General features: G+C 61.3%; 178 protein-coding genes, 3 tRNA genes and 2 pseudogenes (1 of these 183 running past the window's edge). 90 read left to right on the forward strand and 93 right to left on the reverse strand.

Annotated features, from left to right (window positions below):
• The first annotated feature begins 156 nt into the window (after positions 1 to 156).
• Positions 157 to 1,587 (forward strand): RCC1 domain-containing protein, encoded by a 1,431-nt coding sequence (locus tag ACVWYF_RS06195; RefSeq protein ID WP_457065711.1) that lies wholly within the window; start codon positions 157 to 159, stop codon positions 1,585 to 1,587.
• Positions 1,588 to 1,611: 24 nt separating this feature from the next.
• Here ACVWYF_RS06195 and ACVWYF_RS06200 read toward each other — a convergent pair whose 3' ends face one another.
• Positions 1,612 to 2,232, reverse strand: a complete 621-nt coding sequence (locus tag ACVWYF_RS06200; RefSeq protein ID WP_457065713.1) for a YceI family protein — start codon at positions 2,230 to 2,232, stop codon at positions 1,612 to 1,614.
• A gap of 123 nt (positions 2,233 to 2,355) precedes the next feature.
• The gene (locus ACVWYF_RS06205; RefSeq protein WP_457065715.1) at positions 2,356 to 3,315 is read right to left on the reverse strand and encodes a ribonucleoside-diphosphate reductase small subunit; all 960 of its coding nucleotides are present in this window, start codon (positions 3,313 to 3,315) and stop codon (positions 2,356 to 2,358) included.
• A 508-nt stretch (positions 3,316 to 3,823) separates the two neighbouring features.
• Between ACVWYF_RS06205 and rplU the strand changes: the two genes are divergently transcribed.
• On the forward strand, positions 3,824 to 4,129 hold the full coding sequence (gene rplU, locus ACVWYF_RS06210; protein ID WP_457065717.1) for a 50S ribosomal protein L21: 306 nt from the start codon (positions 3,824 to 3,826) through the stop codon (positions 4,127 to 4,129).
• A gap of 105 nt (positions 4,130 to 4,234) precedes the next feature.
• Positions 4,235 to 4,510, forward strand: coding sequence for a 50S ribosomal protein L27 (gene rpmA / locus ACVWYF_RS06215; protein ID WP_168671389.1), 276 nt, complete (start codon positions 4,235 to 4,237; stop codon positions 4,508 to 4,510).
• An 84-nt stretch (positions 4,511 to 4,594) separates the two neighbouring features.
• Here the strand turns inward: rpmA and ACVWYF_RS06220 are convergent, their stop codons facing one another.
• The 6 genes from ACVWYF_RS06220 to hemW form a co-directional block, all read right to left on the reverse strand.
• Positions 4,595 to 5,233: a hypothetical protein gene (locus ACVWYF_RS06220; protein WP_457065720.1), complete on the reverse strand. Its 639-nt coding sequence runs from the start codon at positions 5,231 to 5,233 to the stop codon at positions 4,595 to 4,597.
• A gap of 201 nt (positions 5,234 to 5,434) precedes the next feature.
• A complete protein-coding gene (locus ACVWYF_RS06225; protein ID WP_457065722.1) occupies positions 5,435 to 6,073 on the reverse strand; it encodes a hypothetical protein in 639 nt (212 codons plus the stop codon).
• 79 nt (positions 6,074 to 6,152) lie between these two features.
• Entirely contained in the window at positions 6,153 to 6,932 is a 780-nt protein-coding gene (locus ACVWYF_RS06230; protein ID WP_457065724.1) for a cyclase family protein, read from the reverse strand.
• A gap of 110 nt (positions 6,933 to 7,042) precedes the next feature.
• Positions 7,043 to 7,717, reverse strand: a complete 675-nt coding sequence (locus ACVWYF_RS06235; RefSeq protein ID WP_457065726.1) for an alpha/beta hydrolase — start codon at positions 7,715 to 7,717, stop codon at positions 7,043 to 7,045.
• Between the two features lie 9 nt (positions 7,718 to 7,726).
• A complete protein-coding gene (locus tag ACVWYF_RS06240; RefSeq protein WP_457065728.1) occupies positions 7,727 to 8,158 on the reverse strand; it encodes a hypothetical protein in 432 nt (143 codons plus the stop codon).
• On the reverse strand, positions 8,155 to 9,303 hold the full coding sequence (hemW, locus tag ACVWYF_RS06245) for a radical SAM family heme chaperone HemW (protein ID WP_457065730.1): 1,149 nt from the start codon (positions 9,301 to 9,303) through the stop codon (positions 8,155 to 8,157). Before hemW ends, ACVWYF_RS06240 begins: the two co-directional genes overlap by 4 nt.
• A gap of 175 nt (positions 9,304 to 9,478) precedes the next feature.
• On the opposite strand from hemW, the gene ACVWYF_RS06250 reads away from it, so the two are divergent.
• Together ACVWYF_RS06250 and ACVWYF_RS06255 are read left to right on the forward strand one after the other, a co-directional pair.
• A complete protein-coding gene (locus tag ACVWYF_RS06250) occupies positions 9,479 to 11,338 on the forward strand; it encodes a BamA/TamA family outer membrane protein (protein ID WP_457065732.1) in 1,860 nt (619 codons plus the stop codon).
• 259 nt (positions 11,339 to 11,597) lie between these two features.
• Entirely contained in the window at positions 11,598 to 11,984 is a 387-nt protein-coding gene (locus ACVWYF_RS06255; protein WP_457065734.1) for an Hsp20/alpha crystallin family protein, read from the forward strand.
• 199 nt (positions 11,985 to 12,183) lie between these two features.
• Here the strand turns inward: ACVWYF_RS06255 and ACVWYF_RS06260 are convergent, their stop codons facing one another.
• Together ACVWYF_RS06260 and ACVWYF_RS06265 are read right to left on the reverse strand one after the other, a co-directional pair.
• Positions 12,184 to 12,507 (reverse strand): hypothetical protein, encoded by a 324-nt coding sequence (locus ACVWYF_RS06260; RefSeq protein WP_457065736.1) that lies wholly within the window; start codon positions 12,505 to 12,507, stop codon positions 12,184 to 12,186.
• Between the two features lie 4 nt (positions 12,508 to 12,511).
• Positions 12,512 to 12,787 carry a VF530 family protein gene (locus ACVWYF_RS06265; RefSeq protein ID WP_168671398.1) on the reverse strand — a complete coding sequence of 92 codons (276 nt, stop codon included), beginning with the start codon at positions 12,785 to 12,787 and terminating at the stop codon, positions 12,512 to 12,514.
• 97 nt (positions 12,788 to 12,884) lie between these two features.
• On the opposite strand from ACVWYF_RS06265, the gene ACVWYF_RS06270 reads away from it, so the two are divergent.
• The gene (locus ACVWYF_RS06270) at positions 12,885 to 13,733 is read left to right on the forward strand and encodes a glycoside hydrolase family 25 protein (RefSeq protein ID WP_457065740.1); all 849 of its coding nucleotides are present in this window, start codon (positions 12,885 to 12,887) and stop codon (positions 13,731 to 13,733) included.
• Between the two features lie 83 nt (positions 13,734 to 13,816).
• Here ACVWYF_RS06270 and ACVWYF_RS06275 read toward each other — a convergent pair whose 3' ends face one another.
• Positions 13,817 to 14,038, reverse strand: a complete 222-nt coding sequence (locus ACVWYF_RS06275) for a hypothetical protein (protein WP_457065743.1) — start codon at positions 14,036 to 14,038, stop codon at positions 13,817 to 13,819.
• A gap of 109 nt (positions 14,039 to 14,147) precedes the next feature.
• Between ACVWYF_RS06275 and ACVWYF_RS06280 the strand changes: the two genes are divergently transcribed.
• The 3 genes from ACVWYF_RS06280 to ACVWYF_RS06290 all read left to right on the forward strand — a co-directional run bounded on the left by ACVWYF_RS06280 (position 14,148) and on the right by ACVWYF_RS06290 (position 16,649).
• A complete protein-coding gene (locus ACVWYF_RS06280; RefSeq protein ID WP_457065746.1) occupies positions 14,148 to 14,546 on the forward strand; it encodes a septal ring lytic transglycosylase RlpA family protein in 399 nt (132 codons plus the stop codon).
• A gap of 45 nt (positions 14,547 to 14,591) precedes the next feature.
• Complete coding sequence (locus ACVWYF_RS06285; protein ID WP_457065748.1) at positions 14,592 to 14,789, forward strand: hypothetical protein; 198 nt, start codon at positions 14,592 to 14,594, stop codon at positions 14,787 to 14,789.
• Between the two features lie 318 nt (positions 14,790 to 15,107).
• On the forward strand, positions 15,108 to 16,649 hold the full coding sequence (locus tag ACVWYF_RS06290) for an alpha/beta hydrolase family protein (protein ID WP_457065750.1): 1,542 nt from the start codon (positions 15,108 to 15,110) through the stop codon (positions 16,647 to 16,649).
• Between the two features lie 13 nt (positions 16,650 to 16,662).
• Here the strand turns inward: ACVWYF_RS06290 and ACVWYF_RS06295 are convergent, their stop codons facing one another.
• The 3 genes from ACVWYF_RS06295 to glgP form a co-directional block, all read right to left on the reverse strand.
• Entirely contained in the window at positions 16,663 to 17,040 is a 378-nt protein-coding gene (locus ACVWYF_RS06295; protein WP_457065752.1) for a hypothetical protein, read from the reverse strand.
• A 171-nt stretch (positions 17,041 to 17,211) separates the two neighbouring features.
• Positions 17,212 to 17,874 carry an SOS response-associated peptidase gene (locus ACVWYF_RS06300; RefSeq protein WP_457065754.1) on the reverse strand — a complete coding sequence of 221 codons (663 nt, stop codon included), beginning with the start codon at positions 17,872 to 17,874 and terminating at the stop codon, positions 17,212 to 17,214.
• Positions 17,875 to 18,034: 160 nt separating this feature from the next.
• On the reverse strand, positions 18,035 to 19,684 hold the full coding sequence (gene glgP / locus ACVWYF_RS06305) for an alpha-glucan family phosphorylase (protein WP_457065756.1): 1,650 nt from the start codon (positions 19,682 to 19,684) through the stop codon (positions 18,035 to 18,037).
• 524 nt (positions 19,685 to 20,208) lie between these two features.
• Here glgP and ACVWYF_RS06310 point away from each other — a divergent pair.
• From ACVWYF_RS06310 to ACVWYF_RS06330, 5 genes are all read left to right on the forward strand, one after another.
• The gene (locus ACVWYF_RS06310) at positions 20,209 to 21,654 is read left to right on the forward strand and encodes a hydrolase (protein ID WP_457065759.1); all 1,446 of its coding nucleotides are present in this window, start codon (positions 20,209 to 20,211) and stop codon (positions 21,652 to 21,654) included.
• 172 nt (positions 21,655 to 21,826) lie between these two features.
• Positions 21,827 to 23,713 (forward strand): alpha-amylase family glycosyl hydrolase, encoded by a 1,887-nt coding sequence (locus ACVWYF_RS06315; protein ID WP_457065762.1) that lies wholly within the window; start codon positions 21,827 to 21,829, stop codon positions 23,711 to 23,713.
• A gap of 74 nt (positions 23,714 to 23,787) precedes the next feature.
• Positions 23,788 to 24,495, forward strand: coding sequence for an SDR family oxidoreductase (locus ACVWYF_RS06320; protein ID WP_457065764.1), 708 nt, complete (start codon positions 23,788 to 23,790; stop codon positions 24,493 to 24,495).
• 118 nt (positions 24,496 to 24,613) lie between these two features.
• The gene (locus tag ACVWYF_RS06325; RefSeq protein WP_457065766.1) at positions 24,614 to 26,437 is read left to right on the forward strand and encodes an alpha-amylase family protein; all 1,824 of its coding nucleotides are present in this window, start codon (positions 24,614 to 24,616) and stop codon (positions 26,435 to 26,437) included.
• A 93-nt stretch (positions 26,438 to 26,530) separates the two neighbouring features.
• Complete coding sequence (locus ACVWYF_RS06330) at positions 26,531 to 27,949, forward strand: MFS transporter (RefSeq protein ID WP_457065768.1); 1,419 nt, start codon at positions 26,531 to 26,533, stop codon at positions 27,947 to 27,949.
• 76 nt (positions 27,950 to 28,025) lie between these two features.
• Here the strand turns inward: ACVWYF_RS06330 and ACVWYF_RS06335 are convergent, their stop codons facing one another.
• The 6 genes from ACVWYF_RS06335 to thrA form a co-directional block, all read right to left on the reverse strand.
• Entirely contained in the window at positions 28,026 to 29,330 is a 1,305-nt protein-coding gene (locus tag ACVWYF_RS06335; protein ID WP_457065770.1) for a protoporphyrinogen/coproporphyrinogen oxidase, read from the reverse strand.
• 90 nt (positions 29,331 to 29,420) lie between these two features.
• Positions 29,421 to 29,954 carry a DUF3833 family protein gene (locus tag ACVWYF_RS06340; RefSeq protein WP_457065772.1) on the reverse strand — a complete coding sequence of 178 codons (534 nt, stop codon included), beginning with the start codon at positions 29,952 to 29,954 and terminating at the stop codon, positions 29,421 to 29,423.
• An 87-nt stretch (positions 29,955 to 30,041) separates the two neighbouring features.
• Positions 30,042 to 30,743 (reverse strand): c-type heme family protein, encoded by a 702-nt coding sequence (locus ACVWYF_RS06345; RefSeq protein ID WP_457065774.1) that lies wholly within the window; start codon positions 30,741 to 30,743, stop codon positions 30,042 to 30,044.
• A 61-nt stretch (positions 30,744 to 30,804) separates the two neighbouring features.
• Entirely contained in the window at positions 30,805 to 32,100 is a 1,296-nt protein-coding gene (thrC, locus tag ACVWYF_RS06350; RefSeq protein ID WP_457065776.1) for a threonine synthase, read from the reverse strand.
• A gap of 137 nt (positions 32,101 to 32,237) precedes the next feature.
• Positions 32,238 to 33,170, reverse strand: a complete 933-nt coding sequence (locus ACVWYF_RS06355; protein ID WP_457065778.1) for a homoserine kinase — start codon at positions 33,168 to 33,170, stop codon at positions 32,238 to 32,240.
• Positions 33,171 to 33,252: 82 nt separating this feature from the next.
• Positions 33,253 to 35,694, reverse strand: a complete 2,442-nt coding sequence (thrA, locus tag ACVWYF_RS06360) for a bifunctional aspartate kinase/homoserine dehydrogenase I (protein WP_457065780.1) — start codon at positions 35,692 to 35,694, stop codon at positions 33,253 to 33,255.
• Positions 35,695 to 36,043: 349 nt separating this feature from the next.
• Between thrA and prfA the strand changes: the two genes are divergently transcribed.
• Together prfA and ACVWYF_RS06370 are read left to right on the forward strand one after the other, a co-directional pair.
• The gene (prfA, locus tag ACVWYF_RS06365) at positions 36,044 to 37,117 is read left to right on the forward strand and encodes a peptide chain release factor 1 (protein ID WP_457065782.1); all 1,074 of its coding nucleotides are present in this window, start codon (positions 36,044 to 36,046) and stop codon (positions 37,115 to 37,117) included.
• A 239-nt stretch (positions 37,118 to 37,356) separates the two neighbouring features.
• The gene (locus ACVWYF_RS06370) at positions 37,357 to 38,919 is read left to right on the forward strand and encodes a hypothetical protein (RefSeq protein WP_457065784.1); all 1,563 of its coding nucleotides are present in this window, start codon (positions 37,357 to 37,359) and stop codon (positions 38,917 to 38,919) included.
• A gap of 11 nt (positions 38,920 to 38,930) precedes the next feature.
• On the opposite strand, the gene ACVWYF_RS06375 is transcribed toward ACVWYF_RS06370, so the two are convergent.
• Both ACVWYF_RS06375 and gpmI read right to left on the reverse strand, forming a co-directional pair.
• Positions 38,931 to 39,512 carry a hypothetical protein gene (locus ACVWYF_RS06375; protein WP_457065786.1) on the reverse strand — a complete coding sequence of 194 codons (582 nt, stop codon included), beginning with the start codon at positions 39,510 to 39,512 and terminating at the stop codon, positions 38,931 to 38,933.
• Positions 39,505 to 41,049 (reverse strand): 2,3-bisphosphoglycerate-independent phosphoglycerate mutase, encoded by a 1,545-nt coding sequence (gene gpmI, locus ACVWYF_RS06380; RefSeq protein ID WP_457065788.1) that lies wholly within the window; start codon positions 41,047 to 41,049, stop codon positions 39,505 to 39,507. Before gpmI ends, ACVWYF_RS06375 begins: the two co-directional genes overlap by 8 nt.
• Positions 41,050 to 41,220: 171 nt before the next feature.
• Here gpmI and ACVWYF_RS06385 point away from each other — a divergent pair, with 171 nt between their 5' ends.
• The 5 genes from ACVWYF_RS06385 (at position 41,221) to ACVWYF_RS06405 (ending at position 44,670) form a co-directional block, all read left to right on the forward strand.
• Entirely contained in the window at positions 41,221 to 41,625 is a 405-nt protein-coding gene (locus ACVWYF_RS06385) for a DUF4783 domain-containing protein (RefSeq protein ID WP_457065790.1), read from the forward strand.
• A gap of 85 nt (positions 41,626 to 41,710) precedes the next feature.
• Positions 41,711 to 42,583 (forward strand): carboxylating nicotinate-nucleotide diphosphorylase, encoded by an 873-nt coding sequence (gene nadC / locus ACVWYF_RS06390; protein WP_457065792.1) that lies wholly within the window; start codon positions 41,711 to 41,713, stop codon positions 42,581 to 42,583.
• A 126-nt stretch (positions 42,584 to 42,709) separates the two neighbouring features.
• Entirely contained in the window at positions 42,710 to 43,342 is a 633-nt protein-coding gene (locus ACVWYF_RS06395; protein ID WP_457065794.1) for a hypothetical protein, read from the forward strand.
• A 27-nt stretch (positions 43,343 to 43,369) separates the two neighbouring features.
• Positions 43,370 to 43,735: a hypothetical protein gene (locus tag ACVWYF_RS06400; RefSeq protein ID WP_457065796.1), complete on the forward strand. Its 366-nt coding sequence runs from the start codon at positions 43,370 to 43,372 to the stop codon at positions 43,733 to 43,735.
• 185 nt (positions 43,736 to 43,920) lie between these two features.
• The gene (locus ACVWYF_RS06405; protein WP_457065798.1) at positions 43,921 to 44,670 is read left to right on the forward strand and encodes a ZIP family metal transporter; all 750 of its coding nucleotides are present in this window, start codon (positions 43,921 to 43,923) and stop codon (positions 44,668 to 44,670) included.
• 616 nt (positions 44,671 to 45,286) lie between these two features.
• On the opposite strand, the gene ACVWYF_RS06410 is transcribed toward ACVWYF_RS06405, so the two are convergent.
• Positions 45,287 to 45,616: a hypothetical protein gene (locus tag ACVWYF_RS06410; protein ID WP_457065800.1), complete on the reverse strand. Its 330-nt coding sequence runs from the start codon at positions 45,614 to 45,616 to the stop codon at positions 45,287 to 45,289.
• 18 nt (positions 45,617 to 45,634) lie between these two features.
• Positions 45,635 to 46,558 carry a DnaJ C-terminal domain-containing protein gene (locus tag ACVWYF_RS06415; RefSeq protein WP_457065802.1) on the reverse strand — a complete coding sequence of 308 codons (924 nt, stop codon included), beginning with the start codon at positions 46,556 to 46,558 and terminating at the stop codon, positions 45,635 to 45,637.
• Between the two features lie 479 nt (positions 46,559 to 47,037).
• Between ACVWYF_RS06415 and ACVWYF_RS06420 the strand changes: the two genes are divergently transcribed.
• A complete protein-coding gene (locus ACVWYF_RS06420) occupies positions 47,038 to 47,451 on the forward strand; it encodes a DUF6799 domain-containing protein (protein WP_457065803.1) in 414 nt (137 codons plus the stop codon).
• 114 nt (positions 47,452 to 47,565) lie between these two features.
• A complete protein-coding gene (locus ACVWYF_RS06425; RefSeq protein ID WP_457065805.1) occupies positions 47,566 to 48,918 on the forward strand; it encodes a lysophospholipid acyltransferase family protein in 1,353 nt (450 codons plus the stop codon).
• 10 nt (positions 48,919 to 48,928) lie between these two features.
• Here the strand turns inward: ACVWYF_RS06425 and chrA are convergent, their stop codons facing one another.
• Entirely contained in the window at positions 48,929 to 50,239 is a 1,311-nt protein-coding gene (gene chrA / locus ACVWYF_RS06430) for a chromate efflux transporter (RefSeq protein ID WP_457065807.1), read from the reverse strand.
• Positions 50,240 to 50,400: 161 nt separating this feature from the next.
• Positions 50,401 to 51,375, reverse strand: a complete 975-nt coding sequence (locus ACVWYF_RS06435) for an isopenicillin N synthase family dioxygenase (RefSeq protein WP_457065809.1) — start codon at positions 51,373 to 51,375, stop codon at positions 50,401 to 50,403.
• A 153-nt stretch (positions 51,376 to 51,528) separates the two neighbouring features.
• Here ACVWYF_RS06435 and ACVWYF_RS06440 point away from each other — a divergent pair, with 153 nt between their 5' ends.
• The 3 genes from ACVWYF_RS06440 to ACVWYF_RS06450 all read left to right on the forward strand — a co-directional run bounded on the left by ACVWYF_RS06440 (position 51,529) and on the right by ACVWYF_RS06450 (position 54,841).
• On the forward strand, positions 51,529 to 52,377 hold the full coding sequence (locus ACVWYF_RS06440) for a hypothetical protein (protein ID WP_457065811.1): 849 nt from the start codon (positions 51,529 to 51,531) through the stop codon (positions 52,375 to 52,377).
• 112 nt (positions 52,378 to 52,489) lie between these two features.
• Complete coding sequence (locus ACVWYF_RS06445) at positions 52,490 to 53,770, forward strand: AAA family ATPase (protein ID WP_457065813.1); 1,281 nt, start codon at positions 52,490 to 52,492, stop codon at positions 53,768 to 53,770.
• Between the two features lie 30 nt (positions 53,771 to 53,800).
• Positions 53,801 to 54,841, forward strand: a complete 1,041-nt coding sequence (locus tag ACVWYF_RS06450; protein ID WP_457065815.1) for a 5-methylcytosine restriction system specificity protein McrC — start codon at positions 53,801 to 53,803, stop codon at positions 54,839 to 54,841.
• A 103-nt stretch (positions 54,842 to 54,944) separates the two neighbouring features.
• Here the strand turns inward: ACVWYF_RS06450 and ACVWYF_RS06455 are convergent, their stop codons facing one another.
• The gene (locus ACVWYF_RS06455; protein ID WP_457065817.1) at positions 54,945 to 55,172 is read right to left on the reverse strand and encodes a hypothetical protein; all 228 of its coding nucleotides are present in this window, start codon (positions 55,170 to 55,172) and stop codon (positions 54,945 to 54,947) included.
• Positions 55,173 to 55,308: 136 nt separating this feature from the next.
• On the opposite strand from ACVWYF_RS06455, the gene ACVWYF_RS06460 reads away from it, so the two are divergent.
• The 3 genes and pseudogenes from ACVWYF_RS06460 to ACVWYF_RS06470 all read left to right on the forward strand — a co-directional run.
• Complete coding sequence (locus tag ACVWYF_RS06460) at positions 55,309 to 55,917, forward strand: RNA polymerase sigma factor (RefSeq protein ID WP_457065819.1); 609 nt, start codon at positions 55,309 to 55,311, stop codon at positions 55,915 to 55,917.
• A 77-nt stretch (positions 55,918 to 55,994) separates the two neighbouring features.
• Positions 55,995 to 57,152 (forward strand): trypsin-like peptidase domain-containing protein, encoded by a 1,158-nt coding sequence (locus ACVWYF_RS06465; RefSeq protein ID WP_457065821.1) that lies wholly within the window; start codon positions 55,995 to 55,997, stop codon positions 57,150 to 57,152.
• Positions 57,153 to 57,605: 453 nt separating this feature from the next.
• Positions 57,606 to 57,767: pseudogene (locus ACVWYF_RS06470) on the forward strand (YkvA family protein); the annotation flags it as partial.
• Positions 57,768 to 58,136: 369 nt separating this feature from the next.
• Here ACVWYF_RS06470 and ACVWYF_RS06475 read toward each other — a convergent pair.
• The 5 genes from ACVWYF_RS06475 to ACVWYF_RS06495 all read right to left on the reverse strand — a co-directional run bounded on the left by ACVWYF_RS06475 (position 58,137) and on the right by ACVWYF_RS06495 (position 65,706).
• On the reverse strand, positions 58,137 to 58,406 hold the full coding sequence (locus ACVWYF_RS06475; RefSeq protein WP_457065823.1) for an acyl carrier protein: 270 nt from the start codon (positions 58,404 to 58,406) through the stop codon (positions 58,137 to 58,139).
• A 138-nt stretch (positions 58,407 to 58,544) separates the two neighbouring features.
• Entirely contained in the window at positions 58,545 to 61,985 is a 3,441-nt protein-coding gene (locus ACVWYF_RS06480) for an efflux RND transporter permease subunit (protein ID WP_457065825.1), read from the reverse strand.
• A gap of 136 nt (positions 61,986 to 62,121) precedes the next feature.
• A complete protein-coding gene (locus tag ACVWYF_RS06485) occupies positions 62,122 to 63,258 on the reverse strand; it encodes an efflux RND transporter periplasmic adaptor subunit (protein WP_457065827.1) in 1,137 nt (378 codons plus the stop codon).
• 129 nt (positions 63,259 to 63,387) lie between these two features.
• Entirely contained in the window at positions 63,388 to 65,052 is a 1,665-nt protein-coding gene (locus tag ACVWYF_RS06490; protein WP_457065829.1) for a TolC family protein, read from the reverse strand.
• Between the two features lie 39 nt (positions 65,053 to 65,091).
• Positions 65,092 to 65,706: a TetR/AcrR family transcriptional regulator gene (locus tag ACVWYF_RS06495; RefSeq protein ID WP_457065831.1), complete on the reverse strand. Its 615-nt coding sequence runs from the start codon at positions 65,704 to 65,706 to the stop codon at positions 65,092 to 65,094.
• A gap of 327 nt (positions 65,707 to 66,033) precedes the next feature.
• On the opposite strand from ACVWYF_RS06495, the gene ispF reads away from it, so the two are divergent.
• The 6 genes from ispF to ACVWYF_RS06525 all read left to right on the forward strand — a co-directional run bounded on the left by ispF (position 66,034) and on the right by ACVWYF_RS06525 (position 81,727).
• A complete protein-coding gene (gene ispF / locus ACVWYF_RS06500) occupies positions 66,034 to 66,513 on the forward strand; it encodes a 2-C-methyl-D-erythritol 2,4-cyclodiphosphate synthase (RefSeq protein ID WP_457065833.1) in 480 nt (159 codons plus the stop codon).
• 48 nt (positions 66,514 to 66,561) lie between these two features.
• A complete protein-coding gene (locus ACVWYF_RS06505; RefSeq protein ID WP_457065835.1) occupies positions 66,562 to 68,229 on the forward strand; it encodes a M28 family peptidase in 1,668 nt (555 codons plus the stop codon).
• A gap of 169 nt (positions 68,230 to 68,398) precedes the next feature.
• On the forward strand, positions 68,399 to 70,075 hold the full coding sequence (locus tag ACVWYF_RS06510) for a M28 family peptidase (protein ID WP_457065837.1): 1,677 nt from the start codon (positions 68,399 to 68,401) through the stop codon (positions 70,073 to 70,075).
• Positions 70,076 to 70,081: 6 nt separating this feature from the next.
• Positions 70,082 to 71,470, forward strand: coding sequence for a LutB/LldF family L-lactate oxidation iron-sulfur protein (locus tag ACVWYF_RS06515; RefSeq protein WP_457065839.1), 1,389 nt, complete (start codon positions 70,082 to 70,084; stop codon positions 71,468 to 71,470).
• 57 nt (positions 71,471 to 71,527) lie between these two features.
• Positions 71,528 to 72,583, forward strand: coding sequence for a hypothetical protein (locus tag ACVWYF_RS06520; RefSeq protein WP_457065841.1), 1,056 nt, complete (start codon positions 71,528 to 71,530; stop codon positions 72,581 to 72,583).
• A gap of 303 nt (positions 72,584 to 72,886) precedes the next feature.
• A complete protein-coding gene (locus ACVWYF_RS06525) occupies positions 72,887 to 81,727 on the forward strand; it encodes an Ig-like domain-containing protein (protein WP_457065843.1) in 8,841 nt (2,946 codons plus the stop codon).
• A gap of 73 nt (positions 81,728 to 81,800) precedes the next feature.
• On the opposite strand, the gene sdaAA is transcribed toward ACVWYF_RS06525, so the two are convergent.
• The 3 genes from sdaAA to ACVWYF_RS06540 all read right to left on the reverse strand — a co-directional run bounded on the left by sdaAA (position 81,801) and on the right by ACVWYF_RS06540 (position 83,913).
• A complete protein-coding gene (gene sdaAA / locus ACVWYF_RS06530; protein ID WP_457065845.1) occupies positions 81,801 to 82,706 on the reverse strand; it encodes an L-serine ammonia-lyase, iron-sulfur-dependent, subunit alpha in 906 nt (301 codons plus the stop codon).
• A 101-nt stretch (positions 82,707 to 82,807) separates the two neighbouring features.
• The gene (gene msrB, locus ACVWYF_RS06535; protein WP_457065847.1) at positions 82,808 to 83,272 is read right to left on the reverse strand and encodes a peptide-methionine (R)-S-oxide reductase MsrB; all 465 of its coding nucleotides are present in this window, start codon (positions 83,270 to 83,272) and stop codon (positions 82,808 to 82,810) included.
• A gap of 101 nt (positions 83,273 to 83,373) precedes the next feature.
• Positions 83,374 to 83,913, reverse strand: coding sequence for an RBBP9/YdeN family alpha/beta hydrolase (locus ACVWYF_RS06540; protein ID WP_457065849.1), 540 nt, complete (start codon positions 83,911 to 83,913; stop codon positions 83,374 to 83,376).
• A 37-nt stretch (positions 83,914 to 83,950) separates the two neighbouring features.
• On the opposite strand from ACVWYF_RS06540, the gene ACVWYF_RS06545 reads away from it, so the two are divergent.
• Positions 83,951 to 85,477 (forward strand): NAD(P)H-hydrate dehydratase, encoded by a 1,527-nt coding sequence (locus ACVWYF_RS06545; protein WP_457065851.1) that lies wholly within the window; start codon positions 83,951 to 83,953, stop codon positions 85,475 to 85,477.
• Between the two features lie 69 nt (positions 85,478 to 85,546).
• Here ACVWYF_RS06545 and ACVWYF_RS06550 read toward each other — a convergent pair whose 3' ends face one another.
• The 3 genes from ACVWYF_RS06550 to pafA form a co-directional block, all read right to left on the reverse strand.
• Positions 85,547 to 86,398, reverse strand: coding sequence for a hypothetical protein (locus tag ACVWYF_RS06550; RefSeq protein WP_457065853.1), 852 nt, complete (start codon positions 86,396 to 86,398; stop codon positions 85,547 to 85,549).
• Positions 86,399 to 86,536: 138 nt separating this feature from the next.
• Positions 86,537 to 87,088, reverse strand: coding sequence for an inorganic diphosphatase (locus ACVWYF_RS06555; protein WP_457065855.1), 552 nt, complete (start codon positions 87,086 to 87,088; stop codon positions 86,537 to 86,539).
• A gap of 189 nt (positions 87,089 to 87,277) precedes the next feature.
• Positions 87,278 to 88,984, reverse strand: coding sequence for an alkaline phosphatase PafA (gene pafA, locus ACVWYF_RS06560; protein ID WP_457065857.1), 1,707 nt, complete (start codon positions 88,982 to 88,984; stop codon positions 87,278 to 87,280).
• A gap of 69 nt (positions 88,985 to 89,053) precedes the next feature.
• On the opposite strand from pafA, the gene ACVWYF_RS06565 reads away from it, so the two are divergent.
• The gene (locus ACVWYF_RS06565; protein WP_457065859.1) at positions 89,054 to 89,746 is read left to right on the forward strand and encodes an HAD family hydrolase; all 693 of its coding nucleotides are present in this window, start codon (positions 89,054 to 89,056) and stop codon (positions 89,744 to 89,746) included.
• 64 nt (positions 89,747 to 89,810) lie between these two features.
• Here ACVWYF_RS06565 and ACVWYF_RS06570 read toward each other — a convergent pair whose 3' ends face one another.
• From ACVWYF_RS06570 to ACVWYF_RS06610, 9 genes are all read right to left on the reverse strand, one after another.
• On the reverse strand, positions 89,811 to 90,164 hold the full coding sequence (locus ACVWYF_RS06570) for a T9SS type A sorting domain-containing protein (RefSeq protein ID WP_457065861.1): 354 nt from the start codon (positions 90,162 to 90,164) through the stop codon (positions 89,811 to 89,813).
• Between the two features lie 243 nt (positions 90,165 to 90,407).
• Positions 90,408 to 91,292, reverse strand: coding sequence for an ATP synthase F1 subunit gamma (gene atpG, locus ACVWYF_RS06575; RefSeq protein WP_457065863.1), 885 nt, complete (start codon positions 91,290 to 91,292; stop codon positions 90,408 to 90,410).
• Between the two features lie 90 nt (positions 91,293 to 91,382).
• Positions 91,383 to 92,966, reverse strand: a complete 1,584-nt coding sequence (gene atpA / locus ACVWYF_RS06580) for a F0F1 ATP synthase subunit alpha (protein WP_457065865.1) — start codon at positions 92,964 to 92,966, stop codon at positions 91,383 to 91,385.
• An 84-nt stretch (positions 92,967 to 93,050) separates the two neighbouring features.
• A complete protein-coding gene (atpH, locus tag ACVWYF_RS06585; RefSeq protein ID WP_457065866.1) occupies positions 93,051 to 93,611 on the reverse strand; it encodes an ATP synthase F1 subunit delta in 561 nt (186 codons plus the stop codon).
• A gap of 96 nt (positions 93,612 to 93,707) precedes the next feature.
• Positions 93,708 to 94,208, reverse strand: coding sequence for a F0F1 ATP synthase subunit B (gene atpF / locus ACVWYF_RS06590; protein WP_457065868.1), 501 nt, complete (start codon positions 94,206 to 94,208; stop codon positions 93,708 to 93,710).
• A gap of 134 nt (positions 94,209 to 94,342) precedes the next feature.
• Positions 94,343 to 94,618, reverse strand: a complete 276-nt coding sequence (gene atpE, locus ACVWYF_RS06595) for an ATP synthase F0 subunit C (protein WP_168671467.1) — start codon at positions 94,616 to 94,618, stop codon at positions 94,343 to 94,345.
• Between the two features lie 124 nt (positions 94,619 to 94,742).
• Positions 94,743 to 95,807 (reverse strand): F0F1 ATP synthase subunit A, encoded by a 1,065-nt coding sequence (atpB, locus tag ACVWYF_RS06600; protein ID WP_457065870.1) that lies wholly within the window; start codon positions 95,805 to 95,807, stop codon positions 94,743 to 94,745.
• Positions 95,808 to 95,846: 39 nt separating this feature from the next.
• Positions 95,847 to 96,251, reverse strand: a complete 405-nt coding sequence (locus ACVWYF_RS06605) for a hypothetical protein (protein WP_457065872.1) — start codon at positions 96,249 to 96,251, stop codon at positions 95,847 to 95,849.
• Between the two features lie 28 nt (positions 96,252 to 96,279).
• The gene (locus tag ACVWYF_RS06610; protein WP_457065874.1) at positions 96,280 to 96,513 is read right to left on the reverse strand and encodes an AtpZ/AtpI family protein; all 234 of its coding nucleotides are present in this window, start codon (positions 96,511 to 96,513) and stop codon (positions 96,280 to 96,282) included.
• 172 nt (positions 96,514 to 96,685) lie between these two features.
• Between ACVWYF_RS06610 and porW the strand changes: the two genes are divergently transcribed.
• The 3 genes from porW to uvrC all read left to right on the forward strand — a co-directional run bounded on the left by porW (position 96,686) and on the right by uvrC (position 104,502).
• Positions 96,686 to 100,090, forward strand: a complete 3,405-nt coding sequence (gene porW, locus ACVWYF_RS06615; RefSeq protein WP_457065876.1) for a type IX secretion system periplasmic lipoprotein PorW/SprE — start codon at positions 96,686 to 96,688, stop codon at positions 100,088 to 100,090.
• Positions 100,091 to 100,175: 85 nt separating this feature from the next.
• Positions 100,176 to 102,515, forward strand: coding sequence for a penicillin-binding protein 1A (locus tag ACVWYF_RS06620; RefSeq protein WP_457065878.1), 2,340 nt, complete (start codon positions 100,176 to 100,178; stop codon positions 102,513 to 102,515).
• Between the two features lie 142 nt (positions 102,516 to 102,657).
• Positions 102,658 to 104,502, forward strand: coding sequence for an excinuclease ABC subunit UvrC (gene uvrC, locus ACVWYF_RS06625; protein WP_457065880.1), 1,845 nt, complete (start codon positions 102,658 to 102,660; stop codon positions 104,500 to 104,502).
• Between the two features lie 109 nt (positions 104,503 to 104,611).
• Here the strand turns inward: uvrC and porN are convergent, their stop codons facing one another.
• The 10 genes from porN to lipB form a co-directional block, all read right to left on the reverse strand.
• A complete protein-coding gene (porN, locus tag ACVWYF_RS06630) occupies positions 104,612 to 105,583 on the reverse strand; it encodes a type IX secretion system ring subunit PorN/GldN (protein ID WP_457065882.1) in 972 nt (323 codons plus the stop codon).
• A 58-nt stretch (positions 105,584 to 105,641) separates the two neighbouring features.
• On the reverse strand, positions 105,642 to 107,243 hold the full coding sequence (porM, locus tag ACVWYF_RS06635; protein ID WP_457065884.1) for a type IX secretion system motor protein PorM/GldM: 1,602 nt from the start codon (positions 107,241 to 107,243) through the stop codon (positions 105,642 to 105,644).
• A 52-nt stretch (positions 107,244 to 107,295) separates the two neighbouring features.
• On the reverse strand, positions 107,296 to 108,102 hold the full coding sequence (gene porL / locus ACVWYF_RS06640; RefSeq protein ID WP_457065886.1) for a type IX secretion system motor protein PorL/GldL: 807 nt from the start codon (positions 108,100 to 108,102) through the stop codon (positions 107,296 to 107,298).
• Between the two features lie 83 nt (positions 108,103 to 108,185).
• Positions 108,186 to 109,205, reverse strand: a complete 1,020-nt coding sequence (porK, locus tag ACVWYF_RS06645; RefSeq protein ID WP_457065888.1) for a T9SS ring complex lipoprotein PorK/GldK — start codon at positions 109,203 to 109,205, stop codon at positions 108,186 to 108,188.
• Positions 109,206 to 109,453: 248 nt separating this feature from the next.
• Positions 109,454 to 110,515, reverse strand: coding sequence for a PorP/SprF family type IX secretion system membrane protein (locus ACVWYF_RS06650; RefSeq protein ID WP_457065890.1), 1,062 nt, complete (start codon positions 110,513 to 110,515; stop codon positions 109,454 to 109,456).
• Between the two features lie 131 nt (positions 110,516 to 110,646).
• Positions 110,647 to 111,456, reverse strand: a complete 810-nt coding sequence (locus tag ACVWYF_RS06655; protein ID WP_457065892.1) for a uroporphyrinogen-III synthase — start codon at positions 111,454 to 111,456, stop codon at positions 110,647 to 110,649.
• 75 nt (positions 111,457 to 111,531) lie between these two features.
• Positions 111,532 to 112,701 carry a DUF4271 domain-containing protein gene (locus ACVWYF_RS06660; RefSeq protein ID WP_457065894.1) on the reverse strand — a complete coding sequence of 390 codons (1,170 nt, stop codon included), beginning with the start codon at positions 112,699 to 112,701 and terminating at the stop codon, positions 111,532 to 111,534.
• 37 nt (positions 112,702 to 112,738) lie between these two features.
• Entirely contained in the window at positions 112,739 to 113,821 is a 1,083-nt protein-coding gene (locus ACVWYF_RS06665; protein WP_457065896.1) for an MraY family glycosyltransferase, read from the reverse strand.
• Positions 113,822 to 113,877: 56 nt separating this feature from the next.
• Entirely contained in the window at positions 113,878 to 114,297 is a 420-nt protein-coding gene (locus ACVWYF_RS06670) for a hypothetical protein (protein ID WP_457065898.1), read from the reverse strand.
• A gap of 76 nt (positions 114,298 to 114,373) precedes the next feature.
• Positions 114,374 to 115,171, reverse strand: coding sequence for a lipoyl(octanoyl) transferase LipB (gene lipB / locus ACVWYF_RS06675; RefSeq protein WP_457065900.1), 798 nt, complete (start codon positions 115,169 to 115,171; stop codon positions 114,374 to 114,376).
• 162 nt (positions 115,172 to 115,333) lie between these two features.
• Here lipB and ACVWYF_RS06680 point away from each other — a divergent pair, with 162 nt between their 5' ends.
• Positions 115,334 to 115,693 carry a YraN family protein gene (locus tag ACVWYF_RS06680; protein WP_457065902.1) on the forward strand — a complete coding sequence of 120 codons (360 nt, stop codon included), beginning with the start codon at positions 115,334 to 115,336 and terminating at the stop codon, positions 115,691 to 115,693.
• Positions 115,694 to 115,710: 17 nt separating this feature from the next.
• On the opposite strand, the gene ACVWYF_RS06685 is transcribed toward ACVWYF_RS06680, so the two are convergent.
• Positions 115,711 to 116,769 (reverse strand): toxin-antitoxin system YwqK family antitoxin, encoded by a 1,059-nt coding sequence (locus ACVWYF_RS06685; protein ID WP_457065904.1) that lies wholly within the window; start codon positions 116,767 to 116,769, stop codon positions 115,711 to 115,713.
• 199 nt (positions 116,770 to 116,968) lie between these two features.
• On the opposite strand from ACVWYF_RS06685, the gene ACVWYF_RS06690 reads away from it, so the two are divergent.
• Both ACVWYF_RS06690 and ACVWYF_RS06695 read left to right on the forward strand, forming a co-directional pair.
• The gene (locus ACVWYF_RS06690; protein WP_457065906.1) at positions 116,969 to 120,997 is read left to right on the forward strand and encodes a DUF7948 domain-containing protein; all 4,029 of its coding nucleotides are present in this window, start codon (positions 116,969 to 116,971) and stop codon (positions 120,995 to 120,997) included.
• 105 nt (positions 120,998 to 121,102) lie between these two features.
• Entirely contained in the window at positions 121,103 to 124,432 is a 3,330-nt protein-coding gene (locus ACVWYF_RS06695) for a DUF7948 domain-containing protein (RefSeq protein WP_457065908.1), read from the forward strand.
• 8 nt (positions 124,433 to 124,440) lie between these two features.
• Here the strand turns inward: ACVWYF_RS06695 and ACVWYF_RS06700 are convergent, their stop codons facing one another.
• The 5 genes from ACVWYF_RS06700 to ACVWYF_RS06720 all read right to left on the reverse strand — a co-directional run bounded on the left by ACVWYF_RS06700 (position 124,441) and on the right by ACVWYF_RS06720 (position 135,566).
• Positions 124,441 to 125,709 (reverse strand): lipopolysaccharide biosynthesis protein, encoded by a 1,269-nt coding sequence (locus tag ACVWYF_RS06700; protein ID WP_457065910.1) that lies wholly within the window; start codon positions 125,707 to 125,709, stop codon positions 124,441 to 124,443.
• A gap of 73 nt (positions 125,710 to 125,782) precedes the next feature.
• Positions 125,783 to 126,997, reverse strand: coding sequence for a glycosyltransferase (locus ACVWYF_RS06705; protein ID WP_457065912.1), 1,215 nt, complete (start codon positions 126,995 to 126,997; stop codon positions 125,783 to 125,785).
• A 155-nt stretch (positions 126,998 to 127,152) separates the two neighbouring features.
• Positions 127,153 to 130,581, reverse strand: coding sequence for an outer membrane beta-barrel protein (locus ACVWYF_RS06710; protein ID WP_457065914.1), 3,429 nt, complete (start codon positions 130,579 to 130,581; stop codon positions 127,153 to 127,155).
• 250 nt (positions 130,582 to 130,831) lie between these two features.
• Entirely contained in the window at positions 130,832 to 132,571 is a 1,740-nt protein-coding gene (locus ACVWYF_RS06715; RefSeq protein WP_457065915.1) for a T9SS type A sorting domain-containing protein, read from the reverse strand.
• Positions 132,572 to 132,713: 142 nt separating this feature from the next.
• Positions 132,714 to 135,566, reverse strand: coding sequence for a TonB-dependent receptor domain-containing protein (locus ACVWYF_RS06720; protein WP_457065917.1), 2,853 nt, complete (start codon positions 135,564 to 135,566; stop codon positions 132,714 to 132,716).
• 261 nt (positions 135,567 to 135,827) lie between these two features.
• Between ACVWYF_RS06720 and ACVWYF_RS06725 the strand changes: the two genes are divergently transcribed.
• Positions 135,828 to 136,727, forward strand: coding sequence for a YicC/YloC family endoribonuclease (locus ACVWYF_RS06725; RefSeq protein WP_457065919.1), 900 nt, complete (start codon positions 135,828 to 135,830; stop codon positions 136,725 to 136,727).
• Positions 136,728 to 137,083: 356 nt separating this feature from the next.
• Positions 137,084 to 137,620 (forward strand): hypothetical protein, encoded by a 537-nt coding sequence (locus ACVWYF_RS06730; RefSeq protein WP_457065921.1) that lies wholly within the window; start codon positions 137,084 to 137,086, stop codon positions 137,618 to 137,620.
• 54 nt (positions 137,621 to 137,674) lie between these two features.
• On the opposite strand, the gene ACVWYF_RS06735 is transcribed toward ACVWYF_RS06730, so the two are convergent.
• The 9 genes from ACVWYF_RS06735 to ACVWYF_RS06775 all read right to left on the reverse strand — a co-directional run bounded on the left by ACVWYF_RS06735 (position 137,675) and on the right by ACVWYF_RS06775 (position 155,673).
• The gene (locus ACVWYF_RS06735) at positions 137,675 to 139,498 is read right to left on the reverse strand and encodes a VanZ family protein (protein WP_457065923.1); all 1,824 of its coding nucleotides are present in this window, start codon (positions 139,496 to 139,498) and stop codon (positions 137,675 to 137,677) included.
• 32 nt (positions 139,499 to 139,530) lie between these two features.
• A complete protein-coding gene (gcvH, locus tag ACVWYF_RS06740) occupies positions 139,531 to 139,911 on the reverse strand; it encodes a glycine cleavage system protein GcvH (RefSeq protein WP_457065925.1) in 381 nt (126 codons plus the stop codon).
• A gap of 165 nt (positions 139,912 to 140,076) precedes the next feature.
• Positions 140,077 to 147,576 carry a T9SS outer membrane translocon Sov/SprA gene (gene sov, locus ACVWYF_RS06745; RefSeq protein WP_457065927.1) on the reverse strand — a complete coding sequence of 2,500 codons (7,500 nt, stop codon included), beginning with the start codon at positions 147,574 to 147,576 and terminating at the stop codon, positions 140,077 to 140,079.
• A gap of 161 nt (positions 147,577 to 147,737) precedes the next feature.
• Positions 147,738 to 148,343, reverse strand: a complete 606-nt coding sequence (gene ruvA, locus ACVWYF_RS06750; RefSeq protein ID WP_457065929.1) for a Holliday junction branch migration protein RuvA — start codon at positions 148,341 to 148,343, stop codon at positions 147,738 to 147,740.
• Positions 148,344 to 148,538: 195 nt separating this feature from the next.
• Positions 148,539 to 150,809 (reverse strand): NADP-dependent malic enzyme, encoded by a 2,271-nt coding sequence (locus tag ACVWYF_RS06755; RefSeq protein ID WP_457066509.1) that lies wholly within the window; start codon positions 150,807 to 150,809, stop codon positions 148,539 to 148,541.
• Between the two features lie 119 nt (positions 150,810 to 150,928).
• A complete protein-coding gene (locus ACVWYF_RS06760) occupies positions 150,929 to 152,953 on the reverse strand; it encodes a LysM peptidoglycan-binding domain-containing protein (protein ID WP_457065931.1) in 2,025 nt (674 codons plus the stop codon).
• A gap of 319 nt (positions 152,954 to 153,272) precedes the next feature.
• Positions 153,273 to 154,703 carry an Asp-tRNA(Asn)/Glu-tRNA(Gln) amidotransferase subunit GatA gene (gatA, locus tag ACVWYF_RS06765; protein WP_457065933.1) on the reverse strand — a complete coding sequence of 477 codons (1,431 nt, stop codon included), beginning with the start codon at positions 154,701 to 154,703 and terminating at the stop codon, positions 153,273 to 153,275.
• A 34-nt stretch (positions 154,704 to 154,737) separates the two neighbouring features.
• On the reverse strand, positions 154,738 to 155,220 hold the full coding sequence (locus tag ACVWYF_RS06770; RefSeq protein WP_457065935.1) for a Sec-independent protein translocase subunit TatA/TatB: 483 nt from the start codon (positions 155,218 to 155,220) through the stop codon (positions 154,738 to 154,740).
• 48 nt (positions 155,221 to 155,268) lie between these two features.
• Positions 155,269 to 155,673, reverse strand: coding sequence for a Sec-independent protein translocase subunit TatA/TatB (locus ACVWYF_RS06775; protein ID WP_457065937.1), 405 nt, complete (start codon positions 155,671 to 155,673; stop codon positions 155,269 to 155,271).
• A 269-nt stretch (positions 155,674 to 155,942) separates the two neighbouring features.
• Here ACVWYF_RS06775 and ACVWYF_RS06780 point away from each other — a divergent pair, with 269 nt between their 5' ends.
• Positions 155,943 to 156,887, forward strand: a complete 945-nt coding sequence (locus tag ACVWYF_RS06780) for a LytTR family transcriptional regulator DNA-binding domain-containing protein (RefSeq protein WP_457065939.1) — start codon at positions 155,943 to 155,945, stop codon at positions 156,885 to 156,887.
• Positions 156,888 to 157,169: 282 nt separating this feature from the next.
• On the opposite strand, the gene ACVWYF_RS06785 is transcribed toward ACVWYF_RS06780, so the two are convergent.
• The 7 genes from ACVWYF_RS06785 to ACVWYF_RS06815 form a co-directional block, all read right to left on the reverse strand.
• Complete coding sequence (locus tag ACVWYF_RS06785; protein WP_457065941.1) at positions 157,170 to 158,699, reverse strand: murein hydrolase activator EnvC family protein; 1,530 nt, start codon at positions 158,697 to 158,699, stop codon at positions 157,170 to 157,172.
• Between the two features lie 169 nt (positions 158,700 to 158,868).
• Positions 158,869 to 159,657, reverse strand: a complete 789-nt coding sequence (locus ACVWYF_RS06790) for a DUF4292 domain-containing protein (protein WP_457065943.1) — start codon at positions 159,655 to 159,657, stop codon at positions 158,869 to 158,871.
• A complete protein-coding gene (locus ACVWYF_RS06795; protein WP_457065945.1) occupies positions 159,650 to 161,470 on the reverse strand; it encodes a tetratricopeptide repeat protein in 1,821 nt (606 codons plus the stop codon). Before ACVWYF_RS06795 ends, ACVWYF_RS06790 begins: the two co-directional genes overlap by 8 nt.
• A 113-nt stretch (positions 161,471 to 161,583) precedes the next feature.
• Positions 161,584 to 162,594, reverse strand: coding sequence for a sugar phosphate nucleotidyltransferase (locus ACVWYF_RS06800; RefSeq protein ID WP_457065947.1), 1,011 nt, complete (start codon positions 162,592 to 162,594; stop codon positions 161,584 to 161,586).
• Between the two features lie 147 nt (positions 162,595 to 162,741).
• A complete protein-coding gene (dut, locus tag ACVWYF_RS06805) occupies positions 162,742 to 163,179 on the reverse strand; it encodes a dUTP diphosphatase (RefSeq protein WP_457065949.1) in 438 nt (145 codons plus the stop codon).
• 57 nt (positions 163,180 to 163,236) lie between these two features.
• Positions 163,237 to 164,748: a lipopolysaccharide biosynthesis protein gene (locus ACVWYF_RS06810; RefSeq protein ID WP_457065951.1), complete on the reverse strand. Its 1,512-nt coding sequence runs from the start codon at positions 164,746 to 164,748 to the stop codon at positions 163,237 to 163,239.
• 95 nt (positions 164,749 to 164,843) lie between these two features.
• Positions 164,844 to 165,635, reverse strand: a complete 792-nt coding sequence (locus tag ACVWYF_RS06815) for an enoyl-CoA hydratase/isomerase family protein (RefSeq protein ID WP_457065953.1) — start codon at positions 165,633 to 165,635, stop codon at positions 164,844 to 164,846.
• A gap of 239 nt (positions 165,636 to 165,874) precedes the next feature.
• On the opposite strand from ACVWYF_RS06815, the gene mscL reads away from it, so the two are divergent.
• Positions 165,875 to 166,249: a large conductance mechanosensitive channel protein MscL gene (gene mscL, locus ACVWYF_RS06820; RefSeq protein ID WP_457065955.1), complete on the forward strand. Its 375-nt coding sequence runs from the start codon at positions 165,875 to 165,877 to the stop codon at positions 166,247 to 166,249.
• A gap of 239 nt (positions 166,250 to 166,488) precedes the next feature.
• Positions 166,489 to 166,938, forward strand: a complete 450-nt coding sequence (locus tag ACVWYF_RS06825; RefSeq protein ID WP_457065957.1) for a hypothetical protein — start codon at positions 166,489 to 166,491, stop codon at positions 166,936 to 166,938.
• 197 nt (positions 166,939 to 167,135) lie between these two features.
• Here the strand turns inward: ACVWYF_RS06825 and infB are convergent, their stop codons facing one another.
• From infB to ACVWYF_RS06840, 3 genes and pseudogenes are all read right to left on the reverse strand, one after another.
• Positions 167,136 to 170,255 (reverse strand): translation initiation factor IF-2, encoded by a 3,120-nt coding sequence (gene infB / locus ACVWYF_RS06830; RefSeq protein ID WP_457065959.1) that lies wholly within the window; start codon positions 170,253 to 170,255, stop codon positions 167,136 to 167,138.
• A 346-nt stretch (positions 170,256 to 170,601) separates the two neighbouring features.
• A pseudogene (nusA, locus tag ACVWYF_RS06835) lies at positions 170,602 to 171,834 on the reverse strand (transcription termination factor NusA); the annotation flags it as partial.
• Positions 171,835 to 171,850: 16 nt separating this feature from the next.
• Positions 171,851 to 172,321, reverse strand: coding sequence for a ribosome maturation factor RimP (locus tag ACVWYF_RS06840; RefSeq protein WP_457065961.1), 471 nt, complete (start codon positions 172,319 to 172,321; stop codon positions 171,851 to 171,853).
• A 350-nt stretch (positions 172,322 to 172,671) separates the two neighbouring features.
• On the opposite strand from ACVWYF_RS06840, the gene ACVWYF_RS06845 reads away from it, so the two are divergent.
• The 3 genes from ACVWYF_RS06845 to ACVWYF_RS06855 all read left to right on the forward strand — a co-directional run bounded on the left by ACVWYF_RS06845 (position 172,672) and on the right by ACVWYF_RS06855 (position 174,964).
• Positions 172,672 to 173,226, forward strand: a complete 555-nt coding sequence (locus tag ACVWYF_RS06845) for a DUF2911 domain-containing protein (RefSeq protein WP_457065963.1) — start codon at positions 172,672 to 172,674, stop codon at positions 173,224 to 173,226.
• Positions 173,227 to 173,311: 85 nt separating this feature from the next.
• On the forward strand, positions 173,312 to 174,349 hold the full coding sequence (gene selD, locus ACVWYF_RS06850; protein WP_457065965.1) for a selenide, water dikinase SelD: 1,038 nt from the start codon (positions 173,312 to 173,314) through the stop codon (positions 174,347 to 174,349).
• A gap of 21 nt (positions 174,350 to 174,370) precedes the next feature.
• Positions 174,371 to 174,964, forward strand: coding sequence for a hypothetical protein (locus tag ACVWYF_RS06855; RefSeq protein WP_457065967.1), 594 nt, complete (start codon positions 174,371 to 174,373; stop codon positions 174,962 to 174,964).
• Positions 174,965 to 175,036: 72 nt separating this feature from the next.
• On the opposite strand, the gene ACVWYF_RS06860 is transcribed toward ACVWYF_RS06855, so the two are convergent.
• Positions 175,037 to 176,446: a hypothetical protein gene (locus ACVWYF_RS06860; protein WP_457065969.1), complete on the reverse strand. Its 1,410-nt coding sequence runs from the start codon at positions 176,444 to 176,446 to the stop codon at positions 175,037 to 175,039.
• A gap of 212 nt (positions 176,447 to 176,658) precedes the next feature.
• Here ACVWYF_RS06860 and ACVWYF_RS06865 point away from each other — a divergent pair, with 212 nt between their 5' ends.
• The 18 genes from ACVWYF_RS06865 to ACVWYF_RS06950 all read left to right on the forward strand — a co-directional run bounded on the left by ACVWYF_RS06865 (position 176,659) and on the right by ACVWYF_RS06950 (position 196,855).
• Positions 176,659 to 177,075 (forward strand): ribosome-binding factor A, encoded by a 417-nt coding sequence (locus ACVWYF_RS06865; RefSeq protein ID WP_457065971.1) that lies wholly within the window; start codon positions 176,659 to 176,661, stop codon positions 177,073 to 177,075.
• A gap of 95 nt (positions 177,076 to 177,170) precedes the next feature.
• The gene (locus tag ACVWYF_RS06870; RefSeq protein ID WP_457065973.1) at positions 177,171 to 177,980 is read left to right on the forward strand and encodes a class I SAM-dependent methyltransferase; all 810 of its coding nucleotides are present in this window, start codon (positions 177,171 to 177,173) and stop codon (positions 177,978 to 177,980) included.
• 169 nt (positions 177,981 to 178,149) lie between these two features.
• A complete protein-coding gene (locus tag ACVWYF_RS06875) occupies positions 178,150 to 179,382 on the forward strand; it encodes an ABC transporter permease (protein WP_457065975.1) in 1,233 nt (410 codons plus the stop codon).
• Positions 179,383 to 179,511: 129 nt separating this feature from the next.
• Positions 179,512 to 182,490, forward strand: coding sequence for an SNF2-related protein (locus tag ACVWYF_RS06880; protein WP_457065977.1), 2,979 nt, complete (start codon positions 179,512 to 179,514; stop codon positions 182,488 to 182,490).
• Between the two features lie 294 nt (positions 182,491 to 182,784).
• Positions 182,785 to 183,204, forward strand: a complete 420-nt coding sequence (locus ACVWYF_RS06885) for a CsgE family curli-type amyloid fiber assembly protein (protein WP_457065979.1) — start codon at positions 182,785 to 182,787, stop codon at positions 183,202 to 183,204.
• A 22-nt stretch (positions 183,205 to 183,226) separates the two neighbouring features.
• Positions 183,227 to 183,652: a curli production assembly/transport component CsgF gene (locus tag ACVWYF_RS06890; RefSeq protein ID WP_457065981.1), complete on the forward strand. Its 426-nt coding sequence runs from the start codon at positions 183,227 to 183,229 to the stop codon at positions 183,650 to 183,652.
• Between the two features lie 53 nt (positions 183,653 to 183,705).
• Complete coding sequence (locus tag ACVWYF_RS06895; RefSeq protein WP_457065983.1) at positions 183,706 to 185,124, forward strand: CsgG/HfaB family protein; 1,419 nt, start codon at positions 183,706 to 183,708, stop codon at positions 185,122 to 185,124.
• Positions 185,125 to 185,283: 159 nt separating this feature from the next.
• A complete protein-coding gene (locus ACVWYF_RS06900) occupies positions 185,284 to 186,366 on the forward strand; it encodes a hypothetical protein (protein WP_457065985.1) in 1,083 nt (360 codons plus the stop codon).
• 146 nt (positions 186,367 to 186,512) lie between these two features.
• Positions 186,513 to 187,541 carry a hypothetical protein gene (locus ACVWYF_RS06905; protein ID WP_457065987.1) on the forward strand — a complete coding sequence of 343 codons (1,029 nt, stop codon included), beginning with the start codon at positions 186,513 to 186,515 and terminating at the stop codon, positions 187,539 to 187,541.
• Between the two features lie 136 nt (positions 187,542 to 187,677).
• Positions 187,678 to 188,310 (forward strand): hypothetical protein, encoded by a 633-nt coding sequence (locus ACVWYF_RS06910; protein WP_457065989.1) that lies wholly within the window; start codon positions 187,678 to 187,680, stop codon positions 188,308 to 188,310.
• A 69-nt stretch (positions 188,311 to 188,379) separates the two neighbouring features.
• On the forward strand, positions 188,380 to 188,742 hold the full coding sequence (csgH, locus tag ACVWYF_RS06915; RefSeq protein WP_457065991.1) for a curli-like amyloid fiber formation chaperone CsgH: 363 nt from the start codon (positions 188,380 to 188,382) through the stop codon (positions 188,740 to 188,742).
• Positions 188,743 to 188,781: 39 nt separating this feature from the next.
• Positions 188,782 to 190,308 carry a carboxypeptidase-like regulatory domain-containing protein gene (locus ACVWYF_RS06920; RefSeq protein WP_457065993.1) on the forward strand — a complete coding sequence of 509 codons (1,527 nt, stop codon included), beginning with the start codon at positions 188,782 to 188,784 and terminating at the stop codon, positions 190,306 to 190,308.
• A gap of 40 nt (positions 190,309 to 190,348) precedes the next feature.
• On the forward strand, positions 190,349 to 190,789 hold the full coding sequence (locus ACVWYF_RS06925; protein WP_457065995.1) for an SRPBCC family protein: 441 nt from the start codon (positions 190,349 to 190,351) through the stop codon (positions 190,787 to 190,789).
• A 41-nt stretch (positions 190,790 to 190,830) separates the two neighbouring features.
• The gene (locus ACVWYF_RS06930; protein ID WP_457066511.1) at positions 190,831 to 192,027 is read left to right on the forward strand and encodes a class I SAM-dependent rRNA methyltransferase; all 1,197 of its coding nucleotides are present in this window, start codon (positions 190,831 to 190,833) and stop codon (positions 192,025 to 192,027) included.
• A gap of 121 nt (positions 192,028 to 192,148) precedes the next feature.
• Positions 192,149 to 193,654, forward strand: coding sequence for a 1-hydroxycarotenoid 3,4-desaturase CrtD (gene crtD, locus ACVWYF_RS06935; protein ID WP_457065997.1), 1,506 nt, complete (start codon positions 192,149 to 192,151; stop codon positions 193,652 to 193,654).
• Positions 193,655 to 193,723: 69 nt separating this feature from the next.
• Positions 193,724 to 194,401: a carotenoid biosynthesis protein gene (locus tag ACVWYF_RS06940; protein ID WP_457065999.1), complete on the forward strand. Its 678-nt coding sequence runs from the start codon at positions 193,724 to 193,726 to the stop codon at positions 194,399 to 194,401.
• A gap of 77 nt (positions 194,402 to 194,478) precedes the next feature.
• Complete coding sequence (locus ACVWYF_RS06945) at positions 194,479 to 195,093, forward strand: TetR/AcrR family transcriptional regulator (protein WP_457066001.1); 615 nt, start codon at positions 194,479 to 194,481, stop codon at positions 195,091 to 195,093.
• A 40-nt stretch (positions 195,094 to 195,133) separates the two neighbouring features.
• Entirely contained in the window at positions 195,134 to 196,855 is a 1,722-nt protein-coding gene (locus ACVWYF_RS06950) for a M28 family metallopeptidase (RefSeq protein WP_457066003.1), read from the forward strand.
• 150 nt (positions 196,856 to 197,005) lie between these two features.
• Here ACVWYF_RS06950 and ACVWYF_RS06955 read toward each other — a convergent pair whose 3' ends face one another.
• The gene (locus tag ACVWYF_RS06955; RefSeq protein WP_457066005.1) at positions 197,006 to 197,434 is read right to left on the reverse strand and encodes a hypothetical protein; all 429 of its coding nucleotides are present in this window, start codon (positions 197,432 to 197,434) and stop codon (positions 197,006 to 197,008) included.
• Between the two features lie 159 nt (positions 197,435 to 197,593).
• Between ACVWYF_RS06955 and ACVWYF_RS06960 the strand changes: the two genes are divergently transcribed.
• The 4 genes from ACVWYF_RS06960 (at position 197,594) to ACVWYF_RS06975 (ending at position 200,854) form a co-directional block, all read left to right on the forward strand.
• On the forward strand, positions 197,594 to 199,228 hold the full coding sequence (locus tag ACVWYF_RS06960) for an NADP-dependent glyceraldehyde-3-phosphate dehydrogenase (protein WP_457066007.1): 1,635 nt from the start codon (positions 197,594 to 197,596) through the stop codon (positions 199,226 to 199,228).
• Between the two features lie 601 nt (positions 199,229 to 199,829).
• Positions 199,830 to 199,964: a hypothetical protein gene (locus tag ACVWYF_RS06965; protein ID WP_457066009.1), complete on the forward strand. Its 135-nt coding sequence runs from the start codon at positions 199,830 to 199,832 to the stop codon at positions 199,962 to 199,964.
• A complete protein-coding gene (locus ACVWYF_RS06970; RefSeq protein WP_457066011.1) occupies positions 199,961 to 200,608 on the forward strand; it encodes an IS3 family transposase in 648 nt (215 codons plus the stop codon). Before ACVWYF_RS06965 ends, ACVWYF_RS06970 begins: the two co-directional genes overlap by 4 nt.
• Positions 200,609 to 200,635: 27 nt before the next feature.
• Positions 200,636 to 200,854 (forward strand): integrase core domain-containing protein, encoded by a 219-nt coding sequence (locus ACVWYF_RS06975; protein ID WP_457066513.1) that lies wholly within the window; start codon positions 200,636 to 200,638, stop codon positions 200,852 to 200,854.
• Positions 200,855 to 201,109: 255 nt separating this feature from the next.
• On the opposite strand, the gene ACVWYF_RS06980 is transcribed toward ACVWYF_RS06975, so the two are convergent.
• A tRNA-Phe gene (locus ACVWYF_RS06980) sits at positions 201,110 to 201,182 on the reverse strand.
• A gap of 172 nt (positions 201,183 to 201,354) precedes the next feature.
• Between ACVWYF_RS06980 and ACVWYF_RS06985 the strand changes: the two genes are divergently transcribed.
• The 5 genes from ACVWYF_RS06985 to ACVWYF_RS07005 all read left to right on the forward strand — a co-directional run bounded on the left by ACVWYF_RS06985 (position 201,355) and on the right by ACVWYF_RS07005 (position 207,766).
• Positions 201,355 to 202,758, forward strand: a complete 1,404-nt coding sequence (locus ACVWYF_RS06985) for a 4Fe-4S dicluster domain-containing protein (protein WP_457066013.1) — start codon at positions 201,355 to 201,357, stop codon at positions 202,756 to 202,758.
• A 212-nt stretch (positions 202,759 to 202,970) separates the two neighbouring features.
• On the forward strand, positions 202,971 to 203,822 hold the full coding sequence (locus tag ACVWYF_RS06990; RefSeq protein WP_457066515.1) for a (Fe-S)-binding protein: 852 nt from the start codon (positions 202,971 to 202,973) through the stop codon (positions 203,820 to 203,822).
• Between the two features lie 147 nt (positions 203,823 to 203,969).
• A complete protein-coding gene (locus tag ACVWYF_RS06995) occupies positions 203,970 to 204,482 on the forward strand; it encodes a hypothetical protein (protein ID WP_457066015.1) in 513 nt (170 codons plus the stop codon).
• Positions 204,483 to 204,588: 106 nt separating this feature from the next.
• On the forward strand, positions 204,589 to 206,511 hold the full coding sequence (locus ACVWYF_RS07000) for an OmpA family protein (RefSeq protein WP_457066017.1): 1,923 nt from the start codon (positions 204,589 to 204,591) through the stop codon (positions 206,509 to 206,511).
• Between the two features lie 256 nt (positions 206,512 to 206,767).
• Positions 206,768 to 207,766 (forward strand): DUF4476 domain-containing protein, encoded by a 999-nt coding sequence (locus tag ACVWYF_RS07005; protein ID WP_457066019.1) that lies wholly within the window; start codon positions 206,768 to 206,770, stop codon positions 207,764 to 207,766.
• 76 nt (positions 207,767 to 207,842) lie between these two features.
• On the opposite strand, the gene ACVWYF_RS07010 is transcribed toward ACVWYF_RS07005, so the two are convergent.
• Entirely contained in the window at positions 207,843 to 208,316 is a 474-nt protein-coding gene (locus ACVWYF_RS07010) for a DUF4293 family protein (protein WP_457066021.1), read from the reverse strand.
• 90 nt (positions 208,317 to 208,406) lie between these two features.
• Here ACVWYF_RS07010 and ACVWYF_RS07015 point away from each other — a divergent pair, with 90 nt between their 5' ends.
• The gene (locus tag ACVWYF_RS07015; RefSeq protein ID WP_457066023.1) at positions 208,407 to 209,612 is read left to right on the forward strand and encodes a thiolase family protein; all 1,206 of its coding nucleotides are present in this window, start codon (positions 208,407 to 208,409) and stop codon (positions 209,610 to 209,612) included.
• Between the two features lie 105 nt (positions 209,613 to 209,717).
• On the opposite strand, the gene ACVWYF_RS07020 is transcribed toward ACVWYF_RS07015, so the two are convergent.
• Entirely contained in the window at positions 209,718 to 210,407 is a 690-nt protein-coding gene (locus tag ACVWYF_RS07020; RefSeq protein WP_457066025.1) for a hypothetical protein, read from the reverse strand.
• Positions 210,408 to 210,664: 257 nt separating this feature from the next.
• Between ACVWYF_RS07020 and ACVWYF_RS07025 the strand changes: the two genes are divergently transcribed.
• The 6 genes from ACVWYF_RS07025 (at position 210,665) to ACVWYF_RS07050 (ending at position 222,378) form a co-directional block, all read left to right on the forward strand.
• A complete protein-coding gene (locus ACVWYF_RS07025; protein WP_457066027.1) occupies positions 210,665 to 212,080 on the forward strand; it encodes a T9SS type A sorting domain-containing protein in 1,416 nt (471 codons plus the stop codon).
• Positions 212,081 to 212,162: 82 nt separating this feature from the next.
• On the forward strand, positions 212,163 to 213,587 hold the full coding sequence (locus ACVWYF_RS07030) for a T9SS type A sorting domain-containing protein (RefSeq protein WP_457066029.1): 1,425 nt from the start codon (positions 212,163 to 212,165) through the stop codon (positions 213,585 to 213,587).
• Positions 213,588 to 213,669: 82 nt separating this feature from the next.
• Complete coding sequence (locus tag ACVWYF_RS07035; RefSeq protein WP_457066031.1) at positions 213,670 to 215,112, forward strand: T9SS type A sorting domain-containing protein; 1,443 nt, start codon at positions 213,670 to 213,672, stop codon at positions 215,110 to 215,112.
• Positions 215,113 to 215,207: 95 nt separating this feature from the next.
• The gene (truA, locus tag ACVWYF_RS07040; protein WP_457066033.1) at positions 215,208 to 215,960 is read left to right on the forward strand and encodes a tRNA pseudouridine(38-40) synthase TruA; all 753 of its coding nucleotides are present in this window, start codon (positions 215,208 to 215,210) and stop codon (positions 215,958 to 215,960) included.
• A 97-nt stretch (positions 215,961 to 216,057) separates the two neighbouring features.
• Entirely contained in the window at positions 216,058 to 220,500 is a 4,443-nt protein-coding gene (locus ACVWYF_RS07045; RefSeq protein WP_457066035.1) for a DUF7948 domain-containing protein, read from the forward strand.
• A gap of 87 nt (positions 220,501 to 220,587) precedes the next feature.
• On the forward strand, positions 220,588 to 222,378 hold the full coding sequence (locus tag ACVWYF_RS07050) for an ABC transporter ATP-binding protein (protein ID WP_457066037.1): 1,791 nt from the start codon (positions 220,588 to 220,590) through the stop codon (positions 222,376 to 222,378).
• A gap of 9 nt (positions 222,379 to 222,387) precedes the next feature.
• Here the strand turns inward: ACVWYF_RS07050 and ACVWYF_RS07055 are convergent, their stop codons facing one another.
• Complete coding sequence (locus ACVWYF_RS07055; RefSeq protein WP_457066039.1) at positions 222,388 to 222,687, reverse strand: hypothetical protein; 300 nt, start codon at positions 222,685 to 222,687, stop codon at positions 222,388 to 222,390.
• A 507-nt stretch (positions 222,688 to 223,194) separates the two neighbouring features.
• Between ACVWYF_RS07055 and ACVWYF_RS07060 the strand changes: the two genes are divergently transcribed.
• Positions 223,195 to 223,713 (forward strand): hypothetical protein, encoded by a 519-nt coding sequence (locus ACVWYF_RS07060; protein ID WP_457066041.1) that lies wholly within the window; start codon positions 223,195 to 223,197, stop codon positions 223,711 to 223,713.
• An 81-nt stretch (positions 223,714 to 223,794) separates the two neighbouring features.
• On the opposite strand, the gene ACVWYF_RS07065 is transcribed toward ACVWYF_RS07060, so the two are convergent.
• The 3 genes from ACVWYF_RS07065 to ACVWYF_RS07075 all read right to left on the reverse strand — a co-directional run bounded on the left by ACVWYF_RS07065 (position 223,795) and on the right by ACVWYF_RS07075 (position 224,846).
• Entirely contained in the window at positions 223,795 to 224,457 is a 663-nt protein-coding gene (locus ACVWYF_RS07065) for a hypothetical protein (protein ID WP_457066043.1), read from the reverse strand.
• Positions 224,458 to 224,592: 135 nt separating this feature from the next.
• A tRNA-Pro gene (locus tag ACVWYF_RS07070) sits at positions 224,593 to 224,666 on the reverse strand.
• Between the two features lie 106 nt (positions 224,667 to 224,772).
• Positions 224,773 to 224,846, reverse strand: a tRNA-Pro gene (locus ACVWYF_RS07075).
• Between the two features lie 177 nt (positions 224,847 to 225,023).
• Here ACVWYF_RS07075 and ACVWYF_RS07080 point away from each other — a divergent pair.
• Positions 225,024 to 225,494 carry a T9SS type A sorting domain-containing protein gene (locus ACVWYF_RS07080; RefSeq protein WP_457066045.1) on the forward strand — a complete coding sequence of 157 codons (471 nt, stop codon included), beginning with the start codon at positions 225,024 to 225,026 and terminating at the stop codon, positions 225,492 to 225,494.
• 79 nt (positions 225,495 to 225,573) lie between these two features.
• Here the strand turns inward: ACVWYF_RS07080 and ACVWYF_RS07085 are convergent, their stop codons facing one another.
• On the reverse strand, positions 225,574 to 225,966 hold the full coding sequence (locus ACVWYF_RS07085; protein ID WP_457066047.1) for a VOC family protein: 393 nt from the start codon (positions 225,964 to 225,966) through the stop codon (positions 225,574 to 225,576).
• An 87-nt stretch (positions 225,967 to 226,053) separates the two neighbouring features.
• Complete coding sequence (locus ACVWYF_RS07090; protein ID WP_457066049.1) at positions 226,054 to 227,838, reverse strand: ABC transporter ATP-binding protein; 1,785 nt, start codon at positions 227,836 to 227,838, stop codon at positions 226,054 to 226,056.
• 277 nt (positions 227,839 to 228,115) lie between these two features.
• Between ACVWYF_RS07090 and ACVWYF_RS07095 the strand changes: the two genes are divergently transcribed.
• The 3 genes from ACVWYF_RS07095 to ACVWYF_RS07105 all read left to right on the forward strand — a co-directional run.
• The gene (locus tag ACVWYF_RS07095; RefSeq protein ID WP_457066051.1) at positions 228,116 to 229,207 is read left to right on the forward strand and encodes a Glu/Leu/Phe/Val dehydrogenase dimerization domain-containing protein; all 1,092 of its coding nucleotides are present in this window, start codon (positions 228,116 to 228,118) and stop codon (positions 229,205 to 229,207) included.
• Between the two features lie 124 nt (positions 229,208 to 229,331).
• Positions 229,332 to 230,528, forward strand: coding sequence for a transcription antitermination factor NusB (nusB, locus tag ACVWYF_RS07100; RefSeq protein WP_457066053.1), 1,197 nt, complete (start codon positions 229,332 to 229,334; stop codon positions 230,526 to 230,528).
• A 141-nt stretch (positions 230,529 to 230,669) separates the two neighbouring features.
• Positions 230,670 to 230,686 carry the 5' portion of a YtxH domain-containing protein gene (locus ACVWYF_RS07105; protein WP_457066055.1) on the forward strand. 295 nt of this gene lie beyond the right edge of the window, so the window shows 17 of its 312 coding nt (coding positions 1–17); its start codon is at positions 230,670 to 230,672; its stop codon lies beyond the right edge, outside the window.

Consider the following 230,686-nt stretch of genomic DNA (forward strand, 5'->3'; position numbering starts at 1 on the left):
ACCGCTTCTGTTTGCGAAGGGCAAGGAAAAAAAGCGGAAGTTTTCCACACACCGCCTGGAATAGCCCCCCGGCCACTTTTTCAACCCAATGCCAATGGCAATAGGCAACTATCCTACCTTTGAACGGAAACCACTGTACTTCTTTCCCTTACTGTTTTGGTTAAAAATTACCCGCTTACCTGTCTACTATTGCTCGGCAGCATATTGCCCCTGGCAGCCCAGGCACCATTCACCCCCCGGATTGCCGCGGGTTACAGCCACAGCCTCGGTATTGCCCCGTCGGGCACGGTGGCGGCCCACGGCGAAAACCGCAGCGGTGAGCTGGGCGATGGCACCACTACCACTCGCCTCAACCCCGTGTACTTAACCCCGCCCGCTGGCCAGACCTGGACGCAGGTACTTGCGAGCGACTTTCGGTCGACGGCTCTGACCGCAGCCGGCGAGATGTACACCTGGGGTTCCAACGGCTACGGGCAATTCGGCGACGGCACCACCACCGACCGGAAAACACCAACCCGCATTGCCCCTCCCACCGGCACCACCTGGTCGGGAGCCGCCGCCGGCTTCGGCCATACCGTAGCCCTGTGTGCCAATGGTAGCCTCTACACCTGGGGCGACAATTACTACGGCCAGTTAGGCATCGGCAGCATCGCACTCACGCTGTCCCGCCAGCGCATTCCATCCCCGGCCGGGCTACTCTGGACACAGGCAGCCGCAGGATATAAATTCTCACTGGCCCTCTGTTCCGATGGCGCGCTTTACACCTGGGGAAACAATCAGGATGGCCAGCTGGGCGATGGCACCACCACCAACCGCACCACCCCCGTGCGAGTAGTGCCCCCTACCGGCCAAACGTGGACGCAGGTAGCCGGCGGGTTCTGGTCGGCCGCCGCCCTCTGCTCCGATGGCTCGCTCTACACTTGGGGCAACAATTACGGCGGGCAGCTTGGCAATGGCACCGTCACGGGCCAGCTGACCCCCGTTCGCGTGGGGCCGCCTGCCGGCCTGCGCTGGGTGCAGGTATCGGTGGGCTACAAGCACATGTTAGCCATTTGCTCCGATGGGTCGCTCTACTCCTGGGGCGACAATTACTACGGACAATTGGGGAATAGCACAAATACCGGGCAACGCACTCCGGTCCGCGTGGCCCCGCCCACGGGCAAGCAGTGGGTTCAGGTAGCCGCTGGCGCGTACCATTCCGTGGCGCTGGCTTCCGATGGCCAGGTGTACACTTCCGGTTATAATTTCAGCGGTGAGCTTGGCAACGGCACCACGCGCAGCCAGAACTACTTCACCCGCGCTTACCCAACGCTCGCTGCCAGGACGGCAGCGCTTGCTCCGATAGCAGCGGCTACGCCCAATCCATTCACGGAGGAGCTTGCGCTTGACCTGGGCCCCCATACTGCTGGCTCCGTTGCCGTTGCCCTATACACCCCCCTGGGTCAGTGCGTCAGAAAAGAAACTTACGCCGTGACTGCGGCAACCGGAAGCTTGAAAATTCACGGACTGGCATCTCTGCCAACGGGCGTGTACCTGCTCCAAATCAGCACCGCCGGACAAAAGCAAACCATCAAGTTGGTGCATTAGCCGTTTCGCTCAAAACCCCCTTACCTAGTTACTGGCCGTACCTGCCGCCCCCGGCTGGCACGTCAGTATCACGCCGATATCAATGGACTTGGCGATGTTATTACGCACCAGCGCCGGTATTTTAATCTTGTAGTCGGCCGGAGCCACGCTGAATTTAGCGGTCACCACCAGGTCGTTGCCGCGTAGTTGTAGGGTGCCCGGCACCCGCACTTTCCGCTTCACATTATGAATGGTGAGCAGGCCCTGCACGTACACCGGTTGTGGGCCGCTACGGAGCGCCGCCTCATCGGGCCGGGTCACCAGCGTGCCCGTGAAGCGTGCCCGGGGGTACTTCTCGCTTTCCGCGTAGTTCTCGTTGAAATGCTCCTGCATCAGCGAGTTCTTGAACTGGAAATCTTTCATCAGCATCGAAAACGCCAGCTGGCCGTTGCTCAAATCGAAGATGGCCGCCACCCGCGAGTTCAGCGCCTCGATGTCCTCCACCGGGGCCGTGGAGAAGAATGTCGTCTGGCCACTGGCCGTGGTGTAGCGCTGGAGCATGGCGGCGGTAGCCACTGCTGCCACGGGAGCGGCTGGGGCGGGCGTTTGGGCATGGACACCGGGTACAACCACGCCCAGCAGGAATCCAAGTAGCAAGTATTTCATACGATGAGAGGAATGAGGACGAAACCCAGAAGGCCTCGCGTGGCACGCGGGGCCTTCTGGTCAGCCACTCGCCGGATTGCTCCGGCAGGTTGCTTGTCTCTCTCTTTTTGTTCTTGCCAAGGCCTAGAAATCCTCGTCCAGCGAGAATACGTTGTCGTTGCGCTCGCTCATCACGCCGGCTTTCTGGTACTCGGCCACGCGCTTCTCGAAGAAGTTCGTTTTACCCTGCACCGAAATCATTTCCATGAAATCGAAGGGGTTGGTAGCGTTGTAAATCTTGGCGCAGCCCAGCGACACCAGCAGGCGGTCGGCCACAAACTCAATGTATTGCGCCATCGTCTTGGCGTTCATTCCAATGAGGCTCACGGGCAGCGCATCGGTCACGAACTCTTGTTCGATGCGCACCGCGTCGGCGATGATGCTTTGCACCCGCGCTTCGGGCAGCTTGTTTTGCAGGTAGCTGTAGAGCAGGCAGGCAAAGTCGCAGTGCAGGCCCTCATCGCGCGAAATCAGCTCGTTCGAGAACGTGAGGCCGGGCATCAGGCCGCGCTTTTTCAGCCAGAAGATGGAGCAGAACGAGCCCGAGAAGAAGATGCCTTCCACCGCCGCGAAGGCAATGAGGCGCTCGGCGAAGTTCTCCGAGTTAATCCACTTCAGGGCCCACTCGCCTTTTTTCTGCACGGCGGGCACCGTTTCGAGGGCGTTGAAGAGGTAGTCCTTCTCCTTGGGGTCTTTGATGTAGGTGTCAATCAGCAGCGAATAGGTTTCGCTGTGAATGTTTTCCATCATAATCTGAAAACCGTAGAAGCAGCGCGCCTCGGGCATCTGCACTTCCTGCATGAAGTTAACGGCCAGGTTCTCGTTCACGATGCCATCGGAGGCCGCGAAGAAGGCCAGCACGTGCTTGATGAAGTGACGCTCGTTGTCGTTCAGGTTGTTCCAGTCCTTCTGGTCCTGGCTCAGGTCGATTTCTTCGGCCGTCCAGAACGAGGCCTGCGACTTCTTGTAAAACTGCCACACCTCATCGTTCTGGATGGGAAATAGCACGAAGCGGTTGGGGTTTTCGGCGAGGAGCGGTTCCATAATATCTCGGGGCTTGATGGCGGTTTTCGACGTGGAAGACGGCAGGCTAACCCCCACGTTCGGGCAGATGTTTGGTCCAGGTGTCAGAAACGTGGCTGGCCTTCCAACACCAAATATAGGCCCGCCGGACAGGCCGATTGCCCACCCGATTAGCTTTTTTATTCGCTCTTTTTTAGTTAAGCCCGCCTTTTTTTTAAGCCAGTTGTCAAGGTTTTTGCCGAATTTATTAGTTAAGCCGAGCACCAACACACCCCTCAAAATCAGTCCTTTTAGCCGCACTTATCCACATTAATCCTGTGGATAAACCGACTTGTCCCCAAACGAGCTATTTTTCGGCCCGATTCATGACAAAGTTTAACAGGGGCTTAATCTGCGCTTCATCCACGGCAGAGCACTTTGGGAGTAGCAGCGGCCGGCCAGCCAATGACGATTAACAACTTAGGGTTTGGATTTCCCAAACCGAAGTCGTACTTTTGCCTTCCCATTTCAGAAAAACCCGCGAAAGCTGATGTACGCAATTGTTAACATAGCTGGCCAGCAGACCAAGGTTGAGGCCAACAAATTCGTTTACGCTCACAAACTGGCCGGCAACGTTGGCGACGTCGTAACGCTGGGCAACGCCCTGCTGACCGATGACAACGGCACCCTGACCATCGGCGCGCCCGAGCTGAGCCTCGCCGTAACCGGCACCATCATCGCCCACGTAAAAGGCGACAAGGTGCTGGTTTTCAAGAAGAAGCGCCGCAAAGGCTACCAGAAAATGAACGGCCACCGCCAGTCGTTCACCAAAGTAATGATTAACAGCATCGGTTAAGGGCCGTTATGAGTTAAAAGTTATGAGTTAGGAGTTGGCAAATTGCCCACTTTGGCTCTGACCGAAACTCATAATTCATAACTTTTAACTCATAACTATAACAACATGGCTCACAAGAAAGGTGTCGGCTCGTCCAACAACGGCCGCGAATCGCATTCCAAACGTCTCGGCGTAAAAATCTTCGGTGGCCAAGCCCTCGTTGCCGGCAACATCATCGTGCGTCAGCGCGGTACTGCTCACCATCCCGGTGCCAATGTTGGCATGGGCAAAGACCACACGCTGTTTGCGTTGGTTGATGGCGAGGTTCAGTTCCGCAAGGGCCGCAAGGACCGTTCGTTCGTGACGGTTATTCCCCGCGAAGTAGTTTCGGTTCCGGCTTAATTGCCAGTCGACTGTAAGTTAAAAGGGCTGCTTCTATCGGGCAGCCCTTTTGGCGTTGAAGTGGCTCTGGTGACGGGCTTAAGGCTAGCGGGCTTTGGCAGCGTGACGCTGGTTGGCGAGGTAAACCCGCAGATTTATCTGCGCAGCGACGTCCCAGGGTGGGCGGGTGCCGGCCTCGGCCGAGTAAGCCGGGGGGGCTTCGATGCCGAGGCCGGCGTTAAGGTCGTAGAGCAGGCGGTGGCCGGGGCCGCGATGCTGCGTGCCGCACAGCGCAAACAGGGCGGGCGTGACGCGGCCTACATTCAGGCCCCGGCCCCGCCGCCCGCGCCGGCTGCTGATTTGGTCCAGCTCGGTACTGGCTTCCAGGGCCACGTAGTTGCCCCAGGGCTCGGCGCTGGCCTGGGCCGTACTGGATTGGTTGAAGTAGTAGCGGGCACCCAAGCCTAGGCTGGTACCGGGCGTGGGCAGTAGCGAGGAGCTGCGCCGGCCACGCGGGGCGCGGCCCGCCGACACATCAGCTTCGGCCTGCGCATAGGCACTAAACCGGGGCCTCAGGCGGTATTCGAGGCCAAATGAAAGGGGCAGCAGGAGCTGCCAGCTGCGGGCGTCGGGCAGGTAGAAGAGGTGGGTGAGGCGCAGGCCGCTTTTCAGCAACAATTTAGGGCTGGCGGCGGCAACTGGTGGGGCAGGAATAACGGCTGTTTGGGCCAGCGCTGGGGCCATTGGTACCGGTAACAACGCCGCAATTACCCCCAAAGCACGCAACCAACGAGTAAACAAGAGCATTGTGGCGAATTATGCAAAGCGGTTGAAAACCCAAATCCGACGGAGGCAAGCCATCTACTAACTCACAGCCCGCAAGCAATATCGGGCTTATATCAGCCATTGCAAGCGGGGCTGGCTGAGCGCTGGCCTGTATCCGGCCTACCGCCCGAAATACACGCTAAGGTTGAGTTGCGTAGTGATGTTGAGGTCGCTGTTGTTGGGCGAGTAGCCGAGATTGGAATCGTGGCGGTATGGCCCCAGGCCAATGCCTGCGTTAAAATCGAACAGGAAGTTACGGCCTATCCGGCGCTGCATCCCCCAAACGGCGTTGAGGCTGGAGGCCGCATCGTTGCGGAGCCCGTAGCGCTGCCGTAGCTCGGTGTGGGCCTCCAGGGCCAGGTAGTTGCCCACGAAAGCACCATGCGGTCGGTTGTGGCGCTCGCGGCCGGTCTGGTTGTAGTAATAGCGCTCCCCAACGCCCAGCCCACCCGCCGGGATAAAGAAGTCGCGGTCGCCGAGGTAAGCATTGTTCTTGAAAAGCCGAAAGTCGGCATCGACCTGGCCATAGAGCGTGAATTTGGAGCTAATGGCGTACTCGGCCCCCACCGATAGGGGCAGGCGCGCCGCCAGACCGTAGTAGCCCGTGTAGCGGATGGCACGGCCGGCATTCAGGCCCACTTTCAGCAGCAGCCTATCGGGTGCGGTTTCGGTGGGAGCGGAAGAGGCCGACTGGCCCTGGCTATACGTGGTGCCGGCCAGTAGCAGCAGGCCGGGGAGCAGGGAGCGAATGAGGAGCATACTAGGCAAACAGATGAAGTGGAAATTCATATGCTTAGATTCGATGCCAGCTCATTCGGTTGCATCAAGCCTCAGTGAATCAGGTCCCCGCTGGCAGGCAGAGGCAGTAGAGGACGGGCTTGCTGGGGCTGGCATCGAGCTCCAGGCTGGTGATTTGGATGTTGAGCAGGTAGAGGCCGTCTTCGATTTCATCGGGCACGAAGATTAGTTCGGTGATGGTGGCTTCGCGGCGCGGCTGGGCGGGGTATTGCCAGAAAGCGTGGTGGGCCAGGAGCAGGCCGGCATCCTCCTCACGGTCGACGCTGGGTAGGTCGAGCAACAGGTGCTGGATGCGGTATTCGGCCAGCCATTCGGCCAGCGCGGGCTCAATGTAGGTGGGGTTAGTGCCGGAGTAGTGGCGCTGGCGCTTGGTCGCGTCGTTGGGCAGCGTGCGCAACACGAGGGCTTCAGGCAGGGCGCGGTCGGGCGGGGCCATGAGGGCGGCCTGCACATCGGCCAGCACTACGACCAAGTCGCCGTTGGGCTGGGGCACAGGGGCCACGCTCACCAGCCGGGCCACGAACAGGAAACGGCGCAGGCACCGGTTGAGCGTGATGGCCGGGTCGGGCGAAATGTGGCCGTAGCACTCGGTATGGGTGCCGTTGCCGTGGGGCGTGACGTGGACGCGCTGGTAGTTGGTGCTGCCCCCCAGCGCCACACTGCCCACGAAGCTGCCCACCCGAATGGTATCGAACTGCACGGGCTCGGCCCAGAAGCAATTCACCTGGTCGTCGCCGGGAGCCAGGGGCAGGGAAATATCGAGGGGCGCGGCGGGGTCATAAGTGTAGGTGCGGCCGGCGAAAGGATAGGTAGGGAGCAAGGCAGTTAGCAGTTAGCAAAAGGGATGTCATGCTGAGCGCAGTCGAAGCATATCTACCGCAATAGTAATTCAATCGATTCAACGAAGCAGTAGAGATGCTTCGGCTGCGCTCAGCATGATGGGCGGGTGGCGTCTTTACTAGCTAAATCGTTCAGAATCTGGCTAATTTCAGTGGCGCGGCTGATGATGATGAGGTGGCCGCCGCGTAGGATGTATTGGCTGTGCGCGGTTCCGGCGGGCAGCAGCCGGTCCTCGGTACCGTGGATGCGGATGGCCACGGGTAATAATCGGCCCGGCCACTGCAGGAGCCGCGCAATGGCCCAGCGCGTGAAGCCGGGGTCGGTGTCGTGCAGAATCTGGCGGAGCAGCTGATAATCGCGGCCGTTCTTCACCCCAAAAAACCACCTAGCTACGTGCGGCAGCCGGGGCAACAACTGCGCCGGCACCAAATGATACAAACCCGTAGTCCGAGCCATCCTGCCAATCCAAGGCAGCTCCGATGGGTGCGCGAAGCTGGAAATGAGCACTACCCGCGCCAAAGGGCGTAGCTGCGCAACTTCCAGCGCCAAAACGCCGCCGAAGGAAACGCCCACCAGCCAGCAGGCTTGCTCCGGTGGAATTATCGCCGCGAGGCGAGCGGCGTAGTGCGGCAAGCTTTCGGCTGAGCTTTGCGGCGAGAGCCAGCGCAACACATGCACCTCCCCCCGCAAACGAAGGAACTGAAATACCCGCTCATCGGCTCCCAACCCGGGAATGAGGTAGAAGACGGACGGCGAAGCAGCCATCTCTCCGCCCTACATATCGAGCCGCACAAACACGCCTTCGAGATAGAAGATGTTGTGGGGCTGGGGGTCGTCGGGGTCGTCATCGTCCAACTCGCCGTCCTCGGTGGCGGGGTAGGTGACGGATAGTTTCAGGGCCACGCTGGGCAGGGGCACGGGCGGGCGGTCGTCGGCATTGTATTCGAGGAGCGCGGGCCAGTCGGCAGCGGCCAGGGCATCAGCTACTTCTTCCTGAATGGCTTCGGCACGGGTATGGGCCAGGCTAAGGAGGGTATCGAGGGCCTTGAAAGGCAGCGCGAGGTGGAAAAAATGGGCATCGTTATCGAAAAACGTGGTGGCCCACAGGGTCACGTCGTCGGTGTTATCGAAGACGATGGCCACGACGTGAATCTGCTCCACGAAAAAGTCGGCGTCGTCGGCAATGCTCTCACTCAGTAATTTCATTCGGCTACGGCAGGGGTTTGGAACAGCTCCAGCGTGATGTGGTCGGCCAGCAGCTTGCCCGCGTCGGTCAAGGTAAGGACTTCATTTTGGATAGTGGCCCAGCCGTTGGCTTGCAGCTCGGTGAGGTAGGCGGCGCGGGTGGCCGCCAGGTCGAGGCCGTGGTGGGTGCGCAGGTGGGCCAGGTCGCAGCCCCGAGCGGTGCGCAGGGTGGTGAGCAGGTACTCGTTGGCCCGGTCGGTGGCGGTGAGCTGGTCGAGGGTCACGGGCACCTCGCCGCGCTCCAGCACGGCAGCCACGTACTGCGGATTGTTGGCAAGGGTGAACTGGCGGTTCACACCGTCGTAGCTGTGGGCGCTGGGGCCGAGGCCCAGGTAGGGCACCCCGCGCCAGTAGTTGCCGTTGTGGCGGCTCTCGCGGCCGGGCTGGCAGAAGTTGCTTATTTCGTACTGCTCGTAGCCGTGGGCGCACATGGCGGCCAGCAGCAGCTCAAACTGCGTGGCCACGAACTCATCGGGCGCGGGCTTAAAGGTGCCTTTTTGCAGGCGATGCCCGAAAGCCGTGCCCGGCTCGATGGTGAGGGCGTAGGCCGATACGTGCGGTACGCCCAGCGCAAACGCATTGGCCAAATCGGCTTCCCAAATGTGGTGGCCGGGCGCGGGTACGCCATAAATCAGGTCAATGGAAATATTTTCGAAGCTCGCATCCTGCGCCCGGCGCACGGCCGTGGTCGATTCTTCGGCGGTGTGGGCGCGGTTCATCATGCGCAGGTGCGGCTCGTAGAAACTTTGCAGGCCGATGCTGAGACGGTTGATGCCGGCGGCTTTCAGCTCTTGTAGCTTGGCGGCGCTCAGGTCGTCGGGGTTGGCTTCGAGGGTGATTTCGGCCTGCGGCGAAACCGCGAAATGGCGGTGAATGGTGGCGAAAATCTGGTCTAATTCATCAGCGGTGAGCAGCGAGGGGGTGCCGCCACCGAAGTAGATGGTTTCGAGTACAGTTTCAGTCGGTAGATAGTCGCGCCGCAACTTAATTTCCTGCACAATGGCCTCTACCAGCCGGCTTTTCAGACCCAGCGAGGTGCTGAAATGGAAGTCGCAGTAGTGGCAGGCTTGCTTGCAGAAGGGAATGTGGAGGTAAAGGCCGGCCATGTTCTCAGTTAACAGTGAGCAGCTAACAATATGCAGTTAACAAACGGCCCTGTTTCGCGTGTAGAATTGCCTACACAGACCGCAAAGGTACCGCCTGACCGCACGACAGGGCGCGGCCTTCGCAGGAGAGCTACTTTCGGGAAATTAAACGCCGGCTTTCGCGTTGTGCCTCCGAATGACTAGGTTTCTGCTGTGCTTGTGGGGAATGCTGCTGCTCGGCTGGCTAGCCGGCCCGGCCGCCCGCGCCCAAACGCCCGGCCTCGACCCCAACGTGCCCAACCAGCCCGGCCTGGCCACCCCTACCCTGCCGCCCCGCGCCACGCCGGCTTCGGCGGCGGCCACGCGCCGGGTGCTGGCCCACCCGCGCCTGCTGGTGCTGGAAGCCGAAGCTGCCGACCGGCTGGTGCTGCGCCGCTACAAGGTGCGCGCCAGCGTGCCCGATTCCCTCAGCGCGCTGCGGGCGGTGCGCGAGCTGGTGCTGGGCTTGCAAGGCGACGCCTACCTCACGGCCTCGGCCGATGAGCTGCATTGGAGCCGCGACACCGTGCGGGTGCGCCTGTACGTGGGCGAGCAGTTCCGCTGGGCCTACCTGCGCAACGGCAACCTCGGCGACGGCCTGCTGACCCGCGCCGGCTACCGCGAAAAGTTTTTCCGGGGCACGCCCTTCGTGCCCGAAGACTGGGTGAAGCTCCAGGAGCGCATCCTGACTGAAGCCGAAAACCAAGGCTTCCCCTTTGCCTCGGTCGGCCTCGATTCCATTCACCTCAGTGGGCACGACATTGCGGGCCGCGTGGTGCTGAAGCGGGGCCGCGTGGTGGTGTTCGACTCGCTGCAGATTGTGGGCAACAGCAAGACCAAAAAGCGCTTCCTGACCAAATATCTCCAGATTTTTCCGGGCCAGCCCTTCAGCCAGCAGCGCGTGGCCGCCGCCGCCCAGCTGCTGCGCCAGCTGCCCTACTTGAAGCTACGGGCCGAGCCCGAAGTGCGCTTCGCCCTGGGCCGGGCGCGGGTGTACCTGCTGCTCGATGACCGGCCGAGCAACCAATTCGACGCCATCGTGGGCATTTTGCCGAACGCCAACGCTAACCAGACCGGCGTGCAGTTCACCGGCGACGTCACCATCAACCTGCGCAACATCAAGGGCGGCGGCAAGCAGCTGGGCCTGCAATTCCGCAAAACCGACGCCATCTCGCAACTGCTCGATGCCCAGTACGTGCATCCCAACTTCTTCGGCACGCCGCTGGAAGTGGCCGGCACCTTCAACCTCTACAAGCAAACCAGCGCCTTCCTCACGCTCCGGCCGCGCCTGCAAGTGACCTACCCCACGGCACGGGCCGGCCGCATCAGCTTTTTCACGGAGCAGCGCAATTCGTTTTTGCTTGACACGCTGCTGCGGCAAAAAACCGTACTGCCCGATACTATTGACTCTCAGTACAATTCCTACGGTATCGGCTACGCCTGGAACAGTCTCGACGACTTATTCTTCCCGCACCGCGGCTACCTCGTGAACGCCCAGGGTGCGGTTGGCACCAAAAAAATTGTCAAAAATGGCGAGCTGAAGCCCGAGCTCTACGATGGCATTCCACTCAACTCCACGCAATATTCCTTCGGGCTGCGCGCCGAGCGCTACTTCCCGGTAAAGCGGGCGGGTGTGCTGCTGCTGCGCCTGCGCGGCGAGGGCCTGCTCAATTCGCGCCTGTTTGTCAATGACTTGTTTCGCCTTGGAGGATTGAATTCGCTGCGCGGATTCAACGAAAACCAGTTCTACACCAGCTCTTATGCTGTGGCCACGGCCGAGTTCCGACAGTTCATCGGGCCGGATTCCTACGCGTTTCTGTTCACCGACCAGGCCTACCTGCGCCACGACATTCCCAACGACCGGTTCAGCGACCAGCCCACCGGCGTGGGCGCAGGCCTGAGCTTTCGCACGGCGGCGGGCTTGTTTCAGTTCGTGTACTCGGTGGGGCGGGCCAATAGCCAGGCGTTTGAGTTGAAATCCTCCAAAATTCACTTTGGGTTGACCAGCCGGTTTTAACTGTAGTGTGGACTCTGCGAGTCCGCACATTAGCGAACCGAGCAGGCGCGAACTCGCAATTCTTACGTTGCGCACCGCCATATCGTCTGCCTTTTTCGGGAACTAAAAAGACTTCCCGCCACTGTGGCGGAAATCGGAGAATATGACCGATAAATTCGTGTCAACTCAGCTGATTTCCAGCGTATACAAGCCCTGATTCAGATTGGTACATCATTTGTAATTACCCATCCGAAGCCGCCCCTATTTGCGACTCCCTCCCATGAAACTTATCAGCTCGAAATTCATCCATAGCATTGCCCCTCAGCTCGACCTGCTCAACACCATCGGTGGTGGAGTGGCCCAGCCGCAGCTTCGCGTCGACCAGCACCCCAAAGGTGTGATTGTGCGCGTAGCAATGCCCACCGTAGCCGCTGACAGCTTTCGCGTTGTGCTCAACCAGCAGAAGCTGACCGTCTTTGGCGAGTACCGTCACAAGCCCGATGACCAATTGGCCGCCCCCCTCTTCGTCCAGACGCTGGACCTGCCCGCCAACCTCGACGTGGCCCGTATAGATGCCATCCACGAGGGCCAGGAGTTGCGCGTACGCATCCCCTTCCTGAGCCCTAACGACCAGCAGCGCGAAATCGACATCAAGCGTAACGAGTAGAGCCAACTGTTAACGAGAACCGGCGGCCATCCAATTGGCCGCCGGCTCCGCAGCCGCTCCTTGCCACCGCTTTTTATAACGCCGGGACTGACCGGCACCGCAGTCCACTGATATCGCCGGGACCGACCGGCCACTTTCCGAGTCTTCTGGGTTTCACTCTTGAGCCACCGCCCGCAGCGGTGGTTTTGTTTTTTCGGGCCTACCCGAAGAGTGGAATTATCAGCACGAAGCTCATGACCACGGCTACGTAAAACCAGCCCATCATCTGGCCCCGGTAGCGGCGCGGCAGGCGGTTGCTGAGCACCAGCATGGCCGCAATAACCAGCGTGAGGTGCGCCACAAAAAACACCATCGTCTTCACCCAGTTGCTCACAATCGTGTTTTCGGGCTGGTTCTGATTCGCTTCGCCCAGCCCCGAGGTAAGGTATTGCAGGCCATAGAAGGCCACGGTTTCGAAGGCGATGAATAGCCCCAGTCCCGCCAGCAGCGCTGGCCCGGACGATTTTTCGGAGACGTCGGCCATGGCGTTACGGGCGGGGACGGCCCTGCACTTCCGCGCTGCGGGCTTTGATGTACAGCTCCTCAACCTTGGTGCGCGCCCAGGGCGTGCGGCGCAAAAATGTAAGACTGGATTTGATGCTGGGGTTGTCGGCGAAGCAGTTCATGCGCAGGCGCTCATCGAGCTCGGGCCAGCCGTAGGCGGCCACGAGGTACTCCAGAATCTGCGCCAGCTTCACGCCGTGCAACTCGCTGATGAGGTGGCCGGTTTCGTCGCGGGCATCGGCGGCGCGCAGGAAAGACATAGGCGAATTTAGTAAGCTGAAAGCGCAAAGTTCGTGAAAAGCCGGGGCTTGGCGCACGATGGTGCCCGGCGCAGCGTTATTTTTGGAGCCGTCGCCTATGCCTCCATTGTCCAGCACTGCTTCTGTTGCCCAGCCCGTCCGGCCCGCCGCGCCCCGGCGGCCGTGGCGGCGCGGCCTGCTGGCGGCAACCCTACTGGCCCTGCTGCTAGGCGGCACCTACTACCTGCGCCATCAGGTGCAGCTGAACCGGTATGCCCGCCGGGCCTGGGCCACGTTCACTAAAAACGGCCTCACCGGCCGCGAAAAAACCCCGCTGCTGGCCGGCTATTCCGTGCATGGCATCGACGTGTCATCGTATCAGGGCCGCATCGACTGGCCCGAGGTGGCCCGCAACCGGGTACGGTTCGCCTTCATCAAGGCCAGCGAGGGGGCCACGCTGCGCGACCCGCGCTTCGTGCGCAACTGGCGCGAGGCCCGCGCCGCCGGCGTGCTCTGCGGGGCCTACCACTACTTCCTGCCCAACCGCGACGGCCAGGCGCAAGCCGACCTATTCGCCAAAACGGTGCCCCTCGCCCCCGGCGACCTGCCGCCGGTGCTCGACGTAGAAGCCGCCAATTTTCACGACGTGGCCGTACTGCGCCGCGAGGTGTCCCGCTGGCTGCGCCTCATCGAGGCGCACTACGGCGTGCGGCCCATCCTCTACTCCAACCACAGCTTCTACCAGCGCCACCTCGCCGGGCATTTCGACGACTATCCGCTTTGGCTGGCGCACTACGAAGTGGAGCGTCCCGCCCTGCCCCGCAGCAAGTGGATAATCTGGCAGCATTCCGACGAAGCCTACGTGCCCGGCATTCGCGGCGTGGTCGATTTCAACGTTTTTCAGGGCAATTTCGAGTCTTTACAGGCGTTGCGCATTCCCGCCACCAAGCCTAAGCCAGCCCGCTAAAGGCCCAAACAAAACCGTCCGACCCAACGGCTTCCGCAGAAGCAGCCAGGCCAGACGGCCGTAGTTCGCCATAGGCCGAGGACTTACATTTTCTCCTTGGTTTCCATTTTGGCGTCCTTCTTCATCATCTTGCCGTCCTTCTTCATCATCTTGTCGCCTTTCATCATTTTGCCGTCGTGCTTCATCATCTTGCCTTCGGTCTTTTCTTCTTTTTTCATCATCTTGCCGTCGCCCTGCTGCGCGTGAGCAGCCATGAACGTGAACGAGAGCGCGAGGGCCGAAGCCACTTTCAGGAAATTTTTCATCGTTGTGTTGGGAAAAATGGGGTTGTGAGAGATTTACGGCCGAAAGATTATCACCGAAAATAAAGGTTGGATGAAGTTGACTAAACAAGCTAAAATTCTGCACCACGGATTGTTATCCCTGCTTTTTTTGCTGGTTCTGGGGCTGGCTTCCTGCGGCAGTAGCCACAGCGTAAGCAAAGGCACAAAGGGAGCCCGGGGAAGCGTTCAATCGGGCCTGGGTTCCTATTACGCCGACAAGTTCAATGGCCGGCCCACCGCCAGCGGCAGCACTTACCGCCCCGGCCAGATGACGGCCGCCCACAACACGCTGCCCTTCGGCACCCTCATCCGCGTGACCAACACCCGCAACGGCCGCTCCGTAGACGTGACCGTGACCGACCGCGGCCCGCACACCAAAGGCTACATCGTGGACGTGTCGCACCGCGCCGCTGTGCAGCTCGGCATCATCGAGGCTGGCGTAGTACCGGTGCAGGTCACCGTCATCCGCGAAGCCGCCGATAACCGCTAACCCTCGTCTTTATTTTCTATCGCTCACCCCCGCCTGCCCACCGCCATGAACATCCGCAAAAAAGTAACCTGGACGCTCCCACCCGGCACCAACCGCTATGCCGCCCTCGACCTGTGGGTGCCCGCCGCCGAGGACGAAGACTGGTCCGACGATGAAATCCAATACGTCATCACCGAAGTAGTGGAAGCCGAAACCGACGCCGCCGGCCTCGAAGTGCTGGCCTGGTATAGCAAAACCATGTAATTCGACTACGCTACAGTCCGGCCATGCCGGGCGTGCCCCGCCGCCCTCCCCTAGCTGTCGCCCGCAGCCAGTTAGGAGGGCGGCTTTTTTGTGCGCGTTGCCCGGCTGTAGGCCGCTTAAGCGGCATTCAGGACAAACGCCTGAGATGAATTATAAAATGGGGTGCTTTTTATAAATAAAACTTTAATAATATTTTTTATTTATAAATCATTTTTCATTTAGTTTATTAAGCAAGATTTAATTGTACTTTTGAATCAGACGGGAATAGGAAATTCGGCTTTATCTCGCCTGCCATCAGCCCCTTAACTCATCCTTATTATGAATATCAATTATTTACTCCTGAAAACCATTAGCTTAATCATTGCCACCGCACTGAGTATCGCGACCATTCAGGCGGCTCCCATCGGCAAGGGCCAGATGCTAGGCCAGTGGTCCGGTGCCTTGCCCGTACCGGGCGGTAGCCGCCAGATATCCATCAGCGTAAGTGCGCAGGCCGATGGCACCCCCACGGCGGTGCTCCACCTAGATGCAGGCCGGCTCCATAGCAGCCCCATGCGCGTGGTGAACACCACCGACAGCGTGGTTTTTTTTGCCGATAAGCTGGGCTGCCGCTTTGCGGGCCAGCCCGTAGCCGATGGGCAGCGGCTACGCGGGCAGTGGCAGCAGCCCGGCTTCCGCGCCATGCTGGTGCTAGACCGCGTGGCCACCAACCAAGCCGCCGCAACCAGCGAAGCACCGGCTTACAAAACCGAAGAAGTACATGTGAGCAGCCCGAGTAGCCCGAGCCCCGAAATCGGCCTCGGCGGCACGTTGCGCCTGCCCGCTGGCACCGGACCATTCCCCGCCGTGGTGCTTATCGCGGATATAAGCAACTCAGAACCAGGCGCGGATGGATATAGCCTGCTGAATGCGCTGGCCGACCACCTCGCCCGGCAGGGCATAGCCGTGCTGCGCCTCGATGACCGAGGTACCGGCCGCTCGGTGGGTGTGGCCGCCGCCAAAGCGGGTACCGAACTGGTGGCCGATGCGCAATCAGCCATGGCTTACCTGCGGGCCAAGCCGGGCATCGACCCGTTGCGGGTGGGCCTGCTGGGCCACGGCGAAGGGGCCAACGTGGCCTTATTGGCCGGGGCGCAGGCTCCCGCGCCGGCTTTTTTGGTGGCATTGGGCGCGGCCGGCGTGAACGGGCAGGAGCTGCTGGCCCGGCAAACCGCACTGGTGAACCAGCCCGGCGAGCCCGATACGGCCCAGATTGCGTGGGCCGCCCAAACCGCCCAAGCGATGACCCTGGCCCGGCGCGAAGCCAAAAAACAGCTGGCCGCCGGGGCCAACCCTGCCCAAACCCAGGTGCGCATTGCTCAGGAGCAGCTGCGCCTGACCATCGAAGCCCGCAAGCGCAACGATGCGCTGTATAAACGCCAGTACGCGCTACTCGAAATTATCCGCCAGACGAGTGACAATTCCCAAGCGCAGGCCATTGTAGCCAATATGCTGAAGCAGATTTACCCGGCGCTGACTTCGGCAACGGCGCAGGCCCGGGCGGGCCAACTTACCAGCCCGTGGTATCGCTCCTTTCTCACCTTCAATCCGCAGGCGGAGCTGGCCAAAGTGGCCTGTCCCACCCTGCTCCTGCACGGCACTGCTGATACCCAAGTGCAGTTGGCCGCCAATCTGCCAATACTGGAAAAAGGCCTCAAAGCCAACAAGCGGGTAAACACGCAGAAGCTCGATGGCCTGAACCATGAGTTTCAGGCCCCCATCAGTGAGCAGGCGCTGGCCGCCGGCACGACGGTGCGCCCCACGGCGGCTACCGATGCCCTTGAAACCGTGGGCGAATGGGTGATGCAGCAGGTGAAATAGGGAGTAGCGGGTGCTATTGCTGAACAGCAGGCCGTGAGCGCAGGGCTTCGCGCAGCCAGCATCCGGCCAAAGCTGCCAACCCACCTACCAGACCGGCTACGATACCGGCCACCAGCACCAGCGCCACCGAAGAGCCACCCAAGGGCAACAGTTGGGCCACGCGGTGCGCCAGCAAACCGTCATTCTGATAAGCCAGCCAGGCGGCGGGGAGTATCCAGCTCAAACCGCCGCCGCTGAAGCCGGCCCAAAAGGCCACCCGACCGGTTGGCGCAATAGCCAGCCCCACTACAAACGCCACCGCAGCCAGGCTCCACCACGGCAGGTCCAATTGCACGGCCGAAGCCAGCACGAGAATGAGAATCGGTAAAAGCCAGGGGTTGCGCCAGTTCATGCGGGCAAAGTAACGCGGTAGCGATGGAAGAACGTCATTAAAAGGACCGTCATGCTGAGCGTAGTCGAAGCATCTCTATCGCGCAACTAATCCATTCGATTGGTTTACTACCACACGCGAGGTGCTTCGGCTGCGCTCAGCATGACGTTTTAGCAATCCTTAAATTTTTTGTCACGCCGCTGCCAGTACCTCGGGGTCGTTATTAGCCGGCGAGTTTACGCGTTTGCTGATGACGTATTCCTGCATCGCGGCGGCACCGTAGGGCAACAGGAACTGCTGGTGCGCCGCCAGGCCCAGACCGTCATCGAGCCAGGCTTGCTCGGCGGCGCGGGTGGGCAGGATGACGGGCATTCGGTTATGGATATTGGCCATCAGCGCGTTGGGCTCGGTGGTGATGATAGTGAAGGTGGGGTGCAGCTCGCCGGTGGCACGGTCCAGCCACTCGTCCCAGAGGCCGGCAAAGGCGAAGGGCTGCTCATCGCGCAACAGAATGCGGTGCGGCACCTTGCCAGCGGGTGTGGCCTGCCACTCGAAGAAACTATCGGCCAGCACCAAACAGCGCCGCCGTCCCAGCAGTTGGCGGAACGAGGGCTTTTCGGCCAGCGTCTCAGCGCGGGCGTTGATGGGCTTGGGGCCGGCGGCGGGGTCCTTGCTCCAACTGGGCACCAGGCCCCAACTCAGCAGTTGAATCTGGCCGGGCGCGGCGTTGGTGATGATGGGCAGTCGTTGTGAAGGCGCGGCGTTGTAGGTAGTGGGCGCGGGCTCGTTGAACTTGGCGTTGAAGCGCTGTTCAATGGCAGGCGCAGGGGCGATGAAAGTGTAGCGACCACACATGTCAGGAGGCAGGAATAATGTAAAGGACACCAAAAAACGTCATGCTGAGCGCAGCCGAAGCATCTCTACCGCAATAGCAATCCAATCAGATTACGTTGGTTGCGCGGTAGAGATGCTTCGGCTCCGCTCAGCATGACGTTCCAAGTCACGCCATCAAATGCTACTTGTACAGCAACTCGTAGTATTCCTTGGCCATGCGGCCGCTTTCGAACTCCGGCTCCACGTCCTTCATGGCGGTTTTCACCACTTTGAGGAAGTTCTTGGGCTGGTCGTAGTAGAGCGGCAGCACGGTATTTTCCAGCACGTCGAGCAGGGCGGTGGCTTCGGCATCGTCCTTCACGTTGTCGGGCAAGGTCACGTCCACAATCGGAATAAGGAAGCCATTTTCGCCGTCGCGGCAAAATTCCGGAATCCAGCCGTCGGCGATGCTCAGGTTCACGCTGGCGTTCATGGCGGCGGTCATGCCGCTGGTGCCGCTGGCCTCACGGGGGAAGCGGGGCGTGTTCAGCCAGATGTCGGAGCCCTTCTTGAGAGCGGCCGACAGGCCCAGCTCGTAGCCGGTGAGGACGGCGCAGTTCTTTAGATTAGCCGTGCGCTTGATGATTTCATTGAACAAAGCCACCGCGCCGAAATCCTTCGGGTACGGCTTGCCGGCCCAGATTACCTGAATCGGGTGTTTGGCATTATTGGCCAATTCCACGAAGCGCTCGAAGTGACGCAGAATCAAATCGGCGCGCTTGTAGGCGGCGAAGCGGCGCGCCCACACGATGGTGATGACGTTGGGGTCGAAGACGTTGCCGGTCTGGTCGGCCACGATTTTGAACAGGTCCTTTTTCAGCTCCTGCTTGCGGGCCAGCAGGGCGGCATCGTCCTTGCCTTTGAGGGCGGCGGCCAGCTGTGGGTCGCGCCAGTAGGTGCCGTTCTGGCTGTTGGTGATGGGGATGATGGGGCAGATGCCCTCGTAGTGGCCCCACATTTCGTTGGCCACCGTGCCGTGTACCTTGCTCACGGCGTTGGCCTTACGCGAGAAACGCAGCGCGGTGAGGGTGTAGTTGAGCGCGTCGCCGTTGCCGATTTGGGCCACGCGGCGCACTTCCTCCTCGGGCACGCTACCGAAGAGGGTCATGTCGGTGAGCAGCTTCATGGGGCGCTCCTCGTTGCCGGCCAGCTCAGGGGTGTGGGTGGTGAAAACCAGGCGCTTCTGCACCTCGGCTAGGTCGCGGCCGTGCTTTTCGTAGAGGTAAAAGGCCAGCGGCAGGCCGTGGCCTTCGTTGAGGTGGTACACGTCGGTCTGGCGGCCAAGCACGTCGAGCAGCCGTCCGCCGCCCACGCCCAGCAGGATGCTCTGGGCCACGCGGGCGGCCGAGTCCGGGTCATAGAGGTGGTGCGAGATGGTGCGCGACAGGAAGTCATTCTCGGCAATGTCCGTGGTGAGAAAGAACATCGGCACGGTGCCGAATACTTCCGGGGCCAGATACAGGGCCTTCACCTGCACATCGGCCCCGTGGATGGTGATGGGGAAAATGATGCCCGTGTCCTGCAAAAACGAGTAGTGCTTGTGGCGGAACTCGGCGCGCATGCTCTGCTCAGCGTCGCGGTCCTGGTCGTAGTAGCCGAAGCTCCACAGGATGCTGATGCCAATCAGGTTCTGCTTCAGCTCGAAGCCCGAGCGCATGTGCGAGCCGGCCAGGAAGCCGAGGCCGCCCGAGTAGGTTTTCAGGGCCTGGTCGACGGCAAACTCCATCGAGAAGTACGCGGCGGCGGTTTTGTATTTCGCGGCCGGCGTGTAGGGTTTAAAGGTGAAGGCCATTCAGTGAAGGATGAGGCGCGGACCGGGGCGCACGCCAAAATGGAGATTTCGGATTGAGAAAAAGAAGCGCCGCCTAAAGCGCGGCTCCCGTTGAAGGTGCAAGGTCCGAAGCATTCCGGAAAAATCGCAACCGCTTGATATTGAGGCACGATTTACGCAAACGTTAGCATTTGACCCAACCTCAACAGTGTCAAGGCAATATCAGCCAGCGGGTTACTACTAAACTTTCTTCGTGGCCCGCACCGCAGTGCATCCGGCTTTTAGCTCATCGGCACCGTTTGCGCCTCATTTGCAAAGCATTCCGCTCGGCCGCGAAGAAGTAAACATGAAGGAATAATTAATTTCTTCATTATATCAATACCAATTCTAGTTTTAATAAAATTAATCTATCAAAATGGCCTTTGATTGATGATATTATAAAAAAAGCCACAATCTTTTAACATACTTTATTATAACACCCTCAATTGATTGCTCTAGCTTTGGTGCTTCGTTCCCAACCGTTTAACCCATTTCACACCATGCACATGACACTTTCTGTTCGCTACCTGGTGGCACCCTTGCTGGGCGCTCTCCTGTTTGCCAGCTGTTCGAAATCGGAGCTTACCCCGGAATCCCCGGCGGCAGCCACCGTGCTGCAAAACGTCTCAGCACCGGGCTTCCCCGAAGGGTTTGAAACGGGTACCAAAGCCTCCTACACCACGGGCAGCGTCACGCTCGGCTCGGGCGCCTGGACGCTGAACGATGCCCTCATCGGCAATACCACGGCGGATGCCCACACGGGCAGCTGGTCGGCCCGGGTGCGCAACAGCGGCTCGCTGAGCATGAACTTCGACCTGACCGGCGGGGCCGGCATCGTCACGGTGGGCCACGCCAAGTACGGCACCGACGCCAGCGGCACCTGGGAACTGTGGGCCAGCGCCAACAGCGGCAGCAGCTACGCCAAAGTAGGCAGCACCATCACCACGAGCAGCACGAGCCTGAGCACGGCTTCGTTCACGGTGAACTTGGCCGGCAACGTGCGCCTGCAGGTGCGCAAAACCGACGGCACCAGCAACCGGCTGAACTTTGATAACATCACCGTGGAAAGCTACGGCACCGGAGGTGGCGGTGGAGGTGGCGGCGGCACGGGCGGCACAAAATTCCTGTTCGATGCCACGCACGCTGAGTTGGCCGGCAACGCCGACTGGGCCCTGGACGTGGACGGTGGCGTGACGCCGCGCTACCCCACGCCGGCCGCCTCGGGCATCACGGCCAGCACTCCGGAAACGTACTGGACGGCCGCCCTCTCCTCGTGGGGCGTGGCCCTGGTGAAGCTGGGCAACTCGGTGGAAAACCTGCCCTCGGGCACGGCCATCAGCTACGGCAACGCCTCGAACCCCCAGGATTTGGCCAACTACAACGTGTTTGTGGTGGATGAGCCGAACACGCTGTTTACGGCTACCGAGAAAACGGCCATTGTCAACTTCGTGAAAAACGGCGGCGGCTTGTTCATGATTTCGGACCACACCGTGTCGGACCGCAACAACGACGGCTACGACTCGCCCGCCATCTGGAACGATTTGATGACCAATAACTCGGTGCAGGCCAACCCCTTCGGCTACAGCATTGCGCTGACCAATATTTCGGAAACCACCAGCAACGTGCTGTCCAGCAGCACCAATACCATCCTGAACGGTTCGCAGGGGGCGGTGACGCAGCTGAAATTCTCGAATGGCGCAACGATGACCAAAACCTCGGGCTCGGCCGCCACGCCGCTGATTTGGCAGAGCAGCGCCGCCCAGGGCAACACCAACATCATGTGCCTGAGCAGCACCTACGGCACGGGCCGCGTGGTATGCATCACCGATTCGTCGCCGGCCGACGACGGCACCGGCAGCCCCGGCAACACGGTGTACCCCGGCTGGACCGAAATTGCCAGCCACGCCAAGCTGCACCTGAACGCCTCGCTCTGGCTCGCCAAGCAGCAATAGCCGTTTAGCTAAAGCGAATGTTGAAAGCCCGCTCCCAGGTTTGGGGGCGGGCTTTTTTGTGGGCTTGAGGTGAGCAAAAAATATATTCCGAAAGTGGAAACGGTTGCGCATCAGGTGCCTTGCAGGAAAGCCGTACTTTTGGCCTTGCCGTTATTCCTACGCCCTTTTTGCCATGAAATTCCCACAATTTTTACTGATTGCCGCCGGGCTGCTGATGCCGCTGCTGGCACCGGCCGCAACTGCCGTTTCTGCGCCCGCCGCCGCGTCTGTTGCTACTCCCGAATCCGCCCCCGGCGTGCGTATTGACCCGACTTATTGGTGGGTGGGCATGAAAAACCCCAAGCTACAATTGCTGGTGAATGCGCCCGGCATCGCGGGCAGCACGGCCACGCTGGCCGCCTACCCTGGCGTGACAATGGACGGCCAGCAGAAGCTGGAGAGCCCAAACTACCTAGTCATCAACCTCACCGTTGGCCCCGACGCCAAGCCGGGCCAATTGAAACTGAGTTTCAAAGGCGGCAAAAGCCTGACGTACAGCTACGAGCTGCGCGCCCGCAACACCGACCCGCGGCGCACGCAGGGCCTCACCCAGGCCGACTTTATTTACATGCTGATGCCGGACCGCTTCTCGAACGGCGACCCGAAGAACGACGTGGTGAAAGGCACCCGCGTGAATCACATTGCCCGCGACTCGATGTACGCCCGCCACGGCGGCGACCTGAAGGGCATTCAGAACCACTTCGACTATTTTAAGAAGCTGGGTGCCACGGCCATCTGGCCCACGCCGGTCATTGAAAACGACATGCCCAAGGCCAGCTACCACGGCTACGCCGTTACGGACTGCTACAAAATCGACCCGCGCTACGGCACCAATGCCGAGTACCAGCAGTTCGTGAAAGCCGCCCACGCCGACGGCCTGAAAGTGGTGCAGGACATCGTGCTCAACCACTGGGGCAGCTACCACCACCTGTTCCTGGACAAGCCGGCGGCCGACTGGTTCCACGCCTTCCCCACTTTCACGCGCAGCAACTACAACGCCTATGCCTTGAACGACCCCTACGGCTCGACGCGCGACTACAAGTTGTTCAACGACGGCTGGTTTGATACCACCATGCCCGACGTGAACCAGGGCAACCCGCTGGTAGCTAATTATTTGATTCAGAACTTTCTGTGGTGGGTGGAAAGCACCGGCCTCGACGGCTACCGCATCGATACCTACCCTTATTCGGAGCCGCAGTTCCTCATGGCCTGGGGCAAAGCCGTTGCCGAGGAATACCCCAAGCTGGCGCTGTTTGGCGAGGCGATGGAGGCCACCGAAGCCCAGCAGGCCTTTTTCGCGCAGAACATTCTGCCGCCCGTGAACGGCTTCAAATCGAACCTGCCGTCCGTCATCGATTTTCAAACCTGCTCCGCCATCCGCGACGTCCTCAAAACCGAAAATGGCGACCTGAGCCAGCTCTACCATGCCTTGGAGGCCGACTGGCTGTACGTGGATGCCACGCGCAACGTAACCTGCCTGGATAACCACGACATGAGCCGCGTTTACTCGGTGATTGGCGAAGATTTCAATAAATTCAAAACCGGCATTGCCTGGCTGCTCACCTTGCGCGGCACGCCGCAGCTCTACTACGGCACCGAAGTGCTGATGAAAAACCTCTCGAACCCCGACGGCAAGGTGCGCGAGGACTTCCCCGGCGGGTTTGCGGGGGATAAGACGAACTACTTCGCGGCGCGGCCGGGCCAGGCCGGCGAGGCCTTCGACTACGTGAGCAAGCTGGCTTTGTATCGCAAGGCGCACCCGGTTTTGAGCTCTGGCAAGCTGATGCAGTTTATCCCACAGGATGGCGTGTACACCTATTTCCGCTACTCGGATAGCGAGTCTGTGATGATTATCGCCAACAACACGAAGGATGAGAAGAAGGTAGACGGCACCCGCTTCGCCGAGCGCACCGGTGGCTTCTCATCGGGCGTGGAAGTGGTGAGCGGCGCTACCATCAGCGACCTGAAAAAGCTGACCGTACCTGCTCACACCGCTTGGGTGGTGGAACTGCGAAAATAATCCAACGGTTCGTTTAAACCGTTTCGCTAGCCGGCCCCGCAGATTTGCCCTATCGCCCCTAAATCTCCGTCCTTATGACTGACCTCACCGACCAAGTTGCCATCGTCACCGGCGCGAGCCGGGGCATCGGCAAAGCCATTGCGTTGCTGCTGGCCCTGCAAGGTGCCAAAGTAGTAGCCGTGGCCCGCAGCGAAGACGAACTCCTGGAGCTCGGCCAGAAAACCCAGGGCCTGTGCATCGTGGCCGACGTTTCGGACGAGAAGGATGCCCAGCACATCATCGAAGAGACGCTGCGCCGCTACGGCCGCCTCGACATTCTGGTGTGCAACGCCGGCGTGGGCTCGTTCAACGAGCTGGAACAGTTCGACGCCACCGAGTGGGACCGGATTTTCGACACCAATGTGAAGGGTACTTTTCTAATTTGCAAGGCCGCCGTGCCGCACTTCAAAGCCCAGAAAAAAGGTCACATCGTGGGCATTACCTCCGATGTGGCCAAGCGCACCTTTGCCCACGGCACGGCCTACGGGGCCAGCAAGTTTGCCCAGGATGCCGTGCTGGCCAGCCTGCGCAAGGAAGTGCGGCCGCACGGCATAAAGGTGAGCACCATTTATCCGGGGCTGGTCGATACCTATTTCAACGACACCACGCCCGGCAGTGCAGAGGCCGAAAAAACCCACCTTCGCCCCGCCGATGTGGCCCAGGCCGTGCGCTACGTGCTGGAAGCGCCCACGCATGTGGTCGTGGATGAATTGATGCTGCATCCCATGACCCAGGAGTGGTAATTTGATAGTGGTTAATGGTTAGTGATTAACGGTTAATGCTGCTCATACACCTCTGCCGGCTTACCAACCATTAACCACTAACCATTAATCACTAAGCGAAGCCTTATCTTGCCGCATCATGAAAAAACTGTTGCTGGCCGGCGGCCTCCTCTCTTTGGCTGCTTTCTCGTTGCCCAACCCGCCCGTGGACAAAAAACACCCCAACGCCACCGACCCGAACACCACCGCTGAGGTACCGAAGGACAATAAGCTCGTCATCTACCAACTGATGACGCGCCTGTTCGGCAACAAGGTGGCGCTGAACAAGCCCTACGGCACCATCAGCGAGAACGGCTGCGGCAAATTCAACGACATTACCGACAAGGCCCTCGACGAAATCAAGGCGCTGGGCGTGAGCCACGTCTGGTACACCGGCGTGATTGAGCACGCCACCATGACGGACTACACCTCCGCCAGCATCCCGGCCGACGATGCCGATGTGGTGAAAGGCCGCGCCGGCTCGCCCTACGCCATCAAGGACTACTACGACGTGGCTCCCGACCTGGCCGTGACTGTGAAAAACCGCATGTCGGAGTACGAGGCCCTTATCAAGCGCACCCACGACCACGGCCTGAAAGTGCTGATGGACTTCATCCCGAACCACGTAGCGCGGTCCTACAAGTCGGACGCCAAGCCGCTGACTGTAATTGACCTGGGCGCAACGGATGACAAAACCAAGGCTTTCGTGCCCGACAATAACTTCTACTACCTGCCCGGCAAGGCCTTCGTGGTGCCTGCCAACTACAACCCGCTTGGCCCACTGAAAGGCCCGCGTGAGGACGGCAAGTACTTTGAAGTACCCGCCAAGGCCACCGGAAACGACGTGTTCACGGACGCGCCGAGCGTGAACGACTGGTTCGAAACCGTGAAGCTGAACTATGGCGTGGACTACGTCGACGGTCGCAAAACGCATTTCGAGCCCGTGCCCGATACCTGGAAGAAGATGCGCGACATCCTCGTGTTCTGGGCCGGCAAGAACGTGGACGGCTTCCGCTGCGACATGGTGGAAATGGTGCCCGTCGAGTTTTGGGCTTGGGTAATTCCCGAATTGAAAAAGGTGAAGCCCGACCTCGTGTTCATCGGCGAAGCCTACAACCCGAAAGAATACCGGACCTACCTGGAGAAGGGCCATTTCGACTTCCTCTACGACAAAGTGGGCCTGTACGACGACCTGCGCAAGCTGATGCGTCAGGAAGGCACCACCGAGGACATCACCAAAGTGTGGAAAGAGGAAAGCAACGGCTTCTCGTCGCACATGCTGCGGTTTTTGGAAAACCACGACGAGCAGCGCATTGCCTCGCCGGACTTTGCCACCGACCCGCGCCGCGCCATTCCGGCCATGGCCGTGACGGCCACCCTGGCCAGCGGCCCGGTGATGCTCTATTTCGGGCAGGAAGTGGGCGAGCCCGCCCGGGGCTCCGAAGGCTTCAGCAGCGAAGACGGCCGCACCAGCATCTTCGACTACTGGGGCGTGCCCGAACACCAGAAATGGCTGAACCAAGGCAAGTTCGACGGTGGCAAGCTCAGCCCCGAGCAGAAAAGCCTGCGCGAGTTTTACAGCCGCCTGCTGAATACTACGAGCAAGAGCGAGGCCATCCGCAAAGGCCGTTTCTACGAGCTGCAGGACGCCAACAACCTGGGCAAGGAGTACAACCAGCGCCACCTCTACACCTACCTACGCTACACCGACAAGCAGCAGCTGCTCATCGTGGTCAATTTCAGCGCCGATAAGACCTACAAGCCAACGCTCACCATCCCCGCCGAAGCCATGACCGCCATGGGCCTGAGCACCAAGAAATTCTACACCTACACCGACCTCCTCGCCGACGGCGAGCCGCGCAACGCCCTCAACGTGACGCTGGCCCCGCTCTCGGCCCATATTTTCGAGATAAAGTCCCGGTAATATGGGCCGATTCTGCCGGTAAGCTATTAAATTCAACAATCGCACTGCGTTCATTTTCAGGGCGCAACTCCCACTTCTCTTCTCCCCTTCCACATGGCTGCTCCCACCGCCGTCGCCACGTCATCCAGTACCCGCGAAAAACCCCGGCTTAGCTTCTGGCAAATCTGGAACATGAGCTTCGGTTTCCTCGGCATTCAGTTCGGCTTTGCGCTGCAAAACAGCAACATGAGCCGGATTTTTGAAACCATGGGGGCCAAGACCGACGAAATTGCCTTCCTCTGGCTGGCCGCGCCCATCACGGGCCTGCTGGTGCAGCCCGTCATCGGCTACCTTTCGGACCGCACCTGGAGCCCGCGCTGGGGCCGCCGCCGGCCCTTCTTCTTCGTGGGCGCGCTGCTGGCCTCCTTGGCCCTAATCGTGATGCCCAACGTGACGGCCCTCTGGATGGCCGCCGGCATGCTCTGGATTCTGGATTCGAGCATCAATATTTCCATGGAGCCCTTCCGGGCGCTGGTCGGCGATTTACTGCCCTCGCAGCAACGCACCACCGGTTTCGGGGCCCAGACGTTTTTTATCGGCGTGGGGGCCATCGTGGGCTCGTCGCTGCCCTGGATGTTCGCCAACTGGTTCGGCGTTTCCAACACGCCCGAGCCCGGCCACATCTCGCTTTCGCTGAAATACGCCTTCTACGTGGGCGGCCTGGTGTTCTTCCTGGCCGTGCTCTGGACCATCATCCGCACCAAGGAATACCCGCCTGAGAACCTGGCCGAGTTCGAGGCCGAAAAGGCCCGCACTGCCGGTTTTGCCAACGGCCTGAAGGAGTCGTTTGAGGGCATTTTCCACATGCCCAAAACCATGCGCCAGCTGGCCGTGGTGCAGTTCTTTTCGTGGTTTGCGCTGTTTTCGATGTGGATTTACACTACGCAGGCCGTCACCAGCCACATTTTTCATACTACCGATACCGCTTCGGCCCTTTATAATAAGGGCGGCGACTGGGTGGGCGTGTGCTTCTCGGTGTATAACGGTCTGTCGGCGGTGGTAGCGCTGCTGCTGCCGGTGGTGGCCCGCGCCACTAGCCGCCGCTTCACCCATATGCTGGCCCTGGTGTCGGGCGGCGTGGGCCTGATTTCGATTTACTTCATTCAGGATTACCACTACATTCTGGTTTCGATGGTGGGCGTGGGCATTGCCTGGGCCAGCATCCTGAGCGTGCCCTACGCCATGCTGGCCGGCGCGCTGCCGTCCAACAAAATGGGCTACTACATGGGCGTATTCAACTTCTTCATCGTGATTCCGCAGGGCGTGGCCGGCCTGATTCTAGGGCCGCTGACGAAGCACTTTTTCCACGACCAGCCCATCTTCACACTGGTGCTCGGTGGGGCTTCCATGATAATCGCGGGCTTCCTCACTCTGCGCGTGCACGACGCCGACGACATCCGCCTGCCCGCCGAGCCGGAGCCCGCCGAGTCCCTAGGCTACGATGCCCTGGCACCCGCCAATCCGCAGGTGTAGCCTTTGTTTTTGAACACAAAGAGGCCCGTTTCCTTAACAGAAACGGGCCTCTTTCATTAGATTACACCCTAACTAGTCAGTTTTTGATAATCATCTCCGCCACTTCGCGGCCGGTGGCCAGGGCCGCGTTCAAGGAGGGGTAAGCGGTCCAGTCGCCGCAGCGGTAGAGAGTTTCGGCCAGTTTCAGGGGCTGTTCTACGGGCTGGCCGGGCAGGTAAACGGGCAGCGCCGCCGGGATGCGGTAGCTGCGCAAGTGCTCCCACTGCCGGGCGGCCGGGCCAAACCAGACGGCCAGTTCCTCGCGCAGGCGGGCGGTCAGTTCTTCTTCGCCGAGGCTGCGCTCGCCGTGGGTGCTCACCGATATCAGGGAGCGGCCGGCGGGAGCGTAAGTGCCGCTTACATCGGCCGGGAAGGCCACGTTGTGGGCCAGCGCGTTGGGGCCGGCATTCAGGCGCAGCAGCTTGTCGTCGCGGCCCGGCGAGTGGCCGCCGGGCGTGGCGAAGTACGTGCAGGTAGTGAGGCGAGCGGCCGTGGAGGAGCTTGCCTGTTGGGCGGTCAAACTGTCGTCGGGGTTGCCGCTGCGGCCGGCTAGCAGGCGCAGGGTGCTCAGGCCGTCGGTGGCCAGCACCACGGCCGCGCCATTCAGGACCTGGCCGGTGGTGAGGCGCACCTGGGTACCATCGACCACCCCGGCCACGGGAGAATTGAGGCGCACCGTGCCGGCGGGCAGGCGGGCCGCCAGCTGCTCGGGCAGCTGCTGCATACCCAGGGCGGGCACGGCCGCCTCGCCGGTCACGAACTGCTGGAACACGAACTCGAAGAAATTGCTGGCCGTGGTCAGCTCCCTGTCCAGGAAAACCCCGCCGAAAAATGGCTTGAAGAACGAGTTTATCATCTGCTCGCTCCAGCCGTAACGTTGCAGGAAGCTGAGCGTGTCGGTGGCCGGGCGGGCCAGTAATTCCTCGGGCGTATGCTTCAGCACATGCCGCACCAGGCTGAGGATGCGCAGCTTATCGGGCAGCGAGCCAATGGGCGAGCTGAGGGCTGAAAACGCGGCCAACGGGGCCTGCAAGGGGTTTTGAAGGGTGGTTTCCCGCCCATCGGCCAGCCGAATGACGGCCCCGGAGCGGAAGCTTTTCAGGTGGAGCGCACCGTAGTCGAAGATGCGCCGGGCCTCGGGGTAGTTGGTGAGCAGTACCTGAAAGCCCCGGTCGAGCCGGAAGCCTTCGGGGGTGACATCGGTCCGCACGCGGCCGCCCACGGCGTCGGCCGCTTCGAGCACGAGCACGGCGTGACCGGCGCGGTGCAGCCAGGTGGCACAGGCCAGCCCGGCCATGCCCGCCCCGATGATGATAACGGGTTTGGAATCAGAGGAAATCATACGTGGAAAGTAGTCCTATACGGATTTCGGCAACACCCGGCGGAAGACGCGGGAACACCCGGCTTACCGGCAGTTTGCCCAGCTCCGTTATTAATTGTCTTTGTGAAACTGTTCGGTTATTTCCTTGACGATAATTCCAAATTTGCGGATAATACTGCGGATGATAAGCGTTTTACCATCGGGCATGAGGTACATGCACTGGGTCATATTAACGTGCTGGACCAACCCTTTGTCGGCTATTTTTAACCGAAAGCTCCAGGTGAAATAATTGCCGTATAATGCGCCGTGGGCCGTGCCGACGACATCACTGCCGGTCGCATCTACGTGATGGGCGTCGATGATTTTTAGGTCGAAGGTGCGGTGGGTGGGCTTGCTATCTTCGGAATGGAGGTCCTGCTCCATGTGGAGGATGCCGTTGGCGAATACGCCGGCTGTTTGGGTGGTAATGCGTTCGGAAGGCTTGCCACTGCGGGATTCTATGACGCCGGTGGAATGCGTATGGCCGCCGAAAAACATTACCGGGTCAATAATCGGGGTGGTGCTGCTGAAGCTTTCGGGCTTTAGCGAAGAGCAGCTGGCTAAAACAAAAAGGGGTAAAAGGGCGGCGAGGACGTTATTTTTCATGCTATCGAGTGAACAGTAATGGGGCGTGGGCCGGGGGACGTGGTCCGCTCACGCTGAAGCCCCATACGGAAACGGTTGAAGCACGCCTTAAAATAGCTTGGGCATCTTGTGCTCCTTCCACTTCTTGCGGGTTTTCATCGTCCAGAATTCGGCCACGCCGTTGCGTTGCATACTGATTTGCCAGGCCGCCATGGGTTGGCCCAATTTATAGCCGGTGGCCTGGTCCTGCGGAAACTTCTGCTTGATGAGGGCATAGTCAGCCGCCGCAATATCTTTCCCGACTTCGCCGTGGCAGCGCAGGCACAGCTGATTGTTGAGCACAATGGGCCGCTGGTAAAAGAAAACTTCCTGCGACAGCCGCCTGATGGTCCGCGTCGTGTCGGGCATCATTTCCTCGGCCAGCAGCGGGGCTTGGCGGGCGGGGTTGCGCGGCCGCTCGCTCACGCGGTGGGCCGTGGCTTTGAGCACGCCCGCCAGGGAATCGACGGCGTGGTAGGTTTCGGGCTGGCAAAAAGCCATGGCGCGGGCCACGCCACCGGCGGTCAGCTCACGGGCCAGCGTGCGCCGCAGCAGCGAGTCAGCAGTGGCGGTCAGGGAGTCGCCGGCCCAGCGGGTGGCATGCAGCAGGTCAATGGGCATGATGCGCTTCACCTCCCAGTTTTCGGCTTCAATGCCAATGCGCTTGCTGTCCTTGAGGTGCTCCACCTGGTCGGGGCGGCAGGCGGTGAAGGCCAGAGCCAACGCTGGCAGGGCCATTTTATAGAGCAGGTTTTTCACGAACGCAGGCATGGGAATCAGATTTCAGGCAAAGGTCCGAACCGCCACCCCAACCGCCCAAACCAGGGGCCGGCTACATCAGGTAGGCTTTCAAATCTTCGTAGTTAACCGCCATTGGCACGCTTCGTTTAGCCCGCCCCTGCAAAGCCTGTACCACGGCCGGCAGCGCAATGGCCCGACCCAGGATGGGCTCCACCACATCGGGAAACTTCACGGGGTGGGCCGTGGCCAGAATGAGGCCGCCCGCACCTGCGTGCCGGGCCTGATAGCGCCGCAGTGCCGTGTAGGCCACCGCGCCGTGCGGGTCGAGCAGGTACCCGTCCCGCTCCCATACCTGCCGGATGGCGGCCACCGTATCGGCGTCGCTCACGGTGTCGGCACTAAGGGCGGCGCGCAGCTTGGTCAGGTCGTTATCAAACAGCTCCAGGATGCGGACGAAGTTGCTGGGGTTGCCCACGTCCATGGCGTTGGAGAAGGTGGGCACGGCCGGCCGGGGCTCGTAGGTGCCCGTGCGCAGGTAGGCGGGCACCGGCTCGTTGGCATTGCAGGCTGCGATGAAGTGCCCCAGCCCCAGCCCCGAGGCCTGGGCCAGCAGCCCCGCGCACAGGTTGCCGAAGTTGCCGCTCGGCACCGACACCACTGGCGCGGCGGCCCCCGCCGGCCACTGCTGCATGGCGAAGCAGTAGTACAACTGCTGCGGCAGCCACCGCGCCACATTGATGGAGTTGGCCGAAGTCAGGAAGCGCTTCTGCGCCAGCTCGTGGTCCAGAAACGCCTGTTTCACCAGCGCCTGGCAGTCATCGAACGTACCGCTCACTTCCAGTGCCGTGATGTTCTGGCCCAGGGTGGTGAGCTGCTGTTCCTGCACCGGGCTCACCTTGCCCTTTGGGTACAGTATCACCACTTCCACGCCCGGCACGCCCAGGAAGCCGCTGGCCACGGCCCCGCCGGTATCGCCGGACGTAGCCACCAGAACCGTCACGGGCGGCGTGTCGCCGCGCAGGGCGAAGTGGCCCAGGCAGCGGCTCATAAACCGCGCCCCCACGTCCTTAAACGCCAGCGTCGGCCCATGAAACAGCTCCAGTGCCGATACACCTTCCGCCACCGGCACCAGTGGGAACTCAAAATCCACGGCCTCAGCGCAGATGCGTTGTAAGTCGGCCTCCGGGATGGTGCTGCCCACGTAGGGGCGCATCACGTTGAAGGCCACGGTGGCTTTGCTCAGGCCGCGCAGCTCGCGCAAAAAGCCGGGCGAGAATTTTGGGATGGTTTCCGGGAAATACAGGCCGCCATCCGGTGCCTGCCCGGTGATGGTGGCGGTGCGGAAATCAACCAGCGGCGACTGATGGCGGAGGCTGTAGTATTTCATTTTTATAATGTCCGTTACTGGTAAAAAGCGTGTCATGCAGAGCGCAGCGAAGCATCTTTACCGCGCAACTAACCAATTTTGGTATTGAGTTAAAAATGCTTCGCTGCGCTCTGCATGACGGCATTTTCAGGTTCTCTTTAATCTTCCGAAACCACCCGCGCCCCCGTGGTCCCCACCGGTCCCACGTACACGTTGAACGCAATGTCCAGCTCCGCAAACACGCTGCCCATGGCCGCGCCTACGGCCTGCGCGGTGGCCTCCGTCCGGTTCAGCATAAAAATCGACGGCCCCGAACCTGAGATACCGCCCCCAATGGCCCCCGCTGCCAGCGCCCGCTTTCGCGCCTCGGCCAGACCGGGGATGAGCGGCAGCCGCGCCGGCTCCACGATGTAGTCATCGAGCGAGCGGCCGATTAGGTCGTAGTCGGCCATCATGAACCCGGCTACCAGCCCCGCCACGTTGGCCCACTGCCGCACGGCCAGGCCCAGCGGCACGGTGACCGGTAGCACCTTGCGCGAGTCGCTGGTTTTCACCTCAATCTGCGGATGCACCACGGCCACCCACAGCGGCGGCGCGGGCAAAGCAATGATGTCAATGACCGGCTCCAGCGCCCGCACCACCGTGAAGCCGCCAAAAATGGCCGGCGCGATGTTGTCGGCGTGGCGCGCCCCGGAGGCCACGGCCTCCCCTTCCATCGCAAAATCCACGAGCTGCATTTTGCTGAAGCGGTTGCCCAGCAGGGCATTGGCGCCCACTACGGCACCGGCGGCGCTGGCGGCACTGCTGCCCACCCCGCTGCCCGGCATGATGCCCTTGGTGATTTCCAGCTCGAAACCCACGGCTTCCGGCACCCGCTTTAACAAGGCCAGGAGCGCCACACCGGCCACGTTTTGCAGCGGGTCGGTGGGCAGGTTGTAGGGGTCGTGGTGTTGAATGCGGATGCCCGGCGTAGCGCTTCGCGTGAGGCGGATGATGTCGTAAGGCGCGGCCAGGGTCAGGCCAAATACATCGAAGCCGCAGCCCAGATTGGAGAGCGTGGCGGGGGAATGAACGAGAACGGAATTGGGCATAGAATGTAGCGTGGACTCTGAGAGTCCGCGAATAGAACGAGTTAACAGGTATTGACGCACGCGCGGACTCTCAGAGTCCACGCTACAACCTCGCGGCGCGAATAATGTCCGCGAACACCCCGGAGGCCGTCACTTCCGCGCCCGCCCCAGCCCCCTTCACCACCAGCGGCTGGTCGGTGTAGCGGTCGGTGTAGAAAAGCACCACGTTGTCCTTGCCGCGCAGGTCGTAGAGGTCGTGCCCCGGCGCTACCTGCTGGAGGCCTACGGCGGCGTGCCCATCGGCGTAGCGGGCCACGAATTTTAGGCGCTTGCCAGCCGCCGAAGCCGCCTCATACAACGCCCGGAAGTGGCTTTCGTGCGCCGCCATCTGGGTATAAAAAGCCTCCACGTCGCCTTCGAGGCAGGCGGGCGGCAGGAAGGTGTCGATTTCGATATCCGCCATTTCCATCACCTGGCCGGCTTCGCGGGCCAGGATGAGGATTTTGCGGGCCACATCGGAGCCGCTCAGGTCGAGGCGCGGGTCGGGCTCGGTGTAGCCTTCGGTCTGAGCCTGGCGCACCACGTCGGCGAAGGGCTGGGAGCCGTCGTAGTTATTGAACACGAAGTTGAGCGTGCCCGAGAGCACTGCTTCCATGCGCCGCACCACATCGCCGCTGCGCGTGAGGTCGTTCAGCGTGCCGATGATAGGCAGGGCCGCGCCCACGTTTGTCTCAAACAAGTAGCTGGCGTTAAACTCCTTCGACAGACTTTTGAGCTTGGCATAATGCGCGTATTCCGACGATGCGGCCACCTTGTTGCAAGCCACGATGGCCACGCTCCTGGCCAGCAAATCGGCGTAGATGTCAGCGGCGGCGGGGTTGGCCGTCACGTCCACGAAGATGGAGTTGCGCAGGTTGCGGCCGATAATGAGCTGCGTGAACTCCGCCAGCGTCTGGGCCGGGGCTTGCGCTAGCTCCTCGGGCCAGGCCGTCAGGTCGAGGCCGTTTTCATCCACCAGGCAGTGGCGGCTGTTGGCAATGGCCACCACGCGCACCTGCAAACCCAGCTTTTCAAGCAGGTGCGGCTGCTGACGCGCCAGCTGCTCCAGCAGTTTGCTGCCCACGTTGCCGGGACCAAGGATGAAGAGGTTCACCTGCTTCTTGGTGGCCTCAAAAAAGGCCTCGTGCAGCACGTTGATGGCCTTGCGCACGTCGGCGGCCCGAATCATGGTCGAGATATTCTTCTCCGAAGCACCCTGCGCGATGGCCCGGATGTTCACCCCATTCTGCCCCAGCGCCCCAAACAGCTTGCCGCTGATGCCAGGGTGGTTTTTCATGTTCTCGCCCACCAGCGCCACAATGGCCAGGTCGGTTTCGGGCCGCAGCGGCTCGATGCGGCCAGCCGCGATTTCGGTGGCAAACTCCTCATCTACGGCCACCTGGGCGGGCGCGGCATCCTGCACATTTACCCCCACGCAAATGGAATGCTCGGAGGAGCTTTGGGTGATGAGAATCACGTTGATGCGCTCCCGGGCCAGCGATTCAAACAGCCGCTTCGAGAAACCGGGGATGCCCACCATGCCGCTGCCTTCCAGGTTCAGCAAGGTCAGGTTGCCGATGCTGGAGATGCCCTGCACCACGGCGGGCGTGCGCGGCGGACTCACTTCCACCAGCGTGCCGTAGTCATTGGGGGCGAATGTATTTTTAATCCAGAGCGGAATTCCGCGCTGCATGACCGGCTGAATAGTAGGCGGATAAAGCACCTTCGCCCCGAAGTGCGACAGCTCCATAGCTTCCTGATACGAGATGTGCGCAATGGGCCGGGCGCTGCGCACGAGGCGCGGGTCGGCGGTCATCATGCCGCTCACGTCGGTCCAGATTTCGAGCTTTTCCGCATCGAGCGCGGCCGCCAGAATCGCGGCCGTGTAGTCGGAGCCGCCTCGGCCCAGCGTGGTGGTGGTACCGTGGGCATCAGCCGCGATGAAGCCGGGCACAACCCAAATTTTAGCCGGGTTTTCAGCCTTAAAATTCGCCACCTGCTTTTCCGTCGTGGCCATATCCACTTCGCCCATTCCGAAGCGGGAATTGGTGCGAATGAGCTGCCGGGCATCGGCCCAAATGGCTTGCAGGCCCTGCACCTTGGCCACGGCCGCAATGAGGTGCGACGAGAGCAGTTCGCCGTAGCTCATAAGTTTATCCAGAGTTCGGGTGGATAATTCGCCCAGTGCGAAAATGCCGTTGCACAGGCTGGTTACCTCCCCAAACTGGCTTACCAGCTGGCCTTCGGCGGCCGTGTGGGCGGTAGGCAGCAACTCCTGCACGGCCGTGCGGTGGCGGGCGGCCAGCTGGAGCAAAGTGTCGCGGTAGCCGGCATCGCCTGCAGCAGCAGCCCGGCCCGCGCCAATCAGGGCATCGGTCGTGCCGCCTAGCGCCGACACGACCATGACCACCGGCCCGCGCCCGGCGGCGGCGGCCACAATGGCCAGCGACTTGCGGATATTCTCGGCGGAGGCCACCGATGTGCCTCCGAATTTCAACACTTGCATTGCCGTTTCTGGTTGGTGAAGTTGCGGTGCCGCTTGGGTGGGAAGGGCGAAACCAGAAGAGTTTTAGAGCTTGAACGTAGACGCCCGAGGGCGTAAAAAAAGCTGTTTGGTGAGGCGAGGACCGGGTTGGAATAGCTTCGCTACCAACCCTGCTGGCCCCGGCCGTGCCCAAACAGACGGGCGCAATGTAGGGCCACTGAGGCCATTTTTCGCATGGGTTCGGCCCTTTATTGCCCGCCGTCGCTCAAGGGACAGATTTCTCCGGCCATTCTTGCGAACCAACGTACTGAATAGCGGTGTTTAGAATCCGTATCTTTGCCCACTATTCTGATTATTTCCCGAACACCCGATGCTCGATAAACTAGAAGCCATCAACCAGCGCTACGAAAACGTCAACGAAGAGCTGATGCAGCCCGACGTGATGTCGGACCTGAAGCGCTACAAGTCCCTGAACAAGGAATACAAGGAGTTGGGCAAGATTGTGACGCAGTACCGCAACTACCAGGGCGTGCTCAGCAACATCGAAAACGCCCGCGAAGTCGTGGCCAACGAGAAGGACCAGGACTTCCGCGAAATGGCCAAGGCCGAGCTCGACGAGCTGATGCCCGAGCAGGAGCGCCTCGAAGTGCTCATCAAAGACCTGCTGCTGCCCAAGGACCCCAACGACTCGAAAGACGTCATCATGGAAATCCGGGCCGGCGCGGGCGGCGACGAAGCCGCCATTTTTGCCGGCGACCTCCAGCGCATGTACATGCGCTTTGCGGAGAAGCAGAACTGGAAAATGGAGCTCATCGACGCCATGGAAGGCAGTGCTGGCGGCTACAAGGAAATCATCGTGGCCGTGCGCGGCGAGGATGTGTACGGCAAGCTCAAGTTTGAAAGTGGCGTGCATCGCGTGCAGCGCGTGCCGGCCACCGAAACCCAGGGCCGTATTCACACCAGCGTGGCTTCCATCGTGGTAATTCCCGAGGTGGAGGAATTTGATATCGAGCTGAACATGGGCGATATCCGCAAGGACTATTTCTGCTCCAGCGGCCCCGGCGGCCAGTCGGTAAACACCACATATTCGGCCGTGCGCCTCACTCACCTGCCTTCCGGCCTCGTGGCCCAGTGCCAGGACCAGAAATCGCAGCTCAAAAACTTCGACAAAGCCCTGGCCGTGCTCCGCTCCCGCGTGTACGACATGGAGCTGGCCAAGAAGAACGAAGCCGACGGCCTCGTACGCAAGAGCATGATTGGCGGCGGCGACCGTTCCGATAAAATCCGCACCTACAACTATCCGCAGGGCCGCGTGACGGACCACCGCATCGGCTACACGGTGTATAACCTGGCCAGCGTGATGGAAGGCAACGTGGACGACTTCGTGGAGCAGCTCCGCATTGCCGAAAGCGCCGAGCGCCTACAGGAAGGCGTGACGAAATAAGCGGATTGATTGAACAACCACTCCCCTCCTTGTTTAAGGAGGGGAGTTTTTGCGAAGCAAAAACGGAGGTGGTGCAGTCGTCGCACGACATCCGCACACTTCCCACTAGTCCGTCCCAATACTTTTCCGCCCGGCTGGTCGTTCGGTTGTCGTTCAACGATTTCACCACCCCAATTTCAGCTTCGCTGAAATGTCCCCTCCTTAAATAAGGAGGGGAGTTTGCCCGCCCAACGCCTGCTATGCGCCACCTCTTCCCGCTGTTTCTGGTTCTAAGCTGCCTGCTCACCTTGCTGCCCGGCTGCGAGCCGAAAGAGGATTTGGTGCAAACCTCCGGCAGCCTGGAGTTTGCCACCGACTCGGTGAAATTTGATACGGTGTTTACCACCATCCAAACGGTGACCAAGCGGCTGTGGGTGTACAACCGCAACAGCGGCGCGGTGAAAACCGACGTGAGCCTGGCCGGTAAGCTGGGCACTACCTACTCGCTGATTATCAACGGCGATGCCGGCGCTGCTATCAGCGGCATCACTATCCGGGGCAAAGACAGCCTGCTGGTGCTGGTGCGCGCAGTGCTGGGCGACAACGGCAAAGACAACAAGCCTTTCGTGCTGGAAGACCAGGTAAATTTCCGCACCAACGGTAACGAGCAGAACGTGAAAGTGGTGGCTTTTGGTCAGAATGCCTACTTCCACCGGGCCGACTACATCACGGCCAACACGACCTGGCGCACCGACAAACCTCACGTCATCATCAATGCTAGCCGGGTAATAAACCCACCCCAGCTCGATATTTTTGGAGTTCTTGTGCGCCAGGGCGTTACGCTGACCATTCCCAAAGGAGCCCGCATTTACTCTCACGCTGGCGCTTATATTCAGGTGAATGGCACGTTGCGGGTGAATGACGACTTCGTACCCGGCTCCGGCGCGACCGATACGGTAAAGGCCAACAACCTCAACATCGTCCGTTTCCAGGGCGACCGGCTGGAGCCGTTCTACGCCGACATCCCCAGCCAGTGGGGCGGCATCATTTTCAGCAGCACCAGCCGCAACAACAGCATCCGCTACACCGAAATCAAGAACGCCACGTTCGGCGCGCTGCTCTACAACCGCGAGCCCCAGGCTGGACAGGCGCACCCCAACCTGACGCTGAATAACACCGTTTTTCGGAATATCTCGGGATCGAATGTCTCCTTCGCCAACGCGAACCCCGGCACCGGCGGCGGGGTCATTAGCTACTCCGGTGATGTCACGGCCACTAACTGCCTCTTCACCAACTGCGGCGAATACGCCATGGTGGGCATCGGCGGCACGTATGATTTGAACTTCTGCACCATTGCCAACTACACGCCCTCCTTCCGGCGTGAGACGTCCTCCCTCACGTTCACCAACGTGGACGACGCCCTGAAGAACCCGCCGAAAATGCCCATCAGCGTTACCATTCGGAATTCCATCGTGTGGGGCTCTTTCGATGACGAGTTGTACCTGCAGAACAACGGCGACCCCACTTTCACCTTCAGCATCCTGAATTCGCTGCTTCGCACCAAGGAGTACGGGGCCGCTACTGACGCCACCGGCAAGCCTGGTCTGGCTGATTCCCGCCTCTCAAACATCGTCAACGCAGACCCGCTGTTTGTCCGCACATCGTTCACCAGCAGCCAGACTGATTACTCTTTGCAGGCCACCTCGCAGGCCACCGCACCCCGCCGCCCCAAAGCAGTAGGTTCCACCACGCCCACCCGCGACCTCATCAACCTGCCGCGCAGCCCGAGCATGCCCAGCCTGGGTGCCTACGAGCACAAGTAAGGCCGACGACCTTACTCCACCCGCCCGGCCGCCGAGTAGCGCAGCGTATCGAACAGCACCAGCTTCTGGGTTCCTACCACTTCGTAGGTGCGCAGCTGGCCATTTTCCAGTTGTACGTGCAGCTGTTTTTGAGCTGAGAACAAGGGGTTATTCTGAATGATGGTGGCCGCGATTTCCTGCGGCACTGTGCCCTGCTGCACTACCGATAAGCTGGCTACGGGAGCATTGGGCTGGCCCGGCCGGCGCGTGTAGGTGCGGCGCAGCCGCCCACCGGGCAGCACCACCGAATCCACGGCGTAGGCCCCGCGCAGGGCGGCTTTGTTGATATCAGCCTGGAAAAAAATCTGGAGCTCGTCGTTCCACTTCACGGCGGGCACGCGCACGGTTTCGGGCGCATTGCCGCGCAGGCTGACGTGCTTGGTCACGGCGGCGTGGCGCTGCTCCAGCTGCGCGACTTGCTGCGTGAGCAGGCCTTTCACATCGAAGTACAGCGGGCGGCGGGCGGCGGGCGCGGCCGGGCCGGCCTCGCCGCAGCCGGCCAGCAGCACTATGCCCATCGCCCAACTACCTATTGTCAGGCCGCGCTTACGCATTCGGGGCGGTGTTGGGCCGCAGGATACTCATGCCCGTCATCTCGGCCGGCTTGGGCACGCCCATCAGCTCTAGGATGGTGGGGGCCAGGTCGCCCAGTTTGCCATCAGCCAGAGTGCCGTGGTAGTCGTTATCGACCAAGATGCAGGGCACCAGGTTGGTGGTGTGGGCGGTGTTGGGCGAGCCATCCTCGTTGCGCATAAACTCGGCGTTGCCGTGGTCGGCTATGATGATGCTGGCATAGCCGGCCTCCAGGGCCGCTTCTACTACGGCGCGGGCGCAGGCATCGGTGGTTTCCACGGCCTTCACCACGGCCTCGAATACGCCGGTGTGGCCCACCATGTCGGGGTTGGCGAAGTTTAGCACGATGAAATCGGCCGACTTGGCTTGCAGCTCCGGTATTAGCGCGTCGCGCAGCTCGGCGGCGCTCATCTCGGGTTGCAAGTCGTAAGTCGCCACCTTGGGCGAGGCCCGCAGAATGCGCGTTTCGCCCTCAAACTCGTTTTCCCGACCACCCGAGAAGAAGAACGTGACGTGCGGATACTTCTCGGTTTCGGCAATGCGAATCTGCTTCTTGCCGTGCGATGCCAATACTTCGCCCAGCGTGTTGTTCAGGTTGTCCTTCTCGAAAATGGGCGTCACGCCCACGAAGGTGTCGTCGTAGTTGGTCAGCGTCAGGTAGTGCAGGTTTAGGCGCTGCATCTGGAAGGCGTTCATGTCCTGCTGCGTCAGCACTTCCGTGATTTCGCGGCCCCGGTCGGTGCGGAAGTTGAAGCACAGCACCACGTCGCCGTCCTCGATGGTAGCCAGCGGCTGGCCATCGGCCCCGGTTTTCACGATGGGCTTCAGAAACTCATCCGTCACGCCTTCCTTATACTGCTCCTGAATAGTTTGAATCAGGTTTTGCGACGGCGTGCCGATGCCATTTACCAGCAAGTCGTAGGCAATTTTCACCCGCTCCCAACGGCGGTCGCGGTCCATGGCGTAGTAGCGGCCCACCACCGAGGCGATTTTGGCCCCGCTGCGCACCATCGATTCTTCCAGCTCGTTCACGAAGCGCACGCCGCTCTTGGGGTCGGTGTCGCGGCCATCGGTGAAGGCATGCACGAACACGCGCCGCACGCCCGCCTCGTGGGCAATGGTGCAGAGCGCCTTCACATGGTCGATGTGCGAATGCACCCCGCCATCGGAAAGCAGGCCGATGAGGTGCAGCGGCTTATCATTGGCAATGGCGTACTCGAAAGCTTTCACTAGCGCGGGCATCTGGCCCAGCTTGCGCTCCCGGATGGACTTGCCGATGCGCACCAGCTCCTGGTTGACCACGCGGCCGGCCCCGATGTTCATGTGGCCCACTTCGGAGTTGCCCATCTGGCCTTCGGGCAGGCCCACGGCTTCGCCCGAAGCTTGCAGCGTGCTGTGCGGAAACCGCTGCAACAGCTCGTGGAAGAACGGCGTACTAGCCGCGTCTACTGCCGAAACCGCCGTATTCGGAGCAATGCCCCACCCGTCCAGAATTACCAATAATACCTGCTTACTCATGCCGCAAAGATACGGCGGGTCCGCGCCTCTGGTTGAAATTTTCTACCTTTGTGCCCGCTTTGAGTCGGGGTTCTTTCCAACTGTTTCCCGTCTCACTTAAAGCCATGCATTACTTACTGGCACCATTTTCGCTTGACTCTTCCCGCGTATGACGCACTTATTACCCTTATAATGAAACGCTATTTAATTAGGACTCTATTCCTCGGATGGTTGTTCCTGCTCGGCTCTGTGGCGGCTCACGCGCAGGCTGATAACCTTGGGGCCGTTCGGTCGGCATTGCGCAACGGCTCTTCCCGCGAATTGTCGCAGTACTTCGCCCCGACCGTCGAAATTGGCTTCGATGGTGGTGAAAAAAACATCTACAATTCGACGCAAGCCGAAATCGTGATGAAGGACTTCTTCTCGAAGAATTCTCCCAGTACATTCGAATTTATTCACCAGGGCCAGAGTAGTGAAGGCATTCAGTACGCCATTGGGCGCTATACGGGCCGTGGCGGCTCCTACCGTGTGTACGTCAAGCTGAAGCCTTCGCGCGGTGTACCGGTGATTGACACGCTGGATTTCACGAAAGAATAACCTTAGCCCCGCCCCTCACAGGTCGGGGCTTTTTCGTGGGAATCTTCTGCTTTACTGACCGCCGCAAGGGCCGTACCTTTGCGCCGTGCAAACCCTCTCTGCTCCCCATTCTTATCTTACGCCCGAAGCGCTGACCACCTTCATCCGCACGGCTTTGGCCGAGGACGTGGGCGACGGCGACCATTCGGCCCTAGCCTCCATTCCGGCCGATGCCCGCAACCGCGCCCACCTGCTGGTGAAGGGCGAAGGCCTGCTGGCCGGCATGGCCCTGGCCCCGCTCATCTTCCAGGAGGTAGATGCCTCGCTGGTCATGACGCCCCTGCTCGCCGACGGCGACCGGGTAAAACACGGCGACATCGCCTTCACAATAGAAGGCCCGGCCCGCAGCATCCTCACCGCCGAGCGCCTGGTGCTCAACTGCATGCAGCGCATGAGCGGCATCGCCACCTACACGGCGCACCTAAACACGCTCATTGCCGGCACCAATGCCCGGCTGCTCGACACGCGCAAGACCACGCCCAACTTCCGCATCTGCGAGAAGTGGGCCGTGCTGATTGGCGGCGGCGTGAACCACCGCTACGGGCTGTTCGATATGATTATTCTCAAGGATAATCACGTTGACTACGCGGGCGGCATTGCGCAGGCCATTGCAGCCACGCACGCCTACTTGGAACGCACCGACCGGCAGCTGCCCATCGAAATCGAAACCCGCTCGGTGGCCGAAGTGCAGCAGGCGCTGGACGCGGGCGGCATCAACCGCATTATGCTGGATAACATGAACCCCGACCAGCTGCGCGAAGCCGTGGAACTCATCGCCGGCCGTTTTCCAACGGAGGCCAGCGGCGGCATCACCGAGAAAACCATTGCCGAAGTGGCCCGCACCGGGGTCGACTACATTTCGGTGGGTGCCCTCACGCACTCCGTTAAAAGTCTAGATTTGAGCTTAAAAGCCTATTAACCGTCATGCAGGGCACAGCGAAGCATCTTGCGTGTTCAAGTAATCCAATCGATTGATTTACTGCTGCACGCGAGATGCTTCGCTGCGCTCTGCATGACGTTTCGACGTCGCACATTATTCCAACCCATGAACCAACCTAATCAACGCGGCGGTGGCGGCGGCTTCCGCCAGGCCCAGCAGGCTCCGTCGCTGGCCATTCGCACCAAGAAAACCCAGCTCACCACCGATACCTACACCAAGATGGTGATGGGCGAAGTGTGGAAAAAAGACTGGGTATATGCCCTTATTCCGTTTGCGTTGGGGCTGCTGCCGGCCATTTTCGTGCATTCCTGGTGGTGGATTGTGCTGGCCGTGGTGCTCACCATCCTGTTCGTGCTGTTCCGCTCGGCGCAGGTGACGGGCGTGACCCAGATGGAGCAGAGCAAGCCGCTGTTTGAGCGCATGGCGTTTGAAATGGACAACAAGCAGCTATTGCTGCGCGTGGGCCCCGAAAAAGAGGGCAAAGCCATGCAGCTGACCTGGGACATGATTGGCCGGGTGCGCCGCGATGTTGATGCTTACGTATTGTACCTCAAGCCGGGCACGCCGCCGGCGGGCATGGCCGCGTGGCGCCTGTGGCTGGCGCGCACGTTCGATGTACCGGTGTTTTTACATTTGCCTTTCAAAATTTTCAACGCCGACAACGACCGTCGCTTGTTTGAGTCGATGTTGCGCCGCAAAAACCTGCTGCCCGCCGAAGCCGGCGCGGCCACTGTCTAAATTTCAACCCCTGCTAATTTTACTTCGATGAAATTGACCTCCACCCTGTTGCTTGCCGTTTCCGCCGCTACTTTGGCCCTGACTTCTTGCAGCAGTGAGCCCTCCGACTGGCGTCCCGATGAGAAAGTATCGACCGACCTGGTAGCCCCCGGCACCCGCGACACCGAAAACTTTGACCACTCGGTGCCGAACGGCTCCATCGAAAACGCCGACTCGCCGCTCATTAAAGCCGCCAAAGGCGAAGCTGCGGAGAACGCCGAAGCACATCCGGCCGCCGAGTCGGCCATCTCGGCCAATGCTGAGGAAGGAATGCGCAAGCGCGGCAAGTTGGACGATGCCGGCAAATCGGGCCAGGCAGATACGGCCGAAAACGGCCATCAAATTCAGCGTTAAAGCGCGCTGCTCTTTCGGGTACGCTCATTTGGGTGGCAGCTTTGCCCGCCGGCCGGCGGTAGCAGGGCTGCCGCTTTGCGTCATCATTGGAATGAGGAATGAGAAATGAAGAAAGAGGAATTGACGCCTGTGTCCGTCGGTCTTTCGTTCTTCATTCCTCGTTCCTCATTCCTCATTCTTTCTGTATGGGGTTTGCAATTTTTCTGCTGTTGCTCACGGTGCTGGGAGCGGGCGCGGCGGCGGCCTGGGTGCCGGTGGCGCGCAGCGGGCAGTGGCTGAAGCCGCTGCTGGCCTTCAGCGGGGCGTATTTGTTCACGCTCACGGTCACGCACATTCTGCCCGAAGCGCTGCAATTATTACCCGAGCACCCAACGCGGGTGGGCTATTGGGTACTGGCGGGCTTTTTTGGGCAATTGCTGCTGGAAGTCCTTTCGCAGGGCGTGGAGCACGGGCACGTACACCACGAAGCCGCCCACAGCCCGCACGAGGGCGCGGGCCAGGTACCGTTTCTGCTGCTGGCGGCCTTGGTGGTACACTCGTTTCTGGAAGGTAGCATCCTGGTACACAGCCCGGAGGTGGGCCAAGTGAGCCAGAATTTCTACGCCATTGTGGTGGGCGTGGCGCTGCACCACATGCCGGCGGCGTTTGCGCTGGCCACGCTGCTGCGGCTGCGGCTGGGCAGCTTCCGGCGGGTGTGGCCGGGGCTGCTGGTTTTCGCGCTGGCCTCGCCGGTAGGTATCATCATCAGCAACTATGTGGTGCTGTCGCAGTTGCTGAGCAGCGGCTGGTACGCGGCGCTGCTGGGGCTGGTGGCGGGCAATTTCCTGCACGTTTCAACCACTATTCTCTTTGAAACCAGCCCCGAGCACCGGCTCAACTGGCCCAAGCTGGCGGCTACGCTGGCGGGGCTGCTGCTGGCGCTGGCCGTGGCGTGAGCGACGCTATAAGTAAGCTGAATGTGCGTAAAGAAGTGTTTGAAATGCAATTGCAATTTCGGCTTTACAGTTTACATGCTTTGAACGGTCGTTCATAGACAATAAAAGGGGGTTGTCTTATTTAAATCACCGTTTTGCTGAACAGAGCGGTATACTTCTTTTTCAACCTCCCAGCACTACTTTATGGCCTTGGATTTTCTTATTCTGCCCGCGCAAGGACGTGTCCAGCATATGGTGCAAATCGGCCCGCAGCGTGACGGCCCCGGTAATTTAAAGTGATTTTAGGGCAACTGGCTGAAAAAACACCAGTTAACCGCGCGAATGGTCAGTAACAACGCGCAGCCAACCAGGCTCAGTGCGCGGCGGAGGGAAGGAAAACCAGTCATGGGACGGCAGGGAAAGAGTGGAGTAAGGCTTTTGTGCAAGTTTTGGCAGGGAAAAGAGCCGGCGACGGCCCAAGTTACGGAAAAGTACCACGCCGGGCGCAGCGGCCGGCCGGGCCAAAACCCGTACATATTTCCAGACTTGTCCGACAAGGAATCTTTTGTTACGCTACTTATCAGTAGCAAGTGCGCCACTCATGCCCTTTGCATGTTCATAATGAAGCAGGCTACTCTCAGTCCTCAATATTCAGCACCTCCCCACCACCCAACAGAAAATTTTCCAGCTGCCGCGCCCGCGCCGTTTCGCGGGCCAGATTGGCTTGCAGGCGCACCAGCCGCTGCCGCATGGCCAGGATGATATCGAGCGCCTCCGGAGCCAGGCCCAACTCGTAGTGCAGGCGAGCCAGACGCGGCAAGTCGTCGGGCTCATCCACGATGACGGTTTCGGGCGCAGGGGCGGCGCGGAGCAGGCCAGCTTGCAGAAAATCGTGCAGGGCGGCCGGGGCCAGCCCGTAACGCACCGCGCATTCCTGAAAAGTGAGGGTGATGAAGGTCGTTTCCATGCTGAACAAGTCGATGGGTTAAGCGTCAGGCCGCAGGGCCGCCAGCTGTTCAATCAGTTCTTTTTCCGGGTCGGTGAGGTGCTGGGGCAGCGTCAGGGTGAGGCGCAGGTAGAGGTCGCCGAACTGGCCGTCCTTTTTGTACACCGGGAATCCCTTGCCGCGCAGGCGCAGGCGGGTGCCGTTGGCCGTTTCGGGTTTGAGCTTGATTTTGACGGGGCCGCTGAGGGTTTCCACCGTTTGCTCGCCACCCAGCAGGGCCTTGTAAATGCTCACGGGCACGTCCTGGGTCAGGTCGTCGCCGGTGCGGGCGTAGCGGGCATCGGGCCGGATGCGGAAGGTGATGAGCAGCGCGCCATTGGGGCCGCCGTGGCGGCCGGGGCCGCCCTGGTCGCGCAGGCGAATGGTCTGACCATCGGCCACGCCCGGCGCAATGGTCAGGCGCAGGTTTTTGCCGTTGACGGTGATGGTGCGCGGGCCGCCGTGGTAGGCTTCCTCCAGGCTCATTTCCAGCTCGGCCTGGTAGTCGGGGCCGGCCCCGGGGCGGGTGCCGCCGGCTTGCCGCCCGCCGCCGCCCATGTTGCCGAAGAGCGAACCGAAGAAATCCGAGAAATCCTCGCCTTCGCCAAAGGGATTGCCGCCGCCGCCGCCCTGGCCCTGGGTGTACTGGCTCCAGTCGAAGCCGCCCCGGCCCGCGCCGCCGCCGGGCTGCTGCTGGTAGCGCTGCCAGTCAGCCCCAAACTGGTCGTATTTCTTCCGCTTGCCGGAATCGCTGAGGACTTCGTTGGCCTCATTTATTTCCTTGAATTTCTGCTCTGCGCCCTTGTCGTTGGGGTTCACATCGGGGTGATGCTGGCGGGCCAGCTTGCGGTACGCCTTCTTGATTTGCTCGGGCGTGGCATTTTTATCCACTCCCAGCGCCTTGTAATAGTCTTTGTAATCCACGGGATGGGGGAAATTCGATGGAGGTATTCGTCGGTTATGGGCGGCAGCAAAGCCGCCCTTTGCGGCTGGCCGCCCAGCAAATTCAGCATTAACGGCCAATTTATGCCGCTGGCAATTTTGCGGGGCGCGTTACGCTTCCGTCCATCCGTTCTCGTATATCCGGCCCGGACAATGAAGAAACGGTGAAAGTCGCTTTTCGGCACCAAAGTTGGATATGCTCACTGAACGAAAGCGGCACCAGAATGTTGAATCTTTGCCCCTGTCAACCAGAGGCTCTTTTTTGCACTCCCCCAGAAAATAATACAATTATTATGTTCCAGAAAGCCCTATATTTGTGCATTGGAAGCAGTTATCGTTGCGCTTTTCTTTATTCTGTTTTTAATTTTTCCATGAAAATCAAAAATTCCCTCTTCTGTGTTTTTGCGTTAGCTTTTCTGAATCTTGCTGTAGCGCAAGCACAGACGGCTCGTCCGGGCCGTGTGCAGCCCAAGCCGCGTGCCGTAGCATCGGCCATCGAGGGGATTAAGGATGGCATCTCGATGCAGAAGGGCCGGGTCGTGCTCACCGAACTCGGCATCAGCAACCCCCTCACGGCCGATAAAAAGCTGATTAACGGCACCGTTATTACCCCAGCCGGCGTGGTAACGATGCCCGACGGCACCGCAACCCAAATCACGGAAGGCGACTACGTTTCGCTCACCGGCCGCGTAACGACCCGGCGCGCCATTGCCGATGCCGACAGCATTGCCAAAGTCCAGGTCTTCGACGCTAAATACCCCGGCAAACGCAAAAAGATGGAGGCCGAAGCCGAGCGCAAAGCCAAAGAGAAGGCCAAGCGCGACGAAGAAAAGGCCAAAGCCAAAGCCAAGGCCGAAAAGAAAAAGAAGAAATAGCCGTGCCCTTATTAGCCAGGCCGCAAGCGCCGCCAAGCCCCTGGGTTTGGCGGCGCTTCGCGTTTGGGGTCAGCGGCGGCCTATCTTTCGGGGCCACACGCCGTATGCCCGCCCATGCTCTTTTACACTGTGATGAAACCGCTGGTGCAAGTTGCGCTACGGGTCTTTTTCCGCCGCATTGAGGTGCGGCACCCCGAACGGATGCACCTGCCCGGCCCGCTGCTGCTGGCCGGCAACCACCCCAATACCCTCATGGACCCGCTCCTGGCGGCCGTGAACCGCCGCCAGCCCATTGCCTTCCTGGCCAAAAGTACGTTTTTCGTCAACCCCATCGTGCGGGCCATTATGCAGTCGGGCAACTCCATTCCCATCTACCGGGCGCAGGATGCCGGACCAGGGCCCCAAACCACGGAGCAGCGCGCCGCCCAGAACGAGGCCACGTTCGGCCGCTGCTACGATTACCTGGGCCGGGGTGGCACCATCATGATTTTCCCGGAGGGCACCAGCGTGAGCGAGCGCCGCCTGCGGCCCCTCAAAACCGGGGCGGCCCGCATTGCGCTGGGGGCTGAGGCCCGGCACAACTTCAAGCTGGGCCTGAAGGTGGTGCCGGTGGCCACCAATTACTTCGACCCCAGCAAATTCCGGTCGGATGTGCTGCTGAACGTGGCCCCGCCCATTATGGTGGCCGACTATGCCGCCGCATACGCCCAGGACCCTGACGAAGCCGCCGACCAACTCACCGAGGCCATTCGAGTGGCGCTGGAACGCCGCCTGGTCATCACCCGCGACGCGGCCGAGGACGCCTTCGTGCAGCAGATTGAGCGCACCTTCGGCGACCATCTCAACCCCGACGACGACCCCGATACGCTCTACGACAACTTCCAGCTAAGCCGCACGCTTCTCCAGGCCCTGCCCTGGGCCGAGCAGCACTTCCCAGAACGCCTCACCACCGCCCGCGCCCAGTTTGAAACCTACCTGGCCGACCTGCGCCACCACGGCATCACCGACGAAGCCCTTGACAGCCAGCGGCGCGGCTCCGTGGCCGGCTTGCTCAACCTGGTTTTCGGTGCGCCGGTGTGGCTCTACGGGGTAATCAACAACTATTTGCCCTACATTCTGCCCTCGGCCGTGGCCAAGCGGGCCACCAAGGACGTGGAGTTTGTGGCCCCCATCATGCTGGTAATGGGCATGCTAACCTTTCCGCTGGCGTATGCGCTGCAAGCCGCCGCCGTGCAGCACTACCTCACCCACGACTGGCGCCTCACGGCCCTCTACGTGCTCAGCCTGCCCCTCACCGGCTTCTACGCCCTGAGCTATTGGAACACGCTGGAGGCCCGCCTGCGGCGGCTGCGGGCCGCCCGCCTGTTCCGCCGCGCCCCGGCCGTGGGGGCCGAGTTGCTGCGCCAGCGAGCCGAGTTGGTGGCCGAATTGGAAGAAGCCCGCACCGCGTACTTAACCGCGAAATAAATACTGAGAGCTAAGCCCCCAGCAGCGCGCCGGCCAGCAGCGCCACGGCGATGATGACCACGCTCGGCACCTTTTCCCAGAGCAGCAGCAGGAACGTGGCCCCCACCAGCAGCGGGTTCAGGGGTAGGGAATCGATGGGGCCGAGGTGAAACGGCAGCTCCAGCAGGCGGTAGGGCAGCGGGTGGTAGAGCAGGAAGGTAGCCGCGCACACCAGCCCCGCGCTCACGGCGTTGATGCCTTCCAGCGAGGCCTGCACCACGCGGTATTGCCGCAGCCGGTCCCAGAAGCGAATCACAAAAAATATCAGGAACGTGCCCGGCAGGAAGATGCCCGCCGTACCCACCAGCGCCCCCAGCACCTGCACACTGGTGCCCCCCGCCGGCCGCATAGCCAGCGCCCCAATGTAGGCCGCGAAGGAAAAATTAGGCCCCGGCATGGCCTGCACCAGCCCCAGGCCCGACAAAAACTCCGGCCCCGTGAGGTAATGCTTGAATTCTACAAACTCGGCATAGAGTAGCGGGGCCAGCACCTGCCCCCCGCCAAACACCAGCGAGCCGTTGCGGTAGAAGTTCTCGAACAGCCGCACCGGCAGCAGGCGTGTGTAGTGCCCCAGCACAGCCGCCCCTACCAGAATGCCCAGCCACAGCACAAAGTTGGCCCATTCCACGCGCAGGGGCTTTTTTTCCTGCACGATGGCGTGCTTGCGGTAGCGCACCGTGGTCACGGCCCCGCCGGCCAGCAGCAGCAGCGGCAGCATCCAGGGCAGCTGGAAGAAGTAGGCCATCATGGCGGCGGCCACCATCAGCCCCACGGCCGTTTTGGTATGAATGACCTTCTCGGCAATCTTATAGGCTGAAAACGCCACGAAGCCCACCGCCACCGGCTGCACAAACTGCACCAGCGCCGCCACCCGGGCCGGGTCGAGGTGGCTGAGGGTGAGGCCGGCCAGGGTCATCAGCGCCACGGCTGGCGTTATCCAGACCAGCAGGGTGAGGTAGGCCAGGTTTGGCCCGCCCAGCCGAAAACCGATAACGGTGATGGTTTGCGTCGAAGTTGGCCCCGGCAGCAGCGCGCACAGCGCCTGTAGCTCCAGCAGCTCGGCCGTGCTGATGTAGCGTCGCTTATCAACCAGCAGCCGGAAAAACATGGCTAGGTGCGCCTGCGGCCCGCCAAAGGCCGTGAGGGCCAGCACGGCCACATCCTTCAAAAAAATAATACCCCGCACCCGCCGCGTGCGCTTGCCCGAGCGGCGCGGAGGCGGCGCAAGGGAAACGGCGGCGGGGAGCGGAGCAGGAGTTGAATCGGAAGCCGGAACGGTCATACCAGGACAAAAAAGAACGTCATGCTCATCTGGCGGCCGCGCAGCCGAAGCATCTCGCGTGTTGTAGTAACTCAATCGATTGGTTTACTGCTGCACGCGAGATGCTTCGACTGCGCGGCCGCCAGATGAGCATGACGTTCTTTTTATCGTTTTGCCAAAGGCTACTTCTTCTTCAGGCCCAGTTCAATCAGGCGCTCGTTCAGGAACTCGCCGGCCGTGATGTCGGCCTCCTTCTTGGGGTTTTCGGGCGTGACGCAGTGCTCCAGAGCGGCCAGGCTCATTTCGGAGCGCGGGTGCATGAAGAACGGAATGCTGAAGCGCGAGGTGTTCATTTTTTCGCGGGCGGGGTTCACCACGCGGTGAATGGTGGATTTCAGCACGCCGTTGGTGAGGCGCTGGAGCATGTCACCCACGTTCACCACAATCTGGTCGGGCAGGGCCGTGATGGGAATCCACTTGCCGTCGCGGCGCTTCACCTGCAGGCCATCGGCGCTGGCCCCCATCAGCAGGGTAATCAGGTTGATGTCGCCGTGTTCGGCGGCGCGCACGGCGTCGGCGGGCACCGCATCGGGGTCTTCGATGGGGAAGTAGTGAATGGGGCGCAGAATGCTGTTGCCGTGCTTCACCTTGTCATCGAAGTAGTTTTCGGGCAGGTGCAGGTACAGCGCAATGGCGCGCAGCACGTCCTGGCCGGCGCTTTCCAGCGTACGGTAGGCCGTGAAGGTGCTTTTCTGAAAGCCGGGCACTTCCTCGGGCCAGATGTTATCGGGGTACTCCTTTTTGATGGGGTCCTCCTCCTCCACCTCCTGGCCGACGTGGTAAAACTCCTTCAGGTCGCCGGTGTTGCGGCCCTTGGCGTGCTCCTTACCTTTGCTGATGTAACCGCGCTGGCCGGCCAGCTCCGGGTTTTCGTAGCGCTGCTTGGCGGCGTCGGGCAGCTGGAAGAAGGCCTGAACGTCGGCGTACAGCTGCTTCGTTTGCTCGTCGTTGAGGCCGTGGTTTTTGAGGGCCACAAAGCCAATGTTTTGGTAAGCCTCGCCGAGCTGCTGCACGAAATGGGCCTTGCGCTCAGGGTCGCCCGAACGGAAGTCGGCGAGGTCGAGCGAGGGAATATGGTCAAGAAGTTGGTCTTGCATAATAAAATTGAGTTTACTTTGAGGCCGCGTAGGCCTCTTGGTGGGCAACGGCGCAAGTTAAGCAAAACCCGGCACCGGTCCTTCTCCGTAAGCGACTTCGTTTATGGTTACTAATAAATAAGTCACTACCACATTTTTTTCAAGTTTGAGTCTATGAAACGCCCCCTTTGGCTGCTGTGCAGCACCACCGTTACGCTGGCACTCCTGGCTAGCTGCGAAACGAGCAAGCCCGCTACCGATGTTAGCGCTACTGCCGGCAGCAACACCCCCGGGGCCGCCCGCACCGCCGCCAGCGCCGAGAGCATGGAATCGAACGGTATCCGCCTGACGCCCTTCGGCGATTCGCCTAAATTCCCCGAAGCCCAGATGCAGCTGCGCGCCCCCATTGCGGGTGCTACCCTGCCCAGCGGCGACGTAGCCTTCAACTACCAGATTACGAACTTCCAGCTCACCAAAATGAGCGGCGGCCCCCACATGGCCGAAATGGCGAATTCGATGAAGGGCCAGCACATCCATAACATCGTGGACAACGAGCCCTACTCGGCGCACTACGAAACCAGCTTCTCGAAGCCCATCGCCGATGGCCAGCACGTCGTGCTCTCGTTCCTGTCGCGCTCCTACCACGAAAGCCTCAAGCACCGCGGGGCCTACGACCTGCGCGTGATTAACGTGGGCAACACCCCCGCTCCGGCCACGCCCATCATCGATACGAAAGCGCCGAACCTGTTCTACAGCCGCCCGAAAGACACGTACTCCGGTGCCGATGCCAAGCGCGTGATGCTGGACTTTTACCTGGTGAACACCACGCTGGAGCCCGGTGGAAACCGCGTGCGCGCCACCATCAACGGCACCGAGTTCATGCTCGACCGCTGGATGCCTTACATGATGGAAGGCCTGCCCGCCGGCGAAAACACCGTGAAGCTGGAGTTGGTAGATGCCAGCGGCACCATGATTCCCGGCCCGTACAACTCGGTAACCCGCAAGTTCACGGTAGCCCCGTAGTCCCTGCGGCATTATTTCTTCGTTACGATTTCAATGCAAAAAGTCTCCCGGCCCGGCCGGGGGACTTTTTTGCGTCAAAGCCGTTTGTTGTTCCAGCTCTACCTTGCCCGTTATGTCCGTTGCCCCCGCCGATGCTACCCCGCTGCTCACCCGCGAACACGTACTGCGCGCCCTGCGCCAGATAGCCCGCGAAGGCCGCCCCTTGCCGCCCAGTACCGTGTACGAGCTGGTGTACCGGGGCCGGCGCTACCCGCCCCGTGCCGTGGCGGAGCTGGCTTACCGGCTGGCCACCGCCAACCCCGCCGCCCGCTGGCCCCGCCCCGCCGGTGCGCCCACCAACGCGCTGCTCGAAAGCCTGGACTTCACCATCAGCACGAAGCGGCCGGTGCTCACGTCCGGCTCTGGCCCCGACGGCGAGGAAGTGGCCCACCAGCAAGCCGAGGATTTGTACACCGGCCTGGCCAAAAACGCTGATATCATGCCTGCCCACGCTGCCGAGCCGGCCTCGCCCTACGCCGCGCCCGCCTACACCCGCGCCGAGGCGCTGGCCGAGCTATTCATCACGGAAACCGAATTAGATGCCGCGCGGGCCGGCCTGGCCCGCCGCCGCAACCTGCTGCTGCAAGGCCCACCTGGCACCGGCAAAACCTTCCTGGCGCGCCGCTTGGCTTGGCTCCTGCTGGGCGCGCAGGACGAAAGCCGCATCGAGCTGGTGCAGTTCCACCCCAGCTACGGCTACGAGGATTTTATGCTGGGCTTCCGGCCCGATGCCAAGGGCCGCTTCCGTCTGGTGCCCGGCGTGCTGCCGCTGCTGTGCCAGCGCGCCGCCGCCGACCCCGGCCGGCCCTACTTCCTGCTGATTGACGAGGTGAACCGGGGCAACGTGCCGCGCATTTTCGGCGAGCTGCTGCTGCTGCTCGAAGCCGACAAGCGCGGCCCCGCCCACGCCCTGCGCCTCCCCTACGCCCCGCCCGATGCGCCCAGATTCTTCGTACCGGACAATCTCTACGTCATCGGCACGCTCAATCTGGCCGACCGCTCCCTCAGTCCGCTGGACTATGCGCTGCGCCGCCGCTTTGCCTTCGTGGCGCTGGGGCCGCAGTTTGGCCCGCCGCTACGGCAAAACTTGGCGGCCCGCCAGATGCCCATCGACCTTATCGAGCAACTCTGCACCCGCATGGCCGCCCTCAACCAAACCATTGCCGACGACCCCGAGCTGGGGCCGGACTTTGAAATCGGCCACAGCTACTTCTGCCAGCCGCCGGCCAGGCCGGAGCAGGCCGCAGCGTGGCTGCGCCTGATTTTCGAGCAGGAAATCGGCCCGCTGTTGGCCGATTATTGGCGTGAGCAGCCCGCCACGGCTGCCGCGCAGCTCCGCAAGCTGCTGGCGTAGCATTGTAACTAATTTGGCGACATCTGACTTGTGATACCGCTTCCCACCCTTTACTACTTCCTCTGCTACGCCTGGAACCGGCTGCCTGAGCCCGCCGTGCTGCTGGCCACTGAGGCCACCCCCTTCGAGCGGCCGCTGGGGCTGCTGGCGCAGGTGCTGCTGCACGCCACCCGTCGCCTGCTACGCAACGGCCTGCCACGCACGTTTGAAACGCAGCAGGCCGAGCTTACCAGCCTGCGGGGGCGCGTGGAGTTGGCTCCCACGCTGGGCCGGGGCCTGCTGAGCCAGGGCCGCGCTATCTGCACCTTCGATGAGTTGAGCACGGCCTCGCCCCTGCACCGCCTGCTGGCCCAAACGTTAGGCGCGCTGGGGCGGGCGACAGCCTTGCCCTCGGTACTGCGCCGCGAGTTGCATCAGGTGAGTCAGCAGTTTCCGACGGGGCTGCACGATGCGACACTGCCGCCGCCTACTGCGGCCACGTTTCGGGAGCTGCGGCGGCAGCGGCCGGATAGTCAGGCGGCGTTTATGGTGCATGTCTGTGAGCTGGTGTGGCTCACGGCCCTGCCCGAGCCCACCGCCACCGGCCGCCGGCGCTTCACCGATTTCCGGCGCGACGAAGTGCTCATGGCGCGCATTTTTGAGCAGTTCACCCGCAATTTTTTCCGCCGCGAGCAGCGCCGCTACCGCGTATTTGCCGAAACCATTGCCTGGCAGGCCGAAGCCCCATTGGCCGCCGACCTCGCCCTACTGCCCACCATGCTCACCGATACCACGCTGGAAGCACCCGACCGCAAAATCATCCTCGACACCAAATACTACGCCGCTGCCCTGCGCCCGCGCTACGACCGGCAGCGCCTCATTTCCCCCCACCTCTACCAGCTCTACGCCTATCTCCAGAACCAGCGCCTCGCCCCCGGCCAGGCGTTAGAAGGCATCTTGCTATACCCCGCCACCACGCAGGAATTAGACGTGCGCTACACGCTGGGCGGCCACCCGGTGCGCGTCGTCACCCTCAACCTGCACCAGCCCTGGGCCGGCATCGCCGCCGATTTGCTGCGGCTGGTGGAATAAGGCCCAATGGGCACAAAAAAGCAGCCCGGACTTTCCAAGTGGAAAATCCGGGCTGCCAATGTCGAGTGACGAAGATTTGCGCTGGCCCAGGGCCGGCAGCAAACTACTTCTTCTCCTCCATAGTCGTGGTAGTGGTGGTGGCAGGAGCCATAGCAGCGCTGTCAGCAGCGGGAGCAGCCATAGCGGTGGTGTCGGTGGTGGTAGTGGTGGTCTCCATGCCGGTAGCAGGGGTCTCAACGGTAGTGGTTTCTTCGGTCTTCTTTTCGCCGCACGAAGTCAGACCAGCGGTGAGGGCGAGGCCCAGGGCAGCAGCTTTAAACAGATTTTTCATCTTTGGGGGTAATTTTGGAAACGGGTTAACTTTAAACCGCCCTTTATACTCAGTCTCTGGAAAGGTAACCCGGCCCGGAAAAAAATTATTTCGGCGGGTTACTTGTAGCCTTCGCCTGTATTAACCCCCAAAGTGAATGAGCAGGGGCAATCCAACATCCTCTTCTTTGACTCCTACTGACGACGCGCTGATTGCTGCCATTCGCGGCGGCGATGAGCGGGCGCTGGCCCACCTCTACCGGCTGCACTGGCCCATGGTATCGCACTTCGTGTTGCAAAACAGCGGCACCGAAGACGATGCCCAGGATGTGTACCAGGAAGGCGTGATGGTGTTTTATGAAAAAGTACGCGACGGCTCCCTCGAGCTCAGCTGCCAGATTAAAACCTACCTCTACGCCGTGTGCCGCCGCCTGTGGCTCAAACGCCTTACCAGCAAAAGCCGCTTCGGTGTGCGCCTGCTGGACGACGAGGAGCACGGCCCGTACCTGAACACGGGGGCCGAAGAAGACCTGCTGGCCGCCGAGGAACAGGACCGCCGTTTCGCCACCATGGGCGAGGCCCTGAACCACCTCGGCGAACCGTGCCGCTCGCTTTTGGAAGGCTTTTACCTGCTCGATAAGTCGATGCAGGACCTCACGGCAGAATTCGGCTACACCAACGCCGACAATGCCAAAAACCAGAAATACAAGTGCCTTGTGCGTCTGAAAAAATTATTCTTCGCCCATTATAAAGAAGAACCTATCTGATATCATTAGCCGCTGGCGGTAGTCGGCGGGCCTCCCATTCGCTTACCGCCGCCGGCCTTGGCCGGCAGCCTTTACCCATGATGACTGAAGCAGACTATTACGCCTTATTTGAAGCCTACTCGCACGGCGAGCTGGCCGGGCCCGCCCGCGCCAACCTCGAAGCGCGCCTGGCGGCCGACCCCGCGCTGGCCCTGCGCTACGCCGACTTTAGCGAAATGACCGACACGCTGCGCGGCTACGGCCAGCGCCAGCAGGCCCGGCAGCAGCTGCGCGGCATCCACGCCGCCATGCTGGCCGCCGATGCCCCCGCAGAAATTGTCTCGCCCTTCACCCACACCGTGAACCCGATGCTGCGCATTTCGCGCACCGAGCGCAAGCTGCGCGAGTTCTGGAGCGGGCACCGCGCCACCGTGGGCGTGGCCGCCTCGGTAGCCGTGATGGCCGTGTTTGCCACGCTGCTGGGCCTGGATATCTGGCGCAACGCCAAGGTGCAGCCTTCGCTGTACGGCTACAACGTGATGCGCCGCGAGATTAACAGCCTCAAGCACAACCAGAAGGTACTGAACAGTACCATCAAGCGGATTGATGGAAGCGCCACCCCGCCGCTGGCCCCGGTCAGCAAATTCAGCGGCACAGGTTTCGCCCTCACGTCGGAGGGTTATATCGTGACCAGCTACCACGTTATTCAGGGCGCTGATTCATTGCTCATTGAAGGTCGCAACCACCAGCGCTACCACGCCGAGCCAGTGTATTCCGACGTGAAGCACGACCTGGCCATCCTGCGCATTACCGATAAGCGCTTCACCGGTTTCGGCCGGCTGCCCTATGCGGTGAAGTCGGGCCAGGCCGATTTAGGCGAGCGGGTGTTCACGCTGGGCTACCCGCGCGAGGACGTGGTGTACGGCGAAGGCTCCCTGAGTGCCCGCTCGGGCTTCGAGGGTGACACGGCCTTCTACCAAGTGAGCATTCCGGTGAACCCGGGCAACTCGGGCGGCCCGCTGCTCGATGAGCGCGGCAACCTGATTGGCGTGGTGAGCGGCCGGCAGAACGATGCGCAAAGTGCCGCGTTTGCCACCAAATCATCATATCTCGTGCGGCTGGTCGATTCCTTGGAAGCGGCCAAGCCGGCCAACCCCTACCGCCTGCCCCGCTTCGGCCAGTTGGCCGGCACCGGGCGGCCCCAGCAGCTCAAGAAGCTCCAGGATTATGTATTCGTAGTGAAGGTTTTTGAATAGGCCAGCACTCGTTTTTTAAGCACAAGCGGTACAACGGCCTGTTTCTTTATGGAAGCAGGCCGTTGTTTTGTAATGACTTTTCATGGGGGGCGATTATTGTTCGCAATGCCGCAAAAAACGCTGATTATTCCGCTGTTTGGCGAGGCCGATTCTGGCCTTTTCCACAACCTTGGACCCCACAATCTAGTATTCAGGCTTAGATGAGCGGCGCTTGTCTTTCAATCCCTTTGTCTTCCCTAACCTCCGCACTCCGTGGCTCAAAACCAACAAACCCCGCCTTCCAGCAACGACGTTGCCGGCTCGGCCATTTTCAAGAAGTTTCTCAGCACGGCCGAAGGCTACATCAAGCAGCCCACGCGCCTGAAATCACTGCTGACCGATGCCTACAAAAAGGCCAGCGATAAAAACGACGTGGGCACGCTGGCTCACGAAGCCTGGGAAACCCTCCAGACCATGTTCCGGCTCATCAAGGCGTCGATGTCAGGGGAGTACACGGGCGTGCCCGGCACCACGGTGGCGGCGGCCGTGGCCGTGCTCATTTATTTCCTGAGCCCCATTGACCTGATTCCGGACTTTATTCCGGTGCTGGGCCTACTCGATGACGTGGCTCTGGTGGCCTGGTTCTCGACCACGCTGAAAGGCGAAATGGACAAGTTCCACGAGTGGGAGCTGACCCGCCCCGCCGAAGTAAAAACCAGCGCCGCGGACGTAACCGCCAGCGGCCTCACGCCGAAAACGGCCGCCCCCGCCGCCCAGCCCTCGCACTCCAACGACCCCGCCGCGCCCACCGCGCACGTAGCCGAAGAGTCGGCGAAGCACGCCGGCACCAGCAGCGTAGCCGCCAACACCACCGACAGCAGCCGTGAGCCCAGTACCACGGCCGCTGATACCGGCGGGAACGTGCGCTAAATTTCGCAACAGCCTCAACTAAAAAAGCCCCCGCAACAGCAGTTGCGGGGGCTTTTTTATGGTTTGTAAAATGTGCTACGCGGCGGCGGCGTGGTCGCGCACGAAGCGCACGAAGTCGCCCACGGTGTAGAGCGGCACCTCGTCAGGAATGGTGATGCTGAAGTTGCGCTCCAACTCCAGAATAATATCAACGACATCGAGGGTTTCGAAGCGCAGGTCGCGGGCGAGGCTGGCGGTTTTGCGCACGCGGCTGGCCCGGATGGCCTTGCGCTTGCTGATAATGCGGAATACCTGCTGCTCGATAGTAGGCGTATGGTGGGCGGAGCTAATGGTGGATACGTACATAATAAAGTTGCGGAAAAAGATGGTGAGGCAAGGGCAGGCGAATCGTTTCGGTGGGTGCCCCGCCGGGGCGGGGAAAGTGCCCACCGGCGGCCGCTGCTGCAACAACAGCCGGCCAGCGGGCACCCAACGCCGGAAACGTTAGGCTAGTACAGCCGGCGTAGCCGCCTGTATTTCTTCAGAGCCCACCTCCTCGTCAATGGTTGCAATGTCATCCGGATTTTTTCCGGTTATTTTTCCTTTCAGCGATTCGCTCAGCAAATACATCACCGGCACCACCAGCAGGGTGATGCCCGTGGCGAAGACGAGGCCGAAAATGATGGTCCAGGCCAGTGGGCCCCAGAAGGTCACCGACTCGCCGCCGATGAAGAAGTGCGGGTTACCGCTTGCGAACAGCTCATAGAAGTCGATGTTCAGGCCGATGGCCAGCGGGATGAGGCCCAGCGTGGCGGCCGTGGCCGTGAGGATAACCGGGTTGAGGCGGGTGCGGCCGGCCAGCACGATGGCCTCGCGCAGCGGCATGCCCTGCGAGCGCAGCATGTCCATGAACTCGACCAGCAGAATGCCGTTTTTTACCACGATGCCAGCTAGGGCGATGATGCCCACGCCCGTCATCACGATGCTCACGTTCTGGCCCGTGATGGCCAAGCCCCAGAACACACCGGCAATCGAAAACAGCACCTCGGACAGGATGATGACCGGCTTGCTGAACGAGTTGAACTGCGTGACCAGAATCAGGAAGATGAGGCCCAAGGCCCCGATGCCGGCCAAGGGCAGGAAGTCGGTGGTTTCCTTCTGACTTTCCTGGGCACCGCCCATGTCGATGGTGTAGCCGGGAGGTGTGGGGAAGGTTTTGAGGGCCTTTTGCACGGCGGCGGCCACGTCGGGACCGGAGTAGCCGTTGAGGACGTTGGATGAGATGGTGATGACGCGCTTGGTGTCTTTGCGCTTGATGCCACCATAAGTGGAGCCGTAGGTGACGTCGGCCACCGAGGAGATGGGCACCTGGCGGATGGCGCCGGTGGCATCGCGGAAGGTGAGCGGGGCGTTCACCACGGCATCCACGTCGGAGCGGTAGGGCTCGGCGTAGCGCACCTGGATGGGGTATTCGTCGTCGGTCGTCTTGAATTTGCTGGCCTCGGTGCCGTAGATGGCGGTGCGGACCTCCAGGCCAATCTGGCCCGTGCTGATGCCTTCGCGGTTGGCGCGGACGCGGTTGATATTGACGGCTATTTCGGGGTTGCGGTCCTGCAGGTTGGAGCGCAGGGCTTCGACGCCGCCGATGTGCAGCGAGTCGACGTAGTGCGCCACTTTCTTGGAGAGCGCGGCCAGAGCTTTGTAGTCATCGCCGGCTACTTCAATGGCAATGGGCTTGGGCTGGGGCGGGCCGCTAGCCTCCTGGTCAACCGAGATTTCAGCGCCGGGAATGCCTTTCACCACCTCACGGATTTTGTCCATGTAGACGCTGGTTTTAACCCCTTTGCGCTCGCTCAGCTCCTTGAACGCCACAGCGACTTTGCCCATTTGCGACTGCGACGTGCCCGAGGCCGAGGAGGCATCGCCGGGGTCGTTGGCCCCGATGGCTACGTTGGTAATCACCGACTCCACATCAGGATTATTGCGGCCGATAACGCCGTAGACGCGGTTTTCGAGGACGTGGGTAATCGAGTCGGTGACTTCGACTTTGGTGCCGACCGGCATGTTCAGGTAAGTGTAGATGAATTTGGGGTCGCCTTTGGGGAAGAAGTCGACGTGCGGCTTGCGCGCGCCCACGGCCACAAACGAGCCGATGAAAAGCACCACCACGCCCACCATCACCAGGGCCGGATGGCTGATGGCCCAGCGCACGAGGTCGGCGTAGCCGTTCTGGAAGCGCGGCAAGGCGCGGGTCTGGAACCAGCCAATCATCTTCACGAACACGAAGGTGTTGAGGAAGCAAAGCAGGATGAGCGTGATGGCCAGGTTGCCCACGAAGGTGGAATGCGCCACGTAGCCGATGATGGCAATGACCAGCAGCACACCCATCGCAATCAGGAAATTGCGCGTGAGCTTGGGCTTGCGGTGCATGTCTTCCTCGAAATGCTCCTCGCGCTCCATGAAGCTCACGGCAAACACCGGGTTCATAATGAAGGCCACGATAAGCGAAGCCATCAGCGTGATGATGAGCGTGACCGGCAGGTAGTACATGAACGAGCCCACGATGCCGGGCCAGAACATGAGCGGCACGAACGGCGCTACCGTGGTGAGCGTGCCGGCCAGCACCGGAATGAACACCTCGCCCGCGGCGAATTTGGCGGCTTTCGGGGTGCTCAGGTTGGGGTGCTCGTGCAGCAGGCGGTGGGTGTTTTCAATTACCACAATGGCGTCATCGACCACGATACCGAGGGCCAAAAGGAAAGCGAAGAGCACAATCATGTTCAGCGTGAAGCCGAACAGCGGGATGACCAGAAAGGCCAGGAACATCGAAATCGGCACGGACAGGCCCACAAACAGCGCGTTGGTAGTGCCCATGAAGAACATCAGAATCAGCGTCACGAGCAGGAAGCCGATGATGATGGTGTTGATGAGGTCGTGCAGCGTCACGCGGGTGTCGTTCGAGGTGTCGCCGGTCACGGTGATGTTCAACTCCTTGGGCAGGTTGGCTTTCGAGTCGGCAATCAGGGCCTTGATTTTATCGGAGGCGTCAATCAGGTTTTCGCCGGCGCGCTTCACCACGTTCAGCGTGATGGCGGGCTTGCCGTCGAGGCGGGCGTAGCTTTCGCGGTCCTTGAAGCCGTCGACGACGGTGGCGATGTCGCCGAGGCGCACCGGCGCGCCGTTCAGGTTCTTCACCTGGATGTCGGCAATGTCGGCGGCCCGCACGTACTGGCCGGCCACGCGCACGGCGCGCTTCTGCCCGCCCACATCGATGCTGCCGCCCGATACGGTCACGTTCTCGCTGCTGATGGCGCGGGAAATGTCCGAGAAACTCAGGCGCGAGGCGCGCAGCTTGTTCAGGTCCACGTCCACGTTCACCTGCTGGTCGAGGGCACCCACGATATCCACGCGGGTGATTTCGGGCAGGGCCTCAATCTTGTCCTGGAAGTCGTCGGCGAACTTCTTGAGCTGGGCGGCGGGCAGGTTGCCGCTCAGGTTCACGAACATAATCGGCTGCTCGGAGATGTTGATTTCCTTCACCGTCGGGTCGGCGGGCAGGTCGTTGGGCAGCTCGGTGCGGGCCTTGTCCACGGCATCCTTAATGAGCTGCTTGGCCTCTGGCACCTTCACATTCGAGTTGAACTCGATGTCGACGATGCAGTAATCCTGGTTCGAGGTCGAGTTGATGTGCTTCACCCCGTTGATGCCCTTGATTTCCTTTTCGAGGTGGCGGGTCACCAGGTTTTCGATGTCCGTGGGCGAGGTGCCGGGGTACACCGTGGCCACGATGATGCGCGGAATCACGATGTCCGGGAATTTCTCCTTGCCCAGCTTGATGTAGGCAAAAATGCCCGCCACGCACAGCAGCACCGTGATGATGTAGATGCTGGTTTTGTTATTGATGGACCAACTAGTGGGGCCAAATTCTTTTTCTATATCCTGCATGACTTTTAACTAAAAGCTTGAGAACTACTGGGGATAGAGACGCAATATTTTGCGTCTGTCGTTGCTGATGTTGTTTAGTTGGCGTGGTTCGGTATGGTCCTGGCCGTTCAACGACGAAACGCAAAATGTTGCGTCTCTACGCCCCTTGCACGACTACCTTCTGGCCTTCGTTTAGGTTCTGGTAGCCGCCCGAGATGATTTTATCCTCAGCCGTCAGGCCGCTGCTTACTTCGACTTTGCCGTTGTAGGTATTGCCGGTTTTGATGATGCGCTTCTTGGCCACGGCCTTGCCGGCCTCCTGGCCCACCACGTACACGTAGCTGTTCTGCTCGTCGTGCTGCACAAGGTCGACCGGAATGACGGTGGCGGCGGCAGCCGCGTAGTTCTGGATGCGAACGGTGGCCACCATGTTGGGGCGCAGGTCGGCGGCTTTGGCCCCTTTCAGGCGCAGCTCCACCGTAAACGTGCGGCTGGTGGCGTTGATGCTGCGGCTCACGACGCGCACCGTGGCGGGAATTTCCTCGCCGCCCAGGTCCGGAATGGTGACCACGGCGTTGTCGCCGGCCTTGATGCTGTTGCCGTAAGCTTCCGACACATCGGCCAGGATTTTGCCGCCCGTGCCACTGGTAAGGCGCACCACCGGCGCGCCGGGGGCGGTGATTTCGCCCAGCTTGGGCAGCACCTCATCCACCGAGCCCGAGAACGGAGCTACTACATTGTATAGCGCGCGCTGCTGGTTGAGCGTGCTCAGATTGCGCTGCAGGGCCTGGTAGTTGTTCTTGGCCGTGAGGTACTGGATTTCGGTCCCAATCTGCTGGTCCCAGAGGCTCTTTTGCTTTTCGTACACGGTTTTGGCGAGGTCCATGCGGGTGCGCAGCTCGGCGGCGCTGGCATCGAGAATGCTGGCATCCACGGTGGCCAGCACCTGGCCTTTGCTCACGCGGTCGCCGCGCTGCACGCGGATGCTGGTGAGCGAGCCGGCGGCGCGGCTGCCCACGGTGGCGTTCTGGTCGAAATCGACGCGGCCCTGTACTTCGAGGTAGCTTTTGAAGCTCTCGGGCTTAGCGTTCATCACCGAAACGGGTGTGGCGGCGGCTACCACCGGGCCGCCGGTTTTGGCTTCGAGCTCGGTAATTTTGGCCTGCGTGGCCGCCTGTTCGCTCTTCAGCTTTTCGAGCTGGGCCTTGGGGTCTTTGCTTTCGCCGCCGCAGGAAGTGAGCAGCAGGGTGCCGGCGAGAAACAGCGCGGCGGGTTGGGTTGAATTGAAACGCATGGGTAAGCGGGGTATTTTAAGATGTCGGGTGGCAAGTAGCGCGGACTTTTAGTTCGCGTCCCCGCGCCGTTAGAATCGTTCGGGTGTCGTTCGGGGACGCGAACTAAAAGTTCGCGCTACGCCCCAGCGTTATTTCTTAACCTGGTTAAACAGCTCACCAGTCGCTTTGTCGCGGTCGACTTTCGCCACCAGCACGTCGTAAATCGCGCCGTAGTAGTTGGTCTGGGCCGAGCGCAAATCCGTCTCAGCCGTAATCACCTCCAGGTTGGAGCCCACGCCGGCGTTGAACTTGATGCGCGTGACGCGGGCCACGTCGGTAGCCAGGTCCAGGTTGGCCTTCTGGTTGTCCAGCACATCCAGCGCATTCACCAGCGTGGTGCGGCTCTGGGCATCTTGCAAATCAATGCTTTGCTTCAGTGTTTCAAAGCCCTTCTCAATGGTTTGCTGCTGCAAGCGGCTCTGCTGCACCAGGTATTTGCGGCGGAAGCCGTCGAACACCGGCACCTGCAAGCTCAGGCCCACGTTACCGAAGCCGAACCAGTTCTGGTTGGCAAAACCCGCCGAGTTCGTCGAAGTCGGCCCGCGAAAGGCGAACAGCTCACTGCCCGTTTTGGCCGAGCCCGTAAAACCGTAGGCCCCCGTGAGCACGAGGCGCGGGTACGCGCCGGCCTGGCGGTTGCGCAGGTCGAGGCCAGCCAAGGCCTGTTGGGTTTCCAGGGTCGAGAATTCGATGCGGTTGTTGTAGTTCAGCGCGCCCCGGGCCGCCATCGACTGGCCCCCCGACAGCGCATTCTGCTGGTCGAGGCGGTTCTGGGCGGCGGTATTGTCGCCGCCGGGGGTTACCGGGGCGGTGGGCACGCTACCCAGGCCATCCACACCGCCGCCGTTGCTCAGGCTGGCCACGCCGAGGCGCTGGCGCAGGGCACCGGCATCCACCACGGCCGCGCCGAGCGAATCGGTCAGCTGCACGTTCTGGCCCTGCGGCAGGCCCATCTGAAACTTGAGCAGGCCTACGCTCAACTCGGTGAGGCGCTGGGCTTTCTGCTGCTCCACCACTAGGTTGTTGCGCTGCACGCGCAGGCGGTCCACATCCAGCTTCTCGGCAAAGCCGGCCTTGAAAATCTTCTGGGTCTGGTAAAGCACCGTATCGAGGCGCTGCACGTTGCGGGCCAGCAGGCCGAGGCGCGAGCGGGCCACCAGCGTGCTGTAATAGGCCTTGCTCACCTGCTCCACCACGTCGATTTCGGCCTGCTGAGTTTGCTTTTTGGCCAGTTCGGTGTACACCTTAGCAGCCTTCAAACCAATCAGATACGAGCCATCGAACAACAGTTGTGATACCGAGGCGCTGGCGTTGCCGGCGTATTGCAGGCCGAAGGCGAACGGCTGCGGCGGCAGGGCCAGCTGCTGGGTGCCCAGCACCTGCTGCGTACCGCCCTGGGCCGCCGCCAGGTCGCCCTGCGTGAGTACCGTTTGCGAGAGCGGGAAGCTCACCAGGCTCTTTTGCAGCTTGAAGTTATCGGACAGCGTGCTGGCCACGTTCACCTGCGGCAGGCCGGCGCTCTTGATTTCGCCCACTTTGGCGGCCGCCGTGGCCTCGCCCAGGCGGGTGGCCAGCAGCGTCGACTTGTTCTGCACGGCGTAGGTAATGGCCTGTTGCAGGCTCAGGGGCATGGTGCCCGTGGTGGGCGGGGCCTGGGGCAGGGCGGCTGGCTGGCTTTGGGCAAGCAGCGCCTGCGGTACGGCCGCGCTCAGGGCGGCCACCAGCAGGAATCTGGTTCGAAACAGCGTGTTCATAAACAGCAAAAAAGTAACAGGTAAGCGGGGAAAAGCGGGTTATTCTTCGTCGGTGACGTGCCGGTACTGGTTGATGAGCCGGTGACCTTTGATGGTGGCTACGCCCAGCATGAAGTGCTCAAGCAGCGCCGCCGACACGCGCTCGTTGGCAAAATCGCGGGGCGGGAAGAGTTCGGGGTCAAATTGCAGCTCAATCTGAGCCAGGCGCAGGCGGGCCAGTACTTCCATATCGAGGTCAGCTTGAAAAAGGCCTTCTTCGATACCGCGGCGCAGGTTATCCTTGATTTGGGAGAGGATAAACTCGTGTTTGTGGGCCTGCCAGAGCTGCCAGGTAGTGGGGTGAAACTTGCGCAGGTCGTAGAAAATGCTGGGGTGGACGTTGCCAAATTCCTGCTTAATCCAGGTCAACATCTGAAACAACTCGTCGATGGCCGAGGAGGAAGCGTTAATCATCGCCTTGCACTCGTTCTGGGTGCCGTCGAGGTGGCGGCTCATAGAAGCTTCCACAATCTGGTCCTTGTTTTCGAACCACTTATAAAGGGTCTTTTTCGACATGGCCAGGTCGGCGGCAATGTCGTCCATGCTCACGCTTTTGATGCCGTTGCGCATAAAAAGCTGCTGGGCGTGATTGAGGATGCGGTCTTTGATTTCCATAACTAGCGCCGCAAAGATACAACGGAAACTTTAATCGTGCTCAAAGTTTCCAACGCATTTTCACAGTCTGCAACCAGTGCAAGGCCTTTTTGCGCGGGGCAAGACGCGCACGGCTCCGGTTTACTTTAACCCAACCCGAAAAAAAGTATTCAGCCCCTTACATGACTAACTAATTTTATTGGTAATACAAAGCTAATAAAATTAGTTTAATAGTATTCTACAATCAGATTATTTATTTGTGAACCCGGCCCAGCCCCGCGTGCGGCGGAAGTGCCGGGCGAGGGTACTTTTGCGCCGGGCCGCGGTGGCCCGCCTGCATTCGCGCTTATGAAAATCCGGACCGGCTTCGGCTACGACGTTCATCAATTGAAAGAAGGCCTGCCCTTCTGGCTCGGCGGCATTGAGGTGCCGCACACCCATGGCGCCCTCGGCCACTCCGATGCCGACGTGCTCATCCACGTCATTTGCGACGCACTTTTGGGCGCGGCCAACCTGCGCGACATCGGCTTCCACTTCCCCGACACCGACCCGCAGTACAAGGGCATCGACTCGAAAAAACTGCTCTCCGGCGTGATGCGCCTGCTGCGCGAGCGTGGCTACGAGGTGAGCAACGTCGACTCGACCATTTGCCTGGAGCGCCCCAAGGTGAACCCCCACATTCCGGAAATGCAGCGCGTGCTGGCCGCCGTGATGGGCGTGGCCGAGGAGGACATTTCCATCAAAGCAACCACCACCGAAAAACTAGGGTTTGTGGGCCGGCAGGAAGGCGTGGCCGCCTACGCCAGCGTGCTGATTGTGAAAGCGTAATTAACCGTCATGCCGAGCATAAATCCTTGTTCCCACCATATTAAATCAATGAAGCAAACCCCTCTCCTGCTGGCCTTTCTCGCGCTGGCCAGCGCCGTTCCGGCCCACGCTCAAGGCAAGGTCAAAGTAAAATCCAAGCCCGCCTCCGGTGCGGCGGCTACTAAAATCAAAACCACTGATGGCAAGGACGCTGGCAAAGACTGGAGCGTGAAATACGCCGACCAGGTAACCGCCGAACGCCTGCGCACCCACCTAGCCGTACTGGCTTCGGACGAGTACGAAGGCCGCGAAACCGGCCAGAAGGGCCAGCACATGGCCGCCGACTACGTAGCCAAGCAGTTCAAAACCGCCGGCCTGACCGGCCCGGTCACTACCGGCACCGACCCCTACCAGCAGCATTTCGACGTGGAGCAGGTGACCTGGGCCGACGGTGCGACCCTGAAAGTGGGCAGCACGAATTACGCCTGGCTCACGGATTTCTATGGTATCGGCGACTCGCCGTTTGCCCAGGAAACTACCGTAAAGCCGGTTTTCGTGGGCTACGGCATTGAGCAGGCGGGCTATTCTGACTACGCCAATGTGGACGTGAAGGGCAAGGACATTCTAGTACTAATGGGCGAGCCCACCGGCGACGGCGGCAAAGCCCTGCTCAGCGCCGACGGCGCGCCCACTAAATGGGGCACCGACTACCGGGGCAAGGCCCAACTGGCGAATCAGAAGGGGGCGCGCACGGTGTTTTTCGTGAGTTTCAACCCGACCAGCAACTTCGCCAAACAGACGGCGCGCATGGCCCCGTTCATCTCCCGGCCGTCGATGGTGATGCTGGGCAACGACAAGCCCACCCGCGTGCCGTCGTTCTTCATCTCGCCCGCCGTGGGCTTGGCCGTGCTGGGCACGACCGATGCGGTTATGCAGACTTATTTGGGCAAAATCAACAGCACCAAACAGCCGGTGGCCGCCACTTTCGCGGTGGTGCCGATGCAGCTGAAAGCCGAGCGCAAGCGTGAAAAGCTCGACACGCAGAACGTGCTGGGCTTCATCGAGGGCACGGATAAGAAAGAAGATGTCATCGTGATTTCGGCCCACCACGACCACCTGGGCAAGCACGACGGACAGGTGTTCAACGGGGCCGACGACGATGGCTCGGGCACCACGGCCATTATTACGATGGCGGAGGCGTTTGCCAGGGCTAAAAAGGAAGGCCACGGCCCGCGCCGCAGCCTGCTGTTTCTGAGCGTGACGGGCGAGGAAAAGGGCCTGTTCGGTTCAGAATATTATTCGAAGCACCCCATTTTCCCGCTGGCCAGCACCGAGCTTGACCTGAACGTGGACATGATTGGGCGCACTGATGTGGAGCACGAGGGCAAGCCCGACTACGTGTACGTCATCGGCTCCGACAAGCTGGCTTCGGAGCTGAAGGTGATTCTGGAGGCGGAAAACAAGCAGTATGGCCCCATCGACCTGGACTACCGCTTCGACGACCCCAACGACCCCAACCGTTTCTACTACCGCTCCGACCATTACAACTTCGCGGTGAATAAGGTACCGGTGGCCTTTTTCTTCAACGGCGTACATGCCGACTACCACCAGCAGAGCGACGAAATCGAAAAAATTGAGTTTGCGAAGATGGAGAAGCGGGCGCGGCTGGTGTTCCACACCGCCTGGGAGCTGGCCAACCGCGACGGCCGCATTGTCGTTGATTCGAACAAGCCGTAAACGGAGCGCCTTCTGCTTCGTTGAACGTCATGCAGAGCGTAGCGAACCATCTTACCCGCCACCACTAATCCTATTAAATTGGATTGAGTTGTGCAATAAAGATGCTTCGCTACGCTCTGCATGACGTTCTTTTTTGCTCCCTCTCATCCTCCCAAGTCCTTCCTTCCCAATGCTAAAACCCGTTGCGCTGTACGCCCTGCTGCTAACCAGCGCCCTACCCGCTGCTGCCCAGACTACTCCCACCAAAATCAAAGTCAAAACCAAAGGCGCAGCCGCTACCCCCACTGCGCCGGACCTTTCGCAGACCTACGCCGCCCTCATTCAGCCGGCTGACCTGCGGGCGCATCTCACGGTAGTGGCGTCAGACGCGTTTCAGGGGCGCGAGGCGGGCCAGCCGGGCCAGAAGCTGGCAGCGGAATACCTGGTGAAGCAGTTTGTGGAAGTTGGATTGCAAGGACCGGTTTTGGGCGGCGACAACCCGTATTTGCAGCATTTCCAACTGGCGCACAGCACCTACGCACCGGGCGGCTACCTGAAAATCGGCGCGCAACGCTACGACTATTTGAGCGACTGGTTCAGCTACGGGCCGATGCCGTCGCCGTTTCCTATCGAAACCACATCGCAGCCGGTGTTTGCGGGTTTTGGCGTGGAGCAGGGCGCGTATTCGGATTATGCGGGGCTCGACGTGCAGGGAAAGGACGTGGTGGTAATGATGGGCGAACCGCAGGATGAGCGTGGCCGCAAGCTGCTGAAGCCGTTGGGCCGCAAGGCCGACTACTGGGATTCGGGCCTGCGCAAAGCAGCGCTGGCCAAGGCCCACGGCGCCCGCAGCATTTTCCTGATGACGTTTGCCCCGGCCCTTGCTTTCCAGAAACAGACTTCTGAGCTGGGTGAGTCGTTGCGCGAGCCGGCTTTTTCGCTGCCCGACCCCGGCCCGGAAATCATCGACACGGTGGCTGAGAATATCCCGCCGGGCATCGGCGTGTATTTCACCTCGCAGGATTTGGGCCTGGCAATGGCCGGCACTACGATGAATGGGCTGCTGGGCTACGTGCGGGGCCTGGGCCGGGCCGGGCGGCCGGTGCCGGCGGGTTTTCAAGCCCCGACAACCGAAATTTTCCTGCCGCAAACCCAGCAGCCGCTCACCACCGAAAATGTGCTGGGCTTCCTGGAAGGCTCGGACAGAAAGGACGAAGTGCTGGTGGTTTCGGCCCACTACGACCACCTGGGCGTGAAGCATGACACGATTTATAACGGGGCCGATGACGACGGCTCGGGCACGGTGGCGGTGCTGGCGCTGGCCAAGGCCTTTGCCCAGGCCAAAAAGGATGGGCACGGCCCGCGCCGCAGCATCCTGTTTGTGCTGATGACGGCAGAGGAAGAAGGTTTGTTCGGCTCGGAATACTACACGGCGCACCCCGTTTTTCCGCTGGCCAATACCATTGCCGACCTCAACATTGACATGGTGGGCCGCACCGACCGCAAGCACAGCGCGAAGCGGCATTTCGTGTGCATTGTGGGCTCGGATAAATTGTCGTCGGAGCTGCACACCATCAATGAGGCGGCCAACCGCGACTACACGCACCTGGAGCTGGACTACCATTTCAACGTGCCCAATGAGCCGGAGCACATCTACTACCGTTCGGACCACTACAACTTTGCGCGGCGCAAAATCCCGGTCATTTTTTATACCACCGGCGAGCACGCCGATTACCACCGGGCGACGGACGATGTGGAGAAGATAGAATTCGATAAATTAGCGGAGCGCGCGCAGCTGGTTTTTCACACCGCCTGGGCGCTGGCAAACCGCGAGCAGCGCATCGTGGTTGATTCTAACAAGCCCTGATTTGCCATGACCACCGCCACCAAAGCCGACCAGTTTCAGCTCGACGCCGAAACCAAAGCCTTCGACCGGGAGCACCGCCGCAAAATCCGCTTCAACATCGGCAAGTACGACGCGGCCGTGAGCAACGGCATGAAGCTCTATGACCAGCACGAGCTGGCCCGCGACCGGGGTGCTTACCTGAAAGCCACCGTGCTGGAGAAGCTGGACGAATACCTGCTGCAATTCGAGGCCGCCTTCACGGCGCGGGGCGGGCGCGTGATTTGGGCGCGCGATGCGGCCGAGGCGCTGGCCGAAATCGGGAAGCTCACCAAGGCGCGCAACACCAAAACGGTGGTGAAGGCCAAGAGCATGACCACCGAGGAAATTCACCTCAATAAGTACCTCGCCACGCAGGGCATCGAGTCGGTGGAAACGGACCTGGGCGAGTACATCGTGCAGCTGAACGGCGAGCGGCCCTACCACATCGTGACGCCCGCCATGCACCTGAGCAAGGCCGACATCAACGACATTTTCGTGAAGCACCTCGGCACGAAATCCACCGACGATGCCCAGGAACTGGTGCTCACGGCCCGTCACCTACTGCGCAACAAATACACCGCCGCCGAAGTAGGCGTGACGGGCGGCAACTTCCTCCTGGCCAAAGAAGGCGCGGTGGCCGTGACCGAGAACGAGGGTAACGCCCGCCTCTCGGCTACCTTCCCGAAGCTGCACATTGCGGTGGTGGGCATTGAGAAAGTCATTCCGCAGCTTACCGATTTGGACTTGTTCTGGCCCCTGCTCAGCACCAGCGGCACGGGGCAGCAAGTCACGGTGTACAACACCGTGTACTTCGGCCCGCGCCAGCCCGGCGAGGTGGACGGCCCGGAGGAAATGGTGGTGATTCTGCTCGACAACGGCCGCACCAACCTGCTGGCCCAGCCCGACAAGCGCGCCGCTCTGCGCTGTATCCGTTGCGGGGCCTGCCTGAACGTGTGCCCGGTGTACAAGAACATCGGGGGCCACACCTACGAAACCACCTATTCCGGCCCCATCGGCTCGGTCATCAGTCCGCACCTCTCGGGCCTGCCCGAGCACAAGCATCTGAGCTACGCCAGCAGCCTGTGCGGGGCCTGCACCAGCGTGTGCCCGGTGCGCGTTCCGCTGCACAACCTACTATTGCTCAACCGCCAGCAGAGCGTGCAGGAAGGCTACGCCCCCACCGAGGAGAAGCTCGCCATTGGCCTCTGGAAGTGGAGCATGCAGCACCGTTGGGCCTTGGATTTGCTGCCCGTAAAAATTAAGGACTGGAGCCTGGGCCGCCTGCTGGGCCAAGTGGGCTGGAGCAAGCGCCGCGAAAGCCTGCACATCGCCGGGCCGTCGTTCCGGGCGCTGTGGCAGGCGCGGCCGAAGCGTTAGGCGGCTGGTGGTTCGGCGGTTTGCGGGTGGCGTGCGTATCAGGGTTTTTCACTGCCCATGCACCCGTATCTGCTGCTTGCCCTGCACATCGTAACCGGCCTGGGTGGCCTGATGCTGGTGATTACCACGCTGTCGGCGGCCATCCGCTCGTTCATTCTGCCCCGCAACGAAGTGGTGCGCATGAACGTGTGGGCCTTTCTGGTCATCCGCCAGGTATTCGATATGGCCGCCCGGCTGGCCAATTCCTACGAGCGGCGCGACCGCATCATGGCCCACTACGCGCCAGTAGCACTGGTGGGGCTGCCCGTGTTTTGGGAGGCGCTGGTGAGCCTAGGGTACGCCAGCATGTTCTGGGCGCTGGGCGAAGGCAACTGGGAGCGGTGCTATAAGCTCAGCAGCAGCTCGCTGCTTACGTTGGGCAACTCTTCCTCCCATCGCCTCTTTATTACCGCCCTCAGCTATTCGGAGGCAACGCTGGGCTTTATCCTCCTGACGCTGCTTATTTCCTATTTGCCCACCATCTACCAGGCTTTTTCGCGGCGCGAGGTGACAGTAGCCCTGCTGGAGCTGCGGGCCGGTACGCCCCCCACGGCCGCCTGCCTGCTGGGCTGGCTCAACCACGACGGCTCGGTGCAGAACGACGACCAGCAGTGGGCCGAGTGGGAGCGGTGGTTTGTTGAGATTGAGGAAAGCCACACCTCGCTACCCGTCCTCTCGTTCTTCCGCTCGCCGCAGCCGGGGCGCTCCTGGGTCACGGCCGGCGGACTGATTCTGGACACGGCCGCGCTGCTTTTTGCCGCCGTGGATGGCCCCCAGCCTCGCCAGGCCCAGATTACCTTCAAGGCCGGCTGCCTGGCCCTGAACCGGGTATATCGGTTTTTCGATACCAAAGCCGGAGCCGAACCCACCAGCTTGCTGCCCGCCGAGGAAGCATTCCCCGGCCGGGCCGATTTTGACCTGACCTGCCAGGAACTGGCCGAGCAAGGCCTGAAAATCTGCGAAGACCGGGCCGATGCCTGGCGGCGCTACTGCGAGCTGCGCCGCCGCTATACCACAGCCCTCGATTTCCTGGCCCGCCTCACCATGGCCCCGGGCGCAAAAAGCAGCACGTAGCCCCCGGCCGACGGTATTTTCCGGGCGGTGGCCCAATGCCCGCCCGGCAATGGCCCCAAGGACAACCATAAGCCATCTAAAGGCTTGGTCAGAATATCTTTTGCGGGGAAAAACGGCTTGCAATAGCTCCAGAAGGGCTTTTGCATAATTTCTGCAACAAGAAGGACTACGCCCTTATCAATGATAATAGCCAAGCGCAGGAATATTGATTAATTTACGCCCCCAATTTACTGGGCTTATTCCGCCCGGCTTTTCATTTTTCATTTCCCTCACCCTCTTCCCCAACTCTATTTCCAAACCTCTATGCACACACCTTTTCTAAGCAATCGGCTGGGCCGGTGGCTGGCGGTGACGCTCCTGGCGCTGATGAGCGCCACGACGGCCCACGCCCAGCTCACTGGCACCAAGACCATTCCGACCGACTATGCTACCGTGGCGGCGGCCATCACGGCCCTCAACGCCCAGGGCGTGGGGGCGGGCGGTGTCACGTTCAACATACCGGCCGGCTACACCGAAACCTTCGCCTCGCCCACGGCCGGGGCCATCACGGCCACGGGCACGGCGGCTAATCCCATCGTATTTCAGAAATCCGGCAGCGGGGCCAACCCCAAAATCACGGCCGGCGTGGGCACTGCCCCGGCGCTGGATGCCATCATCAGCCTGGCGGGGTCCGACTACGTGACGTTTGACGGCCTGGAACTGGCCGAAAGCGCCACCAACACCACCGCCACCACGCAGATGGAATTCGGCTTTGCCCTGTTCCGTCCCTCGCCCACCGACGGCTGCCAGTTCAACATCATCCGCAACTGTGTGGTGACGCTGAACAAGACCAATACCGGCACCTTCGGCATCTACGGCGCGGCCAGCACGGCGGCACTGGCTACTTCGGTAGCGGCCACGGCTCCTAGCGGCGCGCACTCCAACAACAAGGTGGATGGCAACATCATCACCAACTCCGCGACCGGGATGTATTTCACGGCCTCGACCGCTACCACGCTGGCCAACTATGACGTGAGCAATGAGATTGGGGTAGTGGCACCCAACACGGTGTACAACTTCGGGACCACGGCCACGGGCTGGGGCATCGGCGGCAACTACCAGAGCGCCTTCAAGGTGGTGAACAACGTGGTGAACAACACGCTGAACTACGCCGGCGGCACTACTTCGGCCGTGGCCGCTTCTACGGTTACCAACACGTTGCGCGGCATTTACGGCAATGCCTGCCCTTCGGCCAGCATCGACATCACTGGCAACACCATTACGCTGGCCAGTGGCACCAGCACTTCGGGCATTACCGGCATCGACAACGGCATTGGCAGCACGGCGGCCGGCAACACGGTAAACATCACGAACAACTCCGTGACGATAACCAGCGCCACGGCCACCAGCAGCACGACCATTGGCATTGTCAACTCGGCTTCGGCAGCCACGGTGAACGTTACGGGCAACACCGTAACGGGCTGTAGCCTGTCGGCGGCCACCACGGCGGCATTCACGGGCATCAGCAACTCGGGGGCGGGCACTACGGCCAACCTGAACAGCAACACCGTTACCAACAATACCACCCTGGGCACGGGCACCATGCTGCTGATTACCGGCGGCTCGCCCACCACGCTAAGCATGAGCAGCAACACGCTGACCGGCAATAGCAAGACGCCCGCAGCGCCCTCATCGAGCATCACGCTGCAGTGTCTCACGGCCGCGACGGCGGCCGTGACGGCCTCCAACAACACGATAACGAATAACACCATCGTGATTTCGGGCACCTCCAGCTCGTCGGGAACCGTTTACGGCTACACCAATTCCAGCAGCCCGCCTACGGAAACGCTTACGTCGAATACCATTACCGGCCTGGCCGTGAGCGGTACTTCGACTTCGGGCAGCCACACGGTGGCCGGCATCCGCACCAACACCATAGCCACCGACGTGCAGACGATAACGCTCAACACCATCGGCAGCCTGTCGGTTTCGGGCAGCGGTACGGGCACGGTTACCGGCCTGCTGTTTCTGACGGGCGGTGGCACGGGCACCAGCATTGCCCGCAACAAAGTGTATGACTTGAGCGCGGTGGGCACTGGTGCCTCCGTGAACGGCGTCAACATCAACGGAGGGGGCACTTACTCGCTTAGCAACAACCTCTTGGGGGACCTGCGTGCGGCGGCAGCCACAGGCCTGACTGCCGTCAGCGGTATTCAGGTATCGGGCGGTACCGGTGCCAACCTCTACTTCAACAGTGTGTACCTGAACGCGACCAGCGCCGGTGCCACGTTCGGCACTTCGGGCATCTACCTGAACTCGACCTCGACCACGCTCGATGCCCGCAACAATATTGTGGTGAACAAGAGCACCGCAGCGGGCACCGGCGGTTTCACGGTGGCCCTGCGCCGCGTGAGCGGCACGGCCGGCACCGTGCCCGCCAACCTGACCACCACCACCAACAACAACCTTTACTACGCCGGTACGCCCTCGGCCACGAACCTGATTTACGTGGAGGGCACCACGGCCACCGTCACCAACGCCCAGCAGACCATCGCCGCCTACAAAGCGTTTGTAGCGACCCGCGAAAGCAACTCGGTGACCGAAGACGTGCCGTTCCTGAGCACCACGGGCGCGGCCACCACCTTCCTGCACGTCAGCCCCACCATCGCCACGCAGGTGGAGAGCGGCGGCACGCCCGTTTCGGGCATCACCACCGATTTTGACAACGATACGCGCAACGCCAGCACTCCCGATATCGGGGCCGACGAAGGCACGTTCATGCCGCAGGATTTGAGCGGGCCGACCATTACCGTGGCAGGCCTGGGCAACACGCCCAGCACCACCAACCGCACCATTGCGGTCACCATCACCGATGCCAGCGGCATTGCCACGGGCACCAACGCCCCGCGCCTGTTTTTCCGCAAGGGCACCAGCGGGGCCTTCCAGAGCGCGGTGGCTACCAGCGTGAGCGGCAGCACTTACACCTTCACGTTTGACTACGCGCTGGTGGGCGGGGTAGTGCCCGGCGACGCCATCCAGTACTACGTGGTGGCGCAGGATGCCAGCAGCAACAGCAACGTGAGCAGCAATCCGCCGGGCGGCACCTTCACCACGCCCCCGAGCCAGGTATACCAGTACCTGATTCAGACCCAGCTCAGCGGCACGTACTACGTGGGCACCGGCACCTCGCCGAACCCCGCGCGCACCTACGCTACCCTGACGGCGGCCGCCACGGCCTACAATCAGAACCAGCTGACCGGGGCCGTAACCTTTGTGCTGCTGGATGCCAGCTACGGGCCGAGCGAAACCTTCCCGATTCAGATTCTGAACAACGCGGATGCTTCGGCCACCAACACGCTGACCATTAAGCCCAACACGGGCCTGACCACGGTGCTCACCGGCAGCAATGCCTCGACCCTGTTCCAGCTGATTGGCAGCGACTACGTGACCCTGGACGGCAGCAACGGCGGCACCATTTCGGCCTCCGACCCGCGCCCCAGCCGCAACTGGACCATCAACAACACCAATACGGCGACCAGCAGCAACGGCATTGTGGTGACGGTATTCACCTCCGGTACCGACAACGCGACTAACAACACCTTCAAAAACCTGGTGATTACGGGCAGCGGCTCGGCCACGGCGCAAGCGGGCATCATTATGCTGTCGGTGACGGGGGCCACGGCGGCCAACAACAACAACAAGGCCCTGAACAATGCCATTTCGGGCAGCGTCTACGGCATCTATACCTCGGGGCCGAGCGCGACGTTGCGCAATACGGGCACCGTCATCAGCCAGAACGACATGACCGTGACCGGCGCGGGTGCCATTGGGCGCTTCGGCATCACGGCGCTGTTCGAAGACGGCATTCAGGTGACGCAGAACACGATTGATGGCATCAACTTCGCGGGCACCGGCGACGTGTGGGGCATCAGCGCGGGCTTCACCGGCATCAGCGCCAGCACCTTCACGGGCAATGACGTAACCAACGCCACCATCAACCGCAACTACGTGGGCGTGGTGAAACAGACGGGCACCTACTCGGCCGTGGGCATCGGCCTGGCGGCGGCCACGGCGGGCACGTCCACCATCAGCAACAACATGGTGGCGGGCGTATCGTCGAACGGCACCTCGGGCGACTTTGGGGCGGGCATCTTCATCGGCGGCGGCGCGGGCTCGACGACGCGCCTGCTCTACAACTCGGTGAGCATGACCGGCACCCAGACCGGGGGCAACTACCCCAGCTTCGCGCTGGCCATCGGCGGCACTACGCCCACGGTGGAAATCCGCAACAACATCCTGCTTAACACCCAGAGCACCGGAGCCAACAGTATTGCCCTGGGCTTTGCTTATAGCAGCACCACGGGCGCTTACGTGGGCCTGACTTCGGACCACAACGACTTCTTCGTGGGCACGGGCAGCACCTTCGCGGTGGGCCAGACCGGTGCCTTGAGCACCAGCGGCGTACTGCGCGCCACGCTGGCCGCGCTGAACACCGAAACCGGCCAGGACAACCCGGCCACGTCGAAAAACGTGAACCCGCAGTTTGTGTCGACCACCAACCTGCACACGACGGCCAGCGCCCTCAACAACGCCGGCGTGCCGGTGAGCGGCGTGACGGATGACTTCGACGGCGAAACCCGCTCGGCCACCACGCCCGACATTGGAGCCGACGAGTTCACCCCGGCGGTCATCGACATTGCCGCTACGGCCCTGCTGAACCCGCTGGCCGCCGGCTGCTACGGTGCCACCGAAGCCGTGGCCGTGAGCATTACCAACAACTCCACCACGGCCATCAACTTTGCCACCAACCCCAGCACAGTGACCGTGACGGTGACCAAGCCGGACAACACGACCCAGACCTTTACGACGACGCTGAGCACCGGCACGCTGGCTGGCAGCGCCACCCAGACGGTGACCCTGCCCGGCACGCTGAACCTGACCGCCACCGGCACCTACACGTTCGCCGTCACCACCGTCACCACCGGCGACGGCACCCCCGGCAACGACAACCTGACTGCCACCCGCACGGTGGTGGGCGTGGCCACCCAGCCCCAACTCGTCATCTTCACCGGCTTCACGGGCTCGAACCTGAGCACGGTATTTCCGGGCTGGAGCGAAGCCACCGGCCCGACGCTGCCCACCGGTACCGCTTCGCTGTGGACGAACCAGACGGGCTTTGGCAGCACAGGCAACACCACGGCCAAAGTGAACCTGTATTCGACGGGCAAGGCCGAGTGGATTGTGTCGCCAAAATTCCTGGCCACCAGTTCCACAGTCCTCACTTTTGATGCGGGCCTGAGCGACTTCGCCAGCACGGCGGCCGACCCGGTCGGCATGACCGGCACCGACGACTTCGTGGAAGTACGCATCTCCACCGACTGCGGCCAGACCTTTGCCCGCATCCCGGCCTTCGCCCAGTTCAACGCTAGCAACCAGCCCACCAACGGCAGCCTGCGCAACTACTCCGTCGACCTGAGCACCTATGCCGGCCAGCAGATTATCCTGGGTTTCTTCGCCTCGGATGGCCCCGTGGACGACGCCCCGGACTACGACTTCCACCTGGATAACATCAGCGTGCGCAGCCCGTTGCCCATCGACTTGGCCCCGCTGGCCCTCGTGACGCCTTCGGCCACCCAAGGCTGCTACTCCGCTGCCGAAACCGTGAGCGTGAGCGTGACCAACGCAGGCTCGCAGGCGCTGGACTTCGCGGCCAACCCGGCCACCGTAACCGCCGTGGTCACCACGCCCGGCGGCTCGCAGACCCTGACGGGCAGCATCACGACGGGTACGCTCGCCGCCGGTGCCAATCAGACCGTGACCCTGACGCCCACCCTCAACATGACGGCCCTGGGCACCTACTCGTTCGCCATTACGGCCACCGTGACCGGCGACCAGACGACCGGCAACGATGCCCTGGCCGCCGTAACCCGCACGGTGGCGGCCCCGGTGGCCGGTACGCTGGCCCCGGCCAGCAGCAGCATCTGCGTGAGCGGCACCGCCGCCCTGACCCTGACGGGTGCCGCCAATGGCAGCATTCAGTACCAGACCAGCGCGGACAATGTGACGTTTACCGACATAGCCGGCGCTACCAGCGCTACGTACACCACGCCGGTGCTCACCAGCACCACCTACTACCGCGTTCAGGTGCGCTGCGGCACGGCCGTAGCCACTTCCAACGTAAGCACCCTCACGGTAACCAACCCGCTGGTGGCCTCGACCAACACGCCGCTCAGCATCTGCGCGGGCAGCACGGCTACGCTCACGGCCACGGCCAGCACCGGCGGCAGCGTGCGCTTCTTCAGCACGGCCACCGGCGGCACCGCTTTGGCTACCACCACCCCGGGCAGCTACACCACCCCGGCCCTCACGGCCTCGGCCACGTACTACGCGGAAGCCTTTACGGGCGGCACGGAAACCGTAGGTAAAACGACTTCCACCCAAACCGATGGCGGCTACAGTGGCAGCAACACCGGCCTGGTGCTCACGGCCACCGGCCCGGCCGTCATTCAGGCTGCTACGGTATACAATGCGACGGCGACGGCCGGCTCGGTAAGCGTCGAGCTGCGCGACAACGCCGGTGCGCTGATTGCAACGGCTGGTCCGTTTGCGGTGGCCGCCGGCAGCACCACGGCGCTCATTCCAACCGTGCTGCCGCTGAACTTGGCGGTACCAGCGGCTGGCACCTACCGTTTGGTAACGGCCAGCACGCCCACGCCGCCCACGCTGTACCGCGACTTCAGCAGCGGCAACACGTTCCCCTTCACCTCGCCCAGCGGGGCCGTGTCCATCACGGGTGGCTACATCAGTGGTGCCAGCACGTCGTACTACTTCTTCTATAACATCGCCATCAGCACCGAATGCGCCGGCGCGGCCCGCACGGCCATTCAGGTGAACGTGACGCAGCCGGCCACGGCCAGCTTTGCGGCGGCTACGGGCAGCGGCTGCGGCACGTCGGCGGTTGCGCTGGCGGGCTCGGTGGGCGGTTCGGCCACGGGTGGCACCTACACAAGCAGCGGCACGGGCACGTTCAGCCCCAATGCCACTACGCTGACCGCTACCTACACGCCCTCGGCGGCTGATGTAGCGGCGGGCGCGGTAACCATCACGCTGACCTCGGCCGGCTCGACGCCCTGCCCGGCTGCTACGGCTACCTTCGCGCTGAGCATCAGCCCGGCTCCGGTGGCCAGCTTCAGCTACCCGGCTACTACTACATATTGCGCGGGCAGCACCAGCACCGTTTCGCCCACGCTGGGCACGGGCGCTTCAGCCGGTACGTTCTCCTCCACCACGGGCCTGAGCATTGACGCCACCACTGGCGTTATCACCCTGGCTTCTTCCACCGCCGACACCTACACCGTGACCAACACGGTGGCCGCCAGCGGGGCCTGTGCCGCCGTTTCGGCGACGACGACGGTGACCATCACGCCGGCTACTTCGGCCGCGTTTGCCTACAGCACGGGCACGTTCTGCGCCAGCGGCACCAACCCCACGCCCACGGTAACCGGTAACGGCGGAGGCACGTTCAGCGCCCCTTCGGGCCTGAGCATTGATGCTACCACCGGTGCCATCAACCTGAGCGCCTCGACCCTGGGCACCTACACCGTGACCTACACGGTAGCCGGTGCCTGCGGCAGCTCCGCTACGGCTTCGGTGACCATCACGGCGGCGCCGGTGGCCACGTTCTCCTACCCGGCCGCTACCACGTACTGCGCGGGCAGCACCAGCACCGTTTCGCCCACGCTGGGCACGGGTGCTTCGGTCGGTACGTTCTCCTCGACCACGGGCCTGACCATCGATGCTACTACCGGCGTTATCACGCTTAGCACTTCCTCCGCCGGTACCTACACCGTAACCAACTCGATTACGGCTTCGGGCTCGTGCGCAGCGGCCACGGCCACCGCCACGGTGACCATCACGCCGGCCACTACGGCCACGTTCGCCTACTCGGGCACCACGTTCTGCGCCACCGCCACCAACCCTACCGCTACGGTGACGGGCACGGCCGGCGGCACGTTCAGTTCGACTACGGGCCTGAGCATCAACGCCACTACCGGCGCGATTAATCTGAGCGCCTCGACCCTGGGCACCTACACCGTGACCTACACGGTGGCCGGTGCCTGCGGCAGCTCGGCCACGGCTTCGGTGACCATCACGGCAGGTCAGGTAGCCACGTTCAGCTACGGCACGGCGGCCACCTACTGCGTGAGCGGCACTACGGCTCCGGCCGTTGTGCTGGGCACCGGCGCTACGGCCGGCACGTTCACTTCGACCACGGGCCTGACGATTAACGCCACCACCGGCGCTATCACGCTGGCCTCGTCCACGGCCGGCACCTACACCGTGACCAACACGGTGGCTGCCGCTGGCGGTTGCGCGGCGGCTACGGCCACCACCACGGTGACCATCACGGCCGCTCCCACGGCCACGTTCAGCTACACTGCTCCGGCGGGCTGCCAGTCGAGCACTACCAACGTTCAGGCAGTGCTCGGCACGGGTGCCACCGCCGGTACCTTCTCCGCTCCAGCGGGCCTGCGCCTGAACATTACGACCGGCGCGATTACGCCGTCTTCGTCCACGCCCGGCACCTACACCGTGACCAACACGGTGGCTGCTGCTGGCGGTTGCGCGGCGGCTACGGCCACGGCCACCTTCACGGTGAATCCTCAGCCGGCCACGCCCACTATCAGCGTGGTATACAACGGGGCCACGACGACGCTGACATCCAGCGCCACGACCGGCAACCAGTGGTACCTCAACGGCAACATCATCACCGGGGCCACGGGCCAGACCTACGTGGTGAACGGCCTGCCGGCTCAGTACGGCACCTATACCGTGGTGGTGACCAACGCCAGCGGCTGCGCTTCGCTGCCCTCGGCCCCGCTGGTTATCACGGCGGCCCGCAACGGCATTGCCGGCGCCAGCCTCCAGGTGTACCCCAACCCAACGCCTACGGGCCAGATGACCCTGGAGCTGACGGGCTACCGCCTCGCTACCCAGCTCACTGTGCTTGATGCCCTGGGCCGGGTTATCATCAGCGAGCTGCTGCCGGCCAATGCCGGTACCGCCACCCGCACCCTCGACCTGAAGGGCGTGGCCACGGGCGTGTATCTGCTGCGCCTGCGCAACACCGATGGCGTAGAAACCCGCCGCCTGGTACGCGAGTAGTCGCGGTTAGGCTAACATTGAAAAGCCCCGCTGGCAATGCCAGCGGGGCTTTTTTGTGCGTTGTTGGCAGGGCTTAGTGGTCGGCCTCGTCGGGCAGAATGTTCACGTCCTGCACCAGCACCATCTTCTCGATTTCCTTGCCGCGCTTGGTGGCGGCCAGGCCGCCGAGGGCGGTTTCCTTGTAGCGGGTTTCCATGGCCTGGCCCACCTCGCCAAGGGCCGCCACGCACTGGTCGACGGGGATAACCGGGTCGATGCCGGCAATGGCAATCTGGGCCGAGCTGAAGGCAATAGCCGCCGCCGAAGCGTTGCGCACCACGCAGGGCACCTCCACCAGGCCGGCCACGGGGTCGCATACCAGGCCCAGCATGCACTGGATGGTGACGGCCACGGCGGCAAACACCTGCTCGACCGGCCCACCCAGGCAGTACACGATGGCCCCGCTGCCCATGGCGGCGGCCGAGCCGGTTTCGGCCTGGCAGCCACCCACGGCTCCGGCCAGCGAGGCATTCTGCTCAATAATGAGGGCAATGCCGGCGGCCACGAGCAAGCCCTCCAGAATCTGGCGGTCGCTCAGCTTGTGCAAGTCCTGGATGGTGACCAACACGCCGGGCAGGATGCCCGAGGCCCCGGCCGTGGGCGCGGCCACCACGCGGCCCATGCAGGAGTTCACCTCCTTGGCTCCCAAAGCCCGGGTAATGAGCTGCTTGAATTCGGGCGAAAGGACAGTGACGGGCGAGGCGGCAATCTTTTTGGCCCCGTTGTTTATCATGCCCGAGCGAGAAGTCATGTCGCCGGTCAGGCCTTCCTTCACGGCGTCGCGCATCACGTCGTAGGCGCGTTGCAGGCCGGTCCAGATTTCGTCTTCAGTACGGCCCTTCTGCTCAATTTCGTAAGCGAGGACGGGCTGGTAGAGGGGTTCGCCGGTTTCGGCGCAGTGCGCGCCCCAGGAGGCGAAATCGTTGAAAAGCAATGACATGGTGCGGGTGGGAATGAGGCCGAAAAAGGAGTAAACGCAAAGCCCCGGCCGAAGGTGTCTTCGGCCGGGGCATAAAGCTACCGGATTGGGGCCGACGGCGACTACGCAGCGGGTTGCTGGGCCGCTTCCGTCACCAGCTTCACGCTGGCCGAGTTGATGCACAGACGCAGGCCGGTGGGCGCAGGACCGTCGGGGAAGGCGTGGCCCTGGTGGGCATCGCACACGTTGCAGAGCACTTCGATGCGGGTCATGCCGTAGCTGGTGTCCTTCTTGTAGCGAATGGCGCTTTCCTCCACGGGCTGGGTAAAGGAGGGCCAGCCGGTGCCGGACTCGAACTTGGTGCGCGAGTCGTAAAGCGGCGTGCCGCAGCACACGCAGGCGTAGAGGCCGGCCTCGTGGGCCTCGCAGTATTCGCCGGTGAAGGCACGCTCAGTGCCGTGCTCACGGGTAACGTGATACTGCTCGGGCGTGAGCTGGGCGCGCCACTCGGCGGGCGTTTTCTCCACCCGGCGGGGCGAGGGAGTGGGATGGTTGGCGAGGCGGATAACGTCGTTCCAGGTTTGCATATTGGGGAGTTATTTGAAGGAAAGCGGCAGGAATAAGGTAAACGCGGCCGGGGCCGGGAGGTTTTCGGCCGTCCCGGATAGACGCGCCCCCGGCACTTTCCTTACAGCAGCGACTCCAGCAGCACCAGGCCCGCTGGCCAGTCGCCGTAGCCGCTGGCCGTGTTGATATGTCCCGCCTCGCCGATATCGACCAGCTCGCTGCCCCAGGCTTCGGCAAACTGCCGGGCGCGGGCGGGCGTTGCCCATTCGTCGTTCTGGCTGAACACGACTTTGCTCGGGAAGGGCAGCCGGGCCAGCGGCATGGGCGCAAAGCCAGTGGTGGGGAAAGCGGCATAGTGCGCGGTTTCCACGTCGCTGGGTGCCACCAGCAATGCCCCCTTGATGCGGTGGCCGTAGCGGCCGGCCCAGTGCGCGATGGTGGCGCAGCCCAAGCTGTGGGCCACCAGCACCACCTGGCTCAGGTCTTCACCATCGAGGGCATCTTCGAGCCGTTCGACCCACTCGGCGCGGTCAGGGCAATCCCATTCGCGCTGCTCAATACGGGTAAAATCCGGCTGCGTGCGCTCAAAATACGTTTGCCAATGGTCGGGGCCCGAACTGCCGAGGCCGGGTACGATGAAGACGCGGGTGGTTTCTTGCATGCCCAAAAGTAGTTGCTCCATTCCTTTCCCAATTACTATGAAAATATTGACCGCCGCCCAAACCCGGGACCTCGACCAAGCCACCATTCAGGAGCAACACTTGCTTTCGGTGGAGTTGATGGAGCGGGCCGCCACCGCTTTCGTGCAGTGGCTCACCAGCCGCTTCACGCCAGTCGAAGCGGGCGAAACCCTGATTCTCTGCGGCCCCGGCAACAACGGCGGCGACGGCCTAGCCATCGCCCGGCTGCTACTCCAGGCAGGCTACGCCGTGCGCGTGGCCCTACTGCCCGCCGAAAAGCACTCGCCCGACTGGCAGCACAACCGCAAGCACCTGCCCGCCGCCGTGCCCGTGGTTGACTTATCGCCGCAATTCCTGCCCACCGTTGCCAAAGATGCCCTCGTCATTGATGCCCTGTTCGGCACCGGCCTTTCGCGCCCTTTGGATGGAGTGGCGGCGGCCGTGGTTCAGCAATTAAACGGTGCTCAGGCCCGCGTTATAGCCATCGACTTGCCCAGCGGCCTCTTCGCCGATGCGCCCCAGCCGGCCGATAGCCCGGTAGTGCGCGCCGCCCACACCGTGAGCTTCGGCCTGCCCAAGCTGGCTTTCATGCTGCCGCAGAATGCGGAATTTGTGGGCGAATGGGAGGTTAAAGACATTGGGCTGAGCGCCCGTTTCATTGCCGCTGCCGAAACGCCCTGGCACTACACCGATGCCGTGGCCGTGGCCGGCGCACTGCCGGCGCGTCCGAAATTCAGCCACAAGGGCACCTTTGGGCACGCCTTGCTACTAGCTGGTAGCCGGGGCAAAATGGGCGCAGCCGTGCTCGCGGCGGGCGCGTGCCTGCGCGGCGGCGTGGGGCTGCTCACGGCCCACGTTCCCGGCTGCGGCTACGACATCTTCCAAATCAGCCAGCCCGAGGCCATGTGCCTGACGGATAAGCAGGTCAATTTTATCAGCAAGCTGCCCAAGCTGCTGCCCTATCAGGCCGTGGGCATCGGCCCCGGCCTAGGACAGGAAGACGCTACCCTGGCCGTGCTGCGCAAGCTGCTGAAAGCGGCAGCCAAGCCGCTTGCAAAAACCGGCCATCCCCTGCCTCTCGTCATCGATGCCGATGCGCTGAACCTCCTCGGCAGCCACCGCGAGCTGCTCAAGCTGCTGCCCGAAAATACCGTCTTCACCCCCCACCCCAAAGAGTTCGAGCGCCTCACCGAGCCCGCCCGCGACGACTACCACCGTCTGGAGCTGCTGCGCGACTTTGCCATCAAATACCGCTGCCTGGTCGTGCTGAAAGGAGCTTATACCTGCCTAGCCACCCCCACCGGCAAGCTGCACTTCAACAGCACCGGCAATGCCGGCATGGCCACCGGCGGCAGCGGCGACGTGCTCACGGGCCTGCTGCTGGCTCTGCGCGCCCACGCGCAACTACCGGCCTTCGAGGCCGTGCGGCTGGGCGTGTACGCCCACGGCCGGGCCGGCGATTTGGCGGCTGCCCGAACCGGGCAAGCCGGGCTGGTGGCGGGCGATATCGTGCGGCACATTGGGCCGGCGCTGGTGGAGGGGTAGTACACGCTTCGTGTAGCACATGCTTCAGCTTGTGCATACCGTTTAACGATGCACAAGCTAAAGCTTATGCTACCCCACGAAATACAGCACGGCCGGCACCAGCAGCACCCCATCGGCCAGGAAGGCGAAGAAGTAGTCGCTGCGGCGCTCATTGGCCAGCAGGATAACCGTGGCGGCGGAGAGCCCCGTGAGCAGCAGCCCCAGCGGGGCCACGCCGCGCTCGAAGCCCAGTAGCATGGCGGCGGCCAGGAAGGCCAGCGCCACGGCCTTGGCCCCGGCCTGGCCCAGCACCACCGGGAAGGTGCGGGTGCCGGCCGCCCGGTCGCGGCTCAGGTCGCGGATATCGAACACGATGGCCAGGGCCAGCACCAGGCAGAAGCGTTGGGCCAGCAGGCCCACGGCCTCGGCCAGGGGGCGGTGCAGGGCCAGCGTGGGCAGCCCCACCGTGATGGCCGACCACACCCCCGCGATGAGAAATATCTTGAGCAGCGGCACCTCGCGCAAGGCCCGGGGCCGCCCGCGCCAGCGCCCCAGCGGCCACGAATACAGCAGCGCCAGTGCCGCCAGCGGCAGCAGCGCCGGCAAGTAGCGCCACCAGCCATCGGCCAGAAACAAGTAGCCGGCCACCAGCGCCGCCACGCCCGCCAGCGCCGCCAGCCCGCGCCGGTGCCGCTGCTGCCAGGCCTTGCGCCCGGAGGTGCCGGCCGGCTGCAAGTGCTTGAAGGGCAGCACCGCATCAAGGTTATAAACCAGCAGGGTGGCGGCGAATACCATCGCCACCACGCGGTAGCTTACGCCGCCGTCAGCGGCGGACCAGCGGCGGAAGCTGGCCGCCGTTTGGGCGGCGGCGGCCCCGGCCAGCCACCCGCTGCTAAACAGCAGCGCATCGAAGGCCCGCCGCAGAACACTACGGGCAGCCACAGGGGCGACCAAGGAAGAGGAAGAATCCACGAACGAAGGTAAATCAGCCCGACTGCCGGCCTGTAGCGCAAACCTAAAAAAGGCGAAGCAGAACCTTGACAGGGTTCGGCTTCGCCTTTGTAGCGGGGGGAATTTCGGCTAAGCCTTGCGGTCGCCGAAGGTTTCTTCGTAAAGCTTGATGCTGTCGTTGATGATGCGGTAGGCATCTTCCTTGCCCAGAAATTGCTCTACTACGACGTGCTTGTTGTGCTCCAGGGCCTTGTAGTCCTCAAAAAAGCGCTGCATTTCGAGCAGCGTGTGCGGGGGCAGGTCGGAGATGTCGTTGTAGTGGTTCACCGAGATGTCGTGGGCCGCTACGGCGATGATTTTATCGTCCTCCTCGTCCTGGTCCACCATCTGCATCACGCCGATGACTTTGGCCTCCACGAGGCACATGGGCACGATATCGACCGAGCAGAGCACCAGAATGTCGAGCGGGTCTTTGTCGTCGCAGTAGGTCTGGGGGATGAAGCCGTAGGCAGCCGGGTAATGCACGGCCGAAAACAGCACGCGGTCCAGCTTCAACAGGCCGCTCTCTTTGTCGAGCTCGTACTTGCCTTTGCTACCTTTGGGGATTTCGATGATGGACTGGACGACGGTAGGGGTTTCGTCGCCGCGCGACACGTCGTGCCAGGGGTTAAAGTGGGTCATAAGAGGGATGAACAGCTGCCGACCTGGCAGCTGGGGATATCAAAATTACGAGTAGACGAGGGAGTTTGTTAATAAAATGTAGCGTGGACTCTGCGAGTCCGCGAGTGAGCGCAGCGAACATTGGGCATATGATGCGGTCGTGGCTGTTCGCTACGCTCACTCGCGGACTCGCAGAGTCCACGCTACTTTCTACCTTCCCAGCACCTCGCGCAACGGCACCCCCGAGCAGCCGCTGGGCTCCTGGATGTGCAGAAACTGCGCGATGGTGGGCGCAATGTCAATGGTGTGGACGGCAGCCGACGACTCGCCGTGCTTCACGCCCCAGCCCCAGAACAGCAGCGGGACGTGCGTATCATACGCGCCGGCCGAGCCGTGGGTGGTGCCCTTCACCACGGGGTAGGCGTAGGCTTCGAGCCAGCCGGGGGCCAGCACGGTGAGCACGTCGCCAGAGCGCGGGGCATAAAAGCCATTTTCCTGGTACATGCCCAGGCCCTCACTCCAGTGGGCGCGCTGGAGGTCGAGGGCGGTGAGGGCCTGCGTGACGCCGGGCAGCGTGAGCAGCGCGGCGGCCACGGCCTGCTGGGCTTTGCCGAGGTCAATGTTCTTCTTCTGGAGCAGCGGGCGGTTGAGGTACACCTGCTGGTTTTCGTAGCTGAGCACCCACTGGCCGGGGCCGTACTGGCGCACCAAGGCGCGCTGCACCGAGTCGCGCATCACCGACGGCCCCACGCCGCCGCCGGGCAGCCGGTGGGCCTGCGAGAAGCCCACGGCGTGCGCAGCGGCGTGGTCGGCGGTGAGGAAAACGAGGGTCTGGCCCTTGCCCACCTGCTTGTCCAGGGCCTCAAACAGGCGGGCCAGCTCGCGGTCGAGGCGCAGGTAGGTGTCTTCGGCTTCGATGGAGTTGGGGCCGAACTGGTGGCCCACGTAGTCGGTGCAGCTGTAGCTCAGGGCCAGGAAATCGGTAATGTTGCGCTGGCCCATCTGCTCCTGACGCAGGATTTCGAGGGCAAAGTCGGTGGTCAGGCTGTTGCCGAAGGGTGTGCTGCGGATGAGGTCGAGGTTCTGGGTGAGGGCCGGCTGGCTCTTCGTTTCGCCCGAGTTCTTGAGGGCGGGCTGCACCGAAGCGGGCGCACCGGCCGAGAGCACCGGCAGGTCGTGCGGAAACACGGGCTTGGTTTCGCCCTTGAACGCACCTTCCCACGGCACGTCATCGGCCGAGCTTTCGGTATAGTCGGCGATGGGCAGCAGCGTGTTCCAGGGCTTGGCGAGGTAGTCGGCGGCGTGGTGGGCGGTATTGAACTTCGTGACCCAATCGGGCAAAGCCGGCTGGTAGAACGTGCTGCTGATAAAGGCCCCGTTGGTGCCGTCGTACCAGTAGGCGGCGGTGGCCGAGTGGCCGGCGGGCAGGATGCTGCCCCGGTCCTTCATGCTGATGCCAATGGTTTTGGCCTGGAAGTTCGTGGCCAGGCGCAGCTCATCGGTGATGGTGGTGCTGAGCAGGTAGCGCGGCGACATCTGGCCGGCCGCCGCCGTGCCGCCCACGGCCTGCACGGTCTTGTCCTCGGTCACGTAGGTTTCGCGGCCTTCCTCGCGCACCCACCAGTTGTTGCCGATGATGCCGTGCCCGGCCGGCGTGGTGCCGGTGTACACGCTGGCGTGGCCGGGGCCGGTGTAGGTGGGCACGTAGTTGTAGTGGCAGCTTTCGTAGCTGAAGCCCTCGCCCAGCAAGCGCCGGAACCCGCCGGCCGGGTACTTGCTCCAGTAGCGGTAAATGTAGTCGTAGCGCATCTGGTCAATCACGATGCCCACCACCAGCTTGGGGCGCGGCACGGGCTCGGCGGGTTTGGCCGCCAGCGTGGGCAGGGCCAGGAAAGCTAAAGCAAGGAGTCTCTTCATGAATAGGCAAATGAGCGAAAGCCCGGCAAAGATACCGCCGCGCCTCCCCCGCCGTGCGTACCCAGCGTTATGAAACCCGCCCTCATCTTCGACATGGACGGCGTGCTCGTCGACAACACGGCCGCCCACGCCCGCTCCTTCCAGCTCCTGTTCCGCGACCTCGGCCTGACCACCAACGCCCTGCGCCTGCTCAAGCGCCTCAACGGCATGCCCGCCGCCGAGATTCTCACCCACGTTTTCCGCCACCCCGTGCCCCTCAAGCAGCGCGAGGCCTACGTGGCCCAGCGCGAATTCCTCTACCGGGTGCTGTTCTGGCACAAGCGGCGCGAGGTGGCCGGCCTCACGGCGTTTCTGAAGGCGGCGCGGGCGGCCGGGCACCCCATCGGGTTGGGCACGGGCTCGGGCGAGGAGGCCATTTGTTACATCGTGGACCACTTGGGCCTGCGCCCCTACTTCGACGTGATTGTGGGCGAGGCCGACGTGAAGCACGGCAAGCCCCACCCCGATACCTGGCTGGTAACGGCCCGCCAGCTCGGCATGGCCCCCGAGCACTGCATCGTGTTTGAGGATGGCGTGCTGGGCGAGCAGGCCGCCTACCGCGCCGGCATGCGTTGCATCGGCGTAGCCACCACCCTCAAGGCAGCTGACTTTCAGGCCCCGCTCACCGTCATCAACGACTTCACCACCCTCACCCCCGCCCGGCTACTGGAGTTGCTTCAACAGCAGCCCGAAGTGCCCAGGCCGCAGAAGCGGCGCGGCTAAACGGGCTTACATAGCCAACTGCGCAGCACGAAGCCGTTTACAAGCTGGAGCACTTGAGAAGGCCCTACTCCACCTTCAGCGTCCGGGCCACGCGCTGCTCGCCGGCCCGCACCTGCACCCGATACAGGCCGGGGGCGCGGCCCAGCAGCGGCACTTCGGCCGTGCCACCGGCGGCGGTCAGGCTCACGGGCTGTTCAAACACGGTGGTGCCCTGGCCATCGGTCAGCGTCACGGTGGCCGTATCCGCGCCCGGCACCGCCGGCACCTGCACCGTGGCCCGGATATGCGCCGGGTTGGGGTACACGCTCACGTCCATTGGCGGGGCCAGCGTCTGCGCGCCGGCCGCCGGCCCCCACAGTTCCAGCAATACCGGCACGGCCAACAGGCCCATGCGGGGCGATAACACAATGCTTATCATAACGTTAATAGGATTGGTAAAATAACATCGGGACGGTCGGTAGCCAGCGTTGCCCCTGTTTCCCGTGGTATGCTCTATAGTGAAGTCATAATCGGTCTGCTCATCTACCTCGCTCGTTCCTCAATAATCGCCGCCACTCCGCCCCTCCTACTCAAAAACCAGCGTCATCGTTGGCTCATTCCCCATAAAAAAGCCCCCCTTCCAACGGAAGAGGGGCTTCAAAATTGTATAGCAGAACAGGAATTACCCCGCCGCCAGCGCCTCGGCACCACCCACGATTTCGAGAATCTCGGTCGTGATGGCCGCCTGACGCGTGCGGTTGTAGGTCAGCTTGAGGGCCTTGAGCAGTTCACCGGCATTGTCGGTGGCTTTGTCCATGGCCGTCATGCGGGCGCCGTGTTCCGAAGCGTTGCTTTCCAGCACCGCCTTGTAGAGCTGAATCTTGATGGATTGCGGAATCAGCGTCTGCACGATTTCGGCCTTCGAAGGCTCGAACAGGTAGTCCACGTTGGCCTCCGGCGTGGCCGTGGCGGGCGCGGCCTCCTGCACCAGCGGCAGCAGCAGCTGCGTGCGGATAATCTGCGTGGCCACGTTGCGGAATTCGTTGTAGACCATCACCACCTCGTCATAAGTGCCGTTGCGGAAACCGTCCATTGCCACTTCCGCTGCCGCCCGCACCGTCTCAAACGAGAGCTTGGCGAAAACGTGGGTATAGTCGCCGACGATGTTGCCCTTGCGGGTGTAATAGTCGTGCGCCTTCTTGCCAATGGCCATCACCGAGATGTTGGCCGCTGGCAGGCTCCCGTAGCGCGAAGCAATGGCCGCGTTCACGCCCTTGAACACGTTCGTGTTGAAGGCACCCGCCAGACCACGGTCCGAGGTGATGGCAATAACTAGCACCTTGCGTACCTCGCGGGCCACGCCGTAGTCGCTCACGATGTCATCGTCGGCGTTGCGGGTCAGGTTGGTCAGGATGGCATTCAAACGCTGGGCGTAAGGCCGCATCCGCACGATGTTGTCCTGGGCCCGACGCAGCTTGGCCGCCGCCACCATTTTCATGGCTTTGGTAATCTGCTGCGTGCTGCTCACCGACTGAATGCGGTTGCGGACTTCTTTTAAGCTTGCCATTTAAACTTGTTGTCAGTTGTTGGTTGTCAGTTGTCAGGTGGTCGTCAGTCATTAGCCGGAGCTAACACCTGACAACCGATAACTGACAACTTACTTCACAGCGTAGTTCGCCGAAACGTCCTTGGCTACCTCGCGGATGGCCTTGGTGCCGGCGTCCTCCAACTTGCCGGCTTTTAGGGCCTTCAGCACGTCGGGGTAGCGCGAGTTCATTACCTGGCCAAACTCCTTCTCGAACTCGCGCACACGGTTCACTGGCACGGTGTCGAGGAGGCCGTTGGTGGCGGCGTAGATGATGGCCACTTGGTCCTCCACCTTCACGGGCGAGTACTGGGGTTGCTTCAGAATCTCCAGGTTGCGACGGCCGCGCTCAATGGTGAGCTTGGTCGAGGCGTCGAGGTCGGAGCCGAACTTGGCGAAGGCTTCCAGCTCGCGGAACTGGGCCTGGTCGAGTTTCAGCGTACCGGCCACTTTCTTCATCGACTTAATCTGGGCGTTACCACCCACGCGCGACACCGAGATACCCACGTTGATGGCCGGACGCACGCCCGAGTTGAACAGGTTGGTCTCGAGGAAAATCTGGCCATCCGTAATCGAAATCACATTGGTCGGGATGTAGGCCGATACGTCACCGGCCTGCGTCTCAATCAGGGGTAAAGCCGTCAGCGAGCCGCCACCCTTCACCAAGTGCTTGATGCTCTCGGGCAGGTCGTTCATGTTCTTCGCAATCTCGTCCGAAGCATTGATTTTAGCGGCCCGCTCCAGCAAACGGCTGTGCAGGTAGAACACGTCGCCGGGGTACGCCTCGCGGCCCGGAGGACGACGGAGCAGCAGCGACACCTCGCGGTAAGCCACGGCCTGCTTCGACAAGTCATCATAAACCACGAGGGCGGGACGACCCGTATCGCGGAAGAATTCACCAATAGCCGCACCCGTGAAAGGCGCATAGAACTGCAGCGGAGCCGGGTCGGAAGCCGAGGCCGACACCACCACGGTGTAGTCCATGGCGCCGCCCTTGGTGAGGGCCTGCACCACCTGGGCTACCGTGGAAGCCTTCTGGCCGATGGCCACGTAGATGCAGAATACCGGCTTGCCGGCCTCGAAGAATTCGCGCTGGTTGATGATGGTATCGATGGCCACGGCCGACTTACCGGTCTGGCGGTCACCGATAATCAGCTCACGCTGACCACGGCCAATCGGAATCATCGCGTCAATCGACTTGATGCCGGTTTGCATCGGCTCGGTTACGGGCTGGCGGAAGATTACGCCGGGAGCCTTGCGCTCCAGAGGCATCTCGTACAGCTCGCCCGTGATGGGACCACGGCCGTCGATGGGCTGGCCCAGCGTATTCACCACGCGGCCCACAATACCCTCGCCCACCTTGATGGAGGCGATTTTCTTGGTGCGTTTCACCGTAGCGCCTTCCCGGATGGCCGAGTAGTCGCCCAGCATCACGGCACCCACGTTGTCTTCTTCCAGGTTGAGCACGAGGGCCTGGAGGCCGTTTTCGAACTCAATCAGTTCGCCCGCCTGGGCTTTGCTCAGGCCGTAGATGCGGGCCACGCCGTCGCCAACCTGCAACACGGTGCCAACTTCTTCCAGCTCGGCTTCGGACTTGAAATTGGACAGTTGCTGCCGCAGGATTGCGGAGACTTCATCCGGACGTACTTCTGCCATTTGGGGGGGGAATAAGGTATAGGGAACGAGGGATACGGGATGGGAACAGAGGAAATGTGTCCCCCATCCCAACTGCCCTATACCCTACAGTTGTGGTTGATAAGAATTTTCTTGCAGCGACGTGCGCAGCTTGCGAAGGCTGGTCCGCACGGAATCGTCAATTTGATTGTCGCCCACCCGCAGCACGAAGCCGCCGATGAGCTCGGGGTCCACCTTCTCGGTGAGCTGTACCTCGGTAAGGCCAGTTTCCCGCGTCACCAGCGCCTGCATTTCGGCGCGGGCGGTCGGCGTGAGCGGCGTGGCCGACGTTACTTGGGCCGACTGAATACCTTGCAACACATTGTATTGCGCCAGAAACTCCGGCCCAATACCTTCGATGGCCGACTCGCGGTTTTTATCGGTGAGGATGGTGAAGAAGCGCAACGTCATGTCCGACACTTTGCCTTCGAAAATGGCCTTCAGGATGGCCAGCTTCTTGTCGTGCTTCACAATCGGGTTGCGCAGCAACAGGCGCAGCTCGCGGCTATCGGCCATGGTCTTGCTCAGCAGGTCCATGTCCGCTTTCACTGCGTCCAGGGTACCCATCTCTTGGCCCAAGTCGAGGAGCGACTTGGCGTAGCGGGCCGCTACTCGTTGGTCAGCCATATTTTGTAGTGGTTAACGATTAATGGTTAAGGATTAATTTCTGCGGTGCAATGGCTAGCGCATGTGCCCTAACCATTGACCGTTAATCATTAACCGTTAATTCAATTTTACGTCTTTCAGGTAGGAATCGACCAGTTGCGTTTGGGCAGCGGGGTCGGCGAGCTCGCGGCGCAGGATGCGCTCGGCAATGTCGAGCGAGAGCTTGGCGGCGGTGTTTTTCACTTCGGCCAGGGCCGCGTTCTTCTCCTGTTGGATGGCTTCGCGGGCTTGCTGGATGATGGTGTTGGCTTCGGCAGTGGCGCGGGCTTTTTCGGTGTCGCGGAACTGGTTGGCCATAACGGCGGCTTCCTGCATCATGCGGTCGCGCTCGAGGCGGGCATCGGTCAGCAACTTCTCGTTGCCGGCTTTCAGCTGCTGCATCTCGATTTTGGCCTGGTCGGCCATGCGCAGCGCGCCTTCGATGTTGTCTTCACGCTCCTTGAGGGCGAGCAGAATCGGCTTCCAGGCAAATTTTCCCAGCAGGAACAAGACCAGCAGGAAGATAACCAGTTGCCAGAAAATCAGGCCGAGTTCAGGGGATAAAAAAGCTGGCAGCATTGCGATTGTTTTTTAGAAAAAGTCAACTAATCGGATAACAGATTAGGAGCAGGTAAGCCCGCCGCGCCAACTGCGTATTGCAGCAGCGGGCGGCGGGCTTCCAACTACTTCCGGGCCCGAAGCCCGGCCCGTGACTAAACGAGTTTCGTCCAGATAAGCACGCAGACTACGACTGCGAACAGGCCCAGACCTTCAATCAGAGCGGCGGCGATAATCATGGCCGTCTGGATTTTGCCCGAAGCTTCCGGCTGACGGCCGATAGCATCCATGGCGCTGCCGCCGATGCGGCCGATGCCCAGGCCCACGCCCAAAGCAACCAGACCGGCACCGATACCGGCACCCATTACTGCCAGACCGGGACCGTAGTTAGCTGCCATGGCAACTGCTTGCAAAAACAAAGAGAGTAACATAAAAATTGGAAAAAGGGGAAAAAGAAAAAGTTCGTCAGTCCCGTAGCGGGGAGGGGGGGATTGCCACGGTCTGGCCGAAACAGCCAGTTGGCGGGCGGCTAGCGCCCGGCCGAATTAAGTCAGATTAGTGGGCGACGTGGGTCGAGGCCGAGCCGTCGTCGTAGCCCATTTGCAGGTCGGCATCGTGGTGGTCTTCCACGGCGCCGCCGATGTACATCGAGGTCAGCAGCGTGAAAATGAAGGCCTGCAGCAGGGCTACCAGCAATTCGAGCACGTTGATGAACAGACCGAAAGCCAAGGTCACCGGGGCTACGGCCCACGATTTGAAGATGAACACCAAGCTGATAAAGCTCAATACCACGATGTGGCCCGCCGTGATGTTGGCGAACAGACGAATCATGAGTGAGAAGGGCTTGGTGAAAATGCCAATTACTTCCACGATAATCATGATAGGCAACAGCGGTTTGGGCACGCCGGGCGTGGCGAAAATGTGCGCCCAATAGTACTTGTTGCTCGAAGCCAGGGTGATAACCAGGGTCATCAGGGCCAGTACCATGGTCACGGCGATGTTGCCGGAGAGGTTGGCCGCGCCGGGCGTGAGGCCCAGCAGGTTGTTGAACCAGATGAAGAAGAACACGGTGAGCAGGTACGGCATGTAGCGCTCGTACTTGGGGCCGATGTTTTTCTTGGCTACTTCGTCGCGGATGAAAACGATGATGGGCTCGAAGAACGACTGGATGCCTTTGGGAGCGCGGCCGTGGTTCTTCTTGTAGCCGCTGGCTACAAGAGTGAACACGACGAGCATCAGGATGGCGCTGCCGATGAGGCCGGCCACGTTTTTGGTGATGGAGAAGTCGTAGAGCTTGCTGCCGTCGGTGCTCACGAGCCTTTCGTGGTCGAGCTTCAGGCCGTCGTACTCCTTGCCGCTGGCTTCGCCTTCGCCGTTGGAAATTTTCTCAGAGGAGAACACCGAAACGCCCTTACCGGGACGGTAGGCGATGATGGGCAGGTAGGTGGTGAAGTTGCCGGTATCGGTGGCCAGCCAATGCCACTCGTGCGAATCGCCGATGTGGTGCAAAATCATTTCACCGGGATTGAAGCCTTCGGCCTTTGCGCCCTCGGCAGCGGGTTCGTTAGCAAAAACGGACAGAGAGACGAAGCAAAGGAGAATCGAGAGTAAACGCTTCATTCAAAGTTAATTAATGACTGATTCCGGGCTAACGCATTATCATTGCGCTACTTGCTTTCCTGAAATCGGCCGCAAGTTACTCAAAGTAGCCCAGATTTCAAACCCAGCCCATGAAAAGTACAGGATGAAGAAGGCTCCGAGGAAGGTCCAGATGCCCCGCGGCTCGCGGGCAATGCCGTCCGCCAGCAGCCACGTTACGAGGCCCAGCGACACCAGCAGCCGCACCGTCATGCCGATGAGGTAGCCCATGCCGAGGTTATCGGGCGAGCGGGCCACGAGCCGCGCCGTGAGGGTGTAGGCGAAGTAAGTGAGCGCGGCCATGACGGCGAAAATGAGCCCGGTGCGCGGGTGTATCACGGCCGTTCCGTAGAGGCGTTGCAGCACGTAGATGGGCAGGCCCAGCGCGGTGGTGAAGATTAGGAATTGGCGCAGGAAACGGGGCATAGAGTATAGTAGAAGTTTCGGCTGCGCCTTACAGCGACTCTTTGGTGAGGCTGCGGATAACCTGAAATACGGCCAGAAACACGCCCAATAGCAGCAGTCCGATGGTGAGCCAGGGCGAGGTATGAAAACGCCCATCGAGCCAGGTGCCCAGCCAGGCGCTGCCGCCGATGATGGCCAGCATCTGGAAGGCCAGGCCGGAGTACTTCATGACGGCCTGCAGGCGATTGTTGCCGGTGGGCTGGGGGTCAGTGGGCGTGGGCATCGGCGGGATGGGAAAGACGGTTGACAAAGTTACGGCGCGGGCGGGGCTACGTTTGCCCGGGGAAAAACGTAATTTTACCCGTGCGGCTTCGTTATCTGACAGAGCCGTCGAACATTTCCGGCTGCTTTGGGCGTTCCGGCTGCTCCGGGCCGTCCTTTCCTTCGCTTTGACTTTGACACATTATTCGCTGACATATCGCTGGGCCGCGCTGCTCACCTTCCTGCTGGGAATGGGGGCGGCGGGCTGCGCATCGGACAAAAACCTGGTGGCCCACGCCTTCAACAACGTGGCCGCCCGCGACAACGCCTACTTTCTGGCCCGCGTGAAGCTGCAAGAGGCCGAGGACAAGCTATACGCCGCCCGCGTGAACGACTATAACCAGACGCTGCCGCTGTTCCCGACTTTGGACAGCGCCAGCGTGAAGGCCAACCGGGCCGATATGACTGACATCATCAAAAAGGCCTCGATGCCGATTCAGAACCGGCCGGGCTCGGACTGGACTGATGATGCCTATGTGCTGGTAGGCTGGGCGCGGTTTTACCAGATGCAGTTTGATGACGCGGCCCAGACGTTCAAGTATGTGAACTCGACCAGCAAGGACGCTAATGCCAAGCATGAGGCGCTGATTGGGCTGATGCGGACGTTTGTGGCGCAGGGCGAGCTGGAAAGCGCTAAAGCGGTGTCGGACCTGCTGGACAAAGAGGAAGGGCTGCCGCAGGATGCCCGCCAACTGTTTCTGACGCGGGCCGACTATTACATCCGCACGGAGGAGCCGGCGAAGGCCATTCCGCAGCTGGAAAAGGCTATTCCGCTGATTGAGTTCAAGAACGAGCGGTCGCGTACGCGCTACATTCTGGCGCAGCTTTATCAGGATGCGGGCGAGAACAAGAAGGCCTACGAGCAACTCGACCAGATTATCGCCCGCAACCCGCCGTACGAGCTGGACTTTCAGGCCAAGCTGATGCTGCCGCAGGTATCGGACCTGAGCCCGGCCGACCGCGTGAAGCTGAACAAGAACTTCGCCGCCCTGCTGAAGGACCCGAAGAACAAGGACTACCGCGACAAAATATACTACGAGATGGCGCGGCTGAATTACCGCGAAAAGAACTACCCCGAGGCGCTGAAGCTGCTGCGCCAGTCCGTCAAAGCCACGACGACCAACCGCCTGCAGAAGAGCTACACCTACCTGCTGGCCGGCCGCATCTACTACGAGAACCTGCAGAAGTACCGCCTCGCGGCGGCGTACTACGACAGCACGGTGCAGAACCTGAATAAGGAAGCCAAAACATATGCTACCATCAAGGAGCGCAGTGGTATTCTGAAGGATTTTGCCAAGCAGTACACCATTATTGAAACGCAGGACAGCCTACAGGCCTTAGCCAAGCTGGCCCCTGATGCGCTGAATCAACAGCTCAATACTTATGCCGAGGCTGAGCTGGCGGCTAAAAAAGTAGCCGCCGACCGCCTCGCGGCGCAGCAGAAGAAGCAAGCGGCCGCCGCCGAGTTTGCCAGCCGCACCACCTCCAGCAGCAGTGACCTGGGCAACAACCTGCCCGGCGGCGCGCCCAGCCCCGACCCGCTGTCATTCGACCCCACGGCGGTGGCCTCGGGGGCACAGTGGTACTTCGACAACCCAACTACGCTGGGCACGGCCCGCGCGGACTTTATCCGCAAATGGCAGGACCGGCCGTTGCAGGATAACTGGCGCACCAGCCGGGCGAGCAGCAGCAGTTCGCCCAATACGGTTGCCAATGGCAGCGTCCCGTTGTCGATGACCGGCAATGACAATACGCGGGTAAATAGCGGCCGGGCCGATTCGGCCGCCGTGGTCGCCGCCGCCAATCCCAACGCGGCCAAGGATGCCCTGCTGGCGCAGTACCGCAAGGATATTCCCACCACGCCCGCCCAGCTGGCGGCTTCTGACAGGCAGGTGGAAGGGGCGCTGTACGAGCTGGGCGGCATCTACAAAGAGCAATTGAAGGAGCGCGAAAAGGGCTTCGAAACCTACGAAAAGCAGGTGACCCGTTACGAGCGCGGCGAGCATGCCCCCGATGCCTACTACCTGCTGTACCTCTACTACAAAGACAAGCCCGACGCGGTGAAAACGGCGCAGTACGCGGCGGCGCTGCAACGCGAGTTTCCGCAGTCGCTTTACGCCAAGCTGATTGCCGACCCGCTGTACCGGGAGCACGAATTGGCCCTGCACAACGCCGTGGCCAGCCGCGTCGATTCGGCCTTTACCTACTACAAAAACCAGGAATTCCGCAAGGCCACGGCCGTGCTGGCGCGCACCGAGCAGCAATATCCCAAGAGTGACCTCAGCGACCGGGTAGCCTACCTGAAAACCCTGTTGGTGATTCGGACCCAACCGCCGCTTACGGCCCGTTCCTCAGTGGAGAAGTTCTATAAGGACTTCCCAGAAAGCCCGCTGGTGCCGCAGGCTCAGGCGTTGGCCGCTACCTACCAGAAGAAAGACGACGGCCAGATTGCCGGCGCACTGGCTTCTACTGAAAAGCCCGTGGTGTCCATCTTCCGCCCCGGCGAAATCGATAACCGGTTGCGTATTGTGTACCGGGAGGGCGACAGTCCGGCCAAATTATTGGGGCCAACTACCCCGGCCGCGCCGGTGCCGGGTGCGAAATCGGAACTAACGGCTCCGGCTGGCGCAGCGGGCTCGGCAGTGCCAGCCGCAAAAGATGCTCCGACGGCTACCCCGGCTAACAATTCGGTTCCCGCGCTCACACCGGGCGGGGCACCCGTTGCGGCCCTTCCGGTGCGTAAGGGCCGGCCTACCCGTAAGCAGTTAGCCGATGAAGCAGCGGCGAAAAAGGCTGCGGCCGCCGCCGCACCAGTTACTTCAACTACGGGCGCGTTGCCAGTTGCTGCTGGTAGCAGCCCCACTACTCCCCCACCTGCGCCCGGTACCGCGCCCGTCACTACTGCGGCCATCAACAATACGCCGGCCGCCACCACTCCCGCAACGGCCGCCCCGGTTCGCAAAGGCCGGCCCACTCGCAAGCAACTGGCGGATGAGGCCGCCGCCAAAGCTGCAGCCGCTAAAGCCGCTGCTGCTGCTGGTGCTACTCCTGGTACTACGGCAGCTGCGCCTAGTGCCACCGCTCCTGCGCCGGGCACCACGGCTGCTACAACTTCCGCCACGGCAGCCACGACCACGGCCGGAGCCAGCACGGCTTCTTCGGCCCCAGCCGTGGCGTACACCACCCAGCTAAATAGTCCGCACACGGTGGTACTGGTGTTTCCGAAAGACTCACCCGCTATCACGGGGCTGGCGGCTCAACTGAGCACCTACAACAGCCGCTTCTTCAAAGCCAATAACCTGACCGTAGAATCCCTGACGCTGGGAGCCGACCAGGAGCTGGTGGTCGTGAAAACACTGCCCTGGGCCAAAGTGGCCCAGAGCTACGCCACTAAGCTGCGCGGGCCGCAGTCGCCGCTGGCCAAGCTGCGCGGGGCGGGCTACCAAACCTTGGTAATTAGCCCCGAAAACCTAGCATTGCTCCAGAGCAGCGGCGATTTGGCTGGGTATTTGAGCTTCTATCAGCGTGCTTACAAGTAGCCGTTTGTCGTGCTGAATAATGCTTTAGAGCCTCCGGCGCGGCCGGGGGCTTTATTTTTGCTGAATAATTCCGTTTTTGATTCCCATGCCCACTTCCCCCCCTGCTCGCCGTCCCAAGCCCCAGCCTCTGAAACCGGCCCGTTCGGGGCGGTTTACGGCGTTTGTGCGCACCATGTGGCTGTTGTTTGGTGTGGGCGTAGTGGGCCTGGCGCTGTTTGTGCTAGCCGTGAGCGGCAACTTCCTGAACCTGTTCGGACGCATGCCCAACCTCAAAAGTCTCGAAAACCCGCGCTCGGAGCTGGCCTCCGAAATTTATTCGGCCGATGGCGTGCTGCTGGGCAAGTATTTCCGCGAGAACCGCACGCCGGTCGATTTCAAGGACCTCCCGCAGAACCTGATTGACGCCCTCATCGCCACCGAGGACGTACGCTTCGAGCAGCATTCGGGCATCGATGCCAAGAGCGTGATGCGGGCCGTGACCGGCGTGCTTACCTTCTCGCACAATGGCGGCGGCTCTACGCTCACGCAGCAGGTGGCCAAGGTGCTGTTCCGCACTCGGGGCGACCTCAACGACGGCACCCTGAACGGCACCGGCAAGCTGGGCCTGCTCATAACGAAGACGAAAGAATGGATTCTGGCCATCCGGCTGGAGCGCAACTACACGAAGCGCGAAATCATCCGGATGTACTTCAACACCGTGGAGTACGGCTCCAACGCCTTCGGCATCAACACGGCGGCCAAGACGTTCTTCAATAAGTCGCCCAAAAACCTGACCACGCCCGAGGCCGCCACCCTGGTGGGCATTGTGAACGCGCCCGGTCGCTTCAGCCCCGTGGTACACGCCGACCGCTCGCGCAAGCGCCGCAACTGGGTGCTGCGCCAGATGGCCAAGTCGAACTACATCACCACCGCCGAGCTGGCCCAGGATACCGCCAAGGCCATTGTGCTACATTACTCCGTGGAGAACCCCAGCAAGGGCCTGGCCCCCTATTTCCGGGCCGAGGTGGTGAAGTCGCTCATCAGCTGGGCCAAAGAAACCGACCACGACCTGTACGCCGACGGCCTGAAAATCTATACCACCATCGACTCGCGGATGCAGCAGTACGCCGAGAAGTCGCTGGCCGAGCACATGACGCTGCAACAGAAGTGGTTTTCGCAGCACTGGAAAGGCCAGCTGCCCTGGCGCGATGAGAACGGCAAAATCATCCCCAATTTCCTGGTGAATTCCATGCGCCGCACCCAGCGCTACAAGTCGCTGATGGCCCAGTACGACGGCAACCGCGACTCGGTGAACTACTACCTGCACCACAAATACAAGATGCCGGTCTTCACCTGGCAGGGCGAAAAGGAGATGCTGATGTCGCCCTACGACTCGCTCGAATACTACAAGCGCTACCTCCAGGCCGGCTTCATGGCCATGAACCCCCTCAATGGGCAGATTAAAGCCTGGGTGGGCGGCCCCAACTACAAGTTCTTCAAGTTCGACCACGTTCGCCAGGGCAAGCGCCAGCCGGGCTCCACGTTCAAGCCCATCGTGTACGCGGCGGCCATCGACCAGGGCTACTCACCCTGCTACCCGCGCCCCGACATCGCCACCACCTTCCCGGCCGTGGCCGGCCGCGCCGCCTACACGCCCCACAACTTCGAGGGCAACTTCTCGGGCCGCACCTTCACGCTGCGGCAGGCCCTGGCCCGCTCCATGAACTCCATCACGGCCTGGCTGGTGATGAAGCTCGGCCCCGAAACCATCGCCACCTACGCCAAGCGCCTTGGCATCACCTCGCCCGTCGATGCCGTGCCCTCCATGGGCTTCGGCACTTCCGATTGCAGCATTTTTGAGCTGTGCGGCGTGTATTCCACCTTCGTGAACAAGGGCGTACATACCACCCCCATCATGGTCACCCGCATCGAGGACAAGAACGGCAACGTGCTGCGCGAGTTCGTGCCCCAGACCAAGGAAGTGCTCAGCGAAGAAACGGCTTTCATCATGACCAACATGCTGCAAGCCAGCACCACCGAGCCCGGCGGCACCAGCACCATCCTGCACACCGGCTTCAAGTTCCCGTATGAAATCGGGGCCAAAACCGGCACCACCAGCAACTACTCCGATGCCTGGTTCATGGGCATCACCCCCGACCTGGTGTGCGGCATGTGGGTGGGCGGCGAAGACCGCAGCATCCACTTCCGTACCGGCACCTACGGCCAGGGCGCGCGCGAGGCCCTGCCGCTCTATGGCCTCTTCATGCAGAAGGTGTACAAGGACAAGAGCATCGGCATCAACACCGGTCCCTTCCCCAAGCCCGCCGCCCCGCTCAGCATCGAAATCGACTGCTCGCGCTACTACGGCGGCCAGCGCGACACCATCCCCGCCGACCAGAAAATGCAGGTGCCCGACGCCGGCGACCTGGACGACAAGGACATCTAATCGTTGGTAAAAATCCTTCCAGTTTGCCCTTTTTCGAAAATGACCGGCGACTTTTGCCGGTCATTTTTTGTTATTTCCGTACGCTGAATTGCTGGCCTTTTCCTTGCCGCAACCCTCCGCCGAATCCGTCTAACTCTGCGCTATGGCCGCCAACCCCGAACTGCAAGCCCAAATCACCGCCCTGCCCCACAAGCCCGGCGTGTACAAGTATTTCGACGACGAGGGCATCATCTACGTGGGCAAAGCCATCGACCTGCGCAAGCGGGTGAGCAGCTACTTCACCAAAAATGACCACAACAAGAAAACCCAGACGCTGGTCCGCAACATCAAGCGCCTGGAGTTTACCATTGTTGATTCTGAGTCCGATGCCTTCCTACTCGAAAACAACCTCATCAAGCAGCACCAGCCCAAGTACAACATCCTGCTGAAGGACGGCAAAACCTACCCCTTCCTCTGCCTCACCAACGAGCGGTTCCCCCGCCTCATCCCCACCCGCAACAAGATTAACGACGGCTCGCGCTACTATGGCCCCTACGCCAATGGCACCGCCCTCAACGTGCTCCTGGAGCTCATCCGCGCCCTCTACCCCCTGCGCACCTGCAACTACAACCTAAGCGTGGCCAACGTCGAGGCCGGCAAGTTCAAGCCCTGCTTGGAGCTGCAAATCGGCAACTGCAACGCCCCCTGCGTGGCGAAGGAAGACGAGGCCACCTACAACGCCTATATCCAGCAAATCCGCAACATCCTCAACGGCGACCTGCGCATCCCCAAACAGTATTTCCGCGAGCGTATGAGCGCCGCCGCTCAGGACATGCAGTACGAGCTGGCTCACCAGTTCAAGGTTAAGCTCGATAAACTCGAAGCCTTCCAAGCGAAGTCCACCATCGTGAGCGATACGCTCACCAACATCGACGTCTTCGCCATCGCCAGCAACGAGAAATCGGGCTTTATCACCTATTTGAAGGTGATGAACGGCAGCATCATCCTCACCCAATCCCTCGAAGTCACTAAAAAGCTCGACGAGGAGGATGCCGAGATTCTCGCCCCGCTCATCATGCAGCTGCGTCAGGAGTTCGAAAGCGAGTCGAAGGAAATCCTCACCAATGTAGCCGTTGAGCTGCCCCTGCCCGGCGTGAACCTCGCCGTTCCCCAAATTGGCGACAAGCGCAAGCTCCTCGAACTGGCCATTAAAAACGTGCTTTACGCCCGCAAGGAGAAGGAAAGCATGAACGAGAAGAGCAAGGACAGCAACGAAGTGCGCATCATGGAAACCATCAAAAAGGACCTGCGCCTCACCGAGCTTCCCAAACACATCGAGTGCTTCGACAACTCCAACTTCCAGGGCGATAACCCGGTGGCCGCCATGGTCTGCTTCCGCAACTCCAAGCCCAGCAAGCGCGACTATCGCCACTACCACATCAAAACCGTCATCGGCCCCAACGACTTCGATTCCATGTACGAAGTCGTCTCCCGCCGTTACCGCCGCTTAGTAGATGAAGGGGCCAGCCTCCCGCAATTAGTCATCGTCGACGGCGGCAAAGGCCAGCTCAGCATGGCCGTCAAAGCCCTGAAAGACCTCAACCTCTGGGGCCAGATTGCCATCATCGGCATCGCCAAGCGCCTCGAAGAAATCTACGTCCCCAACGACCCGCTCCCCATCTACATCGACAAGCGGAGCGAGTCCCTGCGCCTCTTCCAGCGCATGCGCGACGAAGTCCACCGCTTTGGCATCACCTTCCACCGCTCCCTGCGCGACGCCGGCACCCTCAAAACCGAGCTCACCGACGTCAAAGGCCTCGGCCCCGTCACCGCCGAAAAGCTCCTCAACAAGTTCAAGTCCGTCAAGAAAATCCGCGAGCTCACTGAACCGGAGTTAGTAGCCGAAGTGGGCAAAGCCAAAGCCAGAATCCTCCAAGCCTACTTCGCCGAAAACGAAGCCCCCTCTCACCCCATGCCTCCCCGCCAACTTCCCACCGCCCAATCGTAAAAAGCAAAAGCCCCCCGCATCTCTGCGGGGGGCTTTTTAGTCGACTACAAAATCCATGTACTCCGCTTAAATCCGAGCGAAACAAAGTTCGTCATAGCCAATCCGTGGCCTAGAAAGACCACAGGTTGTATTCGTACTCTATCAGGTCAGCGGCCGTCTGCTGAGCCGCCAGGATGCCTTGCTGGGCACCACCGTAGATGTCATCCAAACGGCTGTCGCCAGCGTTCGACACCTTGGTGATATAGGAGTTGAACAACCACAACTCAAACGCGTCAGCAAGGTTCTTGTGTTGCGCATCGTTCTCGGCATTGAACCAGATGGCATTCTGCGGATTGTTGCGGAATACCTTCACCAAATCGCTGTACTTGAAGTAGCCAATGGGCTTTTCAATCCCCGAAGTGTTGGCGGGCAAAGTCGAAGGAACAAAAAGACCAATGGACTTAATGTCGTGATACATCCGCGACCGTTTCTTGTCGAAAATCATGTCCTCCTTCAATTCCATCTCATACAGGTCCTTGTACCGGTATTCGTTGGCTGGCGGGGCTGGCGGAGCTACCGGGGCAACCGCTACGGTTTCGTAAATGGTCTTGCCCTTCTTATCCTTCATCGGCTTACCGTTGGCCCCAATCTTGGGCTGACGAACGGTCTTTGCACCAGTGGTTTTCTTTTTAGGAGCACCCCAGTCATCACCGCCACCGCCCAAGTCAGACTGGCTGAAACCAGCCGCCTTCTCTTCGTCGCTCAATTTCACTGCCTCATCGGCATATGACATATTCGACGATATTTCCTGCGGGTTGAGCGTAGAGGTCAGCGAATCATTTTTGTATGCCTGCAATTCACCCCGCTTCACCGCCTCCAGAATTACCCGGCTGATTTCTTTGCCTTCAGAAAACATCGGCTTGTTCTGCTTCTCGCGCAGGTCTACCTGCCGCCAGATGCTCTTGCGGAACATTTGGTCCGACGGCGGAATCGGCCGGTGCGAACCGGTGCTGCTCGCCGTAGTGGCTTGCTCCTGGGCCGAAACCGACAGGGAAAGCGACAGGCCCGCCGCGACAGCGGCCAAGGTGTGAATGGATTTCATAACGGGAAAAAGCAAATTGATTGTAAGATAGTTCGCTAACGTAACTACAGCGTAGATATTATAGCAGCGGGATATTGAACTGTTTCGAAACGCTTACCGGCTCCACGTTACCTTGGAAGGTTTGGCGCTGTACTTCTTTCACTTCGATGTACAGACGGTCGCCGTCGCGGTAGGCATTCACCACATCGCTCAGGTCAGCCTGCGGGCCGGATACCGTCTTCGTCTGCAAAGCAGGACGACGGCCACGGACCAGCGTCACCTCGTAGCGCGACACGCGGAACTTCGCATCATCGGGCAGGAAGGTGGCAAAACCAGCATCTGGGATAGCGCGCAAGTTCAGCGAGCGCACAGCCGTACCGGGGGTACCCTGCTTCTCGTTGGCCTGACGGCCGCCCACCCAGCACTCAATGGTAGGTTTAGGAATGGGGCGCACCTGGAACGTCTGCGAGCCAATGGCATTGCCACCGCTGCTCACGTTCAGGGTTACCTCTTTCGAGTTCGGAATCAGCGTTACATCACCAACCTTAGCACCCTGAATGGCCGAAGCACCCGAAGCCGAGAAGCTAGGCTTATACTGAGCACCAAGCGCGGGTACCGAAACGTTCAGCTTGTTGCCGCACTTGAAGTACAGCGCCTGCACCGAAGCCGACTGAATCTGCATCACCGGCTTGGTGATGGTGTAAGGCACTTTCACCACGAAAGTAGTGTCGCGGCCATTCTGGTTGAATTTAATCCGACCTTCCCACGAAGCCTTGGCATTGCCAGAAGCATCAAAGCCGCCTGGACGAGCCGTGAATTCAACCTTACCATGGCCATCGGGGCCCACTGCCAGCGGGCCACCGTTCAGCGTCATTTTCTGCTGAAGACCGGTAGCCGAAGCAGTCAGGAACAACTCTGCTTTGTACTTAGTGCCAGCAGCCACCGTGTTCGACTCAGCGCTAGCGAAAGCACCAATTTTGTCGAACGAAATGATGGTTGCCCCTACTTTTTTAGCCTGCTCCGACAGCGCATCAGCTTCCAGCTTCAGCACAGCTGTTTCCTTTTGCGACAGCACTGCCAGGGCAGCTACCAAAGGCGTATTCTCAAAGTTCAGCTCAGCAAAGTCCTTGTTGCGCTGCTCCATGGTCGTATGCTCCTTGGAATTGATAATCCGCGAATCTTCTTTGCCGTCCAGTGCCAGCGGAGTCGCGTTCGGCACGTAGGTTTTAATGAAGGCCGAGTAATTATTCAACTCTGCCTTCAACGGATAAGCCAATCCATTCTTTTTGCCGCCCAACATGATTGGCATCACTTTGTTATTGGCATCAGGGTCTTTAAAGTCGGGCGCACCCTTCACGTTGCCCGTGCCAGCGATGAGTTTGTCGCGAACATCCTGCAAATAGGCAATCATTGCCTTCGTCTTGGTCCGAATTTCTTCGCTTTGCTTCAACACCGTCACATCGCTGGCGAGGTTGTGGTTCTTATCCACAGCAGCCTGAATACCTTTTACAGTATTATCTGCCGCCATGTTCGTTTTGCCATTGACGTCAATCAAGCTGTCGTCGATGAACTTGAACTTCAGCAGAATCGCTGAGTTCACTTGGAGCGCCAGAAGAGCGGTCAGCACGAGGTACATCATGCCAATCATCTTCTGCCGCGGGGTTTCTTTTCCGCCTGCCATTATCTGTTTCCGCTAAAATTGGATGAGAACTATCTGATGCGCTAGTTGGTGCTTAGGCCTGAGCCGGGGCACGCATGGCGTTCAGCATGTTACCGTACACCCGGTTCAGCGAAGTCAGGTTGCCCGTCAGGTCGGCTACTTGCTTCTGGAACTGCTCGGTGTCTTTGCCGGCCTGCGTCATGTTCTCCATGGCGTGGCTGAGCGTACCGTAGAACTGGTTCATGGATTTCAGGTGCGTGTTGGCATCCTGCAATTCCATTTCGTACACGGCATTCAGCGCGCCCAGGTTCTTGGTCACGTTCTGTACCTGCATGTGGTACTCTTTGGCATCTGAAGTGGCATTCGACATGGCCGAAATAGCTTCTACCGTATTACCGTAAGCCACGTTGATTTTGTCGAGCGAATCAGCAGCCGAGCGTACTTTTTTGGTGTACTCGTCGGTCACGTTAGCAGCCTCGCCCAGTTGCGACATCTGCGAAGTGGTGGTGCTGAGGCGGTTCAGGCCCTGGCCCAAGCTAGTGAGGGCTTCCGGCGTTACGTTAGCATTTTTCAGCATATCGTCCAGCTTCATTGTCAGGCCTTTGGCATCGCTGGCACCACCTACCTGGCGGCCGCTGGTCGAAGGGTCGTAGCCGTCATTCAGCTCGGGGTAAACCAGTGCCCAATCATGCTCGTGAGCTACTGGCTGGAAAGCACTCAAAGCGAAAATAACGGCTTCAGTACCCAGGCCCACAATCAACATCTGGTCAGCACCAGCCCAGTGCTCAATTTTAAACAATGCACCGACAATTACAACTGCTGCACCGAGGCCATAGATTTTGGGCATCAGCGTGTCATAGAGAAAACTTTTAGCTGCCATGAGGATAAACGATTGAAAGGGGTTGAAGTAAGGTGTTAGAAGGGGGAGGGTGGTTAAAATATGGCGTCAGCCGTTTGAAAATTTTAGTTAAGGGAACTGTTCGTGCCCATCCCGATTTGAATCATTGAACACCGGAAACCGATGTAAGAACGAGCCGAATCCTGGTATTCGAAGTTGCGGGTACCGGTTTCGAGGAAGTAAGCAATGTCTTTCCACGAACCACCACGCACTACTTTGCGGGGCTCGTTGTCGTCCGGGTTTGTCGGGTTCAAGTCCCAAACCACCGGTACCGAAGCCTCCATGTAAGCATCATCGCACCACTCCGCCACGTTGCCGGCCATGTCATACAGGCCAAAATCATTGGGGAAGAATGAGCCAACCTCAGAAGTATAGGCGAAGCCATCGGAAGCGTAATCGCCACGGCCAGGCTTGAAGTTAGCAAGCATGCAGCCCTTGCTGTTGCGCAGGTAAGGACCACCCCAGGGGTAGGTAGCCAAATCGCGGCCGCCACGGGCGGCATACTCCCATTCAGCCTCGGAGGGCAGACGGAAGTTCGGGTCGTTGGCGGAACCGGTTTCTTCGCGGGCAGCATTGCGGAACTTGGTGCGCCAGTTGCAGAAATATTTGGCAGCAAACCAATCAACCCCAACTACCGGATAGTCGTCAAATGCAGGGTGCGTGTAATAATACTCCAGCAGCGGGTCACCCATGTGGTAGGTGAAGTCGCGCACCCATACCGTGGTATCGGGGTAGAGCTCGGTCATCACGTACTCTTCGCCCAAGACATCCAAAGAGTCCTGTTTGATGGCATCGACGAACTGGCGGTACTCGTTGTTGGTAATCTCCGTTTCGTCCATGTAGAAGCCGGCGATAGTCACCTGCTTGTTCATGTTCACCATTGAAGCAGAAATGTCCTGGTCGGTCTGGCCCATGTGAAACGTGCCTCCTGGGCAGGGTACCATTCCGAATGGCACTTCCTGAGGATTGAAGAATGGACGGTCTTCGGAGCCAACCAGGTCACCCGTAGGGCCTTTGCCAAATCCACACCCGCCTAATAATGCCCCGGAAATAGCGAAAAGGGATATTGCTAGAAGCTTGTTCATGAGAGTTAGAAATTCTGTTTAATTGCCGATACCGCTAAAGTACATTTGGATGGGCAGGCAAATCTACACTTTTTTAGGTCGCGGTGCAATACCTGCCTTTCGTAAAAGGCGACCAAATTGAGGGTAAACACGCTGAATAGCGTAAATAACTCGGTTAATCCGTTTTATTCTTTGCGAGGCCGACTAAAATTTATCCTAACTGAATAGGATAATGCTCATCCTGAGTACAAGATAAGAAAATAGGAAAATTAGAAGCTATAACGAGGCGTGCGAATGGCTGGCCGGGTATTAATCGTCGCTTTGGGCAAGCGGTAGGAGAGCATAATTTCGTGCGAGCTGAATGCCCGGGCATCCTGGTTAAAAGCAATGAAGTCAAACGCATAGCCCAGACGCACGGCGTTATCCTTTGCAAAGCTTAGGCCAACAAGTCCCGAAACGGATTCCTCGGTGCGATAGTTGGCACCAATCCAATACTTATCATCAATGGTGGCACGAACGCCACCTTCGAAAGAGTAGTTCTTAGAGTTGTTAAATTTGCTGGAGCTGGAAAAATCGCCCGGCAGTACCGCTTTGGCTAGTACCATGGGAGTTACGACAACGGAAGAGGAAGCCTCAATATTGTAGCCAGCCGTGAAGTAGGCATGATTTTCCGCGATGTATTTGCTGGGAGTGCCAGCGGTGCCCGCGCTTTTAAAGGAGTACTCCGAGCGCAGCAGGTTATTGACACTGAGGCCAGCATAGAACTTTGGCGCCTCATACCAGATACCGGCACCGGCATCGAACTTGCTGTCGGAAGCGCCACTGGGCACGTTCACGTCATTCGCATCGATGGCAATATAGGTACCTTTACTCAGGTAAGTATAGATACCCTGAATGCCGAAGCCCAACTTGCCGGAGCCCAGCTTGACGTGCTGCGAGTAGGAAAGGGCCGTATTGGTCATTTTCGACTGGCCTACTTGGTCGTAGTACACGGCCAGGCCAACCCCGCCGTTGAGCGCCAGAACGGGCAGCGAAACCGTAATCATACCCGTGCGTGGCGAACCGTTGTTGCCGTCGAAGGTACCGTTGTAGTTGTAATACTGATAACGGCCGATGAGGTTGACTTCTCCCTGACCTTTAATACCGGCATAGGCCGGGTTTAAATACATGCCATTCAAGCCGTAATGCGTGAACTGGGGCTGCTGTTGGGCAAGCGCCGAGCCAGCTGCAGCCGTGAGCAGCAGAGTAACGAGTAACGTTCCTTTCATAAGGCGGGGTGGTGATGGTGAAGGAGAGAGAGGTGGATGTGCGAGAAAGTGCGGGGTGGGCACGATGTAGAAGAACAGCTTCCAAATGTAAGGGAAAAACCGTCTCTAAAAAACTTGGGCAAAAAAAACCGGCGCAATGGTGGGTTGCGCCGGTTCTCAGTTGCTTACAGGAAGGATACGTTGGGTCAGCCCTTTCAAGCATTGGCCTTTCCGACGTCAGTTTGGGCATGCCGCCGAATGTAGGCTTCGATGGCCCCGGTCATGGACGGCGCGTTGGGATGGGGCGCTTCGATGTCGAGAATAAGACCCGCGTCGATGACGGCTTTAGCCGTAGTCGGACCAAAGGCGGCAATGCGGGTACCGTCCTGAACGAAATCGGGGAAGTTGATGAACAGCGAGCTGATGCCGGAAGGGCTGAAAAACGCAATGCAGTCGTACTTCACGTCCGAGAGGTCGGAGAGGTCGCTGGCAACGGTTCGGTAGATAACGGCCTCCGAAAACTTGAGGCTGTTGGCGCGCATGAAAACCGGCAGGTCATCCTTGCGGATGTCGGAGCAGGGATATAAGAACTTCTCGCCTTTGTGCTTCTTGATGACGTCGAACAAATCGGCCGCGGTACGCTCGCCGACGAACAGCTTGCGCTTGCGCAGCACGATGTACTTCTGGAGGTAATTGGCGGTCTGTTCAGAAATACAGAAGTATTTCATTTCTGCCGGCATTTCCAGCTTGGCTTCCTGACAAATGCGGAAGAAGTGGTCGACGGCATTCCGGCTCGTAAAGATTACGGCCGTGTACTCCAGAATATTGACTTTATCGCGGCGGAAATCCTTATAGGATACGGGCTGCACATCAATAAACTCCCGAAAATCCACTTGAATGCCGTATTTCTCGGCAATGGAAAAGTAGGGGGAAACGTCGGTGGTGGGCTTGGGCTGGGTAACCAGAATGCTGCTTATGCGCTTGGCATGCCGGCCTGTGCCCGGCTTATCTGCACTATCGGCCATACAGGAAGGAAAGGGTAATGCTTAGGACAATAAGAGAAATGAATGGGTCTGAACGAAGCTGCCGGATGAGGACAATCAATACGTAAAAACAATAAGTTTAAGTAAAACCAGCAAAGGCAGTACTTCAGTAGCACAAAGATAGGCAAACAAATGTAGATTCAGGAGGGAGGCGTGGTGGTGCAGGGTATGGGCCACCCGCAGCACCGCGCCGACCAGCAAAACGCCAATGGCCGCACTAGCGGCCCAAGCCACGGGATGGGGCCAGTTGCCGTTGAGACTGAGGTAGAGCAGCAGTACCAGCGGCAGAAACAAACCGGCCAACAAGGTGGTGCGCAGAAACTCGCGGTACTGAATGTCGGCCAGTGGCTCTAGGCCAAAAATAAAGCCCATGATTTTGACGTATAGGTACTTGCCAAAAACGAAGGTGGTGATAACGGCCGTATAGAGCAGCACCCGGGCCACGATGGCCGTTTCGGGAACATCGAAGAAGCGGCGGAGCAGGGGGAGGTTTTGCAGGTCAGTATGGATGGCGGTGAGCAGCAGCGCAAACGACAGGGCAAAGAGCAGAACCAGTAATAGGTTGAGCAGCGAGAAGGCCGGCTTGGTCAGGAAAGCCTGCTGGTCGCTGTTGCGGCCAAATAGCTCATCAAGCTGAAAGATACGCGCCATACCGGGCTGATAGGTGGTGCGAACAGCCCCGTAGGACAGGCCCAAGACGAGGAGAAAGCCCAAGTAAACGTTCTGGCCCTGGGGACCGGGCAGGCGGGGCTGGGCCTGGCCGGTGCTGGCTTTGGCCGACGGGCTGGCACCGGCAGGGATGCTGCTCACGCCCGAGAACGAAGCCAGTACTGGGGAACCATCGGGCTGCCACACGGCGAGCAGGTGTTTGCTGGAAGGGAGGTTGGGTGGCAGCAGCCGGGCCAGGTCGAGCGAATAGTTCCCAGCCGTGCGGGCCGTAAATATTAGTTGATTATCAACAAACAAGCTCAGGCCGCGCTGGGCGGCGAAGGAGAGCGGGAAGGGTTGCGTGTGGCTGACGCGCACCCACTGGTAGTAGGCGTGGGCCGGCTGGTGATAGCCGGGCAGGTAGAAAATCAACCGGTTGCGGCCGGCGTCGTGGATGAGCCAGTCGGTGGAAAGGGATGTGGGGGAAGCGGGCGGCAACTGGTGGTACTCGCTGGCACGCACGGGTGCGGGGCGGGCTGTGCAAGCCAGCCACAGCCCAACGGCGAGCAGCCACCGCATGCGCCACAAGCCCTGGTTTTTCATTGATAAAGAACTACTAATTGGCGCTTTCGGTGGCCATCAGCTGGCGGCGGGAAATACGGCTCTGGTACACTCCGAAGAAGATGCTCAGCAGGGCAGAAAATACGGCCAGGGCGATGATAAGCACGGTGTTGCCGAGATAGGCGAACTGGATGACGGAGAGCGTGACCAGGATGTTGAGGAGGCCCAGCAGCAGCACGGTGCTGATTTGCTGAAAGCCCATGGCCAGGATGCGGTGGTGGATGTGGTTTTTATCGGGCGAGAAGGGCGACTTGCCGGCGGCCATGCGCAGCGAGAACACGCGCAGCGTATCGAACAGGGGCACAAACAGGATGCCCACGGCTACTGATGGCGACGAGGAGCCAAACGGCTGGCCTACCCGCAGGCCCATTTCGATGAACTGAATGGCCAGCACCGACACGATGAAGCCACACACGAGCGAGCCGGTGTCGCCCATGAAAATGGGGGCGCGGTGGAAGTTGTAGCGCAGGAAGCCCAGCAGGCCGCCAATGAGGCAAACGGCCACGTAGGCGTAGTTGCCATAGCTGGCACCGCCGTACTGGTAAAAATAATAACCAAATGTGCTGCAAATAATGAGCACCATGGTGCCGGCCAGGCCGTCGAGGCCGTCGATGAGATTGATGGCATTGGTGATGCCCACAATCACGAAGAAGGTGAAGGCGTAGCTGATACCTACCGGCAGCATACCGATGCCCAGAATGCCCTGGAAGCTGGTGAGACGCACGTCGGCCATTATCATCACGATGCCGGTGGCCAGGAGCTGGCCCACGAATTTTTTGGAGACGGACATGCCCACCAGGTCATCCTTCAGGCCCACAAAAAACAGGATGATGCAGCCGGCCAGCAGCTCCTTCACGCCGTTTTCGAGGGGCGCGAAGATGGTGAGGGCCGACATGAAGCCCGCAAACACGGCCACCCCGCCCAGGCGCGGCGTGAGCGACTGATGCACGGTACGGCCGTTGGGCGTATCGAGCATGTTTTTGAGGTGAGCAATGTAGATGATGGACGGCACCGCAAACAGGGACACCAGCAGCGCCCACATCCAGGACAGGCCTAGTGGAATATTGAAATGACTCATAGACAATACAGTAAGAGAACAGAGAGCAGCGCGGGCTGGCCGCCAGCGCAACGCATTTAGCTATGCAATACGCCCACCCGGTCGAGGAGCGCAATGTGGGTGAAGTTGTCGGGCACGATGGAGTCAGGCACGAAGATGAATTTCTTGTCGAAGATTTTGGGGCCGTGGTAATAGCTCACCCAATACTGGTTGTTGAGGTGCAGCAGGGCCGAATCCAGGGGCTCGATGGGCACGGCGGAGTGGGGGGGCACTTCCTCGAAAAGGTAGCGCAGGGTGGAGGTGCGGACTTTCTCGCCGTCTTCGGGCTGGCTGTAGCCGTTGGCGTTTACAATGACATTCTCCAGCGGGAAAGCATTGTGATTGAGCAAGTAAACTTGCCAGATGGGCTGACCGTCGGGCGTGACGGCATGGTCCTCGGCGGGCACTACGGCTACCGAAACGCCTTCTACGGGGTCAAAAGAAATATCTTGCTTCACGGACCGCGGACTTAACTGATTTTAACGGATTGAGACGGATTTTTTGGGGTTATCGGCCGGTATAGGGCGCGGGCACTTAATTGGTAGTAGCGGCAGCACCAAGCAGCGCCAGCAGGTGGGGCAGCAGGCGCTCCTGCACTTCCGATACGGACACTGACCGGGCGCTTCCCAACTCCTGTGCCAGAGAGGTCACGGCTTTGTCGGTGATGCCGCAGGGCACGATGTGGCCGAAGTACGAGAGGTCGGGGTTGACGTTGAGGGCGAAGCCGTGGAGCGTGACCCAGCGGCTGCACTTCACGCCGAGGGCGCAGATTTTGCGCGGGTTCGGCGCGCCTTCTTCCCAGTCGAGCCATACGCCGGTGAGGCCGGCAATGCGGCCGGCGTTCAGGCCGTAGTCGGCCAGGGTACGGATGACGGCTTCTTCCAGCACACGCAGGTACCAGTGGATATCGGGCCGGAAGTTGTCGAGGTCGAGGATGGGGTAGCCCACCAGCTGGCCGGGGCCGTGGTAGGTGATGTCGCCGCCGCGATTGATGCGGTGGAAGCTGGCTTCGTGCGCCGCGAGGGCGGCTTCGTCGAGGAGCAGGTGCTCGGGCTTGCCGCTTTTGCCTAGGGTGTAGGTGTGCGGGTGCTCGCAGAGCAGCAGGTGGTTGGGCGTGGGCTGCGGGGCCTCGCCGGAGGTTTCGGCTGCGCGGTTCCGGACTTTTATGGCCAGGGTGGCATCCATGAGCTGCTCCTGGAGCTGCCAGGTAGGCACGAAGTCGACCAGGCCCAGGCGCTGTACGTGCAGCAAGCGGTTGGGAGCGGGGTGGGCGTCGTCGGGAGCGGCGGCGTCGAGCAGTTGCGGGGGGAACTGTTCTACGAAGGAGGCCATGGGTTGGGGTTGATGAAACTGGACACAAAGGTACTAAGCGCCGTAAGCTTTGGCCTGAACCATTGCATAGTTGTTGGCGTGCGCCGGCCAAACCGCTAGCTTGCACCGCAGTCGGCCTCCTCTCCTACTGTTTCTGCCTCAACTTTCGCCTGTTACCCGCTCATGGCCCACGCCCCTCACGAACTAGGCCAGGCCGGCGAAACGGCCGCCGCCAACCATTTTCTGGCCCAGGGCTACGAGGTGCTGGCCCGCGGCTACCGCCACGGCCGGGCCGAGGTGGACCTGGTGCTGCGGCGCGGCACCGAGCTGCTGGTATTCGCGGAAGTCAAGACCCGCTCCTCGGGCCAGTTCGGCCCGCCCGAAACATTTGTATCGGCCCGCAAAAAGGAGCTTTTCCGGCTCGCGGCCACGCACTTGCAAGAAGAACTGGACTGGCGCGGCGACATCCGCTTCGACATTGTGGCCCTCACCTTGCTCAGACAGGGCTTCCGCATCGAGCACTTCGAGGACGCGTTTTATTAGAAGCTCCCTGGCCGGTGCTACTTCTTCTTGGGCTGCACTTTGGTGGGAGCCTTGTAAACGGGGCGAGGCGTGTAGCCAGGGCGGCGCGTGGCACCGGGCCGGTCTGCGGCTTCGGGCTGGCCGCGCAGGTCTATATTCTTTTCCTTATCGTAAATGAGCTTAGCGCCGCGAGCGTATTCACGTATTAATTCAGGTTCGGTCACTTCGGGGTCATAGCCCGTTTCGGCGTACTGGTACTCGTAGCGACGGCGGCCAAGAAAGCCCCAGTATTTGGTCCAGATGCCCACACGCTTGCCGTTTTCGAACTGGCCGCGCCAGTCGGGCTGGCCGTTGATGAGAAATTTGGCATAATCGCCTTCCAGCTTGCCGTTTACGTAGGGCACCACCTCGTTGATTTTGCCCCGGTCTTCGCCGTAGTAGCTCACGTTGGCATCGCGCGGGAAACCCATTTCGTAGTGGGTTTTGGCCAGCAGCACGCCGTTTTTATCGAACCGCTCCCAGCGCAGGTGGCGGGTGCCGAGGGCGTAGTAGCCGGTTTCGAGCACCTTATTGTTCTGCATTTTCTTGTAGGGGCCGTGCAGGATTTTCAGGTTGGCGGCGTCCTCTTCTACGGCGGCCAGCTTCAGGATTCTGTGCTTCTTGGTGTCGTAGTAATAGTGGGCCGGGGCGTAGGAATTGACGGTTTTCGGATACTTCAGGAAGTAGAAAATCTCAATAATCTGGTTGCGTCCCTTGGGGCCGGTCTTGGTGAAAGCCCGCTTCATCTTCTCGCCCAGGAAGACGTTTTTCTTCTTCTTTTTCGATTTGCGCTGGGTGTCCTTCTCGGCATCCTTGGCGGCTTTTTCCTGCTCTTTGGTGAGCACTACCTTGCGGGCCGTGCTGAGCGAGGGCTTGCCGTTGAGCGAGTCGCCGGGGCGGGTGAGCGTGTCGAGGCCGAGCGCGGCCAACGCAGGCTGCTCGGGGTTGCTGTTGAAGGAAACGGCTTTGCGGGTGCAGGCCCATGGCAGCAGCGTGAGCAGCACCAGGGCCAGGACCAGAAAGCGTAGCGGCCGGAGCCACAGACTAATAATACGCATGAATCGCACGGGATATTTTCGCGGCATCAACGCAAAGGTAGGCCCGTTTGGTGCCCACCAAGCGCGGCGCTAAAACAGAAAAACGGACACCGACCCCGCCAGCTTGGTGGCCGCCCACGCCGCGCCAGGGAGCCGCCCGGCATTCGGCAGCCCAGCCCTTTATCTTTACCGGTTGCAATTCCTCTCCCCTTTTTCTTCCATGAAGCTACTGCTACTCTTAGCGGCCACCTTGCTGCTCGGCCAACTGCCCACCGTGGCCCATGCGCAGCCCACTACCCCGCCGGTTTCGGCCACCCCAACCCTCGAATTCATCGAAAACAAAGGCCAGTGGGACGGCCACGCCCGCTATGTAGCCGCCCTGCCCAGCGGCCGCCTCTTTGCCGAAGCCGACGGGCTGACCTTCGCGCTGCTTAGCGCGCCCGCCCTGGCCCACCACGGCGCAGCCACCCATCAAGAGCCCGCCGACGGACCGCCCGCCGCCCCGGCCGATTCGGTGTTTCGGGGCCATGCCGTGACGCTGCGGTTTGTGGGTGCGGCCCCCAGCGCCCGCCTAGTGCCCGCCGAGGCCACTGCCGACCGGCGCAACTATTTTCTGGGGGCCGACCCGCGGCACTGGGCGCAGGATGTGCGCGGCTACCACCGGCTGCGCTACGCCGGCCTGTGGCCCGGCGTGGATGCGCAGGTATACGAAAGCATTGACCAACAACTGGAATACGACTTTGAGCTGGCCGCCGGGGCCGACCCAGCGGCCATTGTGCTGCGCCACGACGGGGCCGAAAAGGTGCAGCTCGACGCGGCCGGCAACCTGCTGCTACAAACCAGCGTGGGCCGCATTGTGGAGCACGCCCCGCAGGCCTGGCAAACCGATGCGGCCGGCCAGCACCGCCCGGTGGCCTGCCGCTACCGGCTGGCCGCCGATGGCACCATCCGCTTCGCGCTGGGCGCTTACGACCGGCAACTGCCGCTGACCATTGACCCGGTGGTGGTGTTTTCGACTTACACCGGCTCCTTTGCCGATAACTGGGGCTTTACCTCGACGTATGACACGCAGGGCAACCTGTATTCGGGCGGCATTGTGTTTGGGGTGGGCTACCCGGCCAGCCCGGGGGCGTTTCGCACCACGTTTGCCGGCATCACGGACATTGCCATCATCAAGTACAACACGGCCGTGAGCGGGCCGGCGGCGCGGGTGTGGGCCACCTACCTGGGTGGCAGCAGTGCCGACTTTCCCACCAGCATGGTGGTGAACAGTCGGGGCGAGCTGCTGCTGCTGGGCACCACCTCAAGCCTCGACTACCCCACTACCACCGGGGCCATGCAGCGCACCTTTGCGGGGGGCACCCCCATAGACCCGTATGGCGGGGGCTACATTAACCTGTCCAACGGCTCCGACCTGGTGATAACCAGCTTCAATGCGGCCGGCGCGGCGCTGGTGGGTTCGACCTACCTGGGCGGCAGCGGTAACGACGGGCTTTTATCCTTCAACCAATTCCCAACAGTAGGCCAGTTGGTGAATAACTACGGCGACTCGTTCCGGGGCGATATTGTGGTGGATGCGGCCGACAACGTGTACGTGGCCTCACACACGGCCTCGCCGAACTTTCCGGTGGCGCGGGGCCTGGCCGGCGGCTACCGCGGCGGAGTCACCGATGGGCTGGTGCTCAAGCTCAACCCCGGCCTGACGGCCCTGGTGTGGGGCAGCTTCCTGGGCGGCAGCGCGGCCGATGCCGCTTACTCGCTGCAAGTAGAGCGCAGCAGCGGCGAGGTGTACGTGGCGGGCGGCACCACCAGCCCCAACTTTCCGACCACGGCCGGCAGCTACCAGCCAGCAGCCCCGGGCTACGTCGATGGCTTCGCGGCCCGCATCAGTGCCGACGGGCTCAGCCTGCGCCGGGCCACCTACGTGGGCACGCCGGGCTACGACCAGGCTCATTTCCTGCAGCTGGGCTCCGATGGCGGGGTGTACCTGTTGGGCCAAACCCTGGGCAATTTTCCCCGGACGCCGGGAGCTTTCACTACAACGAACGGCACCCTGTTCGTACAGAAGCTGGCCCCGGACTTGGGCAGCAGCCTGATTTCAACCGCCTTCGGCAGCACCGATGCCCGCAACGCGGCCCACGTTTCCCTCTCGCCCACGGCCTTTCTGGTGGACCAGTGCGACCGGGTGTACGTGTGCGGCTGGGGCGGCAGCTCCAACCAGAGTACCGGCATTTCCTATCTGGGCAACAACGGCTCAACGTTTGGCCTACCCGTGACGGCCGGAGCCATTCAGCCCACCACCGATGGCAACGACTTTTACCTGGCGCAGTTCACGGCCGGCCTCACGGGGCTGGCGTACGGCACGTACTACGGCCGGAACTTTGGCACGGGTGACCACGTGGACGGCGGCACGGCGCGCTTCGACCCGCGCGGCGTCGTTTATCAGGCGGTGTGCTCCTGCGTGGGCACGGGCTTTCCGATTCCGGGCGGGGTTAACACTTTTTCGACAGTCAACGGCAGCAATAACTGCAACAATGCGGCCTTTGTCCTGAACTTCCAGCCCGATGTTGCCAACGCCGGCACCGACCAGCAGGTGTGCGCCACGGCCGGCCCCCAGGCCCTGGTGGGCACCCCGGGCGGCGGCGTCTGGACCGGGCCGGGCGTGAGCGGCAGCGTGGCCACGGGCTTCGTCTTCACCCCTTCAATTGCGCTGCTGGGCCTGCAAACCCTCACCTACACCGTGGCCAGCACGGGCGTATGCACCACCATTGGCACCCGTCGCATCACGGTGAGCAACCCGCCCACGGTCACGTTTGCGCCGGTGGGCACGGGCGTGTTCTGCCGGGCCGTGACGGGCCCGGTGCTGGCCCGGGTGCCGCTAGTGGGCAGCCCAGCCGGTGGCACCTTTGGCGGCCCCGGCGTAGCCAACGGCGTTTTCGACCCCATGGTGGCGGGCGTGGGCACTCACAGCTTGACCTACAGCTATTTTAATGGCTGCACCGTGGTGCTGACGCAGCAGGTGCGGGTGGCTTTTGTATCGGCGGGAGTGGCGCAACGGCTATGCACCCCGGGGCCGCCAGTGGCCCTGATGGGCAGCCCGGCGGGTGGTACCTGGACCGGGCCGGGCGTGACGGGCAGCGCGGCCACGGGCTTTGTCTTTACGCCGGCCGCCGGGCTGGCCGGGGCCAATACGCTAACCTACACGGCTACCACCACGGCTCCGGCCACGGCGGCAACGTGTACGGCCAGCAATACCGTTGTTTTGACGGTGGTGCCCACGCCGGTTATCAGCCTCACGCCGCTGCCGACGCTATGCACGGCCACGCTCACGCGCCAGCGCCTGGCGGCCACGCCGGCCGGCGGCGCGTGGAGCGGGCCAGGGGTGGGCTTCGATGGCGCGGGCTATTTCTTCCAGTTGCCCCAGGGCCTGGTGGGCACCTACCAGTACACCTACACCGTGGGCGACAGTCCCTGCACGGTTTCAGCGGTGCTGAGCGTGGTGGTGGCAGGCGTGCCCGTGGTGACGCTGCCGGCCGATACGGTGCTATGCCCCGGCAGTACGCAGCCCTTCCGGCTGCGCGGCACCCCGGCGGGTGGCATCTGGACGGGGCCAGGCGTGACGGGCAGCCCGGCCACGGGCTACCAGTTTGCGCCAGCCGGGCTTACCGGCTTCGCCAACGTCGTGTACTCGGTGGCCAATGTGGGCTGCACGGGCACGGCCACCCGGCGCATATCCATCGCGCCGGTGCCGGACGTGGTGCCGTCGTGGGCTCCGGAAATCTGCGCCGAGGCCCGGCTGGCCCCGCTCACGGTGCGCTTCCGGCTGGCCAGCACTTCGAGCGTGACTTACACCGGGCTGATATGGGAGTTTGGCGATGGCACGCAGTCGACCGAGGTGAGCCCGCTGCACACCTACGCCACGCCCGGCAGCTACCAGCCCCGGCTGCGCACCCGCTACAACCAGGGCCGCTGCGAGACGCAAACCACCCTGCCCATGGTGGAAGTGAAGGAGCGCAAAGTTCCCAACATCATCACCCCCAACGGCGACGGCCAGAACCAGACCTTCCGGCTTGGCCCCGACTGCCCGCCGCGCCTCCAGGTGTTCTCGCGCTGGGGCCAGAAAGTGTTCGAGGCCGCCGCTTACCACGATGACTGGAACGCCGACGGTCAGCCCGATGGCGTATATTACTACCTAGCCAGCTACCCGGATGGCCATCAGCTCAAAGGCTGGGTGGAAGTGCGGCGGTAGCGGCACGTTTGGCGCAGCGAGGCAGGCAAAGTATTTGAGCAGTTAACAACTGCTTGACCGCGTTTTATGCGTACTACTTAGCACATTGTCTTTCAATTAGCGCACATGAAGCAATTGCTACTTTTGGGGCTGGGACTGCTGGCTGGTTTTAGCAGCCTGGCCCAGGCCGGTGGGTTTGATGGGCACGCAACACCCACGCTGGAGTTCATCGAAAACAACGGCCAGTGGGATGCCCACGCCCGCTACGCGGCGGCCCTGCCCGGCGGCCGGCTATTCGCCGAAGCCGATGGCCTGACCTTCGCGCTGCTGGCCGATGCTGGTCGGGCGCACCACGGGCGGCCCCCGGCCAGCCAGCCCGTGCGGGGCCACGCCCTCACCCTGCATTTCGAAAACGCCGCCCCCAGCCTGCTCACGGCCGAAACACTTACCGCCGAGCACCGCAGCTACTTCCTCGGGGCCGACCCCAGGCACTGGGCCGGCGATGTGCGCAGCTACCGCGCCCTGCGCTACGCCGGGCTGTGGCCCGGCATCGGGGCGCGGGTGTACGAAAGCGCCGACCAGCGCCTGGAGTATGATTTCACGCTGGCCCCGGGGGCTAACCCCGCCGCCATCGGCCTGCGGCACGATGGGGGCGATGACCTGACGCTGGACGGTGAAGGCAACCTAGTGGTGAAAACCAGCGTGGGCAACCTCACCGAGCGCGCCCCGCAGGCCTGGCAAACCGATGCCGCCGGCCAGCGCCGGGCCGTGCCGTGCCACTACGTGCTGGCCGGGCGCACCGTGCATTTTGCCCTCGGCCAATACGATACTTCCCGCCCGCTCACCATCGACCCGGTGGTGGTGTTTGCCTCCTACACCGGCGCAACGGCCGACAACTGGGGCTTCACGGCGACCTACGATGCCGAGGGCAACCTGTACTCGGGCGGCATTTCCTTCGGGGCCGGCTATCCGGCCAGTCCGGGCGCGTTCCAGACCACGTTTGCGCAGCTCATCGACATTGCCATCATCAAGTATAACCCCCGTGTGAACGGGCCGGCGGCGCGGGTATGGGCCACCTATATTGGCGGCAGCGGGCCTGATTTTCCGCATAGTCTGGTGGTCAATAATCAGGGCGAGCTGCTGGTGCTGGGCTCCACGGGCTCTGGCAATTACCCCACCACAGCCAGGGCCATGCAGCGCAATTTCGGCGGCGGCACGGCCGCCGCGCCGTTTGGCAACTTCGGGCCGCCCTACGACCTACCCACCGGCTCGGACCTCGTCGTGACCCGCCTGAACGCCAATGCCACGGCCCTGGTAGGCTCGACCTACCTGGGCGGCAGCGGCAACGACGGCGTGCTGCCGCTGAACCTCAACCTCTCGCCCTTTGGCGCTACCAAGCAGCTGGTGCATAACTACGGCGACCCTTTCCGGGGCGATATTCTGGTGGATGCGGCCGACAACGTGTACATCGCCTCGCACACGGCTTCGACCGATTTTCCGGTGGCGCGGGGCTTCGGCAGTACCTACCACGGCGGCACTTCCGACGGCGTGGTGTGCAAGCTCACCCCCAGCCTCACGGCCCTGACGTGGGCCAGCTACCTGGGCGGCACGGGGGCCGATGCGGCTTATTCCATTCAGCTGGAGCCCGTCAGCGGCGACGTATATGTGGCGGGCGGCACCACCAGCGCCGATTTTCCGACCACGGCAGGGGCTTTTCACGCCACCGCGTTTGGCGATGTGGACGGCTTTGCGGTGCGCATCGCGGCCGGCGGCACCAGCCTGCTGCGGTCCACCTACCTCGGTACGGCCGGCTATGACCAGGCGTATTTCCTGCAACTGGGCACCGATGGCGGGGTGTACCTGCTGGGCCAGACGCTGGGCCAGTTCCCCACCACGCCCGGCCTGTTTCACACGGCCAACGGCACGCAGTTTATTCAAAAGCTCGATGCGAACCTGGGTCAGAGCCTGCTCACCACGTCCTTCGGCAGCCTCGACCCCGACAATACGGGCCGCATCAGCCTCGACCCCACGGCTTTTCTCGTCGACCGTTGCGACCGGGTGTACGTGTGCGGCTGGGGCGGCATGGTGAACGGCCGCTACCTGCCCGATTTCCCAGCCGCCAGCCCGTACCAGGAAGGCAACGGCAGCACCACCAGCCTGCCCCTGACGACTGACGCGCTTCAGTCTGATACCGATGGCAACGACTTCTACCTGGCCCAGTTTTCGGCCGGCCTCACGGCCCTGACTTACGGCACGTACTACGGCAACGTGGACCCCAACGCCGAAGGCGAGCATGTAGACGGCGGCACCTCGCGCTTTGACCCGCGCGGCGTTGTTTATCAGGCGGTTTGCTCGTGCTTTTCTTATACGGGCTTTCCCATTCCGCCCGAGGCCAATACGTATTCGACCACCAACAACAGCGGGACGCTGGGCGGGCCGGCCGGCTGCAACAACGCGGCATTTGTGCTCAACTTCCAACCCAACATTGCCAACGCCGGCCCGGCGCAGGCGCTGTGCGTCACGAGCGGCCCGGTGGCGCTGGTGGGCAGCCCCACCGGCGGCACGTTCAGCGGGCCGGGCGTGACGGGCAGCGTAGCTTCGGGCTTCTTTTTTACGCCCACGCCCGCGCTGGTAGGCGTGAACACTGTGACGTACACGGTGCTGAGCACCGGTCTATGCACCACCACCGACACGCGTCGCATCACCGTGCTGGCCCCACTCACGGCCGGGGCCGATACCACGGTGTGCGCCGGCAGCCCGCAAGCCGTGCGGCTGAGCGGCATCCCGGCGGGGGGCACGTTCAGCGGGCCGGGGGTGACGGGCAGCGTGGCGGCGGGTTTCGTTTTCACGCTGCCAGCCAATTTCATGGGCACAGCAACGCTGACGTATACCGTCACCAACGTCACCTGTTCGGGGGCCAGCACGGCCACCCGGCGCATTTCGGTAGCGCCCGTGCCGCTGGTGCAGGCCAGCTGGCAGCCCGTGGCCTGTCCCGAAAGCCGTCAGGTCCCGCTCACGCTGCGCTTCACGCTGGTTAGCCCCGCTAATTCTTCAGCGCCCGCCGTGGTCTGGGAGTTTGGCGATGGCACGCAGTCGGCCGAGGTGAGCCCGCTGCACACCTACGCCACGCCCGGCAGCTACCAGCCCCGGCTGAGGCTACGCTACAACCTGGACCGCTGCGAAACCACGGCGACCACGCCGCTGGTAGAGGCCAAAGAGCGCAAAGTTCCCAACATCATCACCCCCAACGGCGACGGCCAGAACCAGACCTTCCGGCTTGGCCCCGACTGCCCGCCCCGCCTCCAGGTGTTTTCGCGCTGGGGCCAGCAGGTGTTCGAGGCCGCCGCTTACCATGATGACTGGAACGCCGACGGCCAGCCCGACGGCAGCTACTATTTCCTGGCCTCCTACCCCGATGGCCACCAGCTCAAGGGCTGGGTCGAAGTGCGGCGGTAGCCGCCGGCTCAACGCAGCCGTGTAACCACCCGCTGCCACAGCCAGCGCACATCGGCCCCACCCGGTACGATGTCCGCCCAGGTCGCCTCAATGGCCCGGCGGTAGCGCCCCACCAGGTACAGCACCCCGGCTGCGTAGGAGGCCGACATGCTCAGGGCCGCCCCCACGATGCCCAGCGGCGGCACCAACAGCAGACACGCAGGCACCGTCACGGCCAGCCCCAGCAAAGTAGCGCGGTTGTTGATGCCGTACTGGCCCGTGCCGGCGAAGTAGGTGCTGGCCTGCATGCCGGCCCCGTTGATGAGAATGCCCGGGGCCAGCGCCAGAATTACCCCGTGCGCCGCCCCGAATTCCGGCCCGAAAATGGTGGCCAGCCACCCGGCCGGCACGGCGGCCAGCCCGAGCACGGCTCCGGCTGTGGCCAGCAGCGTGAGGCGACTGCCGCGCAGGGCGGCATGGGTTTGCTCGCGTTTGTCAGGCGCGTTCACAAGGGCTACATACTGAATGAGTGCCGTGCTGCGCGGAATCAGCCAGATGGCCTCGGCCAGCGCCACCCCCACCGAGAGGATGCCCAACGCCCGCGTGTCGGCCAGGTACACCACGGCGTAGTAGCTAAAACGGTAGTTGGCGAAGGCCAGCAGGTTGCTCAAGTGCGCGCCCCGGCTGTGGCGGGCCAGTTCCCGCGCTGCCGCCCGGCGGCGGATGCGCCGGCTGCCCCAGGCATCGGGCAGGCGCAGCAGCAGCGCCGTGCTGATGAGCCAGGGCAGCCCGTAAGCCAGGTAGTTGGCGTAGTAATAGGCTTCGATGGAAAGCCAGCGCAACGGTCCGAATGCCACCGCCAGCGCCACCGCTAGTAGCCCGGCCTGGGTGGTGGTGAGCACGTTATAAGTCCGCTCCCGCTGCCGGCCCAGCAGCAGAAACACGTTGATGGACAGCAGCACCTGCACCAGCGCCACTGCCCCGAGGTGCAGCACGTAGGCCGCACTCACTGGCCGCAATAGGCCCACGAGCGCCGCCCCGCCCACGCTTACCAGCGCGCCCCAGCCGTAGGCGGGCAACAGCAGCAGCCACACGTTGCGGCGGGGCACCAGGTATATCAGCGACGAACCGCCCACCAGCCCGGCCAGCAGCGCCAGCCCCGACACATCGGTGATAAACAGGCTGACCTGCCCGCGCCCCGCCGCCCCCAGGTACCGCGCCGTGAGCCACACCACCGCGAAGCTGAGCCCCGCCGTGAGCACCCGCGCCGCAAAATGCTGGAGAATGCGCTTTATCATACCAAAAAGAACGTAGGGCGCATAATGCTAACGGAACCTGGACACCGGTTTTTGTACCGATTCTGTACTCTTATTACTCGTTTAATACCTTTTGATATAATTCCCAGAACGCCTGCCCCACTGCTGCCGGCGCACACCGCGCCGTAGCATCGGCCCGCAATTGGGTAGAATCGAAGGAAATCCGCTCGTCAATCACTTGTCTTAAAGCCGATTCCAGAGCAATTTCATCATTGGGATTTACGAGCAGGCCGAAGGTGTTTTCAGGTTGGAAAAGCTCGGGCACGCCGCCGGTGCGGGTAGCCACCACCGGGCAGCCGCTGGCCCGGGCCTCCAGCAGCACGCAGCCAAAAGTCTCGGCCCGGCTGAAAGATACCAGCGCGGTGGCACGGGCCATTTCGGCGGCCACGGCTTCGTGCGGCAGTTTGCCGAGGAAGGCCACGGTGCCATCATCCAGCAGGCCCAGTTCGGCCGCGTAGGCGTGCAGCGCCTGCTCATCGGGGCCGTAGCCGGCAATGCGCAGGCACAGGCCGGGCCGCGCGGTGCGCAACCGCGCCACCACCCGCAGCACACCGGAAATATTCTTCACCTGGTCGTGAAACGCCGAAACGTGCAGCAGCGTGGGTTCTTGGGTTGGTGGGTTGGTGGGTTGGCGGGTTGGTGCATTGGGGTGAAAAAGCTCGGTATCGACCACGTTGGCAATGACCACGGAGCGCGGATTCACGAACCCCAACGCGGCCATGGCCCGCCGCAGCCCATCCGATACGGTGTGTAGGGCCGCCGCCCGCCGCACCACAGCCCGCGTGAGCACCCGCCGCAGCCCGGAAATGCCGCCCGCCCGCTCGGGCAAATACAGCGTCCAGTGCTCTGTCACGATGAACGGAATGCCGCGCACTACCCGCAGCGCCCACGCAAACAGGCCCGTGCGCAGCAGCACATGCACATGCACTATATCAGGCCGCTGGCCGGCCCAATGCCGCCGCAGCCGCCGGTAGCCGCGCCGCAGGCACCAGAAATACAGCAGCAGCTTCAGCGGCTTATCAACCAGGGCCAGGCCGGTGGGCGCGGCGCGGTAGTAGTAGCGCAGCGTGGGCCACGCGCCGCTGAAATCCTCATCGGCCTCAATTAAACCCGGCAGCGGCCCCCGCGCTACGGCCGCGAACAGCACCGCCACCTCCGCACCGCCGTGCGCCGCGATGGCCGCCACGTGCCGCGCCACGAAGTCGCCGTCCTGGTCGTCGTAGCGGTTGGGGTACCACTTGGGCAGGTGCAAAACGCGGGGCGTTTTCAACGGTTAGTGGTGATTGATTAGTGGTTAATGGGTATGCAAAGCTAGGCTTTCGTTAACCAGTGGCTCCAAAAACAAAGCCGGCCCTGAAAATCAGGGCCGGCTTGTCGGTTATCAAAGTCAGCAAGAGTTAACCACTAACCGTTAAACACTCACCATTAAAATGAGTAGCGCAGGCCCAATTGGCCCTGCCAGCGCGAGGCCAGCTGGTCGATGGAGTAGGTCGCCGGCGTGCCGTAGGTGAAGGCCGGGCGGTTGAACGAGTTGGCGTTGTAGCTAGTCGAGATGGTGCCGGCGCCATCGGCGTAGCCCACTTGGGTGAGGCCGGTGCCCAGCGTCGAGTTAAAGGTGTTGGGCACGAAGTACTGCCGGCCCCAGCTGCTGTTCAGGAAATTGCCGAAGTTGATGATGTCCAGCGAAACCTGGATGGTGTGGCCTTTGGGCGCGATTCCGGCGGCGTTGGCTTCCAGGCTGCCGAGCTTCACGTCCATCATCAGGCGGATGTCGGCCTGGTTGTTCCAGGGGGTGCGGCCGGCGTTGCGCTCGGTGTACTGGCCCCGACGGGTTTTCAGGTAGCTGTCGTTGTCGATGAAGCTATTGAAGGCGGCGCTCTGGGTCCCGGAGGCATCCACGCCGTAGCCGTTGGGGTTGGTGACCGGCACCACGGGGCCGGCACCTTTGTTCACAAACACGATGTCGGAGCCCGAAGTGGGGATGTATGCCAGTTGCACGTTCTGTTGGCCGTTGCCGAAGAAGTTGTTGTTGTACACCCAGGTGTAGGGCGAGCCGCTGGCGTAGGTCAGCACCGAGGTAAAGTAGCCCGTGAAGCGCTCAGCAAAGGTTTTGTGCAGGTTGATGGAGGCTACCACGCGGTGGCGCAGGTCGAAGTTGGAGTAGGCCAGGGCGGGGTTGTTCACGTTCAGGGCCGGGTTCAACTCCCAGTTGCTCTGGGGCGAGTTGCGGATGCCGTTGCTGATGTCCTTGCTCTGCCCATAGGTGTAGGCCACCGAGGCATCGACCAGATTGTTAATCGTCTGGCCCACCGAGCCGGTGAGCTGGTAGCGGTAACCCTTCTGGGTGTTGGTCAGGAAAAAGGCGTTCGAGAAGCCCGAATTTACCTTGCCGCTGGCGTACACCGGGCTTTCGGTGGGGCCGTTGGCCAGGTAGGTCACCTTGTCGTTGAGGTTGATGTTCTCAAACTGCACGTCTTGCAAGGTCTTGGTGTAGAGGCCTTCCACCGAGAAGCGGGTGCCGGTTTTCAGCTTGAAATCGAAGGCCAGCGATGAGCGCCACACCTGCGGCATCTTGAAGTTGTTGTCCACCAGGTTCACTTCGGTGGGGCTGCCCTTTAGGTTGTTGGGGTCGTAGTTGGCCACCGGCAGCTGGCCGTAGATGTTGTTCGGGTTCTGATTCAGGTAGATGGTTTTGGGACCCGTGTTGGTGGCCGCCTGAATGTTGTTGTAGTCCACCGAGTTGAAATTCACGCCGTTGTTATAATAGGCGTAGCCGAACCAGGCAAACGGCACGCGGCCGGTGAAGATGCCCGAGCCGCCGCGAATCACGAACGACTGGTCGCCCTTCACGTCGTAGTTGAAGCCCAGTCGGGGCGAGAACTGCACCTGGCCCAGGTAGTTGTTGTTCAGCGAGGCCCAGGGGGTATGCGAGTAGGTCTGGTTCAGGGTGTTCGCGTCGTTCTGCGGGTTATTCACCAGGGCCGTGTTCAGGGCCGGCTTGGTGGGCAGCGAGGCGATGTCGAAACGGATGCCGGGCGTGATTTTCAGCTTATCGGTCACGTTCCACTCGTCCTGGAGGTAGGCGCTGTAGAAGTTGATGTTGAAAGCGGCCGACGGGTTGTTGTAGTTGTAGCCGTAGGAGTTGTCGCCCACCGTGCCGTTGTTGTACGTGCCCCGGATGCGGCTCGGCTTGTCGGTCAGGAAATCGTTGACGCTGTTGTACTCGATGCGGCCGTTCCAGGAGTTGATGAAGCCGTAGTCGATGTTGTAGAACTCGTTGTGCGTGCCCAGCGTGAGGGCATGCGCCCCCACGTAGTACGTGAAGTTGTCGGTGAGCTCAAACGTCTTCTGACGGGTGTTGAAGATGCTGGCCTCGCGGTCGGAGCCGAGCAGAATCTGGTTCGAGCCCGAGTAGTAGGTCGAAGAACCGGGCGTGCCCAACGTGGTGCCCACATTGTTAATCTGCACGGCCGGAAACAGGTTGGCCTGGCCGCCCAGCAGGTCGCGGTAATCGTGAATGTTGGTGTAGCCCAGAATCAGGTTGTTGGCAAACTTGCTGCTGAAGTTGCTCTTCACTTCCAGCACCGTCGAGTTTTGCACGTTGTGCTGGGTGAAGTCCTGCGAGCCAAACTTGAACAGGCTGCCCGACCGCTCCAGGTTGGTGGCCTCCGAGGTGATGAAGTTGTGGCGCAGCGCAATGCTGGTTTTATCGTTCAGGTTGAAATCGATACGCCCGAAAATCTTGTTGCTGTTCGCGTGGATGTTGTAGTTGCCGTACTCGCCCACGTTGTAGTTGGCGGTGCCCAGCGAACCGTCGGCGTTTTTCACCGTGTAGTTGCTCAGCTTGTTGGTGATGGCCTGGGCCAAATCCGTGGTCACGGGCGAGCCGGGCGTGCCGGCGGCATAGAACTGCGGCTCGGTACGGCGGGCAATTTCGGCGTTGGTGAAGAAGAACAGCTTGTTCTTAATAATAGGGCCACCCACCCGGAAACCCGTCTGGTAGTCGTGGTAGTCCGAGCCGATTTTCGACTTATCGCCGTCGATGCTGCGGCCGGTCACGCCCTGGTTGCGGCCGAAACCATACACCGAGCCTGTAAACTCGTTGGTGCCGGAGCGCGTCACGGCGTTGATGGAGCCGCCGGTGAAGTTGCCTAATTTCACATCATAAGGGGCCACCGAGGCCTGAATTTCCTGAATGGCATCCAGCGAAATCGGGTTGGCGCGGGCCGAGCCGCCGGGCAGACCGCTGCTACCGCTCTGGCCGCCGAGCGAAGGCGAAAAACCAATGGCGTCGTTATTCACGGCGCCATCCAGGGTAATGTTGTTGTAGCGGAACGAGCTGCCCGCGAAGGAGTTATTCGAGTTTCGCGGGTCGAGGCGGGTAAAGTCCGTGATGCTGCGCGAGATGGTGGGCAGCTGCTGGATAGCCGCGCTGCCCACGTTGGTGCCGGCTCCGGTTTTGGTGGCCTGGGTGTTGCCCACCACCACTACTTCGTTCAACTGCTGGGCTTCGGCCGCCAGCACGAAATTGAGGCGGGTGGTATTGCCCAGCGTTAGGTACACGTTGTCAATCTTCTGCTCCTTATAGCCCACGTAGGTCACCACCACTTCGTAGGGGCCGCCGGGGGCCAGGTTCGGAATCGTGAAGCGGCCGTCGGGCTCGGTGCCGGTGCCGCGCTTGGTGCCGGTGGGCAGGTTGGTGGCCACCACGGTCACCCCAATAAGTTCTTCTCCTTTGTCAGAAGTCACTTTTCCGCTCAGCGCGGACGTCGTTACCTGGGCCGAAGCCAGGTGTTGAATGACCAGAAAAAGCAAGCTGAAACAAGTAGCTCGCACTCCATTAACATACTTCATGATGAAGGGGGGAATGTTTGAGCCACAAAGTTCCGGCAGTATCCAAGGGCGTAACATGAAGATTGATTCATGAAATTGTTACGCCTCAGACTGGTTGGTAACAATAAGGCAACAACCCCGCCCTGCCGGTCCCGTTGGCCCGCTCATCAAAAAAGCCTGCCCCACAACTGGGGCAGGCTCTTCATTTAGCTTACTTTAAATCGAATAAACCGAAGTATAAATAACTGCTATCAGTAACGGTATCTACTACTTACTTAGACACCACGAAGCGCACCGATTGCACGATTTCGCCGGTGGTCACCGTGGCCACGTACATGCCGGGGGCCAGCGTAGCGGGCAGCAGCAGGCGCTGCGGGCCGGCGGTCAGCTTGCCGCCGTTCAGCACCACGGCCACTTGGCGGCCCATCATGTCTACCACGCGCACGGTGGCGGTGGTAGCAGTTTTCACTTCAAAGCCCAGAGTAGCGGCAGTGCCATCGGTCGGGTTCGGCGACACGGTGAGGGCTTGCAGCGGGGCGTTGATGACTTCGCGGTTGGCCAGGGTTTGGCCGGCCACATTGTAGCAAGTGATTTGGGGGTTAAAGTTAACCCAGCCGGTAGCCCAGTTAGTAGCACCAAAAGCACCACGGTAGGTTACTACGTCGAAGGTACTATTCGGGCCACCGTTGCCGGCACCGGTCAGTTTGGCGTTGGTGAAGGCGGCACCCGTGTTCAAGAGCGAGGCGGCGGGCAGGTTAAAGGCCGGCGCGCAGGCCCGATTGGCCGGGCAGTTGCCTTCAAAGCTGAAGTTATCGGCGTTCAAACCCAGAGCGGCCACCGTACGGGTCGTGTCATTGCTGCTGCCCACGAAGGCATTGACGTTGAAGCCGGCCGTGACGCCACTGTTGCTGGTGACGCGGGCCACGCGGGCGGGGGTGCTGTACCCGGCAAACACGTTGTTAGCCAGCACCAGCGAGCCGTTGGCCGCGTTGTTTGTGGTCAGGTTGCTGGAGTTGCTGTTCAGTTCCACGCCGAAAGGACGGCCTACGAATACGGTATTGAAAATGCTTTCGGCCGACCCGCGACGAAGCAGGGCGCCGTCGGCATTGTTGAATGGCGAAGCAGCGGCCGGCGTCGGGGGCAGGAAGACGCTCATGTTGGAGAACACCGCCGAAGTGGTGGGCGTGTTGGTGGTGCCGGTGGCGTCGTTGTCGCTTTCAAAACCGTTGGATACGCCGCCCGAAGCGGTGTCGCCGCGGCGGGGGTCGCGCACGGCCAGGCCGTACTGCACCCGGCCCGAGAAGCCGTTGTCGGTGTCAAAGTCGTCGTCGGTAGAACCCAGCGAAATCAAATACTTGGCATTCACCGTGCCCCCGAACCACTCGAAGGAGTCATCGCCCGAGGCCGACACCTGAACATGGTCGATGGTGGTGCCGGAGCCCACGCCGCACAGCGTCAGGCCGTTGATTTCGCTGTTGAGGGAAAAGGCCACGCCAGCGAACTCGATGCGAACGTAGCGCAAGATGCCGGAGTTATCGGCCGGCAGGTTGGCAGTAGAGCCGCCAAAGGTGGCCACCACGCCGCCTTCGACGTTGGTAACGGCTGGCAGGTTGGCCGGGGCGCGGCCCACCAAAATCACCCCGCCCCAATCGCCGGGACCACGCGAGCCGGCCGGCTGGTTCGAGGTGAACACGATGGGCTGGGTAGGCGTCCCATCGGCAATGAGCATACCGCCCTGGCGAACGATGAGGGCGCCTTGGTTGGTCAGGTCGCCTTTGATGATGGTGCCCGGCTCGATGGTCAGCGTCACGCCACTGTTCACATATACCGCGCCGTTGAGCAGGTAGATGTTGTTGCGCGTCCAGGTGGTGTTGGTGGTGATGTCCAGGCCAGTTTTAGCGGGCGAGCCGGTACCGACCGAAATCACGTTCGAGGTGGCGGGGCACTGCGCCTGCGCAGCCGACGCGGCCATAACCAGCGCAGCTAAAACCGGGAGTATGATTCTCTTCATGATGTGAGTAAGATGAATGGGTGAGGATGCTTAAGCAATGGTGTCGCAAAGGTCAGGCGGCACAGCGACAAGCCGCCATAAAAGCGCGTTACCTTTTGACAATGGTTGGGTTACGTCAATGTTACCCCCGCTGCGAACGAGGCTAGAAGCGGAACGTAGCCCCGAGCGTAGAGTAGGTGCCGCGCTTGTACCGGGCAAAGGCCGCGCCGTCTTCCACGCCGTTTATTTTGCCGTTGCGGTCGAAATCGTAGTACTGCCGCACTTCCTGATTGAGCAGGTTTTGAATCCCGGCCCGCACCTCGAAATGGGTACCAAAGCCCTTGGTGACGGCCAAGTCCACCACATTCCGCGGCATCTCTATCACCGAGGGGTTCTGGAATTTGTCGCCGACAAAAGCAATGCGCGGCCCGATAACGTTGTACTGCGCCGACACCTGCCAATGGTTCTCGTCGTCCTGGTAAAAGATGCCCAGGTTCACCACGTAGGGCGACTGGCCTTGCAGCGGCCGGTTGCTTAGGGCAAAGTTCTTATTGACGGCCAGCGCCGTGTCCAGGTCCACCCGGCTGCGAATGAATGAGGCGTTCATCACGAACGAAATGCGCTGCATGAACCGGTTCTGAGTAAGGTCGCGCAACGACTTGCGGGCTTCCATCTCCACGCCTAGGTCGTAGGCGCGGTCGGCATTTTGATAAGTGAGCACCAGTTCGGAGCCAGTAACCAAGCTGGTTATCTGTTCAATAGCGTTGTAAAACCGCTTGCCAAACACCCCAACCGAAATCATTTCCGAGCGGGATGGGTAAAACTCATAGCGCAGGTCAGCGTTGTAAATGCGCGCCGTACGCAACGCGGCGTTGCCCTTTATCGAAAAGTTGTTGCCGAAATCATAGTAGTTATACTCTGCTACTTCGCGAAACTCCGGACGGTTCACCGACTCACTCAAGCCGGCGCGCAGCAAATGGCGTTCATTGAAGTTGTAGGTCGCGTTGAGCGAAGGCAGCACGAACGTGCGGGTTTCTTCATAGTCACTGCCTTGCGAGCCTTCCGATGCCAGCGTTTTGCGGTTGTACTCCACGCGCACACCGCCGGTCAGGTTAAAGCGGTCGGATAGGGGCGCTACTCCGCTCAGGTAACCCGCTACCAGCCGGTTCTGGCCTACATAATGGTCCTGAGACTGCGTCGTTTCCTTCACCACCAACCCCGTGACGGGGTCCAGGTTTTGCGGGCTGAAAATGGTTTCGAGCGGCTGGTCGAGGATAGTTCGGTCGAAGGCACGGCCCGGGGCCGGCACGTAGTTGAAGGTCCGGCTGTCGTAGGTCCGCTTTTTTTCTTCGGTATAAAAGCCCAGCCGCAACTTGTACTGGTTGGCGCTCAGCGTATCGCGGCCCGAAAACTGGCGTTCCAACTGCCCACTGCCCATGTAGGTGTTTTCGTTCAGCGTCGAGTAGAAGCGAGCACTGGTAGTGGCTACGGGGTACACCGAAACCTGGTACGGCGCGGGGTTCAGGTCGCCGGGTTTGCTGGCAATGTAGTCGCGGGTCTGCTGGTTCTGGCGGTAGTCGGGTTCGTTGCGGTTCACGTAGTTGTAGCCAGCGGCCCACGCAACCGTGGTGCGGCTGGCGGGCCCTACCACGTGGTTTCCGCTCAGCTGGCCCGAGTAAATACTACGGCTTTGGTAGTGCAGGGCGTAGTCGTTGCGCTCTTGGTTGTCATCAATGTTTACCCCCTGGCGCCGTACCACTTCATCGGTGCCATACTGATTGAAAAAGTTGCGAAACTCTACCCGACTGCGGTCGCTCAGACGTACTTGGTAGTTATGAATCACACCGAGGCGTACCGCCGACAGGCTGCGGGTGTCTTGGTAATCGAACAGCTTGCCGGGCAGCACGTCCGGCTTCTTGGGGTCGTAAAATGAGAAGCGCTGGCGTTGTACCTGATTCTGTTCCTGCGTGTTGGAGTAGGAAATAGACGTCACGTTGCTCACATACACGGAGCCAATTTCAAATTTGCGGTTGATGCCGAGCGAGAGACGCAAGTCGGGCCGCGACGTGATGATGCGCGGCAGAAACTCGTTGCGCAAGTCATTGCGCACACTGCCCAGCTGCTCTGCGTTGGTGGTCTGTTGCGATGTAGGATTAAAGCCGGCCAGGGTGCTCGGCATCTTACGCTGCCCATTATCGAAGCCCAAAAAATCAGTTGAGCTATGGTCAGACTGTAAGAAACCGCCCTTAAACGTATTAGTCGAGCGGTTCCAACCCGAAATCGAGAAGCTGGTCGTGTTCTCCAGCACCGAGTTTTTGGTGTACACCTTCACCACGCCGCCACCAAACTCGCCCGGCAGCTCCGGCGCACCCGACTTAAAAATCAGTACCCGGTCAATAACGGACGAAGGCAGAATATCGAACGAAAAAGAGCGGGTGTCCACCTCGGCGCTGGGCGTGAGGGCATCGTTCAGCAGTACGGTATTGTAACGCTCGGCCAGACCGCGAATCACGATAAAGTTGTTGTTCTGCACGGTTACGCCCGGAATGCGCTTCACCACTTCGGCCGCGTCGCGGTCCAGGGTTTTCACAATCTGGTCGCTGCTCATGCCGCTCACCACCACCTCGCTTTTTTTGAGGTCCTGAATCATGGCCACTTCGGTACCGGTCTGCTTCACGCCGGTCACGGTTACTTCGGTCAGGCTGGTGGCGCTTTCCTCCATCGTGCCGTTCAGCGTGGTGGTTTCGCCGCTCTTAATAACGATGCCGGGGAAAGTGAGCGGCTTGTAGCCCACGTAGGTCATCGTGATATTATAGGTGCCCGCGTCGAGGGGTAGCGAATAGCTGCCGTCCACGTTCACGGGGGCCGCCAGGGTTGTGCCCGTCACCAGCACCGTAGCCCCGATAACGCCCTCACTGGTCTTCTTATCGGTCACTTTGCCCGCCAGCGTGCCTTGCTGGCCAAAGGCTATGCCGTTAATAAACAACCACAAAAACCCAAGTAGGCAGTACCGCATATCATCTATGTTGGTTTGATGAAGCAAAATTACCGGGGGCCTGTTACGGCACTGTAGCCCCTATATTGCCCTATTGTTATGTCCCGTTCCATGGGTTTTTCATTACCTGTTCAGCAATTACTTTTGCGGCCTTTTTAGCCTTTTTTAAGGCAAACGATGCCATGCCACTAACTGCCTGGCGTGAATGCTGTTCCTTTGCAGTCGCAACCACCGGCCCCGGTCCGTGGCCCCGCTTCCCGCTCACCGCTACTCCCCCACCGGATGCTCCTCTCCATGACCGGCTACGGCCAGGCCCACCGCGAAACCGACGCCTACACCGCCACCCTCGAAGTCAAGTCGCTCAATTCTAAAACCCTCGACCTGACCCTGCGCCTGCCCCGCTTCCTGCTCCACCACGAGCTCGAAATTCGCAATACCGTGGCCAAGGCCCTGCTGCGCGGCAAAGTCAACCTCAACCTCGATTTCGTGCGGCCCGCCGCCACTCGCGCCGCCGCCACGCTCAACCGCGAAGCCTTAGTGGCGGCCTACCACGAGCTGCAAGCCGTGGCCGACAGCCTGGGCCTGCCCACCGGCGAAGCTACCCTGCTAGCCGCCCTGCGCCTCCCTGGCGTCATGCCCAGCGCCAGCGAGGCGCGCGACGCCGAGCCCGCCGCCGAAGACGTGACCTGGGCCGAGTTGCAGCCGCTGCTCATGCAGGCGCTGGCCGCCATGCAGCAGTTCCGGCAGGACGAGGGCCACACCCTCACCACAGAAATCATGGGCTATATCGCCACCATCCGGCAGCAACTCGCCGCCGTGGAGCAGCACGACCCCGCCCGCATCGAGCACGTCCGTCAGCGCCTGGCCGGCCACCTCGCCGAGCTCACCAGCCACGAGCAGTTCAACGCCACCCGCTTCGAGCAGGAGGTGCTGTACTACATTGAAAAGCTGGACATTGCCGAAGAAAAAGTACGCCTGGCCGCCCACCTCGCCTACTTTGAGCAAGCCGTGCTCCAGCCCGACGAAGCCGTGGGCAAAAAGCTCGGCTTCCTGGCCCAGGAAATTGGCCGCGAAATCAACACCATCGGCTCCAAGGCCAACGACGCCACCGTGCAGCACTTGGTGGTGGGCATGAAGGAGGAGCTGGAAAAAATCAAGGAGCAGCTCAACAACATTCTCTAAGCCAGCGCCGGCTTTTTTACTAGCCGCGTTGGCCTGAGCAAGCTGACCGTTCGCCCGGCAAAAGCGTCAGTTGACCGAAAATGCGCAGACCAAATTGAATTATACCAATTAATTTTAAACACTGGTGACGAACCGTGTGCTACCTGGCCGGAAAATTGTGTAGCGTCACCATATAAGCCCTTATGCCTTCAAACGTTCGATTGATAGGCATTTATTGTTAATTTTAAAACCGGCCCGGCACTCGTTTCAAAAAAAATCGCAATATTTGTGCGTTCAAAGTTGGATATCTGATTATTGTATCTAACTTGGGTTTACAAATAGGCCGTTAGTTACCAACCCCCTTATCCCCCATTAGTATGAAATCTACACTTTTACTCTGTATTCTGGGACTTTTACTAACCGCTGCGCGTCCCGCATCTGAAATTGAACTCGTCAAGAAGCGGGTGCTCAGCGAGCGGGTTGAAATCCTCATTCCCAAGGGCTTTGAGGTGATGACCGAGCAGCAGATGGATTTCGCCTACGCCAAAGCCCAGAGCCGCCCAAGCGTTATCTTCACCAACAACAACCTCATCAGCCTCGCCTTCAACTACAGCGACAACGATGCCGACCAGGACATGGTCGACATCTACTCCGCCTCGTTCGGCAAGACCTACCACAAGCAGTACAAGGACGCTACCTGGTTCGGCGATGGTGTGAAAAACATCAACAATCGCAAAGTGGGCTACCTCGAATTCATGAAGCCCGAGATGGGCCACGAGGTATACACGCTGGTTTTTTTCACCGACGTGGAGGGCAAGCTGATGATTTGCACGTTCAACTGCGCCGACCGCCAGAAGCCCGAGTGGGAGCCCATCGCCAAGCAAATCATGCTTTCGCTGAAGGCCAAAGGCTAATATCCCTGCAAATCAGTACCGTAGTCGGTGGTTGAACATTAGTTCGGCCACCGACTATTTTTTTGCGGCCGGGGCCGCGCCTTCTTCGTTCAGGAAATCGCGCACCAGCCCGAAGGCCCCGGCAAAACCGGCCAGCGACAAGGCTTTGGGCTGGTCGTTCACGTCGTGGTAGGCCGCGCTGCCGCCGCGCGTGTACAGGAAAAACGCGGGCACCCTGGCTTCGGAAAACGGGAAGTGGTCAGAGTTGGCGGCGCGGCCGCGGGCACCCAGAGCGGGCAGGTAGTGGTGAGCGTCGTTGATGGCCACGAGGCGGCGGTAAGCCGTATCAAATACTTTCCCGTTGACCACGGTGGCCCCCTGCTCGCCGGTGCCCAGCAGGTCGAGGTTGAATAGGAACTTGATACTTTTGAGCGGTACCAGCGGGTGCGCCACGAAGTAACTAGAGCCCACCAGCCCGGCTTCCTCACCCCCAAACAGCAGGAACACGACGGAATATGCCGGACGGTTTTCGGGGCGGGCGTAGTAGGCGGCCAGCTCCAGGAGCAGGGCCACGCCGCTAGCGTTGTCGTTGGCCCCGGGGAAGTACACGTCCTTGCCCATCATGCCGAGGTGGTCGTAGTGCGCCGAAACGATGAGGAAAGAATCGGGCCGGATGGACCCGCGCACCACGGCGGCCAGGTTCTGGGTCTGGTAGTTGCGCTGGAGCTGGGCGTCGACGCGCACGGTACTCCACACGGTGCGGCCCTGGGGCGCACCGGTGGCGGTATCGCCAAAAATGGCTTTATCGAGCCACATCGGCACCTTTTCGGCCAGCACTTCCACGCGGGGCTGGGCGGCTTGCTCGGCAGCCAGCGAGGCGGTGAGCTTGGGCACCACGGTAATCCAGGCGGCGGCGGCGTTCAGGTGCTGGCGCAGGGCGGCGGGCAGCGTGGGCAGGCGGCTGGCATCGGCGGCGCGCAACAGCAGGATGCGGCTGTTCCACTGCGTGCGCAGGTAGCGGGCCTGCACCGAGGCTTTGGTGAACACCAGCGTATCGAGCAACAGCAGGCGGCCCTTGGCAGTGCCCGTGCCCGAATTGGGCGCGGCAATGCAGGCCGTGCCCGCCTTCCAGCTCGTCATTTTGCCGGCCGCCCCATCGGCTTTGATGGAGGCGCTCACCCGCCCCGGAAACGTGTTTACGTCCAGCGTAAAGGGCTGCGTGTAGTTGGGAGCCAGCGGCGTTAGTTTCAGTGCGGTAAGCTGCTCGCGCAGGTAAGCGGCGGCCAGGTGCTCGCCCTGCTTCACGTAGCCCCGGCCGTAAAGGCCGGGTGCGGCTAGCGCCTTGATGGTGCGACGGGCACGGGCGCGCACCAAGTAGGCGTTTTGCGCCCGCCCGCGCAGCGGCGCGGCGCTGAGCGTGGCGGCAGCGGCCAGCACCAGCCACGGCCCGCTGGCCAGCGGCCGGGCAAGAGGGCCAGACTGGCGGGCCGACCACACGGCGGCCACGCCCACGGCCAGCGCCGCGCCAATGCTGTCGCTCAGCAAATCGGACCATTCGCCGTGGCGGCCCAGGCGCATTGTCATTTGCAGCACTTCGATGAGGGCTCCGAATAGGATGCTGCCGGCCAGCACACCCCAGCCGGCGTGGCGGGCCAGCCGGGGCCAGCGGCGCTGCCGGTGCAGCGAAAACCAGCTTAGGCCCGCCAAAACGATGAACACGCCCGCGTGGGCGGCTGTGTCGAACGACAACAGCTCCCACACGGGCGTGCGCGGCATTTCATCAGAAGGGGTAAGCGTGAGGACCAGTACTACGGCGGCCCACAGCAGCGGCAAAGCGGCGTAGGGACGGCGGGACTGGGGGATTGCAGGCGTTGGCTTGGGGTTAACGAAATCAGACATCGCGGCGCACAAGCGAAAGCCATGCTAGTTTTTTAGGCCCCCACCAGCTCGCCGTAGGCATCGGCGCTGAGCAGCTCGGCCAGCTCCTCGGGCTTGGCGATGGAGATTTTCACCATCCAGCCGTTGCCGTAGGGGTCCGAGTTTACGGTTTCGGGGGCGTCGGCCAGCTTATCGTTTACCTCCAGCACGGTGCCGGTGATGGGGCTGAACAGGTCCGAAACCGTCTTCACGGCCTCCACCGTGCCGAATACTTCGTGCTGGGCCACGTCCTTATCAAGCGTGTCGATGTCGACATATACAATGTCGCCCAGCTCTTTCTGCGCGTGGTCGGTGATGCCGATGTAGGCAACGTCGCCTTCAACGCGAATCCATTCGTGGTCCTTGGTGTAGTGCAGGGTGGCGGGCAGGTTCATTTTTAAGGAGTTAAGAGTTAGGAGTTAAGAGTTAAGAGTTAGGAGTTCGATTAGTGACCTCCAGCTCGGACTCAAAAGTAAGAACCAAATAACCGCACGCGGTTAAAACGCCGGGCTAACGTTACATCTTCCAACTCTTAACCCTTCATTTCTAATTTTTAACTATCACTGCGTCAGGCTATAGCGCAGCTGGATGCCACCTTCGGTGTTGGAGTTGCGGAAGGCGTTGCTAATGCGCGGCGTGGTGATGGTCTGGCTGTAGTAAAACTGGAGGTTGAGGCGGGAGTTGAGCAGGTAGTCGATGGTGGGGCGCAGCTGGAAAGTTTTCGAGCCGTTGGTAATCTGGCCCTGGGGGCGGCCCACGAACTCCTTGATGCCCTGTGCGTTGCCGGGGTCGGCCGAGTCGAGAATGCTGCGCTGGATGGTGATGTTGTCGCGGATGCTCAGGTCGAGGCGGGCAGTGAGGTTGTTTTTCAGCACGCGCTGCTCGCCGCCTACTTTGAAGGGCAGCTTGAGGCTGTTGGTGGCGTAGCCGAAGCCAATCACAAACTCCTTGGTCGACAGCTCGGTAACCTGGGCGTTGGTAATGTTCAGGGCCACGGTGCGGTTGGTGCGGTACTCGATTCGGCCGGTTACCTTGCTCACGGTCTGGAAGTTGACGCCGATGAGCGGAGCCAGCGTTTCCACGATGCTCACCTGGCCCACCACGTAGTAAGGCTGGTACTGGTGGCTGGCATTCTCCTGGAAGGGATTAGGCAGCGGGCTGCCCGGCGTGCCGAAGCTGGGCTCAGCGGAGTAGATGTTATTGGTGGTGTAGCTGCCGATGCTGTAGATGGACGAGTACGCGTGGTTCAGGGTGAACGAGCTGAAATACTGCTTGATAAGCGGCAGCTGGGCGAAGCCGTTGTAGTCAACGCGCCAGTTGGGCAGCGGTATCATGGCGAAAGGGCTGAACTCCTTGGCCTGGTAGCCGTCCGACGAGCGGCCGTGGTAGGCGTCGATGAAGCTCTGCACCAGCACATCCTGCGAGTTGTAGCCGTAGGTGCCTTTGGGGCTTTGGTTGGCTAGGGCCAGCTTATTGCGCACAATGAGGCGGTTATCGACGAAGCGCTGGAAGGCCTTCGACGTTTCGCCATTGGCTCCGAGGTCGCCGAACAGGGTGTTGATGGTGATGGTCGAGGTCTGGAACGAGCCCGAGCCCAGCGTCTGGGGCACAATGGGCACGCCAGTCACCGGCTTCAGCGTTTCCTGGTCGATGGTGCGGCGGTAGTAAGCATCGAGGTTCTGCACCTTCTGCTGGCGGGCATCTACCTGAATATTGAAGTCGCGGAACGGTTCCAGCGCCGTGCGCAGGGTGAAGGACTGCGTCAGCAGCGAGCTCAGCGGCGTATTCAGAAACTCACTGTTTTCGGTGTACCAGTGGTTGATGCTGGCACGGTCGTAAAGGGTTTGCAGGCCGGGCTGCTCCCCCAGAATGAAGGGCAGGCCAGGAGCCGTGAACGTTTCATCGAGACCAAAGGCCTTGGTCTTGGGCAGGTAGCCAGGCAGCAGCGTGCCATTGGAGCGGGTGAAGGTGAAGTTGATGGAGCGGGCCGTCATCAGCGAGCGCAGCACGGCTTTCACGAAGCGCAGCTTTTCGCGGGTGGTATCGGCGGCCACCGGGGCGGGGCGGGCCGGCGCGCTGGCATCGCCGAGGCGGGGCCGCAGGGAGGCGGGCCGGGGCTGGGGCGGCGGCGCGTTATTGATGATGTTCAGGAACTTGACCTTGTTGTAGAGCTTCACCAGGTCGATTTTGCCGTTGGCGCTGATTTCGGCGTTGTTCTGAATCGTGTTGCCCACGTTGATGGCGGCCGTAAGGGTATCGGTGGGGTCGGTGCTGGTGGGGTTCACGAGGGCGCGCTGGCCCTGCGAGGCCGCCTGCCAGCTGTAGGTGGCGGCATAGCGGGTGTCGGCGCTCAGCCAGTCGGTGAGCGGGAATTTATCGAGCGGCAGCCGGTAGGTGAGCGCGGCAGTCTGGTTAAAATTGACAGTACGGCCGCCGCGCAGCAGGTTTTGCTGCAGCTGGCTGCGGTTGCGGATAGCGGCGTCGCTCACGCCAATGGTACGGCCGGGGCCTTCGTCAATCACCCCCCGGTTGGTGGCGGTGTAGTCGAAAATCAGGCTCTTGGTCAGGTCCCACTTCAGGTCGTAGATGCGGCTGATGAAGAAAGACTTTTGCACCACGGGTGCTATGCCGTCGGTGGTGGGCACTTCGCCGGGGTTCAGCACGCGCTGCAGGAACCGCTCGTTGTAGCGCCGGTCGAGGTCGGTGCGGAACGAGAAGCGCGAGGGCAGCGGGGTGAAGTTGATTTGCTGGAAAATTTTCAGGTACGGGTTGTCCAGCGCCTTGAAATTGGCCAGCGGCGTGTAGTTCTTGGGCGTGGTCTGGTACACGTAGGCCACGGCGGCGGTGTAGGCCTTGGTGTAGTCGCGGTCGGTGCGAATGTCGGAGTGCAGGCGGTCGGTAATCGAGTAGCTCAGGGCCACGTTCTCGATGTCCCAGGGCTTGGGCTTGGCGGGCAGGGCCCCAGGCTTGGGCAGGGCGCGTTCCTTGCGCACGTTCAGCACCGAGATGCTGCGGCTGGTGGTCTGGTCAATGACCTTATTGCGGTATGCGGCCTGGGCGGCCGTGTTGATGGTGTTGTCGGCGTTTTTGAATTTCTGCAGGCTTTGCTCCAGCTTGGTGTCGGGGTCGAGCGGGTCGTAGAGGGGCGAGCGGCTTTCGCGGCCAATCTGGAGCAGCACCGGCAGGCGCAGGTTCAGCTGCGGGGGCAGAAATTTCTCCACCGCCACGGTGGTATTCAGGTCGCCCCGGAACACGTCGTCGACGGAACGTTGCTGCACCTTATCCTGCAAGCCGCCGAAGCCCACGCTGGTGAAGCTGCCCGTGGCCGTCACGTTGGCCACGTCGGCCAGCTTCACGTTGAGACGGGCGGTGGCGGCGTAGCCGGCCTGCTGCTCAAAGTCAAACACCCGGAACTCATCGGCCCACAGGTTCACGGTTTTCTCGGCCGTGCTGGGGTCGGTGGGATTCAGAATGCCCAGCATCACGCCCTGCACCGCCGAAAAGTCGGGGTTGCCGAGCACCGTGATGGTAGCGCCGTTGGGCAGCGTTTTGGTGTAGGGTATCTGCAGGTTGAGAGGGCTGCGCAGGTTGCGCTCCGACTTGGCATCGATGAAGTCCTGAAACGATACGTCGATGCGGTTCTCCACGGGCCACACGCCGTCGGCGGTCTGGTCGCCCACGGCGGTCAGCTTCAGCGGCAGCGAGTACTGGTAATAGTTCTGACTGTAGTCGGTGCCGATGCGCAGGAAGGCCTGCACGTCGCCGCTGAGTGTGGTGGGGTCGTCGCTGTCGCCGTGCAGGTACATGCGCAGGCGCTTGTAACGCAGCATGTTGATGGTGATGTTCTTGTAGGCCGCCTTGGCAAAGCCGTCGCGCAGGTTCACCACGGCTAGGCGCAGGCTCTGCTCGTTTTGCAGGCGCGAGGTGCTGCTGCTGCCGTACTCCTTATCGCGCAGAATGCCGGGCGGCGACACGTAGGGAATTCCGTTGCCCACGGCAATGCCGTTTTCTTCAATGCTCACCGTCGAGATGTTGAAAGCGTCAGCATCAGTGAGGGTGTTCTGAGGCGGAATATTGCCCGAATGCGTGTCCACGATGGGGTACAGGAAGCGGCGCCACTGGTTGGCTACAAACTGGGGCTGTACCAGGCGCAGCACCACGGGGTCCTGCCAGTTGGTCATGTACATGCGCAGAAAGCGGATGGACTTGAAGCCGAAATCCTTGTTGCCGTTGCCCTGCACCTTGTAGCCTTCCCGAATCGGAATGCGGAACAGGTACCAGTTCACTTCCTCACCGTTCACGTTGTTCTTCACGTTGTCGATGATGTAGTTCGAGCCCACGTTGAGGTTGCCGGGCTTCAGCGACATCTTGTACTCGTAGTAGCGCTCCACGTCCTGCACCACGTTGTCGCGGTTCAGGTCTTCCTTGTCCGGGAAGGCGGTGGAGCTGAGCTGGCTGTTTTCGGGCGAGTTGCCGTCGTAGCCGTCGTAGTTCTTGTAGCGGCCCAGGATTTTGGTGTTGCCTTGGTCGTAGCTCGGGTCGAGGTGGTGGCGGAAGTCGTCGCCCGAGGGGTCGGGCAACGTACCATACAAAGGGGCCACGGTGCCCAGTGTGGAGGGGTAGTTGCTGAAGTAATTCTTCTCGTTGTCGTCGCTCAGGCCGTCGAGGCCCACGTCCTGGGCCGTGCGGGCACCCGGGGCAGCGTTGAAGGCATCGGTGAGAAACTGCTGGCGCGTGACGTTGCCCCACACCGTGCGGCGGGTCTGGCCGGTGCTGTCGGTGCCCGGCACGGGCAAGCCGTTCTCAAACTCGTGCTGGTTGCCGTCCTTCAGCACGTCCTCGCTCACGTTGCCCAGGTTGATGACGAAGTCACCGCCGGTCACGTTGGCGTTGTCGTTACCGTCCTGGTCGGTGATGTTCACCCGTTTGGCATCAGCATTCGGGTTCGTAGCTTTTAGGAACGGGTCCATCATCCAGAACTCCAGATACTCGATGTTGGCGTTGTCAAAATCAGTATCGAAGGTGATGGCCCGGCTGATGCCAGCGAAATTGCCCTGGTTAATCCGCTTACTATCGGGCCCAGGGTTCAGCAGTTTCCCATCGGAGCTAACAGTCGGGTTGTAGTTATACGGCCCGCGCTCGCCGGGGAAATAGGCCAGGTCGAAGCTGTACTCGAAGCCGTTGCCGGTCGAGCCCAGGTCCTTGTTCGGGAACACCTCGTCGCGCTTGATGCCGCGGGTGTAGTGGTTCAGCAGGTCAGCGGCCCCAATGCTGCCCGGCACATTTGGCCCGCCGGTGTAGTAGCTCTGGTCCACGGTGTACCAGGCCAGCTTGGCGCGCTGGTAGTTGTAGGGCAGCCCACCCACCGTGCTGTTCTTGATGGGCAATGGCGTAGAAGCCAGCCGCCACGCCGGAATGGACGCCAGCCCGCCCAGCGTATAAGGCGTGCGGGCATTCTCAAAGTCGTCGATGTACGACACGCCATTCTCGCCGTTGCCCAGCTGCGAGCGGCCCGGCAGCAGCTTGGCAAACTCGCCGCTGAAGGCAATGGTCGAAATCTCCTTCGTCGACACAAAGGGCAGCATGTCGAGGTACTTGGTCAGCACCCGGCTGTCTTTCCGGATGCTGCCATCTAGGCCGATGATGGTGTTGTTGCCCGGCTCATCGCCGATGTTCACGCGGTTGATGCCGGGGGCTTGGTTTTCCAGCAGGTGCAAGGCCGTACCGCCGATGGTCACGTCCTTGTTCAGGCGATAATCCAGGCGCACGCCCAGCAGCTTGCGGGGCTGCACCTGCACCAGGGCATTTTTCTCGAACTCCACCCGCAGCTCGTTGGCCGAGTTGAGGTAGGCCGGATTCAGGATTTTCACCTTGGCCTGGTCGTAGAACACCTGGTAGTCGGTGCCCTCCGTGAGCAGCGTCGAGCCCGAGCGTACCCGCACCGAACCCTGCGCAATGCCAATGCCGGGCAGGTTAATCTCGTCCGAAGCCGCCCCGCCCTGGAAGCGCCCGCGCAGGAAAAACTTGTCCTTTTCCTGCCGCTGCTGGGCGTCGCTCTGGGTTTGGTTGTACAGCTCGTTATAAACGTACTTGTCAATCAGTGGCTGCTCACCCGTAAACTTGCTTTGCAGGAAAGAGCCGAACGGCTGCACGTTCGGAAAAATAATTTTGCCTAGTTCGGGGTCAATCGTAATGCCCGGGAAGTAGTCAAAGTTGCCGTCCGGAATCTTGTCGTTGTTGGAGTTAACGTGGTCGAGGTTAAGCACCTCCACCAGCGGTCGGTTGGCCACTTGAGCGCCTTCCTTTAGCGAAATCAAGTCTACGCCCGTCGCGTCGTCCTTATAGATGATTTGCAGCTGGAAATTATCGCGCTGCAGCTGTGAGGCGTTCAGGGGATAGATGTTTTTCATCATCAAATCCCAGGTCGGCGTGTTCAGCGTGAGCAGGTTGAGGTTGTTCGGGTTCTTTGTAGGGTCGGCAATGCCCACGCCGGGATTGCTGGCCTTCAACATCTTAAGGAAGATGACCTGGTCGGGCGTCACGTTGTTGTAATCGCCCGACAGCTCGCCCACCTTGTAAGTATTGCCGTTGTAGATGTACTCAAAACTCACGCCCAGCACCTGGTCGGGCAGCAGGGCGGTATTCAGGCTCAGGTAGCCCAGTTGAGCATTGTAGGTGAACTCCCGGGTATCGAGCTTGCGGGCCCGCACGCGCTCAAAGTCCACGTTCTTAGTAAGGCCCTGGCCGGCCGGATTTTGCAAAAAGTCATCGACCGCAATGTTATCACGCGTAGCCCCGGGCCCAGTCAGCTTGGCATACTCGCTGTTGGCAGCATTGGTGGCCGGAGCCAGGATGCTGGGGCTGCCGATGTGGTACTTATCGTACTGGTAAATACGAAATGGCTCGCCCAGGTCCATCAGGGTCACCACGTTGCGTAGGTTTTCGGTGGTGCGGTTGTCGTTGGTCACGTACACCTCCAGCCGGTTGATAGTAATCTGGCTCTGGATGGTGGGCAGGCTGCGCAGGGCCAGGTCGTACCGGTCGCGGAAGAACTGGGACAGGAAAAAGTGCCGGTCCTTCTCGTACTGGCTGGCCTTGATTTCGTACTGCCGGCTCTGCGCCCCGTTCTGGATGCGGACCTCGTCGGCGGTGCCGCGCACGGTGGCGGCCACGGCCGTCACGCCCAGCTTGCCAAACTGCAGTTGGGTCTTGATGCCGAACAGGTTTTGCCCGCCCTGCACCAGCGAGTTGGTGAGCGGCAGGCTCACGTTGCCCAAATCGACCTTGCGGATGATGTCCGTTTCCTCGCCCGCGTAATCGAACTTCATCTGATTGTCGAAGTCGAACGCGGCCTTGGTGTCGTAGTTGAACACCAGCTTGAGCTTGGTGCCAATGGCCCCCGACAGGTTGACGTTGATGTTCTGCTCGAACAAAAAGTCGCCCACGCTCTGCTGGCGCAGCGTCAGAGCCGGGTTTTCGTTCTTATTAAAGCGCGCCCCAAACTTGAGCGTAACCGAGCCCGCCGGCCGGATATCCACGTAGTTACCCCCAAAAATGCGGTTGGCAATCGGCCCGAGGTAAATTTTGGGAATCAGGCGCTGGGCCTGGGCCGTTCCGGCCGCCGCCGCTGGGCCGGTAATGCCGCCCTTGGCTTTCTGCCGGTAATAGTCGCTCACGGCCTGACGCCGTTGGAATTCCTCGTACTGCTTATAGGTCAGCACGCTGGGGTCGCGGTAGTCAACTTCTTTGCCAACCGTCTCCTTCACGTCAAACTGTTTCAGGCTGTCGTCAACCGCGACGCTCAGTTTTACGCTCTTTGGCAAGGGCAGCACCAGCGGCGACTCGCGGCGGTGCGGCCCGAAAGGACTGCCCGGCCGGTCGTGTGCCCGCACCCGGGGGCGCTTGCTCGGCTTGTACGGCCCCGTGGTGTCCGCCACCGCCCCAACGGGCCGGGGCGTATCGGCAGCCAGGGCCCGGCTGGCGCGCAGCCATGCGTTGGCCGTTCGCAGCCCGGCGATGGGTGCGGCCTGGGCCCACCACGCCAGCAACGACGCAACCATAACAACCGACGCGGGGAGTAATTTCTGTCCGGATTTCAAGCGGGATAGGTGGATAATGGCGCGGGCCAATTGGCCCGCGTCCGGCACGGCATTTTAGATACAATAGCAAGCCAGCTGAGGCAACCCGCGCAACGACGCGGGCTAAAAACCCGCGTCACGACTCAGTGCGACTTCAAAGCAAATTTAATCAATTCCTCCACGCTTAGCTCCCCGCCGTGTTTGTGCTGAATCTGGTCCAGCTGTTTCTCGGCGGCGGCCCGCGCAAAGCCCAGGGTTACCAGGGCCTGCAACGCTTCGGCGCGGCGCGTATTGTGCTGGCGGGCCAGCGGCACGGTGTCCACGCCGGCTTTGGCCAGCAGTTCGTCCTTGCGGAGCTTGTCCTGCAGCTCCAGAATAACGCGCTGGGCCGTTTTCGGCCCCACGCCCTTGATGCTCTGAATGGCGCGCACGTTACCGCTCACGATGGCTTCGCGAATTTCGCCTACGCTCATGCTGCTCACCATCACGATGCCCGTGCCCGGCCCGATGCCCGACACCGAAATCAGGAGCATGAACAGCGCCTTTTCGTTGGGGTCGAGGAAGCCGTAGAGCGTCTGCCCGTCTTCCTTAATGTGCTGGTAGGTGTAGATTTTGGTGGCCGCGCCCTCAGCTGGAAGCTTGGAGTAGGTGGCCAGCGAAACCCGGACTTCGTATCCAATGCCGAGAATGTCGACAATGGCAAGGGTGGCGTCTTTGTAAGCGAGTTTACCGTCGAGGTAGGCAATCATAAGCCGGCGAAAGGAAGAAAAGAGAGGATGATAGTGCTACTGTGGCAACACCGGTTTCCGGTTTTTATCTCCCAAATTTACTGGCTTTTCGGCCAAAAAAAGTGGTTGAAATGAAGAAGATATGAGGCGGTTAAAAAAAGAACGTCCCGCAGGCCAAAGCCCGCAGGACGTTATGAAATGCCGCTATCTTTCTATCTACACCCCCTTGCCGCCCATCTGGGCATCCACCACCGCGATGGCGGCCATGTTCACGATGTCGCGCACGCTGGCCCCGAGCTGCAGAATATGCACCGGCTTGCGCATGCCCATCAGCACCGGCCCGATTACCTCCGTGCCGCTGATTTCCTGCAACACTTTGTAGGCAATATTGCCCGACTCCACATTGGGGAAAATCAGCGTGTTAGCACCTTTTTCGGCCAAGGGTGAGAAGCCGTAATGTTCTTGGAGCAGGGCGGGGCTCAGGGCCACGTTGGCCTGCATCTCGCCATCAATCAGCAGGTCTGGGAAGCGGGCCTTGGCCAGCTCGGTGGCACGGCGGGTTTTTTCGGGCAGCGGCCCGGCGTTCGAGCCAAAGTTGGAGTAGCTGATAACGGCCACGCGCGGCACCGCGTCGAAGAAGCGCACGGCGCGGGCCGTGAGGCCGATAATCTCGACCATTTCCTCCGCCGTGGGGTTGATATTCACCGTAGTATCGGCAAAGAAGTACGGCCCTTTCTTGTGCTGAATGATGTACATCGACGATACGCGCTTCACGCCGTCCTCGGTGCCGATGACTTGCAGCGAGGGAATAATGCTCTTGCCGTAGTCCTTGGTGAGGCCGGTGATGCAGGCGTCGGCCTCGCCGGTTTCTACCATCATGGCGGCGTAGTAGTTGCGCTCGCGCATCAGGCGGCGGCCTTCGTAAAGCGTCATGCCCCGGCGCTGGCGCTTCTCATACAGCAGCTTGGCATACTCGTCGCGCTTGGCATCCTGCTTCAGAATGTTGATGATTTCACAACCTTCGAGGTCGAGGCTGCTTTCGCGGGCAATGGCTTCAATCTTTTCCTGCGGCCCTAGCAGAACGGGCATGCAAATGCCCTCATCAAGCAGAATCTGCGCCGCTTTCAGGATTTTGTAGTTGTCAGCTTCGGCAAATACCACGCGCTTGGGGTTGGCGCGGGCCGCCGAGGTGATGCGGTTCATCAGCTTCTGGTTCACGCCGAGGCGGGCGCGAAGCTGGTCCTCGTAAGCGTGCCAGTCCTCAATGGGCAGGCGGGCCACGCCGCTTTCCATCGCCGCTTTCGCCACCGCCGGGCTGATGCTGGTAATCAGGCGCGGGTCCAGTGGCTTGGGAATCAGGTAGGTGCGTCCAAAGCCCAGCGTGTTGTCGCCGTAGGCTTTGTTCACAATTTCGGGCACGGGCTCTTTGCTCAACTCGGCCAGGGCACGCACGGCGGCCAGCTTCATGACCTCGTTGATTTCGGTAGCGCGCACGTCCAGCGCACCCCGGAAAATGTAGGGGAAGCCCAGCACGTTGTTCACTTGGTTGGGATGGTCGGAGCGGCCGGTAGCCATTACGATGTCGTCGCGGGTGGCCATGGCCAGCTGGTAGCTCACCTCGGGGTCGGGGTTGGCCAGGGCAAACACGATGGGGTCATCGGCCATGAGCAACAGCAGGCCGGCGGGCAGCACGTTGGCCGCCGAAAGGCCCAGGAACACGTCGGCTCCGGTCATGGCTTCCTCCAGCGTGGTCACGGCGCGGCTGGTGGCAAACTGCATCTGGATGGGGTCCAGATTGGTGCGCTGGGCATTGATGACGCCGTCTTTGTCGAATACCACCACGTTGTCCTTATTCAGGCCCAGCGCCAGGTACAGGCGTAGGCACGACACGGCCGCCGCGCCCGCGCCACTCACCACGAGCTTCACCTCGCCAATCTTCTTGCCCACTATTTCGAGCGCGTTCAGAAGCGCCGCTGAGGTGATGATGGCCGTGCCGTGCTGGTCGTCGTGCATCAGCGGGATGTTCATCTTCTCCCGCAGTTCGGTTTCGATGCGGAAGCATTCCGGGGCTTTAATATCCTCCAGGTTGATGCCGCCAAACGTGGGCTCCAGCGCCTTCACGATGCGAATAAACTCGTCGGGGTCGGTGGCATCAATCTCAATATCGAAGCAGTCAATACCCGCAAACTTCTTGAACAGCACGCCCTTGCCTTCCATCACCGGCTTGCTGGCCGCTGGGCCAATGTTGCCCAGGCCCAGCACCGCCGTGCCATTCGAAATCACGGCTACCAGGTTGCCCTTGGCGGTGTATTTGTACACGTCGTCGGGGTTTTCGGCGATGGCTTTGCAGGGCTCAGCCACGCCGGGCGAATAGGCCAGCGCGAGGTCGAGCTGGGTGCTCATGGGTTTGGTGGGCACCACTTCGAGCTTGCCGGCGGGTTCCTGCGAGTGGTAGTTGAGGGCGTCTTGCTTGTTTATTTTCAGCATCGGGAATTCTTCAAACATGAAAACGGCCGCGCGGGCAGCGCGGCCGTCTAAGGCGAAATTAGCGCGAAAAGCGCGGCAAGGCCGGGTTTACTTTTTAATTTAATGCCCGAGGCGACGCTTTATCCCTGCGGCACCAGCAGCTTCTGGCCCAGCTTCACCTCATCAGAAGCCAGGTGGTTCATCTCGCGCAACACTTGAACGCTCACCCCAAAGCGGCGCGAAATATTAAACAACGTGTCGCCCGGCTGCACCAGATGGACTTTGGGCGTTTCCAGCCGATTTTCCAGCTTGGATTGCTTCGTGGTAGCCACCACCGATGCAGCTGGCTTAGCCGATTTGTGTGGCATTTCGCGTACTTCCTCCACGTTGGCCGGAGCCCGGAACACCAGCCGCTGGCCCGCCACAACCGTCTCCGAACTCATTTTATTCCAATTCGTTAGCTGAGTCACCGTCACATTGTGCTCACGGGCCAGCTTGGTGAGGTTATCCCCTTTGCGCACGGTATAAGGGCCGGTTTCGGCCACGGCCACCGGGGTGGGCTCGTCGGTTTCGTCAGCTTCCGGCGCTACTGCTGCAACAGCAACTTTGGCTTCAGTGCGCTTGGTTTCGGCAGCTTGCGTCTGCGCCAGGCGGCGGGCCGCGATGCGAGCCTGCGCCTCGGCGGCCGCCTGCTGCACCGCCTGCCGCTGCCGGATGGCAGCCAGGCGCACGTCCTGCATTTTCTCCTGCCGAATTACGTCTTGCAGCCGCGCTACTTCGCGGGCATTAGCATCGGCCTGCTCCCGGCGCGCCGCCGCTTCTTCGTCCGAAACTGTTGGGCGCACACGGGCGGCGGGAGCCAGCGTGGGTACGGGCACAGTTGCCGCTATAGATTCTACTGACTTGGTGGGAGCCGCCGGCATTGGCACGAACACCAACAGCTCACGGCCCGGCTTCAGCGGACGGCCCTTTGGCAGCTCATTCCACCGCCGCAGCTGGCTCTGGCTCACCTCAAACCGCTCAGCCAGACTGGCCAGGGTTTCGCCGCGCTTCACCTTGTGCGCAACGCGCCGGAAGCGAGGAGCGACTTCAGCAGCATCAGCCCGCGGGCCGGTGGTGGCGGCCATCAGCGAGCGGTTCACCCACGGCTCCACGCCGTCGAGGTGGGGCGGCAGGAAGGCCAGCGGCCGGGGCAATTCAGTAGCCGGCTGACAGTAGTCAAGCAGCGTATTGCGGTCAGCCTCGCCAAAATGCACCGCCGCCGCCGCCGGAAATCGCACTACGTAGGGCCGGTAGCCGGCTGGCAGCGCCGCCCGCCGCAGCTCCGGATTGAAGCGCGTGAGGTACAATGAATCATCATAGCCGCAGGCTTGGCTCAGGCGGCGCAGGTCGAAGGCCCGGCCGCGCAGGCTGAGCGTGTCCATAGGCTCTGCGTACTGATAACGCAGCGTGGAGGTGCGCAGCCCGTGGGCCTCAGCGTACTTCATGCTGTACATGATGGCCGTGAACGTGGGCACGTAGTTGCGCGTCTCGGCCGGCATGTATGGGTACAGGTCCCAGAACGTTTTTTTGCCGGTGCGGCGCATCACGCGCTGCACGCTGCCCGCGCCCCAGTTATACGCCGCCAGCACCAGTTCCCAGTCGTGAAATACGCCATAGAGGTAGCGCAGATGCTTACAGGCGGCTTCGGTGGCTTTTTCGGGAGCCATGCGCTCGTCAATCCACTCGTCGCGCTTCAGGCGCAGGTCGCCGGCCGTGGGTCCCATAAACTGCCACAGGCCGGTAGCCCCCACCGGCGACTTGGCCGTAGGAATCAAGGCCGATTCCACCACGGCCAGGTATTTCAGGTCGAGGGGCAGGTTATACTGCGTCAGGTATTTCTCGAAAATCGGGAAGTAGAGGTTTTCGCGCTCCAGCACGCGCTGCATGTAACTGCGGTTGCGGGCCGTGAACAGGGTGACGTAGGCCATCACCGCGTTGTTGAACTGGTGCGGCGCGTCGGTTTCGATGCAGCCCACACGGTCGCCCACCAAGTCGCGCATGGTGGGCGGGGTGCGCAGCCACTCCAGCCGGGCCGAGTCGATGGACGGCACCGGTACGGCCACCAGCGAGTCGGGCTGTAGCTCCAGCCGCACCCGCACGGTATCGCCCAATAGCGCTGGCATGGTGGCAATTACTCGGCCCGTCGAGTCACGTTGCGGCATTTGCTGGGCCTTTCCAACAGTACCCTGTAACAACAGGAAAGGCAGCGCCAGCCCCAGCCACAAAGGGCGGGGACGGGAGATTTTCGCGTGCTTAAACCCTTGCTTCATAGCACTAAGATAGGACACAGGTAAAGAACTTGTAGAGATACCAGTAAAAAAGTTCTGATACGCAGCAAACTGCATTCCGGATGGTTCATCAACAAAAATGCCCCGGCCATTGGACCGAGGCATTTTTGTTGATGAACCAGCAATATGACCGCCAACGTCTAAATCACAGGCGTTAAGCCAGCACTTCTTCCGTCAGGGCGCTGGCAAAAGCCAGCAGCTCGGCCTCACGGAAAGCGCCGGCCATCACCTGTAGGCCAATGGGCAGGCCAGCCGCATCCTCCCCTACCGGCACCGAAATGGCGGGCACCCCGGCCAAAGAAGCCTGCACCGTGAAAATATCGGCCAGATACATGGAAACCGGGTCCAGCTTCTCGCCGATTTTGAAGGCCGTGGTGGGCGTGGTGGGCAGCACTAAGAAGTCGTACTGGCGCAGAAGCTCGTCAGTTTTATCCTTAATCAAACGCCGAACCCGCTGAGCCTTGGTATAATAAGCGTCGTAGTAGTTGGCGCTGAGCACGAAGGTGCCGAGCAGGATGCGACGCTGCACTTCGGCCCCAAAACCCTGAGCGCGGCTCTTTTTATAGAGCGATTCCAGGTCCGTGGCATCGGGGGCGCGGTAGCCGTACTTCACGCCATCGAATCGGCCCAGGTTGGAGCTGGCTTCGGCGGTGGTGAGGATGTAGTAGGTCGGAATCATGAAATCGAGGTAAGGGAAATCCACCGCCTCTACTACGTGGCCCTGACCGCGCAGCAGGTCGAGCTGGGTTTCCATGGCTGCCTTGATTTCACGATTCAGGCCTTCGCTGTTCACGGCATCGGCAATGTAGCCGATGCGGTAGTGGGCGGCGGGCGTGAGCTGCTGGCTGTAAGCCGGCACTTCGCGCTGGCTGGCGGTACTGTCCATGCCATCCTGGCCTGCCATTACTTCGGTCAGGAGCGCGGCATCAGCCACGGAGCGAGTGATGGGGCCAATCTGGTCGAACGACGAGGCGAAAGCCACCAATCCGTAGCGCGAGATGCGCGAATAAGTCGGCTTGAAGCCCACCACGCCGCAAAACGCCGCCGGCTGGCGCACCGAGCCGCCCGTATCGGAGCCAATCGAGGCTAGGCACATATCGGCCTGCACGGCCACCGCCGAGCCGCCCGACGAACCGCCGGGCACCCGGCTGGGGTCCACGGCATTGCGGGCCGGGCCGAAGTACGAGGTTTCATTCGAGCCTCCCATGGCAAACTCGTCGCAGTTCTGGCGGCCGATGATAATGGCATCGGCATCGAGCAACCGCTGCACGGCCGTACTGGTATAGAGCGACTTGAAGCCGTCCAGCATCAGGCTGCTGCTTTGCAGCGAGTGCCCGGCGTAGGCCAGCACGTCCTTGATGCCAAGCACCATGCCGGCCAGTGGCCCGGCGGTACCAGCGGCCAGCCGGGCATCCACGGCGTCGGCTTGGGTGCGGGCCTCATCGGGCCACACTTCCAGGAAGGCGTTGAGGGTGGGGTTCTGGCGCTCGATGTTGCCCAGGTAATACTCAACGAGCTGGCGGCAGGACATGGTGCCCGCCGTCAGCTCGCTACGAACTTCGGATAAAGACTGAAAACGCTTCAAACTATTTGCAGATTTTAGGTGACCGATTCAGGAATTAAGCGTCGGGGTTGGCGGGAATGTAGGGCAGTCGGGGCTGGGTACCTTCGGGGGCCAAGTTGGGGGGCAGCGCGGGGGCTACGTAGGGCGCGTCGGCCGTGGGGTAGCTGGTGGGCTCAGCATGGGCAGTGGTAACGGGGTGAACCGTGGTCACGGCCGCCGCGGCGGGCGTAGCCCACGGGTCGAAGCCAGAGCCGGACTCGGCCATCGGAGCCTGGGGCAGCGGCGTGGGGTACTGGTTCTGAGGGGCGTAATTGGGGTTGGGCTGCTGCTGGTAGTTGGGCTGACCGGGCTGGCCGGCCTGCTCAAACTCGCGGCGGATTTCGGTGCTGGCATCCTTGAACTCGCGGATGCCTTTGCCCAAGCCCCGGGCCAACTCCGGAATTTTATTAGCCCCAAAGAAAATGAGGATAACAACCATTATCAGCATCAGCTCCGAGCCGCCGATATCGCCCAGAAATAGAATGAGTGGAGTTTGCATGATTTCTAACTACGCGTTAAGTCTGGATAAATAAAACTGAGCAGCTGCTTATCCAAGCTGCTGGTTGGGGTCGTTGGGGTTGTAGGCCGGCGGAGCGGGCTGCTGGTAGCCCGGCTGGCCCGGCTGCTGCGCATACTGGTTGTGCTGCGGCTGCTGTTGGGGGTACCCTTGCTGAGGATTGCCCTGCTGCGGATATCCCTGGGCGGGAGGAGCCTGCTGGGGGTATCCTTGCTGGGGATATTGCTGCTGGTAGGGCGGGGCCGGTTGGTCGCGGTACTGCGGCTGCTGGTCTTCGGGCTTGGTGCTGGCGTCTTTGAACTCGCGCACGCCCTGGCCCATGCCTTTGAATAGCTCTGGAATACGCTTGGCTCCGAACAACAGAATGACTACAAATAGAATAAGCAGCATTTCGGTCGTCCCGAAGCTACCAATCAAAAACAGGGAATGAAGCATGGAGAGGGGGGCACTTGGGCCCAGTGAAGGGTGATAAAAGAGGATATACGCAACCGAGCGCCTTTTGGAGTATCAAAGATACCGGATAGAGCTGTTTAGATGATGAAGCGCGCCTTCGACGGACGATTTGTCGGGGTTGAACGGGCTGGCATTGGGGTTGGACGACATCGCCGCAACTTACTTGTTCCTACCAATTAGCTTTGTTATTCCATTATCCGGTCTTTCTCATTCCGAATGAGTTAGGCCGCCCTTCCCCAACCCGCCCCGCTGTGAAACCATCCAAGACCCCGAACCCTGCCGCCCTTCCTTTGCGGCAGGTAAACGAGCCCGAACGTCTGGAAACGCTCTATAGCTATAATATCCTCGATACCGACCCGGAGCAGGTATTCAATGATTTGGCGCAGCTGTCGGCCTTTATATGCGGCACGCCCATGTCGCTGGTTTCTTTGATTGATGGCGAGCGGCAGTGGTTTAAAGCCCGCGTGGGCCTCGAGCTTCGGGAAACGCCCCGCGAGTACGCCTTTTGCCAGTACGCCATGCGGGCCCCCGACGTGTACGAAGTGACCGATGCGACCCTCGACCCCCGGTTTGCCGAAAATCCGCTGGTAACGGGCAGTCCCAACATCCGGTTCTACGCCGGCGCGCCGCTGCTCTCGCCCGATGGCCAGCCCCTGGGCACGCTGTGCGCCCTCGATACCGTGCCCCGGCAGCTCACCTCCGACCAGCGCGAGGCCCTGCGCGTGCTGGCCCGCCAGGTAATGGCCCACCTGGAGCTGCGCCGCGTGCGCGCCCAGCTCGAAGACGAACGCCAGAAGCTGGAAGGGGTGCTGCGCATGGCCAACAGCACCGGCGATTCGCTGTTTACCAACGGCCGCGCCGAAATCTTCGTGAAGCAGGACCAGCGCCTGGTGCGCGTGGCTACCGCCGACTTACTGTACGTGGAGGCCCTCGGCGACTACGTGAACCTGCACACCACCCGCGAGCGGCTCACGGTGTATGGCACCATGAAGGACTTTGAGGCCAAGCTGCCCGGCCGCGACTTCGCCCGCATTCACCGTAAATACATTGTGCGGCTCGACCGCATCGTGGCCATCGAGGCCGATGCGGCATCGCTCGACGGCAGTTCGGCTACCGGGCCTAGCCGGACGCCCACGCGGGTGCCCATCGGCAGCTCCTACAAGGCCGGGCTGCTCAATCGGCTCACCTTGGTTTAGATTCGAAAAAAGGCATTGCCAGCTTCAAACCCCGGCAAAGCAGGCGTTCGCCGCGCCAATGCCTCCCTTCACCGAATTGTCCATTAAACAGGCTGCCTCCCCTCGCATCTTTGATACGGTTATCGGTTGCAGCAGGCTAGTAGTCCCTGCGGCCGACAGCTAAGTTTGTTTTCATAGCTCAGAAAGGCACCGTGCTTTGCGCGGTGTTTTTTTTATTTTAGGTCGATTTGGTTCAGAAAAGCGGTTGCTTCCGGCTACAATGGCCCGAATTAGCCCCGGCTGCTAGCGGTGGCCCAGCCAGGTTTCCGGATTCAGGTTGGACGAGTTGTGCCACACCTGGAACTGGACTTCGGACGTGCCCTCAGCGTCCGTCGCCACGGTGCCGATAACATCCCGCGCACTCACCCGCTGGCCCACGCTCACGCTCACGGAGCGCAGCTTGGCATACACCGTGAAGAAGTCGCCGTGCTGAATCATGACGATGGTGTTCATGCCCGCGATGTTGGTCACGGTCTGGACCTTGCCATCGAAGCAGGCCCGCACCGCCTCACCGGCCCCGGTCTGGATGTCCACGCCCCGGTTTTCCACGGTCACGTTTTTCAGCACCGGGTGGGGGTGCCGCCCAAAGTGCTGGCTGATGAAGCCCCGGCTTACGGGCCAGGGCAGCCGGCCCCGATTGCCGGAGAAAGACGATGACAGCTGCGCCGTTTCGGGCGTGAGGGCAATGCGAACGGCACGGCGGTCGGCGGCAGCTTCGGCCGCCGTTTCGGGCGCGTCCATTTCCGGGTTGGCGGTGTCGTTGCTGGCGTCGGCGCTGGTTTCAGCAGTGGGCGTTTCGGGGTCGCGGCGGGTCCGGGCGGGGCTGGTGCTGTTGCGGGCGGCGGCAGCCCGGCGGGCATCGCGGGCGGCGGCCACGGCGGCTTCGCGGCGGGCGGCCATGCGGGCCGCGCGGGCGGCACGGGCTATTTCCTCACGCACGCGCTCGGCAATGAGGTTATCGAGGCGGTTGACGGCCTGGCGGCGCTCTTCCAACTCCTGGCGCAGGCCCTGCTCCTGCTGGCTGAGCTGCTGCACCATGTCGTCTTCTTTCGATTTGAGGGTGAGCAGGCTTTTGTTCTCGCTCAGCTGGCTGTTGAGCAAGCTGCTTTTGCGCTGTTGCTGCTTGGTGAGGCCCGAAAGCTGCTGGTGCAGCCGGTACTGCGTACCCATGATGCGGGCCGCCTGGCGCTGCCGCTCCTCGGTGTACTGCCGGATGTAGCGCAGCCGCAGCGCAAACTGGTTGAACGACTCCGAGGCAAACAAAAACATCAGCCGGTTGAAGCCATTGGCCGTTTTTGAGGCGGTGTAAAGCAAGCGCGAGTATTCGGCCTTCAGCTGAGCCAGGGTCTGCTGGGTCTGAATAACCTGTTTCGCCGTCTGATGCACGTTGGTTTCGATGCCGTGCAGCTGCGTCGAAATCCCCTGGATAACCTGCTTTTTCTCCGTCAGCTTTTCGGTGATGACGTGCAGCTGACCCAGGCTTACCTTTTTCTTCTCTTGGGTCTGATTCAGCGCCTGGCTGGTCTGCTGAATCTGGCGCAGATTGGTCTGGCGCTCACGTTCCAGCTGCTCCTTGCTTTTGGCGCGGGCCGGCCGGGTGCTGGCGGCTGCCTTAGCGCGGGTACGGGCGGGCTGCCTGGCACTACGAGCCGACTTGGCCGGCTGTCGCGTCGGCTTGGCGGACGGCCCGGGCTTGCGGTGCTGCGCGCCCACCGGCCCGGCCAGCAGCAGGCTCAGCAGCGCGAACAGCCACCACCGGCTCCGAATAGCCATCGCGCCAGCATTTACCTCCAAAACGAGTGCTTTCTCAGCCTGTCCTACCTGCTTATTCAACGTGCGCCATTCAAAACCCGCCACTACTATGGCGGGGCAAAGGTAATCGGGTGAGTGGTTGTTAATTGTTGCCCCGAATCAGTTTCCGCTAACCACGCTGGCGGGCGGGCTACTTGATGCGCCGAAAGCCCTTGGGCACGGCAAACGGAAACGTCAGCCGCTCCCTGCCGGTATTCACCTTGTTGTAGTTGATGGCCGCCGTGACCACGCCCGCCGCCGGCTGCTGCGCCTGAATGAACGTGGAATGCGCGAAAGGCAGGCCCGCCGGCTCATCCAGCGGCTGGAAATCGGTGTAGTCGACGGTGAGGTTGCGCTTGGTGGCTTCGTCGCTCATCTTCAGCTGCTGCACGCGGCCGGTGCCGGCTTGCAGCAGGCGTTCCACTAGCACATCGGCCAGGGGGTAGCTCACGCGCTGGCGGCCGGCCTCTTCAATAGCCACGGTGGGCTTTGTGCCGGTGGGGGCGGGCAGGTAGTCGCCGAGTAGCAGGGCCTGCATCTGGGCAAAGCTCACGGGTACATTCAGCAGCTTGCTCAAGTAGTCGTAGCCACCCGAGAAGTAGGTTTTGTCCAGCCGGTTCATCACCCGCACCGAGTCGCGGGTAAGCACGGCGCGCACGCCCTCAATCCCCGCCAAACCCGCCGATACCCAAATAATGCTGTCGCGGCGCATGCGCAACGACAGGTTGGCTCCCTGCTTATTGCCCTTCATGTTAATCTGTGCTTTCCCCTTGGCATTGAGGAAGGTGAAGGCGGTATTAGTAGCTTTCACCGAGGGCAGCGCGGGCTCCATCACGGCGGTGGAGGTGCCCGGTCCAGCTGCCGAAGTGGTAGTGGGTACGGCCTTGCGGGCGCAGCTGCCCAGCAGCCCCAGGGCCAGCAGTAGCGTGACTTTATTCATACAGTTTATGGTCTTTCAATTTTCGCTCCAGCAGGTCGGAAGTTCCTCCGATTTTGTGCGCCCGCTGCCATTCTGCCACGGCTTTATCCTTCTCGCCGAGCTGGAATAATACGTCGCCGTAGTGCTCGATGATGGAGCCGTCTTTGCTGGTTTGCAGCGCTTTTTCCAAGGCATTTTTTGCCCCGGCATAATCCTTTTGCTTGTAGAGCACCCAGGCATACGTATCCAGGTAGGTGTCGTTGTCCGGGAATTGCTTCACGACTTTACCCGACATCTGCTTGGCCTTGTCCAGCTTCTCGCCCCGCAACGATAGGAAGTAACTGTAGTTATTCAGCACCTGCACATTATCCGGGTCACTCACCAATGCTGATTCATAGGCCGCGTCCGATTTTTCGTACTCATGCAGCTCGTGGTAGGCATCGCCAAGCTGGGCATCGAACTGACCCAGCAGTGGCGCGTTGTTCACCACCAGCCGGCGGCCATGCTCCAGGGCTTTCACGCCCTTCTGGGGCTGCTTTTTCAAAATGTACGCCACGCCGTTGTAAAACCACAGCGACGACTGGTTCGGAAACAACTCCAGCGCCCGGCCCGAATGCACGAGCAGCGAGTCGGTCTGGTTCAGCTCGGCATCAATGAGCACCACCTGCTGCCACACCTGGAACTTGGAATTGTCGTAGCGCAGGGCCTGCAGGTAGGTATTGCGGGCGTCTTTCTTGTGGTCGGTCAGGGTCTGCACATCGCCAGAGATGGCGTAGGCCTTGGCATCCTTGGGGTAGCTTTTGACGGTGGCCGCTGCCAGGTCGCGCACCAGCTGGTTCATCGGCTCCTTGGGGCTGGGCAGCTGCTTGATGTAGCCCACCAGAATGCGGACCCGGGCATCAATATCCAACGCCGGGCTGGCGAAGGCCGCGCGCAGCTGCTGGTCGGCCTCATCGTCCTGCTTCTGCTGGCGGTACACTTCCGACAGTATCAGGTGGGCCTGGGGGTTGTCGGGGTCGAGACGCAGGGCCTGCTGGGTCACGCGCACAGCATCGGGCAGGCGGTTGTTGCTAGCGTACATCTCGGCCTGAGCCAGCACGTAGCGCGGCTCGGTTGGGTTAGCCTTAATGAGCTTTTCGCCCTCAGACAAGGCCAGGTCCAGCTTGTTTTGCTTGAGGTAAATCTGCTGCTTCTTGAAGGAAATCTCATCCACCTGGCCAAACTCCTTTTCGGCCTGGTCCAGCGTGGTCAGGGCTTCGGGCAGGTGGTTCTGAGCCAGGTACAGGTCGGCCAGATTGAAGAGGTAGCTACCCGAGTTGGGCACCTGCTTGATGAGCGTAGCGTATGTTTTGGTGGCCGCCTCGTACTGTTTCTGGCTGGCCTGCACCTGGGCCAGCAGCAGGTAGTAATAGGCATTTTTAGGGTCGAGGCGGGTGGCGGCTTCGGCGTAGTTGGTGGCATCGCGCAAGTTGCCGCTCAGCAGGTTAGCTTCGGCAATCTTGTAGTTGATGGCCGCGTTGTCAGGGCTCAGAGAGTGAGCTTTCAGCAGGTTTTCGAGGCCCTTGGGGTAGTCTTCCAGCAGTACGTACTTCACGCCGTCCACAAACAGCGCTTCGCTCTGTTCCTTTTCCCGCTCCGACAGGGCGGGCGAGGTGGCACGCTTGGCCCGCAGCTCGGCCACCCGCTTCTCCAGCTCGCGCTGCTCTTTTTCCAGCACGCGCTGCTCCTTGCGGCTCAGCTTAGCCGGCAGCTCAGAGGACCCTGCCGGGGCCTGCGCGTACCCCGGGGCCGTCAGCCCCACCCAAAACAGCAGACTCAGAACAACTTGACGCATATACAAGAAAACCGGACCTGAGGCCCGGCCCACGAAATTACGGGGAATAAAAGCCAACGACGCGGCCCCCGCAAGAAGGCCGCGTCGTGCTAACGCATTTCGGACTTAAAATGTCACACCCGCAGCTGGTTATAATCGCCGAGGCTCAGGTCATCGGGCGTGCCGGTCACGGTGGCGAAGTTGCCAATCATCGAATTGGTGATAACCGCGTTCAGCACCGAGGCCGACTGCTGCACAATTGAGTTCGACAGGCGCGAGTCGCGCACGTTGGATTGCGCCCCCAGCGAAACGTGCGGTCCCACCACCGAATCGGTCACAATAGCGCCCTCGCCGATATACACTGGCTCAATCAGCACCGAGTTGGTGATTTTGGCCGACTCGGCCACCAGCGACTCGCCGCGCTCCTTCAGGTACTCCAGGTAGCGCTGGTTGGTGAACACCGTGGCGTCCTTGTTGCCACAGTCGAGCCACTCCGTTACGCGGCCGGGCACGAAAACGGTACCCTTGTTCTTCATGTTTTCGAGGGCATTGGTGAGCTGGTATTCGCCTTTGTCCTTGATGTCGTTGTCGAGCAGGTACTGCAGCTCACTGCGCAGGTACTCGCCGTCCTGGAAGTAATAGATGCCGATGATGGCCAGGTCCGACACAAACGTCTGGGGCTTCTCCACGAAATCGGTGATGCGGCCTTGGGCATCCAGTTTCACCACGCCAAAGGGCTTGGGGTCGGCCACCTGCTGCACCCAGATAGTGCCAGGCACGCTGGAATCAAGCGTAAAATCAGCTTTGAACAACGTATCAGCAAAAGCTACTACCAGCGGGCCGGTCAGCGAGTCTTTGGCACACAGAATGGCGTGGGCCGTCCCCAGCGGCTCGTCCTGGTACACGATGGTGCCCTTGGCCCCCACCGACTCGGCAATTTTTACCAGGCTTTTTTCCACTTCAGCTCCGAAACGGCCGATGATGAAGGCCACCTCGTCCACCGGCTCGCCGCATACCTTGGCAATGTCCTCCACGAGGCGCTGCACAATGGGCTTGCCCGCGATGGGGATGAGCGGCTTGGGAACGGTGAGGGTGTGGGGGCGCATGCGCTTGCCCATGCCGGCCATCGGGACGATGATTTTCATATTGGTGGTAAGGTTGTTATTGACTTGTATTAGAAGAAGGCCGTCATGCAGAGCACAGCGAAGCATCTTTACTGCGATAGTAATTCTGATTACCTGCGCGGTAAAGATGCTTCGCTGTGCTCTGCATGACGGTTTGAAGACTAGTGGTTACGCCCGGCCCGTACTCCCATACCCGCCCGCGCCGCGTTGGGTTACGCTCAGGACTTCGACGGGCTGCCAGGTTATGGTTTCGTGTTTGGCAACTATCAGCTGGGCAATGCGTTCGCCATCATTCACCACGAAAGGCTCGTTGGATAAATTCACGAGCAGCACCCGGATTTCGCCCCGGTAGTCGGCATCAATCGTTCCCGGACTGTTCACGATGCCGATGCCGTGTTTCACGGCCAAGCCACTCCGGGGCCGCACCTGCGCTTCGTAGCCCACCGGGATTTCCAGGCTCAGGCCGGTAGGAATAAGCTGGCGCTCCAGCGGCCCGAGCGTAACGGGGCCTTCCGGCAGGTGAGCGCGCAGGTCGAGGCCGGCGGCGTGGGGCGTCTGGTATTCGGGCAGGGGGTGACCCGAGTGGTTAATAACGGGGATGTGCATGGAGGGCAGTAAGGGAGTGGGCAAAGATAGCGCCGGGCCTATACTATCCCAACCGCGTCATGCCTTGGTGACACTCACGGCCGAGCGGGGCCGCTCCACGCCGTAGAGCGCCAGCAGGAAAGCCACCGTGAGGCCCGCGTGCCAGGCGTGGCGCAGCCACCAGCCTCCTGGCTGCACCCACCAGCCCAGCGCCACCAGCCCCGCCGCAAACACCAGCCACAGCCCCAACCGAAGCGCCGGATACGGCACCGGGAAATGCCGCTCGCCCAGCCGCCAGCACAAAATCGCCATCATAAAATAGCAGGACAGCGTGGCAATGGCGCTGCCCAAGTAGCCCATTATCGGTATCAGCACGAAGTTGAGGGCAATAGTGAGCACCGCGCCACCGGCCCCGATGTAGGTGCCGTAGTAGGTTTTATCGGTGAGCTTGAACCACACCGACAGGTTGTAGTACACCCCCAGAAACAGGTTGGCCAGCAGCAGAATGGGCACCACCACCAGCCCCTGCAGGTACTCGGGCCGCCGCAGAAACAGGGGGGCAATGTCTTCCACGTTCAGGCTGATGCCCACAAAAATCACGGCGCAGCACAACGTAAACCACTTCAGAATCATGGCAAACGTGGCCGGTGAGTTTTTCTCCGTGCTTTGCGCAAAGAAGAACGGCTCAGCCGCGTAGCGGAATGCCTGAATCACCAGCGACATTAAGATGCTCAGCTTGTAGCAAGCGCCATAGATGCCCACCGCCGTGAGGCTACTCTGGCCGGGATAGAAATTGAAGGGCAACCACTTAGGCAACAAGATACGGTCCAGCGTCTCATTCACCATGCCGGCCAGCCCCATCAGCATCAGGGGGAAGGCGTAGGCTAGCAGCGGTTTCAGGAAGTTCGGATTCAGCCGAAAGCGAAAGTCCAGCAGCTCGCGGCCCAGTAGCAGCAACGTAAAGCCGCTGGCAACTAAGTTTGAGAGGAAAATATACCCTACGCCTAATGTGGGGTCATATACCCGCGCCACCAGCAACTGCAAACCCGGCAGCAACTTTCCGCTCATTACGGCCGGGCAGAACACAATAAAGAACAGGTTCAACGCTACGTTAACAATAATGCCCGCCAGCTTGATGCCGGCAAACTTGCGCGCCTTATTCTCCAGCCGCAGCCGCGCAAACGGAATGGCCGTCAGCGCATCCAGCCCCAGAATCAGGGCTACCCACACCGCATATTGCTCGTGCCCGGGCGGAATTGCGAGCAAGTCCAGCAGCGGACGGGCCAGCAGCATCAGAAGTAGCGTCAGGGCTACCGTGCTCAGCAGCAGCAGGCTCAGAACCCGGTCATACAGGTCCTGACGGTCGGTACCGGGGCGGTTGGCAAAGCGGAAGTACGTGGTTTCCATGCCGTAGGTGAACACCACGTTCAGAAACGATACGTAGGCGTACAGTCCCGTAACAATGCCGAACTCCGCCGCCGCAAAAGCCCCCGTATATAGCCCTGTGAGCAAATACGTGAGCACCCGGCCCACGATGCTGCTCACGCCATACACAGCCGTCTGCGAGGCTAATTTTTTAGCTACACTCATTCTTTATCTAATGAAGAACAAAGAATGAGGAATGAAAAATGCTGAACCACCGCTTGGGTAATTCCTCATTCTTCATTCCTCATTAATAGAAGGGCTTATTTCCCCGTGAAAACTGCCGGCCGCTTCTCCACAAAGGCCGTGGTGCCTTCCTTGAAATCCTCGCTTTCGAAGGCCCGCTCAAAGGCCTGGGCTTCGGCTTCGTAGCCGTCGGCGTCCTTGGCGTAGTGCGCGTTCACGCAATCCAGCACCAGGCCCACGGCCAGCGGGGCCTTGCCCAGAATCTTGGTCAGCAATTGGGTGCAGAAAGGCATTAGCTCAGCCAGCGGCACTACGTGGTTCACCAGGCCCAGGCGCAGGGCCTCGTCGGCCTTCACCATATCGGCCGTCAGCAGCAGCTCAATGGCCTTGCCCTTGCCGATGAGCTGCGGCAGGCGCTGGGTGCCGCCGTAGCCGGGGGGCAGGCCCAGGTTCACCTCCGGCTGGCCAAAACGGGCATTGTCCGAAGCTACGCGCATGTGGCAGGCCATGGCCAGCTCGCAGCCGCCGCCCAGGGCAAAGCCGTTCACGGCCGCTACCACGGGCTTAGGGCTGGCCTCGATGCGGGCAAATGCCTCCTGCCCGGCCAACGAGGCCCGGCCGGCCCGGTCGGGCGTGAGCGCCGCCAACTCGGCAATATCAGCGCCGGCCACAAAGGCCTTCTCGCCGCTGCCCGTTAGGATAATGCCACGCACCTGCGGCTCCGCCAGCGCCTGCTGCACGGCCGCGTCGATGTCGGCTATCGTGGCCGCGTTCAGCGCATTGAGCTTGGTGGGCCGGTTGATGGTGATGGTAAGGATGCCGCTGGCGGCGTCCAGGTCGTAGAGCAGGTTTTCGAAAGAAGCAGGCATAAGCTGAGAGGAAGCCCCGAAATGCGGTTGGCAGCGCCAAAGATAGAACATGAGCCGCCCCGTGCCGGTCGGGTCAATTGCCCGGCTCAACGCCTGACGCATCCATTCCTTCCAAAACCGGTCCCAATCCTTTCCGGAATAACCCACCTTTGCAACCGTAAACAGAAGCAAGTATTTGAATTTAAATACTTAGTTTAGCATCAAACCTCACCCCTTTTCACCCCTAACCCCTTACTACTATGGGATTTATTTCCGAATTCAAAGAGTTTATCTCCAAAGGCAACGTGCTCGACTTGGCAGTCGGCGTTATCATCGGTGGCGCATTCGGTAAAATCGTATCCTCGCTCACCGACGATGTCATCATGCCGATTGTGGGCCTGATTGGCGGCCAGCCCGATTTTTCGGCTATTCACCTCGGCCCCGTCAAAATTGGCTTGTTCCTCAACGCGGTAGTGGGCTTCCTCATCCTGGCAGTTATCATCTTCTTCATCGTGAAAGGGGCCAATAGCATTAAAAAGAAGCCCGTGGAAGTAACGGCCGTACCCGCACCGCCCACCGCCGACCAGCAACTGCTTATGGAAATCCGCGACTCGCTGCGCGCCGGCCGCGCCTGAGCCACCCATTCCGTTCACCCAGAAAAAACCGTGGTTTGCCGAGTGGCAGACCACGGTTTTTGTTTTTTTGCTTCAACCAGTCGTTTTATTCAAGCCGGTTAATTGCTCGATTCAAAATAAGTTGCGAACTTAGGGGCAGCTTAACACCGCAGGCCATCCTTTTAGATGTCCGCATTGAACCACCCACTTCTCTCAATCGTTAGGCCGCTATCCAGCTCCCCTCACCCCCATTGCACCCTATGAAAGCATTGTTCGTTGCCGCACTTCTTGGCGGCTTGAGTTTCAGAGCTGCCTCGGTGGCCCACGCCCAGACCGGGCCCGCTTTCCCCATGCCCGGCAAAACCACCAGCGAAGAAGGTGCCCGCGTCACCACGGCCAACAATGCCCAGGAGCTGGCCCGTAACCAGCGCCGCGCCGCCATGACGCCCGACGAAGTGAAGCGCGACCAGCAAATGGAACTCCTCGAAGCTCGCACCGGCAACACCAGCTTCGGTGCTCGCGGCCCCGAGCGCCAGTTCGATTCCAACCGCAGTGGCAACGGCTTCATGGTTCGCAAGTTCAAGACCCAGCCCGGCAAGCCCGGCTACGTGAGCAAGCGTGGCACGGCCCACACCGTTGGCAGTTCCAATCCAGCCGGCAAGCCGCTGGTACACAAACACAAAGGCCAGCACAGATTCCTGTTTTTCTAGAAATCGGTTATTAAAACTAAAGGCCCCGGTTGCAGCTGCAATTGGGGCTTTTTCATTTCTTTACGCTACTTTTTAATTCGCTGGCATCATTTCCTTCAATTGAGCTAGGTGCGACGAAGCTAGAAACTGACTTCAAAACAAAGCCCCGGCTGCATTGTGCAGCCGGGGCTTTTTCACCTTCGCAGGTTGCGTTTGCCTTACAGCGTCCGCTTGATTTCCTTTTCCTCGAAGCCTTCGATGTTGTCGCCTTCAATCAGCTCGTTGAAGCCCTTGATGGAGATACCACATTCGTAGCCCTGGCGTACCTCGCTTACGTCGTCTTTGAAACGCTTGAGGTCCTGAATGTCGCCGGTATACATCACGATACCGTTGCGAACCACGCGCACCTTGGTTTTGCGGGTCAGGGTGCCTTCCGTCATCATACAGCCAGCAATGGTGCCTACTTTGGTGATGTTGAACACCATCCGTACTTCGGCGTTGGCCGTCACCACTTCCTGCACCGTCGGGGCCAGCATGCCTTCCATGGCATCCTTCACCTCGTTGATGGCGTTGTAAATGATGGAGTACAGGCGGATGTCAATCTGCTCGTTTTCCGCCAGCTTGCGCGCACTCTGCGAGGGCCGCACCTGGAAGCCGATGATGATGGCATCGGAAGCCGAAGCCAGCAGCACGTCGCTTTCGGAGATAGCGCCCACCCCTTTCGAAAGGATGTTCACTTTCACTTCCGGCGTGCTCAACTTCAGCAGCGAGTCGGAAAGTGCTTCCACCGAGCCATCCACATCGCCCTTCACCAGGATGTTGAGTTCCTTAAACGAACCGATAGCTAGGCGGCGACCAATTTCGTCCAGCGTGATGTGCTTCTTGGTCCGGATGGTTTGCTCCCGAGCCAACTGCAGGCGCTGAGTAGCAATTTCGCGGGCTTCGCGCTCCGTCTCCATTACCTGGATGCGGTCACCGGCCTGCGGGGCTCCGGTGAGGCCGAGCACCTGCACCGGCGTAGCAGGCGGTGCGGTCTTCATTTTCTTGCCGCGGTGGTCGGTCATAGCCTTCACGCGGCCAAAGTGCGGGCCGGCGAGGATGATGTCACCCACATTCAGCGTGCCGGTTTGCACCAGCACGGTGGTAACGTAGCCCCGGCCTTTATCGAGCGAGGCTTCAATCACGGTACCGATGGCCCCACGGTCGGGGTTAGCTTTCAGGTCGAGCAGTTCGGCTTCCAGCAGCACCTTTTCCAGCAATTCTTCAATACCAATGCCCGATTTGGCCGAAACCTCTTGGCTCTGGTACTTGCCGCCCCACTCTTCCACCAGAATGTTAATCTGGGAAAGCTCCTCGCGGATTTTCTCGGGGTTGGCCGACTGCTTGTCAATCTTGTTGAGGGCGATGATAATCGGTACCCCAGCGGCTTGCGCGTGGTTGATGGCTTCCTTCGTCTGCGGCATCACCGAGTCGTCGGCGGCTACCACAATAATGGCAATGTCCGTCACCTTGGCACCACGGGCACGCATGGCCGTAAAGGCTTCGTGACCAGGCGTATCAAGGAAGGTAATGGCCTGGCCTGATTTGGTCCGCACCTCGTAGGCACCGATGTGCTGCGTGATGCCGCCGGCCTCGCCTTTGGCCACACTCGCATCGCGGATGTAGTCAAGCAGCGACGTTTTGCCATGGTCGACGTGGCCCATGATGGTCACGATGGGGGCGCGGGGACGCAGGTCTTCTTCGCTGTCGCCCGCATCCACGTCAATCTCCTCTTCTTCAGCCGAAAGGAATTCCACGTCGAAGCCGAACTCATCGGCAATCACGGTAATAGCTTCGGCATCAAGGCGCTGATTGATGGATACGAACATGCCCATGCCCAAACACACCTTAATCACCTCGTTCACATTCACGTCCATCAGCGAGGCCAGGTCGTGGGCCGAGATGAATTCAGTGAGCTTGAGGATTTTGGCGTCGAGCTCATTCTGCGCACGCAGGGCCTCGCGGTCCTCTGCCAGCATGCTCCGCTTATCGCGGCGGTACTTGGCGCGGTTCTGATTGTTGCCGCCCTTGTTGCCACCGAGTTTGGCCAATGTGGCCTTAATCTGCTCCTGAATCTGCTTTTCAGCCTGTTCGGGAGTGAGTGCGGGAGCGTTGGGCTTGGGAGCCGTGTTCTGGCCGGGGCGCTGGCCGGGACCGCCGGGGCGGTTGCCTTGGCCGGGGCCACCGTTAGGGCGGTTGCCTTGGTAGCCGCCACCGGTGCCACCACCAGCGGGGCGGTTGCCTTGGTAACCGGGGCTGGGGGGCGAAGTCGTGCTGCCGGCCGGGCCGGGCAGGCGCGTACGCTTCTTCTGGCCGGGGCCGGCGGGCAGCCCGCGCTTGCTCACATCCGACGAAGCGATGGGGCGGGGGCCACGGCCACCCGGCCCACGCCGGTCGTTGTTGATGGATGACAAGTCAATCTTACCAAGTACGGTCAGGCCCTTCAGCGTGTCCGACTTAGCAACGATAGTGCTGGTGTCCTCGGGCGCAGCAGCCGGCTCAGCCGGAGCAACTGCGGCTACTGGTGCAGCAGCGGCAGGAGCCGGAGCCGGGGCTACCGGAGCAGCAGGCGCGGCCGGGGCAGCAGCCACCGGGGCCGGAGCAGCGGGAGTTGGAGCCACCGTTTCAGCTTTGGCTACGGGCTGGGCCACGGGGGCCGGAGCAGCAACCGGAGCAGCGAGAGCTTCTACTTTAGGAGCGGGGGCGGCAGCAACCGGGGCTTCCACTTTCGGCGCGGCCGGAGCCGGAGCGAGCGTGGGAGCCGGCGTGGCTGCTACCGGCACGGGAGCCGGGGCAGCGGCACGGGGCGGAACCACGCGGCCTTTGCTATCCAGCTCAATTTTGCCCAACACTTTCAGGCCGGGCACACTTGGTGTTTCGGGGGCGGGCGTGGGAGCCGGAGTAGTGGCAACGGGTGCCGCCGGCGCGGCAGGAGCAACCGCAGCCGGAGCCGCCGCCACGGGCGCAACAGCAACGACGGGCGCAACCGGCGCGGCCGGCTTTGGAGCCGGTGCGGGCGCAGCCACCGGCGCGGGACGCGGGGCGTGGGCAGCAGGTTTTGGAGCCGCGTCGAGGTCGCTCTGGCGCTTGGCCTGAATGACTTTCTGGGCTTCCTGGCGGTCGTGGGCAGAGGCGGCGAATTCCTTCTCCAGCGAGGCCACTTGCTCACCGGTGAGCTTCGTGGTCGGCTTGTTCTCTACTTGTATACCTTTTTTGGCCAGGGCTTCTACCACCCTGTCCATTCCAATATTCAGGTCTTTGGCCGCCTGTTGTAGCCGTTTCGGGGTTGCTTCCGCCATCTATCTTTTCTCGCGTAACGATACGCTTCTAATTGCAAAGGTATTACATTAAATCTTGCCAGCAGGGCACAAACCACGCCTGCTGGCTCGATTTGTTACCCTTGCCGTACCGGCCGCGCGGCCGTCATTGGGCTGGCTCAGCGGGAGAGCTGGTGCCCGCTTCCTCAGTCGTAGTCGTGGTAGTATCCTCGGTGGCATCAGCCAGGGGCGTGTGTTCGGGGGCCGTTTCGGTGTCCGAGGCGTGCGTTACCGCAGCTTCTTCTTCAGTGGCATCGGTCGTTTTACCTGCAACAACGCGGTTTTTAGCCGTTTCCAGCGAGTTCTCGTCGAGGTCTTCGTCGTCGGCAAATTCCTGACGGATAATGCGGTACACATCGTCCACCATTTCTTCCTCCAACTCCGTGCGGCGCACAATGTCGTCCTTCTTTACGGCCAATACGGCGCGGCCGGTATCCAAACCGATTTTTTTCAACTCAGCCAATACCCAGGGCTCGATTTCGTCCTGGAACTCGTCCAGCGAAATGTCTTCCTCGTAGTCTATGGCTTCACGGAACACGTCGATTTCCATGCCCACCAACCGGCTGGCCAGCTTAATATTGGCACCGCCGCGGCCGATGGCCAGGCTCACCTGGTCAGGCTTCATGAACACGGAAACCCGGCCGTTCTCCTGGTTTATCTTCATAGAACCCACCTTGGCCGGCGATAGTGCCCGCGCAATATAAAGCTCTAAGTTATCCGTGTAATTAATAATGTCGATGTTCTCGTTTTCGAGCTCACGCACCACCGGGTGGATGCGGCTGCCCTTCATGCCCACGCAGGCACCCACGGGGTCGATGCGCTCATCGTAGCTTTCGACGGCTACTTTGGCGCGCTCGCCGGGCTCACGCACCACGTTTTTGATAACGATGAGGCCATCGTAAATCTCGGGCACTTCCAACTCAAACAAACGCTCCAAGAAAGCCGGCGCGGCGCGGGAGAGAATGATTTTCGGCGTGCCGTTAATCACCTCCACGCGGTGTACTACGGCGCGCACGGTGTCGCCCTTGCGGAAACGGTCCTTGGGAATTTGCTCGCCTTTCGGCATCACTAGCTCGTTGTCGTCTTTGTCCATGATGAGGGCCTCGCGGCTCCACACCTGATAGACTTCGCCGGTCACAATTTCGCCCACCTGGTCCTTGTACTTCTGGTACAGGTTGTCGCGCTCCAAGTCCTTCACACGCTGAATCAGCGTCTGGCGGGCCATAAGCACGGCGCGGCGGCCGAAATCCTCCAGCTTCACGCCTTCGGCTACGGATTCGCCAATCTCGAAATCGGGCTCGATTTTCTGGGCCTCGGTGAGGGTGATTTTATCGTGGTCCCAGATGTCCTCGGAGTTATCGTCCACGATTTCGCGGTTGCGATAAATCTCCAAATCGCCGTTATCGGGGTTGATGATAACGTCGAAGTTCTCGTCCTGGTCGTACTTCTTCCGAATCATGGTGCGAAACACGTCGTCCAAGATGCTCATCATCGTGGGCCGGTCGATGTTCTTGCTCCGGGCAAATTCGCCGAAGGATTCGATTAGTTCGTGGCTGTTCATAGAGGCAGAACTGTATTTATTTGAAAGAGATAACAACCTTGGCCTCGGTAATGTCCCCGAAGGAATAGAAAGCGGCGGGCAGGGTGGTTTTCTTGGTTTTTTGTTTAATGACTTCCTCGATTTCCACGCCCTCGGCGGTGGCGGCGGTGAGGGTGCCGGTCTTTTCGGTGCCGTCGGCCAGCTTCAGGGCCAGCGAGCGGCCGATGTGGCGGGCGTACTGGCGCGGGTCTGTCAGGGGCTGGTCGGCCCCGGGGCTGGTGACTTCTAGGGAGTACGCGGACTCTTCGCCGTAATGCTCGTCGATGCGACGGGCCAGGCGGCGGCTGATGGTGGCGCAGGCTTGGATGGCGAGGCCATTGGGGCCGTCGAGGGTGACGGTGACCTTGGGCAGCACCGAATCGGACACGGTGAGGCTCACGATGAACAGCTCCTCTTCGCCAATGGCGTCGTGGAGCATTTCCAGCAGCAGATTGCGGTCGAAGTGCATAAGTTTTGAAACAAGCGGGCAAAAAAAGAGGGGACTGCGCGTCCCCTCTTTGCTAAAGCGAATACCAACTTCGGGGCAAAGGTACGACAATTGGCTGCGGAATGCAAGATGGGATGGGGTGGCCCAAGTGGGGCCGCAGAACCTTACCAGTGCCGGGCATGGCCCCGGCCACTATCCAATAAGAGCGGGGAGCCAACAGGCTTTGCACTTGGACTCAGTAGCTTCGGTGACTGCTGCAATTCCAGCGGCAATCGGCGTCTTTGATAAACCTCGACGGCTGATGCGGAGTTTGCGAGTCGGCGGCTGAACTTCACGGCCTCATTCACCCTCATTTTCAACCGGTAATTCCCATGAAATTCCTCACAATTCTTCGCACCGCTACTTTCTGCCTGACGCTGGGCTTGACCGGTATCGCCGCCCACGCCCAAACGATGCCCGCCACCATGCCGGCTCCCGCTAAGGATGCGGCCAAGCCCAGCCCGGCGGCTACGGCTACCGGCAAGATTAGCACGGCCGACGTGACGGTGAACTACAGCAGCCCAGGCGTGAAAGGGCGCAAGATTTTTGGCGGGCTAGAGCCTTATGGAAAAGTGTGGCGCGCCGGGGCCAACGAGGCCACCACGGTCGAATTCAGTAAGGCGGTGATGGTGGAAGGCAAGGCGCTGCCGGCGGGCAAGTACGGCTTCTTCGTGATTCCGACGGAGAGCGGCCAGTGGACGGCCATCTTTAACAAGGTGCCGAACCAGTGGGGCGCTTTTAAATATGACGAGAAGTTGGACGCGCTACGCGTGATGGTGACCCCGCGCAAAACAGCGGCGGTGACCGAGCGGCTGGCCTATGAGGTGACACCCAAAGCGCTGGTGCTGCGCTGGGAAAATATAGAATTGCCGGTGGCCATCAAATAGCCCTCGTTTAACGACCGGAATGGAAGCGGGCGGCCCACGGTGGGCCGCCCGCTTACTTTTGTGCCTTCTCTCGCCTTATTAACCCATGGAATATAAGCTCACTCAATACAGCCACGGCGCGGGTTGCGGCTGCAAAATCGCGCCGGCCGTGCTCGACCAGATGCTGCATACCAGCATTGCCCAGCCCCAGCATCCTAACCTATTAGTAGGTAACGCCAGCCGCGACGACGCGGCGGTGTACGACATCGGCGGGGGCCAGGCAGTGATTTCGACTACCGACTTCTTCATGCCCATCGTGGATGATGCCTACGATTTCGGGCGCATTGCCTCGGCCAACGCTATTTCGGATGTGTATGCCATGGGCGGGCGGCCGCTGCTGGCCATTGCCGTACTGGGCTGGCCCGTGGATAAGCTGCCGCCCGAGGTGGCGCGCCGCGTGCTTGAGGGTGCCCGCAGCATCTGCGCTGAGGCGGGGATTCCACTGGCGGGTGGCCATAGCATCGACTCGCCGGAGCCCATTTTTGGGCTGGCCGTGACGGGCATGGTCGACATCAAAGACCTGAAGCAGAACGATACGGCCACGGCCGGCTCGGAATTATTCTTGACCAAGCCGCTGGGCGTGGGCATTATGACGACGGCCCAGAAAAAAGGCATTCTGCGGGATGAGGACGCCGATATTGCGCCGGCTCAGATGATGCAGCTGAACAAGATTGGCGCGGAACTGAGCAAGCTGGGAGCAGTGACGGCCCTGACGGATGTAACCGGGTTCGGCCTGCTCGGGCACCTGGCCGAGGTGTGCGAAGGCAGCGGTCTGACGGCGGAAATCGACTTCAGTAAAGTGCCGCTTATTGAGGCAGCCAAAGCGTATTTGGAGCAAGGCAGCGTGCCGGGCGGCACCGGCCGCAACTGGGCTAGCTACGGCCACAAAATCGGCGCGGTGACGGACGAGCAGCGGGCGTGGCTGTGCGACCCGCAAACGTCCGGCGGCCTGCTGGTGTGCGTGGAGCCGGCCGGGCGGGCGGCCGTGGAAGCCGTTTTCACGAAATATGGGCTGGTGCTGGAAAGCTTCGGGCACCTGCGTGCGCACGCCGACAGCGAGCCTTGGGTGCAGGTGCAGGCGTAGGGCCGGGGATTTCTTGTATTCATGAAATCAACCTTTTTTCGTCCGCTGCTGGAGGCGGCCGTGGCGCTGTTTGTGGTGCTGGGGGCGGCGCGCTGGGTAACGGGGCTGTTTTCGAAGCGCACGCATGTGTACCAAACCACGGCGGCGCGGCAGCTGCGGCTGCTGTTCTGGCCGCTGCTGGCGCTGGGCGCGGGGCTGAGCGTGCTGCCCGCCGTGGCAATGGGCGGGGCCGCGGTCAGCGCCTTTGAGTGGCTGCTCACGGCGGGCTTTATGCTGTTTACGCTGGCTTTGAGCGGGCCGGCGCTGCTGCTGCACTTGCGCTACTGGACACTAAACCACGACACTACGCTGGTTTTTCAGCCCGTTGATAACCGATTTGAAGTGTACGAAGCCGGGCAGCGGGTGCCGTTTGAGCGGCGCGATTTGGCCCGCGTGGAGCGCGTGACGTGCCGCGCCCGCCATACTTTCTGGGCGAAATACGATTACCTGACGCTGCACTTGCACGATGGGCGGACCGTCACCCTTACCTCACTACTGACGGATTTGGAGCCGCTGGCCATTTTCCTGCGCAGTCTGCCCACCGACCGGCGCGCCAAGGCCTGGTGCTGGGTGTAGCGCGAACTTTTAGTTCGCGTCCGCACGGAACGACTGCCCAACGGCATGAGGGACGCGAACTAAAAGTTCGCGCTACTTCCGCTTGTACAAGCCGGGCATGTCCGTGGGCTCATAAGCACTGAAGATGCCGGGCAGCAGCTGTTGCAGGCGGGGCACCACGCGGCTCTGGTCGAGCAGGTAAGCGGGCGGCGTGGGGCCCATGCGCTGAGCTACGCGTACCACGGCGGCGTACTCGTTGAGGTGGCCGAAATCGACTTGAGACAGCGCCCAGTCCAAGTAGGGCGTGGTGGGGTGGTTGTTGAAATAGGCCCGGTCGTCGGGGCCGAGGACGAGGAGCGTCTGGCCGCGCAGGGCAGTATAGCGTGGGTCGGGCTCTAGGCCGAAGCGGCTCTCGGCAGGCATGTGCAACAGGCTTTCGAGGCGCGGCACCTGAGCGCGGTAGCGAAGCACAACTACGGAGTTGATGATGAGCAGCAGCAGCAGCTCCAGCAGCCAGCTTTGGCGGTAGCGCTGCCATAGAAAGAGGCTGAAATAGGCCAGTGGTGGCAGCAGCAGCACCAGCGCACCGGGGGCCGCGCCGCGTTCCACGGCGGCGGCCACCCCGGCCACAGCCAGCCACACCAGCATCATCTGGCGGAATTTCACCTGGAACACCAGCCCCAGCGACGTGCCCAATGCCCGCAGCAGCGCCAGCGCCAGCACCAGCACGGGCACTATCAGCAGGCGCAGTTGCAGGCCGGCGGGCAGGCCGCTGGCAATGAGGTCCGTGAGGCCCGGCTGCAAGTGAAATTGTACGAAGCCCGGCAGCGCATCGGTATAAAAGAAGAACGTGGCCACCAGCGCATACGGGAAGAAAAACCCGCACAGCAGCAGCAGCGAGCTGCGAAAGGAATTAGCCGCGAAAATGACCACCGCAAACAGCCCCACTATCACAAACAAGCTGAGCGGCAGGTAGCACAACGCCCCCAGCCCGATGAGAAACCCAGCCCGGAACAGGCGGCGGTTGTCGTAGCCCTCGCGGGAGGTGGGCAGCAGCGCGCTCAGCGCAAACACGATGAAGGTATTGCCCAGCAGCAGCGGCGAAAGGGTATCCAAATCGGTGCTCACGCTGCCCACCAGCAGGTAGGTGAGCGCCGCCACGTAGCCGCGCTCGGGATGCACGTCGTAGCGGTTGAACACCAGGTTCAGGCGCAGGCCTTGGATAAACAATAGCCCCAGCGCCACCATGCGGTAGAGCCACACAGGGCGCGCTAGCACGGCATCGAGGGCGGCAAAGGTGGCGGCGGCCAGCGGCGCGGTGCCGTCGTAGAGGTCGCGGTAGGGCATGGCCCCGCCGTGCAGCCGCTCGCCCACCAGTAAGGCCCGGAGCTCGGCCGCCGTCAGGGGCAGGCCAAACCAGAGCAACGGCAGGCGCAGAGCCAGCACCAGCAGCACCAGGGCCAGCAGCTGCGTGGGCAACGAGCTTTTGAAAAAGCGGAGCACTCGTTAGGGTATGAGGGTAAGAGGGTGTGGGGGTAGAAGAGTATAAGGATGCGAGGGTAGCGCAAAGGTATTGTGCGACCCCAACGCTGGCAGCTATTCTTTTTCTGCCTTCCGCCGCCCATTCCTTCCTATCCCCCACACGCACACGTTAAAAAGCCTCCTACTCCCACACCCTCATACCCTGAAAACCCCTCGTACCTTTGCCAGTCATTATGGATAGCAAACGACAACAGAAAATGGCCAGCCTGCTGCAGCAGGAGCTGGCAGCCGTATTACAGCGCGACTTACCGCACTTGTTCGGTGGCGGGCTGGCCCCCAGCATCAGCATGGTGAAGGTGACGCCCGACTTGGGCCAGGCCCGCGTGTACCTGAGCCTGCTGCTGGGCAACGATGCCAACGAGCGCATCGAAATAGTGCGCGACAACGCCAAGGAAATCCGCCACGCCCTGGCCAAGCGCATTCGCAAAACGGCCCGCGTGGTGCCCGAGCTCATCTTTTTCCACGACGACAGCGCCGCCTACGCCGCCCACATGGACGAGGTGCTGGGCACGCTCGACATTCCGGCCGCGCCGAAAGATGACGCCCCGGACGACGAGGAAAAGCCTGCCCGCCCGCGCCTGTTCAATTAGCGAATGGGTAAATGAGTAAGTGAATAAATGACTCGATTGGTCGGCCTGCTTGCTCACTTACTTATTTACGCACTTACTCATTTACCGCTTCCCCCTTGTACTACGACCCAATTAAGAAGACGCTCGGCCAGGTATTCAACCGCACGCCGTGGCTGCGCCGGCTGTTTTATCACCTGCTCGATTTGCTGCTGCTGCGCACCTGGCACGTGCATCGCGAGCTGCGCCGCTGGGCCAAGGGCCGCACCCAGGAGCCCCTCAATATCCTCGACGCTGGCTCTGGCTACGGGCAGTACACGTACTGGCTCAGTGGCCTGAGCCCGAAGTGGAACATCCTGGCCGTGGACGTGAAGGACGACCAGGTGGCCGACTCTAACCGGTTTTTCCAGCAGATTGGCCGCAAGAACGTGCAGTTTGCCGTGCAGGATTTGGTGCTCTATCAGGAGCCGAACTCCTTCGATTTGGCCTTGTCTGTTGATGTGATGGAGCACATTCTGGAAGATGTGGAGGTATTCCGCAACATCCACGCTTCGCTGAAAGACGGCGGGATGCTCCTGATTTCGACCCCCAGCGACCAGGGCGGCTCCGACGTACACGACGACGGCGAAACCAGCTTCATCGAGGAGCACGTGCGCGACGGTTACAACATCCGCGAGATTCAGCAGAAGCTGCGCACCGCTGGCTTCGAGCGCATTGAGGCCCGCTATGCTTACGGCGAACCGGGCCAGATTTCGTGGCGTCTCAGCATGAAATACCCGATTCTGATGCTGGGCAAGTCGCGCCTGTTTTTTATCCTGCTGCCGTTCTACTACCTCATCACGTTCCCGTTCTGCCTGCTACTGAACTGGCTCGATGCGCGCACGACGCACGACTCTGGTACCGGCCTCATTGTGAAAGCCTGGAAATAAGCCGCAACACAAATAGGCAAACCGCCTGAAATTGTGTCCGTTACCGTTTAACCCGCATTTTGCCTTAGCTTTCCGAACGCTAACCCCGTAAAGCGCCCCGATAAAACCCACGCAGGAGCCATCTGCCCCATCCGGATAATCCGTGACCTACCCGACGAGTCCGTGATTTATGAACGTCCCCATCCTCATTGCCCGGCGCTATTTTCGCTCCAAGAACAAGCGCAACATCATCACCATCATCTCCAACATTTCGATGATTGGGGTGGCGGTGGGCACCATGGCGCTGATTATCGTGCTGTCGGTGTTCAACGGGCTGGAGGATTTGGTGCGCACGCTCTACGGCAAGTCGGACCCTAATCTCGTCATCTCGGCCGCCAAAGGCAAGGCCTTCGACGTGGACCGCACCTTCCTGATGAAGCTGGAAAACACGCCCGGCGTGGCCCTGCTCACGGAGGTCATCGAAGACAATGCCCTGCTACAGTACCACGACCGCCAAATGGTGGTAAAAATGCGCGGCCTCTCGGACAACTACTTCGGCCAGAGCCAGATTGACGCCAATATCCGCGAGGGTGACCACCGCCTGCGCCGCGACAGCCTGGAGCTGGCTCTGGTGGGTGCCGGCGTGCAGCACGAGCTCAGCATTACCCTTAATAACCGACTGGCGCCCATGCGCCTGCTCTACCCGCGCAACACGCCCGGCAAAAAAACCCTCGATTTCAACCCCGAAAACGCCTTCAACGAGCAGAACCTGACGGCCGGCGGCGTCTTCCTCATCGAGCAGCACATCGACGACAGCTACATTTTCGTGCCTCTTACCTTCGCCCAGCGTCTGTTGGGCTACGGCACCCGCCGCACGGCCCTCTACGTGAAGGTGGGCCAGAGCTTTGAAATCGAGAAGGTGAAAGGCCAACTCCGCACGCTCCTCGGGCCAGATTTCAAAGTGCAGGATTCTGATGAGCAGCACGTCAGCCTGTTCAAGGCCATCAAAGTGGAGAAGCTGTTCGTGTTCATCACCTTCACGCTTATTCTGCTCATCGCCTCGCTCAACATCTTTTTCTCGCTCTCGATGCTGGTTATCGATAAGAAAAAGGACATCTCCGTGCTGCTCGCTATGGGTGCGAGCCAGAAGACGGTGCGGCGCACATTCCTGTATGTAGGGGCCATTGTGGCGCTGGTGGGCGCGGCCACCGGGCTCATTCTGGGCGTCACGCTGTGCTGGCTCCAGCAGCGGTTTGGTTTCGTGAGTATGGGCATGGCCACGAGCGTGGTGGACGCGTACCCGGTAAAAATGCAGGCCTCAGACCTGATTTTTACCTGCGTGTCCATCATCGTCATTACCCTGGCCGTAAGCATTCGCCCGGCCCTGAATGCTAGCAAGTTGGACTTGCGCGAGAATTTATAGCGTTTATCGCCTTTCCGGCATCTTAGGGGTTTTTCTGGCGTAAGGGCCTAGCATTTACTCCCGGCACAAAAGCTTAACTATCCCAATTTCCGCTTTCTGCCCTACCTTGCGCTTTACGCGTGCCCGGCTATGAAAGTATCTACCGCAGAACCGTTTCAAATTGTCTACTCGCTCTTCGAACACGAGTTCCTGGGCCACCTGTTCGCGGCCTATGTGGTCCAGCTGGGTCCCCGGGGCCAGCTAACGCTTCAGCACCAGACCGTTTCGGGAAAGAATGCCCATGAATTCGCGGCCGGCCTCGACGCCACCGACTTTGAGCTGGTGGAACTCTGCGACCAGATTCAGCAGGAAGCGGTGGTGAAGGAATTCTGGCCCCGCAAAATTGCCACGGCCGAGTTTTTCCTTAAGACCTACAACGCCGAAAAAGGCGATAAACCCCTTCAGGAGGTCATTGCGAAGTATGTGCAGACGCGCATGGCCGGCATTCTGACGCGGCTGGCGGGCAAGCAGGTCTTTATTATGGGCCGCGACGGCGAGCCAACGTGGAAGGAAATCGGCCTGGCCCCGGCCAAGGCGTCCATCCTGTTCCACTTCCGCCGCAACGAGGAAGGCACTCACTACTTCCCTACCATCCAGTACCAGGGGCAGAAGCTTGATTTTCAATACAAAGACGCAGTGCTGGTGTGCCTGCAACCGGCCTGGCTGCTGCTCAACGACCTGCTCTACTCCTTCCGTACCGAGGTGGACGGCAAGAAGTTGCTGCCGTTTTTGAAGAAGAAATTCATCGTGGTGCCCCGGCAGGTGGAGGAAAGTTATTTCCAGAAGTTCGTGGCCCCGCTCATGGAGTCGTTTGAGGTACACGCGCGGGGCTTTGATATTCGGTCGGAGCGCTACGTGGCGCGGCCCCGGCTCACGTTCAGCGACGCCCAGCCCGCCCTGCCCGCGCCCGAAGCGCCCGTACGCCCGCCCGGCCCGCCGCGCCGGGGCCGCATTCCGCTGCCCAAACCCATCGCGCCCCTTCTCACCGGGGCCGAAACCGAACAGATTCATTTCGAGCTGAGCTTCCGCTACGGCCCGCACCTCATGCCGCTAGGCACGAGCAAGCCCGTGAGCGTGCATCTCGAAAAAACGGCCGACAGCTACGTGTTCCACCGCCTGATGCGCAGCCCCGAGCAGGAGCAGGCCACCGTGGAGGAGCTCCAGGCCCGCCACCTCACCGTGGCCAACGGCCACGCCTCGCTGCCCAAAGCCGAAGCCTTCAAGTGGCTGCACGAGAATTCCCCCGCTCTTACCGAACTGGGATACACGGTAGAAGCCGCCGCCACGGCTACCAAGAACTACTTCATCGGACCCACCAGCGTGCAGGTGGGCATTCAGGAAGCCGGCGACTGGTTCGACGTGCGCGGCACGGTGCGTTTTGGCGACATCGAAGTTCCGTTCATCCGGCTGCGGGGGCACATTCTGCAACGTCGGCGCGAATTCAAGCTGCCCAACGGCCAGATTGCCATCATTCCCGACGAGTGGTTTACGGACTACCTGGAGCTGTTTGCCTTCGGCGAAGAAACCGAGGACGGCCTCAACCTGCGCCGCCACCACCTGGCCCTGGTGGCCGACCTGCAAAGCAATGAGCTGGCCACCGTGCGGATGGGCCGCAAGCTCGAAAAGCTGCGCGACTTTGCCGAAGTCGAAGACCACCCCCTGCCCGTGGGCTTCCTGGGCGAGCTGCGCCCCTATCAGAAGGCCGGCTACAACTGGCTGCGCTTCGTGCAGGACTACCATTTCGGCGGCTGCCTGGCCGACGACATGGGTTTGGGCAAAACCATTCAAACGCTGGCCATGCTCCAGCACCGCCGTGAAAGCGGCGAGGCCAAGGGCGCGGCCTCGCTCCTGGTACTGCCTACCTCACTGGTTTTCAACTGGCTGAACGAAGCCCAGAAATTTACGCCCGAGCTGCGCGTGCTGGCCTATACCGGCACCTACCGCGACAAAAACCCCGACCGCTTCGCCGATTACGATGTGGTGCTGACCAGCTACGGCATCGTGCGTCTCGATACGGAGCTGCTGGCCGGCTACAAGTTCGACTACGTGATTCTGGACGAGTCGCAGGCCATCAAGAACCCGTCGAGCACTACCTCGCAGGCTGTGCGGCAGTTGCACTCCAAGCACCGGCTCATCCTCACGGGCACACCAGTGGAGAATAGCACGATGGACTTGTGGTCGCAGATGTCCTTCATTAACCCGGGCTTGCTGGGTACGCAAGCTTTTTTCCGCAAGGAATTCCTCAAGCCCATTGAGAAAAACCAGGACGAAGGCCGCACCCGCCGCCTGCACGCCCTCATCAAGCCGTTCATACTGCGGCGGCACAAAGCCCAGGTAGCGAAAGAACTACCCGCCAAAACGGAGCAGCTCAGCTACTGCCAGATGACGGATGAGCAAGCCCACGCCTACGAGGAAACCAAGAGCTTCTACCGCAACAAAATCCTGCGCAACCTCGACGAGCACGGCCCGGCCAGCACCCAGTTTCTGCTGCTGCAAGGCCTCACCCGGTTGCGTCAGATTGCCAACCATCCGCGCCTGGCCGATGAAAACTACGCCCACGAATCGGGCAAGCTGCGCGAAGTGCTGCGCATGCTGCGCAACGTGGTGGCCGAAGGACACAAAGTATTGGTGTTCAGCCAGTTCGTACAGCACTTGTCCCTGGTGCGGGCCGCGCTTGATGAGCGGCAGATGCCCTATGCCTACCTCGACGGCGCGACCCGCGACCGGCCCGCCGAAGTAGCCCGCTTCCAGGAAACGGAAGACCTGAAAATTTTCCTCATCAGCCTCAAAGCTGGCGGCGTGGGCCTCAACCTCACCGCTGCCGACTACGTCTTCATCCTCGACCCGTGGTGGAACCCCGCCGTGGAGGCCCAGGCCGTGGACCGAGCCCACCGCATCGGCCAGCAGCGCCCGGTGTTCACCTACAAGTTTATCACCCAGGGCACGGTGGAGGAAAAAATTCTGGCCCTGCAACGCCGCAAGCTGGCCCTGGTGAGCGAACTCATCGCCACCGACGAAGCCGTAATTAAGCACCTCACCCGCGAGGACATTGAGGAATTGCTGGGATAATCCCGCGCCTTTATTTAATCATTCTTGTTTTTAATTTACTTTTAAGCATATTTGTGCCCGGCTTTTTCCGTTGAGAAAGCTATTTACCTTTCCATTTTCTTTTCTTAAGCCAACGCCGATTACATGGCTCTCGTTGCTGCACTGCATCTGCGTTGGAAAAGCACCAAGTGGCGGTTGTGCGGCCTGATTTGGCTGTTGCTGCTAGCAACCACGGGCCATGCCCAACCCACACGGCCGCCGGCTCCGACCAAGCCCGCAATGCCAGCCCGAGCCCCTGCTCCGGCTCAGAACCAATTGTCGCCCCAAAAAATGGAAGAGGCCCTGCGCCTCCTGCTCCGGGCCGACTCCGTGGCCTCGCAGCGTCAACGGGCGCGGCTGGGGCCGGAATCCAGCGGATTGGTGGTGGACCAGACCATTACCAAAATAGGGCACGACTTTTACGACCAGTTTTTCAGCCGTTGGGAAGCGCCGGCCGATAACGATGATTTCATCATCATCATCAGTGAGAAGCCGTCGCGCAGCAACAACAACGCCATTGTGACGGTGGTCGTGAACGACGAAGAACTGCTGGAATTTCCGCTCCAGGGCAAATACGACATCATTGAGGAAACCAACCAGCAGGTGATGGAAGTGGTGAGCAACTTTTTGCAGCAGGCCCGCAACCTCAGCAAGCAATTGGAAAAAGGTAACCGCCAACCCCTCGAAACCTATTAACTTTTCTACTTATTTTTTGCACATGAAACAATTTTCTACGCTGATGGCCTTGGGAATAATGCTTTTCTGCGGCCGGGTGGCTCATGCCCAGGACTTTGTGTATGAGCCCAAAAACCCCTCTTTTGGGGGCGGTAATACCTTCAACTATTCGTGGCTGCTGAGTTCGGCACAGGCCCAGAACACCATTCCGGACCCGGCCTCGGCCGCCGCTACTTCGGCGGCCGACCCGCTGGCCTCCTTCACGGCCAACCTCAACCAGCAGGTGCTGGCGCAGCTGAGCAGCCGGCTCATTGCCTCGCAGTTTGGCCAGGGTGCCATCAAAGCGGGCAGCTATAGCGTGGGCAACTATCAGATTCAGATAACGCCCGGCGCGGCGGGCGTTGCCGTGCAGGTCACGGATACCTCAACGGGCAACCAGACCACCATTACCATCCCCAACGGGCTGTAATACAACCGCTATTCAGCCTCCAATTTCTTCCTTTTCCGCTTTTTCGGTTCATTATGTCCCTGCGTCGTTTGCTGATTGCCGTGGTTTCCTTGCTATCGGCAGGGCTCAGCGGCTGCGCTTCTTACCTCCACCAAACGTTTATCAACCCGGAGGCGGCGCGCTTGGGTGCCGAAGTCAACAGCAACGAGGTGTGGCGGCACCTACCCCCGGCCCGGCAGCGCGTGGTGGTGGCCGTTTATAAGTTCCGGGACCAGACCGGTCAGTACAAGCCGCAGGCCAACGGGGCCAGTTTTTCCACGGCCGTCACGCAGGGAGCCACCACCATCCTGCTGCGCGCCTTGGAAGAATCGCAGTGGTTTGACCCCATTGAGCGCGAAAACCTGGGCAACCTGCTGAACGAGCGCAAGATTATTCGCTCGACGCGGGACGAGTACTCGCAGCAAACGGGCCAGCGGCAACCCAATCTGCCGCCCCTGCTCTTCGCCGGCATCTTGCTCGAAGGCGGCATTATTTCCTACGATTCCAATATTCTGACCGGCGGGGCGGGCCTGCGCTACTTCGGAGCCGGAGCCTCGGGCCAGTACCGCCAGGACCGGGTGACGGTGTACCTGCGGGCCATCAGCACCAACACGGGCAAAATCCTCAAAACGGTTTACACCTCCAAAACCATTCTCTCGCAGCAGGTTGATGCCAGCCTGTTCCAATTTGTGAGTTTTAAGCGCCTGCTGGAAACCGAAACCGGCTTCACCTACAACGAGCCGAGCGAAATGGCGGTGAAGGAGGCCATTGAGAAATCGGTGCAGTCGCTGATTTATGAAGGGCTGCTGGCCAACGTCTGGACGTCGTCGGACACGGCGGCGGTGCGCGGCCTGCCCATGCAAAGCTACCTACGCGAAAAGGATGAAAACCTCTCTTACGATGTGCTGGGCCGGCAAACCATGTACCGCCGCCGTCCCCTGGGGCTGGGCCTGAATGGTGCCGTGCAGCTCTACCAAGGCGATTTTGCGCTGCCCCAATACCGGACGGGAGCCGAGTTCACGATGCGCTACCGCTTGGGCGACGGCTACTTCTCGACGTTTCTAAACGCTGGTACCGGGAGGCTGGCAGCCGGACCGCAAGGCCAGTATTTTGACCAGCGCTTCAACTACGCCGAATTGGGACTGCAAGCCTGCCTGTTTCCCTACGATAAGTTCTCACCCTACCTGGCAGTTGGGGGTGGCGTCACGGCGCGAGGATTTACGGCGCTGGCGTCTTCGGGGAATCTACTGCCACACGCCGCATTCGGGGTTGGGGCCGAATTGCTGCTCACCCCACGCCTAGGGCTTAATGTCGAGGTTGAGAACCGCTTATATCTCAACGACCGGCTTGACCAGGTGAGCCAGGGCCGCTACAATGACTATTCGTGGGCAGGCAAAGCAGGGATTATTTTATACTTAGGTAAAAAAAATTCAACGATTACTTATAAAAAATAACTGCTTTTTTATAAAAAATAAAGTACTGAAAACCAGTTTATATATGTAAAAATATATATTTACTGCTACGAGGTAAATTTATAATCAATGCTATTATTTATAATTATTCTAATTCTAATTTATTCTTTTCTAATTCACGGATTTTGAAATGCGCTTTTTATGAGATTATATTTGTCATGTTCTAACAGGAACACAAAAAATTCTCACACATTTCACATTTTTATTGCCATGAAAAAGATTTCTCTATTACTTGGCGCGGCTTTATTACTGGCTAGCGCCGCCAACGCCCAAGTACGGACTCTCACCCCTGCCGCCCCTTCTGCTGTAGGAGCCAACCCCAACACGGTTTCACAGCCCACTAGCGCCGCCGGCCCGGTCACCCTGACCGGCCGCCCCGCTCTGGGCACTACGACTGCCGGTGGTGGTGGCGGATTCAACAACGACTCGTATCTCGAGCAGGTAGGCGACAACCAGCGGGCTTTTGTTACCCAGACCGGTGCGGGCAGCAACACTTCCGACATCCTGCAATCATCAGCGGCCGGAACCGGTGGCAACTACGCCAAGCAGACTCAGGAGTCGCTAAATCTGGGGTATACCCCAAATCCAGAGAACAATGCAAATATCAAGCAGTACGGTACTGGTAGCTCGGCCATTCAGGACCAGCGGGGCACCCAGAACAAAGAGGCCATTCAGCAGGGAGCTTCGGGGGTAGCCAGCTCAGGCAATTTCGCCAGCCAGATACAGCGTTCACCTGACCCTACTAGAGATACAGGCGGGAACAACGCTACTATTAAGCAAAACACTACAGTTGCTGGCGGCGACAACTCAGCTACCCAGGAACAGCAAAGCAGCGGCGGAAAAGTTTCGGCCTCGCAACAGGGCAGCCGCAACAAATCGGTGCAGAAACAAGGCGTTTATGGCTACGATAATGCCACGGTAACTCAAACGGGTAACGATAACTACGCAAAGCAAGACCAGTCTCCAAACGGCGGCAGCAATATTGCTGAACTCACTCAGACGGGCAATCGCAACCAAGCAGAGCAAACGCAGAGCGGGTACAACAACCAAGCGCTGGTTGAGCAAACCACCAATGACAACGTGGCCAGCCAGACCCAACAAGGCGGTGGCTTCAACTATGCCGAAACCAAGCAGGGCGGCACCGCTGGTGTGGATGCCGGCTACAGCATGACGGTGCAGACGGGAAACAATAACACGGCTGTGGTACACCAGGGCCAGCCGTAAGCGAGAAACAACCTTTGGCGAATGTCAATTTCTGGCCGCTATTCAGCAGGATAGCGGCCAGAAATGACCTCTTCCTGTTTTGATTCATAAAGTACTGGCTTTTCCAAAATCACCCCGCTTTCAATCTTTTTAATTCCTCTGACTCGATGAAAAAACTTACTCTCCTTCTCAGCGCGGCTTTGCTGCTCGCTGGCGCTGCCAACGCCCAGGTCCGTACCCTCACCCCAGCGGCCCCTAGCGCCGTCGGAGCCAACCCCAACCCCGTGTCGCAGCCCACCAGCGCCGCCGGCCCCGTCACCCTCACCGGCCGCCCCGCCCTGGGCAGCACCGGGGCCATCAACAACGACTCGTATGTGCAGCAGGTGGGCGATGGCCAGATGGCCAACGTTTCGCAGACCGGCACCGGCCGCAACACCGCCGATATCGACCAAAGCCCCAGCTTAGCAAACGTCATTGTACCGGGTGCCGACGGCAACTACGCCAGCCAGACGCAGGTATCGACGGGCAGCACGGCCAGCGGCGACCAGAACCGGGCCTACATCGGCCAGTTTGGCGCAACCAGCACGGCCATTCAGGAGCAGACCGGCACCCGCAACCAGGCTGCTATTCGACAGGGCAACAAGGCCGGCAATATTGGCTTTGGCGTACTGAGCGGCAACGACTACGCCAGCCAGAAACAGACTGGCAACGACAACAAAGCAACCATTGCGCAAAATACGACGATTGGTATTTCCAACAATTCGGCCACACAGGAGCAAAAGGGTAACGGCAACAATGCCTCGGCTTCGCAGGAAGCTCAGAACCATACCTCGGTTCAGAAGCAGGGCGGAATTGGCGGCGGCACGGGCAACAACAACAACGCCACGGTGACGCAACGCGGCCTGAACCAGTATGCCAGCCAGGACCAGCAGGGCAACGGCAACCTTGCCTCCATTACCCAGCAAACGCTGCTGACGGCTAACAACCAAGCCTTGCAGGCGCAGACCGGCGACTTCAATCGGGCCACCATCACCCAGAGCACCAGCAACAACGTGGCCAGCCAGATGCAGAGCGGCGGCAACAGCAACTACGCCGAAACCATTCAGGGCGGCAACCTGCTGCGCGATTCGGCCTATAGCATGACGACCCAGCAGGGCAGCAACAACACGGCCGTTGTGCATCAGGGCGTACATTAATAAACCCCTCCCTTCGGCTGGAGCCGAAACCAAGATGTGCCAAGTTCCGAGTCCGGCTAATACCGGGCCGGGGCTTGGCCCATTTGGCTAAATTCTCCTTATATTTCTACTCGATTATTCTAAACTTCTAAAAACCATGAAGCCATTGTCCGTACTTGGTTTGGTTGGAGCGTTGCTTTCCTCGGGAGTAGCGCTGGCCCAAACGCAGCGCCTGCCGAGCGAAGCGGCCACGGCAGAACAGCGCCTGGCCGAGGACTTTGGCCCCGACCGCCTGCCAAATAGTGGCGAAACCCAGACCACCGCCCAGAACCAGACCTCCTCTACGTTGCGGCAGATTGGCATTGGCAACCAAGCTACAGTGAGCCAGCAGAGCCCCTCGGCCCTGGGCAACCAGGCCTATATTGTGCAGATTGGCATGGGTAACGAAATAGGCATCAGCCAGAACGGCACCGGCAACAGCGCGACGTTTACCCAAGATGGCCAGGGCAACTCGTCCACCATTACGCAGCACGGCACGGCCAATAAGCTGACCGGGGTAGTGAAAGGCGACCGCAACGAAGTAAACGTGCTGCAGGATGGCAACAACAACCAAGTGACCGGCGACATCCGCCTCAGCGACCGGGTATACAACATCAAGCAGTACGGCAACAACAATACCCTGACGCAGTTCGAATCGACGGTGCAAATGCCCAAAGGCTATAGCGTGGAAATGCGCGGCCAGGGCATCAACCTCACCATCGAGCAGAGCAAAGTAGTGCCCACGCATTAAGTAAGCATCGGAGCACGGCGGGCAGCGGGCATAACGGACCAGCAGTTTCCACTCTAACGGCCTTCCCTCATGTTTTTCTTCTTTTTGTTACTCCGTATGTGGCAGCCCACCGAAACGCCCGCGCCCTGCCAGGCCCGCCTGGAAATGCACCAGCAGGATGGCCTGCTGAGCGTGACCGGCCACTGCCGTAACCTGCTGCCCACGGCCGGGCGCTACCGCTACGAGCTGTCGTTGCAGCGCGAAAGCGCGGGTGGCCGCTCGCAGAACACCCAGCGCGGGGAGTTTGACGTGGCCCCGCAGCAGGAAGTATCGCTGTCGCACTCGCGGGTGAATGCCTCGCCGCAGGACACCTATCATGTTCATCTTCGGGTGCTTGACCTGGCGGGCCACGTAGTGGCGCAGGACTCAGCGGCGCAAGTTCCGGCGCGCTAACTTTACCCGTTCTTTCTTCTTGTCCGCATCCGCTATTCGATGACATTTTTATCGTTTTCCAAGGGGCGCTTTCTGCCCAGAGCATTTTTTCTACTCATTTGCACCTGCCTGCTTAGCGCCTGCCAGGAAGATTTGGTGGCCCCGGCCTATTTCGGCACCGTGACGGGCACGGTGCTCGATGCGCGCACCAACCAGCCGCTGGCCAATGCCACCATCACCACCAGCCCGGCCACCAGCTCCTACGTTACGTCGGCCCAGGGCAAATTTCAGATTACGGATGCGCCGGCCGGGCGCTTTGCCATCACGGTGAGCAAGGTGGACTACCAGCAGGTGGTGACCAACGTGACGGTGAATGACGGACAGACGGCGGATGTGTCCATCGTGCTGACAAAAGCGAGCACCGCCGCCCCCACGGCCCCCAACCGCCCCACGCCCGCCAACCAGGCCACCGGCCAGCCCACCACCGTACTGCTGTCGTGGCGGCCGGTAGGGGCTGCTGCCAGCGACTCGTTGCGCTACGACGTGGCCCTTTTCGAAAGCAACAACCTGAATCAGCGCATGTTGCTCACCAACTCGAAGGATACGGCCGTGACGGCCACGAGCCTGCGATACAGCACCACTTATTACTGGCAGGTGACGGTGCGCAACACGACGGGCGTCACGGCGCGGGGACCAATTTGGAGCTTTCAGACGGTTGCTTTTCCGAACAACCGCTACCTGTTTGCCCGCACCGTGGTGGGCAACACCGACATTTATTCGGCGGATGGCACTGCTACGCCGGTGCAGCTCACCTTCGGGAGCACCGTGGAAACGGCCCCGCAGCTAAGCCCCAGCCGCGACCTGATTGCCTACACGTCCAACGCCACGGGCCTGTACCAGCTATACACGATGAATCGCGACGGCTCGAACCCGCGCCAGATTACCACGCTCGACGTGGATGGGTATAATAACCGGGGCGTGGGCTACCGCTGGTCGCCGGACGGGGCGTATTTCATCTATACGCACAACGACAAGCTGTACCGCATCAACCGCGACGGCACGGGACGGGTGGATTTGGCCACCGCGCCCGCCGGCCGCAACTTCCGCGAGTGCGACTGGACGGCCGAGGACGGCGGCCACCTGGTGGTGCAAACCGTGGGCGCGGATATTTTCGATTCGGAGCTGTACATCTACAATACCGACGGCACCAGCCCCCGGCTGCTGGTGAGCAACCTGCCCGGCCGGCTCGATTCGCCCAGCTTCAGCATCGACGGCCTCACGGTGGTGTATACGCGGGATGCGGCGGGTTTTAACGCCACCACCGGCCGGCAGCAGGATGCGCGCATTTTCAGCCGGCGCACCGATGGTACCGGCACGCCAACGGACCTTTCGACCGGCACCAACAATAGTGGCAAGACCTTAGGAACCAATGACCTGACGCCCCGATTTACGCCCGATGGCTTTCACCTGATTTTCGTGAACCGGACCACCGACGAAGTTGCGCCGCCCGAAGTATGGACGATGGACCTGGACGGCAAAAACCGCACCCGCCTGTTTACCAACGCGTTTTTGCCCGACTACAAATAGGCATTGGCCAACAATTAGGACCGGCCGGGGTTAGCAACTCATGCACGTCACCCTACGCACCGCCGTTTCGCAGCCCCCGGCCGTGGTGATGGCCGGCTTCACCAGAGAGTTATTTGTGGCCCTGGCCCCGCCGTTTCCCCGGCTGCGGCTGCTCCGCTTCGATGGCTGTTGCACCGGCGACCGGGTTGAAATCGAGCTCGATACGCTGGTGAAGCGCCTGCCCTGGACTTCGCTGATTGTGGACGATGGGGTGCAGCCCGACGGGACCCAGTTCTTTGTGGATGAAGGCCAAATACTGCCGCCGCCGCTACGGTTCTGGCGGCACCGCCACCTCATTCAGCCCGGCCCCCAGGGCGGCAGCATGATTGTGGATGCGCTGGAATACCGCACGGCTTCGCGCCTGCTCGATGCCCTGATTTATCCGGCCATGTGGGCGCAGTTTGCGTGGCGGCGGCCCATTTACCGGCGCTGGTTCCGGTAAGGAGGGCGGCCCGGCGCGGGGCCGTACCTTTGCAGACTATGCTGAACCCCGCCACCATCGTCCTCAAAAACGGAAAAGACCACAGCCTGCGCCGCCGCCACCCCTGGGTGTTCTCGGGGGCCATTGCCCGCGTACAGGGCGAAACCCAGGAGGGCGACCCCGTGCGCGTCGAAGCCATCGACGGAGAGCTGTTGGGGGTGGGCCACTTTTCGGGCGGCGGCTCCATTGCGGTGCGCATGCTGGACTTTGGCGAAAATGCCATCCTGCCCACGCCGGAGTTCTGGGAAGCCAAGTTGGGCAATGCCTATAGGCTGCGCCAGCGCCTGGCCCTGACCGGCACGGCCGATACCAACGTGTTCCGGCTGGTACACGCCGAGGGCGACGGCCTGCCCGGCCTCATCATCGATGTGTATGGCGACACCGCCGTGGTGCAGGCCCACAGCGTGGGCATGTACCGCGCCCGGCCCGAAATCGCGGCGGCGCTGCAAGTGGTGTTTGGCGGTAAGCTGCGCGCCATTTATGACAAGAGCGCCGAAACCGTGCCCGGCAATGCCGTGCCCGACGCCCAGAACGGCTACCTGTTCGGCGAAAGCTCAGGCACCGAGCACATTGTGATGGAAAATGGCCACCAGTTTGCCGTGGATTGGGAAACGGGCCAGAAAACCGGCTTCTTTATCGACCAGCGCGACAACCGCGCCCTGCTGGCCCGCTACTCGCCCGGCCGCAAGGTGCTCAACACGTTCTGCTACACCGGCGGCTTCTCGGTGTACGCGCTGGAGGCCGGGGCCGAGCTGGTTCATTCCGTCGATTCGAGCAAAAAAGCCATTGCCCTCACCGAGCGCAATGCCGAATTATCGAACCACGCCGACCGCCACGCCGCCTACCCCGACGATGTGCTGGGCTTCCTGAAAAACCACTCGGCTCAATACGATTTGCTGGTCCTCGACCCGCCCGCTTTCGCCAAGCACATGGGCGCCCGCCACGCCGCCCTGATGGGCTACAAACGCCTGAACATGGCCGGCATCGCGCACCTCGCGCCGGGCGGGCTACTATTCACGTTCTCCTGCTCGCAGGTGGTGAGCCCCGAATTGTTTGAGGGCGCGGTGCTGGCGGCGGCCATTGAGGCCGGCCGGCCGGCGCGCATACTGCACCGCCTCACCCAGCCCGCCGACCACCCGGTGAGCCTGTTCCATCCAGAAGGCGCTTACCTGAAGGGGCTGGTGCTGGCCGTGGAATAAGCCGATTAAAAACAATAAAGCGGCGCTCAGATGCGGACAGAAAACGTCTGCGCCTGAGCGCCGCTTTATTTTTGGCCGCTTCGGCTAAACTTCTCCCCCTATTGCGGCGGTTAGCAGTCCAGTGTTTAAGAAGACAACCAAAATTGCGCCCCCCCGGCAGCCCGTGACCGTCATCGGCGCGGGCATTGCCGGGCTGGCCACGGCGGCCCGGCTGGCCGTGGCCGGTCACCCGGTCACGGTATTCGAGGCCGGACCTACGTTTGGGGGCAAGATGCACCAGTTTGCGCTGCCCGGCGGGTACCGGTTCGATGCCGGACCGTCGCTGTTTACGTTGCCGCAGCTGGTAGACGATATTTTCCGGCTGGCCGGCCGGCCGCCCGCCGACTATTTCCGTTACGAGCGGCTGGACCCCATCACTAACTACTTTTTTGCCGATGGCACCCGGCTCACGGCCTGGGCCGACGCGGCGAAATTCGCGGCCGAAGTGGAGGCGAAGCTGGGCACGCCGGCGGCGGCCGTGACGCAGTTTCTGGCCCGGGCCGGCCAGGCGTATGATGCCACGGCCGGCACGTTTCTGCACAAGTCTTTGCACAAAGCCGGCACCTACTTCAGCCCCGAAACGCTGAAGGCCGTGGCTTCCCTGCCGCAGCTGGGCCTGCTGGGCACCATGCACCAGCGCCACGAAAAGGCCTTCGGTAGCGACCCGCGACTGGTGCAGCTCTTCGACCGCTACGCCACCTACAACGGCTCCGACCCCTATCAGGCCCCGGCCACGCTGAGCATGATTCCGCACCTGGAGCACGGCATTGGGGCTTTTTATCCCGAGGGTGGCATTTATGCCATTGCTGAGAGCCTGCACCGACTGGCCGAGGAATTCGGCGTAAAATTCCGCTACAATGAAGCCGTGGAGGAAATTGTCGTGGCCGACGGGCGCGTGACGGGCCTGCGCACGGCCCACGACGTGTACGACTTCAGCCTGGTGGTGAGCAACATGGACGTGGTGCCCACCTACCGCCGCCTGCTGCCCCGCGAGCCCGCCCCCGAGCGCACCCTGAGCCAACCCCGCTCCTCCTCGGCGCTGATTTTTTACTGGGGCATTACCCGCGAATTTCCCGAGCTGGACCTGCACAACATCTTCTTCTCGGCCGACTATAAGGCTGAGTTCGAGGCCATTTTTCAGGAAAAAACCGTGGCCGACGACGTGACGGCGTACGTGAACATCACCTCCAAGAAAACGCCCACCGATGCTCCGCCCGGCCACGAAAACTGGTTTGTGATGGTGAACGTGCCCCACGACCAGGGCCAGGACTGGCCGGCCCTCACCCACCAAACCCGGCGCGCCGTGCTGCGTAAGCTGAGCCAGGCCCTGGGCACCGACATTGAGCCGCTGATTGCCACCGAAAAAACCTGGACGCCGCCCGGCATCGCCGCCGATACCTCGTCGTTTGGCGGGGCACTCTACGGCAGTTCCAGCAACAACGCGCTGGCGGCCTTTTTGCGGCACCCCAATTTTTCGGGGCGGCTCGATGGGCTGTACTTTTGCGGCGGTTCGGTGCATCCGGGCGGCGGCATTCCGCTGTGCCTGCTATCAGCCAAAATCGTTTCGTCCTTAATTAATAAGGAATGAAGAATGAGGAATAAGGAATTCGCCAGCGACAATTCCTCATTCCTCATTCTTCATTCTCAATTCAAATACATGGTTGATTACACCGAGCCGCTCCCGGCCGCGACTAACCGCCGGCTGCGCGTGGCCCAGGGCCTGGTGTTGCTGTTTCATTTTACCGGTTTTGTGGGGCTGGCTTTTTCCAAAAACCCCGATTTTTACCTGCGGTTTACACCGCTCACGCTCGGGCTCACGGCGCTGCTGCTGCTCTGGTTTCAGCCGAAGCGCGATGCCAGCTTCTGGGGCTTTTGTCTTACGGTGGCACTGCTGGGCTTCGGGGCCGAGTTTGTGGGCGTGAATACGGCCCGGTTTTTTGGGCACTACACCTATGGTGATACGCTGGGTTTCAAACTCTTTGATAGCCAGCCCTTCAAAGGCGTGCCGCCGATGATTGGCCTCAACTGGGTGGTGACGACGTACCTGTGCGGGACCTTGGTGCGCTACCTGCCGCTGGGCGAGCTGCCGCGCATTCTGCTGGCGGCGGCCCTCATGGTGGGCTTCGATGCCTGCATGGAGCCGGTGGCCGGGCGCTTCGATTTTTGGCACTGGTCGGCCGGGGTGATTCCGTTCCAGAATTTCCGCGACTGGTTCATCTTTGCCTGTATCTTGCAGATGCTGTTCAATCGCACCTCCTTTACCAAGCGCAACCCGCTGGTGCCACTGGTGTACATCACGCAGTTGCTGTTCTTTTTCCTGCTCGGGGCCATCTAGCCCGCACGGCCACGCCCGGCCAGGGCCAACCCCGCTACGCTCTCTTCTCTCTGAAAACAGATTTATTCCTTCCGCAGATGCCTGATTTTACGTTGCCAACGGCTTCTCTGGAAGCCGCCATTCCGGTCTTTTATCTCTACGGCCTGCACGATGCCTCCGACGCAGCGCTGGCCACCGCCCTGCATACCTCAGAGCCCGGCCTGACGGCCCAGTTTCCCAGCCGCGAGCTGTTGGTCCACCACGCCGTGCTGGCCGACATGGAGCGCCAGAAACGCGAGCACGTAGCATTGTACGCCCAATATCCGTCGGCCGTGGAACGCCTGTATGGCCTGCTGCAGTTGGGCCTGCGCGATTTGGCGGCCGTGCCGGGCAATTACTACGTCGATTTGCAAACCGGTTTCCCCCACACCTGGGATGCCGTGATGGACCACCTCAATACCTATTCGGGTCCCCAGCTTCAGCAGTTGCTCAACGATGGAATTCGTGCTCGCCTATTCCGCTCAGATATTAATATTCAGCTGGTTACCAAGATATTGATTGAGCAGCTCAACGTGATGCTCAATCCCCAGGTGTTCCCGCCCGACCGCTACAACATGCGCGAGGTTTTCCGCAGCATTTTCCTGTACTACATTCGGGGCATCTGCACCGATGAAGGCGCGCGGATTGCGGCCGAGCATTTTGCCCGGCTGTAGGCAGCTCCGGCGTCGCGGCCGGGGGTAACTCTCTGTACCAATGCGTTTATCAAGAATGAGCGGCTGGCTGGTGCCGGCCGCTACGGGCCTGCTGCTGGCGGGCTGCCAGGGCAAAACCTCGTCGTCGGAAACGGCCACCACGGCAGCCCAAACCGAAGCCACCCCCACCGACACGGCCAGCGTGCCCGCGCCTAACGACGGCATTACGCCCGCGCTCCTGGCCCGGCACATCAAGGTGCTGGCGTCGGACGAGTACCAAGGCCGACGGCCGTTTACGGCGGGTGAGGATAAGGCCACGGCTTACCTGGCGTCGGAATTCAAGAAGCTGGGCTTGCAGCCGGGGGCCAATGGCTCGTATTTCCAGGCGGTACCGCTGGTGGAAATTGTCGGCAAGCCCGATTCGATTGCGACGGTGACGGGCAATGGCAAGACTTTGCAACTGAAATACCGGCAGGATTTCATGTTCCTGACCGAGCAGGAAAAACCGGTTGTCACCATCAAGGATTCGCCGCTGGTATTTGCCGGCTACGGCGTGACGGCCCCCGAGTATAATTGGGACGACTACGCCGGCCTCGACGTGAAGGGCAAGACCGTGGTGGTGCTCATCAACGACCCCGGCAACGCGGGCAACGATACCACGATGTTCAAGGGCAAGGCCATGACGTACTACGGCCGCTGGGGCTACAAGTACGAGGAGGCCGCCCGCCACGGTGCCACCGGCCTGCTCATCATCCACGACACCAAACCGGCCTCCTACCCCTGGACGGTGGTGCAAAGCAGCAACGGCGGGGCCAAGCTGCACCCCCAAACGCCCGACCTCGGGGCCAGCAAAGTGGCCCTCGAAGGCTGGATGACGCTTGATGCCGCCAAGCGCCTCTTCACGGCTTCGGGCCAGAGCTACGACGAGGCCTACGCCGCCGCCAACCACCCCGGCTTCCGCGGCCGGGTGATGAACCTGAGTTTGAGCACGACCATCCACAACAAAATCACGCGCAAAACCTCCAAAAACGTGGTGGCCGTGCTACCCGGCACCACCCGGCCCAAGGAGTACATCATCTACTCGGCGCATTGGGACCACCTGGGCATCGGCAAACCGATTGCGGGCGACTCGATTTACAACGGCGCGCTCGACAACGCCAGCGGCTGCGCCGGCCTGCTGGCCATTGCCACGGCCTTCAAACAGGCCAAGGAGCAGCCCCAGCGCAGCATCGTGTTTCTGGCCGTGACCGGTGAGGAGCAGGGCCTGCTGGGCTCCGACTACTACGCGCAGCATCCGCTGTTTCCGGTGGCCAGCACGGTGGCCGACATCAACATGGACGAGCTGCTGGCCTTCGGGCCGATGCGCGATGTGACCATCGTGGGCTACGGGCAGTCGGAGCTGGACGACTACGCCCGCACCGCCGCCAAGGAGCAGAACCGCTACGTCATCCCCTTCCAGCACCCCGAAACCGGCAGTTTCTACCGCTCCGACCATTTCAGCTTCGCCAAAGTGGGCATTCCGGCGCTCTACGCCAGCGGGCAGTTCGACAGCCGCCTGCACGGCAAAGCCTTCGCCGAAAAGCAGCGCAAGGACTTCGAGGAGAAAGCCTACCACCAGCCCGCCGACCAGTTCGACCCCGCCTGGGACCTGCGCGGCGCGGCCGAAGATGCCCGCCTCATGTTCCGCGTGGGCCAAAAGCTGGCCGGTGAAACAACCTTTCCCAAGTGGAAGGACGGCTCAGAATTCAAGGCCACGCGGGAGAAGAGCCGGCCGGGCAAATAGTGAGGGCGGGAAAATGAAGCCCGCTGAACGCAGCGCCAGCAGGGCGGCACTTGTGGCAACGAGTGTCGTCCCGCTGGCGCTTTGCCGTTCTGTTGGTTCAGTTTCACTACCAATACGCCGCCCCGCCGGGGCTTTTGTTCAATCCATTCGCTACACCAGCAGCCAGCCCAGCAGCCCGGCCCGCGCCGTCCAGGCCAGCGTGCGCAGCCAGTTGGTGCGCGTGAGGCCGTCGATGGCAATGTAGTCGTAGCCCTGTTCGAGGCGGTTGTGGAGGGGCACGGAGACGAAGAACGTGGCGGCCCAAATCAGCCCCACCAGCCCCAGGCTCCACCAGCCCGCGCCGTGGGGCAGGGCCGCGCGGCCGGTCCAGGCTAGCCAGCTGGCGAGGCCAAGCTCCAGTACCATCGGGGCCAGCACCACGTAGCTCATGCGGCGCGTATGGGCCGCGTGGTAGGCCGCCCACGCCGCCTTCGGCACCCGCCCGAAGCTGGGGTAATGCACCACCTGCACCGTCCAGATGAGGCCGGTGAGGTAGGCGGCAGCGGCGAAATTGAGCAAAAGCAGGAGGCGAAGCGACATGAGCGGAAAAATAATTACAATGGAAACATAACGGTTTTTAGGGGCATGCGCGGTACGCAAACGTTCCCGTGGAAACGCGCCGATGCCAGCCGTGGCGGCCAACATTTCCGTACCCATACGCTGTTGTGTAGGTTCGCACCGCACCTTTTGCCCATTACCATGGCTATAAGCACCGAAAACCTGACTCAACTCTTCCCGCCCGACGCGGCGGCCATTCCCGACGCTTGGCGGCTGGCCCAGCCGCTGCACCAGCGCCAGTACCTGCTCGACGGCGAACTGCACGAGTGGGCCGGCCCTACGCAGGAAGTCATTTCGCCCATGTTTGAGCGCCAGCCCGACGGCTCCCTGAAGCCCCGCGTTATCGGTTCCTACCCGCTCTTCGACGAGGCCGAAGCTCTCAAAGCCCTCGATGCCGCCGTGCGCGCCTACGACTACGGCCGCGGCGAGTGGCCCAGCATGAGCGTGGCCGGGCGCATTGCGGCGGTGGAAAAATTTACCCGCCTGATTGTGGCCCGCAAGGACGAAATCGTGAAGCTGCTGCTGTGGGAAATCGGCAAGTCGGCCGCCGACTCCAATAAGGAGTTTGACCGCACCATCGACTACATCCGCAACACAATTGACGCGCTCAAGGACATCGACCGCGACTCGTCGCGCTTCACCATCGAGGAAGGCATCATCGGCCAGATTCGGCGCTCGCCGCTGGGCGTGGTGCTCTGCATGGGCCCCTTCAACTACCCGCTGAACGAGACGTTCTGCATGCTCATTCCCGCCCTCATCATGGGCAACACGGTCCTTTTCAAACCTCCGAAGCACGGCACCCTGCTACACTTCCCGCTGCTGCAAGCCTTCGCCGAAGCATTCCCCAAGGGCGTGGTGAACACCGTGTATGGCCGGGGCAATACCGTGGTGCCGGCCCTCATGGCTTCGGGCAAAATTGACGCGCTGGGCCTCATCGGCAGCAGCCGGGTGGCCGATTCGCTCAAGAAAATGCACCCCAAGAGCAACCGCCTGCGCGCCATCCTGGGCCTCGATGCCAAGAACGCGGCCATCGTCATGCCCGATGCCGACCTGGCCGTGGCCGTGCAGGAGTCGCTGCTTGGCGCGCTCAGCTTCAACGGCCAGCGCTGCACCGCGCTCAAGATGTTCCTGGTCCACGAAAGCATCGCCGACGAGTTCGTGCAACGCCTCGCCGCCGAGATAAACAAGTTGAAGCCCGGCATGCCCTGGGACGCGGGCGTACACATCACGCCCCTGCCCGAGCCCCAGAAACCCGCCTACCTGGCCGAAATCATTGCCGATGCCGAAGCCCACGGGGCCCGCGTGATGAACGAGGGCGGCGGCACGGCGGCCGGCCCGCTGGTGTTCCCGGCCCTGCTGTATCCGGTGAAAGAAGGCATGAAAGTGTGGCGCGAGGAGCAGTTCGGCCCGGTGGTACCGGTGGCCCGCTTCGCCCAAACCGAGGAGGCCATTCAGTACCTCATCGACTCCGACCACGGCCAGCAGGTGAGCATCTTCGGCTCGGAGTCGCAGGAAGTGGCCGACCTCATCGACCAGCTTGTGAACCAGGTCAGCCGCGTCAACCTCAATGCCCAGTGCCAGCGCGGGCCGGATACGTTCCCCTTCACCGGCCGCAAAGACTCGGCCGAAGGCACCCTCTCGGTGAACGATGCGCTGCGCTCCTTCAGCATCCGCACGGTGGTGGCTACGAAGATGACGGACGCCAACAAGCACCTGCTGAATGAGATTGTGGACGGCCAGGAAAGCAGCTTCCTCAGCACCCGGTTTATTCTGTAAGGCAACGAACAAGTCTCGTGCCTACAAAAAGGCCGTCCCAATAGTTGGGGCGGCCTTTTTGGCAGGTGCCCTTGCAAGGCGATGGACGGCTATTTGCGGGCCGTCCGGTGCAAGGCAGCCGTTATTTAATCGTCGCGCAAGAGCCAAATGCTACTATTCCCACTGGGCTCATCATTGAGCTACTGCTGCAACTCACCCCGACACCCTTTGACACGGCGGCGCTCTTTTCCTCCTTCTACCGTAGCTACCGTAGCTACCGCACCGCCTCACAGGCGCCCCCCGCTCGGGGCACGGGGTTAGTGTTATTCTATTCGGACGGATACCGCTACCGCACCGGCCGGCGCTTTGAAAATGGGGTACTGTGAGGAGGTCTAGAAATAGTGGACAGAAGCAGGACATATGTTTCTTCTGTTATGGCAAGCAAATCCAGCGGGGCGCCGCCCGACAAACGGCGTAAACAAACGGCGTAAATACGACGAGGCTTTCAAGGCCGAGGCCCTGCGCCTGGCGTTCGAGGGCCGCACTACCTAAGCCGTAGCGCGGCAGTTGGGTCGAGGGCATCAGCCCCAAGTTGCCCTACCGTTGGCAACAAGCCCAACTCATGGCCAAGGTCGGCAGTGTGAAAGTGGCCCGCGACCCGGAAGTCCGCGCCCTGCGCGCCCGTCTGAAGCGGGCCGAGCAGGAACTGGAAATTTCAAAAAAAGCCTTGGTCATCTTCGGCCAGCCGACTCGGTGAGTGCCTACCAGCACATCGCCCAGCGCGCCGGCTACGTGCCGGTGCGCCAGCTCTGCCAGATGCTGCGCGTGGTCCCGGCCGCGTATTACGCCTGGCAGCACCGCCGATATCGGCCGGCGGTGCTGCCCGCTTGGCAAGTAGCGGTACACGAGGCCTTTGCTTTTCACAGCCAGCGCGATGGTACGCGCCGACTGCGGGTCGAAGTACAAGCCGCCGGCCACGCGGTGGGCCGCTGGCGCGTCCGCCGCGTGCTTGAGGCCCACGGCTTACAGGCCCGACAACCCCGCCCGTTTGTGCCGCGCACCACCGGTTCCGACCCAGCCGTACGCGCTCCACACAACCGCTTGCTCGGCCAGCCGGCCCCCACCGCCCCGAACCGGGCGTGGGTCGGGGGCATCACCTACCCGTCCCGTCAGGGTGGCGGCTGGCTCTACCGGGCCGGCTGGCTGGACCGCTGTTCGCGCAAAGGCATGGGGTGGAACATGCGCGAAACCATGCCCGAAGACTTGGTCAGTGAAGCCCTCCGCCGCGCGCTGGCCGTGCGCCGCCAGCCGCGCTCATCGTGCATTCCGACCAAGGCAGCCAGTACACAGCCACGCGATTCAAGAACTTGTTCGCCCACCATCGTGCCCTGCAAAGCATGAGCCGGCGCGGTCGTATCCGGTAGGGCAATTGCTACGACAACGCCCACGCCGAATCCTTTTGGAGCCACTTCAAGGCCGAACTGCTCGACGGTGGCCGCTTTACCCAGCTTGGCCGACGCCAAGCTTGAAATCAGCCACCACATCGCCTATTACAACGCCGAGCGCCGCCATTCCGCGCTCGGATACCTCGCACCCAACCACTTCGAAACCCACCTGCAAACCACGTCCCAATTGTGCCCGGCTTAGCTAGACCACCTCACTCTAAATCGGCAGACCACCGCAAAAAAGCCCCCCCCGAAACGGAAACGACCTTACCCACTGGAAAGAAGCGTTTGGCAACTAATTCTTCCTAGCGAGAGCAAAGGCAGCATATTTGTGTGGCTTAGCTGATTTTTCAGCCCCTTGGAGTCTTTACTGGGTTCGGTCGGCCTCTTCTGGCCCAGATGTTGTCCCAAGTACAAACAAAAAGGCCTCTAGCAATGAGCTAGAGGCCTTTTTTCGTGGCAACAGTTGGAATCGAACCAACGACACCAGCATTTTCAGTGCTGTGCTCTACCAACTGAGCTATGTTGCCGTTTCCCCGCTGCGCCTTTAGGTTGCTTAGGGGACCGCAAAGGTACGAAAGCAACGCAATGACGCAAGAACCCGGACAAAAAAAGTCGGAATAAGTACGCGGTTTTTGAAAAGTAGTAGGCATGCCGAGTATATTGCAGCCCCAAACGTTCCCGATTCCTTACCTTTACTCCATGTTGCAATCCATCCTCTTTCTACTGCTCCTGGTAGCGGCTTTTGGCTTATTTACGTGGCAGGTCCGGAAAATCCGGGCCAACATTCTGGTTGGGCGCGAGCGCGACATGAGTGGCAACGCGGCCGAGCGATTTCAGAGAACCCTGCTCGTGGCCTTCGGGCAGCAGAAAATGTTCAAGCGCATGACCCCCGCCCTGCTGCACTTGGTGGTGTACGTGGGCTTTCTGGTTATTAATATCGAGGTGATTGAAATCGTCATCGACGGCTTGTTTGGCAATATTTTCGGCTTTCATCGGGCGCTCAAATTTCTCGGGCCGGTGTACGATGTGCTGATGGCTACCAACGAAATCCTGGCCGCGCTGGTGATTGTGGCGGTGGCGGCCTTCTGGTGGCGCCGCAACAGCAACCCGCCGCTCAAGCGCTTCACGGGGCCGGAGCTGCGGCTGTGGCCCAAACTGGATGCCAACATCATTCTCTACATTGAAGTGGTGCTGATGGTGGCCCTGTTTTTCATGAACACCGCCGACCTCAAGCTGCACCAAATGGAAGGCGAGCCAATGGCCGGCACTTTCCCGATTAGCACCCTGCTGGTGGGGCTGCTGCCGACCAACACGGGCACGTTGGAAGTGCTGGAACGCCTGGGTTGGTGGATTCATATCACAGGCATCTTGTTGTTCCTCAATTATCTGCCCAGCTCGAAGCACTTCCACATCATCATGGCGTTTCCGAACGTGTGGTACTCGCGGCTGATACCGCAGGGGCAGTTTTCGAACGTGGAAAGCATCACCAACGAAGTGAAGGCCATGATGGACCCCAGCTTCGTGGTGCCGCCCGCCCCTACCGCGCCCGATGGCTCGGCGCTGGCCCCCACGTCCTTCGGCGCCAAGGATGTAGAGGACCTGCCCTGGACCAACCTGATGAACGCCTACTCCTGCACCGAGTGCGGCCGCTGCACTTCGGTGTGCCCCGCCAATCTGACGGGCAAGCTGCTCTCGCCGCGCAAAATCATCATGGATACGCGCGACCGGATGGAGGAGAAGTATAACTCACCCCTCATTTTCCGCCCCAATGTGTACGGCGCGGAGGCCAAGCACGAACCCGTGACCGACCTGATGGAGGCCACTCTGCTGCGCGGCAAAGTGACCCCCGAAGAGCTGTGGGCCTGCACCACCTGCAACGCCTGCGTGGAAAGCTGCCCCGTGAATATTAACCCGCTGGAAAGCATCATCGAGATGCGCCGCTTCCTGGTGCTGGAAGAATCGGCCGCGCCGAACTCACTGAACGTGATGTTCTCGAACATTGAAAATAATGGTGCTCCGTGGGCTTTCTCGCCGTCAGACCGGTTTAACTGGGCCGATGATTTGTTTGCGGCAGAGAAGTCAGGCGCTACTACGGTAGCTTAGATTACCCAAAAGGCGGTCATGCTCATCTGGCGTCCGCGAAGCCGAAGTATCTCGCGTGCCACTACTAATCCTATTGTTGTTACGTCATTGATTACCACTGCACGCGAGATGCTTCGGCTTCGCGGACGCCAGATGAGCATGACGTTCTTCTTCAAGCATTCCCTACTATGACTACTGAAGCACCAACCAAAAAGCAAATCAACGTTCCCGTCATGGCCGATTTGGCGGCCCGCAACGAGTCGCCCGAAATCCTGTTCTGGGTGGGCTGCGCCGGTGCTTTCGATGACCGGTACAAGCGCGTAACCCGCGCCTTCGTCCGCATTCTGGAGCACGTAGGCACCAAGTACGCCGTGCTGGGCCTGGAAGAAAGCTGCACCGGCGACCCCGCCAAGCGCGCCGGCAACGAATTCCTGTTTCAGATGCAGGCCATGCAGAACATCACGACGCTGAACGGCTACGGCATCAAGAAAATCGTGACGGCCTGCCCCCATTGCTTCAACACCATAAAGAACGAATACCCCGCGCTGGGCGGCGACTACGAAGTCATCCACCACAGCACGTATTTGCAGCAGCTTATTAATGAAGGCAAGGTGGGCGTGACCGGCGGCGAAAGCTTCAAGGGCCGCCGCATCACCTTCCACGACAGCTGCTACCTGGGCCGCGCCAACAACATTTACGAAGCCCCGCGTGATGTGCTGGCCGCCCTCGATGCCGACCTGGTGGAGATGAAGCGCAGCCGCGCTAACGGCCTGTGTTGCGGCGCGGGCGGTGCCCAGATGTGGAAAGAAGCCGAGCCGGGCAAGAAGGAAATCAATATCGAGCGCACCGAGGAAGCCTTGGCCACCCTCGCCGGCAAGGCCGAGGCCCTGGCCAACCTGGGCGGAGTGGAAACCGAAACCAGCGCCCCCGGCACCCACGACTTGCAGGGCAGCATCATCGCCGTATCGTGCCCCTTCTGCATGACCATGATGAGCGACGGCGTGAAGAACAAGGAGCAGGAAAGCAAGGTGCAGGTGTTCGACCTGGCCGAGCTGGTGGCCTCGGCCGAGGGCATCAATGCCTAGCTTTTAAGGATACAAATTCAGTTTTGGGGGTAGGCGGAGGCAAGAAAATACGCTTGGCTTCGTTTACCCCCATACCTTTGGCGGGCTGGGCTGCTTGCCTTGGGAGAGCTGCCTGGCTGTGCTCACTTTTCTAACCTGCTTCCTTATATGTACGTCGCATTCGACCAGCTCCCGCCCGAAGCCCGGGTGTGGATTTATCAGGCCAGCCGCCCGCTCAGCGGACCGGAAATAGTGGGCGTGATGCCCGGCCTGGCCCGCTTCGCCGAAGAATGGACCAGCCACGGCCGTAGCCTGCTGGCCTCGGGCGAGTTTCTGCACCAGCAGTTTTTGGTAATTGGATTGGATGAGGGCGTGGCTGGCGCAAGTGGCTGTTCCATCGACGCATCGGTGCGCTTTGTGGCCCAGCTGGAACAGCATCTGGGGGTGGAGCTGCTGGAAAAGTCCCGGATGGCTTTCTTGCAGACCGGCACGGTGCAACTGCTGAAGCGCGGCGAATTGAAAGCGGCCGTGGCTGCCGGCACGATAGGACCGGATACCTTTTATTTTGACAATACGCTAGCGACTAAGGGTGAATTGGATACCCACTGGCCCCGGCCGGCCGACCAAACGTGGCTGGCCCGCTACTTTGTGCAGGAAGAAAAAAACGGGCAGCTTACGTGAATCCTGTTTAAACGTAGTATTATTGCTAACCCAAAAATACCTAATCGGGAATATTCCTGATTCCTCCCCCTTCTCCCTCCCCACACACCACCACCCCACTTCACCTATGAGGAAACTATTATTCGTCTGCACTGCGGCTGGCTCCGTCGCGCTACTGAGCGGCTGTGCCACTACCGGTGGTATGAGCAAGGGAGACAAGCAGTTCGCCCGGGGCCAGTACGAGCTGGCTATTCCCTTGTATAAGGCCGATGTGGCCAAAAGCAAGGGTGCCGCAATATCCAACTTCCGCATCGGCGAGGCGTACCGCCTCTCGAACCGGATTGAGGAAAGCGAGCCCTTTTACAAAGCCGCGCTGGATGGTGGGGTGAAAAACGCCGACGCCGGCTTCCGCTACGCCGAGGCCCTGAAGGCCAACGGCAAGTACGACGAAGCCGCGGCGCAGTTTGCGAGCTACGCCAGCAGCGGCGGCAACCGCACCCTGGCCGCCCGCGCCGAAACCGAGAGCAAAAACGCCGCCGCCAGCAAGGCCGTGGCAGCTGTTAAGAACAAGTACGACGTGATGCCCGTGGACGCACTGAATTCGGCTGGCTCCGATTTTGGCGGGACGATGGTGGCCGGTACCGGCGACTTCGTATTTGCTTCCGGCCGCGACGGCAAGAAGTACCTCGGCAACGGCGAGAACTTCAACGACCTCTACGCCATTAAGTTTGACAACGCGGCGGCCATGACCGGCGGCACGGTGCGCAAGCTCGAAGGCCCCTTCAACACCGAAACCAAGCACGAAGCCAGCGCCACCTACACCCCGGATGGCAAGACTATGGTGTTTGCCCGCTCGAACGACGGCAGCAAAAAAGGCTACCTGAGCGTCGACTTGTGGATTTCTTACCTCAAGGCCGGGGCCTGGAGCGAGCCGGTTTTGGCGAACATTAACGACCGCACGGCCGATGACTTCGCCCCGGCTTTCGGGCCGGATGGCACCACGCTGTACTTCGCGTCGAGCCGCAAGGGCGGGCAGGGCGGTAACGACCTGTACAAGGCCACCCTCGGTCCGAACGGCCGCTTCTCGCCGGCCGAGAACCTCGGCGAAAGCATCAATACGGCTGGCAATGACAACTTCCCCGGCGTAGCGCCGGATGGCACACTGTACTTTGCTTCGGACGGACGCCCCGGTCTGGGCAAGCTCGACCTCTTCATGGTGAAAAACGGCCAGCCCGTGAACCTGGGGGCCGATGTGAACAGCACTGCCGACGATTTCGCCCCGGTGCCGATGGCCGGCGACATGGGCTTGTTCAGCTCGAACCGCGCTGGTGGCAAGGGTTCCGACGACGAGTACATGTTCAAGAAGAAGCCGCTCAAGCTGGTGACCTTCTACGCCGACGGCACCGTGCTGGAGCACGACGACAAGGCCAAGACCACGCTGCCCGTAGCCGGTGCCACTGTGACGGTGACCAGCGGTAGCGGCCAGCGCCTGAGTGCTGTCAGCGGCCCGGACGGCAAATTCAGCCTGAAGCTGGATTCTGTGACCAGCTACAACCTGCTGGCTGAGCGCAGCGGCGACTTCTCGTCGCGCGCCGCATTAAGCACCGTGGGCCGCAAACCCAGCCAGGACCAACTGCCCAACCTGACCAACGATGTTCAGCTGCCGGTGACCCTGACACTGAACAAAATCATCCTGGCCAAGGCCATTGAAGTCAAAGACATTCTCTACGACTACAACAAGTTCAATATCCGGCCGGATGCTGCCATCCGCCTCGATACGCTCGTACAGACGCTGGTGGACAACCCTAAAATCTCCATCGAGCTGAGCTCGCACACCGACCAGCGCGGCAAGGACGCTTATAACCTGAAGCTTTCGCAGCAGCGCGCCCAGGCCGCCGTTGACTACATCGTGAGCAAGGGCGTGGATAAGGCCCGCATCACGGCCAAGGGCTACGGCGAAACCCGCCCCATCGTGCTGAAGCCGACCACGGAAGAAGAATACCAGCGCAACCGCCGCACCGAGTTCAAAGTGACCCGGATAGCGAAGTAGCCGGCCCCTTCTGCTTAGATTTGAGAAGCCCCCGCAACATCAGTTGCGGGGGCTTTTTGCTGCGGCCCAAAACAGGTGGTGTGTGGTGTGCCGTGGACGCTGCGAGTCCGCGTGTGAACCGCCAGCCACGCGGACTCGCAGCGTCCACGGTACACCGATTATGCAACCATCACGCGGGCGCTGAAACGTGGCACAGGTTTTGGAAATAGCTATGCAGCGACCGGATTCTCTGGTCGTTTATTTCTCCTTTACTGCAATGAAAAAGGCTCTACTTCTGGCATTGGCGGGTTTGTTTGCCGCCGTGGCTCCCGCAATGGCGCATCCGCCGGTGCCGGCTAACGTTAACTTTTCGTCGGAGCGCGGGGTACCGTTTGGGCTAGTGCTCGATGGGCGGCCGCTCACGCGAGGCCTGGCCCGGCAGGTACATGTCGACCAACTGATGCCCGGCCAGCACTGGGCCGATTTCAGCCTGCCCACGGCGTATGGCGGGGCCGTGCGCTTCCGCAGCCGCGTGTGGCTGGAGCCCGGCCTCGAAACCACGTTTGTGCTGGTGACGCGGCCGGGGTGGCCCATTACGCTTCAGCAGGTGAACGCGGTGGCGCTGTATGCACCTGGCTATGGTGGACGCGGCTATTACAACAACGGCGGCGGGCGCTACAACAGCCCTACCGGGTATGGCCCCGCGCCCTACGGCCAGGGTGGCAGCCAGGGTGGCTATGGTAACAATGACCCGTACAACGGAGGTAACACCGGCTACGACAACGACGACTACAACAACGCGCCAGCCCCCAACGCCGGCCCTAGCTACGGCACCCCAAATACGCCGAACGGCGGCTATGGCAATAACCCCAACACGCCCAATGGGGGCAACTACGGCAACAATCCGAATAATCCTAACGGCGGCTACAACAACGGCCCCACGCCCGGCAACTACCCCGGCACGGCCACGAGCAGCTACCGCATCCTGGCCCCACAGGATGTAGATGCGCTGCTGAAAACCGTGCAGGGCCGCATTGCCGAAGTCAGCAAGCTGAGCGCGGCTAAGGAGGGCCTGGCCCAGCGCAGCCTGCGGGCCGATGATTTGAGCCGGCTATTACGCAGCATTAATTCCGAGGCTTGCCGGATTGATTTGGCCACGTTCGCCTTTTCGCATGTCAGCGACCCCGAGAATTTCGACCGGGTGTACGATGCTTTCGAGACGGAAAGCGGAGCCAAGGCGGTGGAGCAGGCCGTGAACAGCGCCTCCCAGCGCTGAGTATCAGGCCGAGTCGATTGAACACAAAAAAGGGCCGCTGTCGTGACGACAGCGGCCCTTTTTGTCTGGCAAAGCCTTAGCGGAGGCGGTCGGCGCTGCGCACCAGCTGCTCGTCGCGGCGGATGAAGCGGTTGGCCAGCAGGTTGAGCAGCAGGGCCAGCGTGGGCAGGTAGAAGGCAATGAGCACCTGGCCTTCAAGCTTGAGGTTGAGTAGTTGCTCGCCCTTGGTCTGGAAGTAGAACTCGGCCCCGAGGGTGGCGGTGATGAGCAGCAGGTTGATGGAGCCGAGCATGAGCTGGCGCAGGCGGGTGCGAAACTGGAAAATCTCATAGAAAGCCAGCGCGGCCGAGGCGGCGGCCAGCGCCCCGATGAGCCAGACCGGGCCGATGCCGGCCGGCACCGTGAGGCCTTTGGCATCGAAGCCGAAGGCGGTGAGGGTTAATTCCTGGTGGGTGAGGCCATCGACTTTGTGCCACAGGGGCAGCGCCAGCAGGCTGAGCATGGCCAGGGCCAGCAAGAGCAAAAACACGCTTTGGATTCTTTGTATCATCTTTGTTGTAGTGTAGAACAGGTCCGGGCCAATGCCCGGGCCGCAAATTTAATCCCATCCGGCGCTTGCGCCGCCATTATTACCTTACGAATGCCAACTGCTTATATCGTGGACGCGGTGCGTACCCCGATTGGAAAATTTGGGGGTGCGCTCAGCAGCGTTCGCCCCGACGACCTTGCCGCCCACGTGCTCCGCGAGCTCATGCGCCGCAACCCAACCGTTGATAAGGCCGCCATTGAGGACGTCATTATCGGAGCCGCCAACCAAGCTGGGGAAGACAACCGCAATGTGGCCCGCATGGCCGCGCTGCTGGCCGGCCTGCCCGTCACCGTGCCCGGCAATACCGTGAACCGCCTCTGCGCCTCGGGCCTGCAAAGCATCATGGACGCGGCCCGCGCCATTAAGTGCGGCGAGGGCGACGTGTACCTGGCGGGCGGGGCCGAGAGCATGACCCGCGCTCCGTTCGTGATGGCCAAGTCGGAATCGGCTTTCGGGCGCGAGCTCACGGCCCACGACACCACCCTGGGCTGGCGCTTCATCAACCCCAAGCTGAGCAAGCTGCACTACCCCTTCGCCATGGGCCAAACGGCCGAGAACGTGGCCAAGCAGTACAACGTGACCCGCGAGGAGCAGGATTTCTTCGCCTTCGAAAGCCAGCGCAAGTATGCCCGGGCGTTGGAGAAAGGCCGCTTCCGCAAGGAAATCGTGCCCGTGTTCATCGCCAGCCCCAAGGGCGACACGGCCCTGTTTGATGCCGACGAGCAGCCCCGCTTCTCGCCCCTGGAGAAGCTGGCCACGCTCAAGCCCGCCTTCCAGCCCGAAGGCGGCACGGTGACGGCCGGCAACTCGGCGGGCATCAACGACGGCGCGGCGGCCGTGCTCATGGTGAGCGACGACGCGCTGAAGAAGTACAACCTGAAGCCCCTGGCGCGGGTGGTGGCCTCGGCCGTGGCCGGCGTGGACCCCTCGGTGATGGGCCTCGGCCCGATTCCGGCCACCCAGAAGGTGTTGCAGCGTGCCGGCCTGACGCTGGCCGACATCGACCTGATTGAGCTCAACGAAGCCTTCGCCGCCCAGAGCATTGCCTGCGTGCGCGAGCTGGGCCTGGACATGGCCAAGGTGAACGTGAACGGCGGCAGCATTGCCATGGGCCACCCGCTGGGCAGCTCGGGGGCGCGCATCACGGCCACGCTGCTACACGAGATGCACCGCCGCGGCGAGGGCATGCGCTACGGCCTGGCCGTGATGTGCGTGGGCGTGGGCCAGGGTGCGGCCGTGATTTACGAGAAGCTGTAACGCCGCAAAAACCTTTGTAGGGGCGGGTCTCGCCCCCGCCCGTCGTTGCACGACCCGGTAAAACGGCGCGCACGGCGGGCGGGGGCGAGACCCGCTCCTACTCGTTTATACTACCACCATCGTTTCCGGCTTGGGGGCTTGCAACAGGCCGAGGCGGAAGTAGGCGACGGCGCGGGCCTCATCGCGCGGGAAGTGGGCGGCCACGAGCTTCACGGCATCGGTGAGGCGTAGGGTGAGGTCCTGGCGGTGGGTCTGGGCTTCGGCGCGGGCCTTGGCCGATTGTTCGTCGCCGGCCCCGATGCCGTCGCGGCCGGCCTGGAAGGCGGCGTAGAGGCTGGTGTAGCGGGCGGCGTCGAACTCGGTGCCCAGGGCGGTGGCGTGAATAGTGGCGGCGGTTTCGGCCCGGGCAAAGAGCAGGTCGGCGGTGAGCAGGCTGGCTTTGCTGTACTCGGTGCGGCCGTTGGGGAAGAAGTCCAGGCGAATGGCCGGCGTTTTCTTGCTTTTGTACTCGATGAAGTCCTCGTCTTCCTCAAGCTCGTGCTGGAGGTCGGCCAGGGCACCCCACATCTGCTGGGCGCTGGTGCGGCGCTGGCTGGTACCGGCATCAGCGGCGGCCATGGAGCCGAACAGGGCCGTGTGGTAGGCGGTAAGGTCGGCAATGAGCTGGGTGAAGGCCCCGCCGGGGTTGTCGAGGGCGAGGCGCTGGAGGACGTCGAGCGAGAATTTTTGCAGCCGGGGCAGCGTCACGTCGGTCGTGGCGAAGTAGTCGGCGAAGAACGGGGTAGGGTTCAGCATGGGGGTATTGGAAAAGAGAAAAAGGTGAATAAAACCGCCGCATCGTGGCAGCGGCGCGGGGCCTAAGCTACAGGTTTGCTGCCATATAGCTGCCATAAGCCGTCCGTGGCCCCTGCGCTGGTGCCGGATGGGTGCCGGAACGTTTCCGGATGCCTTTCGCCAGTGCCGGTTAGGTCCCGGAACGTTTCCGGGCCGCGCCCGTACCTTCGGCGGCGGTCCGGCTACTACTGGCGCGGGTTTTTCCTTTCCTCGTTTTTATGAAACACGCTTTTACTTTTCTATTGAAAAAACACGCCCGGCGCGGGGCGCTGCTGCTGGCCCTGGGTGCGGCGGGGCCGGCCGCCTGGGGCCAGAGTTTTGGGCCTTTGATGCAGTATGCGACCGGAGCCGGGGCACCCGGCGAAGTGGCCCTGGGCGACGTGAACGGCGACGGCCGGCCCGACATCGTGGCGGTTAGCCGGGGCAACGCTGCCGCCAACAGCGTCGTCGTCCTGCTTAGACAAGTTGGGGGGGGCTTCGCCACGGGAGTGCCTTACCCCACCGGCAACAACAGCTTTCCGACGGGCGTGGCCCTGGGCGATGTGAACAACGATGGCCGGCTCGACATTATAACGGCTAATGCCGGCACCAGTGCGGTGAGCGTGTTTCTGGGGCAGGTCGGCGGCACCTTCGCCGCCATGGTGCCCTATACCACGGGTGCCAGTACCAACCCGCGCAGCGTAGCGCTGGCCGATGTGAATGCTGATGGCCGGCCCGATATCATCTCCGGCAACATGAATACAACTGCCAGCATATTACTGGGACAGGCCGGCGGCACCTTTGCGGCCCCGGTATTCTATCCCAGCGGCGGGACCTACGACCTAGTGGTGGCCGATTTAAATGCCGACGGCCGGCCCGATATCGTGACGGCCGATATTAATACTGGCACCGTAGGCGTGGCATTGGGGCAGGCCGGCGGCAGCTTTAGCGCCCCAATATCCTACCCCGGTGGGGGGCTCGTCACGAGCGTGCGCGTGGGCGACATCAACGGCGATGGCCGGCCCGATATCGTAACGGCCAACCCAGTAGTGAGCGCAGTGGGCGTATTGATGGGGCAAGCCGGTGGCACCTTCGCTCCCGTGGTTTCCTACTCGGCCGGTAGCCAGAACTACCCCCAAACCACTGCCTTGGGCGATGTGAACGGAGACGGCCGGCTGGATGTAGTGACGGCTAACGGGAACCGCTACAATGTGGGCGTGTTGCTGGGACTGGCTGGCGGCGGCCTAGCCCCGGCCATTTCTTACCCCGTCAATTCAAATTATCAAACCGACAATGTGACGCTGGGGGATGTAAACGGAGATGGCCGACCAGATATCATCATGACCGCCGGAGCCAGCCAAGTAGGCGTCCTCCTCAACACCGGCACCTACACGCCCCTCGCCACGGTCCACCCCACCGCCGCCGACCTCACCCTGGCCCCCAACCCGGCCCACGAGGCCTTCACGGTGCAGCTGCCGGCCGGCCTCGCCCCCACCCAGGCCGAGCTGCTCAATGCCCTGGGCCAGGTGGTGCGCCGCCCGGCCGTGAGCGCGGGCAGCTTCACGGTAGCCACCAGCGGGCTGGCCCCCGGCATCTACACCCTGCGCCTGCGGGCCGGCGGCGTGGCCCTGGCCCACCGCGTGGTGGTGGAGTAGCGCCGCAGCTTAATTGCCGCGCTCTTATCTTGGGGCCGCCCGGCTACTACTGGCGCGGGTAGTCCTTTTCCTTTCCCCTATTATGAAACACGTTTCTACTCCATTGCTGACATATGCCCGGCGCGGGGCGCTGCTGCTGGCCTTGAGCGCGGCGGGGCCAGCGGCCTGGGGGCAGAGCTTTGGGCCGGTGAGTATTTACTCGACCGGCTCGGGGACGGCCCCCACCGCCGTGGCGCTGGGCGATGTAAACAACGACAGTCGGCTCGACATCGTCACGGCCAACTACGGAACGAATGGGGTGGGCGTACTGCTGGGACGGGCCGGGGGCGGTTTTGCCCCTGTCGTCACCTATCCTACTGGCACCAACAGCGTGCCAAGCGCCGTGGCGTTGGGCGATGTGAACGGCGATAGCCGGCTCGACATCGTCACGGCCAATAAAAGCACCAGTTCCGTGGGAGTTTTACTCGGACAGGTAGGGGGTGGGTTTGCCCCTGTCGTCACCTATGCTACCGGCACAAACAGCAGCAACCCCATCGGCGTGGCGCTGGGCGATGTGGACGGCGACGGCCGGCCCGACATTGTTACGGCGAGCTTTTTTACCAACGAGGTGGGCGTGCTGCTGGGCCGGGCCGGCGGCTTTGCAGCCGTCAGCACGTATTCTACGGGTGCGGGCAGCCAGCCATATAGCGTAGCCCTGGGCGACACGAACGGTGATGGCCGGCTCGATATCGTCACGGCCAACAACAATACCAATGAAGCCGGCGTGCTGCTGGGGATGGCCAGCGGCGGTTTCGCTCCGGTCGTAGCCTATTCTACCGGTACCGGCAGCAGCCCCGCCGATGTGGCCCTGGCTGACGTGAACGGCGACGGCCGGCCCGACATCATCACGGCCAACAGCGCCACCGCGAAGGTCGGCGTACTGCTGGGGCGGGCTGGTGGAGGCTTTGCACCGGTCACCCTCTATGCCACCGGTTCTATTCCCCAAGGTGTAGCTGTGGCCGATGTGAATGGTGACGGGCGGTTAGATGTTGTCACGGCCAATGCCGGAAGCAGCGTGAGTGTATTGGTAGGACAGGCCAGTGGCGGTTTCGCAACGGCCCAAAATCTGACCACCGGCACCGGAACGAATCCCGCCGACGTGGCGCTGGGCGATGTGAGCGGCGATAACCGGCCCGATATCGTCTCGGCACTTTTTACGTTTACGGCGAATAATATCGGGGTATTACTCAACACCGGCACCTACACGCCCCTCGCCACCGCCCACCCCGCCGCCGCCGACTTTACCCTGGCTCCCAACCCGGCCCACGAGGCCTTCACGGTGCGGCTGCCGGCCGGCCTCGCCCCCACCCAGGCCGAGCTGCTCAATGCCCTGGGCCAAGTGGTGCGCCGCCCGGCCGTGAGCGCGGGCAGCTTCACGGTAGCCACCAGCGGGCTGGCCCCCGGCATCTACACCCTGCGCCTGCGGGCCGGCGGCGTGGCCCTGGCCCACCGCGTGGTGGTGGAGTAGCGCCGCAGCTTAATTGCCGCGCTCTTATCTTGGGGCCGCCCGGCTACTACTGGCGCGGGTAGTCCTTTTCCTTTCCACTATTATGAAACACGCTTTTACTTCCGTTACCTTCTTGACATACGCCCGGCGCGGGGCGCTGCTGCTGGCCCTGGGCACAGCGGGGCCGGCCGCCTGGGGCCAAAGCTTCGGGCCGGTGAGCTTCTATTCGGCCGGTGCAAATTCGAGCGGTTCGGGCGGTGCCCTTTCCGGGGTCGCGCTGGGCGATGTAACCGGCGATGGGCGGCTCGACGTGGTGGCATCCAACTACGCGGGCAACGGGGTGGCGGTGCTGCCCGGGCTGGCAGGCGGGAGCTTTGCCTCTCCCGGCTTCGAATACTCTACCGGGTCGGGCAGTGTACCGAACGGCATTGCCCTGGCCGATGTGAACGGCGATGGGCGGCTGGATGCCGTCGCGGCCAACCAACGGACCTATTCGGCGGGGGTACTGCTGGGGCAGGCCACGGGCGGCTTTGCCCCGGTCAGCATCTATTCGGCTGGCTCTAACAAGATGCCGGGGGCCGTGGCTTTGGGAGACGTGAACGGCGATGGTCGTCCGGACATTGTCACAACCAACTCTTATAACAATGAAATGGGCGTGCTGCTAGCCCAAGCCAGTGGGGGGTTTGCCCCGGTGAGTGCCTACGCAACCGGAGCGGGCGGGTCGGCCGGCGTAGCACTGGGCGATGTGAACGGCGATGGGCAGCTGGATATCGTCACGGCGAAGACCAATGCGGCCGGTGTCCTGCTGGGGCAGGCCGGCGGCACTTTTGCCCTGATTACGACTTATTCCTTCGGGCCTGGTGCCAATAGCTCGCCGAATGATGTGGCGCTGGGCGACCTGAACAGCGATGGCCGGTTGGACATTGTCTTCGTTGACCCGAACAACGCCTCAACCAGTGTATTGCTGGGGCAGGCCAGTGGCGGGTTCGGGTTCGCAAGCACCTATTCGACGAACGGCAACACGCCCATAGGCGTGGCCCTGGGCGATGTAACCGGTGACGGGCGGCTGGATATTGTTACGGCCAATGGCGCAGGCTCGGTGAGCGTTTTGCCAGGACTGGCCGGCGGCACTTTTGCGGCCGCCGTGGTCTTTGCCATCGGCCCAAATACCACGCCGTCTGATGTAGCGCTGGGTGACCTGAACGGCGACGGCCGGCTGGACATTGTGACGAGCCTTTTTGCAAACAGCACCAACAACGTTGGAGTGCTGCTGAATACCGGCACCTATCTGGCCACCGCCCGCCCCACCCCCGCCGACCTCACCCTGGCCCCCAACCCCGCCCACGAGGCCTTCACGGTGCGGCTGCCGGCCGGCCTCGCCCCCACCCAGGCCGAGCTGCTCAATGCCCTGGGCCAAGTGGTGCGCCGCCCGGCCGTGGGCGCGGCCAGCTTCACGGTAGCCACCAGTGGGCTGGCCACCGGCATCTACACCCTGCGCCTGCGGGCCGGCGGCGCGGCCCTGGCCCGCCGCGTAGTGGTGGAGTAGCGCCATAGCTCAGTAGCGCGAACCGGTGGTTCGCGGCCCGGCCACTGGAGCGCGAACCGATGGTTCGCGCTCCAGTGGCCTTACTTTTGTGCTTCATGCGCTACTTCCTGCACCTGGCCTACGACGGCACTTCCTACTGCGGCTGGCAGATTCAGCCGGGCATGCCCACCGTGCAGGCCGAAATTGACCGCTGCCTGACCCAGATACTGCGCCGGCCCACCTGGTGCCTGGGCAGCGGCCGCACCGATTCGGGCGTGCATGCCAGCCACCAGGTCGCGCATTTCGATGCCGACCTGCCCGACACCCTGTCGCTCGACGTGTTGCTCTACCGCCTGCGCCGCGCCCTGCCGCCCGATATCGGGGCCCTGCGCCTGCACCCCGTGCCGGCCAACGCGCACGCCCGCTTCTCAGCCGAGGAACGTAACTACGACTACTTCGTGGTGACGGAGCCCAACCCCTTCCGGCGCGACCAGGCCCTGTACGTGGATCGCCCGCTGGACGTGGCGGCCATGAACGAGGCGGCCGGCTACCTGGTGGGACAGTTTGATTTTACGTCTTTCTCGAAAGTGAAGGGCGGCGAAAACCACTACGTCTGCTACTGCACGGCCGCCGGCTGGCATCCGGCACCCGGCGGCTGGGTATTCCGCATCCGGGCCAACCGCTTTGTGCGGGGCATGGTGCGGCTGGTGGTGGGCACGCTGCTCGACGTGGGCCGGGGCAAGATTACGCCCCGCCAGTTTCAGGAGCTGCTGTGGGCGCAGAAGCGGGTAGATGCCGGCAGCGCCGCCCCGGCCAAAGGGCTTTTCCTGAGCCGGGTGGAGTACGAGGACGGCATCGTGCCGGCGTAACGGCCGGCGCGGCTTAACTTGAGCGGCGTTGCGGGCAAGGCACTGTTTTTGCGCGTAGTAGCAGGCCAGCTTTGGCCTTCCTTTCCTCCGTTTGCTTATGCGCCCGACAGCTACTCTGTTGCTGGTGCTGGCTGCCCTTTTCTCGCGCCCAGCCTGGGCGCAGGAAGCGGCCCGCACCATTGAATTCGTTGAAAACCGGGGCCAGTGGGATGCCCACGCCCGCTACGCCGCCCAAGTGGCTCCGGGTGCCCGCCTGTTCGTAGAGAAAACCGGCCTCACCTACGCCCTCACGGCCGGGCTGCCGGGGCATGGTCCTTCCGCTGCCGGCCGGGCCGATGGCCAGCTCCCCGCCCATGGCCTGCGCCTGGAGTTCGTGCAGCCCAGCGCCGCCGTCATCCTCACCGCCGACGGCGAAACCGAAGCCGCCGGCCGCCGGCACTACCTGCGCGGCCCCGACGCCGCCCACTGGGCTACCGACGTGCGCGCCTGGCGGCAATTGCGCTACCGCCGGCTCTGGGCCGGCATCGACCTGCTATTGAGAGAGAGCCCCGCCCACCAGTTCGAGTACGACCTGCTGCTAAGCGCCGGGGCCGACCCCGCCCAGGCCCAGTGGCGCTATCGCGGGGCTGACGGCCTGCGCCTGGACCCCGCCACCGGCCAGCTGCGGGTGCAGACGCCGGCCGGTGTGCTGACTGATTTCCGGCCCGAGGCCTGGCAGACGGACCCCGCCACGGGCGCGCGGCAGCCGGTGGCCTGCGCCTTCGTGCTGCGCGGCGAAGTGGTGAGCTTCCGGCTGGGGAAGTACGATGCCGGCCGGCCGCTGGTGATTGACCCGGCCGTGCAGTTTGCTAGCTACACGGGCTCGCCGGTGGAAAACTGGGGCTTCGCGGCCACGCACGACGCGGCGGGCAACCTCTACACGGCGGGCGTGGTGTTTGAGGCCGGCTACCCGGTCACGACCGGGGCCTACCAGACGGCCTTTGCCGGCAGCACCGACATCGCCATCATGAAATTTACGACCAGCGCCACCGGCCCCAGCGCGCGGGCCTGGGCCACCTACCTGGGCGGCAACAACCTGGAATTCCCCCACAGCCTGCTGGTGAACGACCGCAACGAGCTGCTGCTGCTCGGCACCACCGCCTCCACCGATTTTCCCACCACCACCACGGCCTTGAGCCACGCGCTGCGGGGCGGCCCGGCCGTGGCCCCCTTCGGCAGCAACTCGCCCTTCGTGCTCAGCGGCGGCTCCGACCTCGTACTCACGCGCCTGAGTGCGGGCGGCGGCCGGCTGCGGGCCAGCACCTACCTGGGCGGCACGGATACGGATGGTTTGCTAGACCCGGCCGCTGCCGCGCCCCGCCTGCGCCACAACTACGGCGACGCCTTCCGGGGCGACCTGGCCCTCGACCCGCAGGGCAACGTGTACGTGGCCAGCGTGACGGGCTCGGCCGATTTCCCCGGCCTGGTGCCCGGCAACTACCACGGTGGCAGCTCCGATGGCCTCGTCACCAGCCTTGATTCCAGTTTCAGCCGCGTGCGGTGGACCACCCTGCTCGGCGGCACCGGGGCCGATGCCGCTTACTCCCTGCAACGGGAGGAAGCCGGTGGCGGGCTGCTGGTGGCCGGCGGTACCAACAGCCCGGGCCTGGCCGGGGCGGCGGGCGGCTACCAGGCCACTCCGGGCGGCGGCGTGGATGGCTTTGTGGCCCGCCTGCTGCCCGGCGGCGCGCTACTGCAAAGCACCTACCTGGGCACCAGCGCCTACGACCAGGCGTTTTTCGTGCGGCAGGGCGCGGGCGGGCAGGTGTACGTGCTGGGCCAGACGCTGGCCCCGGCCTGGCCCGGCCTCGATGCCACGCGCTACCACACGGCACAGGGCCAGCAGTTCATCCAGCAGCTGGCTTCGGATTTGCGCTCGTCGGTGTTTGCCACGGTGTTTGGTAGCGGGCGCACCACCACCGACATCTCCCCCACCGCCTTTGGGGTGGACTGCTATGGGCGCATTCTGCTGGCGGGCTGGGGCGGCGGGCTCGACCCCAACAACGGCTCAACCACCGGCCTGCCCGTGACCGCCAACGCCCTCCAAAACAACACCGACAGCCAGGATTTCTACCTGATGCAGCTTTCCGACGGGGCGCGGGTGCTCGATTACGCCACCTTCTTCGGAACTTCAGCCGATGACCACGTCGACGGTGGCACCTCGCGCTTCGATGCTCAGGGCATCCTATACCAGGCGGTGTGCGCCTGCGACCAGGGCGGCGCGGGCGTGGGCAGCCTGCCCGTGCCGCCGGGAGCCTTCACCTACGCTGCGGCCAACGGGGCACCGCGCTGCAACAACGCGGCCTTCAAGTTTGCGTTTCTGGCGGCGGCCTCGCCGGCGGGCACCGATACGCTCTCAGTCTGCGCCCGGACCGGGGCAGTGGGGCTGGGCGGCTCGCCGGCCGGCGGCACCTGGACGGGGCCGGGCGTGAGTGGCTCGGTAGGCGGCGGCTTCACCTTTCAGCCCGACAGCTCCCGGCTGGGCCTTAACGTGCTTACTTACACCAGCCCCGGCGCGGCCAATGGCTGCACCGGCACCAGCACGCGGCGCATCACGGTGCTGCCGCAGGGCCGGGCCACGGCATCGGCTCCGTTGCGTATCTTCTGCCTGCGGGCGGGGGTGCCGCAGCCCACGGTGCCGCTCACGGGCCTGCCGGCGGGCGGCACCTGGAGCGGCAAGGGCGTGGTGCCGGGCACCGCCCGGTTCGACCCCGTGCTGGCCGGGCCGGGCAGCCACGCCATCACCTACGAGGTATCGGCGGGGCGCTGCCCGGTGCTGGCCGTGCTGCAAATGGTGGTGAAAGCCGTGCCGCCCCCCACGCCCCTGCCGCCGCGCAAGGTGTGCCTCAACGACCCGCCCGTAACGCTGGGCGGCACGCCGCCGGGCGGCATCTGGACGGGGCCGGGCGTGTCGGGCTCCATTGGCAGCTTCGTGTTTACGCCCACGGTGGCCCTGCTGGGCGGGCCGCATATTCTCCTGTATACCTTCCAGGGCGATACCGACTGCGAGGCCGTGACCGACACGTTGCGCATGACCGTGCTGCCGCCCGGCCCCACCGGCGCGGCCCCGCCCGATACCGCTTTCTGCCTCAGCACCCGGCCCTTCCGGCTGCGGGGTGGCCTGCCGCTGGGCGGCTCCTGGAGCGGGCCGGGCGTGTCGGGCTCGGTGGCCTCGGGGTTCTTCTTCACTCCAAGCCCCTTGCTCACCGGGGCACAGCCCCTGCTGTATACCGGCCCGATTAACAATTCACCGGCCTGCCCCGGCCGGGCCAACCGCACCATTACCGTAAACACGAGCGGCGTGGCGGCGGTATCGGCCCCTGATACCCTGCTGTGCGCCGTAGCTGGCCCGCAGCCCCTGACGGCCATGCCCACGGGCGGCGTATGGACCGGGCCGGGCGTATCAGGCTCGGTGGCCTCGGGGTTCTTCTTCACGCCCACCGCCGCGCTGGCGGGGGTGCAAACGCTGGCTTACGCCGGCCCGGCCCCGGCCAACGCCGCCGACTGCCCCATGGCCGCCACCCTGCGCCTGCGGGTGCTGGCGCTGCCGCCGCTGTTTTTCGCGCCGGTGGGCGATGTCAGCTTCTGCCTGACCGCGCCGCCGCACGGCATCATGCTCACGGCCACGCCGGCGGGGGGCGTGTTTAGCGGGCCGGGGGTGGTGGGCAACCGCTTCAACCCCTCCGATGCCGGGCCGGGCCGCCACACGCTCACCTACACCTGGGATTTTGCCGAAATCCGCTGCCCCCTCACCATCACCCAAACGGTGAATGTGAGCCTGGTGCCGGCCGTGCATCTGCCCGCCGATACCGTGCTCTGTACCAGCCCCGCGCCGCTGCCACTGCGGGCCAGCCCGGCCGGCGGCACCTGGACCGGGCCGGGCGTGACGGCCGCCGGCCTCTTCACGCCGCCCGTCACGCCGGGCACTACCACGCTCTACTACGAGTTGCCCGGCACCTGCGACCCGGCCCCTTACCGCGTGACCGTACCCGTCCAACTCTCGGCCCAGGCCCGCTGGACGGTGCCCGCCTGCCCCAACAATACCCGCGCCCCGCGCCGCCTCCGTTTCGAGGCCAACGGCGCGGCAGCCGGGCAGATGCAGTGGGATTTTGGCGATGGCACGCCGCCAGCTACCGGCGCAGTGGTGGAACATTTGTACGCCGCCGCCGGCCGCTACCAGCCGCTGGCCACGCTTCCCGCCGCGCCCGCCGGGGCCTGCCCCAACCAGTTAACGCTGCCCACCGTGGAGGTGCAGGCCGCCCGCGTACCCAACATCATCACCCCCAACGCCGACGGGCTGAACGATACCTTCGCCCCGGAAATCGGTGGCTGCCCCGGCCGCCTCCAGGTGTTTTCGCGCTGGGGCCAGGCGGTGTTCGATTCTCTTACCTATCATAATGAATGGGCCGGCGCGGGCCTGCCGGCCGGCCTTTACTACTACCTGCTGCACGATGCCGACGGGACCACGCGGGTGAAGGGCTGGGTGGAAATTGTGCGGTAGAGCCAGAATGCTTGGGGCACCTCGGAATGTTCCGGGGCCAACTCTTTGGCCCCGGCCACGGTTTCCTCCCGACCTTTGCCCTCACTTATGGACCCCACCACTTCCGCCACCAAAACCGGCCAGGTCTTCGACTGGGCCGTGTTGCGCCGCCTGCTCGGCTACGTACGCCCCTACCGGCGCGTCTTCATCGGCCTCATTGTGCTCACCGTGGCCACGGCCGTGCTGGGCACGCTGCGGCCCTTCCTCATTCAGCGCATGGTCGATGTCAGCATCGAGCAGGGCGACATGAAGAGCCTGAACACCATGTTTCTGCTGCTGCTAGTGCTGCTGGTGGCTCACGCTGGTGTGAGCTACCTGCAGACGTACTACGGCGGCTGGCTGGGCCAGTACATCGTGCGCGACATCCGCACCGACCTCTACCGCCACCTGCTCAGCCTCAAGCTGAAGTTCTTTGACCAGACGCCCATCGGCGTACTCGTTACGCGCAACATTTCCGACGTGGAAACCCTGTCCGATGTGTTCAGCGAGGGGTTGGCGGCCATGGTGGGCGACATTCTGCAGCTGCTCTTCATCATGGCTTTCATGTTTTACATCGACTGGCGGCTTACGCTCATCAGCCTGTCGGTGATTCCGCCGCTGCTGTTCAGCACCTACGTGTTCAAGGAGAAAATCAAGGGCTCGTTTCAGGACGTGCGGACGGCTGTGGCCAAGCTTAACTCCTTCGTGCAGGAGCACCTCACGGGCATGAACGTGGTCCAGATTTTCAACAACGAGGAGCGCGAATTCCGCAAGTTCGAGGCCATCAACAAGGAGCACACCGACGCCAACATCCGCTCGGTGCTATACTATAGCATCTATTTCCCGGTGGCCGAGGTGCTCGGGGCCATCGGCGTAGGCCTGCTGGTGTGGTACGCGGCGCAAGGCCAGATTGAGGGCTCGATTTCGAAGGGCGCACTCATCGCCTTCATCATGTACAACGCCCTTTTCTTCCGCCCCATCCGCCAGATTGCCGACCGGTTCAACACCCTGCAACTCGGCTTGGTAAGCACCGAGCGCCTCCTCAAGCTCCTCGATAACCAGGAATTAGTAGCCCCGAGTGGCACCTTCGCCCCCGCCGAGCTCAAGGGCGATGTCGAATTCAAGCACGTCAAATTTGCCTACAACGAGCCCGACTGGGTGCTTAAGGACATCAGTTTCCACGTGAAGCCCGGCCAGACCATCGCCTTCGTGGGCGCGACCGGCGCGGGAAAAACCAGCATCATCAACCTGCTGAGCCGCTTCTACGACATCCAGGGCGGCAGCATCCTCATCGATGGCCGCGACCTGCGCGAGTACGACCTCAGCCTACTGCGCCGCCAAATCGGCATCGTGCTTCAGGACGTTTTCCTGTTCGCCGGCTCCATCCGCGACAACATCACCCTCGGCAACCAAACCATCACCGACGCCCAAATCTGGGAAGCGGCCGACCTCGTGGGTGCGCGCCGCTTCATCGAGCGCCTGCCCGAAGGCCTCGGCTACCCCGTGATGGAGCGCGGGGCCACGCTCTCGGTGGGCCAGCGCCAGCTCATCAGCTTCGTGCGGGCCATGGTGTACCAGCCCCACATCATCGTGCTCGACGAAGCCACGTCCTCTGTCGATTCCGAAACTGAAGAATTGATTCAGGAAGCCATCGAAAAGCTGATGCAGGGCCGCACCTCGCTCGTCATCGCCCACCGCCTGAGCACCATCCAGAAAGCCGATAAAATCATCGTGCTCGACAAAGGCGAAATCAAGGAAACCGGCACCCACGAGGAACTCCTGCGCATCGAAGGCGGCTACTACGCCCAGCTCTACCGCATGCAGTACGTCGTGGCCGATGCTTCGCTTAACGCGGAATAGCGGGCCGGTTTAGAGCGTCTTTCCAAACCGGTAGCTAACGCCCGTACTCAGAGCCGGGGCGAAGGGGGTGATGTCATTCTTGATGCCGTTGTTCGAAAGATACGAGCCGACTATTGCTGCCAGGAACGAGAACGTCACGCGGGCGGCGGCGGTGAGGCTGAGGTTTGGGGTAAGCGCAAACGCGCCACCCAGGCCGCCGAGGAATCGGATGTCGCTGTAGGAATACCGGGTGGTACCGGTCGTTGAAGTTTGGCCCGTTCGCACGTCAGTCAGCGTCGTTTCTTCGTTGTACTGGGAGGACAATGGCATGAGACCAATCTCAAAGTCGATTTGCCACCGCTTAGGTTGGGGCAGCAGCAGATGTATCTGTGTCACGATGGGCACCATCCACGTCACAGCCCGCTTTCGATTTATATAGGTACCCGAACTGTTGCTTGCCGAAATAGTATGCGCCGGGTCCGCTCGTATCAGCAAGCCGACTTGGAGGCTGGCCTGGTGCTCCGTCCGATAGGCCACCGTCAGCATCACGGGCCAGGGCCGAACGCGGTCCGTTCCTCCTTGTCCATCAACTGCTTCGGCCAGTGCAACGCGGGGATAGGCCGCCAGTTGGGTACTCACCGTCCACCGGCGCGGTGCCCACTCCGAGGCGGCAGCATTTGTTTGGGCAGTCCCCTGCCGGCTACCCAGCACCAGTATCACGAGGAGTATTCGGTAGAGCTTCATGAGCGCACGAGTAAGTTTGCAGCGCGGTAAACAGGCCAACCGATTTCGTGTTTTCGCCCTACCCTACTGCAATTTAACCTGTTTCCCCACGCCGTGCGTTACCTCTTTCTCACCATCATTCTGCTCACCCTCATCGCGGCCGGCACCTACGCCTACCTCGGCGGCACCCGCGAGCCCAAAATCACCCTCGAAACCACGGCCGCGCCGCTGTATCTGGCCGGCCAGCCCTTCCACGGCAAGGTCACCGGCGATGCCTTTGGCAACTTGTTTCGGCAGGCCAAGGATGCCCAGGCCCGCCTGCACGGCGACCTGGCCAACCTTTACCTCAACGACCCCGAAACGGCTCACGACACCATCCGCGCCTTCATCGGCCTGGCCCTGGCCGATACAACGCAGGCCCTGCCCACCGGCTTCCGCTACCGCGTGGTGCCGGCCGGGCAACGTGTGCTGGCCGCCTGCCTCACAGGCGTGAGCTACCTGCTGGCCCCCAACAAGCTCTATCCCGCCGCCCTGGAGGCCATCAAAGCCCAAAAACTCACCCAGCGCGGCGACTTTTACTTGGAACGCTTCGGTACCGGCGATGAGTCAGAGGTCTGGATTGGGGTGAAATAAGGCCAGGCAATGGCCGCCTGACGCACAAAAAAGCCTTCCGACCAATTGGCCGGAAGGCTTTTTACTGTTTTCAAATCCGGTTTAGCGGCCGAAGTAGTAAGTGCCGCCAAACTGCAGCTGGCTCAGCCCGAAGCCAGCGCTAAATTCGGTGCTCACCGGCTCTCCACTGGTCGGCGTTTCTTTCAGCCGGCTATACGCCAGGCTGCCCACGGTGGCGCTGATGCCCAGCTTCGGAATCGGGAAGTAAATAATGCCAGGTGTCAGGTTGGCGTAGTAGCCCTTTTGCTTCGTTTCGACCGAACCCATATTCCCAGCCGGCCCATAAACGATGATATTGCGGTTGTACTGATAGCCACCCCCGAGTGTGCCCACCAGACCAAACTGGTCGGTCAGCATTTTGTAGTACTGCACGTAGGCTCCGCCCCGAAAAGTGGTGCTGGGGTCGAGGTCCGAAAGTGAATTTGCGAAGTTGCTGGTGTAGGTATTTTTGGTGGCAGAGTAGCCCAGACTCAAGCCAATCGCCAGATTGTCGGCCACAAAATAGCCCAAGGAGGGGGCAATCTGGAACTGGCTGGCCACGTATTCGCTACTCAAATTGGTGCCTGTCACCTGGGCATTGGTGGTGCGCCGGGAGTAGCCCACATTGCCCCCAAGCGACACTGTGCCAGCCGGGATAGCAGTTTGGGCGTGCGCTGCCGTAGTGATGCCGCCCAGCAGAGCAAGCAGTACAAAGTTCTTTTTCATAAAAAAGGGAAAGGAAACGTTGGGTTGAAGTGATGGAAAGCTCCGCAACGCAACTCAACGACTTTCCGGTATGGGTATGAGCAAAAAAAGACCCTCTCCGTTGCAAGAGGGGGTCTTTTTGGTTGGCGGAAAAAGTCGGGGTGGCAGGATTCGAACCTACGGCCTCGTCGTCCCGAACGACGCGCGCTACCGGGCTGCGCTACACCCCGAAAGCCGGTCGATGGGGCGACCGGTTTTCTTGTTCCAATAGTAGCGGCCGAAAAAAGCCTCCGAACTCAGAAGTTCGGAGGCTTTACAAGAGCGGCTGCTCTTCCGTCGGAGTGGCAGGATTCGAACCTACGACCTCCAGCACCCCATGCTGGCGCGATACCAGGCTACGCTACACCCCGATTGGTATTGGAGCGACAAAGGTAAGGTTATTTTTGATTCTGGTGCAAGCACCGCGTAAATAAAGTTTTGCCCGCAGTGGCCTGGGGCCGGTTTTTGGAGCGGTTTTGGCCCAACCAGTCCCGGAATTGCTTAGCTTTACGCAAGCCATTTTACCTCATCTTGTTCTTATCCTACTTATGAAAAAGTTATTACTACTTGTGTTGGCCAGCACGTTGGCTTCGGCTGCCGCACAGGCCCAGGCTCCGGCTCCGGCCAGCCCCGCCGCCGCCTCGGCTGCTCCGGCAAAAGAAGAAGCAATTTTGCCCAACGGTGTAGTGGCGGCTCCCGCCACCGCGGTGGCCGCTGCGCCAGCGGCCGAGGGCGCGGGCCACATTGCGCTGGCCCCCGAAACCCCCGCCGCCAACCCCAACGCCATCAAGGTGAAGGCCGATGCCGTGGCCGGCAAGCTCACTGTGAAAACCGACAACCCCGGCCCCACCCGCGTGGAAGTGAGCGACGCGGGCGGGCGCCCGGTCATCACCCACACCATGATGAACGGCCAGACCCCGGCCGTGCTCAACGTGAGCCAGCTCCCCGCCGGGGCCTACATTGTGCGCTGCACGGCTTATGAAAAAACCGGTATGCGCCGCGTCATGATTGGACAATAGCAGCGGCTTTCGCTTTTGAAGTAAAAAGGGGCCGTCATGCTAAGCATGGCGGCCCCTTTTTTTGTGCGGGCGAAATCGATTAGCTCAACGGCTCCAGCAAGTCCCATTTGTTGCCGTACAGGTCTTCAAAAACGGCAACGTGACCATATACTTCACTACGCGGCGTTTCGAGAAAGCGTAGGCCCCGGCCTTGCAACACCGGGAAGTCGCGCCAGAAGTCGTCGGTGTGGAGGAACAGCCAGACGCGGCCCGCGCCCTGCCGGCCCACGCCCTGTTTTTCCTCCTCGGTTTTGGCCTCGGCCAGCAGCAGGCTGCACCCGGCGGGGCCGGGCGGCGCTACCACCACCCAGCGCTTGCCGCCGCCCATGTCCAAGTCAGAAGCCAGGGCAAAGCCCAGTACGTTGGTATAGAAGGCAATAGCTTCGTCGTAGTTCCGAACTAGCAGGGTGACGTGGGCGAGGCGTTGGTTCATGTGGTGGACTTGTGGGGTGGTGGGTTGGCGGAGCGGCATAGACAGAATAGCAAATCCACCACTCCACAAGTCCACAAATCCGCCATTTTACACTTCCTCGGTTTGCAGTTGCCGGTCATATAACGCTCTGTACAGTCCAGCCGCGTCGGCCATCAAGGCATCGTGGGTGCCGTGCTGCACAATGAGGCCATCGTCGAGCACTAGGATTTCATCGGCCAGCTTCACCGAGCTCACGCGGTGCGAGATGATGAGGCTGGTGCGCGCCGCCATGATGCGCTGAAGGCTGCCGAGGATGGCATTCTCCGTCTTGGTATCGACGGCGGAGAGTGAGTCGTCCAGAATCAGGATTTTGGGCTCTTTCACTAGGGCGCGGGCCATGCTCACGCGCTGCTTCTGGCCGCCGGAGAGCGTGATGCCGCGCTCCCCCACTTTGGTATCGAAGCCTTCGGGGAAAGCAATAATATTCTCGTACACGTCGGCATCCCTTGCGGCTTGCAGCATCCGGGCCTCATCGGGCTGGTCGAGGCCGAAGTTGATGTTGTTGCGAATGCTGTCGGAAAACAGAAACACGTCCTGCGGCACGTAGCCAATCTGGCCGCGCAGGGCGCGCAAGGAATAATCGCGCACGTCGGTACCGTCGATTTTAATGTCGCCGGCCGACACGTCGTAGAGGCGGCAGAGCAGCGCGGCCACGGTGCTTTTGCCCGAGCCCGTATTGCCGATGACGGCCAGCGTCTGGCCCGGCTTCACGCGGAAGCTCACGTTTTTCAGGGCCTGAATCCCGGTGTCGGGGTAGGTGAAGGACACGTTCTCGAACACGATATCGCCCACCAGCTCGCGCTGCACATTCTGGCGCGAAATAATGTCCGTTTTCTGGTCCAGGAATTCATTGATGCGGACCTGTGAAGCCTCGGCCCGCTGCACCAGCGACGATGTCCAGCCCAGGGCCGTGACCGGCCAGGTGAGCAGGTTCACATAAATCAGGAACTCGGCGATGGTGCCCGTCGTGATGGTGCCGCGAATCACTTCCTGCCCGCCCACCCAAACCGTAATGAGGGTGCTAAGGCCAATGAGAAATAGGATGAGCGGAAAAAACAGCGAGTTCACGAAGTTCAGGCTCAGCGACTTTTCTTTATACTCATTGCTGGCCGCCGAGAATTGCGCGTGCGAGTCCTGTTCCCGCACGAACGATTTCAGCACCCGAATCCCCGAAAATGCCTCCTGCACAAAGGTCGTCATGCCGGACAGCGCCCGCTGAATCTCGTCCGACTTCCGCTCAATCAAATTATTGACGTAGAAGATGCTAACCGACAGTACCGGCAGCGGCAGCAGCGTGTAGAGCGTCAGCTTCACGTTCACGATGAGCATGAGCGGCACGATGAGAAGGAACAGCAGCACGAGTTGCAGAAAATACATGATGGCCGGCCCGAGGTACATCCGCACCCGGCTCACATCCTCCGAAATGCGCGACATCAAATCGCCGGTGCTGTGGCGGCGGTAGAAGCTGAGCGGCAGCGACTGGTAGTGCTGGTAAATCTGGTTCTTCTGGTCGTTTTCGATGTGGCGCGACATCACGATGAGCGTCTGCCGCATGAAGAACAGGAAGATGCCGCGCAGCAAGGCCAAGCCGATAATGAGCATGCCGTAGAACAGCACGTTGCGCCCAAACAGCTGGTACACGCCTTTCTGCGCTTCGGTGCCGGCGTAGAGGTGGTAGAGGTCGATGCCCTCGTTCACCAAATCGAAGGCGTAGCGCACGAGTTGGGCCGGAAAAATGGCCAGCAAGGTACTGAGCGCCACGAACAGCACCCCAGCGAGGAAATGCCACTTGTAGCGGAAAATGAAGGGGTTAACGGCGTTGAGTGCGCGCACGGGCAAGGTTGGGAAGGGGCCGGTTTGGGAAAATAGCGGTACTTTTGCGGCCTGAAAGAATAGTTTTCTTGCAAAACAGCACCAAAAAGAACGTCATGCTGAGCTTGTCGAAGCATCGCTACCGCATCAGTAATCAATACGATTCAACGAAGCGGTAGCGATGCTTCGACAAGCTCAGCATGACGTTCTGCTGTTGCGTATATAACCCAACAAAGTTACACCGCACTCTTCCCAACCATCCATCCCACAATTCCCACCATCCTTCAACTCATTTCCCATGATTGAAACCCAAATTGTCGCTCCCGAGTCGATTTTCGGCCAGATTGCCGAGCATCAGCACGAGCAAGTGGTGTATTGCCACGACCACGAAACCGGCCTCAAAGCCATTATCGGCATCCACAACACCGTGCTCGGGCCGGCCCTTGGCGGCACCCGCATGTGGCATTATGCGTCTGACGCAGAGGCCCTGAACGACGTGCTGCGCCTCTCGCGCGGCATGACATACAAGGCCGCCATCTCGGGCCTGAACCTGGGCGGCGGCAAGGCCGTCATCATTGGCGATGCCAAGACGCTGAAGACCGAAGCACTGCTGCGCAAGTTTGGTCGCTTCGTGAAGAACCTGAACGGCAAGTACATCACAGCCGAGGACGTGAACATGACCACCAAGGACATGGAGTACATCCGCATGGAAACCAAGCACGTAGCCGGCCTGCCCGAGAGCATGGGCGGCAGCGGCGACCCCTCGCCGGTGACGGCTTACGGCGTGTATATGGGCATGAAAGCCGCCGCCAAAAAAGCCTTCGGCTCGGAGAGCCTGGCCGGCAAGCGCATTGGCGTGCAGGGCACGGGCCATGTGGGCACCTACCTGCTGGAGCACCTCCAGAAAGAGGGCGCGAAGCTCATCGTGACCGATTACTACGAAGACCGCGCCCTGGATGCAGCCAACCGCTTCGGAGCTACCGCCGTGGGCCTGGATGAGATTTATGACCAGGAAATGGATATTTACTCGCCCTGCGCCTTGGGTGCCACGCTCAACGACGACACCATTCCGCGCCTGAAGGCCCGCGTGGTGGCCGGCTGCGCCAACAACCAGCTCAAAGTAGAAAACCAGCACGGCCCCGAGCTTGTGCGCCGTGGCATCGTGTACGCCCCCGACTTCCTTATCAACGCCGGCGGCCTCATCAACGTGTACTCCGAAATAACCGGGGCCAGCCGCCAGGGTGCCCTCACCCAGACCGAAAAAATTTACGATTTCACCCTCCAGGTTTTGGCCAAGGCCGAAGAAGAAGGCACGCATCCGCAGGCCGCCGCCATCAAGCAGGCCAAGGAGCGCATCGCCAGCGTGGGCAAGGTGAAGTCGACGTACTAAAAGGGGTTAAGAGTTAGGAGTTGAGAGTTACGAGTTGGTTAGGACCTTGGCTTAACTCGCTTAGCCAGCCAAACTCATAACACTCAACTCCTAACTCTTAACTTATAACTCTTAACTAAAAGAAATGCTCAACCGCCGTCTCCTCCGTATCAAAGTCATGCAGTCGCTCTACTCCTACCACCAGGCGGTGGGAGCCGATTTGATGCTGGCGCAGGACCGCATCGCGGCTGCTTTCGAGCCCGACCTGACGGCCAAAGAGGCCCCCGACCGCCGCCAGCTGGAAGGCCAGCGCAAAATGGGCGAAGCCCAGCTGCGCGACTGGTACCGCACAGGCACCATGCCCGAGAAAACGGACGACAAAGCCGTGGACAAGGCCGTGACCGATGCCATCAACTCCTTCCAGAACCAGGTGAAGAAGGACGGCGAGTTCTACGGCGGGCAGCTGCTGGTGGGGGCCGAAAGCATTCACGACCAGTACCTGCACCTGCTGAACCTGCCCGCCGCCCTGCTCGGCGTGATTGAGGAAGAGCAAAGCCGCGAAGAGCGCCGCCGCCTCGGCCCGCGCGAGGATGCCCAGGATGCCACCCGTTTGCATAAGAACAAAGCCATTGTTAAGCTCATGGCCAACGAGCAGCTCCAGAGCCAGACCATCCGGCGCAAGCTGGCTTGGGAAGGCAATGAGGAGCTGGAAGCCCTGCGCGCCGGCTGGGAGGAAATGAAGACCGACGAAACCGTGCGGAGTTACCTCAACGGCAAGGACATCGACCAGCCCGATATGGACTACGATACGGACCTCGAAATCCTGCGTCATATCTACAAGGACTTCGTTTTCAAAGGTGAAGCGCTGCCGCGCCAACTGGAGTCCGACGATTTGAACTGGGAAGAAAACCGGCCCATCGTGCGCAACCTGGTGCTGAAGACGCTGAAAATGCTGCCCTTCGCCGCCGAGTCTACGCAGGAGCTGATGAACCTCTCGGCCAACTGGGCCGATGACCGCGAATTTGCCGAAACCCTCTACAAGCAGACGCTCATCGAGGACGACAAGATGGAGAAGCTCATCGCCGGCTCGGTGCAGAACTGGGACGTGGAGCGCGTGGCATTGCTTGACAAAATCATCCTGAAAATGGCGCTTACTGAGATGCAGCTCTTCCGCGGCATTCCGGTGAAAGTCACTATCAACGAGTACATTGAAATCAGCAAGCTCTACAGCACGCCCAAGAGCAAACAATTTGTTAACGGTATTCTGGACAAGCTGGCGACGGATTTGGCCGCCAGCGGCGACATTCGTAAATCGGGCCGCGGCTTGCTGGACAACCAGTAAACCGCAGGTGCCGGCCAGCGGCAACTTTGTGGCCTGCGGCTGAACATTGGGCCGATATAGCCACTTTTGCATCTACGGCCGCGTTTCTGCGTACGCAGACCTGAAAACACTCTCACCTCTCTTCCCCAATCCCCGACGACCATGGCTAGCAAAACCAC

It is taken from the genome of Hymenobacter sp. UYAg731, from assembly GCF_054061335.1.

Excerpts from the sequence above, each read along its gene's own strand:
- ACVWYF_RS07005 (WP_457066019.1), top strand. The coding sequence starts at position 206,768 with ATGAAAAAGGCTCTACTTCTGGCATTGGCGGGTTTGTTTGCCGCCGTG.
- atpA (WP_457065865.1), bottom strand. The coding sequence starts at position 92,966 with ATGGCAGAAGTACGTCCGGATGAAGTCTCCGCAATCCTGCGGCAGCAA.
- ACVWYF_RS06610 (WP_457065874.1), bottom strand. The coding sequence starts at position 96,513 with ATGCCCACGCCCACTGACCCCCAGCCCACCGGCAACAATCGCCTGCAG.
- mscL (WP_457065955.1), top strand. The coding sequence starts at position 165,875 with ATGGGATTTATTTCCGAATTCAAAGAGTTTATCTCCAAAGGCAACGTG.
- ACVWYF_RS06330 (WP_457065768.1), top strand. The coding sequence starts at position 26,531 with ATGGCTGCTCCCACCGCCGTCGCCACGTCATCCAGTACCCGCGAAAAA.
- infB (WP_457065959.1), bottom strand. The coding sequence starts at position 170,255 with ATGGCGGAAGCAACCCCGAAACGGCTACAACAGGCGGCCAAAGACCTG.
- ACVWYF_RS06955 (WP_457066005.1), bottom strand. The coding sequence starts at position 197,434 with ATGTCGCTTCGCCTCCTGCTTTTGCTCAATTTCGCCGCTGCCGCCTAC.
- ACVWYF_RS06265 (WP_168671398.1), bottom strand. The coding sequence starts at position 12,787 with ATGTCTTTCCTGCGCGCCGCCGATGCCCGCGACGAAACCGGCCACCTC.
- ACVWYF_RS06275 (WP_457065743.1), bottom strand. The coding sequence starts at position 14,038 with ATGAAAAATTTCCTGAAAGTGGCTTCGGCCCTCGCGCTCTCGTTCACG.
- ACVWYF_RS06520 (WP_457065841.1), top strand. The coding sequence starts at position 71,528 with ATGCACCCGTATCTGCTGCTTGCCCTGCACATCGTAACCGGCCTGGGT.
- ACVWYF_RS06460 (WP_457065819.1), top strand. The coding sequence starts at position 55,309 with ATGAGCAGGGGCAATCCAACATCCTCTTCTTTGACTCCTACTGACGAC.
- ACVWYF_RS06340 (WP_457065772.1), bottom strand. The coding sequence starts at position 29,954 with ATGAAAAATAACGTCCTCGCCGCCCTTTTACCCCTTTTTGTTTTAGCC.
- atpG (WP_457065863.1), bottom strand. The coding sequence starts at position 91,292 with ATGGCAAGCTTAAAAGAAGTCCGCAACCGCATTCAGTCGGTGAGCAGC.
- ACVWYF_RS06810 (WP_457065951.1), bottom strand. The coding sequence starts at position 164,748 with ATGAGTGTAGCTAAAAAATTAGCCTCGCAGACGGCTGTGTATGGCGTG.
- ACVWYF_RS06455 (WP_457065817.1), bottom strand. The coding sequence starts at position 55,172 with ATGAAAAATCTGTTTAAAGCTGCTGCCCTGGGCCTCGCCCTCACCGCT.
- ACVWYF_RS06710 (WP_457065914.1), bottom strand. The coding sequence starts at position 130,581 with ATGAAGTATGTTAATGGAGTGCGAGCTACTTGTTTCAGCTTGCTTTTT.
- ACVWYF_RS07020 (WP_457066025.1), bottom strand. The coding sequence starts at position 210,407 with ATGCTGAACCCTACCCCGTTCTTCGCCGACTACTTCGCCACGACCGAC.
- gpmI (WP_457065788.1), bottom strand. The coding sequence starts at position 41,049 with ATGAGTAAGCAGGTATTATTGGTAATTCTGGACGGGTGGGGCATTGCT.
- ACVWYF_RS06225 (WP_457065722.1), bottom strand. The coding sequence starts at position 6,073 with ATGCTCCTCATTCGCTCCCTGCTCCCCGGCCTGCTGCTACTGGCCGGC.
- ACVWYF_RS06570 (WP_457065861.1), bottom strand. The coding sequence starts at position 90,164 with ATGATAAGCATTGTGTTATCGCCCCGCATGGGCCTGTTGGCCGTGCCG.
- ACVWYF_RS06945 (WP_457066001.1), top strand. The coding sequence starts at position 194,479 with ATGCCTGATTTTACGTTGCCAACGGCTTCTCTGGAAGCCGCCATTCCG.
- ACVWYF_RS07030 (WP_457066029.1), top strand. The coding sequence starts at position 212,163 with ATGAAACACGTTTCTACTCCATTGCTGACATATGCCCGGCGCGGGGCG.
- ACVWYF_RS06345 (WP_457065774.1), bottom strand. The coding sequence starts at position 30,743 with ATGCCTGCGTTCGTGAAAAACCTGCTCTATAAAATGGCCCTGCCAGCG.
- rplU (WP_457065717.1), top strand. The coding sequence starts at position 3,824 with ATGTACGCAATTGTTAACATAGCTGGCCAGCAGACCAAGGTTGAGGCC.
- ACVWYF_RS06735 (WP_457065923.1), bottom strand. The coding sequence starts at position 139,498 with ATGTCTGATTTCGTTAACCCCAAGCCAACGCCTGCAATCCCCCAGTCC.
- ACVWYF_RS07050 (WP_457066037.1), top strand. The coding sequence starts at position 220,588 with ATGGACCCCACCACTTCCGCCACCAAAACCGGCCAGGTCTTCGACTGG.
- ACVWYF_RS06865 (WP_457065971.1), top strand. The coding sequence starts at position 176,659 with ATGGATAGCAAACGACAACAGAAAATGGCCAGCCTGCTGCAGCAGGAG.
- ACVWYF_RS06295 (WP_457065752.1), bottom strand. The coding sequence starts at position 17,040 with ATGAACTGGCGCAACCCCTGGCTTTTACCGATTCTCATTCTCGTGCTG.
- ACVWYF_RS06620 (WP_457065878.1), top strand. The coding sequence starts at position 100,176 with ATGCCCACTTCCCCCCCTGCTCGCCGTCCCAAGCCCCAGCCTCTGAAA.
- porN (WP_457065882.1), bottom strand. The coding sequence starts at position 105,583 with ATGAAATCCATTCACACCTTGGCCGCTGTCGCGGCGGGCCTGTCGCTT.
- ACVWYF_RS07035 (WP_457066031.1), top strand. The coding sequence starts at position 213,670 with ATGAAACACGCTTTTACTTCCGTTACCTTCTTGACATACGCCCGGCGC.
- ACVWYF_RS06255 (WP_457065734.1), top strand. The coding sequence starts at position 11,598 with ATGAAACTTATCAGCTCGAAATTCATCCATAGCATTGCCCCTCAGCTC.
- uvrC (WP_457065880.1), top strand. The coding sequence starts at position 102,658 with ATGGCCGCCAACCCCGAACTGCAAGCCCAAATCACCGCCCTGCCCCAC.
- ACVWYF_RS06315 (WP_457065762.1), top strand. The coding sequence starts at position 21,827 with ATGAAATTCCCACAATTTTTACTGATTGCCGCCGGGCTGCTGATGCCG.
- ACVWYF_RS06700 (WP_457065910.1), bottom strand. The coding sequence starts at position 125,709 with ATGATAAAGCGCATTCTCCAGCATTTTGCGGCGCGGGTGCTCACGGCG.
- ACVWYF_RS06515 (WP_457065839.1), top strand. The coding sequence starts at position 70,082 with ATGACCACCGCCACCAAAGCCGACCAGTTTCAGCTCGACGCCGAAACC.
- ACVWYF_RS06495 (WP_457065831.1), bottom strand. The coding sequence starts at position 65,706 with ATGGAAATCAAAGACCGCATCCTCAATCACGCCCAGCAGCTTTTTATG.
- ACVWYF_RS06875 (WP_457065975.1), top strand. The coding sequence starts at position 178,150 with ATGAACGTCCCCATCCTCATTGCCCGGCGCTATTTTCGCTCCAAGAAC.
- ACVWYF_RS06480 (WP_457065825.1), bottom strand. The coding sequence starts at position 61,985 with ATGCAGGATATAGAAAAAGAATTTGGCCCCACTAGTTGGTCCATCAAT.
- ACVWYF_RS06565 (WP_457065859.1), top strand. The coding sequence starts at position 89,054 with ATGAAACCCGCCCTCATCTTCGACATGGACGGCGTGCTCGTCGACAAC.
- ACVWYF_RS06355 (WP_457065778.1), bottom strand. The coding sequence starts at position 33,170 with ATGCCCAATTCCGTTCTCGTTCATTCCCCCGCCACGCTCTCCAATCTG.
- atpH (WP_457065866.1), bottom strand. The coding sequence starts at position 93,611 with ATGGCTGACCAACGAGTAGCGGCCCGCTACGCCAAGTCGCTCCTCGAC.
- glgP (WP_457065756.1), bottom strand. The coding sequence starts at position 19,684 with ATGGCCTTCACCTTTAAACCCTACACGCCGGCCGCGAAATACAAAACC.
- porM (WP_457065884.1), bottom strand. The coding sequence starts at position 107,243 with ATGGCAGGCGGAAAAGAAACCCCGCGGCAGAAGATGATTGGCATGATG.
- ACVWYF_RS06755 (WP_457066509.1), bottom strand. The coding sequence starts at position 150,809 with ATGCTGAAAATAAACAAGCAAGACGCCCTCAACTACCACTCGCAGGAA.
- ACVWYF_RS06405 (WP_457065798.1), top strand. The coding sequence starts at position 43,921 with ATGGGGTTTGCAATTTTTCTGCTGTTGCTCACGGTGCTGGGAGCGGGC.
- ACVWYF_RS06320 (WP_457065764.1), top strand. The coding sequence starts at position 23,788 with ATGACTGACCTCACCGACCAAGTTGCCATCGTCACCGGCGCGAGCCGG.
- ACVWYF_RS06250 (WP_457065732.1), top strand. The coding sequence starts at position 9,479 with ATGACTAGGTTTCTGCTGTGCTTGTGGGGAATGCTGCTGCTCGGCTGG.
- ACVWYF_RS07055 (WP_457066039.1), bottom strand. The coding sequence starts at position 222,687 with ATGCCATTGTCCTCCCAGTACAACGAAGAAACGACGCTGACTGACGTG.
- pafA (WP_457065857.1), bottom strand. The coding sequence starts at position 88,984 with ATGAAGAGACTCCTTGCTTTAGCTTTCCTGGCCCTGCCCACGCTGGCG.
- ACVWYF_RS06505 (WP_457065835.1), top strand. The coding sequence starts at position 66,562 with ATGAAGCAAACCCCTCTCCTGCTGGCCTTTCTCGCGCTGGCCAGCGCC.
- ACVWYF_RS06760 (WP_457065931.1), bottom strand. The coding sequence starts at position 152,953 with ATGCCAGCGCTATTGGGCGATACCGTGCGGGTGCGGCTGGAGCTACAG.
- ACVWYF_RS06385 (WP_457065790.1), top strand. The coding sequence starts at position 41,221 with ATGAAACGCTATTTAATTAGGACTCTATTCCTCGGATGGTTGTTCCTG.
- ACVWYF_RS06335 (WP_457065770.1), bottom strand. The coding sequence starts at position 29,330 with ATGATTTCCTCTGATTCCAAACCCGTTATCATCATCGGGGCGGGCATG.
- ACVWYF_RS06985 (WP_457066013.1), top strand. The coding sequence starts at position 201,355 with ATGTTGCAATCCATCCTCTTTCTACTGCTCCTGGTAGCGGCTTTTGGC.
- ACVWYF_RS06785 (WP_457065941.1), bottom strand. The coding sequence starts at position 158,699 with ATGGCTATTCGGAGCCGGTGGTGGCTGTTCGCGCTGCTGAGCCTGCTG.
- ACVWYF_RS06235 (WP_457065726.1), bottom strand. The coding sequence starts at position 7,717 with ATGGCTGCTTCGCCGTCCGTCTTCTACCTCATTCCCGGGTTGGGAGCC.
- ACVWYF_RS06695 (WP_457065908.1), top strand. The coding sequence starts at position 121,103 with ATGAAGCAATTGCTACTTTTGGGGCTGGGACTGCTGGCTGGTTTTAGC.
- ACVWYF_RS07080 (WP_457066045.1), top strand. The coding sequence starts at position 225,024 with ATGAAAAAGTTATTACTACTTGTGTTGGCCAGCACGTTGGCTTCGGCT.
- ACVWYF_RS06855 (WP_457065967.1), top strand. The coding sequence starts at position 174,371 with ATGAAATCAACCTTTTTTCGTCCGCTGCTGGAGGCGGCCGTGGCGCTG.
- ACVWYF_RS06200 (WP_457065713.1), bottom strand. The coding sequence starts at position 2,232 with ATGAAATACTTGCTACTTGGATTCCTGCTGGGCGTGGTTGTACCCGGT.
- ACVWYF_RS06950 (WP_457066003.1), top strand. The coding sequence starts at position 195,134 with ATGCGTTTATCAAGAATGAGCGGCTGGCTGGTGCCGGCCGCTACGGGC.
- ACVWYF_RS06890 (WP_457065981.1), top strand. The coding sequence starts at position 183,227 with ATGAAACAATTTTCTACGCTGATGGCCTTGGGAATAATGCTTTTCTGC.
- sov (WP_457065927.1), bottom strand. The coding sequence starts at position 147,576 with ATGGTTGCGTCGTTGCTGGCGTGGTGGGCCCAGGCCGCACCCATCGCC.
- gcvH (WP_457065925.1), bottom strand. The coding sequence starts at position 139,911 with ATGAACCTGCCCGCCACCCTGCACTACACCAAGGACCACGAATGGATT.
- ACVWYF_RS06925 (WP_457065995.1), top strand. The coding sequence starts at position 190,349 with ATGCACGTCACCCTACGCACCGCCGTTTCGCAGCCCCCGGCCGTGGTG.
- ACVWYF_RS06485 (WP_457065827.1), bottom strand. The coding sequence starts at position 63,258 with ATGCGTTTCAATTCAACCCAACCCGCCGCGCTGTTTCTCGCCGGCACC.
- ACVWYF_RS06605 (WP_457065872.1), bottom strand. The coding sequence starts at position 96,251 with ATGCCCCGTTTCCTGCGCCAATTCCTAATCTTCACCACCGCGCTGGGC.
- ACVWYF_RS06285 (WP_457065748.1), top strand. The coding sequence starts at position 14,592 with ATGAACATCCGCAAAAAAGTAACCTGGACGCTCCCACCCGGCACCAAC.
- ACVWYF_RS07065 (WP_457066043.1), bottom strand. The coding sequence starts at position 224,457 with ATGAAAAAGAACTTTGTACTGCTTGCTCTGCTGGGCGGCATCACTACG.
- csgH (WP_457065991.1), top strand. The coding sequence starts at position 188,380 with ATGTTTTTCTTCTTTTTGTTACTCCGTATGTGGCAGCCCACCGAAACG.
- ACVWYF_RS06490 (WP_457065829.1), bottom strand. The coding sequence starts at position 65,052 with ATGAACACGCTGTTTCGAACCAGATTCCTGCTGGTGGCCGCCCTGAGC.
- hemW (WP_457065730.1), bottom strand. The coding sequence starts at position 9,303 with ATGGCCGGCCTTTACCTCCACATTCCCTTCTGCAAGCAAGCCTGCCAC.
- ACVWYF_RS06815 (WP_457065953.1), bottom strand. The coding sequence starts at position 165,635 with ATGCCTGCTTCTTTCGAAAACCTGCTCTACGACCTGGACGCCGCCAGC.
- selD (WP_457065965.1), top strand. The coding sequence starts at position 173,312 with ATGGAATATAAGCTCACTCAATACAGCCACGGCGCGGGTTGCGGCTGC.
- ACVWYF_RS07000 (WP_457066017.1), top strand. The coding sequence starts at position 204,589 with ATGAGGAAACTATTATTCGTCTGCACTGCGGCTGGCTCCGTCGCGCTA.
- ACVWYF_RS06300 (WP_457065754.1), bottom strand. The coding sequence starts at position 17,874 with ATGTGTGGTCGCTACACTTTCATCGCCCCTGCGCCTGCCATTGAACAG.
- ispF (WP_457065833.1), top strand. The coding sequence starts at position 66,034 with ATGAAAATCCGGACCGGCTTCGGCTACGACGTTCATCAATTGAAAGAA.
- ACVWYF_RS06425 (WP_457065805.1), top strand. The coding sequence starts at position 47,566 with ATGCTCTTTTACACTGTGATGAAACCGCTGGTGCAAGTTGCGCTACGG.
- ACVWYF_RS06475 (WP_457065823.1), bottom strand. The coding sequence starts at position 58,406 with ATGTACGTATCCACCATTAGCTCCGCCCACCATACGCCTACTATCGAG.
- ACVWYF_RS06800 (WP_457065947.1), bottom strand. The coding sequence starts at position 162,594 with ATGAAAATCATCGTCCCGATGGCCGGCATGGGCAAGCGCATGCGCCCC.
- ACVWYF_RS06940 (WP_457065999.1), top strand. The coding sequence starts at position 193,724 with ATGGTTGATTACACCGAGCCGCTCCCGGCCGCGACTAACCGCCGGCTG.
- atpB (WP_457065870.1), bottom strand. The coding sequence starts at position 95,807 with ATGAAGCGTTTACTCTCGATTCTCCTTTGCTTCGTCTCTCTGTCCGTT.
- ACVWYF_RS06440 (WP_457065811.1), top strand. The coding sequence starts at position 51,529 with ATGAAACGCCCCCTTTGGCTGCTGTGCAGCACCACCGTTACGCTGGCA.
- rpmA (WP_168671389.1), top strand. The coding sequence starts at position 4,235 with ATGGCTCACAAGAAAGGTGTCGGCTCGTCCAACAACGGCCGCGAATCG.
- ACVWYF_RS06720 (WP_457065917.1), bottom strand. The coding sequence starts at position 135,566 with ATGCGGTACTGCCTACTTGGGTTTTTGTGGTTGTTTATTAACGGCATA.
- porK (WP_457065888.1), bottom strand. The coding sequence starts at position 109,205 with ATGAACAAGCTTCTAGCAATATCCCTTTTCGCTATTTCCGGGGCATTA.
- ACVWYF_RS06220 (WP_457065720.1), bottom strand. The coding sequence starts at position 5,233 with ATGGCCCCAGCGCTGGCCCAAACAGCCGTTATTCCTGCCCCACCAGTT.
- ACVWYF_RS06920 (WP_457065993.1), top strand. The coding sequence starts at position 188,782 with ATGACATTTTTATCGTTTTCCAAGGGGCGCTTTCTGCCCAGAGCATTT.
- ACVWYF_RS06395 (WP_457065794.1), top strand. The coding sequence starts at position 42,710 with ATGAACCAACCTAATCAACGCGGCGGTGGCGGCGGCTTCCGCCAGGCC.
- ACVWYF_RS06715 (WP_457065915.1), bottom strand. The coding sequence starts at position 132,571 with ATGAAGAGAATCATACTCCCGGTTTTAGCTGCGCTGGTTATGGCCGCG.
- dut (WP_457065949.1), bottom strand. The coding sequence starts at position 163,179 with ATGCACATCCCCGTTATTAACCACTCGGGTCACCCCCTGCCCGAATAC.
- porL (WP_457065886.1), bottom strand. The coding sequence starts at position 108,102 with ATGGCAGCTAAAAGTTTTCTCTATGACACGCTGATGCCCAAAATCTAT.
- ACVWYF_RS06375 (WP_457065786.1), bottom strand. The coding sequence starts at position 39,512 with ATGCGTAAGCGCGGCCTGACAATAGGTAGTTGGGCGATGGGCATAGTG.
- ACVWYF_RS06240 (WP_457065728.1), bottom strand. The coding sequence starts at position 8,158 with ATGAAATTACTGAGTGAGAGCATTGCCGACGACGCCGACTTTTTCGTG.
- ACVWYF_RS07095 (WP_457066051.1), top strand. The coding sequence starts at position 228,116 with ATGATTGAAACCCAAATTGTCGCTCCCGAGTCGATTTTCGGCCAGATT.
- ACVWYF_RS06680 (WP_457065902.1), top strand. The coding sequence starts at position 115,334 with ATGGCCCACGCCCCTCACGAACTAGGCCAGGCCGGCGAAACGGCCGCC.
- thrC (WP_457065776.1), bottom strand. The coding sequence starts at position 32,100 with ATGAAATACTACAGCCTCCGCCATCAGTCGCCGCTGGTTGATTTCCGC.
- ACVWYF_RS07025 (WP_457066027.1), top strand. The coding sequence starts at position 210,665 with ATGAAACACGCTTTTACTTTTCTATTGAAAAAACACGCCCGGCGCGGG.
- ACVWYF_RS06995 (WP_457066015.1), top strand. The coding sequence starts at position 203,970 with ATGTACGTCGCATTCGACCAGCTCCCGCCCGAAGCCCGGGTGTGGATT.
- chrA (WP_457065807.1), bottom strand. The coding sequence starts at position 50,239 with ATGACCGTTCCGGCTTCCGATTCAACTCCTGCTCCGCTCCCCGCCGCC.
- ACVWYF_RS06525 (WP_457065843.1), top strand. The coding sequence starts at position 72,887 with ATGCACACACCTTTTCTAAGCAATCGGCTGGGCCGGTGGCTGGCGGTG.
- atpE (WP_168671467.1), bottom strand. The coding sequence starts at position 94,618 with ATGTTACTCTCTTTGTTTTTGCAAGCAGTTGCCATGGCAGCTAACTAC.
- ACVWYF_RS06465 (WP_457065821.1), top strand. The coding sequence starts at position 55,995 with ATGATGACTGAAGCAGACTATTACGCCTTATTTGAAGCCTACTCGCAC.
- truA (WP_457066033.1), top strand. The coding sequence starts at position 215,208 with ATGCGCTACTTCCTGCACCTGGCCTACGACGGCACTTCCTACTGCGGC.
- atpF (WP_457065868.1), bottom strand. The coding sequence starts at position 94,208 with ATGCTGCCAGCTTTTTTATCCCCTGAACTCGGCCTGATTTTCTGGCAA.
- ACVWYF_RS06555 (WP_457065855.1), bottom strand. The coding sequence starts at position 87,088 with ATGACCCACTTTAACCCCTGGCACGACGTGTCGCGCGGCGACGAAACC.
- ACVWYF_RS06545 (WP_457065851.1), top strand. The coding sequence starts at position 83,951 with ATGAAAATATTGACCGCCGCCCAAACCCGGGACCTCGACCAAGCCACC.
- lipB (WP_457065900.1), bottom strand. The coding sequence starts at position 115,171 with ATGGCCTCCTTCGTAGAACAGTTCCCCCCGCAACTGCTCGACGCCGCC.
- ACVWYF_RS06270 (WP_457065740.1), top strand. The coding sequence starts at position 12,885 with ATGCCTCCATTGTCCAGCACTGCTTCTGTTGCCCAGCCCGTCCGGCCC.
- ACVWYF_RS06400 (WP_457065796.1), top strand. The coding sequence starts at position 43,370 with ATGAAATTGACCTCCACCCTGTTGCTTGCCGTTTCCGCCGCTACTTTG.
- ACVWYF_RS06540 (WP_457065849.1), bottom strand. The coding sequence starts at position 83,913 with ATGCAAGAAACCACCCGCGTCTTCATCGTACCCGGCCTCGGCAGTTCG.
- ACVWYF_RS06410 (WP_457065800.1), bottom strand. The coding sequence starts at position 45,616 with ATGGAAACGACCTTCATCACCCTCACTTTTCAGGAATGCGCGGTGCGT.
- ACVWYF_RS06905 (WP_457065987.1), top strand. The coding sequence starts at position 186,513 with ATGAAAAAACTTACTCTCCTTCTCAGCGCGGCTTTGCTGCTCGCTGGC.
- ACVWYF_RS06310 (WP_457065759.1), top strand. The coding sequence starts at position 20,209 with ATGACACTTTCTGTTCGCTACCTGGTGGCACCCTTGCTGGGCGCTCTC.
- nusB (WP_457066053.1), top strand. The coding sequence starts at position 229,332 with ATGCTCAACCGCCGTCTCCTCCGTATCAAAGTCATGCAGTCGCTCTAC.
- ACVWYF_RS06895 (WP_457065983.1), top strand. The coding sequence starts at position 183,706 with ATGTCCCTGCGTCGTTTGCTGATTGCCGTGGTTTCCTTGCTATCGGCA.
- ACVWYF_RS06260 (WP_457065736.1), bottom strand. The coding sequence starts at position 12,507 with ATGGCCGACGTCTCCGAAAAATCGTCCGGGCCAGCGCTGCTGGCGGGA.
- ACVWYF_RS06990 (WP_457066515.1), top strand. The coding sequence starts at position 202,971 with ATGGCCGATTTGGCGGCCCGCAACGAGTCGCCCGAAATCCTGTTCTGG.
- ACVWYF_RS06725 (WP_457065919.1), top strand. The coding sequence starts at position 135,828 with ATGCTCCTCTCCATGACCGGCTACGGCCAGGCCCACCGCGAAACCGAC.
- msrB (WP_457065847.1), bottom strand. The coding sequence starts at position 83,272 with ATGCAAACCTGGAACGACGTTATCCGCCTCGCCAACCATCCCACTCCC.
- ACVWYF_RS06795 (WP_457065945.1), bottom strand. The coding sequence starts at position 161,470 with ATGCGTCAAGTTGTTCTGAGTCTGCTGTTTTGGGTGGGGCTGACGGCC.
- ACVWYF_RS06655 (WP_457065892.1), bottom strand. The coding sequence starts at position 111,456 with ATGGCCGATAGTGCAGATAAGCCGGGCACAGGCCGGCATGCCAAGCGC.
- ruvA (WP_457065929.1), bottom strand. The coding sequence starts at position 148,343 with ATGATTGCCTACCTCGACGGTAAACTCGCTTACAAAGACGCCACCCTT.
- ACVWYF_RS06685 (WP_457065904.1), bottom strand. The coding sequence starts at position 116,769 with ATGCGTATTATTAGTCTGTGGCTCCGGCCGCTACGCTTTCTGGTCCTG.
- ACVWYF_RS06910 (WP_457065989.1), top strand. The coding sequence starts at position 187,678 with ATGAAGCCATTGTCCGTACTTGGTTTGGTTGGAGCGTTGCTTTCCTCG.
- ACVWYF_RS06665 (WP_457065896.1), bottom strand. The coding sequence starts at position 113,821 with ATGAGTCATTTCAATATTCCACTAGGCCTGTCCTGGATGTGGGCGCTG.
- ACVWYF_RS07010 (WP_457066021.1), bottom strand. The coding sequence starts at position 208,316 with ATGATACAAAGAATCCAAAGCGTGTTTTTGCTCTTGCTGGCCCTGGCC.
- ACVWYF_RS07085 (WP_457066047.1), bottom strand. The coding sequence starts at position 225,966 with ATGAACCAACGCCTCGCCCACGTCACCCTGCTAGTTCGGAACTACGAC.
- prfA (WP_457065782.1), top strand. The coding sequence starts at position 36,044 with ATGCTCGATAAACTAGAAGCCATCAACCAGCGCTACGAAAACGTCAAC.
- ACVWYF_RS06660 (WP_457065894.1), bottom strand. The coding sequence starts at position 112,701 with ATGCGGTGGCTGCTCGCCGTTGGGCTGTGGCTGGCTTGCACAGCCCGC.
- ACVWYF_RS07045 (WP_457066035.1), top strand. The coding sequence starts at position 216,058 with ATGCGCCCGACAGCTACTCTGTTGCTGGTGCTGGCTGCCCTTTTCTCG.
- ACVWYF_RS06730 (WP_457065921.1), top strand. The coding sequence starts at position 137,084 with ATGAAATCTACACTTTTACTCTGTATTCTGGGACTTTTACTAACCGCT.
- thrA (WP_457065780.1), bottom strand. The coding sequence starts at position 35,694 with ATGCAAGTGTTGAAATTCGGAGGCACATCGGTGGCCTCCGCCGAGAAT.
- ACVWYF_RS06960 (WP_457066007.1), top strand. The coding sequence starts at position 197,594 with ATGGCTATAAGCACCGAAAACCTGACTCAACTCTTCCCGCCCGACGCG.
- ACVWYF_RS06845 (WP_457065963.1), top strand. The coding sequence starts at position 172,672 with ATGAAATTCCTCACAATTCTTCGCACCGCTACTTTCTGCCTGACGCTG.
- sdaAA (WP_457065845.1), bottom strand. The coding sequence starts at position 82,706 with ATGTCATTGCTTTTCAACGATTTCGCCTCCTGGGGCGCGCACTGCGCC.
- ACVWYF_RS06445 (WP_457065813.1), top strand. The coding sequence starts at position 52,490 with ATGTCCGTTGCCCCCGCCGATGCTACCCCGCTGCTCACCCGCGAACAC.
- ACVWYF_RS06790 (WP_457065943.1), bottom strand. The coding sequence starts at position 159,657 with ATGAATAAAGTCACGCTACTGCTGGCCCTGGGGCTGCTGGGCAGCTGC.
- ACVWYF_RS06880 (WP_457065977.1), top strand. The coding sequence starts at position 179,512 with ATGAAAGTATCTACCGCAGAACCGTTTCAAATTGTCTACTCGCTCTTC.
- ACVWYF_RS06325 (WP_457065766.1), top strand. The coding sequence starts at position 24,614 with ATGAAAAAACTGTTGCTGGCCGGCGGCCTCCTCTCTTTGGCTGCTTTC.
- ACVWYF_RS06775 (WP_457065937.1), bottom strand. The coding sequence starts at position 155,673 with ATGCTTCATTCCCTGTTTTTGATTGGTAGCTTCGGGACGACCGAAATG.
- ACVWYF_RS06370 (WP_457065784.1), top strand. The coding sequence starts at position 37,357 with ATGCGCCACCTCTTCCCGCTGTTTCTGGTTCTAAGCTGCCTGCTCACC.
- ACVWYF_RS06825 (WP_457065957.1), top strand. The coding sequence starts at position 166,489 with ATGAAAGCATTGTTCGTTGCCGCACTTCTTGGCGGCTTGAGTTTCAGA.
- ACVWYF_RS07015 (WP_457066023.1), top strand. The coding sequence starts at position 208,407 with ATGCCAACTGCTTATATCGTGGACGCGGTGCGTACCCCGATTGGAAAA.
- ACVWYF_RS06965 (WP_457066009.1), top strand. The coding sequence starts at position 199,830 with ATGGCCAAGGTCGGCAGTGTGAAAGTGGCCCGCGACCCGGAAGTCCGC.
- ACVWYF_RS06900 (WP_457065985.1), top strand. The coding sequence starts at position 185,284 with ATGAGATTATATTTGTCATGTTCTAACAGGAACACAAAAAATTCTCAC.
- ACVWYF_RS06290 (WP_457065750.1), top strand. The coding sequence starts at position 15,108 with ATGAATATCAATTATTTACTCCTGAAAACCATTAGCTTAATCATTGCC.
- ACVWYF_RS06690 (WP_457065906.1), top strand. The coding sequence starts at position 116,969 with ATGAAGCTACTGCTACTCTTAGCGGCCACCTTGCTGCTCGGCCAACTG.
- ACVWYF_RS06510 (WP_457065837.1), top strand. The coding sequence starts at position 68,399 with ATGCTAAAACCCGTTGCGCTGTACGCCCTGCTGCTAACCAGCGCCCTA.
- ACVWYF_RS06435 (WP_457065809.1), bottom strand. The coding sequence starts at position 51,375 with ATGCAAGACCAACTTCTTGACCATATTCCCTCGCTCGACCTCGCCGAC.
- ACVWYF_RS06840 (WP_457065961.1), bottom strand. The coding sequence starts at position 172,321 with ATGCACTTCGACCGCAATCTGCTGCTGGAAATGCTCCACGACGCCATT.
- ACVWYF_RS06770 (WP_457065935.1), bottom strand. The coding sequence starts at position 155,220 with ATGCAAACTCCACTCATTCTATTTCTGGGCGATATCGGCGGCTCGGAG.
- ACVWYF_RS06205 (WP_457065715.1), bottom strand. The coding sequence starts at position 3,315 with ATGGAACCGCTCCTCGCCGAAAACCCCAACCGCTTCGTGCTATTTCCC.